This window comes from Variovorax sp. GW821-FHT10D07, assembly GCF_059415325.1.
The window spans coordinates 1-229,796 of sequence record NZ_JBWKMZ010000014.1 but is presented as its reverse complement, the minus strand read 5'-3'; the positions used below and the strand labels follow the sequence as shown (position 1 = coordinate 229,796).

The following is a 229,796-nucleotide window of genomic DNA, read 5'->3' as shown; positions in this document are numbered from 1 at the left end:
GCCCCAGCCATCAACCGCAGGTTCTGCACCGCCGCCCCCGCGGCCCCCTTGCCCAGGTTGTCGAGCACCGCGCTCAACACGACCTGCCCCGTGCGCTCGTTGAAAGCCACCGCCAGGCTCATGTCGTTCGTGCCGTTGTGGATCTGCGGATCCAGTTCGGTCGCAGGCGCATCGGAAGACAGCGGCAGCACCCGCACATGCGCCGCATCCAGATAACGCTCGGCCAGGCATTCATGGATGCGCGCACCCGATACGCCGGCGGGAAGCAGCCGCGCATGCAGCCCGATCGTCAGCACGATCCCCTGACGATAGCTGCCGTAGGCCGGCACGAAGAGGGGCCGCTGCGACAGGCCGGCGTAGGCCTCGATCTCCGGCACGTGCTTGTGTTCGAGCGCGAGCCCATAGATCGTCAGCGAATGCACGCCAGCCCCGGCCTCGTGCGCTTCGGCGCCCGCCCTACCCTGGCCCGAATAGCCCGAGACGGCGTGGATGACCAACGGATAGTCGGCAGGCAGCAGACCCGCGTCCGTCAGCGGCCGCAGCAGCGCGATCGCGGCCGTGGGATAGCAGCCGGGATTCGTGACCCGCGATGCCGCGGCGATGCGTTCGCCCTGCCCGGCAGCCAGCTCCGGCAAGCCGTAGACCCAGCCGGGGCCGGTGCGATGCGCCGAGCTCGCATCGATGACGCGCACCGACGGGTTCTCGATCATCGCCACCGCGTCGCGCGCCGCGGCATCGGGCAGGCACAGGATCGCGATGTCGGCCTCGTTGAGCGCGGCGCGGCGCGCGGCCGGGTCCTTGCGCAGGTGGGTGGGCAGGGTGCGGATGCGGAATTCCCCGCCGCGCAGCCGGTTCTGCAGATCGAGGCCGGTGGTGCCCTGATCGCCGTCGATGAAGAGGTTGAGGTCCATGGAGCGCGATCGTAGGGACGAGGCCTCGATGGCTCCAGCTAAATATATGGAACCCCAGATTCAAAAAAGATAAATTAGCGCGATGCGGGAACTGAGCCTCGATCATCTGCGCACCCTGGTCGCCATCGCCGACCTCGGGTCGCTGGCCAATGCGGCGCGCGCGCTGCACCTGGCTGCACCCACCGTCACCGTGCAGATCGCGGAACTGGAGTCGCGCCTCGGCGGCCAGTTGCTGGTTCGCGGGCGCGGGCCCGCGCAGCCGACGGCCCTGGGCGAGCGCTTCATCGCGCGCGCCCGCCGGCTGCTGGCCGATGCCGACGATGCGGTGGAGGACGTCCGGCGCCAGCTCGCGGGGCAGACCGGCCGCGTGCGCGTGGGCGCCTCGACGGGCGCGATCGCGCACCTGCTGCCGCCCGCGCTCGAACGGCTGGCGCGCGACCATCCGGGCATCGAGGTCAACGTGCAGGTGCTGACCTCCAACGACAGCATGGCGCGGCTCGCCGCGGGCAGCCTCGACCTCGCGGTGGTGGCGCTGCCGCAGCCGCCGGTGCGCGGCGTGCATGTCACGCCGCTGCGGCGCGAGGCCGTGATCGCCTTCCTGCCGGCGGCCTGGAAGGCGCCGAAGCGCCTCACGCCGCAGTGGCTGGCCGAGCGGCCGCTGATCATGAACGACGCCTCCACGCGGCTCTACCGGCAGACGGCCGAATGGTTCTCGGCGGCCGGCGTGCATTGCCGGCCGCGCATCGAGCTCAACTACAATGACGCGATCCGCACGCTGGTGGCCGCGGGCTACGGCGCGGCCCTGCTGCCCGAGGAAGCGGACGGGCGCACGCCCGATCCGCGCATCGCGATCCGGCCGCTGAGCCCGGCGCTGTGGCGGCAGCTGGGCCTCGCGGTCGGTGACCGCGACGTCGGCGGCCCGACGCGCTTCGTGCTCGAGGTCCTGCAGGCGTCGAAGGCTCGCGGCGGCCCGGGCGAGTAGGCCTGCGGCTTGTAAGTCCAAACGACGCGCGCCTCCCATCCCTGTTGATAATCGTTCGCATCGGCGCCGCAGGCCGGCCGCCGCATTGCCCCGAGAACACATCACCGACCTGGAGGATCCCGTCATGACCCAACGCATCGGCGCGCGCGCAGCACACGCCCTGATCGGCGCCACCGGCGCCTGGCTCGCCCTCGCCGCCCTGCCCGCGCACGCGGCGGAAGAGCTCACGCTCTACACCACGCGCGAGCCGGCGCTGATCCAGCCGCTGATCGCCGCCTTCAGCGCGCAGAGCAACATCAAGGTCAACACGGTGTTCGTGAAGGACGGCCTGCTCGAGCGCGTGAAGGCCGAGGGCGCGCGCTCGCCGGCCGACGTGCTGATGACGGTGGACATCGGCAACCTGGTCGACCTGGTCGACGGCGGCGTCACGCAGCCCGTGAAGTCGGCCGCGCTCGAGTCGGCGATTCCCGCCAACCTGCGCGGCGCCGACGGCCAGTGGTTCGCGCTCTCGATGCGCGCGCGCGTGCTCTACGCCGACAAGGCGCAGCCGCTCACCAATTTCCGCTACGAGGACCTCGCCAATCCCAAGTGGAAGGGCAAGGTCTGCATCCGCGCCGGCCAGCATCCCTACAACACCGCGCTGGTGGCCTCGCTGATCGCGCACGACGGCGAAGCCAAGGCCGAGCAGTGGCTGCGCGGCGTGAAGGCCAACCTGGCGCGCAAGGCCACCGGCGGCGACCGCGACGTGGCGCGCGACATCCTCGGCGGCATCTGCGACGTGGGCCTGGCCAACTCCTACTACGTGGGCCAGATGAAGAGCGCCAAGGAAGGCACCGACGCGCGCAAGTGGGGCGATGCCATCAAGGTGGTGCGCCCGACCTTCGCCAAGAGCGGCGGCACGCACGTCAACATCAGCGGCGCGGCGGTGGCGAAGAACGCGCCGCAGCGCGCCAACGCGGTCAAGCTGCTCGAGTTCCTGGTGTCCGAGCCGGCCCAGTCCCTCTATGCCGACGCCAACTACGAATACCCGGTGCGCAAGGGCGTCGCGCTCGACCCGATCATCGGCCAGACCATCGGCGAGCTGAAGGTCGATCCGCTGCCGCTGACCGAGATCGCGAAGTACCGCAAGCAGGCCAGCGCGCTGGTCGACAAGGTCGGCTTCGACCAGTGATATCGGGAAGCGCTCGAGAAGTAGAAACCGTTCACGCTGAGCCTGTCGAAGCGCCGCACGAGGCTTCGACAAGCTCAGCCCGAACGGTTCTCGTGGATCGACCGGTTCTCTCCGATCGCAGATCATGCTGAGGGCCTCGCGCGGCCCCCGCACGCTGCAGGCGGTGGGCCCGCTGTGGCGCGGGGCCGCTTTCCTCGTGGCGGCCGGCGTGCTCGCGCCGGTGCTCGCCCTGCTGTGGCTCGCGCTCGGGCCCGGCGCCCAGGGCTTCGCGCACTGGCAATCGCTGTTCGCGCACGTGCTGCCGCAGGCCACGCTCAACACGGCCATGCTGCTGGGCGGCGTCGGCCTGCTGGTGCTGATCGTGGGCACCGGCTGCGCCTGGCTGGTCACGGCCTGCGACTTCCCGGGCCGGCGCGTGCTGCACTGGGCGCTGCTGCTGCCGCTGGCCATGCCGACCTACATCGTCGCCTTCGCCTACCTCGACCTGCTGCATCCCATCGGCCCGGTGCAGGGCGCGATCCGCTGGCTGCTGGGCTACGACAGCCCGCGCCAGTTCCGCCTGCCCGACCTGCGCTCGATGGGCGGCGCGGTCTTCGTGCTCGGCTTCGTGCTCTATCCCTACGTCTACATGACGGCGCGCGCGATGTTCATGAGCCAGCCCGCGCACCTGATGGAGGCCGCGCGCATGCTCGGCGAGAACCGGCGCGGCGCCTTCTTCCGCGTCGCGCTGCCGCTGGCGCGCCCGGCGCTGGCCGTGGGCCTGAGCCTGGCGCTGCTCGAGACGCTCAACGACATCGGTGCGTCCGAATTCCTCGGCGTGCAGACGCTCACCGTGGCCGTCTACACGACCTGGATCACGCGCTCCGACCTCGCGGGCGCGGCGCAGATCGCCTGCGCCATGCTCGCCATGGTGATCGCGCTGGTCTGGCTCGAACGCAACGGCCGGCGCCACCAGCGCTACGGCTCGGCGCAGCGCATGCGCGCGCTGCAGCCGCGGCCGCTGCGCGGCGCCATGGCCTGGGCCGCCACGGCGGCGGCCTCGCTGCCGGTGCTGATCGGCTTCGTCGCGCCGGCGCTCTACCTGGTCTGGGAAAGCGCCAAGCGGCTGCGCCAGGGCGGCGGCATCTCGCACGGGCTGCTCGCGAGCCTGGCCAACACCATCGCGCTGGCGGCCGGCGTCACGGTGGCCGCGGTCGCGGCCGGGCTGCTGGTGGCCTGGGCCGCGCGCAACCCGGGCGGCCAGGGCGGCAGCGCGCGGCGTGGCCGCTGGCCCGCGCGCGTGGCCACGCTGGGCTATACGGTGCCGGGCACGGTGCTGGCCATCGGCCTGCTCACGCCGGCGCTGGCCTTCGATGCCGCGCTCGCCACCGCGTTCGGCTGGCAGGGACTGCCGCTGATGGGCGCGGGCGTGGTGCTGGTGGCGGCCTGCACCATCCGCTTCCTCGCGATGCCGGTCGGCAGCATCGAGGCCGGCCTCGCGCGCATTCCGCCGGCCATCGAGCAGGCCGCGCGCCTGCTCGGCGAGACCGCCCTCGGCGCGCTGCGACGCGTACACCTGCCGCTGCTGCAGCCCTCGATCGCCGCCGGCGCGCTGCTGGTCTTCGTCGACGCGATGAAGGAACTGCCCGCCACCCTGCTGCTGCGGCCCGCCAACTTCGACACCCTCGCGACCTGGCTCTATGCCGAGGCCGCGCGCGGCACCTACGAGGAAGGCGCGATCGCGGCGCTGCTGATCGTGGCGGCCGGGCTGCTGCCCGTGATGCTGCTGGCGCGCAGCCAGCTCGCGGCCGCGCACGCGGCCGATCCCCTGCCCGTATCCTCCGCCACGCCATGAGCGCCAACCTGCACATCGACGCCCTTTGCCTCGCCTACGACACGCCGCGCGGCCCGCACGTCGTGGTCGACGGCTTCTCGCTCGCGCTCGCGGCCGGCGAGATCGCCTGCCTGTTCGGCCCCTCGGGCTGCGGCAAGACCACGGTGCTGCGCGCCATCGCGGGCTTCGAGCCGCTGCGCGCGGGCGAGATCCGGCTCGGCGAGCGCACGCTGTCCTCGCTGCAGCAGCACCTGCCGCCCGAGGCGCGGCGCGTGGGCATGATGTTCCAGGAGTACGCGCTGTTCCCGCACCTCGACGCGGCACGCAACATCGCCTTCGGGCTGCGCCGTTTGCCGCGCGCCCAACAGCAGGCGCGCGTGGCCGAGATGCTCGCGCTGGTCGGGCTGGCCGAGGCCGGCGAGCGCTATCCGCACGAGCTCTCGGGCGGCCAGCAGCAGCGCATCGCGCTGGCCCGCGCGCTGGCGCCCGCGCCGGCGCTGCTGCTGCTCGACGAGCCCTTCTCCAACCTCGACGGCACCACGCGCGAACGGCTCACGGTGGAGGTGCGCGCGATCCTGCGCCAGGCCGGCCAGACCGCGATCCTCGTGACCCACAACGAGACCGAGGCGCAGGCCATGGCCGACCGCATCGGCGTGATGCACGGCGGGCGCATCACGCGCTGGATCGAGACCTCGGCCCGCTGAGGCCTAGCACAAGACGCTCTTTTGCCGAATGGGCTTTTCGGGAAAAGGTTGTTCGCCCCCGGAAGAATCCGGCCCCACCGATTCATCCGGAGCGCCCGCCCATGTCCCAGCCCCTCACCCTCGTCAGCCACCTGCTGTGCCCCTATGTGCAACGCGCCGCGATCGCGCTGCACGAAAAGGGCGTGCCCTTCGAGCGCGTCGTCATCGACCTCTCGGCCAAGCCCGACTGGTTCCTCGCGATCTCGCCGCTGGGCAAGGTGCCGCTGCTGCGCGTGCAACGGCCCGACGGCGGCGAGACCGTGCTGTTCGAGAGCAACGTGATCTGCGAATACCTCGAGGAGACCCAGCCCGGCGCGCGGCTGCATCCCGAGGACCCGCTCGCGCGCGCCGAGCACCGCGCCTGGATGGAGTTCGGCTCGGCGATCCTGGCCGACCTCTGGGGCTACGAGACCACCAAGGACGCCGAGGTGTTCGCGCAGAAGCGGCAGGCCCTGGCCGACAAGTTCGCGCGCGTCGAAGCCGCGCTGGGCGCCGGCCCCTTCTTCGCGGGCGAGCGCTTCAGCCTGGTCGACGCGGTGTTCGCGCCGGTGTTCCGCTACTTCGAGGTGTTCGACCGCCTCGTCGACTCGAAGCTCTTCGACGCCCTGCCGCGCGTCGATGCCTGGCGCCAGGCGCTGGCCGCGCGGCCCAGCGTGCGCGCGGCGGTGGTGCCCGAGTACCCCGAGCACCTGATGGACTTCCTGCGCAAGCACGAGTCGCTGCTGCTCACGCGCGCCGAGGAAGTCCGAGCGGCTTGATCGGCGCGGCGGGAGACCGACAATAGCGGGCTCCCACGACAACACCCACGGACTCCACGCGATGAGACTCCTCCACACCATGCTGCGCGTCGGCAACCTGCAGCGCTCGATCGACTTCTACACCAAGGTGCTCGGCATGAACCTGCTGCGCACCTCCGAGAACCCCGAGTACAAGTACAGCCTGGCCTTCGTCGGCTACGACGAGGGCAACCCCGGCCAGGCCGAGATCGAGCTCACCTACAACTGGGGCACCGAGAGCTACGAGCTCGGCACCGCCTACGGCCACATCGCGCTCGGCGTGCCCGATGCCTACGCGGCCTGCGAGAAGATCAAGGCCGCGGGCGGCAACGTCACGCGCGAAGCCGGCCCGGTGAAGGGCGGCACCACGGTGATCGCGTTCGTGACCGATCCCGACGGCTACAAGATCGAATTGATCCAGCGCGCCGAACAGGCGGCCGGCGGCGGACTGCGCTGATCGGCGATGGCCACCGGCGCCGCGAAGAAGAAACCGGCCGCGACAAAGGCCGGTGCCAAGGCCGGCAATAAGGCCGGCAACAACGCCGTGCGCCATGTCGCGCTGCTGCGCGGCGTCAACGTCAACGGCATCACCATCCGCAGCGCCGACCTGCAGGCGTTGTTCGTCGAGCTCGGCTTCGACGCGGTGCGCACCGTGCTCGCGAGCGGCAACGTGCTGTTCGACACCGACGAGACCGACACTGCCGCGCTGCGCCAGCGCATCGAGCAGGCGCTGCGCGAGCGCTTCGGCTACGAGGCCTGGATCGTGCTGCTCGCGCAGGCCACGGTGGCGCGCATGGCCGCGGGCTATCCCTTCGAGCGCGTCGACGAGGAGCGCCATCCGTACATCGTGTTCGGCTCCGATCCCTCGATGCTCGACGAGGTGATGGCCAAGGCCGAAGAACTCGAGACGTACACCGACCGGCTGCAGCGCGGCGACGGCGTGCTCTATTGGGAACTGCCGCGCGGCGAGAGCACCGACACGCCGGTGGCGAAGCTGCTCGCGAAGACGCGCTACAAGTCGAGCACGACCACGCGCAACCTGCGCACGGTCGAGAAGCTGCTGGCCAGTTGAACCGGCGCGGCCTCAGCAGCCGAGCAACTCGGCCAGCTGCAGGATGTCGCGCGCATGCAGGTTGTTGGCCGCCACCGGCGTCACGTCCTTGGGCTGCGCACGGCCGAACTCAAAGGGCCGCTCGATGTAGCCGGTCTTGAGGCCGCAGGCGCGCGCGGCCGCGAGGTCGTCGTGGTGCGCGGCCGCCAGCATCACCTGGCCCGGCGTGGCATCGAACACGCCGGCCACGCCGAGGTAGGTGCGCGGGTCGGGCTTGTAGGCCTTGAAGACCTCGGCCGACAGGACGCAGTCCCAGGGCAGGCCCGCGCGCTTGGCCATCTCGGTCAGCAGGCCGATGTTGCCGTTCGACAGCGAGCAGATGGTGAACTTGCGCTTGAGGCGCGTGAGCCCTTCCACCGCATCGGGCCAGGCCGGCAGCCGGTGCCAGGCGCGGCTGAGTTCGCGCCGCGCGGCAGCATCGAGGCGGTCGCTGAGGCCGAAGTCGCGCAGCACCTGCTCGAGCATGCTCAGGTGCAGTTCGTCGAGCAGGGTGAAGCCGCCCTCGCCCGCGGCGATGCGCTCCATCACCTGCTTCATCGCGGGCTGGTAACCGGCGCGCCAGGCCAGCGCGAAGGTCGCGCCGTCGACGCCCGGCAGGGCCTGCTCGGCCTCGGCGGCGATGCCGCTGTGCCAGTCGACCACGGTGCCGAAGACGTCGAAGGCCACGACCTTGAGGTCGCTGGCGTCGAAATCCGCGTTGCCCATGGCGGCCTCAGCGCGCGAGCTGGCTCGCGGCGCGCGCCAGCTGTTCGATGCGGGCCCAGTCGCCGTCGCGGATGGCGTCGGTCGGCACGATCCACGAGCCGCCCACGCAGGCCACGTTCGACAGCGCGAGGAACTCGGCCGCGTTGCCCGCATGGATGCCGCCCGTGGGGCAGAAGACGACGTCGCCGAACGGGCCCTGCCAGGCCTTGAGCATCGGCAGGCCGCCGGCCTGCAGCGCGGGGAAGAACTTGAGCTGGGTGTAGCCGTCCTCCTGCGCCGACATGATCTCGCTGCCGGTGGCCACGCCGGGCAGCAGCGGCAGGCCGAGGTCGTGGCAGGCCTTGCCAACCGCGCGCGTGTAGCCCGGGCTCACGCCGAACTTCGCGCCGGCCAACGCCGAGGCCTGGGCATCGGCCGCGCTGCGGATGGTGCCCGCGCCGGCCACGGCCTCGGGCACTTCCTTGGCGATGATCTCGATGCATTCGAGCGCCTGCGGCGTGCGCAGCGTCACCTCGAGCATGCGGATGCCGCCGGCGACCAGCGCGCGCGCGAGCGGCACGGCGTGCTTCACGTCGTTGAGCACGATCACCGGGATCACCGGCGCGTCGCGCATCACGTCGAGGGAAGTCAGTGCGTTCTTGTCGTTTACAGCCATGAGCAGGCTCCTTCTTCAGCAGTCAATGCATTACGCCGCATGCCGGCGAACAGTTCGCGCCCCAGGCCGTGGCCGTCGGCGAAGCGCTGGGCCTCCGACAGCGTGGCGGCCTCGCGCTCGGCCCACTCGTCGGCGGGCAGCAGGACCTCGAGCGTACCCGCGACCGCGTCCAGGCGTATGACGTCGCCGTCGCGCACCTTGGCCAGCGGCCCGCCCGCGGCCGCCTCGGGCGACACGTGGATGGCGGCCGGTATCTTGCCCGAGGCGCCGCTCATGCGGCCGTCGGTGACCAGCGCCACGCGGAATCCCTTGCCCTGCAGCACCGACAGCGGCGGCGTGAGCTTGTGCAGCTCGGGCATGCCGTTGGCCTGCGGACCCTGCCAGCGCACCACGCAGACCACGTCGCGCTCGAGCTCGCCGGCCGTGAAGGCCTTCTGCAGCGCGGCCTGCGAATCGAACACCCGCACGGGCGCCTCGACCACATGGCGGTCGTCGGGCACCGACGAGACCTTGATGACGCTGCGGCCCAGGTTGCCGTTCAGCAGCTTCAGGCCGCCGGTCGCGCTGAAGGGCGCGGCGACGGGCCGCGTGACGGCGTCGTTCTGCAGCGCGGCGGCCGGCGTCCAGCGCAAGCGCTTGGCATCGGCCTCGCCCTCGAGCGACGGCACGTCGGCGAATTCGCGGATGCCGCCCGAACGCACCGTCAGCACGTCGGCATGCATCAGGCCGGCCTCGACCAGCTCGCCGATCACGAAGCCGGGGCCGCCCGAGGCCTGGAACTCGTTCACGTCGGCGCTGCCGTTGGGGTACACGCGCGTGAGCAGCGGCACCACGTCCGACAGCTTCGAGAAATCGTCCCAGTCGATCACGATGCCCGCGGCGCGCGCCACGGCCACCCAGTGGATCAGGTGGTTGGTGGAGCCGCCGGTCGCGAGCAGCGCGGCCATGGCATTGACGATGCAGCGCTCGTCGACCATCTCGCCGATGGGTGGGCACTGGAAGGCGGCTTCGCCCGCCTGGCCCAGCACCGTGCGCACCGCCTCGCGCGTGAGCGTCTCGCGCATCGCGTCGCCCGGTTGCACGAAGGCCGTGCCGGGCACGTGCAGGCCCATGGCCTCGAGCAGCATCTGGTTGCTGTTGGCGGTGCCGTAGAAGGTGCAGGTGCCGAGCGTGTGATAGGCGGCCATCTCGGCCTCGAGCAGGCCCTGGCGGCCCACGAGCCCCTGCGCGGCCTGCTCGCGCACCTTCGACTTCGCGTTGTTCGACAGGCCCGAGGGCATCGGGCCCGCGGGCACGAACACGGTGGGCAGGTGGCCGAAGTGCAGCGCGCCGATCAGGAGGCCCGGCACGATCTTGTCGCACACGCCGAGCATCAGCGCGGCATCGAACATGTCGTGCGTGAGCGCGACCGCGGTGCTCATCGCGATCAGGTCGCGGCTGAACAGGCTCAGCTCCATGCCGGGCGTGCCCTGCGTCACGCCGTCGCACATGGCGGGCACGCCGCCGGCCACCTGCGCGGTGGCGCCGAGGCGGCGCGCCTCGTGCTTGATGATGTCGGGATAGCCCTGGTACGGCGCATGGGCCGAGAGCATGTCGTTGTAGGCGGTGACGATGCCGATGTTGGGCGCGCGCTCGGCGACCACGCGGAACTTGTCGTTGGCCGGGATGCCGGCCACGGCATGCGCCACGTTGGCGCAGCCCATGCGGTCGGAGCCGCGGTCGCGCTGGCGCAGTTCGGCGAGGCGCGCGAGGTAGGCGCCGCGCTGCGCCTTGCTGCGATCGCGGATGCGATCGGTGACGTCGAGGACGGTGGGGTGTGTGCTGCTCATGGGGATGTTGTCGGTGGCTCTGCCGATGCGGTCGCCACTGTCGCGTGGGCGACCTCGAGATGGGTTCATCGTAGCAAGGACGACGCCAGGCCTCGATGGAAATCGGGCACCGTGCCAATACGAATCCACGCCCGGATACGGATGCTTGCAAAACACCCGGACGCGGGCTCGCGCGAGCCCGCGTGGCGGCGCATTCCGCGCGCCGCGGCGGCCTGCCCGGCCTCAGTCGAGCAGCTTGACCTCGACCCGGCGCGCCTGCGCGTCGTTGCCGCTGCCGGCCGTGACGGGCGGGCGCAACAGGTCGATCTTGTCGGCCGGCACGCCGAGGCCGACGAGCACGTCGCGCACCGTCTCGGCACGCTTCTTCGCGAGCTGTTCGTTGACCGCCGCATCGCCGGTGGTGTCGTGGAAGCCCGAGACCACCGCCTTGCGACCGGCCTCGACGCCCTTGATGACCGCGGCCAGCGCTTCCGCCGCACCGGGCGCGAGGTCGGCGCTGCCGGTGGCGAAGTAGAAGTTCACCACGCCATTGGCGACGCGGATGCTGGCGCCGTCGGGGATCGTGACGGTGACCGTCTCGGTGACCTCGGCCACCGTGGTCTGGGTGGCTGGCGCCGCGGCCGGCACCGTGATGGCGGTTTGTGCCGTCGCGGAAGCCTTGGCGGGCGTCTTGTGCCACGCCGCGAAGGCGACCACCCCACCGACGATCAGCAGCAGCAGGATCGCGATCAGCCCGAGGGCGAAATTCTGCTGGCTGTCGTCGGTGTTGTTCGTCACGCGTGCTCCATAGGATGAAAGCGGCCGGTAAATAATGGGGTGGTCAACCATGATCAGGAAATTGTAGGCATGGGTCCTTCTCCCGACACTGTAGGCGCTGGCCCCACCTCGGGCTCGGACCCGGCGCCCAATCCCGGGCCGCCGGGTCTGGATCCGCTGCCCAAGCCGCTGCGCGACCCGCAGCCGATGCTCGAGCGCACCATCGCCGAATGGGGCGGCCACGAGGACCTCTGGCTGTTCGGCTACGGCTCGCTGATCTGGCGGCCCGAGTTCGACTTCATCGAGCGCCGCCCGGCCTGGGTGCGCGGCTGGCACCGCGCGCTGAAGATGTGGAGCCGCGTCAACCGCGGCAGCGTGCAGACGCCGGGCCTGGTGTTCGGCCTGCTCTCGGGCGGCAGCGTGCGCGGCATGGTGTTCCGCGTGCCGGCCGCGCAGGGCCTGGACACGCTGCGCCGCCTCTGGCTGCGCGAGATGCCCACCGGCGTCTACGACCCCAAGTGGTTGCGCTGCACCACCGCCTCGGGGCCGGTGAGCGCGCTGGCCTTCACGCTGTCGCGGCGCAGCCCCAACTTCACGGGCGAGCTCAGCGACGAGCGCTACCGCCACATCTTCGCCAATGCCGTGGGCCGCTACGGCAGCTCGCTCGACTATGCGCAGCAGACGCTCGAGGAGCTGCGCCGCCATGCGATCCACGACGTGGCGCTCGCGCGGCTGGTGGCGCTGGCCGTCCCCTCCGACACATCGGCGGCGCACACTGCATCGCCGGCCCCGACCGATTGCGATGTGGTGCCGCCTCCGGTATACGTCGCAGGGTCTTCCGACAAGAAATCCTCTCAACCTTCCGGACCCTCCGGATCTCCCGACAAGGACCAACAATGAAGAACTCCTCCCGCCGCCTCGCCGGCGCCGCCACCGCCGTGCTCGCGGCCTCGCTGCTGGCCGCCTGCGGCACGCTGGGCGGCAAGCCGGCCACCACGGTCGAGCTGGTGCCCACCGGCGCGATCACGCCGAACCCGACCACGGGCACCGTCACCTTCACCGCGCTCGAGCATGGCGTGCGCGTGGCCGGCATCGTGCGCGGCCTGCCGCCGAACACCGAGCACGGCTTCCACATCCACGAAAAGGGCGACTGCGGCGACAACGGAAATGCCTCGGGCGGCCACTTCAACCCCAGCGGCGGCACGCACGGCAAGTTCGCCGCGCCGGGCAGCCATGCGGGCGAACTGCCGAGCCTGGTGGCCAACGGCGCCGGCGAGGCACGCTTCAGCGTCGAGAACCATGCGATCTCGCTGACGCCGGGCGCCGCCAACAGCGTGATCGGCCGTGCGCTGGTGGTGCACCGCGACAAGGACGACTTCACGACCCAGCCGGCCGGCAACTCGGGCCCGCGCATCGCCTGCGCGGTGATCGGCAAGTAAGAAGGCTCAGCCGGCGTCTGGTGCGCCGGCTGCCTCGCGCGCGCGCCACAGCGCCTCGGCGCGCGCCAGGGCCTCGGGGGTGTCGATGTCGGTCACGATGCCGGCATCGTCTAGCGCCAGGTCAGCTACCGAATCCATAGCACGCAAAGCGCGCAGGACGGGCGCCGCGCCGAAGTTGCCTTCGAGCGCGGCGAGCGCCGCCTGGCAGCCGGCGGCAAAGCCCACCGGATGGCCGCGCTCTCCCTGGTAGCTCGGCTGCGCCGCCTGCACGCCGCCCGCGAGCGCCGCTGCCACGGCGCGGATCGTCTGGGGCAACACCAGCGGCAGGTCGCCCGGCAGGATCAGCCAGCCGGCCGCGCCCGCCGTGGCGCGCACCGCGGCCGCGATCGAATCGCCCATGCCCGGATGGCCCGCATCCTCCACATGCCAGGGCAGGCCGCTCGCGCGCACGGCGTCGAGCGTGCGCTCGAGCACCGGCCTGCCGGCCAGCGGCGCGCGCAGCTTCGAGCCGCTGCCGCCGGCGGCCACGAAGCGTTCGCCGCGGCCCGAGGCCAGCACGATCACGGTCGGGGGATTCGCAAGGGGGGTCACGGCGCGAGTATCGCTTGGGCAACAATGCCGCCATGACTTCCCCGACTTCCAAAGAATCGCTGGCCGCGCTGCGCAAGAGCTACGAGCGCGCCGAGCTCGGCGAGGCGCACAGCGCCGACGATCCGCTGCGCCAGTTCGAACGCTGGCTCGACGAGGCCATCGACGCCCAGGTGCCCGAGCCCAACGCTATGACCTTGTGCACCGTCGGCAGCGACCTGCGGCCCTCGAGCCGCATCGTGCTGATCAAGGGCTACGACGCGCGCGGCCTGGTCTGGTACACCAACTACGAGAGCCGCAAGGGCCGCGAGCTCGCGGGCAACCCCTACGCCTCGCTGCAATTCCATTGGGTCGAGCTCGAGCGCGTGGTGCGCATCGAGGGCCGGGTCGAGAAGGCCGGCGCCGACGAGAGCGACGCCTACTACGCGAGCCGCCCGCTCGATTCGCGCCTGGGCGCCTGGGCCAGCCCGCAGAGCGAGGTGATCGGCGGGCGCGAGGTGCTGGTGAAGAATGCGGCCGTCGCCGCGGCGAAGTACCTGCTCTCGCCGCCGCGCCCGCCGCACTGGGGCGGCTATCGGCTGGTGCCCGACCGCTGGGAGTTCTGGCAGGGCCGCAAGAGCCGGCTGCACGACCGGCTGCGCTACCGGCTCGAGGCCGGTCAGTGGGTGCGCGAGAGGCTCGCGCCCTAAGCCATCAGGCCTCGCAGGCCGCCACCTTGAATTCGACGCGGCGATCGAGCGCGTCGCTCGCATCGTCGGCGCCCGTGCCCACGATGTTCTCGCGGAAGCCCGCGCCGGCTTCGCGCAGCTTCTTCGCCAGCGGCGGGGCCTCGCCCACCAGCCGGGTCTTGACGGTCACCGCGCGCTGCAGCGACAGCCTTTCGTTAACGGCCTCCGAGCCCGTGCGGCTGGTGTGGCCGGTCACGACCACGCAGGAATCGATCTGCGCGGCCTGGCGCGCGATCTGGCGCAGCCACATCGGGTAGGCGGCGCTGATCTTCGGGTCGGCCAGGAAGTCGGTCGAGCCCGGCTTGAACAGGAACTTCACGCTGAGGTTGTTGGTTTCGAGCCCCAGCCGCGCGAGCGTGCCGAAGGTCTTCTCGGCATCGGCGGTGCGACCGAGCTGCGACTGCGTGAGGTACAGGCCGCTGTAGACGCGCAGCTGCTGCCCATCGGGGCGACGCGAGGCGGCATCGTAGCGCGCCAGCGCCTCCTGCAGCCGGCCGGCCTCGTAGGCGGCGGTGGCTTCCTGCATCACGGTCGCGGTCGGCAGGCGCTCGAGGTAGAGCGCGTCGGCGGCCTGGCCCGGCTGGGTCTCGGCGGTGCGGATGTAGCCCTCGACGCCGCGGTCCTTGCCGTTGACCGGACTGTCGCGGAAGAAGGCCGTGGGCCGGGTGTCGAGCGAGGCATCGCTGATGCGCGCCACCGACTGCGCGATCACCACGCCGCTCTTGATCTCGGTCAGCGCGAGGTTCAGCCGGTAGGGCGAGCCGCCCGCCTCCTTGTCGCGCACCAGCGTGCCGTTGAGCACGTACTGCGCGGTGGCGATCTCGGTGCTGTTGAACGGCGTCACGGTGAACTGCTTGAACTGCGCCTGCATGCGCTGGACGATGCGCTGCTCGGCCACGCGCGTGACCTCGGTCTGCTGGCCGCTGGCGCTCTCGAGCAGCGGGTCGATGACGATGCGGCTCTGCTTCATCGAGGACTCGACCTTGGCGAGGAAGCCCGGCAGCTTCTTGGTCTGCACCATCAGGTCGTCCACCGCCTGGTCGACGGCCTGTTCGAAAGGCATCGCGTTGCCCGGCTGCGGGCGCTGTGCCGCGCAGGCCGCGAGCAGCACGGCGGCGGCGCCGAGCGCCATCGCGCGCAGCGCGCCGCGCAGGCTGGAGGGGATCTTCATCATCAGCATTGGCTCCTCAAGTACGTCATGTCCTGGTCCGACAGCGGCTCGCCCACGGCGGCGCGCATGTTGATCTCGGTGCAGCGCTTCGTCGGCGCCGGCCGGCGCGCGGGCGCGGACCGGTCGGCCTCGTGCTCCGCCACGCGGGCCGGCGGCGCCTCGGCCGGCGCGCGCGGCTTCGGCGGCGGCCGCACGGCCGCCTTCTCGCTCGGCCGGTCGACGGCGGCCGGCGGCTTCGCCGGTTCGGGCGCCGGTTTTTCCTCCGGCTTGGGCACGGCCAGACAGGGCGTGCGGCACGGCTTGGCCTGCGCCGCCGCCGGCGTGGCGGCGCCCAGCAGCAGCCATGGCGCGATCGCCGTCGCGATCAGCACCATCGCAGCAACGGGCATGGATCGCGTCTGGCAAATCATCAGCGGGGAAATGTAGAGCGGCCGGCGGCGCTCCACATCTCGCCAAACGGCCACCCTGCCGAACGGCATAGGGGCACGGGGCGAGGAGGAAATCGAAAGGCTACGGTTTCGCGTGGCCCGGGACGGATGTCAGGGCAACCACTGCACCCAGAGCATCACCAGCGTGAGCGTGGCCAGTGCCAGCAGCGTGGAGACCGCGACGCTGGCGGTCACCAGGTCCTCGGCGCTGCGGTAGCGCTGCGAGAACAGGAACACGTTGGCGCCGATCGGCAGCGCGGCCGCAACCACCATCACCGTGAGCGGAATGCCGCGCACGCCGAGCGCCCAGCCGATGATCGCCACCAGCAGCGGATGCAGCAGGTTCTTGACGCCGGCCTGCACCAGGGCACTGCGCCAGTGGCGCCCCACTGGCGTGAGCGCCAGCGTGATGCCCACCATGACCAGCGCCACCGGGCCGAAGGCCTGGCCCAGCAGTTCGATGGTGCGGTCGACCGGCTGCGGCATGACCCAGCCGCTCTGCGCGAACAGCAGGCCCGCGATGATCGGCAGCGGCACCGGATGGATGATGGCGTTGCGCAGCGCGCGCAACACGGTGCGCAGCATCGAGCGCTTCTCGGCGCCGCCGACCACCGCGTGCTCGCGCGCCACCGCGAGCTCGAGCACCACGGTGGCGCTGGTCATCAGCACCAGCGAATGCAGCGAGATCAAGGTCAGCAGCACCACCATGCCGGCCTCGCCATAGGCCAGGCCGACCAGCACGATGCCGATCATCACGGTGTTGCTGTAGGTGTTGGCGAGCGCGAGCACCGCGCCCGTGCGGTTGAAGCCGCGCAGCGCCAAGGTGGCCGCGAACAGCAGCCCCGAGGCGATGAAGTAGGCGGCCACCGGCTTGAAGCGCAGTTCCTCGACGTGCACGCCGCTCATCGCGCGGAACAGCAGCGCCGGCGCGAGCAGCAGGAAGATCAGGTTGGAGAGGTCCTTGACCGCATTGCCGCCGATCCAGCGGCGCCTCCCGGCCAGGTAGCCCGCCGCGATCAGCAGCACGACGGGCAGGAGGGAGGAGATGACGAACGAATTCACCGGTCGAGGATAGCCGAGCGTTCGTGCCCGCCTCCCTCCCCCGCCGGGGGAAGGAGGCACCCTCCGGTCAGAAGGTCACGCGCACGCCCACCTTCAGCGAGCGCCCCGGCAGCGGCGCGGCCGGATACACCGTCGTCGTCAGGATCGAGGTCGCGCTGTAGGCCAGCTTGTTGCCGATGTTGTCGACGCGCGCATACCAGGTGAGGTTGGCGCGCTGCACCTTCATGCGATAGGCGATCGAGGCGTTCCACAGGGTGTAGGCATCGGTCTCGCGCGCACCGACGCCCGGCACGCGGTGCTGCGCGGCGTTGTAGTCGAAGCCGACGCGGCCGCTCCACGGGCCGTTGCCGTAGACCAGCGTGGCGCCCACGCGCACCGGCGCGATGCGCGGCAGCGGCTCGCCGGTGTCGGTGTTCTTCGCGCGCACCAGGTCGCCGCGCCATTCGAGGTCGAGCGTGCCGGCGTCGTTCATGCGCGCGAAGCCGTCGCTGCCCAGCAGCCGCAGGTTGCCGCTGGCCTCGATGCCGGTGAAGCGCGCGCGCACGCCGTTGTAGAGGTACTCGGCCAGCGTGTCGGTGACCTCGGGATCGGTCACGACCTGGCCTTCCTCGTCGAGCGTGCGGCCCGAGGCGGTCAGGCCGATGTAGTTGCGAAAGCGCGTGACGTAGGCGTTGACGCGCGCCGTGTTCGGTCCCGATTTCCATTGCGCGCCGAGGTCGAAGCCGGTCGACTGCTCCTTGCTCAGGTTCGGGTTGCCGACCTCCCATGCGGCCGTGGCCACGTGCGGGCCGTTGGCCAGCAGCTCGTAGTCCTTGGGCGCGCGCTCGGTGTAGGCGATGTTCGAGGTCAGCTGCCACTGCGGCGCGAGATTGACCAGGGCGCCGAAGGCGGCGCTGTTCGGGTTGAAGGTGCGCTCGCCGATCGCGAAGCGGTTGATGCTCGGATCGTCGGGATAGCCGAGCGATCGCACGGTGACGCGCTCGGTGCGCGCGCCGAAGCTCAGCTTGCCCCACGAGGTGCCCATCTCCTCGTAGAGGAACGGCGCGCGCGAGCGCGTGCGGCTGTGCGGCGCGAAGGCTTCCTCGCCGTCGGCGGCGAAGCGGTTGGTCTCGGCGCTGAAGCCCATCAGGCCTTCCAGCGGCCCGATCTTCTCGTGCCGCACCTCGACGCGCAGGTCGTTGCTCATGTTCGAGAAGGTGGTGCCGGCCTCGGCGCCCTCGAACTCGGTGTGGCGGTAGTTGGTGTGGCTGAGCTTGGCGTGGACGCTGCGGATGATGCCGCCCGGGCGCCATTCGCCCTCGATCGCGTAGCGGTCGGACTTCATCGCGATGGTCACGTCGTCCTCGGCCACGGTGCCGTAGTTGCTGCGGTAGGTGCTGGCCGAGGCGCCGATCCAGCCCCGGTCGAAGAACAGCGTGCCGCCGATCGCGCCGCCGTGCGCCTCGTTGGCCGAGTTGCAGATCTTGCGCGCGCGCCAGGGCGAGCCGGGCTTCTCGCAGTTCAGGTCGATCGGCGCCGAGACGTCGCTCGAATCGCGCTTGAAGGCGTCGGCATGCAGCGCGAAGCGGCCGTTGCCGCCCTCGAGCATCACGGCGCCGTTCTTCTCGCGGTTGCCGGTGGCATAGCCGAGGTCGGCGCGGCCGCCGAAGCCCTCGATCGGCTCGCTCGGGATGCGGTTGTCGATCAGGTTCACCACGCCGCCGACCGCGCTGCCGCCGTACTGCAGCGCCGACGGGCCGCGCAGCACCTCGACGCGCTCGGTGACCAGCGCGTCGACCGGCACCGCGTGGTCGTAGCTCAGCGCCGAGGCGTCGGGCGCGCCGCCGCCGTTCTGCAGGATGCGGATGCGGTCGCCGTCCTGGCCGCGGATGATCGGCCGGCTGGCGTTGGGGCCGAAGTAGGTGCTGCTGACGCCGGGGATGTTGTCCAGCGTCTGGCCCAGCGTGGACTGCGAGCGCAGCAGCAGTTCGTCGCCCGAGAGCGTGGTGGTGGGCGCGATCAGGTCGCTGGCGCCCAGCGGGTTGCCGGTGACGGTGATCTCGCGCAGGCTGGTGGTGGGTTGCGGGTTCGGCGAGGGATCGACGGGTGCGGTCTGGGCCAGGGCCGCGGCCGAGGCGAGCGAGAGGACGGCAGCGCCGATGGCGTTGCGACGGAATTGGGGGGTCATGATGAAAACTCGTTGAATCGATGAGCGACCGCCGGCCACCCGTGCGCGACGGGTGGCGGCGAATCGGAAACGGAACATTCAGCGAGCGACAGGCGGCCCGCGGGCCTCGAACGGCGCGACCCAGCGGACGATGGCCTCGCCCTGCAGGTAGGCGAAGCGCGCCGCCGGCAGTTGCACCGGCAGCAGCACCAACGGCACGCCCAGGGCGCCGGAGCCGTGCGCGAGCCGGTCGTACAGCCGGCACTCGGCATCGGTGCGGTCGCCGAACAGGGCATGCAGCCAGCCGTGCCGCGCGGCGGAGGCATGCGCCTGCGCCTCGTGCACGCCCTGCGTCGCGCCGGCGGCCGCGGCCATGCGCCGGGCCTCCACGGTCCGGGTCCAGTCGCCCGGCACGTGCAGCGTGGCATGCACGAGCCCGAGGGTCGACGCCGCCCACACCGCGAGCAGCAGCGTGAGAACGACGGCGCGCGACAGCCTCGAATGCTTCATCAGAAGTGCGTGGTCATGCTCATGTACACGCTGCGCCGCGTGCCGTATTGCGGCGCGCCCACGCCGACACCGGTGCCGTCGCGCAGCAGGTAGCTCTTGTCGAACAGGTTCAGGATCGCGACGCGGCCGACCACGTCGCTGCCCGAGGCGTACTTCCAGGTGTGGGCGTAGGCGGCGTTGACCACCGTGTAGTTCGGCAGCGCGGCGCTGTTGGGCGCACCGCCGTCGGGCGTGCGGCGCAGGCCGCTGCCGAAGATCACGTCGCCGCTGACCTGGTCGTCGCCGAAGCGGTAGCTGGCGCCGGCCGAGGCCGTCCAGGTCTGGTCATGGTCCAGGTACACATCGTGGTTGGCGATGTAGCCCAGCTCGTCGGCGCCGAACAGCGACTGGCTCGACACGATGTTCCTGCCCATCGCCTTCTGGTGGGCCAGGTTCGCATAGGCCGACCAGTGCTCGTCGTTGTAGCGCGCCGACAGCTCCAAGCCGCGCGCGAAGCCGTCGGCGTAGTTGAACGGCGACAGGATCAACGCCTGGCCGAACTGGCCTTCGTCGACCAGGTTCGTGATGTTCTTGTAGTAGACGTCGGCCGACAGCGACAGGTTCGGGCTCAGCTTGTGGTCCACGCCCAGGTCGAAGTAGTGGGTGCGCTCGGCCTTCACCGGGTCGGACACGGCGATCTCGGGCTGGTTGGTGGTGCCCGCGTAGAGGTTGATGCTCTGCTGCGATGCCAGCTCCTGCGGCGGCGGCGTGAAGTAGCGCGCGTAGCCCGCGTGCAGCGCCGTGTCGTCCGACAGCTTGTACGCGAGGTTCAGCCGCGGGCTCCACTGGTGCTCCTTGGTGAAGGCATCGACGCTGTCGTAGCGCAGGCCGTAGTTGAGCGTGAGCTTCGGGTCGATGCGCCACTCGTCCTGCAGATAGAGGCTGGCGAGCTGGCCGACCTTGCCGGAGTTGTCGTTGATCAGCAGCGGCGTGTCGCCGGCCGGCGCGCCGCTGTCGTCGACCGGGAACACGTTCACCGCATTGATGCTGCGCGTGGTCTGCCGCGTGTAGGCGCCGCCGAAGCGCAGCGTGTGCGCGCTGCCGAGCTTGTACGAGGCATCGGCCTGGAGGCCGTTGGACGAATTCGAGCGCAGGGTGTCCGAGGCCACGCCGTTGTAGACCAGGTCGCCCACCGGGTCGGGCAGGTAGTGCAGGTTCGAGTACTGGTGGAAGGCCGAGACCTGGAAGTCGAGCGCGCCGAGGGTCTTCTGGAACGACAGCGCGACGAAGCGCGTGGCCTCGGTCTGCCGCTCGCGCACGTCGGACGACGGCAGCGCGTTGAAGCCCGAGCCCAGGTCGCTGAAGCCGGCGAGCGAGAAGGCCGGGGCCTGGTCAGGGTTGGTCGGGATCTGGAACTTGCCGTTGTAGGTGCCGAACATCAGGCCCAGGCGCGTGTCGGCGTCGAGGTAGTACGACAGGTTGCCGAAGGTCTTGCCCTGGCGCGTGCGGTCGTTCTGCGCGTTCAGCGTCGGCTGGGGGTTCTCGATGCCGCTGGTGTTGGACACCAGGCTGCCCGACAGGTAGTAGCTCAGGTTGCCCGTGGTGCCGTAGAACGACGCGTTCTCCTCCAGCGTGTTGTGGCTGCCGAAGGTGAAGCCGAGCGAGCCGCCGGGCTTGCCGAGGCCCTGCTTGGTCTGGATGTCGACGATGCCGGCGGTGCGCAGGCCGTACTGCGCGGGCAAGGCGCCGGTGAGGAAATCGACCGAGTCGATGTAGCGCGTGTCGAGCGACTGGCCGAAGCCCGAGATGCCCTCGGGCAGCTGCACGCCGTTGACCCGGTACTGCACGTTGCCGTGGTCGTCGCGCACGTGCAGCGAACCGGAGGCCTTGGAATCCTTGGCGACGCCCGGCAGGGTCAGCAGCACGTCGTCCAGCGGCGTGGCGTCGCCCTTGCCGAGCGCGTCGATGGCCGAGCGGTCGATGCGGTAGACGGTGGCGCCGACCGCGGGCGACAGCTCCATGCGCGCCTTCTTGAGGCGCTCGGACTGCGCCTCCACCGTCACCGCCGGCAGGGCGCCGGCGGCGGGCAGCGCGCCCGCGGAAGCATCGGCGGCAGGCGCCGCCGCGGCGAGCTCCTGCGCGACGGCTGCCAGCGACAGCAGGGAAAGAACGGCAACGCCCACGGCGTTGCGACGGAAATGGGGAATCATGAATGGACACTCGTTGAATCGATGGGCGGCCCGCCGCCACCCGTGGCGAACGGGTGCGGCGAGCCGGAACACAAGGGGGATTCAGCGAGAGGAAGGCGGGCCGCGCGCGTCGAACAGCGCGACCCAGCGGGCGAGCACCTCGCCCTGCAGGTAGGCGAAGGTGGCCGTCGGCAACAGCATCGGCAGCACCACCAGCGGCACGCCCGGTGCGCTGGAGCCGTGCGAGAGCTGGTCGTACAGGCGGCACTCGGCATCGGTGTGCTCGCCGAACAGGCTCGCCAGGCCGTGCGCGGCATGGTCGTGCCCGGCGTGGTCGTGGCCCACGTGCGCGGCCGCGGCCGCCGCGGGCAGGCCCGGCGCGTGCAGCGAACGGTGCATCAGCCCGAGCGTGCCCGCGAGCCACAGCGCGATCGCCAGCGCGAAGACGAGCGCGCGCTGCGAACGGGTCGGGCCGGACGAAAGGGCGAGGTGCACGGGCGCGGCGGAAAGAGGATCAGGCCTTGACGCGCGCGGCGAAGGTCTTCTGGAACTTCTCGACCTTCGGTCCCACGACGAAGGCGCAGTAGCCCTGGTTCGGGTGGTTCAGGAAGTAGTCCTGGTGGTAGGCCTCGGCGGTCGAGTAGTTGTCGAGCGGCTTGACCTCGGTCACCACCGGCGAGGCATAGGTCTTGCCGGCCTCGATCTCGCGGATGACGTCGTCGGCCACCTGCTTCTGCGCCTCGGTCGTGTAGTAGATGCCGCTGCGGTACTGGGTGCCGACGTCGTTGCCCTGGCGGTTGAGCGTCGTGGGGTCGTGCACCACGAAGAAGATCTCGAGGATCTCGCGTAGGGCGATCTGCGCCGGGTCGAAGCTCAGCTTCACCACCTCGTTGTGGCCGGTGCGGCCGGTGCAGACCTGCTCGTAGCTGGGATTGACCGTCTGGCCGTTCGAATAGCCCGATTCCACGTCGACCACCCCCTGCACGCGGTCGAACACCGCCTCGGTGCACCAGAAGCAGCCGCCGCCGAGCACGATGGTTTCGGTGGTGGAAGGCGAAGAGGTCATGGGGGACTCCAGGAACGGACTGACAAGGGAACCCGATATTGTCGCGGCTTGACGCATTCGATGCGGCTCACTACATTACTAACCCGCGAGTCATTAAACAATGCCCACTCCCCGATTCCTTGCCGACAAGATCTGCCCGGTCCGCGCCAAGCGCGAGCGGCGCAAGGAGGCGCGCCCCGGTGAACTGCTGGCGGCGGCGCTCGATCTGTTCGTCGAGAAGGGCTACGCCGCCACCCGCTCGGAAGAAGTGGCGGTGCGTGCCGGCGTCTCCAAGGGCACGCTGTTCCTCTATTTCCCGAGCAAGGAAGAGCTGTTCAAGGCCGTGGTGGTCGAGAACCTCGGCGGCCGTTTCACCGAGTGGAACCAGGAATTCGAGACCTTCGAGGGCACCACGGCCCAGATGCTGCGCTATTGCATGCGCGTGTGGTGGGAGCGCGTGGGCCTGACCCAGGCCTCGGGCCTCACCAAGCTGATGATGAGCGAAGGCGCCAACTTCCCCGAGCTGGCGGACTTCTACCGCCAGGAGGTGGTGCGGCCGGGCCATGCGTTGCTTCGGCGCATCATCCAGCGCGGCATCGACCGCGGCGAGTTCCGGCCGGTCGACGTCGACCACACCATCTACTCGGTGGTCGCGCCGATGATCTTCCTGATGCTCTGGAAGCACTCGGCCAACCTGTGCGTCGACGAGGGCGACAACTTCGACCCGCTCAAGTACATCGAGATGCAGGCCGACGTGGTGCTCTACGGCCTGAGCACCCAGCCGCGGGCGCAGGCGGAACCCGACGAAGCCGCTGGCCCGTCGGGTGCCGCCTAAAATTGAAGGTTTGTCCTGACCCGCCCCCAGAAGGAAAACCCATGAGCACCGCCCCCACCCTCGAGCGCTTGCGCTTCAACATGATCGAACAGCAGATCCGCCCCTGGGATGTGCTGGACCTGGAAATCCTCGACCTGCTGGCGGTGATCCGCCGCGAGGACTACGTGCCCGAGGCGCACCGCGCGCTGTCCTTCTTCGACATGGAGCTGCCGCTGCTCGACGGCTCGGTGCCCGGCGAATTCATGCTGTCGCCCAAGGTCGAGGCCCGCACGCTGCAGGACCTGCACGTGCAGAAGCACGAATCGGTGCTCGAGATCGGCACCGGCTCCGGCTTCATGGCCGCCCTGCTCGGCGCCCGCGCCGCCAAGGTGCTGTCGCTCGAGATCAACCCCGCGCTGGCCGCCCGCGCCGCCGAGACCCTGCGCCAGAACGGCGTGACCAATGTCGAGGTGCGCCATGCCGACGGCGCCGTGCCGCTGCCCAGCGGCCCGAGCTTCGACGTGATCGTGCTCAGCGGCTCGGTCGCGCGCATTCCGCAGAACCTGCTCGGCTCGCTCAAGGTCGGCGGCCGCCTGGCCGCGATCGTCGGCGACGAACCCATGATGCGCGCCCACTTCGTGACCCGCAGCAGCGAAAGCAAGTGGGACACGATCCAGCCCTGGGACACGGTGGCGCCGCGCCTTTTGAACTTCCCCGAGCCGTCGCGCTTCGCGTTCTGATCGGGCCGGCCGCATGATCGATCAAGTCCGCCCCGCCGACCTCGCCGCCTGGTTTGCACAGGACGCCGACGCACCCGCCGTGCTGCTCGACGTCCGCGAGCCCTGGGAGCTGCAGACCGCGAGCGTCGCCCCGGCGGGCTTCACGCTGCTGGCGATCCCGATGAACGAGATCCCCGCGCGCCTGTCCGAGCTCGACGAGAACCAGCGCATCGCCTGCCTGTGCCACCACGGCGCCCGCAGCCAGCGCGTGGCCGCCTTCCTGCACCAGAACGGCTTTGCGCAACTGGCCAACGTGGCCGGCGGCATCGACGCCTGGTCCGCGCAGCACGACCCCGCCGTGCCGCGCTACTGATTCTTCCGCTCCCAAGGACTTTCAATGCCTCCCAGGCCCCGGCTCCTGCCTCTTTCCGCAGCCATCGCAAGCCTTCTTGCCACGCTGCTCGCATCGCCGGCCCAGGGCCAGACACTGAACGAACTCTACGAATCGGCGCGTGGCTTCGATGCCACCTACCAGGGCGCGCGCGCCCAGTACGACGCCAGCGTGGCGCGCGCGGCGCAGGCCAGGGCCGGCATCCTGCCGGCCGTCGGGCTCAGCGCGGGCGTGAACCGCAACAACCTCGACATCGACGTCATCACGGGCAACCAGCAGGGCAGTTCCTCGCGCGACTTCACGCAGCAGAACGTCGGCATCAACGCCACCCAGCCGCTATACCGGCCCGCCAACTGGGCCACCTGGGAGCAGGGCAAGCGCCAGGCCGAGATCGCGCAGTCGGTGTTCACCATCGCCGAGCAGGACCTGATCGTGCGCGTGAGCCAGGCCTATTTCGACGTGCTCGCGAGCCAGGACAGCCTGTCGCTGGTGCGCGCGCAGAAGGCGGCCGTGTCCGAGCAGCTCGCCTCGGCCAAGCGCAACTTCGAGGTCGGCACCTCCACCATCACCGACTCGCGCGAGGCCCAGGCCCGCTACGACCTCGTGGTGGCGCAGGAGATCGCGGCCGAGAACGACCTGCGCGTGAAGAAGATCGTGCTCGACCAGCTGGTCGGCCGCCCCGGCAGCGTGCCGGTGCCGCTGGCCGTGCCGGTGGTGCTGCCGACCGCGCAGCCGGCCGACATCGAGGCCTGGGTCTCGCAGGCCGACGCGGGCCACCCGGCGATCCGCCAGGCGCAGCTCGGCGTCGACGTGGCGGGCCTGGAGATCGAGAAGGCGCGCGCCGGCCACAAGCCCACGCTGGACGCCAACCTCGGCTACAACGTCACGCGCAACCCGAACGGCACCAGCACCAGCACCGTGGGCACGCGCATCAACGCCGCCACCGTGGGCGTGACCTTCAACCTGCCGCTGTTCGCGGGCTTCGCGACCGAGAACCGCATCAAGGAAACGCTGGCCCTCGAGGACCAGTCGCGCAGCGTGCTCGACGGCACCCGCCGCAACGTGGCGCAGGCCACGCGCGCGGCCTACCTCGGGCTGGTCTCGGGCGCGGGCCAGGTCAAGGCGCTCGAGGCGGCCGAGGCCTCGAGCCAGAGCGCGCTCGACGCCAACCGCCTGGGCTACCAGGTCGGCGTGCGCATCAACATCGACGTGCTCAATTCGCAGAGCCAGCTCTACCAGACCAAGCGCGACCTCGCGCAGGCGCGCTACAACGTGCTGCTGGGCAACCTGAAGCTGCGCCAGGCCAACGGCACGCTGACCGTGGCCGACATGGATGCCATCAACGCCACGCTGGCGAAGAACGGCAGCGTGCCCGCGGTGCCGGCCCCATCGACCACCACCCCGGCCGATCCGAACGCCGTGGCCGTGCCGCCCGCGCGGCCCAGCGTGCCGGTGGTGCCGCCGGTGCCGGTGGCGCCGTTCAATCCGCCGCCGCCCGCGATCCCCGTCGCACCGCCGCCGCCGCCGGTGCTGAACCCGGGGCGCTGAAACCCTAGTCGAGCGTGGGCTCCGCGCGCTCGCGCGGGCCTTCCGCTGCCGGCTGCGCAGCCTGGACCGGCGGCTTCGTCGGCTCGTCGGCCAGCGCCGGCTCCACCGGTTCCTCGGGCTCGGCCGCCATCGCGATCGTGAGCACCGCGGCCGCCGTGCGCTCGGCCGCGCCGCGGTTCGAGGACGAGAAGGCCTGCGCGGCCTGCGACATCGCCTCGCGGCGCTCGCGGTTCTCGACCAGCTTGAGCGCGCTGGTCACGGCCTGTTCCATGGTCTCGACGCGCAGCGAGGCACCGGCCGCGAGCGACAGCTGCGCGGCCTCCGCGAAATTGAAGGTGGACGGCCCCATCACGACCGGGCAGCCGCAGGCCGCGGGCTCGATCAGGTTCTGGCCGCCCAGGGGCTCGAAGCTGCCGCCGAGCAGCGCGACGTCGGCCAGGCCGTAGTACAGCGCCATCTCGCCGAGCGAATCGCCGAGCCAGATCTCGGCCTCGGCCGGCTGGCCCGCTGTACTGCGGCGCGCCACGGCGAAGCCCTCGGCCTCGATCAGCGCCGCCACCTCGTCGAAGCGCTGCGGATGGCGCGGCACGATCATCCACTGCACGTCGTGCACCCGCTTCGAGATCGAGCGGACCGCGCCCTGCTCGGGCGGCACCGGCGCGGTGGCGCCGAAGCGCCGCAGCACCTCGAGCAGCAGGCGCTCCTCGCCGTCGCGCGAACTGGCCAGCACCACGATCGGCTTGGGCAGCGTGCCGCGCAGCTTGGCGGCCGCATGGAGCTGCCGCACGTCGGGCGTGGCGTCGAACTTGAGGTTGCCGTAGATGCCCGAGACCTTGGCGCCCAGCGACACCAGCCGGTGCGCGTCGGCCTCGGTCTGGGCCCAGACCGCGCTCAGCGCCGAATAGGCCGGCCGCGCCAGCCAGCCCAGCCGCTCGGCCGAGGCCAGCGATTTCTCGTTGAGCCGCGCATTGGCCAGCACCAGCGGGATGCGGCGCTCGGCGCAGGCCGCGGCCATCTCGGGCCAGACCTCGGTTTCCATCAGCACGCCGATGCGCGGCTGGAAGCGGTCGAGGAAGCGCGCCACGGCGCCCGGCGTGTCCCAGGGCTGCCAGACCTGCGTGTCGCCCTCGCGCAGCAGCTTGGCGCCCTCCTCGCGGCCGGTGGCGGTGCCGTGCGTGAGCAGGATCGGGATCTCGGGGAACTGGCGTCGCAGCTCCTCGATGAGGATGGCGGCGGCGCGCGTCTCGCCGAGCGAGACCGCGTGCACCCAGCACTGGGCGTGGCCGGTGGTGGCGGCGTCGTAGTGGCCGAAGCGCTCTTCGACCGCCACCGCGTAGCCGGGCTCGGCCGCCGCGCGGCGCCGCAGCTTGCGGCGCACCAGCGGCTGGGCCAGGGTGGTGAAGGCGCCGTACAGGCGCAGCAGCAGCGAACGCACGGTGTCCTAGTGCGCCGCTTCGGCCAGCGTGGCGTCGGGCTTCACCGTCTTGAGCAGCGCCAGCATGCGGGCCTCGATGCGCTCGAGCGCCGCCTGGGTCTGGCCCTCGAAGCGCAGCACCAGCACCGGCGTGGTGTTGGAGGCGCGGATCAGGCCGAAGCCGTCGGGCCAGTCGACGCGCAGGCCGTCGATGGTCGACACCTGCGCCGGGGCCTCGAAGCTCGCCGCCTTCAGCAGCTGCTCGACCACCGCGTGCGGCTCGCCCTCGGCGCACTTCACGTTGAGCTCGGGCGTGGAGAAGCTCGTGGGGAGCGCGTTGAGCACGTCGCTGGCATTCGGGCTCTTGCTCAGGATCTCGAGCATGCGGCAGCCGGCATAGGTGCCGTCGTCGAAGCCGAACCAGCGCTCCTTGAAGAAGATGTGGCCGCTCATCTCGCCGCCCAGCGGCGAATCGAGTTCCTTCATCTTCGCCTTGATCAGCGAATGGCCGGTCTTGAAGATCAGCGGCTTGCCGCCCGCGGCCTCGATGGCCGGGCCCAGGCGCTGCGAGCACTTCACGTCGTAGACGATGGTGCCGCCCGGCACGCGCGACAGCACGTCCTGCGCGAACAGCTGCATCTGGCGGTCGGGGAAGATGTTCTGGCCATCCTTGGTGACGATGCCCAGCCGGTCGCCGTCGCCGTCGAAGGCCAGGCCCAGTTCGGCGTCGCCCTGTTGCAGCGCGGCGATCAGGTCCTTGAGGTTCTCGGGCTTGCTGGGATCGGGGTGGTGGTTCGGGAAGTCGCCGTCGACCTCGCTGAACAGCTCGGTCACCTCGCAGCCCAGCGCGCGGAAGATCGCGGGGGCCGAGGCGCCGGCGATGCCGTTGCCCGAATCGACCACGATCTTCATCGGCCGCGCCAGCCGCACGTCGCCCACGATGCGCTGCACGTAGGCCTCGGTCACGTCGACCTGGCGCACGCTGCCGCCGGGCGCGAGCGTCGCGCTGCCTGCTTCCATGGTCTTGCGCAGTGCCTGGATCTCGTCGCCGTAGATCGCGCGGCCGGCCAGCACCATCTTGAAGCCGTTGTAGTCCTTGGGGTTGTGGCTGCCCGTGACCTGGATGCCGCTGGTGGCGAGCGTGTGGGCCGCGAAATACAGCATGGGCGTGGTGACCGCGCCCACGTCGATCACCTCGACGCCGGTGGCCACCAGGCCGCGGATCAGCGCTTGCGAGAGGGCCGGGCCCGACAGGCGCCCGTCGCGCCCCACGGCCACGGCGGTCTCGCCGGCCGCGCGGGCCGCGCTGCCGAAGGCCCGGCCCAAGGCTTCCGCCACCTCGGGATTCAGCGTGGAGGGCACCACGCCGCGAATGTCGTAGGCCTTGAAGATCGACGCGCTGAGCTGCATGAAAAAGGATTCCTCTGTGGATTCGTGGACCCGGGGATTGTAGGCATCGCCAGGGGTACCCACATGTCCGAAAACGGCCAGTCGAAACGACGCCAAACCTTAATATTCAAGCCATGACAAACGCCAACGCCTCCCCCGACGTGCTCGAGAGCGATGCCTGCTACCTGGCGCTGAAGACGCACGACGCGCGCTTCGACGGCTCGTTCTTCACCGCGGTGACCTCCACCGGCATCTACTGCCGCCCGGTCTGCCGCGTGAAGCTGCCGCGGCGCGAGAACTGCCGCTTCTTCCGCCACGCGGCGCAGGCCGAGGCCGAGGGCTTCCGTCCCTGCCTGCGCTGCCGGCCCGAACTGGCGCCGCGCCCCATGGGCACGGCCAACTGGTCGACCGAGGACGCCTCGCGCATCCTCGCGCAGCAGGCGGCGCGGCTGATCGACGAGCCCGACGCCTGGACCGACGAGGGCCCGGGCGCCGCGCAGATCGCGGCCCGGCTCGGCGTCAGCGACCGCCACCTGCGCCGCATCTTCGAGGCCCAGTTCGGCGTCTCGCCGCTGCAGTACCTGCAGACGCGCCGCCTGCTCGCGGCCAAGCAGCTGATCGCCGACACCCGCCTGCCGATGACGCAGGTGGCGCTGGCCAGCGGCTTCGCGAGCGTGCGCCGCTTCAACGCGGCCTTCGTCGAGCACTACGGGCTCAATCCGAGCGCCTTGCGGCGCGCCGGCGGCGCCGAGGGCGGCGACGGCCGCGCGATCGAGGTGCGGCTGGGCTTTCGCCCGCCCTACGACCCGAACGCGATGCTCGGCTTCTTCGCGCGGCGCGCGCTGCGCGGGGTCGAGCTCGTGACGGCCGAGGACGGCAAGGTGCCGGTTGCGGGCAAGAACACCCAGGCACCGGCCTTCACGCGGCTGGCGCGCACGCTGCGCGTGCAGCACGGCGCGCAGGTGCATGCCGGCTGGCTGCAGCTGCGCTTCGACATGGCACGCGAACAGATGCTGCTGTCGGTCAGCGATTCGCTGGCGCCCGTGCTGCCGGTGGTGATCAGCCGCGCCCGCGCCATGCTCGACATCGACGCCGACCCGATGGCCATCAACGCCGCGCTGCACGACGCCTTTCCGCATGGCGACGGCCTGCGCGTGCCGGGCACGGTCGACGGCTTCGAGCTCGCGGTGCGCGCGGTGCTGGGCCAGCAGATCACGGTGGCCGCGGCCCGCACCCTGGGTTCGCGGCTGGTCGAGGCCTTCGGCGAACCGATCGTCACGCCCATCGACGGTCTCGACCGCCTGTTTCCCACGCCCGCCGCCATCGCGGCCGCCAGCGGCGATGCGCTGGGCCAGCTCGGCATCGTGCGCCAGCGCCAGGCCGCGCTGCATGCGCTGGCGCGCGCGGTGGCCGAAGGCCGGCTGCCGCTGCATGCGGGCGCCGACGTGCCCTCGACCATCGCCGCGCTGCAGGAACTGCCGGGCATCGGCGCCTGGACCGCGCAGTACATCGCGATGCGCGCGCTGCGCTGGCCCGATGCCTTCCCGGCCGGCGACGTCGCGCTGCAGAAGGCGCTGGGCGTGAGCACCGCGCGCGCCGCGAGCGAGGCCTCGCAGGCCTGGCGCCCGTGGCGCAGCTACGCGGTGCTGCGCGCCTGGCACGCACCCGTCCCTTCCACGCCGTCCGCCGAGCCCACCGCCGCGGACATCCCTTCCAACCCAACGGCAGGCCTCACCGCCTGAAAAGCCATGAAGTTCAAGAAGACCGTCATCTACACCTCGCACTACGACAGCCCGCTCGGCGGCATCACCATGGCCGCCACCGACGCCGGCCTGGCCGGTGTCTGGTTCGACCAGCAACGCCACTGGCCCGACACCACGGGCTGGCAGACGCGCGACGACCATCCGGTGTTCGTCGAAACGACCGCACAGCTGCGCGACTATTTCGCCGGCAAGCGCGACCGCTTCGAGCTGCCGCTCGACCTGTCGCACGGCACCGCGTTCCAGCAGAGCGTGTGGCAGGCGCTGCTCGCGATCCCCGCGGGCGCCACCACCAGCTACGGCGCGCTGAGCGCGAACGTCGGCAACCCGGCCGCGGTGCGCGCGGTGGGCGCGGCCGTGGGCCGCAACCCGATCAGCGTGATCGTGCCCTGCCACCGCGTGCTCGGCGCCAACGGCTCGCTGACCGGCTATGCCGGCGGGCTCGAGCGCAAGAGCGCGCTGCTCGAGCTCGAAGGCGTGCGGTAGGCTCGCGGGTCGGGAACGCCTGGCCCACGGCCAGGCGCAAGAGAACACACAACGACAACACCGCATGACCACCTCCACCACCACCGCCGCCGGCGCACCCAAGCCCAAGGGCTGGCTCGTCGACCTCGTGCTGCTCGGCGCGCTCTGGGGCGCCTCCTTCCTGTTCATGCGCATCGGCGCCGCCGAGTTCGGCGCGCTGCCGACCGCGGCCGTGCGCGTGAGCATCGCCGCGCTGTTCCTGCTGCCGATCGCGCTGCTGCGCGGCCAGGGCCCCGCGCTCGCGCGCCACTGGAAGCCCAGCTTCTCGGTCGGCGTCTTCAACTCGGGCCTTCCCTTCGCGCTGTTCAGCTTCGCGGTGCTCAGCATCAACAGCAGCCTCGCGGCCGTGCTCAACGCGGCCACGCCGATGTTCGGCGCGCTGGTGGCCTGGGCCTGGTTCCGCGAACGGCCCGACGGCTCGCGGCTGGTCGGCCTGGTGATCGGCTTCATCGGCGTCGCCATGCTCGCCAGCGGCGGTGCCGGCCTGCACACCGGTGCCAGCAATCTCGCGGCGTTGTGGGCCATGCTGGCCTGCCTCGCGGCCTGTCTTTGCTACGGCATCTCGGCCAGCGCCACGCGGCGCTTCCTCACCGGCGTGCCGCCGCTGGCCACCGCCACCGGCAGCCAGATCGGCGCCTCGCTGTTCCTCGCCGTGCCCGCGATCTGGCTCTGGCCCGCGCAGATGCCCGGCGCGCGCGCCTGGCTCGCGCTGCTCGCGCTCGGCATCGCCTGCACCGGCGTGGCCTACATCCTGTTCTTCCGGCTGATCGAGCGCGCCGGCCCGGCGCGCGCATTGACAGTGACCTTCCTGGTGCCGGTGTTCGCGGCTTTCTACGGCGCCGTGTTCCTCGGCGAGACCATCACGCAGTGGATGCTGACCTGCGCCGCGGTGATCGTCTGCGGCGTGGCGCTGTCGACCGGCCTCGTGAAGCTCTGGCCGCGCGCCGCCAAGGCCTGAGCCGGGATCAGATCGCGCCGGCCACCACGTTGACCGACAGCGCGAGCACCAGCATGTTGAAGGCGAAGGCCAGCACGCTGTGGATCAGCGTGATGCGCCGCATTTCGCGCGAGGTGGCCTGCACGTCCGACACCTGCGAGGTCATGCCGATCACGTAGGCGTAGTAGAGGAAGTCGAAGTAGTCGGGGTCTTCCTTGCCCGGGAAGTCCAGCCCGCCCGCGTCGGGCCCGCGGTGCTTCTCGTCGTTGTAGTAGCGGTGCGCGTAGTGGAAGGCGTAGATGGAATGCATCATCAGCCACGAGCCCGCGAGCGCCACCAGCCCGAGCCCGATGTGGACCGCGCGCTCGATGCCGCTCAACTGCTTCACCTGCTGCAGCAGCATCGCGATCGCCACCACGCTCGCACCCACCACCACCAGCATCGACACCAGGATCATCAGGTTCGGCTGGTCCAGCGACTGCGCGCGCTCGCGCGTGCGCTTGGCATCGAAGGTGTCGGCCAGCCACCAGGTCAGCACCTGGTAGACCAGCACGGCCGCGCACCAGCCGGCCAGGCCGCGCGCCATCAGGCCCAGCGGCCAGGGGATCGCCGCAATGGCGACGCCGACGATGCCGCCATACAGCAGGCGCTGCGGACCGGTGGTGGTGGACAGGGGGTGGAGCGTGGACATGGGGCGCAGCTTAGCGCCGTGGCCATGGCGCGGTGCGAGCGATGGGACTTTTTGTCCCAGCGTACGCCGCAACGTGCGCGCGCTGGTATGGTCACGACGTCCCCGGGGCACCGCGCCGGGCCCGACGACGTTTTCCCACGAAGCAACGACGTGCGGCCGATGCAGCCGCGCCCTTCCGCCATGAGACACGTGCGACTTCTCCCTCGACCACTGCACCACGGGCTGCGCGCCACGCTGGCGGCACTGGCCATCGCGACCTTCGGCCTGCTGGGCCTGCAGCCCGCGCGCGCGGCCGAACCGGCCGGCGTCCCCGACACCATCGAGCAGCGCGTGGCCGCCTGCATCGCCTGCCACGGCCGCCAGGGCTCGACCGGCAACGCGGCCTTCTTCCCGCGGCTGGCCGGCAAGCCCGCGGGCTACCTGTTCAACCAGCTGCGCAGCTTCCGCGACGGCCGGCGTTCCAACACCGACATGAACTACATGGTGCGCCACATGTCCGACGCCTACCTGCAGGAGATCGCGGACTACTTCGCCGGCCTCGACCTGCCCTATGCCGCGGTCTCGCCGACCAGCGATGCGCCGCCCGCCCAGCTCGCGCGCGGCCGCCAGCTCGCGCTCGAGGGCGACGCCACGCGCAACATCCCGGCCTGCGTGCATTGCCATGGCGCCGCGCTCACCGGCGTGCAGCCCGCCATCCCCGGCCTCTTGGGACTGCCGCGTCTCTACGTCTCCTCGCAGCTCGGCGCCTGGCTCACCAACGAGCGCCATGCGCTCGCGCCCGACTGCATGGCCGAGATCGGCCGTCGCATGACCACCGCCGACATCAACGCCGTCGCGAGCTGGCTCGCGGTGCAGCCGATGCCCGCCAACCCCAAGCCGGTGTCCGCGCCGGCCGCGCCGCTGCCGATGGCCTGCGGCGGCATGCAGTGAGGCCGCGACGATGACCGCGCTCAAACGCCTCTTCTGGACCCTGCTGGTGCTCGTGTTGCTGCTGGCCGCCGTGGCTGGTGGCGTGGTCGCGCTCAACCTGCGCGGCGAGGCCGCCATTCCCGAGCAGGCCGAGGCCTTCGAGGCCACGCCGCAGCGCATCGAGCGCGGCCGCTACCTCGCGCTGGCCGGCAACTGCGCGGGCTGCCACACCACGCGCGGCGGCCAGGCCTACGCGGGCGGCCTGCCGATCGAGACGCCCTTCGGCACCATCCACTCGACCAACCTCACGCCCGATGCGCAGCACGGCATCGGCGGCTGGAGCAGCGCGCACTTCTGGCGCGCGATGCACAACGGCCGTTCGAAGGACGGCCGGCTGCTCTATCCCGCCTTCCCCTATCCGAGCTTCACGCGCGTCACGCGCGAGGACTCCGACGCCATCTACGCCTACCTGCGCAGCCTGCCCGCGGCCGACACGCCGAACCAGCCGCACCGCCTGCGCTTCCCCTACGACACCCAGGCCGCGCTCGGCGTCTGGCGCGCGCTGTTCTTCACGCCGCAGAGCTTCGTCGCCGACGCGGGCAAGCCGGCCGAATGGAACCGCGGCGCCTACCTGGTCGACGGCCTGGGCCACTGCATCGCCTGCCACGGCAGCCGCAATGCCTTCGGCGCCACCGAGACGCAGCGCGGCCTCTCGGGCGGGCTGATCGCGGTGCAGAACTGGTATGCGCCCTCGCTGGCCGATCCGCGCGAGGCCGGCGTGTCCGGCTGGCCGGCCACCGAGGTGGTGGCGCTGCTGAAGAACGGCAGCGCGCCGCGCGGCTCGGTGATGGGCCCGATGGCCGACGTGGTGTTCGAGAGCACGCAGCACCTGTCCGAGGCCGATCTCGCGGCGATGGCCGCCTACCTCAAGGACCTGCCGGCCGTCGCGCAGGAGGCCGCGGACGCCAAGCCCGCGCGCCCCGCCACCTACCGGCGCGATGCCGGCGAGATGGCGCGCGGCAACCGCATCTACGACCAGCGCTGCGCCTACTGCCATGGCGACCAGGGCCAGGGCGCGCCGGGCGCCTACCCGCCGCTCGCGGGCAGCCGCGCCGTCAACATGGCACGGCCCGTCAACCTGATCCAGGTCGTGAGCCATGGCGGCTTCCTGCCGACCACCGCGGGCAATCCGCGCCCCTACGGCATGCCGCCCTTCGGCGAGACGCTCGACGGCACCGACCTCGCGGCCGTGCTGACCTACATCCGCGGCTCGTGGGGCAACGACAGCGCACCGGTCACGCAGCTCGACATCGCGCGGCGCTGAGGCGCGAACCGCGCCGCGCCCTAGGCCGGCGCGCGGCACATCGCCGTCGGCTGAAGGCGAACGCGGGCATGGCGAATCTCCTACAGGCGCTGACGGCTTCGACGCATACGCGCGGCGGGCCGCACCTAATAACTTGGGGGTCAACAACAGGGAGCAGCGCCCCGGAACCCCGAGCGACACCGCAGGCCGACCGGCCCCGCGGCGTAGCGAACGCAGGTCCGAGGGTTTCAGTTTTTTTGCCTCTTCTTCGAAGGACCTTCTTCATGCCCTTGCTCCGTTCGCGCGCCCGCGGCCACGCCACCCTCGTCGCCGCCCTGGCCGGCGGCGGCCTGCTCGCAGCCGCCACGCCCGCCCTCGCCGACCCGTCGCCGGCGCTCGACCGCTTCAGCCTTTCCGTCGGCGCCTATGCCGCCGATCCCAAGTTCGACGCCTCGGTGGGCACGCCCTACGGCTCGCTGCGCACCGGCGACATCAAGCCCGGCCGCGTGACCATGCCGCGCATCACGGCCGACGTGCTGCTCGGCGACACGCAAGGCCTGTCGTTCGATTACTTCCGCTACAAGCGCGACTACTTCGGCGGCCTCTCGGGCGGCACCTCGCTCGGCGGCCTTGGCACCATCGCGGCCTTCGGCAATGCCAACGTCGACACGCAGGTCGATTTCGCCAAGCTCTCGTACAAGTGGTGGATCGGTTCGGGCAACACGGTGCTGGGCCTCGGTGCCGGCGCGGCCTACTATCGCATCAAGCTCGGCGTGAGCGCGCTCGCGGGCGTCAACGGCCAGTTCGGCACGCTCAACGAAAGCTCGAGCCGCGATGCGATCGCGCCGCTGCTCGAGATCGGCGTGCGCCACGCGATCACGCCCGACCTGCGGCTGTTCGCCGACGCCTCGGGCGTGTGGAAGAACGGCGGCAGCTCGCACGGCAACATCTACAACGCCGCGGCCGGCGTGGAGTGGTTCCCGGTCAAGAACGTGGGCCTGGTGCTGGCCTACAACGTGACCAACATCGACATCACGCGCGACAGCGGCACGGCCGACGCGCGGCTGAAGATCCGCCTGCAGGGGCCGACGGCCTCGCTCAAGGCGCGCTTCTGATCGCGGGGAGATCGGCGGCGCAGTGCCGCCGATCTCTTCGCTCTATTCGCCCGGCTCGCGCGTCGAGGTCGCGAGCAGGATGGTTCGCACGTCCTTCTTGAGCACCTTGCCGACCTTCGAGCGCGGCAGGTCGGCCCACACCTCGACCTGCTTGGGCGCCTTCACGCTGCCGATACGCGCCTTGACGAAAGCCTTGATCGCCTCGGCGTCGATACTGCGGCCCGCCTGCGGCTGCAGCACCGCCACCACGCGCTCGCCCCATTTCTCGTCGGGCAGTCCGATCACCGCGCTGTCCTGCACGTCGGGGTGCTGCATCAGCGCCTGCTCGACCTCGGCCGAATAGACGTTGAAGCCGCCCGAGATGATCATGTCCTTGGCGCGGTCGACGATGTAGAGGAAGCCGTCGTCGTCGAGCCGGCCGATGTCGCCCGTGTGGTGCCAGCCGAAGCGCGAGGCCTCCTGCGTGGCCTTCGGGTCCTTGTAGTAGCCCTGCATCACGAGCGAGCCGCGCACCACGATCTCGCCGCTCTCGCCCGTGGGCAGCAACTCGCCCTCGGCGTTCATCACGCCCACCTGCACCAGCGGCCCGGGCCGTCCCGCCGAGGCGAGGCGATGCTTCGCCACCGAGCCGTCGGCATTGAAGTGCTCGCGCGGCGACATCATCGAGATCATCATCGGCGCCTCGGTCTGGCCGAAGAGCTGGGCCATCACCGGGCCGATCTTCGTGAGCGCCTCCTCGAGCCGCGCGGCCGACATCGGCGCCGCGCCGTACCAGAAGCATTGCAGCGAATCGCGTTTCGTTGCCGCGAGTTCCGGATGCTGCAGCAACATGTAGATCAGCGTCGGCGGCAGGAAGGCATGGGTGATGCGGTGGCGCTCGATCAGCGCGAGGAACTCGCCGAGGTCGGGCTTGGGCATGATGACCACGCGCCCGCCGAGCGCCATCACCGGCAGGCACAGCACGCCGGCCGCGTGCGTGAGCGGCGCGAGCGCGAGGTAGGCCGGCCGGCCCTCGAAGGGATAGCCCATCAGCGTGAGCGCCGACATCGCCTCGAGGTTGCGCCCCGTGAGCATCACGCCCTTGGGCTGGCCCGTGGTGCCGCCGGTGCCCGCGATCATCGCCACGTCGTCGGGCGGTGCGATGTCGAGCGGCGCGTCGTCCAGGCCTTCGAGCCAGTCGTCCATCGAAGGCGCGAAGGGTTGCCGCGCATCGAGGCAGACCAGCGCGCGCAGCTTGGGCAGCTGCGAACGCATCTGCTCGACCATGGGCGCGTAGTTGCCGTGGAACACCAGGCAGGCGCAGTCGAAGGCATCGAGCACGAAGGCGTTCTCGCTGGCCTCGTTGCGCGGATTGATCGGGCACCACACGCCGCCCGCGCGCGAGATGCCGAACACCGTGGCGAAGGCCATCGCATCGTTGCTCGAGAGCACGGCCACCTTGTCGCCGGGCTTGAGACCCGCGCGCTGCAGGCCGCGCGCCACACGCCAGCTGATGCGCTGCACCTGGGCATAGCTGAGGTCGGCCTCGCCGAGGGTCAGGCAGGGCGCATCGGCGCCCAGCTGGGCGCCCTTGTCGAGGTAGTCGACGAGACGCATCGGGTCAGCCCATGCGCGTGAGCACGGGTTCCTGCACCAGGCCGAAGCCGCGCAGCGCGCCCAGCAGCTCGCGATGCCCGAAGGCCTGGCAGCCCGAGGCGAAACCCGCGCGGCGCGGCGGTTGCTGCAGCAGCGAGGCCGCCGCATAGGCCTGCAGCAGGCCGGTCTGCTTGTAGTTGCAGTTGCCGAAGATCACGCAGTGCACGCGGCCCAGCGGACCGGAGGCATGCACCGAGTCGACCGACTTGTTGATGCGCGGGTTCTCGCGCGGCGGCATGGTGTTCATCACGCTCGATGCCGTCTGCGCCAGCGCCGCGTAGCGGTCCTCCTCGTTCATGCCCTCGGTGGCCTTGAGCGCGGCCGCCACGATCTGCGGCACGCCCATCATCAGCGGCTTGTTGAAGACGCCGCCGAGCACCTTGACGTTGGCCACGCGCGGATCGCGCTTGAACCACACCGGGTGCGAGGTGCCGCCCCAGGGCAGCGCGAGCGCGGCCTCGTGCTGGCCCGGGATCGACAGGTGGTAGAGGCCGGCATCGGGCTGCCACTCGACGTACTCGTTCTGCTCGAGGTAGTAGGCCTTCGACGTCGCTGCATTGACCAGGATGGTCTGCGTCGACGCGATGGTCGGGCTGCCGCCCCAGAACACGGCGATGTCGAGCGTGTCGAGCCCGGGGGTCTCGAGGCACAGCTGCGCCGCGATCTCGCCCGTGGTGTACATGTGGGCCAGGCCCGGCGAGAGCAGCAGCCCCGCGGCGGCGAACTTGGCGCCCCACTGCTGGTCGAGCGTGATCAGCCAGTCCTGCTCGCCCGTGGTGTCGGTGTAGTGGCAGCCGGCGTTGAGGCAGGCCTCGACCACCTCGGGGCCGAACTTGGCGAATGGCCCCACGGTGTTGAGCACCACCGAGGCGCCGGTGAAGAGCTCGGTGAGCGCCTCCACCGAATGCGCCACCTCCACCACCTCGTAGCGCGCGGTCTCGATGCCGGGCACGTTCGATTTCATCGCGGCGTCGAGCTTCTCCTTGCTGCGGCCCGCGGCGATGAACGGGATGTTGTACTCGCGCAGGTACTCGCAGACCAGCCGCCCGGTGTAGCCCGAGGCGCCGTACACGATGACCGGCTTCTTGTTCTTGCTGCTCATGTCGTCTCTCCTTTTTCTTGCCTGATGTGTGACTCGTTCTGTTCGCGCATGGCCTTCACATGCCCATGCCGCCGTCCACCGCGAGGCCGGCGCCGGTGATGAACCGGGCCGCGTCGGAGCAGAGGAAGACCACCACGTCGGCCATGTCGCCGACCTCGCCAAGCCGGCCCAGCGGCGTCTGGCCGATCACGTCGCCGACGGCCGCCTCCACGCTGGGCGCGAGGCCCGCGGCGACGATGTCGTTCGCGAGCTTCATGCCCATGTCGGTGGGTACCAGCCCCGGGTAGATGCAGTTGACGCGCACGCCGTAGCCCAGCTTGCCGGACTCCATCGCGGCCACGCGGGTCGCGCGGTCGACCGCCGACTTGGTGGCCGAGTAGCCCGCGATGGCGGGAAAGGCGATGGTCGCGGCGACCGAGGCGATGTTGACCACCGCGCCGCCCGCGCCCGCGGCGCCGCCGGGGCGCATCGCGCGGAACGCGTGTTTCATGCCCAGCAGGGTGCCGGTCACGTTCACGTCGAGCATGCGGCGCAGGTCCTCGGCCTGCACGTCGACCACCAGCGAGGTGATCTCGATGCCCGCGTTGTTGACCACGATGTCGAGCCCGCCGAGCTCCTTCACCGTGGTCTCGACGGCCGCGGCCCAGGCCGCGTCGTCGGTGACGTCGAGCGGCACGAAGCCCGCCTTCGCCCCGCCGGACGAGAGGCGCTGGGCGGTCGCCCGCCCCACGTCGGCGAGCACGTCGCCGATCATCACCGCCGCGCCGGCCTCGGTCAGCGCCTGCGCAATGCTGGCGCCGATACCGCGCGCGCCACCCGTCACGAGCGCCTTGCGCCCCTTCAGATCGAACTGTCCCATCGCTTGTCTCCTGTGGTCTGGTTGTGAGATGGAGGGCCATCCTAGAAATCGTCTTGACGAGTGTCAAGATTTTCTTTGACGACCGTCCAGATTTTTTAGAATGGCACCCGGAACAGGCTGGAACGCCGTTTCGCACGGGCGTGCCATGCGTGCTATGGTTTGCAGATCAACGGACAACGAGAGCGGCTCGCGCATCGCGCGGCGCGGTGGAAATGACGACACGACAGCAGGAACAACCGTCGACGGCCCGGGTGCCGAAGGCCAGGGTCGACAAGTTCGAGGAGCGGCGCGCCGAGCTCGGCGAGGCCGCGCTGACCACGCTCGCCACGCTCGGCTACGCGCGCACCAGCCTGCGCGAGATCGCGCAGAACACCGAGTTCTCGCACGGCGTGCTGCACTACTACTTCACCGACAAGGTCGACCTGATCGTCTGCAGCGTGAAGCAGTACAAGGCGCGCTGCGTCAAGCGCTACGACCATGCGGTCGACAGCGCCACCAGCTTCGACGAACTGACGGAAGGCTTCCTGCAGAGCCTGGCCGACACGCTGCGCGACGAGGGCCACATGCACCGCCTGTGGTACGACCTGCGCTCGCAGGCGCTGTTCGAGGCTGCCTTCCGCGACGACGTGACCGAGATCGACAAGAGCCTCGAGGCGATGATCTGGCGCATCATGGTCCGCTTCGAGGAGCTCGCGGGCGTGCCCACGGGCCTGCCGCCCGCCGCGGCCTATTCCCTGTTCGACGGTCTGTTCCAGCAGGCGCTGCTGCGCCACCTGTCGGGCGAGGCCGATGCGGCCGGGCGCATGAAGGACGACGTGCGCGCGGCGATCCTGCGCCTGTTCCCGCGGCCCGCCGAGCTCCGCAAGCCGGCCGCCGCGCGCAAGCGCCGCGCCTGACTCAGCCCTTCGTCTTCTTCGCGGCCTGCACGGCTCGCGCGCCGGCCCATTCGCCCGACGCGCACAGGCCCTGCATCACCTCGGCGATCAGCGCGCAGATGGCGCGCTTGGCATTGCCGGTCGGCAGGTGCACCGACACGCACAGCCCCAGCGTGCGGAACATCGCGCCGGAGGCGATGCGGTGCGCCGCGAGCCGCCCTTCGCTCACCTCGCGCTGCGCGAGCCCCAGCGGCATGATGGTCGGCCCGAGCCCCGCCTCGACCGCGGCCTTGAGCGTGTAGACCGAATTGATCTCGGCCGCCACGCGCGCGGCCGGCTGGCCCGCGGCCTCGAGCACCGCGTCGACCAGCCAGCGCGTGCAGTGCCCGTGCGCATTGGCGGGCCAGACCAGCGGCCGCGCGGTCGCCTGTTCGATGCTCACTTCGCCCTCGGGCAACGCATGCGGGCTCTGCGGCGATTCGAGGAACACGAATTCCTCCTCCACCAGCGGCGTGAAGGCCACGTCCTCGGCGGGCATGGTCGGCGAGAACACCGCCACGTCGACGCGGCCGCGCGTGAGCTGGTCGGCCATGTTGCCCGTGAGCTCCTCGTTGAGGTGCAGCACCACGTCGGGATAGCGGCGCGCGGCCGCGCGCATCAGCGGCAGCGCGATCATCGGCGACACGCTCTGCGGCAGCGCCGCCACCACCGAACCCACCACCGAGTCGGCCGCCACGTGCACCGCGGCGCGTGCGTCGCTGACCTGCTTGGTGATGCCCTGCGCGTATTCGTAGAACACCTTGCCGGCCTCGGTCATCGCCACGCCGTTGCGGCTGCGCAGCAGCAGCTGGGTGTCGAGCTCGGCCTCGAGTTCGGCCATCTGCTTGCTCAGCGCGGACTGCGCCACGTAGAGCTGCTGCGCGGCGCGCGAGAGGCTGCCGCAATCGACGATGGCAACGAAATACTTGAACTGGCGCAGTTCCATCGGCGGGGGTCTCCGGCCATTCGCCACAGGGTTGCGGGAACGGCCGGCCATTCTAGGCCGCGCGTTCGCAGCCCGAGGGTCGGACGAGACCTCAGTTCACGCAGTCGAAGCTCGTCGCATCCTTCGTGTCGCCCGTGCCCTTGTAGCGCGGGTACGCGGGGTATTTGCACATCGGCCGCGCGAGCGCCGTGGCGCCCGTGGCCGCGTCGAGCTTGCGTTGCACCAGGCCTTGCGCCGACGCGGGCACGCCCTGCTCGACCCAGGTCGCCATCGCCTTCAGCAGGTCGACCTTGTCGGCGCCCGGCCCGCCCGCGCAATGGCCCACGCCCGGCGCGAGGAACAGCTCCACGGTCTGGTCGGCCTTGGGCTGTCCCAGCTTGCCGACCACCCGGTCGTAGTAGCGCGAGGTGTCGCGCGCGCTCACCGAGGTGTCGTTGGTGCCGTTCCACAGGATCAGCTTCGCGCCACGCGCATGCAGCCGCTCCAGGTCGGGATCGGCCGCACTGAACAGGCCGCCGACCACGCCCATGCGCGCGAACCACTGGTCGGGGTTCCAGGCCAGCGTGTCGAAGGCCGGGTCCTGCGTGATGAACGAGCGCACGAAGCCGTCCGAGAACATGCCCTGGATCGAGTTGCCGCCGAGCGCCGCCTGCGGCCAGATGTAAGAGCCCCAGCCATCGGCCGTGTTCTCGAGGCCGAAGTTGTAGCCTGGGTGCGACCAGGCACCGTCCGCCGTGGCGACCGAAGAGGTGATGGTCTTCACCGTGGCGATCTGCGCATCCGACAGGCAGGCATTGCCGGTGTCGGCGCCGCCCGCGCAGCGCAAGGGCGCGGGGTCGTAGTTGCAGGCCGCGGGCTTCGAGACGATGCCGTCGGCCACGCCGTCGAGCGCATCGCACTGCGCGAGCACCGCGTTGGCCAGCACAGTCTGCTTGGCCGGATTCAGCGTGTTGGCCGGCACGCGCACCTGCTTCGAGATGCGGTTGAACTGCACGAACAGGCCCATGATGTTGCCGGCCGGGGCGCGCGCCACGATGCCGTCGAAGTCCTCGGGGAAGCGCTGCGCGAGCATCAGCGCGTCGTGGCCGCCCATCGAGCAGCCCTCGAAGTAGCTGCGCGCGGGGCCGCTGCCGAAGAAGGCCGCGATCAGTTCCTTGCCCGGCGGCAGCGCGCGGTGCTCCGACTGCTGCGTGAAGTCGAGCAGCTTCGCGGGATCGGCCGCGAAGCGCGCCGCGAAGTAGCCGGCGTCGCGCACGCCGGGGTAGTCGTAGCCGCCGTTGGTGCCGATCGTGGCGTAGCGCTCGCTGAAGATCGAGGCGCTGAACTGCGGATCGGCCGCGCTCGGCAGCGCGCCGTCGAAGCCACCGCCGCCGATGAAGGCCAGCTTGCCGTTCCAGCCCGAGGTCGGCAGGCGCGCCTCGAAGCGCAGGCTCGAGCCCTGGAAGCTCGCGGTGAGCACGCAGTACTCGGGCTGCACGCCGGTGGCAGCGACCACCTTCGCATCGTCGACGCGCACCGCGCCTTCGGCAACGGCACGGCCCTTGAACGCAGGGCATTTCTCGGCCAGCGACTGCGCGGGCGGCGGTGCCGCCGGCGGCGCGCTCGCCGGTGGCACCAGCGGCACGAAGCCGCTGCCACTGCCCCCGCCACCGCATCCCGCCATCAATGCAGCCGCGGCCATCGCGACCCATGTGTTCCTGTGCAGATGCTTCATCGTCCTGTCTCCTGTGTTGTCGTCTTCGGATGCATTCAGAGCCCGGCGTGGCCCACGACCTTGCCGGGATTGAAGATGTCGTGCGGATCGAGCGCGCGCTTGATCGCGCGCATCAGCCCCACCGCCTGCGCGCCGTGCTCCTCGACCAGGTACTGCATCTTGTGCAGCCCCACGCCGTGCTCGCCGGTGGAGGTGCCGCCATGGCGCAGCGCGCGCTGCACCAGCCGGTGGCTGAAGGCCTCGGCGGCCGCGTTCTGGGCGGTGTCGTCGGGATCGACCAGCACCAGGCAGTGGAAATTGCCGTCGCCCACATGCCCGAACACCGGCGCCAGCAGCCCGTGTTCGGCGATGTCGGCCTGGGTCTCGTCGATGCATTGCGCGAGCGCCGACAGCGGCACGCAGGCATCGGTCGTGAGGCTGCGGCTGCCGGCCTGGAGCTGCAGGCAGGCGAAGTAGGCGTGATGGCGCGGCGTCCACAGCCGCGAACGTTCTTCCTGCCGCAGCGCCCACTGGAAGGCGCCGCCGCCATGGCCGGCCACGATCTCGCGCACCAGCGCGGCCTGTTCGTCGATCTGCGCCTTGCTCGCGCCGAACTCGAGGAACAGCGTCGGGTGCTCGGCCAGCGTGGTGCGGCTGTGGGCGTTCACGGCGCGGATCGTCAACGCGTCCAGCATCTCGGCGCGCGCGAGCGGTACGCCGAGCTGGATCGCCTCGATCACCACGTCGACCGCCGCGCGCACCGAGGGGAAATGAACCACTGCCGCCGCATGCGCCTCGGGATGCGGATGCAGGCGCACCGTGGCCTCGGTGATCAGCCCCAGCGTCCCTTCGGAACCGCAATAGAGTTGCGTGAGGTTGTAGCCGGCCGAGCTCTTGCGCGCCTGCGTCGCGGTGCGCACCACCTCGCCCTCGGCCGTCACCACCGTGAGGTTCACGAGGTTGTCGCGCATGGTGCCGTAGCGCACGGTGTTCGTGCCCGAGGCGGCGGTGGCGACCATGCCGCCGATCGAGGCGTCGGCGCCGGGGTCGACCGAGAAGAAGAAGCCGCTGTCCGCGAGTGCCGCGTTGAGCTGGCCGCGCGTCACGCCGGCCTCGACGGTGGCCGTGAGGTCGCCGCCGCGGATCGCGAGCACGCGGTTCATGCGCGAGAAGTCGATGCACACGCCGCCCTGCACCGCGAGCAGGTGGCCTTCGACCGACGAGCCCACGCCGAAGCCGATCACCGGCACGCGCTCTCGTGCGCAGGCGCGCACCACGAAGGCGACCTCGTCGGTGCTCTGCACGAACACCACCGCGTCGGGCGGTTGCGGCGCATAGGCCGATTCGTCGGTGCCGTGCTGCAGCAGCACGGCCTGGCTGGTCGACAGGCGTTCCTCGAAACGCCGTTGCAGGAGCGCGAGCAGTTCGGCCGAGGGCGAACGACGCGCAGGGGAGATCACGACCGCATCCATGGGGTGGGACTTTCTGTGGGGAACCGGGAATGAAGCGCCGCGGGCGAACGCCGCGGCACGGAAAGACAAAGGCTCAGCGCCGCGCGGCGGCCGGCTTGACCAGCAGCACCAGCACCGCGCCCGCCACCAGCAGGCCCGCGAGCATGTGCAGTCCCGCGTCGGTGCTCTGCGTCGCGTCCTTGATCAGGCCGATGAGGAAGGGTGCGCTGAAGCCCGAGAGGTTGCCGAAGGAGTTGATCAGCGCGATGCCCGCGGCGGCGGCGGCACCGCCCAGAAAAGCCGTCGGCATGCCCCAGAAGATCGGCAGGGTCGACATGATGCCCATGGTGGCCAGCGTGAGCCCGGCCATCGCGAGCACCGCGTTGCCGTGGAAGGCCACGCTGAGCACCAGCCCGATCGCGCCCACGATCGCGACCAGCGCGCTGTGCCAGCGGTACTCGAGCCGGCGGTCGGCGCTGCGCGCCATCAGGTACATCGCGACCACGCCGAAGGTCCACGGGATGGCGCTCAACAGGCCGATGTCGAGCGCGCCCTTCACGCCTATCGCCTTGATGATGCTCGGCAGCCAGAACGAGATGCCGTACAGGCCCGAGGTGTAGGCGAAGTACACCAGCGCCAGCAGCCAGACGCGGCCGTTGCCCAGCACCTCGAGGATGCGCAGCTCGGCCTTGCCCTGGTTCTCGGCCGCGATGTCGCGCGCGATCAGCTCGCGCTCGGCGGGACTGAGCCATTGCGCGTCCTTCACGCGGTCGTCGAGGTAGCGCCACACGACCAGGCCCAGCGCCACGGTCGGCAGGCCCTGCAGCAGAAAGAGCCATTGCCAGCCGGCCCAGCCGTTGACGCCGCCCATGCCCTGCAGGATCCAGCCCGAGATCGGGCCGCCGAGGATGCCCGCGAACGGGATCGCCGCGAGGAACAGCGAGGTCGCCTTGCTGCGCCGCGCGGCCGGGTACCAGTAGGTCAGGTACAGGATGATCCCGGGGAAGAAGCCCGCCTCGGCCGCGCCCAGCAGGAAGCGGATCACGTAGAAGGACATCGGCGAGCTCACGAACATGGTGCCGGCCGACAGCAGGCCCCAGGTGATCATGATCCGCGCGATCCAGCGGCGCGCGCCCACGCGGTGCAGCACCACGTTGCTCGGCACCTCGAACAGGAAGTAGCCGATGAAGAAGATGCCCGCGCCCAGGCCGTACACCGCCTCGCTGAACTGCAGGTCGCCCTGCATCTGCAGCTTGGCGAAGCCGACGTTGACGCGGTCGAGGTAGGCCACGATGTAGCAGACGAAGAGCAGCGGGATGAGCCGCCAGCCGACCTTGCGGTAGACGGCATCGGCGCCGCCGTCCTCTTGCGCCGCCGCTGCCCGGGGCCGTGTGATCGCGCTCGTGTTCATGGAGTGGGTGTCTCGCTGTGCTTGTGATTCGGTGCGCCGATGGTCGCGGCGGCACGCGAAGGCGCCGCAGCGGGTTTACGCGCAAGATTCATATGGATTGAAGATCGGCGCATCTCCGATCGAGATGCATGGCGCGCCGGCCTTGTCCCCACGCGACGCCGGCCGCGATGCGCGTGCGATCATTTCCTTCGCCCCACCTCCTGCCGCCCATGCCCTCCTTCAACCGCGCCTACCAGCAGACCCTCCAGGCCGGCCGACTCACGCTCGGCCTCATGACACCGATCGCGCGCCCCGACGACGCGATGGCCGAGCTGGCCGTCGAGCGCGATCTCGCGCAGCGCGCCGACGCGCTGGGCTTCGCGGCGCTGTGGACGCGCGACGTGCCGGTGCTCGCGCCGCAGGGCGAGCGGATGATGCCCACGGCGCCGCTCGACGAGCCCTTCCTCTGGCTCGCCACGCTGGCCGCGGCCACGCAGCGCATCGCGCTCGGCACGGCCGCCGCGGTGCTGCCGCTGCGCCAGCCGCTGCACCTGGCCAAGGCCGCGCTGTCGCTGAACCGGCTGTCGGGCGAACGCTTCATCCTCGGGCTCGGTTCGGGCGACCGCGAGGCCGAGTTCGCGATCTTCGGCGAGGACATCGCGCAGCGCGCCGAGACCTTCCGCGCGCGCTGGACGCTGGTGCGCTCCGCCCTCTCGCCGCTGGCTGCCGAGCGCGCCGTGCTGCGCGAAGCCACGGCCGGCCACGAGCTGATGGCGGCGCCGGCCGAACGCATCGGCATGGTGGTGGTGGGGTCGGCGCGGCAGTCGCTGCAATGGACCGCGTCCCATGCCGACGGCTGGGCCACCTACCACCGCGACGAGGCGCGGCAGCAGGGCCGCATCGGCCTGTGGCAGACCGCGCTGCGCGAGCGCGCGGGTGGCGAGGCCAAGCCCTTCATCCAGTCGCTGCAGCTCGAGTTGCTCGAGCGCGCCGATGCGCCGGCCGAGCCGATCGAGCTGGGCCTGCGCACCGGGCGCGACGCGCTGGTGGCCTACCTCGACCGGCTCGAAGATGCGGGCGTGGCCCACGTGCTGATGAACATCGCGCGGGGGCCGCGCGATGCGCGCGAGATCGTGGAAGAACTCGGGCGCGAGGTGCTGCCGCGCCTCCAGAGCGCGGCCGCCTGAAGCTCAGTTCGCGCTCAACGCCATCAGCATCCGCGACAGCAGGTACAGCCGCGGCACGATGCTCTCGACCTCGGCGTATTCCTCGGGCGTGTGGATGCCACCGCCCACGATGCCGAAGCCGTCGAGCACCGGCACGCCGACACCGGCCACCAGGCTCGCATCGGCGGCGCCGCCGCTGCTCTCGATCGTGAGCTTCTTGCCGATCTCGGCATAGATCCCCTCGGCGGTCGCCACCAGCTTGTCGGAGGCGGGCGAGCGCGGCATCGGCGGCAGGCCGCGGATCAGGCGCACCTTGACCTCGGTGTCGGGGATCAGCTTGTTCTGCGAGATGCGCTGCAGGTCCTTCTCGACGCGGTCGAGCTCCTCGGGCGTGGCGGCGCGCACATCGCCGCGCGCGCTCGCGGTGGCGGGGATCACGTTGGTCGGGCCGTTGGCGGTCAGCACCGTGAAGTTGACCGTGGTCTTCTTCGCGGCATCGGCGGTCTTCGACAGCTGCAGCACCTGGTGCGCCACCTCCATCGCGGCATTGCGGCCGGCCTCGGGCGCCACGCCCGCATGCGCGGCCAGGCCCTTGACCTCGATCAGCGCGGTGGCCGAGCCCTTGCGCTCCACCACCAGGCCGTCGGCCGGGCGGCCCGGCTCGAGGTTCAGCGCCACGTCGTGCTGCTTCGCCACGCGCTCGATCAGCGCGCTGGTGCCGACCGAGCCGGTCTCCTCGTTGGTGTCGATCAGGAAGGTGAGCTGGCCGTAGTCCTTGAAGCCCAGCTGCTGCATGATCTTGAGCGCCTGCAGGCCCGCGACCACGCCGCCCTTGTTGTCCATCACGCCCGGGCCGTAGGCGCGGCCGTCCTTCACGTAGAAAGGCTTGGCGGCGGCGGTGCCGTCCTTGAACACGGTATCGATGTGGGCCAGGATCAGGATCTTCTTCTTGCCGGTGCCGGTGAAGGTCGCGACCACGTTGCTGCCCGGATGCGGCTCGGCCGGGAAGGTCTCGATGCGCGCGCCCATCTGGCGCAGTTCGTCCACCACCAGCGTGCGGACCTTCTCGAGGCCCTCGGCATTGGTCGAGCCCGAGTCGATGTTGACCAGGCGCTCGAGCAGCTTGAGCGATTCCTCCTTCTTCTGCGTGGCGGCGTCGAGCACGGGCTGGTTCGGCTGCTGTGCCGAAGCGGCACCCGCGAACGCGAGCGCGCAGGCCAGCGCGATGGCCGGGGTGCGAAGGGAGGGGAAGGCGAAAGTCTTCATAAGTCTTGTTGTCCGTTCTTTGTCGATGGCTTGTGGCTCCGCGAGGAGGCGCGCCGCTCCCCGCGACGCGCCGCCGCAGCCTATCGCCCCGCCCGCACGCGGGTCAAGCGCGGCTCAGCATTCCTTCGGTACCAGGTAGCCCAGCACCTCGCTGGTGGCGGCTGCTTCGCGCAACACGGCCGTCGCGATCGCGCCATCGGCCGAGGGATCGAAGCCGCCGCTCGCGCCCAGCGCGGTGATGACGGCGCACACGCGGCCCGTGAAGTCGTGGACCGGCGCCGCGACCGCGCTGATGCCGCGCAGGTAGGTGTCGCGCACCACCGCGCAGCGCAGCGCCCGCACCTCGGCGCGCAGGGCCTCGATCGGCTGTTTCGCGTCGAGCTGCGCGCGCATCTCGCGCGGCGCCGCGGCCAGCTCCTGCTCGGCCAGCTCGCGCACGCTGCGCTCGTTGAGCAGGCCGAGAAAGGCGCGGCCGGTGGCCGACCACAGCATCGACATCACCGAGCCCGCGCGCACGTTGACCGTGACCGGCAGGCCCGGCTCCTCGAAGCGCATCACGGTCGGGCCCTTGTTGCCCATCACGGCGACGAAGCAGGTCACCTCGAGCCCTTCGCGCAGCCGCACCAGCGCGGGCTCGGCCGCGCGCACCGGGTCGGACTGGCGCATGGCCGCCAGGCCGATGTTGATGGCCTCGGGGCCGAGCCGGTAGCGCTGCGAATCGACGTCCTGCGCCACCAGCCCTTCCTGCACCAGGCTCGCGAGATAGCGGTGCACCTTGGCCGGGCTCTCGCCCACGTGCGCCGCGAGGCCCGACAGGCCCGCGTTGCCGCCCATGCGCGCCAGGCCCTTGAGCACCGCCATGCCGGTCTCGGCCGACTGCACGCGCTGGCGCCGCTCGCGCGGCGCGGGCACGGCGGGCTGCCTGGCGGCAGCGGCTTTCGGCTTGGTGGCGGGAGCGCTTTTCTTCGGGGTGGAAGCCATGTGCGGATCGTCTCGTTCTCGAAAAAAGTGGCGGGCACCCGATGGTAAGTACGGTGGCCCGAGGGCTTGCCTCGCGATTTACGCTATGCGTACAATCATTACGCAAAACTCGCCATCGCGGATTTTGACCCCGGATTGCGCTTCCCAGAACCCTAGAAACCAGGAGACACGATGAAGAAGTTCCTGGCCGGCTGCCTGCTGGCCCTCCCCGCGCTCGCCGTCACGAGCACCGCCTTCGCCCAGGCCGCCGCCTACCCCGCCAAGCCCATCCGCTGGCTCGTGCCCTATGCCGCCGGCGGCGGTTCCGACTTCCTCGCGCGCACCATCGGCCAGACGCTGTCGACGCAGGCCGGCCAGCCGGTGCTGGTGGACAACAAGCCCGGCGGCAACACCGCCATCGCGGCCGCGGAGACCGCGCGCTCGGCGGCCGACGGCTACACCGTGCTGTCGGCCGACAACGGCACCATGGTGTTCAACCCCTCGCTCTACAAGTCGCTGTCGTACAGCCCCACCAAGGACCTCGCGCCGGTCACGCTGATGGGCCGCTTCCCGATGATCCTGGTGGTCAACCCGGCCAGCGGCATCGCCGACGCCAAGACCTTCATCGCCCAGGCCAAGGCCAAGCCCGGCAGCTTCTCGTACGCCTCGGCCGGCGCGGGCAGCCCGCACCACCTGGCGATGGAACTGCTCAAGACCGAAGCCGGCTTGTTCATGGTGCACGTGCCCTACCGCGGCGCGGCACCGGCCCTCACCGACGTGGCCGGCGGCCAGGTGCAGGCCATGATGGTCGACCTCGCCGCGGGCGCGGGCTTCATCAAGGGCGGCAAGGTCAAGGCCATCGCCGTGGCCAACGCCACGCGGCTGCCGCAGCTGCCCGACGTGCCCACCTTCGCCGAACTCGGCCACAAGGGCGTGGAAGCCGCCGCGCTGGTCGGCATGGTGGTGCCCGCCGCCACGCCGCCCGAGGTGGTGAACGCGCTCAACAAGCGCGTGGTCGCGGCCATCAACGAACCCACGGTGCGCAAGCGCCTCGAGGACTTCGGCGTCGAGCCCGTGGGCAACACGCCCGCGCAGTTCGGCGAACTGCTGCGCAGCGAGACCGTGCGCTGGCAGAAGCTGATCCGCGACCTGAAGATCACCCTGGACTGACGCGCCGCGCGGAAGGAGCCTTCTCGATGTCCACCGTTTCCGAAGCCGCCGCCGCGCGCACCGGGGGTTGCCCCGTGGCGCACGGCGACCTGTCCGCCGAACGCTCGCCCACCGGCTGCCCGGTGAGCCGGCGCGCCGCCGACTTCGATCCCTTCGAGGACGGCTACCAGCAGGACCCGCCCGAGTACGTGCGCTGGGCGCGCGAGCAGGAGCCGGTTTTCTACAGCCCGAAGCTCGGCTACTGGGTGGTCACGCGCTTCGAGGACATCAAGGCCATCTTCCGCGACAACCTCACCTTCAGCCCCTCGATCGCGCTCGAGAAGATCACGCCCACCGGCCCCGAGGCCAACGCGGTGCTCGCGAGCTACGGCTTCGCGCTCAACCGCACGCTGGTCAACGAGGACGAGCCGGCCCACATGCCGCGGCGCCGCGTGCTGATGGACCCGTTCACGCCCGAGGCGCTCAAGCACCACGAGCCGATGGTGCGCCAGCTCGCGCGCGAGTACGTCGACCGCTTCATCGACGACGGCCGCGCCGACCTGGTCGACCAGATGCTGTGGGAGGTGCCGCTGACCGTCGCCCTGCACTTCCTCGGCGTGCCCGAGGAGGACATGGACACGCTGCGCCAGTACTCGATCGCCCACACCGTCAACACCTGGGGCCGCCCGAAGCCCGAGGAGCAGGTGGCGGTGGCGCACGCGGTCGGCAACTTCTGGCAGTTCGCGGGCAAGGTGCTCGACAAGATGCGCCTGAACCCCGACGCGCCGGGCTGGATGCCCTACGGCCTGCGCAAGCAGAAGGAGCATCCCGAGGTCGTGACCGACTCCTACCTGCACTCGATGATGATGGCCGGCATCGTGGCCGCGCACGAGACCACCGCCAACGCCACGGCCAATGCGATGAAGCTGCTGCTGCAGCATCCGCAGGCCTGGCGCGACATCTGCGAGGACCCCGGCCTGATCTCGAGCGCGGTGGAGGAATGCCTGCGCCACAACGGCTCGGTCGCGGCCTGGCGCCGTCTCGCGACGAAGGACGTGCAGGTCGGCGGCATCGACATCCCCGCCGGTTCGAAGCTCTTGATCGTCACCTCGTCGGCCAACCACGACGAGGCGCATTTCGCCGATGCCGACCTGTTCGACATCCGGCGCGACAACGCCAGCGACCACCTGACCTTCGGCTACGGTTCGCACCAGTGCATGGGCAAGAACCTCGCGCGCATGGAGATGCAGATCTTCCTCGAAGAGTTCACGCGCCGCCTGCCGCACATGAAGATCGCCGAGCAGCAGTTCAGCTACGTGCCCAACACCTCGTTCCGCGGCCCCGAGCACCTGTGGGTCGAATGGGACCCGTCCCAGAACCCCGAGCGCCGCGATGCCGCGCTGCTGGAGCAGCAGGTGCCCGTGCGCATCGGCGAGCCTTCGAAGCACGCGATCTCGCGCCAGATGGTGGTGCAGAGCGTGACCCCGGTCGCCGAGGGCGTAGTGAAGCTGCGCCTGGCCACGCCCGACGGCCGCCCCGTGCCGCGCTGGACGCCGGGTTCGCACATCGACATCGAATGCGGCTCGCCCGAGCGCTCGCGCCAGTACTCGCTGTGCGGTGATCCCGCCGAGGCCGACGTGCTCGAGATCGCCGTGCTGCGCGAGGAAGACGGCCGCGGCGGCTCGGCCTGGGTGCATGCCAACGTGCGCCCCGGCGACAAGCTCAAGGTGCGCGGCCCGCGCAACCACTTCCACCTCGACGAGAGCCGCCAACGGCTGATCCTGATCGCCGGCGGCATCGGCATCACGCCCATCGCCGCGATGGCACGCCGCGCCAAGGCCTTGGGCCTGGACTACGAGATCCACTACAGCGGCCGCAGCCGCGCGCGCATGGCCTTCGTCGACGAACTGGCGGCGCTGCATGGCGAGCGCCTGCATGTCTACGCGAAGGAGGAAGGCCTGCGCTGCGATCTCGCCACGCTGCTCGCCAGCCCGCGCGAAGGCACCCAGGTCTATGCCTGCGGTCCCGCGCGCATGCTCGACGCCCTCGAGGCCTGCTGCGCCGCCTGGCCCGAGGACTCGCTGCGCGTGGAGCATTTCGAATCGAAGCTCGGCACGCTCGACCCGTCGAAGGAGCACGCCTTCGAGGTCGAGCTCAAGGACTCGGGCATCGTCGTGCCCGTGCCGGCCGACCGCACCGTGCTCGACGCGCTGCGCGCCGCCAACATCGACGTGCAGAGCGACTGCGAGGAAGGCCTGTGCGGTTCGTGCGAGGTGCGCGTGCTGGCCGGCAAGGTCGACCACCGCGACGTGGTGCTGACGCGCTCGGAGCGCGAGGCGAATGGACGGATGATGACTTGCTGCTCGCGGGCTTGTGCGGGGGAGCGGTTGGTGTTGGAGCTTTGACCGAGCACCGATAGTTCCCAGGCTCGAGGACCTTGCCGCCGCGCTTTTGCAGGACACTTGTCAAGAGCTCCGGAGCTTTTGTCATTGAACTGTCGTTGTAGTTCGATCCGTCTTCCGCTACCGTCCCCGACACAAGAAATGTGTGGGAGCGAGGAGTGGGAGAACTGAATCCATCAGGTGCCGATACGGCACCGGCGGGGGGCGACGCGGCGCTCTCCAAGCCCGAGAACGAAACGCGGCAAGAGGCATCGGCCTCTCTCGCCGCGCTGTGCACGCTCGCGCGCTTCCACCAGATCGCAGCAGACCCTGCCCTGCTGGCCCACCAACTGGGCCTGACCTCTTCGGAAGCCGCCGACACCGCAACCCTGTTGCGCGCAGCCCGCCACCTGGGCCTGAAGGCCAAGTCCAGCCGCAGCGGCATCGAGCGCCTTGCCCACACGCCCCTGCCCGCCCTCGCGGCACTGCGTGATCCCGACGGCAGCGAGCGCTTCGTCATCCTCGCCCAGTGCGACGGTCAGCGTGTCCTGCTGCAAGACCCCGCTGCACCTACCCCGCGCCCCGTCATCGAACCCCTGGAAGTCTTCGCCACCCACTGGAGCGGCGAACTCATCCTCGTCACCAGCCGCGCCAGCCTCGTGGGCGAACTCGCCAAGTTCGACTTCTCCTGGTTCATCCCCAGCCTGGTGAAGCACCGGCGGCTGCTGGGCGAGGTGCTGCTGATCTCGTTCATGCTGCAGCTGTTCGCGCTGGTCAGCCCGCTGTTCTTCCAGGTCGTGATGGACAAGGTGCTCGTGCACCGCGGGCTCACCACGCTGGACGTGCTGGTCGTGGGCCTGGTGGTGGTGGTCATCTTCGAATCCCTGCTCAACGGCCTGCGCAGCTACGTCTTCAGCCACACCACCAGCCGCATCGACGTGGAATTGGGCGCGCGGCTGTTCCGCCACCTCGTGCAACTGCCCCTGGCCTACTTCCAGGCCCGGCGCGTGGGCGACTCCGTGGCGCGCGTGCGCGAGCTCGAGAACATCCGCAGCTTCCTTACCGGCAACGCCCTGACCGTGCTGCTGGACGTCGTGTTCTCGGTCGTCTTCGTGGCCATCATGCTGTTCTACAGCATGCCGCTCACGCTGATCGTGCTGGTGAGCCTGCCGCTGTACTTCGGCCTGAGCCTGGCGGTGGTGCCGATCCTGCGCCGGCGCCTGGACGAGAAGTTCGCGCGCGGCGCGGAGAACCAGGCCATGCTGGTGGAGACCGTGGGCGCGATCCAGACGGTCAAGGCCACCGCGCTGGAGCCGGCCTTCGCGCGGCGCTGGGACAACCAGCTCGCCGCCTACGTCAGCGCGAGCTTCCGCACCCAGAACCTCGCGAGCTGGGCCCACGAGGGCGTGAACCTGATCGGCAAGCTGGTCAATGCCGCCACCCTCTGGTACGGCGCCCACCTCGTGATGAACAACGACGCGACCGGTGCAGGTCTCACCGTGGGCCAGTTCGTCGCCTTCAACATGTTCGCCCAGCGCGTGTCGCAGCCCATCATGCGCATGGCGCAGCTGTGGACCGACTTCCAGCAGACCGGCATCTCCATGGCCCGGCTGGGGGACATCCTGAACACCCGCACCGAGGTGCCGCCGAGCACCGCGGCCCAACTGCCCGCGCTCAAGGGCCGCGTCACGCTGGAAGGCCTGACCTTCCGCTACCGCCCCGAGGCCCCGCCAGTGCTGCACGGCGTGAGCCTGGACGTGCGCCCGGGCGAGGTCATCGGCATCGTCGGGCGCTCGGGCTCGGGCAAGAGCACGCTGACCAAGCTCATCCAGCGGCTGTACACGCCCGAGCAGGGACGACTGCTGGTCGACGGCATCGACATCGGCCTGATCGACGCGGCGCAGCTCAGAAGACAGGTGGGCGTGGTGCTGCAGGAGAACACCCTGTTCAACCGCAGCGTGCGCGAGAACATCGCGATCGCCGACCCGGCCGCACCGCTGGAGGCGGTGCTGCATGCGGCGCGGCTGGCGGGCGCACATGAGTTCATCAGCGAGCTGCCCGAGGGCTACGACACCGTGGTGGGCGAACAGGGCGCCAGCCTGTCGGGCGGCCAGCGCCAGCGCATCGCCATCGCGCGGGCGCTGTTCACGCAGCCGCGCATCCTGATCTTCGACGAGGCCACCAGCGCGCTGGACTACGAGAGCGAGGCCATCGTGCAGCGCAACATGGCGCACATCTGCAAGGGGCGCACGGTCTTCATCATCGCCCACCGCCTGAGCGCCGTGCGCCATGCCGACCGGATCATCGTGATGGAGAAGGGGCGCATCGTGGAGGGCGGCACGCACGAGGCGCTGCTCAATCGGCCCAAGGGCATCTATGCCTACCTGTGGAACATGCAGGGCGGTGGGCACATGGAGGGCAATGGCAAAGACCGCGGCGGCAAGCCCGCGGGCATGGAGGTGCCGGCATGACCGCCCCCATCCAGCGCACCGACGCGGCCAACCAGCCGAGCGTGCATCCACAACCGATGCACCCGGTCTTCGAGCTGCTGGGACGCTACCGCGCGATCTTCCAGGCCGCCTGGCGGCACCGCCATGAGCTGGCGGGCCCGAAGCGCCTGAGCGACGAAGCCGCCTTCCTGCCGGCGGCGCTGAGCCTGCAGGACACGCCCGTGCACCCCGCACCGAGGCGACTGGCCTTCGCGCTGATCGCGCTGTTCCTGATCGCGCTGGTGTGGTCCATCGTCGGGCAGGTGGACATCGTGGCGGTGGCGCCGGGCAAGATCGTGGTGAGCGAGCGCACCAAGCTGATCCAGCCGCTGGAGGTCAGCGTGGTCAAGCGGGTGCTGGTGAAGGATGGGGACCATGTCGAAGCCGGACAGGCATTGGTCGAGCTCGATCCGACCAGCGCCAATGCAGACAAGACCAGCATCGACGAGCAGCTGAAGTCGGCGCAGTCGGAGGTTCTAAGGACGCGGGCCTTGCTGCAGGCACTCAATGCCTCATCTCCCCGAGCGCCGGAGCTGGGCACGAACCTGCCGGCCTGGAGCGAGGTGGACGTCGCCGCGGCGAAGCTCCAGCTGAGCGACGAATGGAGCGACATCACCGCCAAGCTCGCGAAGGCGGCGGCTGAACTGCAGCGCCGCCAGGCCGAGATCGCCACGGTCCGCGAGATGGTGGCCAAGCTCGAGACCACGCTGCCAATTGCCAAGCAGAGAGAGGCCGACTTCCATCAGCTGGCCAACCAGGGCTTCATGTCCAGCCATGCGAACCAGGACCGCACGCGCGAGCGCATCGAGCTGGAGCGCGACCTCGCCACCCAGCGCGCGCGGCTGGCCGAGGCCAATGCGACGCTGCGCGAGAGCGAGAACACCAGGGCCTCCTACATCGCCGAGACCCGCAATGCACTGCGCACCAGGGAAGCCGCGGCCGAGCTCAAGCGCCAGCAGGGCACTCAGGAACTCGCCAAGGCGGGGCAACGAGAGCGCCTGACGACCTTGAAGGCGCCGGTGGCCGGCACGGTGCAGCAGCTGGTGACGCACACCGAGGGTGGCGTGGTGACCGAGGCGCAGCCGCTGATGGTGATCGTGCCGCACGACGCGCAGGTCACGGCCGAGGTGACGCTGGAGAACAAGGACATCGGCTTCGTGAGCCCGACGCAGGAAGCGCGCATCAAGCTGGAGACCTTCCCGTACACGCGCTATGGGACGGTGGATGCGACGGTGAAGACGGTGACGGCCGATGCGGTCAATGACGAGAAGCGCGGGGCAATCTTCCCGGTGACGCTCAATCTCAACGCCACCAGCATCGATGTGGATGGCAAGGCGATCAAGCTCTCGCCGGGGATGAACTTGACGGCGGAGATCAAGACGGGGAAGAGGCGGGTTATTGAGTTCTTGCTCAGTCCGGTGCAACGGGCTACGAGTGAGAGTTTGAGGGAAAGATAAGTTGAGAAATCACCTAATGACCAATGTCACACGACAAGCACGACTTCGATCCTCAGCCGCGAAGTACCAAGCATTCTGATTTTTAATCAATTTTGAAATCAAATCCATGAGTCAAGCCGAACCCGTGAAAATTAAATGGTGGAATAAAAAAATGCTACTTTCCAGTGCCGCAGTCGGCGTGGTTTTCGGAATCATTTTTTTCTCAATCGCCAAAAACTCAGAACCTCAAGAAGGAGTGAAGCTTGAAAAACTCCCTCCCCTCCATGGAATATACAAATGCTGCGACGCAGGCGGCAGATATAGCCAAAGCTGGGTTGGCAGTACTGCCGTCAACTGCATAGGCCTCTCCTATTATCAAGTAGGAACGGGCCGCAATGATTGCGGATTAAAAGAACAGTTAAATGGAAGGCCAGTGGAAGCCATTCAAACCCTCATACCAACCTACCACGGAAAATCCCCCATCGTCACCGAAATAACTTCGGGAAGCACAACCTACTATTCCCGCAACGATGATGAAATTCGAGAGCAATGGGCAAGGGAGTCCAAAAGCAATTCTATTGTTCTGGGATTTATTTCGTTTTTAATTTTTCATTTTATACAACTGATTATTGCGAGCAAAAAAGCTAACCGGGAGAAATCATGAGCACGTACACCATCATTAATCTGCAAAACGATGCCGGCTCTCTTGCCAAAGCGCTCAGTGAGGCGCTGAATGGAGACAATGCAGATCAGCGGCGCGCAGCATGGACTGACGTTATCAATACCTCCGCAAAGATTACTGCGGGCATGGCAGAGCTTGGAGCGAATAATCCCCAATGGTCTGGTTGGCTCGGATCAGGCTCGACCTTGGCGTCCGTTGGCATATCTGCCGAACGAATTCGCTTGACTCTTCAAGTAACAAACAACGTTGATTCCATCAAAGCAGGCGATGCACTGAGTGTAGTCGGCGGAATTTCAGAACTGGCAGGAAATTTTTTGATTAAGCCAGGCCCTCAACTCGTTGGAGGACTGATTCTTAAAGGAGTTGGTGCGGCTGCGGGGGTTGCTCAGAACATGGTGGGCGACAAAACCATCGGCCAAATTTTTTCTTCTGCAACTACACCCAATACTCCAACCGTTTCGCCTTTGCTTTTTCCGCCTACTCCAGATCTCACGCGTCGTGCACCTGATGGTCTCAGTCCTCTCAATACGAGCCTCAGCACGAAAGAAGGAAATGTTCGTACTGACACCATCTGGACACAGAATGCGCAAGGCGCCTATATAAAAAGCGAAACCATCACCATCGTTAATGCAAATGGGGATGCCATTGGCAGCACTTTTTCTCAGTATTTTTACAACAGCGATGGCGCTGCTGTCTCGGCCAATACCTACACCTATGACCGCATGGGTGTGCAAACCTACTCGGGCGCGCTGATCCCTACGTCAGATGGCCAGTCCTGGCAAAATGCTCCGGCCGGAGTGCAGCCGCCAGCCAGAGGTTCATTACAAAGCGGATTTACGGCAAACGGCCCCAATAGCGTCATACTCAATGCGGGTGGAAACCTGAGCCAGATCGTGCTCTCCCAGCAAAACCTACTGAACGACATCTCTCTGGCAGATCTGCTGGCCAGCAACCCAGGAATTACCAACCCAAATATCGTTCAAGCCGGTCAAGTAATTTACATTCCCAAAAGGCAGTCAAATGGCAGCATAACGTACAACTACGCGACGGGAGCCAGCATCAATAGCAATTCCACAACTGGCGAGTACTACATGACAGTCCCGAGCACGGGAGGGCAGACTGTCTATAGCCGGACCATCGATGCCAATGGGGGCTATTCGATACGTCAGACAACCACGAATAGTCAAGGACAAACCACGTACGACTTCACGGGTCATCAAAGCTCACTCAATGAATCGATCGTCAAGCGCAAGGAAATCGTGCTTAACGACGACTCGTCAATCACCACGAGCCAATTCAATCAGACGGGCTCACTGGAATCCACCACAATAAGTAGAAATTCCGCCGGAGTCCTGGAGACATTCGTTTTTGATGGCGAGGGCGGGACCGCTTCCATTGCACTTGCGAACGGAGGGGCCGTCGCCGCTTATGAGCAGGATGCTGACGGCAACTGGGTGCCTGTCTCTTGGACCCAGGATGGTCAGACCTACACCGGAGACGACCTGGGCGCGTTCATTGCCAATCTCCAGAACAATTCCGATGCAGCCGATTTGAGCAGCAGCGAGTCGGCGACGTACGGTCGTTACGACCAGCAGTTCGCCAACGCCGGCGGCAACAACGCCGCTGGCGTCAGTAACGCCAAGGACACGGGCGCGTCGTTGGATACGCTGGCAAATCGGCTCGGCATGCCTTACATCTCTGACCGATGGGTGCCGTACTTCCTCGGCGCCGGAATCCCCTCCACGCTGATGCTGTCCAGCGGAATGGACGCGGCCGTCAGACAGGCGTTGAGCATCCTGTCGCAAAGCCGCGTCAACACATTGCGCCAGCAGACGCCCTCATACTTCACAGTCAACGTACTCGGCTTTGGCAACATGCCGCCTCCACCGCCTCGCCCAGCATCTGCCAACCTTTCGCTGCCGCTGGTGCTCGATCTTGACGACGACGGGCTTGAACTGACGGCACTGGACCGCAGCAACGCCACATTCGACGTCGATGCGAATGGCCAGATCAAAACAGTGGGCTGGGTAGGACGCAAGGAAGGCATCCTCGTGTTCGACAAGAACGCCAATGGCATTGTCGATGATGCAAGCGAATGGTTCGGCCAGCAGTTCGCTGCCTCGGGCACACCGCCGGCAAACCAAGACGGCTTCAAGGCCCTGGCCACGCTGGCCACCGCCGGAGCGACGTCCTTTTCGGCAACCACCTCCAAGATCAACCCGGCCACCGGCAAACGCTACTTCGACGAACTGCAAGTCTGGATCGACGCCGACCAGGATGGCAAGACGGATGCGGGCGAACTGCGCACCCTCGCAAGCCTGGGCATCACCTCCATCGATCTCACCCCTCAAGCCGTCAATCGCAACGACGACGGCAACGTCATCCTGAGCAAGGCAGGGTACACCACGGCCGACGGCAAGCGCCACACCATCAACGACGTGGGATTGGCCACGGAACTGACAGCGATCACGGACGGCGTGCGCCCAGTGTCAGCGGCCGCGCTCGCCTTCGCGGAGTACGCGGGCAAGGGCTACGCGGCAATGGCAGCTGGTCAGGCCAAGGCAACCGCCATCCTCGCAATGAGCCGCCAGGCCAACGAGCAAGCTGCCATCTCCGCGCTGCAGCGGACGTTTGGGGTGCCCCCGGGTACACCACCTTTAGGCGACGCCATCATGGAGTACCGGATGAAGGCGAGCTGGTCACAGCAGGCAGGCCTGGGCCCGACGGGGCTGAATGACAAGATCGTCTACTTCTACGGTTCAAAGGTGGACGCCAACACCTACCCTTCGTTGCGGCGCATCAATAGCGCTCCAGCGGATATCGTCGACGTGCTCAACGGCATCGCTTCACTGCGCCAGGGAGAGATCAAGGCAGCCCAATCCATCGAATGGGCAGCCAACAAACAAGTCATGGCCCGACGCGATGCGCAGGTGGCCAATGCTACCCAGACCGCCGACGCCCGACATTCAGCGGATTTGCAGGCGATATTCGCGACCAGGGACTGGGACGATGCCATCGTCAGCTACCTGAATGTCAAGGACCAGGTCGAAGCCATGGCTGCACGCCTGCCGGAGGTCCAGAACAAACTCAACGAATTGGTCCCCCAGAACCTCAATCTAACTGGCCATCTTCCGAACGGTGCAACCTTCCTCACACGCGCCGATGCTACGATGGCGGCGGAAGCGTTCCGAGCCTATGCGTCAGCCTTACAGCCAATGGCCGAGCTGAAGATCATGGGCGATCAAATGCTCGGTGCCATTGCACAATCCAATGGCTATACACGGGCCTACGTCGGCAAGGATGGCCAGACCACCACGGCAGACAATGGCTACAACCTGCTGATCGGCAATCGCGGCAACCAGACTTTTGTCCTCAATGCAGGCGTGGACAACATCGCCGTCACGAGCACGACCGGAACCATCACGGTCAGTGGTTTCCAAGTGGGCGCCGCAGGCGATCAGCTCCAGTTCATCAATAGTCGCGCATGGAGCTATATAGACATCGCCGACGATGGTCTAGGCAACACAGTCATTTACCACAATGGCCAGCCCAAAGTGACCCTGTTGGGAGTGAATGCCGCGCGGCTCGATTTGTATTCCAATCTAACTGGTATTGACGATGTCCGCTTTCAAACGTCCACGAGTGGGGTGCGTAGTCTGCGGGGAGAAAACACATACGATGGGCAAGTTCATGCCATCTCGATCACCGCATCGGCACACGGCGACACCTTGATTGGAGGCGACCGTGACACCACGCTTCGCTCGGGGCGAGGCTCTGACACGTTCGTGATCACCGGCTTGAATACCAAAGTTTTTGGCAGCGTGAGCCTGGAAGGAGCCGACCGATTGAGCTATGAAGAGCTCGCAGTCGGGGTCAAGACTTCCTGGTACGAGCACGCCTATCTCGACGATGGTCAATACATCTATGAAGCCTACTATACGGACTCTCTAGGGAGTCGTATCGAGGATCTGCACGACTTTTTAGGGTCGAACTTCAATGATCATCTGGTCGGTAACCCTTGGGGAGGAACTAGGCTTAACGGCGGGTTAGGCAACGATATTCTGGAAGGTGGCATTCGGGCCGATGTTTTGATCGGCGGCATGGGCAACGATACTTTTGTGGTCAACGTCGCAGGTGACGTGATCACAGAACTAGTCGACGAAGGCACGGACCTCGTGCAGAGCAGCATCAGTTACACGCTGGGTGCGAACGTCGAGAACCTGACGCTCACGGGAATGGCTGCTATCACCGGCACTGGCAACGCCCTGGACAACAACCTCACAGGAAACGCCGCCAATAACACTCTGACCGGCGGCGCGGGCAACGATACCCTCATCGGCGGCGGCGGAACAGACACGCTGATCGGAGGCACCGGCAACGACACCTACGTGATCGACGCAGTGGGCGATGTGATCACTGAACTGGTCAACGAAGGCATAGATCTCGTGCAAAGCAGCATCAGTCACACGCTGGGTGCCAATCTCGAGAACCTGCAGTTGACCGGCACTACCGCCATCAACGGCACCGGCAACGCGGCGAACAATGTGCTCTTCTCAGGCGCAGGCAACAACGTGCTCAATGGCCTGGGCGGAATTGATACAGCCTCCTACCAGTACGCGCTCTCCGGCGTGACGGTCAGTCTGATGGTGACCACCGCGCAGGCGACGGGCGGCTCCGGCAGCGACACGCTGCTCGAGATCGAGAACCTCACGGGCAGTGCGTTCAACGACAAGCTCACCGGCAACGCGGCGGCCAACGTGCTCGATGGAGGAACTGGCGCAGACACGTTGATAGGTGGAGCAGGTAACGACGTCTACGTCGTGGACAGCGCAGGCGATGTCGTGACGGAACTGGCCAACGAAGGCTCGGATCTTGTGCAGAGTGGCGTCACCTACACGCTTGGAGCCAACGTCGAGGACCTGACGCTGACCGGCATTGCAACCATCAATGGTACGGGCAACGCCCTCGACAACGTGATCACCGGCAATGCCGCCAGCAACACGCTGACCGGCGGCGCCGGCAACGACACCCTCAACGGTGGGGCCGGTACGGACACACTGATTGGCGGCGCAGGCAACGACGTCTATGTGGTCGATGCCGCCGGCGATGTCATCACCGAACTGGCCAATGAGGGTACGGACATCGTCCAGAGCGCCATCACCTACACGCTCGGCGCCAACGTCGAGAACCTGACCCTCACGGGCAGCACGGCAATCAACAGCACCGGCAATGCTCTGGACAATGTCCTCACCGGCAACGCCGCCAACAACACCTTGACCGGCGGTGCAGGCAACGACACGCTCAACGGCGGAGCCGGTATCGACACGCTGATCGGCGGCGCGGGCAACGACACCTATGTGGTCGATGTCGCCGGCGACGTGGTCACCGAGTTGGCCAACGAAGGCACCGACCTCGTCCAGAGTGCCATCACCTACACGCTCGGCACCAACGTCGAGAACCTGACGCTCACGGGCACTGCCGCCATCAACGGCACCGGCAACGCCCTGGACAACGTGATCACCGGCAACGCCGCCAGCAACACCCTGACCAGCGGCGCCGGCAACGACACCCTCAACGGTGGGGCCGGTACGGACACGCTGATTGGCGGCGCGGGCAACGATGTCTATGTCGTCGATGTCGCCGGCGACGTGGTCACCGAACTCGCCAACGAGGGCATCGATCTCGTCCAGAGCGCCATCACCTACACGCTCGGCGCCAACGTCGAGAACCTCACGCTCACGGACACCGCCGCCATCGACGGCACCGGCAACGCCCTCGACAACGTGATCACAGGCAACGCCGCCAGCAACACGCTGACCGGCGGCGCAGGCAACGACTCCCTCAACGGTGCAGCCGGCATCGACACCATGCTCGGCGGCGCGGGCAACGACACCTACTACGTCGACAACGTCGGCGACACGGTCACGGAACTCGCCAACGAGGGAACCGACATCGTCTACGCCTACGTCAGCCACACGCTCGCCGCCAACGTGGAGAACATCCGCCTGCACACCACCGGCAACATCGACGCCACCGGCAATGCGCTGAACAACATCCTGTACACGGGAGACGGCAACAACGTGCTGGATGGCGGCGACGGTATCGACACGGTGTCCTATCTCTATGCGGCATCCGGTGTGACCGTCAGCTTGGCCAGTACCGCGGCACAAGCCACCGGTGGCTCCGGCACCGACACGATCCTGAATGTCGAGAATCTCGTGGGCGGCAACTTCAACGACAAGCTCACCGGCAATGCCGGCGCCAACACCCTGAACGGCGGTGCCGGCGCGGACACGATGGTCGGCGGGGCGGGTAACGACAGCTACAACGTCGACAACGCCGGCGACATCGTGACCGAACTCGCCAACGAAGGAACCGACACCGTCTACAGCACGATCAGCTACACGCTGGGCGCCAACCTCGAGAACCTCTACATCAACACCACCGGTGCGGTGAATGCCTCGGGCAATGCGCTCGCCAACGTGCTGTATGCCGGCGCGGGCAACAACGTGATCGACGGACTGGACGGTTCCGACACGGTGTCGTACGCCTATGCCGCCTCGGGCGTCACGGTCAGCCTGGCCAGTACCGCGGCGCAAGTCACCGGCGGCTCGGGCACCGATACGCTGCTCAACATCGAAAACCTGGTCGGCGGCAGCTACAACGACATCCTGATCGGCAATGCCGGTGCCAATGGCTTGACCGGCGGCGCGGGCAACGACACGCTCAACGGCGGCGCCGGCGCGGACACGCTGGCAGGCGGTGTCGGTAACGACACCTACGTGCTTGGCCGCGGCTACGGCATCGACACCATCACGGAGAACGATGCCACGGCGGGCAACACCGACGTGGCGCAGTTCGCCGCCGATATCGCCATCGACCAGCTCTGGTTCCAGAAGGTCGGCAACAACCTGGAAGTCAGCGTCATCGGCTCCACCGACAAGTTCACGCTGAGCAACTGGTATCTGGGCGATCAATACCAGGTCGAGCAGTTCAAGGCCGGCGGCAAGACCCTGTTGGACAGCCAGGTGCAGAACCTCGTGCAGGCGATGGCGGGATTCGCACCGCCGGCAGCCGGGCAGACGACTCTCCCGGCCAACTACCAGAGCAGCCTGGCACCGGTGCTAGCAGCCAACTGGACCTGAGACCGGGACGATGTCGAACATCCCGAAGGGCGGCAAGGCTTGCGCGGCACTACTTCTGTCGCTGCTGCTGGCCGCCTGCGCGACGCAACTCGAAGGAAAGATCGAGCCGACCGCGCAGGCCACGGCTTCCGCCAAGCCGGCGCCCGCCCCATCCGATGAAGACAACGACGCCAACGCGCAGCGGGTGCTGCGCGCGCTGTCGTTGATCCAGGCGAAGAAGCCGGCCGAGGCCCTGCCGCTGGCGCAACAGGCCGTCGCCGAGTACGAGAAGCGCTATCGCGAGATCGGCGTCATCTCGTTCTCGTCGCGGTCCCTGGTCGAAACCCTCGCCTACCTGGGCCAGGCCGCCAACGCGAACACGCCGGCCAAGGTTCATGGCCCCTGGTTCGGCCTCGCCTACTTCACGCAGGGCTTCGCGCTGGTCGATCTGCACCGGATTCCGGAGGCCAGGCAGGCCTTCGATGCCGCCATCCTGCTGTCGCCGCAGAACTCCAAGTACCTGTCGGAGCGCGGCAACATCGATGCGCTCGAGAAGAACTGGCGCGCATCCTTCGACCGGTTCAAACAGGCACTGGACGCGGCGCAGCTCAGCCCGGAACAGGTGAAGACCTCGGAAACCACGCGCGCACTGCGCGGCATGGCCTTTGCCGGGGTCGAGCTCGGCGATCTCGATGCCGCCAAGGCCCTGCACGAACGCGTGCTCGCGCTCGACCCCGCCAACGCGATGTCGCGCAGCGAACTCCGGTACATCGAGGGCCAGAGGAATCGCCCACCCAAGCCTCGCGCGCCCGCCGGCATCGAAGCCAACGCGGGCGCACCGGTCGCGAATCCGGACCTGCGCTTCTCCCCCGAGGCACAGGCGCGTGCGCTCATGGCCCTGTGGCAGGACACCTGCCTGAAGCACTACGACCAGCCGCTGGCCCTGCGCACGGCCTTGGTGAAGGCCAGGCCCGGCTATATCGAGAACCCACCGAACGCGATCAGCTTTCTCAACGGCGAGCCGGGCTCGGTGTGGGATGTCAGCAGCAGCGTCTATTCGCAGCGGGTGCTGGTGCTGCTCGACAACGGCGTGTGCGAGATCCGCGCGCAGAAGGCCAGTGCCAAGGAGGTCGATGCGGCGTTCGCGCAAAGCGTCGAAGCCCTGGCGGCCACCGGCGTGACGGTACGCAAGCTGTCCGATGCACAGGTTCCGGACTATGGCGGACCGCTGCGCAAGACCGTGTACCGGGTGCAGCGCGACAGCGACGGGCGGCTGTGGCACTTCGGCGCGGGGACGACGGACAGCCCGCAGGCCGTGACCCAGGCGGTGCTGGCCATCAGCCCGGACGGCGCGCGCCTGAAGAACAAGCTCACGTTTCCGGCGGCGAAGCAGTAATGCGGAAGAAGCGCACGGCATGAATGTGGTGCTGGTGCACGGCATCTTCGACGACGGCGCGATCTTCCGGCGCCTCGAGCGCAGCCTGCGCGACGCCGGCCATCGCTGCTGGGTGCCCGCGCTCAAGCCCCCGGATGGACGCCGCGGCATCCATGACCTTGCCTGCAAGCTGAAGGCGCATGTCGACGAGCAGCTCGGCCCGACCGAGCCGATCGCCATCGTGGGCTTCAGCATGGGCTGCATCGTCTCGCGCCACTACCTGCAGCTGCTCGACGGGCATGCGCGCTGCGAGGCCCTGTTCGCGGTTTCGGCGCCGCACCAGGGAACGCTGCTGGCCTACCTCTATCCGGGAAAGGGTGCCCGCGACATGCGGCCCGGCAGCCCGGTGCTCGAGGAGCTCCGGCGCACCGAGCATCGGCTCGCGCGGATGGCGGTGTTCGGCTACTGGACGTCTTTCGACGTGACGGTGTTCCCGGCCCGCAGCTCCCACTGGCCTCGTGCATCGAGCAGCCTCGATGCGCGTGCCCTGCTGCATCGGTTCATGCCAGGCAACGCACGCGTCTGCGCGGACATCGTCCAGCGGATGGGTGCCCTGGACGCAGCGCGCGCCTGAAGCGCGTCGCTCAGGGCCGCAGCGTCTCGCGCACCAGCTTCGGATCGCGCGCGATCTCTTCCTCGCGGAACGGGAAGCGCAGCCAGTCCTTGCGCGCATAACGCAACACGGGTGCGGCGCCCGCGCCGTTCGTCACTGCGGTCTCGCGCTCGCCATGCGCGAGCAGCGTGCGGGCCTGCACGCCGCGTGCGTCGAAGTGGACGATCTGCAGGTAGGTGTTGCCGTGCGAGAGCTCGCTCATCGTGTAGTCGTCGTCGCGCGAGCAAGCATTGGTGAAGTAGCCATCGGAATCGCAGCCACCGTAGAGCGGAACCAGGCCACCGGCGCTGCGCGCGAAGCGGCGCGCGCCCAACGGCGTGTCGAGCGCCCAGCCCTTGGCGGCCATGTCCTCGACGGCGCCGGCCAGCGCACGCGCCACGCGCGGATCGGCGGCACGGATGTCGTCGGGCGTGGACAGCGGCGTGCCGGGCGAGAACGGCGTGGCATAGAGCTCGGCCGACGGAATCTTCCGCACGCGGGTCCAGAAGAAGTCCCATAGCAGCGCGCCGCGGTCCTGCGCATCGGCGCGATTCGGCCAGCGGCGCAGCACCTCGCAGGCCGGCCCGATGCTCACCGAACGCGCATTCGCGGCGATGCCCGCGGCCTGGCCCGGCACCGGATCGTCGGCCCCCAGCGCCACGCTGTCGGCCTTGCAGATGCCGTCGAGCAACGGCGCCTTGAAACGGTCCGCGCTGTAGGCGCGCGAGGCCAGCGTCTCGACCGCGAGCCGGTCGGCGAGCGCGTGCGCCGAGCGCAGGTGCGCGCCCGCGAGCTCGCCCGCGATGCGATGGCCCTCGCGCCCGCGCAGCGAGAGCGGCTTCGCCTCGCCGCCGAGGCCGGACGCGAAGCCCTCGAGCGGCTGCGCCGGATTGGCCAGCCAGTAGCTGTCGTTCATGTTGGCCACGTAGTCCTCGCGCAGCAGCCCCGGCATGCGCGCGGCGGGCATCGCGCCGGGCTGCGCCGCCGCGCTCTCGCTGCGCCAGTCGCAGGCCGAGCGGCTGCCGTCGAGCACCGACGTGGTCGGATCGAGGGCCGCGAAGGCCTTCGACAGCGGCGTGGCGCAGGCGGCGCGCAGCGTGTCGGGCACGTCGGGCACCGCACCGATGTCGGCATACCAGGCGCGCGGGTCGCCCCGGCCGATGGCGGCGGTGTTGACCCAGGGCATCGCGGTCTCCTCGCGCTGGATCGCGATGAAATCATCGAGCGAGCGGGCCTGGTTCCAGCGGAAGAAGTTGCGGAAGATGCGGTGGTTGTCGGCATTGACATCGCGCATCGCGACCGCCTTCTTCGCGCTCCAGCCGAGCGCGGGATGGCGTGCGCCGAGATCGACCACGGGCCCGAAGCGGGTGCTGTAGAGCGTGCGACGTTCGGTGGCGATCGAACCGTCGGCGCGGCGCACCTCGACGGCGAGCGGATGGGCCTGCATCGGCTGCGAGACGCCGTCGACCAGGTAACGCGTGGGATCGGCCGGATCGAGCACCAGGTCGAACAGGCCGAAACGGCGCGCGGCCGACACGGTGTGGCTCCAGGCCACGTCGTTGTTGAAGCCGATCATCACCACGGGAATGCCGAGGAAGGACACGCCCGCCACGTCGAGCCGGCCCGGCAGCGTGAGGTGCGACTGGTAGAAGCGGTCGGGCCCGCCCCAGTACCAGTGCGGATTGCCGAACAGCACCCCGCCCTGCCCGCCGGTCGCCGCGCCGCCGAAGGCCAGCACGTTGCTGCCGATGCCACGCGCGTCGCCTACCGGCATGGCCAGGCGCGAGGACAGCGAGAGCTGGTCGGGCGATGCCGGCGGCACCGCGGCCGCGGGCCGGGCCTTGACGATCTCGGTGAGGAACTGCGTGTAGCCGCCCGCGAGGCCGGCGGCGATCATGCGGCGGTAGATGTCGTCGGCGCCGATGTCCTGCACCCAGGGGGCATCGGCGCAGGCCGGCTTCGCGGCGGTGCCGCGCCGCGGCTCGCGCAGCGTCGACAGGTAGCGGTTGTAGCCCTCGGCGTAGCCCGCGATCAATTCGTTGAGCGCCGCGGGCTGCTCGCGCGCGAGTGCCGCGACGGCCGGAGCGTCGGCGAAGGCCTTGAAGAAGAAATCGAGATCGAGGTTGGCGGGCGTGCCGAAGGTCGACCGGGTCGCGGGCTTCCGGTCGGGGCCGAAGTAGAACGAACGCTGGCCGCGGTAGGTGACGAAGGCGTCGGCCAGCGTACACAGCGCGTCCTGCGCCTGCGCATAGCCCTGGCCGATGCCCAGGCCGCGCCAGGAGCCGGCGCGCACATGCGGAATGCCGTCGGCGGTGCGACGGATGTCGATCGCGGTGGACGTGCGCTCGCGAACGGCCTCGCGTGCGCTGGCGGGCGAGCCCGCCATCAGCGCCAGCACGGCGGCGATGCCCAGCACGCGCGTGGCGCGGCCCATCGCTTGCCGGCCCGATGCCGCCGAGGCACCTGTCATGGAAGAAAAGATCACGCGACTCCGCCTGGTTGCGGCAACACAGCCCGATCGGTAGCCGAGGACCGTTGCTCCTTCGGAAGACGAAGGCGGCGCCGTGTTGTTCACTGCAGCCCGGTGCGCGGGCCATTCCTGTCGTCGTCGCCCGAAGGCCGCGACAGCGCCGCGCCGGCCAGTGCCCACAAGGTGAGCGCATCGTCGAGCGCGCGCACGTGCAGCGGGTCTTCGCCGAGCCACGCCACCAGCCGGTGGGCATGGACGCGCGAAGGCTCGTCATGCAGGCGGCTGAAGAGCGTCCAGGCGGTCGCAACGGCAGCTTCGGAGCGCGTGAGAGAGGAGTTTTTCATCGTCGACTGCCTTGCGAATGTGCCGAAGCGTTGTCTGCGTCTTGGTACTGACGCACAACCCTGGCATATGTTCATTTCGGGCAGTTCCAAGAAAGCAGGCGCTCACCCGACGGAATTCCGGAGGGCATCGGCCAGGCGCGCGCGACGCCGTGCCTACCCGCCGCCCGCGGCCGCTTCGCGCCATCCGCCACCCAGCGCGCGATAGAGCGCGACCCGCGCCTGCAGCCGCGACTGCAGCAACTGCACCTGCTGGTCGCGCGCGCCGTAGAGCGTGCGTTGCGCATCGAGCAGCGACAGCAACGTCTCGGCGCCGGCCCGGTAGCGCGACTCCGACAGCTCGGCGGCGCGGCGGGCCTGCAGCAGTTCCTCGGCCTGGATGTCGGCCTGGGCGTCGAGACCGGCGAGGCCGTTGAGGGCGGTCTCGGTGTCGGCGAAGGCGGCGGCGATGCTGCGGCGGTAGGCCTGCAGCAGCTCTTCGCGGCGCGCCTCGGCCAGCGCCTGCTCGCCACGCAGCCGTCCGCCATCGAAGATCGGTGCCGCGAGACCCGCCACGAGGCCATAGGCCGGGTTGTCGAACAGGTTTCCGGCACCGCTGCCGCCGCGCCATCCGAGCGTGGCGCTCAGCGACACGCTCGGCAGCAGCGCGGCACGCGCGGCCTGCACGTTCGCATCCGCCGCCGCCAGCCGCGCCTCCGCGAGCGCGATGTCGGGCCGGCGCACCAGCAGTTCGGACGGCATGCCGGCATCGACCGCGGGAACGCGCACGGCCTCCAGGCGCGCATCGCCCGCCAGCAGCCCGCCCTGTGCCGATGACGGCAGGCCGAACAGCAGCGCGAGCGCGGTGGCGGCATCGCCGGCCTGCTGCGTCAATACCGCGAGTTCGCGCTGCCGCGCTGCCACCAGGCCCCGCTGTTGCGCGAGCTCGAGCGGGGTCGCGGCGCCGGCGCGATGGCGCGATTCCACGAGCCGCAGCACGCGCCGGGCGTTGTCGAGGTTGTCGCGCGCGATGGCCTCGCGCTCGCGCAGCGCGGTCCATTGCAGCCAGGCCGAAGCCACCTGGGCATTGAGGCCGAGGCGTGCGGCGTCGCGGTCGAATTCGCTGGCACGCACGCCCTGCAGCGCCTCGCGCTGCGAGGCCGCCAGCCGGCCCCAGAGGTCGAGTTCATAGCGTGCCGCGAAGCCGACGAAGTGCGAGTCGCCGTCGGCCGCGCCGCGGCCGCCCACGCGCGCATCGCGGCTGGCATCGACGGCGCCGCTCAACACCGGCAGGCGCGCCGCGCCCGCGATCGAGGCCTGCGCGCGGGCCGCCTGCACGCGCGCGGCCGACATCGCGAGGTCGTGGTTGCCGGCCTGCGCGCGCTCGATCATGGCGTCGAGCTCGGCGCTGCCGAAGCCGCGCCACCATTGCGCATCGGGCAGGCCGGCCTGCACGGCGGCAGGCGGCATTGGCGCCGAGCGCCAGGCGGAGGGTGCCGTCACGGCACGGTCGGCGTCGGCCGAGGGCACGGCGCAGCCGGCCAGCAACCCGGCACCGAGCACGAGCGCGAGCCACGGCGCACGGGGAAGCGAAGAAAACGGCGGCATGGCGTTGGACCACATGAAACAGGAACGGCGCACGGTCGTGGCCTACTGGGATGCGAGGGCCACGACGGGGTCGAGCCGGGCCGCGTTGCGTGCCGGCATGAAACCGAAGACCAGGCCGGTCAGCACGGCGCAGCCGAAGGCGCCGATGGTGGCGACGAGCGAGAACACCACGGGCACGCTGGCGAGCATCAGGCCCGCGACGATCAGCAGCCCGACCACCACGCCGACCGTTCCGCCCACCGAGGTGACCAGCACGGCCTCGGTCATGAACTGGCGCAGGATGTCGGTCTGGCGCGCGCCGGTCGCCATGCGGATGCCGACCTCGCGCGTGCGCTCGCGCACCGTCATCAGCATCACGTTCATCACGCCGATGCCGCCGACCACCAGCGAGATCGCGGCGATCAGGCCCAGCATCACGGTCATGGCGCGCGCCGTCGCCGACTGCACGCGGATCGCCTCGACCCGGTTCCACACGCGCACGTCGCGCACGCGGCGGCGTTCGGCGAGCGCCGTCTCGATCCCTTCCGCGGTCTGCATGGCCTGCTCCAGGTCGCGCACCTGCACGCCGATCCAGGTCGGATGGCGATGCCCGAACAGCCGCGCCGCGGCCGAGGAGAAAGGCACGATGACCCGGTCGTCCTGGTCCTCGCCGTCGGTGGAGCCCTTGGCCGCGAGCACGCCCACGACCTGGAACGGCACCTTGTCGATCAGGATGTCCTGCCCGATCGGATCGCTGCCGTCGGCGAACAGCGCGCGGCGCACGGTCTGGCCGATCACCGCGACCTTCGCCACGCGCTGCTCGTCGAGCGCGTCGAACATCTGGCCCTCGCTCGCGCTCCAGCCGAGCACGCGCCCGAAGCCCGGCGTGGTGCCGCCGGCCTCGGTGGCATGGTCGACATTGCCGCGGCGCACCACCACGCGGTCCTCGATGTAGGGCGCGACGGCCTCGACGTTGGGCACGCCGGCCACGGCCTCGGCATCCTCGAACACGAGCGGCGCCACGGGCGAGCGCACGCTGCCCTCGCGCGCGGAGAGGAACATGGTGCGCACGCCGAAGGTCTCGAACTGCGCCATCACCTGCCGATGCGAGCCGCCGCCGACCGCGAGCATCGCGATCACCGAGGCCACGCCGATCACGATGCCCAGCAGCGTGAGCGCGGTGCGGAAGCGGTTGCTCCACATCACGCGCCACGCGGCCCGGGCGGCCTCCTGCAGGTCGGCCGCCAGCGATGCCTGGGCGTAGCGCGCGTTGCCCCGGGTCGCGATCAGCGAGGGGCGCGGCAGGCTCTGTGCCAGTGGCGTTGCCTGCACGCCGGAGTCCGCCACGATCTGCCCGTCGCTGATCTCGATCACGCGGCGTGCCTGCGCGGCCACGCCGCGGTCGTGGGTGATCAGGATCACCGTGTGGCCCGCGTCCGCGAGTTCGTTCAGCAGCCGCATGACCTCGGCGCCGCTGTGGCTGTCGAGCGCGCCGGTGGGCTCGTCGGCCAGGATGATGCGTCCGCCGTTCATCAGCGCGCGCGCGATCGCCACGCGCTGCTGCTGGCCCCCCGAGAGCTGGTTCGGCCGATGGTCGAGGCGCGTGCCCATGCCCAGGCGCTCGAGCAGCGCGGCGGCGCGCAGGCGGCGCTCGGCCTCCGGCATGCCCGCATAGAGCGCGGGGATCTCGACGTTCTCGCGCGCCGACTCGGTCGGCACCAGGTGATAGCCCTGGAACACGAAGCCGAAGGCCTCGCGGCGCAGCCAGGCCAGTGCGTCGGCGTCGAAGTCCGCGACGTCCTGGCCTTCGAACAGATAGTGTCCGCCGCTCGGCCGGTCGAGGCATCCGAGGATGTGCATCAGCGTGGACTTGCCCGAACCAGAAGCGCCGACGATGGCGACGAACTCGCCCGCGTGCAGCTTCAGCGAGATGCCGCGCAGCACCAGCGCAGGCGGCATGGCCTGCGCGTCGGCGTCGTCGTTCGCCTCGGCATCGTCCGCGGCCGCGCGGCCGTAGGACTTGGTGATGTCCCGCAGTTCGATCAGCGGCACGGCCGCCTCGCCCGGGCCGGCCGGCGGCCGTGCCTCGCCACTCATGGCGTCGCGGCCTTGCGCGGCGCCGGACCGGTGACGATGCGCTCGCCGGCCTCGAGGCCTTCGAGCACCTGGGCCGACACGCGGTTGCGCACGCCGACGCGGACCTCGCGGGCATCGAGCGTGCCGTCGGGCCGCAGCACGCGCACGGCGAAGCGGTCGGCGCCGCCGCCCTGCGCCGGAACCAGGGCCGACACGGGCACCGACAGCGCATCCTTCGCGGCGGCCTCGACGAAGGCAACCTGCGCCGTCATCTGCGGCATCAGCTCGCCGTCGGCGTTGTCGACGTCGAACAGCGCGGTGTAGACCACCACCTTGCTGGCCGCGGCCTGCGGCGTGCTGCTGCTTTCGGAACCGCCCGCCTTGGGCGCGGGCGTCGGCGGCGCGGGCAGCAGCTGGCGCACCTTGCCCTGCCAGCGGCGCTGGTCGGCGCCCAGCGTGGTGAAGTAGACCGGCATGCCGGGTTTCACGCGCCGCACGTCGGCCTCCGACACCTCGGACCAGACGGTCATCGAGGACAGGTCGGCGATGCGCAGCACGTTCGGCGTCTGGTAGGTGGCATTGAGCGTCTGGCCCTCGCGCGCCTCGACCGACACCACGGTGCCCTCCATGGGCGCGAAGATGCGCGTGTAGCCCAGGCGCGCCTCGTCGGCCTGCAGCGTGGCCTGGGTCTGGACGATCTGCGCCGACAGGTTGTCGATGCGCGCGGCGGCGGAAGCGAGCTCGGCCTCGGCGGCCTGCACGTCCTCCTCGCGCGTGGCGCCGTCGGCCGCCATGCGTCGCTGGCGCGCCTGCTGCTGTTCGGCCAGCCGGTGCTTGGCGCGCTGCTCGGCGAGTTGCGCGCGCAGCCCGGCCAGCGAGGCGCGGCCCGCGTCGACGGTCGCGCGCTGCACGCTGGGGTCGATCTCGACGAGCAGCCGGCCCTTCTCGACCACGTCGCCCGGCTGCACGTGCAGCCGCAGGATCTGTCCCGACACCTGGGCGCCGACATCGACATAGCGCCGCGGCTGCAGCGTGCCGAGCGCCGTGACGCTGGATTCGATGTGGGTGCGGCCCACCGCGACCGATTCGACGGCGCTCGCCGGCTGACGATGCCAGAGATACCCGGCCCCCACGGAAACCGACAACAGGGCGAGCAGCAGGAGGGGAACGATTCGGCGCATGTCAGGAAAGCAAGAACAGTCGGGCGGTTTTTCGAAGGCGCAAGAGTATCGGCGCAGCCGGAAATGACATGGCCGCGCGTGAGGTCACTGCGAGCCGCATGCCGCCGCGCATCGCCCACGCGCTGCAGGGCCGGCGACTCGCGCGGCCGCGGGTTCCGAACGGACGGCCCTAGATCTGCGCGACCTGCGATTCGCCGCGCACGGTGCTGCCGCGCATGCGCGGCAGCGCGGCCAGCAGCGCATTGCCGATCTCGCCGGTGCGCACCGAGGTCACGGACAGCAGGGTGTCGCTGATGCCATGGCTGTCCTCGCAGGCGCCCTGCAGGAAGACGCCCGGGTGGAAATCGGGCGTGGCCTGCAGCCGGTAATAGCGGTCGACCGAGAAGTCGCCGAGGTAGGGCGCGATCGGCTGCAGCAGGTCGCGGTGCTGGTCGCGCGCGTAGCCGGTGGCGAGCACCACGGCATCGTAGGACTGCGCGATCTCGCGGCCCGCGTCCTGGTCGAGCAACTGCAGGTGGATGCCGTCGGACGCCGCACGCACCGAGCGCACCTCGTGCTGGCGCAGCATGCGCAGGCGGTTGCCGCGCGTCACCTTCTGGTCGTAGAACACCTTGTAGATCTGCTGGATCAGGTCGAGGTCGGCCACCGCATAGTTGGTCGGCGCGACCTCCTCGAGCAGCGCCGCGCGCTCGTGGCTCGGCCGGCTGTAGACGTAGTCCGTGAAGTCGACGTTGAAGACCTCGTTGACGAACGGACTGTCGTCGGACGGACGGATCGTGCGGGCCCGCATGATGAAGTCGACCTGCGGCGCGTTCGGCCGCCCCTGCAGGTCCATGAAGATCTCGGCCGCGCTCTGCCCCGCCCCGATGACGGCCACGCGCTGCGGCTGGCCGTCGCGCAGGACGCGCGCGATGTCGCGCAGGTAGCTGCTCGAATGCAGCACCCGGCCATCGCCGCGCAGCGCGCGGAAGCTCTCGGGAATGCTGGGCACGCCGCCGATGCCGACCACGAGGTTGCGCGCCAGCCGTTCCTGCACGCGGCCGCCCTCGACGCTGCGCGAACGCACGCGCAGCAGCGAGACCTCGCCGTCCTGCGTCTCGGGCAGCACCTCGAACACCTCCTCGCCATAGGCACAGGCGTCGTCGAACTGCTGCGCGGCCCAGCCGAGGTAGTCGTTGAACTCGTGCCGGCTCGGGAAGAAGCTCTTGAGGTTGATGAACTCCGGCAGGCGTCCGCTCTCGTGCAGATAGTTGATGAAGGTGAAGCGGCTGGTCGGGTTGCGCAAGGTCGCCAGGTCCTTGAGGAACGAGATCTGCATGTTGGCCTGGTCCAGCAGCATGTGCGGATGCCAGGCGAAGCTGGGCTGGCGCTCGATGAACAGGGCGTCCAGCGGCTTCGTCCCATGACGCTTCTCTTCGAGCGCGATGGCCAGCGCGATGTTCGACGGTCCGAATCCGACGCCGATCAGGTCATGGATGTGCTGCATGGGGATTCAACTCCTTGTGAAATGGTCAGGCGCCTGCGAGCGGTGTCCGGAGGCGATCGGTGAACGAAGGGCTCAGGCCGCGAGGCTTTCCGGCGCGCGTGCGCGGTCTTCCGCGATCCGCCCGGCCTTCATCGTGATCACGCGGTCGGCCAGGTGGAAGTAGCGGTCGTCGTGCGAGATGACCACCAGCAGATGGCCCTTGGCGCGCAGCTCGGGCAACAGTTCGGTGTAGAACAGGTGGCGGAAGGTCGGGTCCTGGTCCGCGGCCCATTCGTCGAACACCAGCACCGGGCGCCCCTCGAGGTAGGCATGCACGAGAGCCAGGCGCTTGCGCTGGCCGGTCGAGAGGTCGACCGTGCTGAACGAGCCGTCCTTCACGCTGACCTTGTGAGCGATCTCCAGGCGCTGGAGGTAGGGCAGCGCGGCCTGCGGCAGCGACTGCGCGCCAGCCTCGCCGCGCTCGTTGACGACCAGGTCCTCGAACAGGTAGAAATCGGAGAACACGGTGGTGAACAGCTGGCGGTAGTCGTCGCGCGCTTCCGGCGTCACGGCCACGCCGTCGCGCAGCACCTCGCCCTCCTGCGGCGCATAGAGGCCCAGCAGCAGCTTGATGAGCGTGGTCTTGCCCGAGCCGTTGTCGCCCACCACGAACACCATCTCGCCGCGGCGCAGCTGCAGGTCGATCGGTCCGAGCACGAAGGGGGCACCGCCGTCCGGTGCGTCGAAGGCGTAGTGCACGCCGCGCATGCCGATGCCCTCCGACAGGTTCTGCGCCCCGCCCGCGCGCTCCAGGTGCAGATGCGGCTCCGGGCTTGCGAAGCGCGCCGACAGGTCGGCGATGCGCATGAAGGCGATCTTGGCGCGACCCACATTGGGCAGCGAGCGCGCGATCTGGTCGATCGGCCCCTTCAGGAACAGCAGTACCAGCACGAAGCCACTGAGCACCACGGGCTCGGTGGTGCGGAACGCGGCCCAGCCCAGGATCAGCGCGATCAGCAGGAAGAACATGGCCGAGCCGAACGAAGTGGCCAGCACGAAGACGTTGATGGCGCGGCTGTTGACGCTGCGGATGCTGTCGACGATGCGCTCGATCTGGCCTCCGAACATGCGCGTGCGGCGATCGCGGTGCATGCGCAGTTCCTTGGCGCCCTCGCTGATCGCCTCGTAGGCCTTGTGCAACTGATCCTCATGCTCGCGCGCCTTCCAGAAACCGACCTCGGCGCGGGTCTGCGCCACGGTCTGGAAGGTGGCGCCCAGCACCAACGCCACGAACAGCAGACAGAAGAGCGGCAGCGAAAGCCACGCCAGATAGACCAGGCAGCCCAGAGCGACCGCCACCGCGATGAGCACAGTGGACAGCACGAAGGCGGCGTCGCTGATCATGTCCACGTCCTGCGACAGCACCGGCATGAGGCGGTGGGTGCGGTAGCGCTCCAGCGCGTCGATGGGTGCCGAGAGGATCTTTTGCGCCAGGCTCTTGCGCACCTGGGCCACCAGCTTCTGACCCACGAAGTTGGTGGAGATGTCCGACGCCATGCGACCGAACAGCGCCACCAGGCAAAGCCCGATGAAGGTCAGCAGCAGCCCGCCGGCCATGCTGCCCTGCTGGTTGAGCACCTGGTTGATGGTGCGCAGCAGAGCGACCGTGGCCACGCCCGCGAAGACGCCCGTGACGATGGACAGCAGGATCCACGGATAAAAGGGCTTCAGCAGGCGCGCGACCTCCGCGCGATTGCCGCTGCCGGCGCCAGTAGCACTGGGAGATGTCATGCAAGGAATCTTTCCGCCCATCGGGGCGATTGCGTTCATGCGGCGCGATGCCGTCCTTTTCATAGACGAGCGGGCGCGGCCGATGTTCATGCGAGGCGCCGGGCGGGAGGCGTTTTCGTGCCGCGCCGGTGAACATGCGAGGCGCTCGCGCGTCTGGAAGGAATGCACCCCGAGCGACGCTTCGCGGCCCTCCGCGGGACCAGCCCATGATTCCGCTGCTGGCACCGATCTTCCGGGGCGAGTTCGCGCATCTCGGCGAAAGGCTCCAGTGCGCACGCACGCCGCCACCCGGCGCGGTATGCGTGGCCGACCTGTTGCGGCCCGGCTCGCGCCTCGCGGAGGTGCTGCACACGCACGCACGTTTCAGGCGTCACGCCGCTGCGGATCAGCGGGCGGTGGCTTCCGCATGGACCCTGCGATACGCCGAGGTGCTGCTGCCCCCGGTCGTGGCTGCGGCGAGCATGCTGCACCACGTGTTTCCGATCTCGGCGGAGCAGACGTGGGTGCGGCTCGACGGCAACGCAGACGTGGTCGACTTCCACATCATCGGACTGGGCGAATCGCGGCGCGGCGCCCCGACCGCCGAGCGCTACGCGCCGCTGCTGTGGCAGCACCTTGCGCCGCTCTTCGGCGCGATCGCCGGGCTCACGCGGATCGCACCGAAGATCCTCTGGGGCAACGTGTCACGCCATCTCGAACCGATCCTCGACCAGGGCCTGCAGCTGACCGGCGGCTCGGCCGGGATCACGCAGGACCGGGCCTGGCTGCTGTACGAGGCCGACTGGCCGGGCGCGGGCACCGGCGTCAATCCGCTCCACGGTGCTCGGCGCGAGGTGATGCGGCGGCACGAGGGCCGCGTCATTCCGCTGAGGCTGCACCGGCAGTGTTGCCTCTATCACCTGCTGCCCGGCGAGGGCTACTGCGGCGCATGCCCCCTGGCGCCCCAGCACCGCCGGGATGGGGTCGAGGAAGAAGTGCAGCAGGCGCAGGAAAGCGACGGGTGAGACGCGCGGATGAACAGATCGCCGGGTACTTCGTCCTCCCAGGAGATATCTCAAACCATTCATCCCACACCTATGCCCAAGGCAAAGCTCGTCTACATCCTCTCGCTGAGAAATGCCGCCGCCGACAGGGCGGGCCAGTTCATCGATTACAAGGGCGAAACCCGTTACATGAAGTCCCCGCTCGAGTACCTCGCCGAGGCACTCGACGGCACGCCGCTGGGCGATGCCTATTCGCTGGAGGGCATCCTCTTCGACGACGACGCGCAAGCGCCGCGCGACCAGGCGGCGCTCGCGGACTACGGCTTCGCCTGGAGTGCCGACAGGAAATGGATCTTTCCGCCGGACCTGCGCGCCCAAGGCCGGCTGCTGCGGGAGATGCTGCATCCGGTGCCCTCCGCCTACCGCCGCCTGCCGCTGAACGCCCCCGAGCGCGCCGCGGGCAAGAGCGCCTTCGAGCGCGCGCTGCTGGACAAGCTGCTCACGCTGCGCGCCGATGTGGTCGTGCTCGATGGGCTGCTGGTCATCCTGGATGAGCTGGTGCGGCCCCACAGCCGCTTCTACCGCAGGATCGTCAATATTCATCCCGGCATCACGCGGCTCGAATCGCCCTTCCAGCGCCGCGGCGCCTACGCCACGCTCGACGCGCTGCACGGCGCGCAGGGCCAGAAGGTGGTGGACTGGCAGACCATGGCCAAGGTGCCCACGACTCCGGTCCTGAAGACTGGTGCCTCGCTGCACTACGTGGACAACGGCATCGATTCGGGCGAGGTCATCTACGACGTGCTCGGCACCGACATCGCAACGGACGACTCGATCCTCGAGTTGCGCTGGAACAACTTCAACCGCAGCCTTTTCCCGGCGCTTCACCAGGGCCTGGCCCTGCTGGCCCCTCACCTCTGAGTCCGCCCGGCGCGGTCCACCCCAGGAGACACATGACTACTGCCACCACCACCCGGCCCACGGCCGCCGCCGACCCGCGCGCGAGCGCACCGCTGATCTCCTACGCCGATGGCGTGGCGCACGAAGTCGCCTTCGACGGACGCGCATTCATGGTGCGCAACCGGACGACCGGCTCGCTGTCGCAATGGAAGCTCGACGATGCCGGCGCGGACAAGGTGCTCGCGCAAATCGAAGGCGACGCCGCCTATGCGACGCCGCATGTGCTTGCAGTGCTCGAGGCCTTCTTTGCGCACCATCCCGAGCACAAGGTCGTCACGCTCGCGGGCGCGGATCGCTTCGGCGAACTCGCACACGCCGGCGTGCTGCTGCCGGGGAAAGACGGGCAGATGCAGGCCTTCAGCGAGCAGCTGTGGCAGCAGCCGGGGCTCTGGCTGCCCACCGTGCATGCGCCGATGGCGCAGCAGTTCGCGCTGACCAACGGCAAGTACCACCCACGCCGCCCTCCCAAGCCGCGTGGCATGCTCTACCAGCGCTTCATTCCCTGGCTCGGCAAGACCTTCTCGTTCCGCAGCATCGACTTCGAGGGCGACCTGCCGATGTTCAACCGCTGGATGAACGACCCCGACGTGGCGAAGATCTGGGAGGAAGAAGGCGACCTGGACAAGCACCGCGCCTACCTCACGGCCATCGACCGCGACCCGCACATGTATTCGATGATCGCGAGCTTCGACGGCGAACCCTTCGCGTACTTCGAGATGTACTGGGCCAAGGAAAGCCGCATCGCCCCCTTCTACGACGTGCAGGACTACGACCGCGGATGGCATGTGCTGGTCGGCGACCCCGCAGTGCGCGGCAAGGCCTATGCGACCGCGTGGCTCACCTCGATCTCGCACTACATCTTCCTGTGCGATCCGCGCACGCAGCGCGCCGTCGGCGAGCCGCGCATCGACCACGTGCAGCAGATCCGCAACCTCGACAAGTCCGGCTACGCGAAGCTCAAGGAATTCAATCTGCCGCACAAGCGCGCGCAGCTGGTGGTGATGCTGCGAGAGCACTACTTCTGCGATGCGTTGTGGCTGCCGCGCACACAGGAAGCCCCAGCGCATGCGGCATGACCTGTAGTTGAAAGGGCTGTGGATTTTGTTGTCGAGATACCACTGGCTTTGAAAAAGCTGCATCAAAATAAGAACCATTCTCATTAAAATCCGCCGTCCTAACTATTTGGAAGTCCTTTACATGCGCCCTCTTCCTCTGCCCCGGCAGCGCCTGCTGAACGCTTCGCTTGTGGCTGCTTTCGGAACCACCACCGCGTTCTGGAGCCTCGCCGCTTCGGCCCAGGGACAGCAGTCGACCCAGCCTTCGACTTCCACCGCGGTGCCCGGTGCGACGGGCAATGCGCTTCCGGCAGTCATCGTGCGCGACGAGCCCGAAACCGCGAACGGTCCGGTGAAGGGCTACGTGGCGCGCCGCAGCGCGACGGGCACGAAGACCGATACGCCGCTGATCGAGACGCCCCAGTCCATTTCGGTGATCGGCCGCGAGGAACTCGATGCGCGCGGCGTGCAGAACATCATGGAAGCCGTGCGCTACACGCCGGGCGTGGCGGTCGGAAACTGGGGCTATGACGCCCGCGGCATCGACTGGCTGCTGCTGCGCGGCTTCGACGCAACCAATGCGATGTATCGCGACGGCCTGCGCCTGCCGGCCTATTCACTCACCGAGCCCTACGGCGTGGAGCGCGTCGAAGTGCTGCGCGGCCCGGCCTCGGTGGCCTACGGCCAGTCCGATGCGGGCGGCGTCATCAACCGCGTGAGCAAGATGCCAAGCGCCACAGCCGTGCGCGAAGTCGAAGTGCAACTGGGCAGCTTCGGCCGCAAGCAACTGGGTGTGGACCTCGGCGGCGCGATCAACGACACGCTGACCTACCGCCTCGTCGGCGTCGCGCACGACAGCGACACCCAGGAGATCTATCCGAACGGTGAAGCAGTGAAGGTCAAGCGCGACTACTTTGCGCCCTCGCTGCGCTGGCAGCCGTCGGCCGCCACCTCCTTCACCTTGCTGGCAGAGTTCCTGCGGAGCAAGGCCGGCGACGACACCGGCTATGTGGTCGGCGCGAAGGGCGTGCCCACATGGGTGAAAGAAGGCGAGCCGCGCTACAGCTGGATCGAGCAGAAGCAGAACGCACTCGGCTATATGTTCGAGCACCACTTCAACGACAACTGGACGGTGCGCCAGAACGTACGCTTCAACGACTTCGACACCGACAAGCACCACATGCGCACGGCGCTGCAGGCCGACGGCCGCACACTCTCGCGCACCGCGCGCTTCGACCCCGAGCGCGTCCACCAATTGACGGCCGACACCAACGTGCAAGGCCGCGTTCGCACCGGCATCGTCGAGCACACGCTGCTGTTCGGCGTCGACTGGACCCGCATCAACTACTCGACGAGCACCCGCACCGGCCCGGCGCCGAGTCTCGACCTGCTGTTCCCGGTGTACGGTCTGCCCGTCGCCGAGCCCACGCGTCTCACCCTGAACACCTCGCAGACGACCGAACAGCTCGGTGTCTACCTGCAGGACCAGATCAAGATCGCCGACCGCTGGGTCGTCACGCTCAGCGGTCGCCAGGACCACGTGAAGACCAACGCTTTCGATCGCATCGCCGGCGAAGCGACCTCGCAGACCGACGACAAGTTCAGCGGCCGCGCGGGCCTGACCTACCTGTTCCCCAATGGCTGGGCACCCTACGTCAGCTATGGCGAATCGTTCCTGCCGACCAGCGGCGTCGACATCAACAGCCAACCTTTCCGCCCGAGCCGCGGCAAACAGTGGGAAGCCGGCGTGAAGTTCCAGCCTGAGGGCTCGCGCTCGCTGTTCACGGCCGCCGTGTTCGACCTGCGCAAGTCGAACGTGGTCACTTACGACCAGCAGACCGGCGATGCCCGCCAGATCGGACGCATCCGTTCGCGCGGCATCGAGCTCGAAGGCAAGTCCGAAATCGCGCGCAACCTGAACCTCACGGCCTCCTACACCTGGCTCGACATGAAGGTGATCCAGAGTGCGGACACCACCGAGCTAGGCCACACGCCGATCCAGGTGCCCAAGCAGACCGCGTCGCTGTGGCTCGACTACACGCTGGACAACGGCTGGGGCGTGGGTGGGGGCTTGCGCTACATCGGCCGCCGCTACAACAACGTGACCAACACCGACGCCGAAGGCGGTGTCACGCTGCTGGACGCGACCGTGCACTACCGCCAGGGCCCGTGGCGCTTCTCGTTGAGCGCCACCAACCTGGCCAACCGCAAGTACACCGCATCGCGTGCCTATGGTGGCTACTACCCGGGGAACGACCGCGCAGTGGTCGCGAGCGCCAAGTACCAGTTCTGAGATCGAAGAGGCCGGCGCGAGCCGGCATCCGGTCCTGAAGCGACGCAGGCCACGTGGCGCCATCGGGCGCCACGTGGCCTGTTCTTTTTTGACTTGCGGGCCGGCTAGATCCGAACCCCTGCCTGCTTTTCTTCCGTCTCCACCGCTTCGAGTTCGCGCAGCACGGCCGCATGCAGCGCACGATCGGCCAGCACCCCCACGTGGTCGCTGCCCGCGATCACCTCGACACCCTCGGTGCGCACACCGGGGCTCGCCGATATCTCCTGCGACATCCACCAGCGCACCGGCGCGGGCGCTTCATCGGCAGCCACATGCGCAATGCCCAGTCGCAGGCAGTTGACGCGGCTCCAGAGCGTGTGCTCCTGTGAACCCGCGGCCGGTCCGTCGGCCGGCAGTGCCGCGCCGTAGGCACGCACCACCTCGCGAAGGAACATGTCGCGCTGCGCGCGCGCCATGCGGCCCAGCGTATGCTGCCAGAGAGCGCGCATGGCCGAACGTGCCAGCCACTGCTGCAGCGAGGCGTCCAGCGGCTCGCGCTCCGCGGCATCGAGCGCCGGTGCGCCAGCGAGCGCAGCGCGCATCTGCGGAAAGGCCGCGATGTCGACGGCGCCCACCCACGCGATGCCGAAGCGTCCGCGCAGCAGGCGCGCGACTTCGAGTGCCACGAGCGCGCCCACCGACCATCCGAACAGCGCGATGGGACGCCCCTTCGTTTCTTCGCGCGATGCGATGGCCCGCGCATAGCGGTCGGCCATCGCCTCCACAGAATCGCCGGCCCATGCCACTTCGCTGCCGGGTTCACTGACAACGGTGAGCGCGGGCACCGCGTCCTGCAGCGCCGCGTACTCGTCGCGCTTCCAGGCGCGGGCGGGAAAGGCATAGAGCGCGACGGGCGCGGATGCCGCGGTCGCGGCTTCATCGAAGACAGGGTGTGGTTGCTGCGTCATCAGAGACTTTCCTCCAGGGTGACCAGGGGTGCACCGCGGCCCTCGTCGAGATCGGCCCGGCCCGCCGGCAGGCACAGGGCTGCGGCCAGGTCATCGAGCACGGGGTGTTCGAACACGTCGCGCAGCTGCATCCGCGCAGCGGGCAAGCCTTCGCGGTCGACGCGCTCGTTCCATTGCACGACCAGACGCGCGGCCCGCAGCGAATCGCCGCCGAGCTCGAAAAAATGCGCGCGCGGCGGCGTGGCAGGCGTCGAAAGCACGCCGCGCCATGTCTCGGCCAGCGTCGAGAACGCGACAGCCGGCAGGACCCTGGGCGGTGCGCTCGCGGCAGCATCGCGCACCGGCGCACGCGTCAACGCAGACCCGTCGGCCACCCGCGACTCCAGCAGCGACGCCACTGAGCGGCCCGCGCCCTGAAGCAGCGCTTTCACCAGCCCTTCCATCTGTGCGGCCAGCCCGGCGATGCCCGCGGGCTCGAACACCCCGCGTGCATGCTCGAAGCTCAGCCACATCTCCTCGTCCTTGGTCTCGACGATCAGCACCAGCGGCACGCCCAAGGTGCCGCGGCCCGACGAGGCCTGGATGCCGAGGCTCGGCCCCGCGCCGCGCGAGATCGCCTCGTCCACCGGGTAGTTCTCGAAGATCACCAGCGTGTCGTACAGCGGCTGCCCCGGCGTGCCGAGCCAGCCCTGCACGCGCGGCAGCGGCGCATGTTCGCGCTGACGCAGTGCGAGGTTGGCCGAGACGATCTGCCGCAGCCATGCGCCCACGCCCATCGCGCCATCGGGGCGCAGCATGAGCGGCAGGCTGTTGACGCACAGGCCCACCACGTCGTCGATGCCGCGCATCTCGAACGAGCGACCCGACATCGTGACGCCGAAGCACACGCCCGCGCGGCCGGTGCGCTGCATCAGCAGCAGCGCCCAGGCGGCCTGCACCAGCGTGTTGAGCGTCACTTGCTCGGCCTGCGCCATGGCACGCAGCGCGCGCGTGATGGAGGCGTCGAGCACCACGCGGCGGCTGTCGCAACCGCCCGCCGCCCAGCGCTGGAGCGGCACGCCGCACAGCAGCGTCGGCTTGCTGCCGATGTCCGCGTAGCAGTCCTGCCAGTACGTCTTCTCCTCGTCCTTCGCATCGCGCCCGTCGCGCACGGCGGCAACGAAATCGGCATACGGCTGCAGCGGCGAGGTCACCTTCTGGCCGGCGTACAGCGCAAACAGCTCGCCCATCACGCGCGACACGCTCCAGCCGTCGAACAGGATGTGGTGCCAGGTCCAGGCCAGCCGCCAGGCGTTGTCGCCCACGCGCACCGCCACCCAGCGCGCGAGCGGCGGGCGCGCCATGTCGAAGCCGCGCAGGCGCTCCTCCTCGCACAGCGCATCCCAGGCTTCTTCCAGCGCTGCTTCGTCGCGGTACCGGCCGCGCCAGTCGAGCAGCTGCACCGGCGCCTCGAGCTGCCGCAGCACCAGCTGCATCGGATCTCCCTGCGGCAGCCAGTGGAAGCCGCTGCGCAATGCGGCATGGCGCGCCACCGTGGACTGCCAGGCCGACTTCAGCCGGTCCGGGTCCAGGTCCACCATGTGCACCAGCGTCTGCACGACGTTGATCTCGGTGCCCGGTGCGATCGAGCTTTCGAACAGCATGCCCTGCTGGCCCGGCGCGAGCGGATGGATGTTCTCGATCTGCGTCGCGGCCTCGGGCAACCCCGCGACCAGCGCATCGAGTGCGCCGGCCTCCAGGGCCGCGAGCGGAAAGTCGCTCGGCGTCACGCCCTGCGCATCCGCGAGGCCGCTCGTGCAGTGCGCAATCAGCGCGAGCAGTTCCTGCCTGAAGCGGTCGACCCATCCCTGCACGCTCGCAGCATCGTGCCGCGCGCTGCTGTACATCACGCGCAATGCGAGCTCGCCCGCATACACCTGGCCGCTGACCTGGAACTCATGGCCCATCGGCGCGCCTTCGTTCACGGCCACACCCATGCCCTCGGCCGCGAGGGTCCACAGCGCGTCCGCGTCGAAATCGCCATCGAACTGGCCGAGGTAGTTGAAGACCACCTGCGCACGCGCTGCAGTGCCCACCTCCCTCACATCCCCCGCGTCCTCGCGCTGGCGCAGCAGGCCGAAACCCAGCCCCTTGCCCGGGATGTCGCGCAGGCTCTCCTTCACCCGCATGAGCGCCGCACCCGGCTCGCCCATCGGCGCGAGAGCCACCGGGAACGCGCTGGTGAACCAGCCCACGGTGCGCGTCAGGTCGATGCCGTCGAACAGGTCTTCGCGGCCATGCCCTTCGAGGTCGACCAGGATTCGCTCGTGCCCGCTCCACGCGCACAGTGCGCGGCCCAACGCCGTCAGCAGAATGTCGTTGACCTGGGTGCGGTAGGCCGAGGGCGCGTCCTTGAGCAGCGCCTCGGTCGCGGCCTTGTCCAGCCGCAGTTCCACGCTGGCCTGCTCGGCCGTGGTGGCGGCGCCTTGCGGGCGGTCGCATGGCAGCTGCACGGGCACTTCGGCCAACGCCTGCCAGTGCGCGCGTTCGTGCTCGTCCTGCGCCAGTTGCTCGGCGTGGGCCTGCAGCGCCTGCGACCAGTCCTTGTAGCTGCTGGTGTTCTCCGGCAACGCGACGGCCTCGCCGCGCAGCAGCTGCGCGCAAGCCGTGCCGAGGTCCTCGAGCAGGATGCGCCACGAGACGCCGTCCACCGCGAGGTGATGGACCGCGAGCAGCAGCCGCTGGCTGCCGTCCTCGACCTCGATCGCCAGCGCGCGCAGCAGCGGGCCGTGCGCGATGTCCAGGCTGCGCTGGGCTTCGTCGCAGAGCGCATCGATCTGCGCTGCGTCGCGGGCCTGCCGCACCCAGAGCAGCTCGTGCGCCGGATGGTGCGCGCTCGTTCCGTAGCGCTGTGTCCATCGGCCGTCGGCGTTGCGGCCGAAACGCAGCCTGAAAGCGTCGTGGTGCGCGATCACCGCCTCCAGGGCCTTGCGAAGCGTTGCCAGCGCCACCGGCGTGCGGGGCTGCAACAGCACCGACTGGTTCCAGTGGCTCGGAACCGGCAGCTTCGCCCCCAGAAAGTCGGCCTGGATCGGCAGCAACGGCACCTGGCCCTCGCGCAGGCTCGCGGGGCGCTGGGCCCCGGCCTGCACCGCCTGCGCTACCGTTGCCAGCAGCGCCACCGTCTGGCGCTCGAAGAGTTGCCGCGGCGTGATGCGCCAGCCCGCCTTGCGCATGCGCGCCACGATCTGCAGGCTCAGGATCGAATCGCCGCCGAGTTCGAAGAAGTTGTCCTGGCGACCCACGCGCGACACGCCCAGCACCTCGACCCAGCTCTGTGCGAGTGCAGCCTCGACCTCGCCTTGCGGCGCCTCGTACGGCGCATCGGCTCCGGCCGCCTCGGGCGCGGGCAGCGCCTTGCGGTCGATCTTGCCGTTGGCGTTGAGCGGCAGCTTGTCCAGCACGACGATGGTTCCGGGCACCATGTAGTCAGGCAGCGCCTCACCCACTGCCTGCCTGAGGCGCGGCACGTCGAGCCCCTCGTCCGCCCCCACATAGCCCACGAGCCGCGCACCGCCCTGCCCTGCGGCGGCCACCACCACCGCCTGGCGCACGCCGGGCTGCTGCAGCAGTTGCGCCTCGATCTCGCCGAGCTCGATGCGGAAGCCTCGCACCTTCACCTGGTGATCGATGCGGCCCAGGTACTCGAGCTGGCCGTCTTCGCTCCACTGCACGAGGTCGCCCGTGCGGTAGAGACGCCCACCCGGCGCGCCGAAAGGATCGGCCACGAAGCGTTCGGCCGTCAGGCCCGCGCGGTGCAGGTAGCCGCGCGCGAGACCGGCGCCGCCCAGGTACAGCTCGCCGGGCACGCCGCGCGGCACGAGGTTCATGTCGGCATCCAGCACAAGTGCGCTGCGGTCGCCGACCGGCCGCCCGATGGGCGCATAGCCCGGCACGCAGCGCTCGTCCGCGCCCACCTTCCAGAGCATCGGCGTCACCACTGCTTCGGTGGGACCGTAGCCGTTGATCAGGATCTTCGGCTTGAGGTAGCGACACACCGCTTCGAAGCCGTCGCGCGGCATCGCCTCGCCGCCGAACGAATACAGGTGGATCGGCGGGCACTGCCCGCTGTCGCGTGCCTCCTTGGCCAGCTCGCGCAGGTACACCGGCGGGAAGCCGGCGTTGGTCACGCCATGGCGTTGCATTGCCGCCAGCGTCTGCTCGGGCGTCCAGAGCGAATCGTCGCGCACCACCAGGCTGGCGCCGCAACCCAGCGCCGTGTGCAGCCGCTCGTGGGCGCCATCGAAGGCGAACGAAAGGAAGTGCAGCTCGCGCGAATGTGGCCCCATTTCGTAGAGCACCGCCGTGTCGCGGCAATGCATGTCGAAAGGCCCGTGCATCACGCTCACGCCCTTGGGCCTGCCGGTGGAACCGGAGGTGTAGATCACATAGGCCAGGCTGTGCTCGTGCAGCGGCACGCCGGGGTTGTCGCTGCGCTCGCCCGACAGGTCTTCGCGGTCGACGAGGAGCACACGGTGCTCACCCTCGGGCCGCGGCATGTGTGCAGCCAGCGCTTCGCTGGTGAGCAGCAGGCCGATGCCGCTGTCCTGCACCATGTAGGCCAGCCGGTCGACCGGGTACTCCGGGTCCATCGGCACATAGGCGCCACCGGCCTTCAGCACCGCGAGGATGCTCACCACCATCTCGAACGAGCGCTCGAGCGCGATGCCCACGCGCGTCTCGGGTTTCACGCCCCGTGCGATCAACCGATGCGCGAGGCGGTTGGCGCGCGCGTTGAGCGCGCCATAGGCCAGTGCCTCGTCGCCGAAGATCACCGCCACCGCATCGGGCTGTGCCTGCGCCTGCGCCTCGAAGTGCCGGTGCACGGCGCGCACCCCATTCGCATCGACGGGGGCGATGGCCTGCTCGTGTGGGTTCTCGCCCCACTGCTTGAGCAGCGCCAGTTCGTCGGCCGGCACCACCTGCAGCGTGCCCACGCGCGTGGCGGGGCTCAGGGCCAGCGCCGTCACCAGGCCACGGATGGCCTCGGTCATCAGGCCGCACAGGCGTTGCGCGCCGACCGACGCAGTGACCTGCGCGCCGATCTTGAAGCCCTTGCCCTCGTCGTCCACCGAGATCGCCACCGGGTAGTTGCTGCGCTCCCGGCTGCCGAGCACCTCCATGCCCTTCCACGCCGCCGGCACCTCGCCTTCGAGGGCTTCGGTATAGCGATAGTTGAACAGCACGGAGAACAACGGCGTGCTGCCGACCAATCCGCTGCAACGCTGTGCGCGCGACAGGCTGGCGTGCTCGTGGTGCAGGAGGCCCGTGAGTGCCTTGTGCGTCTGCCGCAGGCATTCCTCCGCGCTGTGCGCATCGAGCCGGATTCGCAGCGGCAGCGTGTTGATGAACATGCCCAGCGCACGGCCCGCATCTTTTCCGCTCTGCATCCGGCCAAGCAGCACCGTGCCGAACACGACATCGTTCTTTCCTGTCGTCCTGCCCAGCAACACGGCCAGGGCGAGATGGAACAAGGCCGCGGCGCTCACGCCATGGCGTTGCGCCTGTCGCCGCACCTGTTGCGCCAATTCCGCATCCAGCGGTTCGCGCGCTTCTTCCGCATCCGTGCCGTCGCCTTGCACGTTCAACAGATTGAAGGGCGCCGTGGGCTCCTGGACATCCGCGAGCATTTCCGAGAAGAAGGCGTCGTGCTCGGCCTGGCTCACGCCAAGGCGCGCTTGCGCGACATAGCGCCTGTAAGGCACGGTTTCGGGCAACTCGGCGTGGCGGCCCTGCTGCACCAACGCGATTTCTTCCACGAGCAACTCGAGCGTGGTGTGATCCAGCACCAGGTGATGGGTCAGGAGCTGCAACTGCCAACGCTGCCGGTTCGCGGAAAAAGAACCCGTGGCATGAATCATGGGTGCGCGTCGCACATCGACACGATGGTCCGCAGGGCGTTCCCCCGTATCCGCGCCGCTCGCGAGGTCGCGATCTTCCGTCGCCCATTGCAGGTGCAATCGCGCTTCTCTTTGAACGACCTGGACCGGCTCCTTCAAGCCCTCCCACAGCACGGCGGTACGCAGGATGTCATGGCGTTCGATGATCGTGTTGAAGCTCTCGATGAATCGTTCGAGTCGCTCCCGCGTGTCGAAACTCAGCACATGCCGCGTCACGTAGGCATCGCCTTCGGTTTGCAGCATGTGGTGAAACAGCATGCCTTGCTGCAGGGGCGCAAGAGGATAGATGTCCTGGATGTTCGCGGCACCGCCGAGGACCGACGCTTGCAGGCTTTCGATCTGCCTGTCGTCGAGGTCGATCAAGGTCAACATCTCCGGCCGGATCGCCTCGCATCCCATGGGAATGCGGTTCTCCGGAACCACGACCTCGGTGCCCCCTTGCTCCTGTGCCAATGCCTGCACGAAGGCCGCGAAGCGAGACTGGCGGAACAACGTGCGCACCTGCACGCGCCATCCATGCGCGCGCATGCGCTCGAGCAGGCTCAGCGCAAGCAGCGAATGCCCGCCGAGCTCGAAGAAGTTGTCGTTGCGCCCCACGCGAGGAACGCCCAGTACCTCGGCCCAGATGGCGGCGAGCCCGACCTCCACGTCGCCCTCGGGCGCTTCGTAGGTGCGCTCGTTGGCAAATTCTGGTGCGGGCAGCGCCTTCCGGTCGACCTTGCCGTTCGCATTCAGCGGCAGGGATTCCAGCACCACGACCACACCCGGCACCATGTAGTCGGGCAGCACCTGGCCGAGCTTCAGCCTGAGCTGTTCCACATCGACTTGCTGCGCTGCGTGGATGGACAGGTAGCCCACCAGACGCCCACCCGCCGGGCCTTCGTTGACCACCACGGCAGCCTCCCGCACGCCGACCTGCGCGAGCATCTGCGCTTCGATCTCCCCGAGTTCGATGCGGAACCCGCGCACCTTCACCTGGTGATCGGTACGGCCCCGGTATTCCAGTTGCCCGTCGGCGTTCCAGCATGCAAGGTCGCCCGTCCGGTACAGCCGCTGCCCTCCGTCCGTGGCAACGAATCGCTCCGACGTCAGGGTCGCGCGATTCAAATAACCCCGCGCAAGGTTCACGCCGCCCAGATACAGCTCGCCCACCACGCCCACGGGTGCTTGGTTCAGCTGCGCATCGAGCACGCGGGCCTGCGTTGAATGGATCGGCCGGCCGATCGGTACATGGCCTCGCCCGTCGTCGCGGCAGGTCCAGTGCGTGACGTCGATTGCAGCTTCCGTCGGCCCATAGAGGTTGTATAGCGTGGCCTGCGGCAGCCGCATGAAAGCTCGGTTCTGCGTCTCGACAGGCAGGGCTTCGCCACTGCAAACGATGCGCCGCAAGCTCGTGCATGCCTCGACATCTTCATAGGCCAGAAACGCCTGCAACATGGAGGGCACGAAATGCAGGGTGTCGATACCGTGCTTCCTGATCAATGCCACAAGCCGCTCCGGCTCGCGGTGATCACCCGGGTTCGCCACGACAAGACGCGCGCCATACATCAGGGGCCAGAAGAACTCCCACACCGAAACGTCGAAGCTGAAGGGCGTCTTCTGCAGCACCGCATCGCCTTCGCCCAATTGATATGCCTCCTGCATCCAGACGAGACGGCTGCAGAGTGCGCGATGCCTGTTGGCCGCGCCCTTCGGCTTGCCGGTGGAGCCCGAGGTATAGATGACGTAGGCAAGGCTGTCGCCATGCAGCGCGATCTTCGGATCGCTCTCTAGCTCGGCACTGGTGTCCAGCGTATCCAGCAGCAACATGCCCGCCCGTCCCAGTGTCGACATCTGTTCGGCAAGGTGACTCTGCGTGAGGAGCAGTTCGACGCCACTGTCGGCGAGCATGTAGGCCAATCGGTCCGCGGGATACTCCGGGTCGAACGGCACATAGGCGCCGCCGGCCTTCAGGATGGCGAACAGCGCAACGACCATTTCGATCGACCGTTCCACGGCCACGCCGACCAGGCTCTCCGGCCCGACGCCGCGCCCCGCCAGATGGTGAGCCAGGCGATTGGCCCGCCGGTTCAGTTCGGCGTAGCTCAACGCCTGATCGCCGAAGACCAAAGCGGTCGCATCCGGTCGGACGGACGCCTGGCGTTCAAAGTACCGATGCACGGGCTCGAAATCCGGGCTGCCCTTTTCCCCGTTCTCCCACGCCTGCAGCTGCTGGCGATCCGGAGCGTCGAGCAGATCGAAATTTCCGACGCGGCATTCGGCATCGGACGCGAGCTGCTTCAGCACCTCCAGATAGGCTTTCGTCATCCGATCCACAGTGATGCGGTCGTACAGCGCCGTGTTGTATTCGAGCTGGCCCGTCACGCGCGATCCGGAAATCGTCAGATCGAGCGAGAGTTCGAACTTCGCGCTGTGGTGAGGCCGCTCCATCTGCCTGACATCGAGGCCTTCCAGGACGGGCCCCTGGGCGCCGTCTTCCATCTGCAGGCCGAACATCACCTGGAACAGCGGCGTGCGCCCCGCCTCGCGCCGGTCGGTGCGGCTCGCGAGCAGCACGTCGAAAGGCAGGTCCGCATGATCGAGCGCGGCCAGCACGTCGCCGCGCACCCGCCGGCAGACTTCGCGCAGCGACATCTGCGGCGCGAGCCGCGCACGGAAGACCTGCGTCGTGACGAAGAAACCCAGCATCCCGTGCAGCTCCTCGCGGTGCCGCCCTGCCGAAGGCACGCCCACCGCGAAGTCGTACTGTCCGCTGTAGCGCGCGAGCACCACCTGCCACGCTGCAAACATCACCACAAAAGGCGTGTTGCGCTCGGCGCGGCAGAACTTCAGCAGCGCCTCGCACAGCGGTGCCTCGAGCGCGAACTGCGTGGCTGCGCCATCGAAGCCCAGTTGTTCGGGGCGGGCATGGTCGGTCGGCAACTCCAGCGCGGGCACCGCGCTGCCCAGGTGCGCGTTCCAGTGATCCAGGTCGCGCTGCATCGCGCCGGAGGCCGCGCGCTCGCGCTGCCAGCGCGCGTAGTCCACATACTGCAGCGGCAACGCGGGCAGGTGCACTGCGCCGGGTGCACGCAGCGCGGCGGCGTAGGCATCGGCCAGGTCCTTGGCGAGGATCGGGTTCGACCATGCGTCGGAGACGATGTGATGCAGGCAGATGGCAAGCACATGCTCGTCATCAGCCAGCCGAACCAGCCGCGCCACCAGCGCCGGCGCCGCTTCCAGGTCGAAGACGTGGGAGACGGTGCGGCACACGACGTCGTCGAGCTTTTCCTCGCGCGCCCCGGGCGCCTCGCCCCGCAGATCGATGCGCTCGATGCCGAAGGTGGCTTCTGCCTGCACCGTCTGCAGCGCGGCACCGTCGCGGATGAAGAAGCGCGTGCGCAGCACCGCATGGCGTTCGACCAGGGCCTGGAACGCACGCTCCAGCGCATCGGCATCGAGCGCCCCCTTCATGCGGAATACCCGCGGAAGGTTGTAGGCCGTGAGCTGCGGGTCCAGGCTCTGCAGGAACCAGAGCTGCTGCTGCGCGAAGGACATCGCCACCGCCTCCCCGGGCGCCGTGCATGCGGCAATGGCTTCGGGGTTCGCGTCCTTCGGCATCTTCGTCGTCTCGTTCATCAAGCGTTTCCGTTCAAGAGGTTGTGGCCTCGGTCTCGAGCTGCCAGGCGTCGGCGAGCTGTTCTGTCTGTGCGAGGTCGCTGCTTGCGGCGCGCACCGCGTGTGCCAGCGTCGTGACGCTGGGGTGGTCGAACACCACCCCTGGCGCGATCTCCACGCGCAGCAGCCGACGGATGCGCGCGGCCAGCTTGATCACCAGCAGCGAATGGGCGCCCAGTTCGAAGAAGTCCTCGTCCATGCCGATGGACGCGCGGCCGAGCAACTCGGCCATGCCGGCCGCCAGCAGGTGCTCCAGTGCGTCGCGCGGTGCTTGTGCCCCTTCGTGCCGCGCGGCGGCTCCGGCCGACGCAGGCATGGCGGCCGCCAGCGCGAGCCGGTCGACCTTGCCGTTCGCGAGGCGCGGGAAAGTCTCGGCCTCGACGCAGCGCGACGGCACCATGTGCGCCGGCAACAGCGCGGCCAGCCGCTCGCGCAGCCCGCCCACCTTGTCCGCATCGCCGACCACGCAGGCCACCAGCTCCACCCCGCCGGCCGGCACCGCCACGGGCAGCACCACCGCCTGGCGCACGCCTTCCTGCGCGAGCAGCACCGCCTCGATCTCGCCCGGCTCCACGCGGAAGCCGCGCACCTTGAGCTGGTGGTCCGCACGCCCCGCGATGCGCAGCGCACCGCCGGGCAGCACGCATGCCAGGTCGCCCGTGCGGTAGAGCCGCTCGCCCGGGGCGAAGGGGTCGTCGATGAAGGCTTCCGCCGCTAGGCCGCCGAGGTAGCCGCGGCACAGCTGCGCACCGCCGATGTACAGCTCGCCCAGCGCGCCGGTGGGCGCAAGCCGCAGTGCGTGATCGAGCACGCGCACGCGGTTGTTGGCCAGCACCTGCGACAGCGGCAGCTGGTCGGGGAAGGCCGCGCCGGGCTCGAACCGGTGCACCATCACGCCGACGGTGGTCTCGGTCGGGCCATAGTGGTTGTAGACCGTGCAAGCGGGCGGGGGCGCCGCGCGCGCGATGCGCTCCAGCAGCGAGCGCGATGCCGCCTCGCCGCCGAGCACCAGGAGCCGCGGCAGCACCGGGGTCTCGGCCTCGAGCAGTGCCTCCAGGTGCGAGGGGACGATCTTGATCGCATCGATGCGGCGCTCGGCCATGAAGCGGGTGAAGGCGGCTGCGTCCTTCGTCGCCTCGGCGCCGGCCACCACCAGGCACGCGCCGTTGAAGAAGGCGCCGAACAGCGCCGTGTTGCCGAGATCGGCCGCCACGGTGCTGGTGAGCGCCCAGCGGCGGTAGCCGTCGAGTGCCATCGCCGACGAAGCGGCGGCCACGTAGTTGAGCAGTTGCGCCTGTTCGATCACCACGCCCTTGGGCTTGCCGGTGGAGCCCGAGGTGTAGAGCACATAGGCCAGGTCGTGCGGCGCGGCCGGCACGTCGGGCGCCGAGACATCGAAGGCCGACAGGTCGATGTCGCCGGCCATGGCCACGCGCCATGCCGAGGCATCGACATCCTGCACGGGCTCGACCTGCAGCAGCAGCGCGGGCTTGGCGTCGGCCAGCACCGCGGCGCGGCGTGCCGCGGGCCATTCGGGTTCGAGCGGCAGGTAGCCCGCGCCCGCCCGCCATGCCGCGAGCATCGCGACCAGCAGGTCGAGCGACCGCGGCAGCGCCAGCGCGACCAGCCCGCCGCGCTGCACGCCCTGCGTCCGCATCCAGTGCGACATGCGGTTGATGCGAACGTCGAGTGCTGCGTAGCTCAGGCGTTGCTTGCCGTCCTCGATGGCCGGCGCATCAGGCGTCGTCCGCGCCCAGTGCGCAATGCGCTCGGCGACGCCCTGCGTGCCCACGTCGAGTGGCGCGCCGTCCAGGGCGAGCAGGGCCTTGCGTTCATCGCCATCGATGAGCGTCAGGTCCTGCACTGGCGTTACGGGGCTGTCGGCCACGGCCTGCAGCAGCACGAAGAGCTGCTGCAACAGGCGCTCCAGCGCCGGCTCGGCATAGCGGTGCTCGTTGGCATGCAGCACGAACACGGCACGCTGCGCCGACCATTCGACCTCGAGCGCGAGCTCGAAGCAAGCCAGCGGTCCCGGGCGTTGCGCCACTTGCCACGACGCAGGCAGATCGTCGGGCGCGCGCAGCGCGAAGCCGACGGCGAGATGGGCCGCATCGGCCGTTGCATCGAGCACGACGTATTCCTGCGCCTCGACGTGCGTGCGGGCCTGGGCCGCGAAGCACGCCAGCCAGTCGGCAAACGGCTCTTCGGCGCCGATCTCCACTCGCAGCGGCAGCACCTTCTCGTAGACGCCGATGGCGCCCTGCATCACCTCGTAGTCGAGGCGGCAATCGTGCTGCCAGCCGCCGATGAAGCGTGCGAAGCCCGTGAGCCGCGCAAGGAACGCCCACCACGCGGCGTGGAGCAACTCGGACACTTGCACGCCGTGCGATCGGGCCAGCGCATCCAGGCGCGACAGCAGTGCGGCATCGAGCGTGCGCTCGACGACGCGGCGCGCCGGAGCGGCCACATCACTCACATCGCCCTGTCGCGCAGCCAGGCGCGGCGCGGCAAGCGCTTCGCCGCCAGCCAGATAGCCCGCCCAGTAGGCGCGCCCCTTCACTGCGTCTTCCTCGTCGTCGTGCGCGAGCGCATCCCGCCACGCCGCGAACTGGGTGTACTGGAACGGCTCGGCATCGACCGTTCCCTCGTTGCCGCAGGCCTCGGCAATGCGCGCGACCAACGTCGCGAGGCTGGCCGCATCGGCCGCCAGCGGATGGGCGGAAAGCGTCAGCCGGTGATGCGTTGCATCGACACGGTCCAGCCCAATGCGCACCACGCCGCCTTCCTGCGGCTGCATCGACGCATCGACCTGCGCATGGCTGGCGGACAGCGTGGCACGCGGTTGCTGGCGCCATGCGAACGGGTCGGCCGCATCGCGCATCGCCAGGCGCATCGCCTCGTGCGCCTGCAGCACCTCGGCCGTCACGGTACGCAGGCGTGCCTCGTCGAGCGCGCCCTCGATCGCCACCGATACCGCAAGCGGCTGCAGCGCCGCGCCGCGGTGCATCGCGAGCACGGCGCGCTGCTCGGGGCTCAGCGGCAGGGCCGTCTCGAAATTCTCGAACCGGTCTTCCATCGTCATTCGCTCCCCAACGTTTCGGCGGCCAGCAGCGTCGAGCGCTCGAACATCGCGCCCATGGCCACGACAATCTTGCGCGGACCTTCGTACGGATCGCGCGCATGCGCCGCGAGCATGTTGTCGAGCATCACCACATCGCCCTTGCGCCAGTCGAAACGCACCGCGCATTCCTCGTAGGCACGACCCACGATGGCCATGGTCTCGTCGTCGATCGGCGTGCCGTCGCCGTAGCAGACGTGGCGCGGCATGCGCTCGGCGCCGACCAGCGCGAGCAGGTCCTCGCGCACGTCGGCCTCCAGGCAGGCGGAATGGTGCAGCTGCACCTGGTTGAAGAACACGCGCTCGCCGGTCAGCGGATGCTTCATCACCGCGGGGCAATGGGTGCGCGTCTGCAGCGTGTCCTCGTCGAGCCAGCGCCATTCGATGCCGCTGGAGGCCAGCCGGGCTTCGACCTCGGCGCGCTGGTCGGTCTTGAAGAAGTCGCGCCAGCTCACGTCCAGGTGCGGCGTGAAGGTGCGCACATAGGTCAGCGCCTTGCGCTCGAAGGCCTCGACGATCTCCGCCGGCAGGCGCCGCAGCATCTCACGGCAATCGACGATCGGCGTCGCACCGCCCACGCGCGAGGGCAGCTCGCAGTAGAACCACTGCTTGCGCGGCCAGCGGTCCATGTGCGAACTCTCGTTGTGATACAGGATCATCTGCCGCTCGGGGTACGGCGTGGAGCGGTAGGTGCGGCGTCCGCCCTCCTTCTTGGGCAGGTCGCCGTAGCTGCCGTAGAGCTCGGGCTCGACGTTCTCGGCGAAGGCCTCGAAGTCCTGCGGCGTCTCCAGACCGAAGTTGCGGAACAGCAGGCCGCCGTGGCGCGCCAGTGCGTCGTCGACGAAGCCGCGGTTCTCGCGCACCCAGGCGAGCGCGTCGAAGCCGGCGCTCGCGGGTTCGACGACGAGTGGGAACTGGCGCGCATCGGACAGGAACGAGGTCTTGACCTGCGGGCGCGATGCTTCGGCAAGGCCTGCGGTGACAGCAGGGGCAGCCGGCGGCCGAGCCGCGAATTTCTTGAGCTTGTCCAGCTTGCCGAGTTGGGGCGATGGCATCGGATTCATGGGAGATTCCTTGCGAACAGGTGTTGAAAAGAGTTGCTCGACCCGTGCCTCGGGCGAGATGACCAGTTGCCGCAGCAGCGCGCACCAGTCGGCGGCCCAGCGCCGGATCGATTCGCTGCGGTAGACGCCGGTGTCGTAGACCCACTCGGCGGTCCACTCGCGCCGCCCCTCGTGGATGAAAACGGCGATGTCGAATTTCGAATGCCGCACGCGCTGCTGCACGACATCGATGCGCAGCCCCGGGATCTCGAAGTGGCCGGTGGGCGTGTTCTGCATCACGAACAGCATGCGCACCGGCGTGCCCTGCGCGCGGCCGAGGCCGGCCAGCTCGAGGATGCGGTCCAGGGGAACGCCGCCGTGCGCGAGCGCCGATTGCGTGCCCGCATGCACCGCCGCCAGCCAGTCGGTGAAGCGCGCCGCCTCGTCGCGGCGCGAGCGCAGCGGCACCACGTTGACGAAGAAGCCCATGAGCTTCTCGAGCTCGGGGTGGTCGCGTCCCGCGACGTCCGTGCCGACGACGATGTCGTCGGTGCCGGCTTCGCGGTGCACCAACGCGAGAAAGGCGGCCAGCATCACGGTGAAGCGCGAGGTCTTGTTCGCCCGGGCCAGCGGCGCCAGTGCTTCCACCAGCGCGCCTTCGACCGGCACGCGAAGGCTGTCGCCCGCGTGTCCGGCGACGCCCGGCAGCGGCGTGTCCACCGGCAGGCGCGAGCCCTTTGGCGCGTTGTCGAGGTAACGCTGCCAGAAGGTGGCGTCCTGCGCACGGGTGGCCTCGAGCATGCGCGCGTGCCAGACCGCGTAGTCGGCGTACTGCACGCGCAACGGCGGCAGCGTCGAGGGAAGGTCGGCGCGCAGCGCCTCGTAGGCGGCCACGAATTCGCGCGCGAAGATCGCACCCGACCAGCCGTCGAAGGCGATGTGGTGCACGCACAAGAGCAGCGCATGGCGTCCCGGGCCCAGGTGCAACAGCGAGGCGCGCAGCGGCGCGGCATTTGCCAGGTCGAAAGACTGGGCGGCCATCGCCTCCAGTGCCGTATCGATGCGGGCGGCTTCGGCGTCGGGTGCCACAGGCGAGAGATCGACCCACGGCAGATCGAAGGCCGCCACCGGTGCGATCGTCGCGACCGGTTCGCCGTCGTCGTTCTCGGGGTAGGCCATGCGCAGCACCTCGTGGCGCGACACCAGCATCTCGAGCGCGCGGCGCAAGACGGCCGGATCGAGCGGCCCTTGGAAGCGCAGCGCGGTCGCCATGTTGTAGCCAGTGCGCGCGGCAGTGCCCGACAACCTGTCGACAAGCCACAGGCGGTGCTGCATCGGCGACAGGTGCATCTGCCCGACGCGTGCCACCGGCATCAAAGTCGGCAGCGACGCGCCCGCTCCCACGGGCGCAAGGCGCGTGGCCATGTCGCGCAGCACCGGATGGTCGAACACCTCGCGCAGCGGCAGTTGCAGCCCCGCCCCTGCGCGCAGGCGCGAGACCAGTTGGGCAGCCATCAGCGAGTGACCGCCCAGCTCAAAGAAGTTCGCCTCGCGGCTCACCTCCACCGTGCCCAGCAGTTCGCTCCAGATGCGCGCCAGCGCCTCTTCGAGCGCACCGCTCGGCGGTACGTGCGTGCCGGCATCGGCGGCCTGGATCGGCGGCAGCGCCTTGCGGTCGATCTTGCCGTTCGCATTGAGCGGCAGCGCCGGCAGCTTCATCAGCAGCGACGGCACCATGTACTCGGGCAGCGTGCGGCCGAGCCATTCGCGCAGCGCCTGTGCATCGGCCTCCTGGCCGTCGCCTTGCACAGTGCGCAACGAGACATACGCCGCGAGCCGTGCGCCGCCGGCCGCCTGCTGCATCACCACCACCGCTTCGCGCACCTGCGGATGTGCGAGCAGCTGCGCCTCGATCTCGCCGAGTTCGATGCGAAAGCCGCGGATCTTCACCTGATGATCGAGGCGGCCGAGATAGTCGAGCTGGCCCTGGCTGTTCCAGCGCACGAGGTCGCCGGTGCGGTACAGGCGCCCGCCGCCGGTCGCGTCGAAGGGGTCGGCCACGAAGCGCTCCGAGGTCAGCCCCGGTCGCTTCGCATAGCCGCGCGCGAGCCCGATGCCGCCCAGGTACAACTCGCCCGCCACGCCCGGCGGCACGAGGTTGAGCGACGCATCGAGCACATGGGTCTGGATGCCGGAAATGGGCTGCCCGATCGCGACCTGGCTGCGGCCGTCGTCGCGGCAGGTCCAGTGGGTCACGTCGACGGCCGCCTCGGTCGGGCCGTAGAGGTTGTGCAGCTTCGCCTGCGGAAGGCGCCTCAGCACCTCGTTCTGCGCCTCGGCGGGCAGCGCCTCGCCGCTGCACACGATGCGGCGCAGGCTGGTGCAGCTTTCCACATCGGGCTGCGTGAGGAAGGCCTGCAGCATCGAGGGCACGAAATGCAACGTGCTCACGCCGTGCCGGCGAATCAGCTCGACCAGTCGGGCCGGATCGCGGTGGTCACCCGGCGCCGCCACGGCCAGCCGAGCGCCGACCATCAACGGCCAGAAAAATTCCCACACGGAGACGTCGAAGCTGAACGGCGTCTTCTGCAGCACCGTGTCGCCGGGGCCGAGGCCATAGGCCTGCTGCATCCAGGCGAGCCGGCTGTGCAGCGCGCGATGCCGGTTGGCCGCGCCCTTGGGCTTGCCGGTGGAGCCCGAGGTGTAGATCACGTAGGCGAGGTTCTCCGCGTCCAGCGCCACGGCCGGGTCGCTGTCGGGGGCGTCGGCCGTGTCGGCGGCATCGATGGCCAGCACCGCCACGCCAGCGTCGGCGGGCAGCCGGTCGCGCAGGCGCTCCTGCGTGAGCACGAGCGCGAGCCCGCTGTCTTGCACCATGTGGGCGACACGGTCGGCCGGATGCTCCGGGTCGATGGGCACGTAGGCTCCGCCCGCCTTCATGACCGCGAGCAGCGCGATCACCAGTTCGTTGCTGCGTTCCAGCGCCACGCCGACCAGGCTTTCGGGCCGCACGCCGCGGGCGATGAGCCGGTGCGCGAGGCGGTTGGCGCGGCGTTCGAGTTCCGCGTAGCTCAGTGTTTCGTCGCCGAAGACCAGCGCCTCGGCATCCGGGTGCGCGGCCGCCTGGCGTGCGATGAGGTGGTGCACCGGCTCGGCCTCGCCATGGCTGTGCGTGTTGACGCCCCATGCCGCGAGCTGCGCATGCTCCGCATCGTCGAGCAGCGCGAGCGCACCCAGCGCCTGGCGCGGGTCGGTGGCCAGTGCGACGAGCACGCGGTGGTAGTGGCGCGCCAGCCGCGCCATGGTGGCAGGCTCGAAGAGTTCGGCCGCGTAGCGGAAGGCGGCGCGGATGCTGCCGTCCTCGCGTTCGATGGTTTCCAGCGTGAGCTCGAAGGGCGCGGCGCGCTCCTCCAGGTCGATGCGCCGGACCGCCAGCCGAGGCCAGCCGCGCAGCGGGCGGTCGCCCTCGCCGAGGTGGTTGAACATGACCTGGAACAGCGGCGCGCCCGCATGGCCGCCGTCGGCGCGCAGCGCCTGCACCAGCCGCTCGTAGGGCAGTTCCTGGTTCGCCTGCGCCTCGAAGGCGGTATCGCGCACCTGCGCGAGCAGATCGGCCAGGGGCATGCGCGCGTTCAGGCGCGCATCCATCACCACGGTGTTGATGAAGGCGCCGACGACGCCCGCGGTTTCAGGACGGCTGCGGCCCGCGACCGGCACGCCGATGCGGATCTCCTCCTGCCCGGTGTAGCGGAAAAGCACCGCATGGAAGGCCGCGAGCAGCACCATGAAGAGCGTGCCGCCCTGCGTGCGCGCCTGCTGCCGGAGTTCGCGCGCGAGCGGCGAGGGCACGTCGAGCGCATGCTGAACCGCGCTGTAGCCGGACTGGCCCGAGCGCGGGCGGTCGGTCGCGAGGTCGAGCACCGGCTGGCTGCCGCCGAGCCGCTGGCGCCAATAGGCCAGTTGCCGCGTGCCCTCTTCCCCTTCGAGCCACCGGTGCTGCCAGCGCGCGAAGTCGATGTAACGAATCTCGGGCCCGGCCTGCGCCGCGTCCTCCGGGTCAGCGGCACCGTCGACCTGCTGCGCATAGAGCCGCGCCAGCTCGTCGAGGATGAGCTCGACGGTCCACGCATCGGAGACGATGTGGTGCAGCATCAGCAGCAACTGGTGCTCGCCCTCTTCCATCTTCAGCAGCGCGCCGCGCAGCAGCGGGCCGGTCGTCAGGTCGAAGGGTGTGCGGCAGACCTGGAGCACCGCTTCGCGATGGCGCACCGCGCGGGTCGTCGCATCGAGCGTGCTCAGGTCGGCAAAGGGAATGTCGACGCGCGCTGCGGGGTCGATGCGCTGCTCGGGCAGGCCTTCCGCGCCGGCGCCGAACACGGTGCGCAGGCTGTCGTGGCGCTGCACCAGGCGATGCACCGCTTCCTGGAGTGCAGCCACGTCCAGCGAACCCGAGAAGCCGAGTCCGCCGCCGACGTGATACGCCGTGTTGCCGGCATCGAGCTGCCAGAGGAACCATTGGCCCTGCTGCATGAAGGAGACCGGTGCGGCGCTACCGTCGTCGGTGCTCTTCGCGATGCCTTCGCGCGAAGGACGCGGTGCGGTGCCGGCCGTCTCGACGGCATCGTTGCCGTCTCCGCGCTTCAGGCGGCGCTGCAGCAGGCTCAGTTGCGCCGGCGTCAGTTTGGCGCGGCGCGCGGTGATGTCGTTGCCCTGGCTCATGATGGAAAACTCGCAGTGCTGCGGTCGAGGCGATCGCCGTCCCGGCCCTTTTCGCCTGTCTCGCCGGCTTCGTCGCCGAGGCCGGCCGCTTCGATGTCCTCGATCAGCCGCAGCTCGACCAGTGCAGCCAACTCGGCGACGGTGGGCGCCTTGAAGAAGGCGGCGGGCGCCAGGTCCACGCCGTAGGCCTTGCGCACCTTCGACAGCAGGCGGATGGCGAGCAGGGAATCGCCGCCCAGTTCGAACAGGTTGTCGTTCACGCCCACGGGCGCGATGCCGAGCGCCTCGGTCCACAGTTCGGCGAGCCCCTCTTCGAGATCGCCTTCGGGTGCGACGAAAGCCGTCTGCAGCACGGGGCGCGGATGGCCGGCGCGCGCGGGCGCGGCGGCCTCGGGCTCGTCGTCCATCGCATCCAGCAGGCCGCGAAGCGGGCGCAGGCGCGGCGCGAGCGGCGATGCGGACACCACGACCTGCGGCAGGTCGGGCCCGTTGACGATGCGCTCGAAGGCCAGCACGCCGGCGCGCTCGTCCAGGCCCATGCCGTCGGGCATGTCCTTGCCGGCCGCGGCGCCCACGTCGCGCCAGGCGTCCCAGTTGACCGAAAACACCGGCAGCGCCGACGAACGGCGGTGCGCGCTCGCGAAGGCGTCGAGGTAGTCGTTGGCCGCGGCGTAGTCGCTGAGGCCGAGGCCGCCAAGCAGCGTCGCGATCGAGGAGCAGAAGAGCACGAAATCCAACGGCTCCGAAGTCACCGCGTCGAGCAGCGCGCGCGTGCCCGCCACCTTGGGTGCGAATGCCGCTTCGACCTGCGCCTGCGTTCGTTGCGAGACCATGCCGTGCTCGGGTTCGATGACGGCGTGGACGACGCCGTTCACCGCGCCGAAGCGCGCATGCGCCGCCGCCAATGCGCTGCGCAGTTGGGCGGGGTCGGTCACATCGGCGGCCACGGTCAGCACCTCGATGCCGGCCGTCTCCAGCTCGATGAGTTGCTGCAGCCGGCGGCGCAGCGCCAGTGGCTGGTCGGCTGCTTCTGCAAGGCGCGCCCATTCGCTGCGCTCGGGCACGGACGTGCGGCCCAGCAGCACCAGCCTGGCCTGCCAGGCCTTGCCGAGGTGGCGCGCGAGCGCGAGGCCCACGCCGCCGAGGCCGCCGGTGATGAGATACACGCCGCCCTTGCGCAGGCGCTGCACGCCCGGCGTATCCGCCGGGAGCGCTTCGTAGCCCTTGGTCCAGCGGTGCGGACCGCGGTAGGCGATGACGGCTTCGTCGTGCGATGCCGCCGCCTCTTCGACCACGCGACGTGCGAGTTCGCTCTCGGCCGCGCTCTCGGGCGCCGGCAGCACCACATCCACGATGCGGCAGGCGATCGACGGCGACTCCTGGCCCAGCACCTTGGCCAAGCCGCGCAGCGTGGCTTTCTCGGGCGAAAGGGCCTCGGTGCCGGCAACGTCCTCGATGCCATCGGCGATCACGGTCAGCGCCAGCGGTGCGCGTTGCGATCCGCCGGCGTCGTCGAGCGCCTGGGCCAGTGCGAGCAGGCTGAAGTAGCCGCGCTCGAAGACCTCGGCCTGCGAGGCGGCGGGGCGCCCCGCGTCGAGGCTCCACAGATGGAACACCTGCGTCACCGCACCGGCCTCGGCTTCGGCCTCACGCAGAAGCCGCGCATGGTCGGCGCGCTCGGCGGGCCGTAGCGTGTACTGCAGCGCGGCGGTGCGCGCAAAGGCCTTGCCGCGCAACGCGACGACCACCGGCACGCCCTGCCCACGCAGCGTGCGTGCGAGCCGGTCGGTGAAACTGCTGGCATCGCCGAGGATCAGCGTGCAGCCCGTGCGGGCCACCGTGGGCTGCTCGGCGCGCGGCGGCAGTGCCGTGCGTTTCCACGCGGGCACGTAGAAAGGACTAGTGGGCCCGGCTTGCGCAGGCTGCTGCGAGGCTGCCGCGAGATCGACCCAGAACCGCTGGCGCCGGAAGGCATAGGTCGGCAAAGGCACGCGGCACCGGCTCTCGCCGTTGCGGCAGGCCGCCCAGTCGATGTCCACGCCCACGGTCCACAAGCCCGCCACCGCGTTCGCCAGCTGCGGTGCATTGCGCGCGAGCTGCTGCGGATGGGCCTGGCTAGCCCAGATGCCCGCGGCCGAAGTGCAATCGGCGTGCAGCCGAGCGAGACCGGTGAGCGTCTCGCCCGGACCGACTTCGAGCACCGCGCGGCCGGGCGTCGCGAAGATCTCTCGCAGGCCCTCGGCGAAGCGCACTGCGCTACGCAGATGCCGCCCCCAGTAAGCGGGGTCGGTGGCTTCCTTCGCCGTGATCGGCTTGCCCGAAGCATTGGAGAGAAATGGAATGGCGGGTGCGCTCCTCGGCACCGCGGCCACGACGCGCTCCAGCTCCGCGACCACCGGATCGACGAGACGCGAATGGAAGGCAATGGACACGTGCAGGCGGCGCGGCACATGCTGCTTCGCGCGCAGCGCCTCCTCGACGCGCTCGATCGCATCCACCGGACCGGAGAGCACACAGAGCGCCTCGCCGTTCACGGCGGCAAGATCGCAGCCCATGGCGAGCCAAGGCGCCAGCTCCTTTTCGGAAAGCGACACGGCGGTCATCGCGCCCGACACCACCGTCTGCAGCAGGCGACCGCGCGCGGCCACGATGCGCAGTGCGTCCTGGAGCGAGAACACGCCGGCCAGGCAGGCCGCAACGTATTCGCCGAGGCTGTGGCCGAGCATCAGCGCGGGCTTGACGCCGCAGTGCATCCACCAGCGCGCCATCGCGTAGCCGACGACGAAGAGCGCGGGTTGCGCGAACTCGACGCGCAGCAGGCGCTCGTTGGCGGCCGACTCCCCGCCTGCCGGCGGAAACAGCAATGGCTGCAAGTCGACGCCGCTGTCCTTGCGCAGCAGCACGAAACAGCGGTCCATCTCCTCGCGGAACACGGTGCTCTCGCGATAGAGGTCTGCGCCCATGAGCGCATGCTGCGTGCCGCTGCCGGGAAACAGGAACACGACTTCGGGCGTCGTGGTCACGGGCTTCAGCGCGAGCGCGGGAGGTGCGGCGAGCATCTCGGCGGCCATCGCGGGCTGGTTCGCGACCACTGCGCTGCGCCATGCGAAGGGTTTACGTCCTTCCTGAAGCGTGAAGGCGACGTCCGCCAGCGACTGCTCTTCGCCGGATTCGCGCAGATGCAAGGCCAGGCGCTCGCGGCCTTCCTTGAGCGCGCCTGCGTCCTTGGCCGACAACGGCAGTACCTGCCACGGCGATGCCTTGCCTTGCGCGGAGCGCACGCGCGGTGCCTCTTCGAGCACCACGTGCACATTGGTCCCGCCGATGCCGAACGAGCTCACACCCGCACGGCGCGGTGTGCGGCCTTCGGCCCAGGGCTGGCGCTGCGCGTTCACATAGAACGGGCTGCTCGCGAAATCGATCTGCGGGTTGGGCTTCTTGAAATGCAGGCTGGGCGGCAGCACGCCGTGCTTGAGCGCCATCGTGGCCTTGATGAGCCCCGCCACGCCGGCCGCCGCATCGAGGTGGCCGATGTTGGTCTTGACCGAACCGACGGCGCAGAAGCCGCGCCGCTCGGTGTCGGCGCGGAAGGCCTGGGTCAGCGCGGCGATCTCGATCGGGTCGCCGAGCGTGGTGCCGGTGCCGTGGGTCTCTACATAGCCGATGGTGTCGGCCGACACGCCCGCGATCAATTGCGCCGCGCGGATCACCTCGGCCTGGCCGTCCACGCTGGGCGCGGTGAAGCCGACCTTGGCCGAGCCGTCGTTGTTGGCCGCGGTGCCCTTGATGACCGCATGGATGGTGTCGCCGTCGCGCAGCGCCTCGTCGAGCCGCTTGAGCACGACCACGCCCGCGCCGCTGCCGATCACCGTGCCGGCGGCATCGGCGTCGAAGGCGCGGCAGTGGCCGTCGGGCGAGAGGATGGCGCCGGCCTGCCAGCGGTAGCCGCCTTCCTGCAGCAGGTCGAGCCACACGCCGCCCGCGAGCGCCATGTCGCAGTCGTGCGCCAGCAGAGCCTGGCAGGCGGTGTGCACCGCCGTCAGCGAGGTCGAGCAGGCGGTCTGCACGCTCACGGCCGGGCCGCGCAGGTCGAGCTTGTAGGCCACGCGCGTGCACAGCGAACCGCCCGAGTTGCCGCTCATCAGGCCCAGCAGGTCGGCGATGCCGCTGTGCGCGCCAAGGCCGAACGAGGGCAGCAGGTTGCGGATCAGGTAGACGTTGGCGCCCTCGCCCGCGTACACGCCGACCTTGCCCTGCCAGCGCGCGGGATCGCAGCCCGCGTGCTCGAGCGAGGACCAGGCGCATTCGAGAAAGACGCGCTGCTGCGGATCGAGGGTCTCGGCCTCGCGCGGCGCGTAGCCGAAGAAGGCGGCGTCGAACTGGTCGAAGCCCTCGAAGCGCACGCCGGCCTTGACGTAGCCGGGCTCCTCGAGCACCGACTGCGGCACGCCCTGCGCGCGCAGCTCCTCGTCGGAGAAGCGCTGGATCGACTCCACGCCGTCGCGGATGTTGCGCCAGAAGGCATCGACATCGTCGGCGCCGGGAAAGCGCCCGGCCATGCCGACGATGGCGATCTCCAGGCCGGTGGGTTCGCCGGGAACGGCGTCGAAGGACTCGGGCGTGGACATCAGTGGACTCTCTCTGCGGCCTTGCGGCGTTGAAGCATGGCGGCGCGCTGGCGCAGCGCGCGTTCGTCGATGGCGGCCGACGCGGCGGCGGCCTCGGCACGGCCGCCGCCCTGCTCGATGGCACGCGCCAGCGACTCGACGGTCGGGTGTTTGAACAGCTGGACCAGCGGCAGCTCGATGCGCAGCCGGTCCTGCAGCAGGCGGTGCGCGCGAATCAGCAGCAGCGAATGGCCGCCGAGGTCGAAGAAGTTGTCGTGCTGGCCGACCTGCGGCACCTGCAGCAGCTCGGACCAGATGGCCGCGAGCGTGCGCGCCACCTCGCCCTGCGGCGCCTCGTAGGCGCGCGCGCCCGCCAGGCCGTCGGGCTCGGGCAGCGCCTTGCGGTCGACCTTTCCGTTGGCGTTGAGCGGCAGCGCATCGAGCACGACGATGGCGCGCGGCACCATGTAGTCGGGCAGCGACTGGCCCAGGCGCTCGCGCAGCACGGCGGTGTCGACGGGTGCGTCGCCACGCGGCGAGACATAGCCGACCAGCGTGGCACCGGCCGGGCCCTCCTTCGCGACCACCACCGATTCGCGAACCTCGGGCTGGGCCGCGAGCTGGGCCTCGATCTCGCCGAGCTCGATGCGCAGGCCGCGGATCTTGACCTGGTGGTCGATGCGGCCCAGATACTCGATCTGGCCTTCGGCGTTCCAGCGCACCAGGTCGCCGGTGCGGTAGAGCCGGCCGCCAGCGCCGAAGGGATCGGCCACGAAGCGCTCGGCACTGAGGCCGGCGCGGTTCAGGTAGCCGCGCGCGAGGTTGACGCCGCCGAGGTAGAGCTCGCCGGCCACGCCGCGCGGCACGCGGTGGAGTTCGGCGTCGAGCACCCAGGCCTGGGTGTCGCTGATCGGGCGGCCGATCGGCACCAGGCTTTCGCCGTCGTCGCGGCAGGTCCACTGCGTGACGTGGATGGTGGTCTCGGTCGGGCCGTAGAGGTTCTGCAGCGAGGCGCCGGCCAGGCGCTGCAGCGCCTCCTTCTGCGTCTCGGCCGGCATCGCCTCGCCGCCGCAGATGATGTAGCGCAGCCGCGTGCGCGACTCGATGCCCGGATGCGCGAGGAAGGCCTGCAGCATCGAGGGCACGAAGTTCAGCGTGGTGACCTGGTGGCGCTCGATCAGCTGCACCAGCCGTTCGGGATCGCGGTGGTCGCCGGGGTTGGCGACCACCAGCCGTGCGCCGGCGGTCATCGGCCAGAACATCTCCCACACCGACACGTCGAAGCCGAACGGCGCCTTGTGCAGCACGGTGTCGTCGCGCGAGAGCACGTAGACCCGCTGCATCCAGGCCATGCAGCTGTGCAGCGCGTCGTGCCGCACGGCCGCGCCCTTGGGCTTGCCGGTGGAGCCCGAGGTGTAGATCACGTAGGCGAGGTTCTCGCCGTGCAGCGCGACCTCGGGATCGGACTCGGGCTCGCTGCCGAGGTCGAGGCTGTCGATCTCGAGCACCCGGAGCCCGCCGCGCGCGGCGATGCAGTCGCGCGTGGCGCGGTGGGTGAGCAGGAGGTCGATGCCGCTGTCGTCCACCATGTAGGCCAGACGCTGCGCCGGGTATTCGGGGTCGAGCGGCAGGTAGGCGCCGCCGGCCTTGAGGATGGCGAGCAGGCCGACGACCAGCTCGACGCTGCGCTCCATCACGATGCCCACGCGCGCATCGGGCCGCACGCCGAGCGCGACCAGGCGGTGCGCGAGACGGTTGGCGCGGCGGTTGAGCTCGGCGAAGCTCAGGGCCTCGTCGGCGAACAGCAAGGCGATGGCCGCGGGCTGCTGCCGCGCATGGCGCGCGATGGCGCGGTGCACCGGCTCGGCGCCGGGCTCGTGCGTCCCATCGACGCTCCAGCGCGCGATCTCGGCCTGCTCGCTCGCCGCCAGCAGCGCGACATCGCCGACCGCGCGCGTGGCATCGCCCGCCACGGCCTCGAGCACCGCGAGGTAGTGGCCGGCCATGCGCTCGATGGTGTCGGCGTCGAACAGCTCCACCGCGTAGATCAGGTCGAGCCGCAGCGGACCTCCCACGCGCTCGCGCACTTCGAGCACGAGTTCGAACTGGGCCTCGAGGTCGGGCAGCGCGTGGTCCTCGGCGTCGAGGCCGCCGAGCTGGCGCAGCGCGCCGCGGTCCTCGAGCAGGTGGTTGAACATCACCTGCACCAGCGGGCTGTGGCTCATGCTGCGCTCGGGCTGCAGCAGCTGCACGAGCTGCTCGAACGGCAGGTCCTGGTGCGCCTGCGCGCCGAGTACCGCTTCGCGCGCCTGCGCGAGCACGCCCGCCAGCGGCGTGCGGCCGTCGATGCGGTTGCGCAGCACCAGCGTGTTGACAAACAGGCCGATGATCCGCTCGAACTCGGGCCGGCCGCGGTTGGCGATGGCGGCGCCGACACGGATGTCCTGCTGGCCGGTGTAGCGGTGCAGCAGTGCCTGCAGCCCCGCCAGCAGCACGATGAACAGCGTGGCGCCTTCGGCCTGGGCCAGCGCGCGCAGCTTCGCGAGCAGCGCCGCGGGCAGCTCGAAGCCGTGGCGCGCGGCGCGGTAGCTCGCGCGCGGCTGGCGCGGGCGGTCGGTACGCAGCTCGAGCACCGGGTGCTCATGGCCCAGCTGCGCGCGCCACCAGGCGGCCTGGCGCTCCGCCTCGCCGGCCGCGAGCCAGTCGCGCTGCCAGGCGGCGTAGTCGGCGTATTGCAGCGCGGGCGCGGCGATACCGGCCGCGTGGCCTTGCAGGCGCGCGGCATAGCCCGTGGCCAGTTCCTCGAGCAGCACCTGCATCGAGGCACCGTCGGAGACGATGTGGTGCATGGCGACCACCAGCAGCTGGACCTCGTCGGCGGTGCGCAGCAGCGCGACGCGCAGCAGGCCGCCCTGCGTGAGATCGAAGGGAGTGGCCTTGATGCGGCGTGCTTCCTCGGCCAGCCTGGCCGCGCGCGTGTCGGCGGGCTGCGTGCGCAGGTCGACGATCTCGACGCTTGCTTCGGAGGTTTCTTGAACCCATTGCATCGGCACGCCGTCCGTGCCCGCGCGGAACACGGTGCGCAGCGACTCGTGGCGCGCGACCAGGTCGCCGAGCGCGGCGCGCAATGCATCGGCATCGAGTGCGCCGCGCAGCTGCATCGCACCGCTCATGTGATAGGCCGCGCTTCGCGGGTCGAGCTGCCACAGGAACCATTGGCGCTCCTGCGCATGCGACAGCGGCAGGCCCTGCCCGCGCTGCGCCGCGGTGAGCACGGCGACGGGCATGGGACGCTCTCGCCGGCCCTCGGCCCGCAGCCGGTGCACGGCGGCCGCGCATTCGTGCAGGCGCGGCTGCTCGAACAGCAGCCGCACGGGGAAGTCGATCTCCCACTGCGAGGCGATGCGCGCCGCGGCCTGCGTGGCGGTCAGCGAATTGCCGCCGCGCGCGAAGAAGTGCGCGTCGCGCGGCAGCGCGGGCGCATCGGCCAGGCGCAGCACCTCGCGCCAGATCGCATCGAGGGCGCGCTCGGTCTCGTCGAGCGCGGCTTCGACCGTCACGTCGGAAGCAGGGCCGCCCTTCACGAAGCGACCGCGCTCGTGGATTGCGTAGGCGTCGGCGCTGCGATCGAGCCAGCCCGCGCGGCAGGCGCTGCGCTGCAGCTTGCCGCTGGTGGTCTTGGGCATGCCGCCCGGATTGAGCAGCACCACGGCAGACAGCAGCTCGCCGAACACCTCGCTGACCGCGGCGCTCAGCGCCTCGACCAGCACCTGCGGCGGCACCAGCTTCTGCATGCTGCGCGAGATCTCGGCGGCCGCGCCGATGCCCTCGCCGTCGGGACCGTGGGCCGCGAAGACCGCGACGCGGCCCTTGCGCACCGCCTCGACCTCGGCCTCGATCACACGCTCGATGTCCTGCGGATAGATGTTGTGGCCGCGCACGATGATCAGGTCCTTGATGCGGCCCGTGACGTAGAGCTGGCCGTCATGGAAGAAGCCGAGGTCGCCGGTGCGCAGCCAGCGCAGGCCGTCGCGCTCGACGAAGGTCTCGCTCGAGGCGCGTTCGTTGCCCCAGTAGCCCGCGCCGATGCTCGCGCCGGCGATGCAGATCTCGCCGATGGCGCCGCCCTCGAGCACCGCCTGCGTGGCGGGATCGACGATCTCCACGCGATGCTCGACCGCCACGCCGCCGCAGCCGACCAGCACCATGCCGTCCTCGCCCGGGAGGCTCGGCGTGCCCTGCCCCCCGGCCAGGCCCGCGCTCGAGAACGCGCGCGCGACCATGCCGTCGCCGCGCCGTCCGCCGGTGACATAGAGCGTGGCCTCGGCCAGCCCGTAGCAGGGATAGGCCGCGCCGGCATCGAAGCCGGCGGCGGCGAAGCGCTCGATGAAGGCGGCCTCGGTGTCGGCGCGCACCGGCTCGGCGCCGGTGTAGGCCACGCGCCAGCTCGACAGGTCGAGCGTGGCGAGCTGCGCGTCCTTCACGCGCTCCAGGCACAGGCGGAACGAGAAGTCGGGACCGCCGCTGAGCGTGGCGCGGTGGCGCGAGATCAACTCGAGCCAGCGCATCGGCCGCTCGAGGAAGTGGCGCGGCGAGGTCAGCACCAGCGGGATGCCGCTGTAGAGCGGCTGCAGCAGGCCGCCGATCAGGCCCATATCGTGATAGAGCGGCGCCCACGAGACGAACTTGTCGTCGGGCCCGATGCCCATGCCGACCTGGATCGCATGCTCGTTGGCCATCAGGTTGCCGTGCGTGACGATCACGCCCTTGGGCGCCGAGGTCGAGCCCGAGGTGTACTGCAGGAAGGCGATGTCGTCGTCGGCCGGATCGAAGGGCCGCCAGGCCTCGGCCAGCGCGTCGTCGACCGCGTCGACGGCGAGGATCGCGGCACCGGCGAACTGTGTTGGCGACGTGGCAGCGATGGCGGCCTCGAGCGCCGCGGTGGTCAGCACGCAGCGCGCGCCGCAGTCGGCGGCCACGCCCGCGAGCCGCGCCAGGTGCTGGGGCCGGGCCGACTCGGGCGGGAAGATCGGCACCGCGATCACGCCTGCGTAGAAGCAGGCCAGCATGGCGATCGCGTAATGCTCGCCGTTGTCGAGCATGACCAGCGCGCGGTCGCCTTTGGACAGATCGCGCTGCAGCCGCGCGGCGAGCGCGCGCACGCGGCGCTCGAACTCGGCGTAGCTGAAGGCCTGCTCGCGATGGACGCCAGCGATCTCGTCGACGACGGTGAGCCAGACATCGTCGGCACGATGCTGCGCCAGTGCGCGCAGATGGACCACGAAATTGCGCGGCCTGCCTTGCGCGGGCCGTGCGGATGCGGATGCCGGCGCCACTGCCTTGCTTGTCATTTCTCTAGCCTCCAGACGATCGAAAAGCGGCATCGGGGCCGCGTCATTGGGATGCATGCACGCACCGCCGCCCAGCCGTTCGCTCCCGTGCCACGACCATCGTCAGGCCACCGAAGAGGCCACGCGGCCGCCGCTCGACACGACCGGCCCGTGCCGGTACAGCCGCCGCAGCAACACATTCAGGAATTCGCCTTCGCCGTGCCGCAGAAAGAAATGGCCGCCGTCGAACCAGTCGAGCGTGCAGCCCGCGGCGGCCTGTTGCGACCAGGCCTCGACACGGGGCGCGGCAATGTCATCGTCGCGGCCCGCGAAGGCGTGGATCGGCAGCGGCAGCGGCGCTTGCTCGAGATGGCGGAAGCTTTCGCAGACGCGGTAGTCGGCGGCCAGCACATCGAGGGTGATGCGCATGAGCTCCTCGCTGGCGAAGACCTCTTCGGGCGTGCCTCCCTGCTTGCGCAGATCGGCGATCAGCGCCTGGTCATCGTTCTTGTCCTTGAAGCGCTCGGTATCGCGGCACGAAGGCGCGGCGCTGCCGGACACCAGCAGCGCGAGCGGCAGCGCGTGTCGCTCGGCATGCAGGCGGCGCGCGATGCCATAGGCCAGCAGCGCACCCATGCTGTGGCCGAAGAGCGCGAAGCGCCCCTGCATCGCCGCGGCCTGCTCGGTGCAGAGCCGAGCCACGAGCGCATCGAAGTCCTCGATGAACGCCTCGCCCATGCGCGCGCCGCGGCCCGGCAGTTCCACGGGCACGATCCGCACCCATTGCGGCACCAGACGACGCCAACGCAGGTACATGGTGGCACTCGCACCGGCACAAGGCAGGCACAGCAGCGCAAGCTCCGGCGCGGCCACGCTCAGCCGATCGCGCCTTCGGCGGCCGCGGACCGGCCTTCCTGCGCGGCCATCCATTCGCGCAGCGAACGGGGACGCATGTCGGTCCACGTCTGCTCGACGTAGGCCAGCACGGTCTTCTTGTCGCCCTTGACGCCTTCGACGGCGGTCCATCCGCCCGGCACGGCTTTCCAGTGCGGCCAGATGGAGTATTGGTCTTCTTGGTTGACCAGGACGATGAAGGTTTCGTCGTCGCGGTCGAAACAGCTGGTAGACATCGAGGCATCCTTGTGCGGTTGAACAGGAGGAACGCCGGCGACCGGCCCATGCGGCCATCGCTCTGAAGGACGCTCCTGCTCAACAGGACGCTTCAGCGGGTCATCTGTTCATTTCGCACGGGGTCGAAAGCCCCGGATGCGTGCACGGCGGCGATGCGGCCGCCGCGCGAAGGTACGTCAGTGCTTGCCGGGCTCGTTGCCGGTGTCGTCGTGAGGAATGTCGTCGCTGCCGATGTCGTTGACCGGCGGCACGATGCCGGCCAGCAACCAGAGGCGGGCCGCCTTGTCGTAGGCGCGCCGGTGGGCCGGATCGGCGGCCAGCCATGTCGTCATCTCGTCCCGCGCCGCGGCGTCGAAGGTGTCGCGGTCGTATTCCCGCTGCACCCACGTCCACGCGGCATTCCAGACGGGATCGTTCTTGTCTTGAGTCATGCCAGAGGGTGGTTCGCGTTGTTCTTGCCGGCGCCTCACGGCGCCGCACTGCCATCGCAGCAGGCACGAACCATACCAAACCGCACCGATACCCCCCGGCATGGGCGGTCAGCGCGCCGTCAGTCGGCGTCAAGCAGGTGGGCGCAGCCCTTGATGGCGGCCGCGGCGTCGGCGATCAACCCGTTGACGAGGCCCAGCGCGCAGCCGAGCCGCGCCGCGATCTCGCGTTGCGTGAGCCCCTCGAGGCGATAGAGCTCGAAGACCAGGCGCGTGCGCGGCGGCAGTTCGGCGAGCGCGCGATCGATCGCATGGATGACTTGGCGCTCGCGCATGCGGCGATCGGGCGTCTCGACGTTCGGGATCTCGAGCACTTCCACATCCACGTCGAAGGTGCGGTAGTTCGCTTCGACGCGATGGCGCCGGCAGTAGTCGAGCGCCATGTTGCGCACCACCTGGCAGCAATAGCCGATGGGCTTGTCGGCCAGTCGCTCCGAAGCGCCGTCGACGATCTTCAGATAGGCATCCTGCACCACGTCGTCCGCCAGATCGGAGGTATTGACGATCTTGCGGGCCACGCGCCACAACTGCGCTCGATGGGCGATGAAGACTTCTCCGAGCGAGGGCTCGGACAAATGCGATGGCATGTGCAACACCTCTGATGAGCGGGACGAAATGGGCGGCGCAAATCCTGCAGATCGCTGATTACTACTTTGGTAATCCAAAGAAGAATACGAATCATTCCTATCTATAACCATGTTTCCGGGCACCTCTGAACTCGCGTTCGGGCGAGGAATCAGGACGAAAAAACTTGGGGGGAACTGACGTTGCAGCGGGATCGAAACGATGTTCCGCGAAAGGAACATCAGGCCCGCATTGGCTTGCGCGGTGGCGGGCGATGATAGCTCAGATTGTTTGACAGACATGCGTCAGCGATTGCATGTCGGCCATTGCGCACGTCGATGATTCGACGCGTTGCTTCATTGCATGGAGGCGACTCTCGTTGCCAAACGCGCGACATCGGCGGCCCTCTAGAATTCCGCCCCTCAGTCCGATCGCGCCTCCATGAACATCGTCGTCAACGAAGAACTCAAAGCCTATATCGATCCCCTCACGCCCGAAGAGCACGAAGCCCTTGAGCGCAGCATCCTGACCGAAGGCTGCCGCGATGCGCTGGTGCTGTGGGGCGACGTTCTCGTCGACGGCCACAACCGCTATGCGATCTGCCAGAAGCACGGCCTGCCGTTCCAGACCGTGCAGAACACGCGCTTCCAGTCGATCGAGGACGTGCACCTGTGGATGATCGACCAGCACCTGGGCCGGCGCAGCATCTCGGACTTCGTGCGCGGCGTGCTCGCGCTGCGCAAGAAAGACATCGTGACGGAGCGGCGCGCGCGCACGGCGAGCGCATCGTCCGCCACCGCGGATGCCGATGCGCCCACGAGTTCGGCCGCGAGCAGCGACGATGCAAGCGTGCCGCCGCCCGCGCCGCTCAACAGCCGCGAGGCCATCGCCAAGGCCGCGCGCATCAGCAGCACCCAGGTGCAGATGATCGAGAAGATCCAGAAGCAGGCCGCGCCCGAAGTGGTGGCCGCGGTGAAGTCGGGCACCATCTCGATCAACGCCGCCGCTGCCGTGGCGAGCCTGCCCGCCGAGGAGCAGGTGGCTGCCGCGAATGCGGGCAAGGACGAACTGAAGCTCGCGGCCAAGCGTGCGCGCGAAGCCAAGCGCAAGCCGCGCGAGGACGATGCCGAAGCCTCGTCCGACAGTGAATCGCCTTTCGAGGCGCCCGATTCCGAGCAGGTTCAGGCGTTGAAGCAGCGCGTGGCGGCGCTCGAAACCGAGAACAAGGCGCTGCGCGAGCAGATCGCCACGCTGCAGCTGCAATTGGCCGCCGCCTGAGCGCGCGGCGGCCGGCTTCGCGTCAGAGCGCGATCTCGGTCACCTTCGCGCCCTGCACCGAGACGCCCGCCTCGAGCCCCACGTTCGTCAGCACGAAGCCCACCACGGGCTGACGGATCGTGTTGGTGTCGATGCTGCCATTGGCACCGATGGTCGCGACGGCCACCGTGGCATCGGCACCGGCCGTCCATCCCTTGCTGCTGCGGAACTTGTCGAGCGCGGCCTGCGTGGTGAACAGGTAGATCACGGCCTTCGACTGCGCGCCCGCCTGGAAGCCGATCGACCCCGAGGTGGTGCTGTAGTAGGACTGAGTGCGGCCGTTCACGCGCAATGCGCCGCGGCCGTATTCCGCACCCACGCCCATGCTCGCGCCGACCACCGCCGGGAACACCAGCACGCCGCTCGACTTGGCGACGAGCTCGCGCGAACCGCGCACCGAGTCGTAGAGCTTGGACAGCGATGCATCGACCTGCGCATCGATCGACGCACGCGAGGACGAACTGCTGGCCTGGTTGTCGGGACGCGTGGTCGTGCAACCGACGAAGGCGATGCTGCTCGCAGCCACTGCACAGACGACGGCCACCGTACGAAGCGAAGAGATGGGCATGGCGAACTCCTTTGCTGAAAACATGACGCAAACCGCGCCCGCGACGATGCGGGCCTGGCCATGCTACGGCGCGCACATCGCCCCATCGCACGCTGTGGAAGACCGCCTACGCCAACTCAAGCCGATGCAGAAGGCGCGTTCGAGCGGGCCAGCGCCACCGCGTCGGCGCCCGCGGGGAAGCGCAGTTGCCCCGACTCGTCGTGCGCGGCACGCCACACGGTCTCGGCCACGTCGGATGCCGTGGTCACTGCCGAGATGCCCGCGAAAGACGCGAAGACCTGCTGCGCATAGGCCCCGTAGGCGGGCGGAATCAAGCCCGCCATGCGCGACTGGCCGTTGCTCGTGAAGTTCGTGCTCGGCGCATAGCCTGGCTGGACCAGCTTCACACGCACGTCGAAGGCTGCGAGCTCGTGCGCCAGTGAATCGGTGAATCCTTCGATGGCCGTCTTGCTGGCCGTGTAGACCGCGACCAGCGGCATCGGTGCCAGCGTGGCGCTCGAGGTCACGTTCACCACCACGCCGGCACGGCGCGCGCGGAACTGCGGCAGCACCGCCTGCGTCATCGCCATCACGCCGAAGGTGTTGGTCTCGAAGACTTCACGCGTGGTGCTTATCGGCGTCGCCTCGAAGGCACCGAGCAGTCCGATGCCTGCGTTGTTGACGAGCACGTCGATGGGTCCGCTCGCCTCGAGTGCGGCGGCGATGCTCTGCGGATCGGTGACGTCGAGGGCCACGATGCGCAGCCGCTCGTCGCGCGGCAACAGGTCTTCGCGCGGCGTACGCATGGTGGCGATCACGCGCCAGCCCTGCGAGAGGAAATGGCGCGCGGTCTCGAGGCCGTAGCCGGACGAACAGCCGGTGATGAGGACGGTTTTCATGGGTGCTTGCTGAGTGGTTGACATGGGAGCGAACGATATCCAGAGAAAACCGGACCATCTACAATGAAAAGTCCACGATTCATTTGCGAGCGTCCAGCCATGAACGATCCGCTCTCCGAGGTCATCGCGTTGCTCAATCCGCGCGCCGTGTTCTCGAAGGGCATCAGCGGCGCCGGTCGCTGGACCGTCCGCTATTCCGATTTCGGCCAGCCCAGCTTTTGCGCGGTGATCAGCGGGAGTTGCCGCCTCGCGGTCGAGGGCGAGGAAGCCATCGCCCTCGAAGCGGGCGACTTCGTGCTCATGCCGGCGACGCCGGGCTTCACGCTGTCGAGCTTCGAGGCCGCCGCCCCCGTTCACATCGATCCCAAGCTCGCGCCCGCACCTGAAGGCGAGGTTCGCCACGGCACGCGCGATGGTCCGCCCGACGTGCGGCTGCTTGGCGGCTATTTCGTTTTCGATTCGCCCGATGCGGCCTTGCTGGTCTCGCTGCTGCCGACGCTGGTGCACGTACGCGGCGTCGATCGGCTCTCGGTGCTGGTGCGGCTGGTCGGCGAGGAATCGAGCGAGGAGCGCTCCGGGCGCGAGCTCGTGCTCACGCGCCTGGTGGAAGTGCTGCTCGTCGAGGCGCTGCGTTCGTCGTCCGGCGAGGATGCGCCCCCCGGCCTGTTGCGCGGACTGGCCGATGCGCGGCTAGCGCTCGCGATGCGCCAACTGCACGCGGATCCCGCGCGGCCGTGGACCGTGATCCAGCTCGCACAGAAGGCCGCACTGTCGCGCTCGGCCTTCTTCGATCGCTTCACGCGTGCCGTCGGACTGCCGCCGATGGAATATCTGCTGGCCTGGCGCATGGCGCTCGCGAAGAACCTGCTCAAGCATCAAGACGTCGCGATCGCCGAGGTCGCCGAACGCGTGGGCTACAGCTCGGCGAGCACCTTCAGCACCGCATTCAGCAGGCATGTGGGGCTACCGCCGGGACGCTACGCACGACGTGCGTGATCCTTGCTCGCGGACCGCATGCACGGGCCTGCTACAATGCACCTTCGCTCGGAACGTCCGAGCGTTGCCTGGCCAGGCAAGCTGAATCTCACACCAGCGCGTCGAAGTCACTACGACGAGAAAAACAACAATGACTTCCGCAAGGGAATCTTTGCCGTAGCGTGGACCGCGTAAGAGTTCACGACCATATTTTCAAAGCCCGCCTTGTGCGGGCTTTGTTCGTTTGGGGGCGTCGCGCAGTTGTGGCGAGAGCAACTGAGCCCTGGACGTTGCGAGGACGTGGCGCCGCTGCTGCAGCCCCGAGCAACGGAGCCGGCCAATTGGCCCGCGTTCCTGGAGCCCCCACGAACCTTGAGCTAGCTGTGGGTCACCTCACAACTCCCCACGGAAAACGGTGAAATTTGTCACGATTACAAGCAAATAATGAGTGCAACTTTCGCACTAATTGTTTGGCTATGTCTGTTTTTCAGGCCTGTGATTGCACCGTCGACCATCTCTACCGCGTCGAACGCCGACCATGGATGCGACTTCTCCCTTGGCTGCGGTTGTACCAATGCGCAAACTGCAAGAAGCTGCAGTTGCACGCCGAGGACGATGTCACTCGAGCCAAAGTCGAGTTCGCGTCCCGATCGCTCAAGAACTCCCACCGCCGCCCCAAGCCCGGTTGAGGACGAGTCGCGATCGAAGACTGCGGCTGGCGCGCCGACAACGCGTCACCGACTCGCTCGCAGGTGGTGCCGGCAATGTGGGCAACGTCAGCGAAGCGCCCCAGCTCGCCAAGAGCCGCTCCACTCCCACCGGAGCTAGGTCGACGATGCCAACCAAATCCATGAGGGTTCGGCTCGGATCTCCAAAAAGACAAACGGGCTACGCGATCGCTCGCGTAGCCCGTTGCTTTGTATGGCGGAGTGGACGGGACTCGAACCCGCGACCCCCGGCGTGACAGGCCGGTATTCTAACCAACTGAACTACCACTCCTGGTAGACAACGTTCACTCCTTGCGGAGCCGAGTGTTGACGACTCGTGCCTGCTTCACTTGCATGAAACTGGCGACCCTACGGGGATTCGAACCCCGGTAGCCACCGTGAAAGGGTGGTGTCCTAGGCCTCTAGACGATAGGGTCAAAACCTTAGGAACCGTGCTGCGATCAGCACTTCTTCTCTTCTCGACACTTTTGATGGTGGAGGTAAACGGGATCGAACCGATGACCTCTTGCATGCCATGCAAGCGCTCTCCCAGCTGAGCTATACCCCCTCTTTGACATTCCAGTGCTTCTTTTCAGAATCACCTTGTGTCGGTGTCGAGCCTCAAATTATAGACCGGTTTTTAGGCCACTTTCAAACGCTCGATGATTTTTTCTTTAGAAAAAATCGCGAGGACCGCATCGAGCGATGGCGTCTGTGGGGTTCCCATCACGAGAACACGCACCGGCATCGCCAGAGCAGGCATCTTGAGCGAATGCGCAGCCAGGGTTTCCTTGATGGCCGCGGCGATCGTCGCCTTGTCCCACGTCGGAAGGGTGGAGAGTTTATCCGCAAGCGTAGCCACCGCTGGCTTCACCGCATCGGTGATGTGCTGCGCACGATCCGCGTCGCTCGCGTGGACGTCTGCATAGAAGGCCGCGGCCCAATCAGCCAGCGCGACCGTGGTCTCGCAGCGGTCCTTGAACAGCGCGCAGATCGCGACGAGCCGATCGTCGGCCTCGATACCGCGCTTCTTCAGTTGCGCGGCCACCAGCGGCGCGAGCGCGTCATCGGGCTTGGCCTTGATGTACTGCGCGTTGACCCATGCGAGCTTGGCCGCGTCCCATTGCGCGGGGCTCTTCGACAGGTGCGAACCGTCGAACCAGCTCACCATCTGTTCGCGCGTGAACAGCTCGTCGTCGCCGTGGCTCCAGCCGAGGCGCGCGAGGTAGTTGAGCATCGCCTCGGGCAGGTAGCCGTTGTCTTCGTAGGCGGTCACGCTCACGGCGCCGCGGCGCTTCGAGAGCTTCTGGCCGTCGTCGCCGAGGATCACGGGCACATGGCCGAACTGCGGCAGCGGTGCGCCGAGCGCGTGGAAGATGTTGATCTGCCACGGCGTGTTGTTGATGTGCTCGTCGCCGCGGAACACGTGCGTGATGTTCATGTCCCAGTCGTCGACCACCACGGCGAAGTTGTAGGTGGGCACACCGTCGGGCCGCAGGATGATCAGGTCGTCGATCTCGCGGTTGTTGATGGTGATCTCGCCCTTGACGAGGTCGTTCCAGGTCACGTCGCCCTCGGGCGGGTTGCAGAAGCGCACCACCGGCGGCACGCCCTCGGGCACGGGCGGCAGCACCTTGCCGGGCTCGGGGCGCCAGCGGCGGTCGTACAGGGTCTTCTCGCCGCGCGCCTTCTGGGCCTCGCGCATCTCGTCGAGCTCGGCGGGGGTGGCGTAGCAGTGGTAGGCCGTGCCGGCTTCGAGCATCTGCGCGATCACGGCGCGGTAGCGCTCGAGGCGCTGCATCTGGTAGATCGGGCCTTCGTCGTAGTCGAGGCCGAGCCAGTGCATCGACGCGAGGATCTGGTCGGTCGAATCCTGCGTGGAGCGCGCGACGTCGGTGTCCTCGATGCGCAGCACGAACTCGCCGCCATGGTGGCGCGCATAGGCCCACGAATAGAGCGCGGTGCGCGCGGTGCCCAGGTGCAGGAAGCCGGTGGGGGATGGAGCGATGCGGGTGCGGACTTTGCCGGTCATGGAGGCGGGATTCAGAAATTCAGGGTGGAAAGGCCGCGCGACAGGTCGGCCTTGATGTCTTCGACGTGCTCGAGGCCGACCGCAAGGCGGATCAGGCCCTGGCCGATGCCGGCCGCCTGGCGCTGCGCTTCGGACAGGCGTCCGTGCGAGGTGGTGGCCGGGTGCGAGATGATGGTCTTCACGTCGCCGAGGTTGGTGGCGATGCTCACGACCTCGGTGCTGTTGATGACGTGGAAGGCGTTGGCGCGCGCGGCCTCTGGATCACCGCCCTTCACGATGAAGGACACGACCGCCCCGCCCTGCCCCGCCTGTTGCCGCATCGCCAGTTCATGCTGCGGATGCGAGGCGAGCCCCGGGTAGTACACGCGCTCGATGCCCGGCTGGGCCTCGAGCCATTGCGCAACGGCCAGCGCGTTTGCGCAGTGGGCCTGCATGCGCACGTTGAGCGTCTCGAGCCCCTTGAGCACGACCCAGGCATTGAACGGCGACAGCACCATGCCCGCGGTGCGCACCACCGGGCCGAACACGTCGACGATCAGCTTCGAGGGACCGCAGATCGCGCCCGCCATCACGCGGCCCTGGCCGTCGAGGTGCTTGGTGCCCGAATGGATGATCAGGTCGGCGCCGAGTTCGGCAGGCCGCTGCAGCGCGGGCGAGCAGAAGCAGTTGTCGACCGCGAGCAGCGCGCCCGCCTCGTGCGCCACGTCGGCCAGTGCGCGGATGTCGCAGACCTCGGTCAGCGGGTTGGTCGGCGTCTCCGCGAACAGCAGCTTGGTGGTGGGACGCACCGCGGCGCGCCACTCGGCCACGTCGGTCTGCGAAACGAAGGTGGTCTCGACACCGAACTTGCCGAACTCGCGCCCGATCAGGTTGATGGTCGAGCCGAACATCGAACGCGAGCACACGACGTGGTCGCCGGCCTTGAGCAGGCCCATGCACATCATGAGGATCGCACCCATGCCGCTGGAGGCGGCGATCGCGGCCTCGGTGCCTTCCATCGCGGCGAGCCGGCGCTCGAAGCTGCTGACGGTGGGGTTCGAGGTGCGCGCGTAGGTGAAGCCTTCCTCGGTGCCGGCGAAGCGGCGGGCCGAGGTCTCGGCGTCGGGCTGCACGAAGCCGCTGGTGAGGTAGAGCGCTTCGGAGTGCTCGCCATGCACGCTGCGTTCGAGCGCGGTGCGCAGGGCCAGCGTGTCGCGGTGCAGGCCGGGAGGCAGGGGTCGATCGGTCACGGAAACTTTCGGGCGCGAGGCCAACGAGGAATGTCGGAAGAAGATCAGCTCAGGTTGGGCAGCGCGAGGCGCGAGGAATCCTCTTCGGTCTCCTCGATGCGCGGGCGGTTGCCGTTCATGCGCGAGATGGCTTCGGTGTCGATGTCGCCGGTGACATAGACGCCGTCGAAGCACGAGGCATCGAAGCCGTCGAGCTTGCCGTTGAGCGAGCCGATGGCGCGCTTCATCGCGTCGACGTCCTGGTAGATCAGCGCGTCGCAGCCGATCAGCTCGCGGATCTCTTCCACGGTGCGGTCGTGCGCCACCAGCTCGTCCTTGGTCGGCATGTCGATGCCGTAGACGTTGGGATAGCGCACCGGCGGCGCGGCGCTCGCGAGGTAGACCTTGCGCGCGCCGGCGTCGCGCGCCATCTGCACGATCTCGCGGCTGGTGGTGCCGCGCACGATCGAGTCGTCGACCAGCAGCACGTTGCGGCCCTTGAACTCGCTCGCGATCACGTTGAGCTTCTGGCGCACCGACTTCTTGCGCACGCCCTGGCCCGGCATGATGAAGGTGCGGCCCACGTAGCGGTTCTTGACGAAGCCCTCGCGGTACGGAATGCCCAGCAGGTGCGCGAGTTGCGTCGCGCTCGGGCGGCTCGATTCGGGGATCGGGATGATCACGTCGATCTGGTTCGGCGGCACGGTCGAGACCACGCGCTTGGCCAGCGTCTCGCCGAGGTTCAGGCGCGCCTGGTAGACCGAGATGCCGTCGAGCACCGAGTCGGGACGCGCGAGATACACGAACTCGAAAATGCAGGGATTGAGCGTGGGCGCCTCGGCGCACTGCATCGAATGGAGCTGGCCCTGCATGTCGACGAACACCGCCTCGCCCGGCAGCACGTTGCGTTCGAAGGTGTGGCCCGAGCCCTCGAGCGCCACCGATTCGCTGGCCACCATCACGGTGCCGTCGGCGCTGCGGCCGATGCACAGCGGACGAATGCCGTAGGGATCGCGGAAGGCCAGCAGGCCGTGGCCTGCGATCAGCGACACCACGGCGTACGAGCCACGCAGGCGCTTGTGCATGCTGCGCACCGCGGCGAAGACCTCGGCCGGGTTCAGCGGCACGCCGTGCGAGGACTGCTCGAGCTCGTTGGCGAGCACGTTGAGCAGCACCTCGGAGTCGCTGTCGGTGTTGGTGTGGCGGTGGTCGGTCGAGAACAGCTCGGCGCGCAGCGCATGGGCGTTCGTCAGGTTGCCGTTGTGCACCAGCACGATGCCGAAGGGCGCGTTGACGTAGAAGGGCTGCGCCTCTTCCTCGCTGTAGGCGTTGCCGGCGGTCGGGTAGCGCACCTGGCCCAGGCCCACGCTGCCGGGCAGCGCGCGCATGTTGCGGGTGCGGAACACGTCGCGCACCATGCCCTTGGCCTTGTGCATGAAGAACTTGCGTTCCTGCAGCGTGACGATGCCGGCGGCATCCTGGCCGCGATGCTGCAGCAGCAGCAGCGCGTCATAGAGCAGCTGGTTGACGGGTGCGTTGCTGACAACGCCGACGATTCCACACATGAAGCGATCCTCTCAGGGCAGGTAGCTTGCCAATTTTTCGGGCAATGCAGGCTTCAGGCTCTGCAATGCCGCGTCGAGAACAACGGCGCTGCGCGATTCGTGCCACCAGGCACTGTCGCTCAACGCCAGCAAATGAACAACCACTGCCAACACCAGCAGCGCCACCGCGCCCCGGGCCGCGCCGAAGGCACCGCCCAGGATCCGGTCGACCGGACGCAATCCCACGGCGGCGATCAGCTTGCGCGTCAACGAGGCCATCAGGCCCACGCCGAACGCGACCGCCACGAACAGCAGCACGAAGGCCAGCGGATAGCGCCAGGACGCCTGCGGATCGCCGGCCGGCAACCAGGCCGCCACATCGGACGCGAACCACTGCGCCACCACGAACGCCACCACCCATCCGATCAGCGAAATCACTTCGAACACCAGCCCGCGCACGAGGCCGAACAGCATCGACACCACGATGAGTGCGACGGCGATCCAGTCGAGCAAGGCCACGGCAACTACAGGCGGTGGCGAATTACAAGGTGAGGATCGCGGCCGACAAAGACAAGGCCTTCACCCGCTCGGCGGCCTTGTCGGCCTCGGCGCGCGAGCCGAAGGGACCGACACGCACACGCGTGCGTTCGCCGTCGGCCGTCTTCGCCACGTTCACATAGGTCTTGAGGCCGGCCTTCTCGAGCTTCTGCCGCACCTCGCGGGCCTTGTCGGCATCGGCGAAGGCGCCGACCTGCACCACGAAGCGGCCGTTGTCGTCGGATGCGGCGGCGGGCTTGGGCGTGGCCGGCGCGGCGGCGATCGGCTTGCCTTCGAGCAGCGCGCGGGCACGCGCGCCGTCGTCGACCGCGGCGGGCTTGGGCGCGGGCTTCGGTTCCGGCTTGGCCTCGGGCTTGGGTTCGGGCTTCGGCTTGGGCTCGGGTTTGGCTTCGGGCTTGTGTTCCGGCTTAGGCTCCGGTTTCGGCTCGGGCTTGGGTTCGGCCGGCTTGGCCGGCGCGGGGGCCGGCGCCTGTGCGCTGTTGACCGGCCGGCCCGAGGCATCGATCTCGGTGCCGTCGGCGGTCTCGGTGATGATGCCGCCGCTCGATGCGGCCGGGGGACGCGACGGCGTCGCGGCGGCCACGCGGGTGTCGCCGTTGTCGCTGCCGCTGGTGGCGGCCGGCGCGGGCGCCTGGGGCACCGGCAGCGGCTTGACCTTGTTGCGGTCGGGAATCTCGATCGGGATGTCGACCGACACCGGGCGCGGCTGGGTGTCGAACAGCAGCGGGAAACCGATCACGCCCAGCAGCACCAGCACCGCGGCGCCCAGCAGGCGGTGGCGGGCGCGACGGCGCATGGATTCGACACTTTCCGCCGGCACCGCAGCCGGTGCGCTGCGTCCTTCGTTGCCTTGTGGGCCGCGCGCGCGGAACTTGAAAAACGCCATGAAGTTCGGTCCCTGAAGGAGTGCTGCGAGTGATGCGGGAAGCTGCGGAATCCGGCGCGATCGACCTGCGAATCAGCCGCCGGGCGACAAGGTTGAAGACAGGTGTTTGGCTTGCAGCCGGGGGGTGCCATGCTCGAGCACGCCGCCCACGGTGAAGAACGATCCGAAGACCACGATTCTATCAGCGGGGTCCGAGCGCTCGATGGCCGCCTGGAGCGCCTGCATGGGGTCGGCGAAGACCTCGCCGGTGGCGTCCTTGCGCGTGTTCTGGGCCTGCCATGTCGCCAGCAGGTCGGCCGCCTTGGCGGCGCGCGCGGTCGGCAGGTCGGTGAAGTACCAGCGGTCGATCAGCGGCCCGATGCGCGCGAGGATCGGCGCCAGGTCCTTGTCCGCCATCACGCCGAACACGGCATGGGTGGTCGGGTAGAAGCCCATCGCGTCGAGGTTCTCTGCCAGCGCGGCCACGGCATGCGCGTTGTGCGCCACGTCGAGCACCAGCACCGGCTGGCCCGGCACGATCTGGAAGCGCCCCGGCAGCTCGACCATCGCGAGGCCGCTGCGGATCGCCTGTGCCGTCACCGGCAGCTGCTGGCGCAGCGACTCGAGCGCCGCCAGCACGCCGGCCGCATTCACCAACTGGTTGGCGCCGCGCAGCGCCGGATAGGCCAGCCCGCTGTAGCGTCGGCCGCGGCCGCTCCAGCCCCACTGCTGCTTGTCGCCGGAGACGTTGAAGTCGCGCCCGAAGCGCCAGAGGTCGGCGCCGATGGCCTCGGCATGGTCGATCACGCTCTGCGGCGGCATCGGGTCGCTCACGATGGCCGGCTTGCCGGCGCGCAGGATGCCGGCCTTCTCGAAACCGATGCTCTCGCGGTCGGGACCGAGGAATTCCATGTGGTCAAGGTCGATGCTGGTGATCACCGAGCAGTCGGCGTCGATGATGTTGACCGCGTCGAGCCGGCCGCCCAGGCCGACCTCGAGGATCGCCACGTCGGGCTTCTCCTCGATCATGCAGCGCAGGATGCCGAGCGTCGTGAACTCGAAATAGGTCAGCGGCATGTCGCCCCGGGCCTTTTCCACGGCTTCGAAGTTTGCTATCAGTTTGGAAGCATCAACGGATTGGCCCGACAGGCGCAGCCGCTCCTCGAAATGCACCAGGTGGGGCGAGGTGAAGACCGCCGTGCGATAGCCTGCGTGGATCAGGATCGACTCCAGCATGGCGCAGGTCGAGCCCTTGCCGTTGGTGCCGGCCACCGTGATCACGGGGCAGCCGAAGCGCAGCGCCATGCGCTGGGCCATCTCGCGCGCGCGCTCGAGTCCGAGCTCGATGTTCTTGGGATGCAGTCGCTCGGCGCGCTCGAGCCAGTCGTTCAGGGTTTCCATGGAGGCCGGGATTGTCGCCCACCCGCCGCTCGCGCATCATCGGCGCCATGACAACCCCTTCGACCACTCTGTACGGCATTCCGAACTGCGACACCGTCAAGCGCGCCCGCACCTGGCTCGACGACCACAACGTGGCCTACGGCTTCCACGATTTCAAGAAACAGGGCGTGCCCGAGGCCGAGCTCGACCGCTGGCTGGCCGCGCTGGGCTGGGAAACGCTGGTCAACCGCCGCGGCACCACCTGGCGCAAGCTCGACGACGCCACGCGCGAATCGGTGGTCGACGCCGCCTCGGCGCGCGCCGTGCTGCTCGCCAATCCCAGCCTGATCAAGCGGCCGGTGGTGGACTGGCACCAAAAGGCGCGCCAGGCCGACATCACGGCCGGCTTCGACGCCGAACAATGGGCCAAGACGCTGTAAGCGACTGTGAAAACCGTGCTGTGAACGCCGTGTAAATGCCGGAACCCGCCTGGCGGGTCGGCGTCGAACCCGGACCGGGCGCAGCCGGGCTCCCCTCGCAGTGCACCGCGTCCGATCCGCAGGAGTCTCCAACATGAATACCCAGACCATCCGTACCGTCCTCGGCCTCTCGCTGGCCGGCGTCCTCGCCGCCAGCGCGGGCCTGGTCCATGCCCAGTCGGGCCAGACCGTGCAGGCGCGCGTGCTCTCGGCCACGCCGGTGCGCGACGGCGCCGGCACCAGCTACAACGTCACCTACGAGTACAACGGCCGCCGCTACACCACGCGCACCGACTACCAGCCGGGCGCCACCATCCCCGTCGAGGCCAACGCCTACGGCGTGACCACCGCGCCGGTGACGCCGCAGAACCAGCTCACGCCCTACCCGGTCGAAACCGACAACCGCGGCTATGCGCAGCAACCGCCGCCACAGCAGCAAGGCCAACAGTACGCCACGGGCTCGCCCTGGGACGACGTCGTGCCCGAGCCGGGCGTGGTGGTGTCGGGCACGCAGCCGGCCCCGGTCTATGCCCAGCCCGCCTACCCGGCCGCGGTCTATCCGGCGCCGGTCTACGTGCAGCCGGCCTATGCCTATCCGCAGCCCTACGTCTACCCGCCGGTCGGCATCTCGCTGAACCTCGGCTACTCGCGCGGCTGGGGCGGCGGCTACCGGGGCTACGGCGGTTACCGCGGCGGCTACGGCGGCTGGCGCGGCGGCGGCTACCACGGCTGGCACCGCTGAGGCGGCCGGCCGGCCAGGCGCCGCCGGCCAAGCCCCTAAAATCGAGGACTTCTCCAACCCCTGAGGGGTGCGCCGCCTGCGCGGTGCCGTCCTCGACCAGCCGAACGCCACCGGCGCCGGCGCCATTCCATGACGATTACCGACACCCTGAACAGCGCCGCTGTGGCCACCAAGGCCAATGTCTACTTCGACGGCAAGTGCGTGAGCCACAGCCTCACGCTGGCCGACGGCACGAAGAAATCGGTCGGCGTGATCCTGCCGTCCACCCTGACCTTCAACACCGGCGCCCCCGAGATCATGGAAGGCACCGCCGGCAGCTGCGAATACCAGCTCGCGGGCACCACCGAGTGGATCGCCTCCGGCCCCGGCCAGAAGTTCGACGTTCCGGGCAACTCCAGCTTCCAGATCCGCGTGAGCGGCGAGCCCTACAGCTACATCTGCCACTTCGGCTGAACCGCACGGAGCCCCAGCATGTCGACCATCCTCCAAAACGTTCCCGCCGGCCAGAAGGTCGGCATCGCCTTCTCGGGCGGCCTCGATACCAGCGCGGCGCTGCACTGGATGCGCAACAAGGGCGCGATCCCCTACGCCTACACCGCCAACCTCGGCCAGCCCGACGAGCCCGACTATGACGAGATCCCGCGCAAGGCGATGCTCTACGGCGCCGAAAACGCGCGCCTGATCGACTGCCGCGCGCAGCTCGCCAACGAAGGCCTGGCCGCGCTGCAGGCCGGCGCCTTCCACGTCACGACGGCCGGCGTCACCTACTTCAACACCACGCCGCTGGGCCGCGCGGTCACCGGCACGATGCTGGTGTCGGCCATGAAGGAAGACGACGTCCACATCTGGGGCGACGGCAGCACCTACAAGGGCAACGACATCGAGCGCTTCTACCGCTACGGCCTGCTGACCAACCCGAGCCTGAAGATCTACAAGCCCTGGCTCGACCAGGTCTTCATCGACGAGCTCGGCGGCCGCGCCGAAATGTCGGCCTTCATGCAGCAGGCCGGCTTCGCCTACAAGATGTCGGCCGAGAAGGCCTACTCGACCGACTCCAACATGCTCGGCGCCACGCACGAAGCCAAGGACCTCGAGCATCTGAACAGCGGCATCCAGATCGTGCAGCCGATCATGGGCGTGGCCTTCTGGAAGGACGAGGTCGAGGTCAAGCGCGAAACCGTCTCGGTGCGCTTCGAGGAAGGCGTGCCGGTCGCGCTCAACGGCGTGAGCTACCCCAACCTGGTCGAGCTGATTCTCGAGGCCAACCGCATCGGCGGGCGCCACGGCCTGGGCATGAGCGACCAGATCGAGAACCGCATCATCGAGGCCAAGAGCCGCGGCATCTACGAGGCCCCCGGCCTCGCGCTGCTGTTCATCGCCTACGAGCGCCTGGTGACCGGCATCCACAACGAGGACACCATCGAGCAGTACCGCGACCACGGCCGCCGCCTGGGCCGCCTGCTCTACCAGGGCCGCTGGTTCGACCCGCAGGCCATCATGCTGCGCGAAACCGCCCAGCGCTGGGTGGCGCGCGCGATCACCGGCGAGGTCACGGTCGAGCTGCGCCGCGGCAACGACTACTCGATCCTCAACACCGAGTCGCCGAACCTCACCTACAAGCCCGAACGCCTGAGCATGGAAAAGGTCGAGGGCGCGTTCACGCCGCTGGACCGCATCGGCCAGCTGACGATGCGCAACCTCGACATCGTCGACACGCGCGAGAAGCTCGGCATCTACACCAAGACCGGCCTGCTGGCCTCGAGCCAGGGCGCGGCGCTGCCGAAGCTCACGAACGACGACAGCGGCAAGGGCGAGTAAGCCTTTCCAAGCCCCAACGAAAAAGCAGGCCTCGCGCCTGCTTTTTTCTTTGGTGCCACCGTTACGGGGCGCTCAGTCCCCGCCGCCTCCGCCCCCGCAACCCCCACCGCAACCGCCGCCATCGCCACCGCCCGAATCCCCGCCGCCGCCATCGCCGCCGCTCGATTCGCTGCCGCCGAAGCCGCCCGCATCGCCGCCACAGCCACCGCTCGACGAGCTGCCTTCGCCGAAGCTCGTGCCGCAGTGAGCATCGGAGCCGGCCTGCCGATCGATGTCGCGGCAGTCGGGCACGTAGTTGAAGCCACCCTCGATGCCGAACTTGACGTCGAGCGCGAACAGCAGCGGCAGCCGCGCCGGCTTGCGCGGATCGATGCTCTCCTCCTTGCAGGCCCAATACCAGCTGCGGCGCAGCCCGTCGTTGCGCTTGGGGTCGCGCCCCAGCACCTCGGCCGGCGTGTGGTGCAAGAGGCCGCCGAAGGCCGCCTGGCACCAGTGCTGGTAGCCCTGGGTATGGAGGATGAACTCGTGCCAGGCGGTGTCGGCCACCTTCGAGGGCATGCCGACGAACTTGCGCCCGCTGCGCAGGTGCGCCATGAAGAACTGCCGCAGGCCGCGCAGCACCAACTCGGCGTCGCGCCGGCTCAGCTGCGGATGGGCCGCGATCAGCTTGTGGACCAGGAAGGGCGGCAGCCGCGCCTCGCGGATGAACTGCCGGCGCAGGCTGGTCTCGAACCAGCCCATCACGGCCACCAGCAGCCCGGTGCCGATGAATCCCAGCGCCACGCTCCACCAGCGCCCGCGCGAGAACACCAGCGCGGCGATCGCCGCCACGATCACGAGCCGCCGCAGCCACACCAGCGCGGAAATGCGCCGGCGGTAGTTCAGGTGCAGGAAGTCGAGATCCATGCGGCCAGGCCGGGACGATGCCGGGTCAGACCACCACCGGCTCGGGCTCCAGCCGGATGCCGAAGCGCTCGTACACGCTGGTCTGGATCGCCTTGGCCAGCGTCATCACCTCGCCGCCGGTCACCGGGTTCTCGTTGCCGCCGCGGTTGACCAGCACCAGCGCCTGCTTCTCGTAGACGCCGGCATTGCCCACCGACTTGCCCTTCCAGCCGCAGGCGTCGATCAGCCAGCCGGCCGCGAGCTTGATGCTGCCGTCGTCCATCGGGTAGTGCACGATCTTCGGCTCGCGCGCGATGATGTCGGCGCACTGCTCGGGCGTGACGGTCGGGTTCTTGAAGAAGCTGCCCGCGTTGCCCAGCACCCGCCAGTCGGGCAGCTTGGCGCGGCGGATGGCGCAGATCCAGTCGAAGATGTCGTTCGCATCGGGCGTGAAGTTGCCGGTTTCCTCCATCCTGCGTTCCAGGTCGAGGTAGCCCGCCACCGCCTTCCAGGGCTTGGGCAGCCGGAAGCGCACGCGCGTGATCAGCGCGCGGCCCGCCAGGCCGAAATCGTTGGCGCCGCCGGCGCCGCGCACGTGCTTGAACACCGAATCGCGATAGCCGAAGGCGCATTGCGCCGCGTCGAGCGTGAAGCTGCGGCCGGTTTCCAGATCGAAGGCATCGAGCGAATCGAAGCGGTCCTGCAGCTCGACGCCATAGGCGCCGATGTTCTGCACCGGCGAGCCGCCCACCGTGCCCGGGATCATCGCGAGGTTCTCGAGCCCCGGGTAGCCCTGCGCCAGCGTCCACTGCACGGTGTCGTGCCAGACCTCGCCGGCGCCGGCCTCCACGATCCAGGCGCGCGAGGTCTCCTCGACCAGCCGGCGGCCCTGGATCTCCACCTTCAGGACCAGCGGCTTCACGTCGCCGGTCAACACGATATTGCTGCCGCCGCCCAGCACGAAACGCGGCGCGTCGCGCCATTCGGTGTCGGCATGCAGCGCGGCCAGGTCGGCCTCGCTCGCGATGCGCACCAGGTGCTGCGCGCGCGCGACGATGCCGAAGCTGTTGTACGGCTGCAGCGGGACGTTGTGCTCCACGATCATGGGAGAATTGTCGCATCCAGCTACCGTGACATCTGAGGAGAGCCCATGCCGTCTTTCGACACCGTCTGCGAACCCAATCTGCCCGAGGTCAAGAACGCCGTCGAGAACACCGCCAAGGAAATCGCCACCCGTTTCGACTTCAAGGGCACCGCGGCTGCCGTCGAGCTCAAGGACAAGGAAATCACCATGACCGGCGATGCCGAGTTCCAGCTCGTGCAGGTCGAGGACATCCTGCGCAGCAAGCTCACCAAGCGCAGCGTCGACGTGCGTTTCCTCGACAAGGGCGACGTGCAGAAGATCGGCGGCGACAAGGTCAAGCAGGTCATCAAGATCAAGAACGGCATCGAGGGCGACATCGCCAAGAAGATCCAGCGCCTGATCAAGGACAGCAAGATCAAGGTGCAGGCCGCGATCCAGGGCGACGCGGTGCGCGTCACCGGCGCCAAGCGCGACGACCTGCAGGCCGCCATGGCGCTGATCAAGAAGGACGTGCCGGATACCCCGCTGTCCTTCAACAACTTCCGCGACTGAGCCCCGGTCCATGAAGGCATTCGCCGTTGCCGCGTTCGTTCTGGCCGCGGTGGCGGCGCCGTCGGCCCAGGCCGCCGACTCGGTCATGCTGACCGGCACCATCGGCAGCCGCGCGATCCTGATCGTCAACGGCAGCGCGCCCAAGACGGTGGCCGTGGGCGAAAGCTTCCAGGGCGTGAAGCTGGTCTCGCTGCAGTCCGAGCAGGCGGTGGTCGAGTCCGAGGGCAAGCGCGTCACGCTGCGCATGGACACGCCCGTGAGCATCGGCGGCGGCGGTCCCTCGGGCGGCAGCGGCAACCGCATCGTGCTGCCGGCCGACAGCCGCGGCCATTTCATGACCCAGGGCCTGATCAACGATCGCCCGGTCACCTTCATGCTCGACACCGGCGCGACCACGGTCGCCATGTCGGTGGCCGACGCGCAGCGCATCGGCCTCGACTACAGCAAGGGCCGGCCGGTGCAGGTCAACACCGCCAACGGCGTGGCGCCCGGCTATCTGCTGCGGCTGCGCTCGGTGCGCGTGGGCGACGTCGAGGTCTACGACCTCGAGGCCATCGTCTCGCCGCAGTCCATGCCCTTCGTGCTGCTGGGCAACAGCTTCATCAACCGCTTCTCGATGCGGCGCGACGCCGACCAGATGGTGCTCGAGAAGCGCTATTGAAAGCGCGGCCCGATCAGGCCTGCGCTGCGGTCACCACGATCTCGATCTTGTAGCCGGCGTTGGCCATCTTGGCCTGCACCGTCGCGCGCGGCGGCGTGTTGCCGGCCGGGATCCAGGCGTCCCAGACCTCGTTCATCGCCGTGATGTCGGCGATGTCGGCCAGGAAGATCTGCGTCATGAGGATGCGCGACTTGTCGCTGCCGGCCTCGGCCAGCAGCCGGTCGACCATCGCCAGCACCTGCTGGGTCTGGCCGCGGATGTCCTGCGTGGTGTCGTCGGGCACCTGGCCCGCGAGGTAGATGGTGCCGTTGTGCACCGCGGTCTCGGAAAGACGCGGTCCGACGTGGAAGCGGGTGATGGTGCCCATGGTGATCCTTCAGTCCTTTTTCTTTTTGGAGCCCAGTTTGGACTCGGTGCCGGCGGCGAGCCGGCGGATGTTCTCGCGATGCCGCCAGATCAGCAGCAGGCTCATGACGATGATGGCGACCAGCGCCGTGCGGCTCAGCGGCCACGCGATGCCGCCGCCGATCAGGTAGTAGGCCGGCGCGAAGAAGGCGGCGACCAGCGAGGAGAGCGACGAGTAGCGGAAGAACACCGCGATGATCAGCCAGGTGGCGCCGGTCGCGAGCCCGAGCCAGGGCGCGATGCCGACCAGCACGCCGGCCGCCGTCGCCACGCCCTTGCCGCCCTGGAAGCCGAAGAACACCGGGTACAGGTGGCCGAGGAAGGCGGCCACGCCGGCCACCGCGGCCACGCCGTCGTCCAGGCCCCATTGCGCGCCCCAGTGGCGGATCACGAACACCGGCACCCAGCCCTTGATCGCGTCGAGCAGCAGCGTGGCCAGCGCCGCGCCCTTGTTGCCCGAGCGCAGCACGTTGGTCGCGCCGGGGTTCTTGCTGCCGTAGCTGCGCGGGTCGGCCATGCCGAGCGCCCTGCTCACGATGACGGCGAAGGACAGCGAGCCGAGCAGGTACGACGCCACGATGGCGATCAGGGTAGGCAGGTGAAAGGTCAAGGCGGGTCTCCGCGGATCGGTGTTGTTCTTCGGGGGACGCATCGCCGCGCCGATGCGCCCCGGGCGGGACGCGCAGCGCCGACGATCGAATCGCAGGAGCCGGCTATTCTGCCAGCGCGCACTCCACCGGCGTCGCGCCCAGCAGCTGCACGCACACCTGCGGGTCGATGCCGATCAGGTAGCCGCGCCGCCCGCCGTTGAGCACGATGCGCGGCAGCGCGAGCACCGTCGCCTCCACGTACACCGGCATCTCGCGCTTGGTGCCGAAGGGCGAGGTGCCGCCCACCATGTAGCCGCTGTGGCGCTGCGCCACCTCGGGCTTGCAGGGCTCGACCGACTTGGCGCCGATCTGCCGCGCGAGGTTCTTGGTCGACACCGTGCGGTTGCCATGCATCAGCACCACCAGCGGCTTGGCGTCCTGGTCCTGCATCACCAGCGTCTTGATCACCATGAAGGGATCGAGCCCCAGCATCTCGGCGCCGCGCTGGGCGCCGCCGTGCTCCATGTATTCGTAGGGGTGCTCGGTGAACGCGACCTTGTGGGCGCGCAGCAATTGGGTGGCGGGCGTCTCGGAGACGTGGGCGTTCTTCTTGGCCATGGCAAACGGTAAGGACGGCACCCCTTCAGGAGCGCTTCAGCAAAAAACTTATTGTTTTACGATAAACTTTTATCGATTAACAACCAACATGGGTGCGCCATGCAGCATACGCCAGCCTCGCCCTCGCTTCATCTCGCGCGGCATGCCCGCGTCGTCCAGGCGCTGGCCCTCGCGGGCGCAGCGCTGCTCGTCGTGCAGCCGCTGTTGCTGCTGCTGGCCCACCGCTGGGAATGGACCGGCTTCCTCGGCGCCGCGAGCTTCCTCGGCCTGCCCGGCCCGCCGCCCGACGAGGCCGCGCGCTGGCGCACCGCGCTGGTCAGCCTGCTGCCCGTGAGCGGCGGCCTGTATGCGCTGCGGCAGATCTGGCGGCTGTTCGGCGAATACCGCCACGGCCGCGTGTTCGGCGCCGCCGCGCAAGACGCGCTGATGCGCTTCGCCTGGGCCGTGCTGCTGCTGTCGCTGCTGTTGCCGCTCGCGCGCGGCCTCATGACCGTGGCGCAGAGCCTGGGCAATCCGCCGGGCCAGCGCTTCCTGGCGCTGAGCTTCTCGTGGTTCGACGGCCTGCACATCCTGTTCGGCGCGGTGCTGGTGGCGATCGCGCGCGTCATGGTCGAGGCGCGGCGCCTGGCCGACGACAACGCGGGCTTCGTCTGAGCGATGCCCATCGTCGTCAACCTCGACGTGATGCTGGCGCGGCGCAAGATGCGCTCGCGCGAACTGGCCGAGCACGTGGGCATCACCGAGCAGAACCTCTCGCTGCTCAAGAGCGGCAAGGTGCGCGGGGTGCGCTTCGACACGCTGGAGCGCATCTGCGAGGCGCTGCAGTGCCAGCCGGGTGACCTGCTCGAATGGCGGAGCGACGCGGGCGACTGATGCGGCGGCTCTTCCTGCCGGCGCTCGTGCTGGCCGTGGTCGCCGCGCATGTGGCGGTGCTGTGGTTGCTGCTCGTGGCGACGCGGCCGCACGCGCGGCCGGTGTTTCCGGTGCAGCGGGTCGTCGAGATCGCATGGGTCGATCTGCCGAAGCCGCGCGAAGCGCCGGTGCGGGTCGAGCCCAGGGCATCGGCCCCAGCAGCGGCACGCGTGCGGGCTGCGCCCCCACGCAGCGCGACAACGCCCGAACCGCGATCGCGCGATGCCGTCGCCGCCCCGGCCGAAGCGCCCGCTGCAGTGGCAGCACCGCCCGCCCCGCTGATCCTGAATTCCGAAGCCACGCGCCGCGCCCTGCGCGACAGCGATCGCGCGCCCTCGTTCGCCGAGCGCGCCAACCAGGACTTGAACCCGGCCGGCACGCGCGCAGCGTTCGACAGCCGCCTGAGCGCGGGCCTGTCGGGCGCCGCGCACGGCGACTGCATGAAGGGCCAGTTCAAGGGCGGCGACATGGGCCTGCTGAGCCTTCCCGCGCTCGCCCTGGCGGCCGCGCGCGGCGAATGCGCGCGCTGAACGAGAAGATCAGGCCGCGGGGTCGCGGATCTCCCAGCGGATCGCGTCGATCTGCGCCAGCAGCTCGGGCGACAGCGTCGTGCCCCAGGCATCGATGTCCTCGTCGAGCTGCTCGACCGTGCGCACGCCGATGATGGTGCTCGCCACCTGCCACTTGGTGTAGCAGAAGGCCAGCGCGAGCTTCACCGGCGTGAGGCCGTTGTCGCGCGCGAGCTGGTTGTAGCGGCGCGCGGCCTTGAGCGCGTCGGGCCGGCCCCAGCGCAGCTTGCGCACCGATTCGTAGCGCGTGATGCGCGCTTCCTGCGGCGCGTCCGGGCCGGTGATGCCGCTCTGGTCGTACTTGCCGGTCAAGAGGCCATAGGCCAGCGGCGAATAGGCCAGCAGCGACACGCCGAGCCGGTGCATGGTTTCGTCGAGGCCGTTCTCGGCGCCGCGGCTCGCGAGGTTGTAGACGTTCTGCACCGTCGCCACGCGCGGCAGCCCGTGCTCCTCGGCCAGGCGCACGAACTCGTGCACGCCATAGGGCGTCTCGTTCGACAGGCCGATGGCGCGGATCTTCCCGGCCTTCACCAGCCCGGCCAGCGCCTCGAGCTGTTCGCGGATCGGGGTCTGCGAGACCTCCTTGGCCGGGTCGTAGTAGATGTTGCCGAAGGCCGGCACATGGCGCTCGGGCCAGTGGATCTGGTAGAGGTCGATCACGTCCGTCTGCAGCCGCTTGAGGCTCGCCTCGCACGAGGCCACGATGTCCGCGCCCGTCATGCCCACGCCTTCGCGCACCCAGGGCGTGTTGCGCAGCGGGCCCGCGACCTTGCTCGCCAGCGTCAGCTTCCGGCGCGCGCCGGGGTTGGCCGCGAACCAGTTGCCGATGATGGTCTCGGTCGCGCCGTAGGTCTCCTGGCGCGTGGGCACCGAGTACATCTCGGCCGTGTCGATGAAGTCGACGCCGCGCTCGAGCGAGCGCGCCAGGATGGCATGGGCCGTGGGCTCGTCGACCTGCTCGCCGAAGGTCATGGTGCCGAGGCAGATGGGCGTGACGTGAAGGTCGCTCTGACCGAGTCTGATTTTTTGCATGCGCGGAAATGTACCGCCGGGCTCCGCGGCGCGCTGGCGGTGGTGCCAAACCCGAGCGGCGCGGCCGTCACGCCACTGTCGTCTGGCGGACTGTCCGCTTCGACCCGGCTCCTTATCATCGGAGCCATGTACCACGCCCTCCGTCCCTCGCGCAGCGAATTCGTGCCCGTGCGCAACCTCCGCTACCACGTGCGCCTCTGGGGCCAGCCCTCGGCAGAGCGGCCGCCGCTGGTGCTGGTGCACGGCTGGATGGACGTGGCCGCCTCCTGGCAGTTCGTGGTCGACGCGCTGGCCGAGGAGCGCTTCATCGTCGCGCCCGACTGGCGCGGCTTCGGCCTCACCGACGGCGGCGGGGTCGACAACTACTGGCTGCCCGACTACCTGGCCGACCTCGAATGGCTGCTCGACCACTACGCGGGCGAAGGCGAGGCCGCGCGCCCGGTCGACCTCGTGGGCCACAGCATGGGCGGCAACGTCGTCATGCACTACGCGGGCGTGCGGCCCGAGCGCATCCGCCGGCTGGTCAACCTCGAGGGCTTCGGCATGCCCGCGCGCCAGCCCGAGGAAGCGCCCGCGCGCTACGGCCAGTGGATCGACGAGCTCAAGCGGCTGCACCGCGGCGAGCTCGAGCTCGCGGGCTACTCGGCTGTCGACGGCGTGGCGCGCCGGCTCATGAAGACCAACCCGCGGCTGTCGCAGGACAAGGCCGACTGGCTCGCGAGCCACTGGTCGGCCAGCCGCGCGCAGCCCGACGGCAGCGCGCGCTGGCAGATCCTCGGCGAGGCCGCGCACAAGGTCATCAACGCCAACATCTTCCGCGTCGACGAGGTGCGCGCGCTCTATGCGCGCATTGCCGCGCCCACGCTGATGATCGAAGCGGCCGACGACAGCCTCCAGGGCTGGTGGAAGAACCGCTACACGCTCGAGGAATTCCACCAGCGCCTGGCCTCGGTGCCCTCGGTGCGCATCGAGCAGCTGGCCGATGCCGGCCACATGCTGCACCACGACCAGCCGCAGCGGGTGGCGAAGCTGATCGAGGATTTCCTCGCCTAGTCAGGCCGGCTGCACCGCCCGCCGCAACGCCGCGCGCGCCAGCAGCCGCGTCGAATCGAGCGTCGGCAGCGCCGAGTTCGCATCGCTGATGATCAGCGGGATCTCGGTGCAGCCCAGCACCACCGCGTCGCAGCCCTCCTCTACCTTCATGCGCTCGATCACGCGCTGGAAGCTCGCCACGCCCTCGGGGCTGAAGATGCCGTTGACCAGTTCGTCCATGATCACGCGCCCGGTCTCGTCGCGCTCCCGCGCGTTCGGCCGACGGTACTCGAGGCCGCGCGCCGCGAACCTGGACGGATAGACCTCGCTGTCGACCAGCCAGCGCGTGCCCGTGATGCCGATGCGCCGGAAGCCGCGCCGCACGGCCTCGTCGGCCGCCACCTCGGCGATGTGCAGCCAGGGCAGCGGCGAACGCGGCGCCACGTACTCGAAGGCCTGGTGGATCGTGTTGTCGGGGCAGATCAGGAAGTCGGCACCCGCGGCCTGCAGCTTGCGCGCCGAAGCGAGCATCAGCTCGCCCACGCCGGCCACATCGCCCGCATCGAGGCAGCGCACGTAGTCCGCGAGCGAGGGCGTGTGCATCGACACCTCGGGGTGCGCATGGGGCCCGAGCAGCGCGGCGCCCTCCACGCAGATGGTCTTGTAGCAAAGGGCCGCGCCTTCGGCGGAGCAGCCCACGATTCCGATGTGTTGGCTCATGCCACTCATCCTATGGCCATTGCCCGCATATCCCGCATATGCAAGCTTACGAATATTCGTTCGCGCGCGCGACACCGGCTCCTAGAGTGCCCGGTTCAGTTCTGGAGCCCCTCTCTCATGCGCCCTCTCGCCCTTTCCCGCCGCCTGGCCCTGGCCGGCGGCCTTGCCCTCGCACTGGGCCTCGCCAGCGCGGCCCAGGCCGCCGACCTGCGCGTCGGCTTCATGCCAGGCCCGTACCGCGACGCCTTCACCAAGGGCATCGAGCCCCAGCTCGCCAAGCTCGGCTACACCGTCAAGTACGTCGAATTCAGCCAGGGCGTGCAGCCCAACGACGCGGTCGAGCGCGGCCAGATCGACGCCAACATCTTCCAGCACACGCTCTACCTCAACGCCACCAACCAGCAGCAGAACTTCGACCTGGTGCCGATCGTCCACGTGCCGACGCCGCCGATGGGCCTCTATTCGCAGCGCCACAAGTCGCTGGCCAGCGTGCCCGACGGCGCCACCGTCACGCTGCCGGCCGACCCGGTGAACGCGGCGCGCGCGCTCAACATCCTCGCGGCCATCGGCTGGGTGCAGCTCAAGGCCGGCGTGAACCCGCTGAGCGTGTCCGAGCGCGACATCGCGAGCAACCCCAAGCGCCTGAAGCTGGTGCCGCTCGATGCCGCCCAGGCACCGCGCTCGCTGGCCGACGCCGACCTGGCCGCCGTGCAGGGCAACTTCGCCGTCGCCTCGGGCCTCAAGCTCACCGAGGCGCTCAAGCTCGAGGACATGACCCTGCCCTACGTCAACGTGGTGGCGGTCAAGCGCGGCAACGAGAACGCGAAGTTCGCGAAGGACATCGTTGCCGCCTACCAGTCGGCCGAGTTCCAGCGCGTCTTCCTCGCCAATCCCGTGTGGGCCGGCTACCGCCTGCCCGACTACTTCTCGAAGTGATCGACCGATGAGCGGCTCCGCCACCCGCAGCGCGCCTCCCCGGCGGCTGCACCTGAACGTCAACATCCTGCACTCGGGCTTCGTGCCCTCGGCCTGGCGCCTGCCCGAGGCCGACCCCTGGGCCTTCGCCGACATCCAGCACTACATCCGCACCGCGCAGATCGCGGAAGCGGGCAAGCTCGACGCGATCTTCCTGGCCGACAACGCGGCCATCGTCGACCAGATCCACTTCCGCCCGATCACCGCGCTCGAGCCCACCATCCTGCTGGCCTGCGTGGCCGCGGCCACCACCCACATCGGGCTGATCGCCACCGCCTCGACCAGCTACAACGAGCCCTACAACATCGCGCGCCGCTTCTCCACGCTCGACCACGTGAGCAATGGCCGCGCGGGCTGGAACATGGTGACCACGGCCGACCTGCCCTCGGCGCGCAACTTCGGCCTCGAGGCCACGCCCGACCATGCGAAGCGCTACGCGCGCGCCTCGGAGTTCGCCGACATCGTGAAGGCGCTGTGGGACAGCTGGGAAGACGGCGCCTTCGTCGGCGACAAGGCCGCGGGCAGCTTCGTCGACGCCACCAAGGTGCACGCCATCGCGCACCGCGGCGAGCACTTCGCGGTGCAGGGCCCGCTGAACCTGCCGCGCGCGCCGCAGGGCCATCCGGTGCTGGTGCAGGCCGGCGCCTCGGCCGACGGGCGCGAGCTCGCCTCGCGCCATGCCGAGGCCGTCTTCTCGGCCTCGCAGTCCTTCGAGGAATCGCTGGCCTATGCGCGCGCCCTCAAGACCCGCGCGGCCGAGTTGGGCCGCGGCCCCGACGCGGTGAAGGTGCTCGCGGGCCTCACCACCATCGTCGGCGGCACCGAGGCCGAGGCGCTGCGCCGCCGCGACGAGCTGGTCGACCTGATCCCGTGGGACTACAGCCTCACGCGCATCGCGGGCACGCTGGGCATCACGCCCGATCGCCTGAAGCTCGACGAGCGCCTGCCCGAGAACCTGCCGCTGCCCGGCAATGGCAACGGCAACCACACCTTCTTCAACGCGGTGGTGGCGGCGGGCCGCACCCATGGCTACACGGTGCGCCAGCTGATCCGCGAACTCGCGGGTGGCGGCGGCCACCGCGTGATCGTGGGCACGCCCGAGCAGATCGCCGACGACATCGAACACTGGTTCAAGGGTGGCGCGGCCGACGGCTTCAACCTCATGCCCGATGCGCTGCCGCACGGGCTCGAACATTTCGTCGACGGGGTGGTGCCGATCCTGCAGAAGCGCGGGCTGTTCCGCACCGAGTACGAGGGGCGCACCCTGCGCGATCACCTCGGGCTGGCGCGGCCCGAAGGACGGACGGCGCAGCGCCTGGCGGCTTAGAAAGAAGAAAGGGAAACGCCGCCGGGGGGAGCGGCGGCGGCGGGCCTCAGCCCTCGTCGGCGTCGTTCCCCGTCAGCGACAACACCTCTTCGACGAAGGCCTCGAAGCCCGGCAGCGCCGCATGCGGCAGCGCATCGTCCGCGCCCTCGCCGTCGTCGAAGAACACCCGGGCCCGCCCCACCGGCAGCGCGACCCATTCGCCGGCCTCGAGCAGCAGGCCCATATAGCCCTCGCCCTCGGGCACGTAGAACAACCCGGCCTGCCCGAGCACGCGAACCTCCTCGCCCGCGAGCGGCGCGGGGGCATCCTCGCGCCCCCATCGCACGCCCTGCGCGGCCAGCCGGTCGGTGATCCAGCCGTCGCACACATGGGTGTCGCTCCAGCTCGCTTGCGCATCGAACACGGCCAGCACGGGCATGGGAAGGTCCCTCTCAGGAAAGTAGTTGGTTTATTGCAGGAAGCTGGGCTTCGCGTAGCCCTGGAACTTCGTGTCGACCACCATCTTGAACTCCTTCGAGTGGTAGGCCTCGACGAGGTCCTTGGCCCAGGCGGTGTTCTTGTCCGCGGTCTTCACGGCCACGACATTCAGGTAGTAGTCGGGCGTCTTCTCGAGCACCACCGCTTCGGTGAGCTTCAGGCCCGAGGAGATCGCGAAGTTGCCGTTGATGATCGCGTACTCGGTGTCGCCGAGCGAGCGCGGCAATTGTGCGGCCTCGAGCGGAATGAACTTCAGCTTCTTGGGGTTGTCGGCCACGTCCTTCTCGGAAGCGCGCAGCGGATCCACGCCCTGCTTGATCGTGATCAGCTTGTTCTGCTCCAGCAGCACCAGCGCGCGCGCCAGGTTGCTCGGATCGTTCGGCAGCGTCACGCGGTCGCCTTCCTTCAGGTCGGCCAGCGTCTTGCGCTTGGTCGAGTACACGCCCAGCGGCGCGATCGGGCCCTGCACCAGTTCGGCCAGGTCCAGCTTCTGGTCGGCCGCGAATTTCTTCAGGTAGACCTGGTGCTGGAAGAAGTTGGCATCGAGCGAACCCTGGGCCAGCGCCAGGTTGGGCTGCACGTAATCGTTGAATTCGACCAGCTTCACCTTGTAGCCCTTCTTCTCGAGGATCGGCACGATGCCTTGCTTGAGCTGGTCGATGTTCGAGCCGGCGGTGCCGCCGATCGTGAGGTTCTTCTTGGCGTCCTGCGCCTGCGCCGGCAGCGAGAGGCCGCCGAGCGACAGCGCGGCGAGGGACAGGGCGAGGACGGAACGGCGCAGCAGTGCGGTGGTCATGACGGAAGGCTTTGCAGGAAAGAAAGAGAAAAGGGAACGGGAGAAGAAACGAATCAACGCTTGTCGAGCCTGCGCGCCGCGGTGTTGCCGACGAATTGCAGGATCTGTACCAGCACCACGAGCAGCGCCACGGTGAGCACCATCACGTCGGTCTGGAAGCGGTAGTAGCCGTAGCGGATGGCCAGGTCGCCGATGCCGCCGCCGCCCACCACGCCGGCGATCGCCGAGTAGGAGAGGAAGCTCACCGCGAGCACCGTGAGCGCCAGCACCAGGCCCGAGCGGGCCTCGACCACCAGCACGCGCCAGACGATCTGCAGCTCCGAGGCGCCCATCGCATGGGCCGCCTCGATCACGCCGCGCGGCACCTCGCGCAGGCACTGGTCGACCAGCCGCGCGAAATAGGGAATGGCCGCGAAGGACAGCGGCACCGCCGCGGCCAGCGGCCCGATCGAGGTGCCCGCGATGATGCGCGTGAACGGCACCAGCGCCACCAGCAGGATGATGAAGGGGAAGGAGCGCACCGTGTTCACGAGCCAGTTCAGGATCAGGAACGCGGGCCGGTTGGCGAGCGACTGGCCCGGGCCGAGCAGGAACAGCAGGATGCCCAGCGGACCGCCGATCAGCACCGCGGCCGACAGGCCGATGGCCAGCATCATGAAGGTCTGGCCGGTCGCGACCCAGAGCTCGGGAAGGATGGGGGCGATGTTCTCAAACATAGGCCACCTCCAGCGCGCTGCGTTGCGTGGCAACCGGGGCGCTGGCCGAGGCGGCTTCGCCAGCCTCGCGCGCTTCGCGTGCATCGCGCTCGCGGCGCCGCACCAGCTCGTCGATCTCGCGGCCCAGCGCGGTCTTGCGCGCCTCGCTCGGCGCGGCATCGACCTCGAACTGCTCGACCAGCCGGCCCTTCTCGAGGATCGCCACGTTGCGGCACAGCACCTCGACCACCGACAGCTCGTGCGTCACGATCACGATGGTCACGCCGATCTTCTGGTTGATGTCGCGCAGGGTCTCGAGCAGCGAGCGCGTGGTCTCGCTGTCGAGCGCCGAGGTCGGTTCGTCGCACAGCAGTACCTGCGGGCGCGGCGCCAGCGCGCGGGCGATCGCCACGCGCTGCTTCTGGCCGCCCGAGAGCTGGGCCGGGTAGGTGTCGATCTTTTCCGACAGGCCCACCAGTTCCAGGCATTCGCGCACGCGGGCATCGATCTCGGCGCGCGAATGGCGGCCGTGGATCTTCAGCGGGAAGGCCACGTTGTCGAACACCGTGGCGTTCTGCAGCAGGTTGAACTGCTGGAAGATCATGCCGATGTTCTGGCGCGTGTCGCGCAGCTCGCGGCGCGACAGCGTCGTGAGGTCGCGCCCGCCGACCAGCACGCGGCCCGCGTCGGGCCGCTCGAGCAGGTTGATCAGGCGCAGAAGGGTCGACTTGCCGGCGCCGCTCTTGCCGATCAGGCCGAACACGTCGCCCTGCTGGATGTCGAGCGACAGCGATTGCACGGCGTCGAAGACCTCGCCGCTGGGCAGCGCGAAGGACTTCTGCACCGACTGGAGGCGGATGACCGGTTCCGCGCTGCCGCGGGCCGGGTCGGACGATGGGTTGCTCATGTCTGGGGGAACCAAGGAACGGATGCGTGCGGCCGCCAGGAAAAACCATCGGCCACGTATTCGCAAAAAGGTGCCGAGTATGAAAAGAAAGGCATCGAAAGGGAACGAACAAATCGGGCGATGCTTATTCCTGAAATCACATAAAGAAGCGCCGACGTTCAACCACATACACCATAAAGCGAGCAGGGGCTCCCATATGGATATGCGCATTGGTTCGTTCCCATCGCGCCCGCCTGCTGCCACATTCGCGCCTTTCTTTTTCGAGCGCACCGCGCCACCCCAACCATGCACAGCATCCTTCGCCGCCGCGGCCTCCTTGCCGCCACCCTGGCGGCTTCCCTCCTCGGCGGCATCGCCGGCGGCGCCCAGGCCCAGGACAACAAGAACACCGTCAAGGTCGGCATCTCGGTCGGCAACGCCGAGCAGATCTTCGAGGTGGTGAAGAAGGTCGCCGCCAAGGACGGCCTCACGGTCCAGGTCGTGGTCTTCAACGACTACCAGCTGCCCAATGCAGCGCTCGCGGCCGGCGACCTCGACGCCAATGCCTTCCAGCACCAACCCTTCCTCGACAACCAGATCAAGGCGCGCGGCTTCGACCTCGTGCCCGTGGGCCTGACCATCACCGCGCCGCTGGGCTTCTATTCGAAGAAGCTCAAGAGCATCGACCAGTTGCCCGAGGGCGCCGCGGTCGGCATCCAGAACGACCCGTCGAACGGCAACCGCGCGCTGCTGCTGCTGCAGCAGGCCGGCCTGATCACGCTCAAGCCCGAGGCCGTGAAGAACAACACCGCAACCCCGCTCGACGTGGTGACCAACCCCAAGAAGCTCAAGCTGGTGCCGCTGGACGCCGCGCAGCTGCCGCGCTCGCTCGACGACCTCGTGATCGCCGCGATCAACAACGACTACGCCGAGAAGGCCGGCCTCTCGTTCAACAAGGACGCCGTGATCAAGGAATCGCCCAAGGGCCCCTACGCCAACCTGATCGCCGTGCGCCGCGCCGACAAGGACAAGCCCTGGGCCAAGCGCCTGGTGGCGGCCTACCAGTCGCCCGAGGTCAAGAGCTTCATCGAGACCCAGTTCAAGGGCGCGCTGGTGCCCGCGTTCTGACGCCGCCGCTCCACGCACTCCCGGCCCCCCTGCGCGCGCCGCGCCCAGGGGGCTTTTCGCCTTGGGCGGCACCGGAATGGCACTCCCCATGGGGTCATCCGCCACCCGTGAGAAAATGGCGGGTTCCCTGGAGGGCACGCCCCTCCTCCCCTCGCCAACCCACACAGTCAGGACCACCCCATGGACGCAGAACAAATCAACCAGATCGGCGCAACGCTTGCGGACCTGAGCGTGCGGACGGTGGATCTCCGGAGGTATCTTTGACTACGATGCCAAAGCCGAACGTCTGAGGACGGTCAACGCATCGCTCGAAGATCCCAACGTCTGGAACGACCCCAAGAAGGCCCAGGAACTGGGCAAGGAAAAGAAGTCGCTCGACGACGTCGTCGTCACGCTCGACCGCCTCACCAGCGGCCTGTCGGACAACACCGAGCTCTACGAGATGTCGAAGGAAGAAGGCGACGTCGACGGCCTGCAGGCCATCGCCGATGACGCCGCCACGCTCGAAGCCGACATCAAGCAGCTCGAGTTCCGCCGGATGTTCAACAACCCGGCCGACCCGCTGAACGCCTTCGTCGACATCCAGGCCGGCGCCGGCGGCACCGAGGCCTGCGACTGGGCCAGCATGCTGCTGCGCCAGTACACCAAGTACGCCGAGCGCAAGGGCTTCAAGATCCAGCTCGAGGACGAGACCCCGGGCGACACCGCCGGCATCAAGAGCGCGACCATCAAGGTCGAGGGCGACTACGCCTTCGGCCTGCTGCGCACCGAGACCGGCGTGCACCGCCTCGTGCGCAAGTCACCGTTCGACTCCTCGGGCGGTCGCCACACCAGCTTCGCGAGCATCTTCGTCTACCCCGAGATCGACGACTCCATCGAGATCGAGATCAACCCGGCGGACGTGCGCACCGACACCTTCCGTGCCAGCGGCGCGGGCGGCCAGCACATCAACAAGACCGACTCGGCCGTGCGCCTCACGCACATCCCGACCGGCATCGTGGTGCAGTGCCAGGACGGTCGCAGCCAGCACAGCAACCGCGACGTGGCGTGGAAGCGCCTGCGTTCGCGCCTGTACGACCACGAGATGCGCAAGCGCCAGGAAGAGCAGCAGAAGCTCGAGGACAGCAAGACCGACGTGGGCTGGGGCCACCAGATCCGCAGCTACGTGCTGGACAACAGCCGCATCAAGGACCTGCGCACCAACGTCGAGATCTCGGCCACCCAGAAGGTGCTCGACGGCGACCTCGACGTGTTCATCGAAGCCTCGCTCAAGCAGGGCGTCTGATCCTGCCTCTTCCTTTTCGTCACCACCGCAACCACCCGCGCAGCCCCGCATGAACCTCAACGGCAAGGTCGAAGCCCTGATCTTCGACATGGACGGCACCATGATCGACTCCATGCCCTGGCATGCGCGCTCGTGGGTCGAGTTCGTGGCGCGCCACGGCCTGGTGCTCGACGTGAGCGACATCCTCGCGCGCACCACGGGCCGCACCGGCGCCGAGTGCATGCGCGAGCTGTTCGAGCGCGAGCTGTCCGACGCCGAGTGCCTGGCGCTGGTGCACGAGAAGGAAGAGATCTACCGCGCGATGTTCAGCGACAACTTCACCGAAGTCGCCGGCTTCACCGCCTTCGCCAGGTCCGCCGTCGCGCGCGGCCTGAAGGTGGCCGTGGGCACCGCGGGCGATCGCCACAACATCGAGTTCGCCATGTCGCGCCTGAAGATGGACCCGCTGCCGCTGGCCATCGTCGGCGGCGACGAAGGCTTCAGCGGCAAGCCCACGCCCGCCATCTTTCTCGAGGCCGCGCGCCGCATCGGCGTGGCGCCCGAACGCTGCATCGTGTTCGAGGACGCCCCCTTCGGCATCGAGGCCGCGCGCCGCGGCGGCATGCGCGCCGTGGCCGTGTGCAGCACCCACAGCGCCGCCGAACTCGCCGGCCCCCACGTGATCGCCGCCGTGCGCGACTACAACGAACTCGCCCATTCGAATTTTCTGGAGACCCTCGATGCCGTTGCTGCCTGATTTCAGCGGTGCCCAAGCCGCACCGAACGCCATCCGCCGCGAAGACTACGCACCGCCGGCCTTCTGGATCGACACCGTCGACCTCACCTTCGACCTCGACCCGGCCAAGACCCGCGTGCTCAACCGCATGCGCATGCGCCGCAACCCCGACGTGCCGGCGCAGCCGCTGCGCCTGGACGGCGACGAGCTCAACCTCGCGCGCGTGCTGGTCAACGGCCAGGGCGCCTCGTTCCGCATGGAAGGCGACCAGCTCGTGCTCGACGGCCTGCCCGCGGCGGAAGAAGGCTCGTTCGAGCTCGAGCTCTTCACCACCTGCTGCCCCATCAAGAACACCAAGCTGATGGGCCTGTTCGTGAGCGAGGACACCTTCTTCACGCAGTGCGAGGCCGAGGGCTTCCGCCGCATCACCTACTTCCTCGACCGGCCCGACGTGATGGCGATGTACACCGTCACCCTGCGCGCCGCCAAGGCCGCCTACCCGGTGCTGCTGTCGAACGGCAACCTGGTCGAGCACGGCGACCTGCCCGAGGGCCGCCACTTCGCCAAGTGGGTCGATCCCTTCAAGAAGCCCAGCTACCTGTTCGCGCTGGTCGCGGGCAAGCTGGTGGCGCGCGAGCAGCGCATCAAGGCGCGCAGCGGCAAGGAACACCTGCTGCAGGTGTACGTGCGCGCCGGCGACCTCGACAAGACCGAGCACGCGATGAACTCGCTGATCAACTCGGTGCTGTGGGACGAGGCCCGCTTCGGCCTGCCGCTGGACCTCGACCGCTTCATGATCGTGGCCACCAGCGACTTCAACATGGGCGCCATGGAGAACAAGGGCCTGAACATCTTCAACACGAAGTACGTTCTGGCCAACCAGGCCACCGCCACCGACGCCGACTACAGCAACATCGAGAGCGTGGTCGGCCACGAGTACTTCCACAACTGGTCGGGCGACCGCGTGACCTGCCGCGACTGGTTCCAGCTCTCGCTGAAGGAAGGCCTCACCGTCTTCCGCGACCAGGAGTTCAGCCAGGACCTGTGCGCCGATGCCTCGGCGCGCGCCGTCAAGCGCATCGAAGACGTGCGCGTGCTGCGCACCGCCCAGTTCCCCGAGGATGCCGGCCCCATGGCTCACCCGGTGCGGCCCGACAGCTACATCGAGATCAGCAACTTCTACACCGTCACCATCTACGAGAAGGGTGCCGAGGTCGTTCGCATGATGCAGACCCTGGTGGGCCGCAAGGGCTTCGAGAAGGGCATCACCCTCTACTTCGAGCGCCACGACGGCCAGGCCGTGACCTGCGACGACTTCGCCCAGGCCATCGCCGATGCCAACCCCGACTCCGAACTCGCGCGCCTGCTGCCCCAGTTCAAGCGCTGGTACAGCCAGGCCGGCACCCCGCGCCTGAAGGCCAGCGGCGTGTACGACAGTGCCAACCGCAGCTACACCCTGAGCGTGCTGCAGAGCTGCCCGCCCACCCCGGGCCAGCCCAGCAAAGACCCGTTCGTCATTCCGCTCAACCTCGGCCTGCTCGACGCCAGCGGCCGCGAGCTGCCCGTGCAACTCGAGGGCGAGGCCGAAGGCAGCGCCGGCACCCGCACCCTGGTGCTGTCGCGCGCCGGCGAGCAGTTCACCTTCACCAACCTCGACGCCGAGCCCGTGCCCTCGATCCTGCGCGGCTTCAGCGCGCCGGTGATCCTCGACTTCGAGTACAGCGACGCCCAGCTGCTGACCCTGCTGGCCAACGACCCCGATCCCTTCAACCGCTGGGAAGCCGGCCAGCGCCTGGGCCTGCACGCCGCGCTGCAGGGCATCGCCGCCCTGGCCACCGACACCACCCCGGTGCTCGGCGAGGCCTACCTCGAGGCCATGCGCAGCGTGCTGCGCCATCCGCAGCTCGACCCGGCCTTCAAGGAACTGGTGCTCACCCTGCCGTCGGAAACCTACATCGCCGAGCAGCTCGACGTGGTCGATCCGCAGCGCGTGCACCTGGTGCGCGAAGCCATGCGCGCCCAGCTCGCCACCGCCCTGTTCAGCGACTGGCAGCAGGCCTACGAAGCGCACCACGACACCGGCGCCTACAGCCCCGATCCGCTGAGCTCGGGCCGCCGCGCCCTGGCCGGCATGGCGCTCAACTTCCTGTGCCTGGCCGCGCGCTCCTCGGGCGACACCGTCTGGCCCGGCAAGACCCTGCAGCGCTTCAAGGACGCGGGCAACATGACCGACCGCTTCAACGCGCTCAACGCCCTCGTGTCGTCGGGCCACACCCTGGCCGCGCAGGCGCTCGCGCGCTTCCATGCCCTGTTCAAGAACGAGGCCCTGGTCATCGACAAGTGGTTCTCGCTGCAGGCCGGCGCCAGCGACCGCGGCGGCGACATCCTGCCGCTGGTGAAGCAGCTCATGAAGCACCCCGACTTCTCGCTGAAGAACCCCAACCGCGCGCGCAGCGTCATCTTCAGCTACTGCAGCGCCAACCCCGGCGCCTTCCACCGCCCCGACGCCGCCGGCTACGTGTTCTGGAGCGAGCGCGTCATCGAGCTCGACGCCCTCAACCCCCAGGTGGCCGCCCGCCTCGCGCGCGCCCTCGACCGCTGGAGCAAGCTCGCCGAGCCCTACCGCAGCGCCGCGCGCGAAGCCATCGCGCGCGTGGCCGCCAAGCCCGACCTGAGCAAGGACACCCACGAAGTCGTGACCCGCGCCCTGGCCGGCAGCTGATCCGCACACAAGCAACGCATCGAAGAGAAACCGAAGAACCCTCATGGCTCAACAGAAGATTTCCCTCACCCGCTACCTCGTCGAACAGCAGCGCGCCGACGGCCTCATCCCCGGCCAGCTGCGGCTGCTGCTCGAAGTGGTTGCCCGTGCCTGCAAGAGCATCAGCCAGGCCGTCAACAAGGGCGCCCTGGGCGGCGTGCTCGGCACCGCCGAGAGCGAGAACGTGCAGGGCGAGATCCAGAAGAAGCTGGACATCATCGCCAACGAGGTGCTGATCGAGGCCAACGAATGGGGCGGCCACCTCGCCGCCATGGCCAGCGAGGAGATGGACAGCATCTACGTCGTGCCCAACCGCTACCCGCAGGGCGAGTACCTGCTCATGTTCGACCCGCTCGACGGCAGCAGCAACATCGACGTCAACGTCAGCATCGGCACCATCTTCAGCGTGCTCAAGAAGCCCGACGAGCACCCCGGCGTGCAGGAGGGCGACTTCCTCCAGGCCGGCACCCAGCAGGTGGCGGCCGGCTACTGCATCTACGGCCCGCAGACCACCCTCGTGCTGACCGTGGGCAACGGCGTCGCCATGTTCACCCTCGACCGCGAGCAGGGCAGCTTCGTGCTGACGCAGGAAGACATCCAGATTCCGCCCGACACCAAGGAATTCGCGATCAACATGAGCAACATGCGCCACTGGGACGAGCCCGTGAAGCGCTACATCGACGAATGCCTGGCCGGCAAGGAAGGCCCCCGCGGCAAGGACTTCAACATGCGCTGGATCGCCAGCATGGTGGCCGACGTGCACCGCATCCTGATGCGCGGCGGCGTGTTCCTGTACCCCTGGGACAAGCGCGAGCCCGAGAAGGCCGGCAAGCTGCGCCTGATGTACGAGGCCAACCCCATGAGCTGGCTGGTGGAACAGGCCGGCGGCGCCGCCACCAACGGCAAGCAGCGCATCCTCGACCTGCAGCCCACCAAGCTGCACGAGCGCGTCAGCGTGATGTTGGGTTCGCGAAACGAAGTCGAGCGCCTGACGCAGTACCACGCTCAAAAGCCCTGAAAACCTCGCTATAATCGAAGGCTTCGCCGGTGTAGCTCAGTCGGTAGAGCAGCTCATTCGTAATGAGAAGGTCGGGTGTTCGATTCATCTCTCCGGCACCAAACGCAGTAAGGAAAGCCCGCTATCAACTCGATAGCGGGCTTTTTTCTTTTCGGCGTCATGTAGCCACCATGTAGCCAATCGAGCACTCGTTTCCGGTTGGAAGACAGACCTCACGGGCGGAATGGCTTCCTGCCTCACCCCAAGCCCTGCCCTGCTGACCCGCACCGCCAATCTGGCCTCTCGGCCGCGTCTCAGGCTTCTCGCAAAGAAGGCCGGCCCGGCCGCTTCGGAGCCGCCGAACACCCGCTGGACCGCCTGGACTCGCCCGCTTGAGCTACGGCTGCGCCAGCGGCCGTGGTGGAGGTTTTGGCGCGCTCAGTGAGAGCTCACGCCCTCACCATCGGCTGGCTGCCCCTGAGACGCCATAGCCGGCGCAATCAGCGCTGCTGCACAGTCCCGCTGGCTTCGGTGCGGCTTCGCGATCGGCGGATTGGCTCTCCCTGGGCGGCCGCGGGAGCGACATAGAGGCGGTCCAGAATGTTGACTTCGAGAGCGAGGACGAATTCGAGATGGCCAAGCCCACCCGCACCGCTGAGCAGCTGCGCGAACTGCTGCTGGAGCGACTCAAAGAGATACCAGACCTGCGCGGCGAAGGGACTGACGCCTACCGCGGCGGCGTCATCTGGATGGACCCCGACGGCGGATTTTCCAACTGGACCATGCGCCTGATGCCCGACGGCGGCGAGCATCGCTCCGACATCTTGCAGGCCATCCGCACGCTGCAGGGGCAGTTCGACTTAGAAGACTGAGTGCGAAAAAATTTCGTGCACGCTTCCCCCGCGCGGCCTCGACCAGGCCAGCACGATGGGGCGTCGCGCTTGCGCGGAGTTCTGGAGACCTCGCCCTACTGGCAAAGAATCGGGGATCGTAGGTGCCCGCAATCACGGATATGCAAAAGCCAGCTGGGTGCGCGCTGATCACGGCGTGTGTATGTTGTGCTTCGGTTGAGTGCGGCTTCGGCTGCAGCAGTGGTGGTCGCGGGCGCGCCATCGTCATTCAGCCCGAAGCTGGTATCGCCCGATGCCGCGATCTCGAGGAGCTCAGCGGCCTGCTGCGGCGTCAGTGCGCCGGTGATTTCGTTGGTTTGGAATAAGTCGCTGGATGTCGTCATGTCTGCCCCGGCACATATCGCCGTGGCCGCAATGGACATCCGCATTCGGAACACTGGTCAGGGCTGAAGCCCTACCCGGTACACCTCCAGTTGGGGGAATTGCCTCGTGCTCTTTCGAGGGAGGCGCCGGCTCTCACGAGCGGGCTACGTCACGATCTGCTTTCGCTTCACATTTGAACGCACTTTGCCGAGGTCCACGCGCATCGGGAACCCCTGCAGGGGGTGCCATTGGCCAAGAGTTACACCTTTAAAATTGCAGCGCCGCGCTAACTCCGGTCGCGCGAAATTTTTAGGCCTTTACCACAATGAGGGACGCAATTGATCAGTACTAGAGATGAGGACGCTGGCGAATCTGGCAAGCATTGCAGAGTAATGGTCTTTGGCCTAGATCGCATTGGCCTAAATTCATATATCAAACCAATCGAATCTAAAAATTTCACTATTCTTTTCGAACCGTTTAAGACTCAAGCGCGATTTCAAGATTACGACCTTGTCATTTTTTTACAAGGCGCGTTTGAAGACTTCAAGTGGAGCAGCTCGCTATATAGCGAGGGACATTGGGTGCTAACCTGCTATCGAAACGAACTCGACCAACGCTCAAAAGAATTAACACTGCTTATTCAAAAGGGCGGGAGCTTCTGTTCAATTCTCGTCAAACCCTTTATTGACCGCGATGATGGCCAGGACTTCCGCTCCACCGACCTTACAAAAAGGCAACTTAACTACACACACCTGAAACGCGAGAACTTTTCGCACCGCGTTCCGCATTTGGAAGTCAAGCAGGATGAATTTGTGCGATTCTTTGAACTGTATGGCGCAGCAAATTCATACTTTCAAATCTACGACAAAGACTTACCGATTAAGACAATTGCATCGGTCCGCGACAATCCTGTAAGCTTGCGAATTGACGACAGCGAATTCTTCATTCCTACGCTCGAAATCCCTGCGAATGATGAAAAATTCGAAGAGTATTTCACCTTGCTTGTGGACGGACTCACTTCTGTGAAAAACAAACTTCACCGTGAAGTACCAGAGTGGGCCAAGAAATTTTCTTTCAAAGAAGAGGAATTTCTTATGGCAGAAGTTTCCGCACTTCAAGCAAGAATAAGCGAAATTCAAATTAGACTAGACCGACTTGACAGCTTCAAATCCTCGTTAGTCCATACCGGGGAACCGCTCGTCGGAATTGTCACGGAAATTCTTGAGGAAATTACAGGCTTTAGCTGCGACTCAACGGATGAGTTTAAAGAGGATGCAAAGCTAAAAGATGAGAGCGGAAAAATCGTTGCGATATGCGAAATCAAAGGCGTAAATCGCGGCATAAAGCGGGAAAACATCAATCAAACCGATTCGCATCGAGATCGCTCCGGATTTGCGGAAAACTTTCCGGCTTTACTCATCGCGAACACCGCAATAAAAAACGCGCACACTCTTCAAGAAAAAGACGAAGAACCAAACACCGATCAAATAATTCACGCGGCAAAAATTAACATCCTCATCCTTCGCACCTTAGATCTTCTTAATCTCCTTAGACTTACTCGCAGCGGCGAAGTTGAGCAAGCTGAAGCCCGCCGTCTCTTACTCGAAAACTCAGGATGGTTGAGAGTGAGCGCCGCAGGTGTCGAGGTCCGTAAGCAATAGAAGCGAATTTACGGGCGTCGGTGCAAAAGCCGTGCGCTCTGTCATCCCCCGTCGCGGTCGTTCTGTTGCGGATTGGGATGCCAGAGCACCGGGGCCCTGTTGTGAAGGTCCGGCCGCTACGCAGTGACGGGAGAAGTCGCCAAGTGCAGCAGCCCGCGCAGCGCACCCTAAGGGTGACCCGTCCTGCCATAGGTTGACACCTATGGACTCATAGCCGACTCGATCCAGCCGGACAGAGACGCCCGATGAACCTCATCCGGCGTTTTCAATTTTAGGGAGTGGTGCGGTCTCTCCTGGTTGTAGATCTGCACGGCCTGCTGGACCATCCGGCTGGCCTGGGCCAGATCGGCAGGCCGGTGCAGCAGGAACTCCATCTTCAGGATCCCGTTGACGCGCTCGGCCAGCGCGTTCTGATAGCAGTCGTAGTACGTGATGTCGGGCACCCACACCTGCTCGCTGGCAGTCGCTCGAACCTGATGCGGCCCCTCCTTGAGCAAGTTGGGATGGCGTCGGAATCGATGATGGCTGTCGGTGGTCTTGTGATACGCCCGCCTCGGCGCCACCAGCATGCGCGCCTCGCGCGCGGCACGTCCAGCAACGCATCGCGCCCCAGCTCGCGCCGGCGTGCTGCAGCGGCTGCTTGAGCAGATGGTGCAGCCTGCGCGCGCCCAACCGGGGCTGACGCAGACGCACGCCGCGAACGAGCTCGATCACGATGTCGGCACGCGCACAGCGTTGCTGCTGATACTGCAACTGCTGGTAGTAGGCTTGGCGGCTGACGCCCCAATGGCGGCAAGTCCTCGCCACGCTCAGCCCCGGGAGGAGCTTTTGCGAGAGGACTTGCCCAAAGGCTTTTTTACGATGCGCACCCCGTAGTCCTTCTTCAAGACATCGATCACCGCCTCGAACAGTTCGGCCTTCTCATTGGCTTCGCGAAGCTGGACTTCGAGGGCCTTGATCTTCTGTTCTGGAGTCAGCGGTGCAGCAGGTGCAGATGAGAGCTTCTAAGAAGACTGGCAAGCATCTTCGTTGTTGGCCCTCCTCTTCCAAAGATTCGGCAGATCGCATCTCTCGACCTTCCTGATCGCCAGCGAGTTTGTTGTTGCAATGGCATGGACGCTGCCGGCCGCGGCCCGAGCACCCGTCTATCGTTGCGAGACCAACGGCAAAGTTAGCTACTCAGATGCGCCATGCGTCGGCGCGAAGGTCATCGACGCGACACCAACGCAAGGTATGGACAAGATGAGCGGCAGCTCACGCAAAGGCAATGACGTTCAGCGTGATGAGTGGCGTCGAATGTTGGATGGCGCGACCCGGCCCTTACATGGCAAATCTCACGAGGAGATGAACACAGCCCGGCGTCGTGTTTATTTGCCTCAAAGCGACCAGCGGCAATGCGCTCGGCTCGACGACATGATTTCGAGGCTCGGGAGCGAAGCGCAAGGTGCGGCAGGAGCCGACAAGGCACGCGCGGATGTCGACCTTTACAAGGCCCGCAAACAGTACTTCGACCTGAAGTGCTGAGCCGACCATCGACGCATCCTCGGTTTCCGACTAAGGCTCCAAGACCTGCAGTCTCTCAATCAGCGCCGCATTCTTCGCCTTCGCGTGCTCGCCGTAGTGCACTTCGCGGTGGCATGTGGGGCATAGCGCTGCAACGAACTTTGGATGATCCGGCCCACCGTCCGATACGCGGGTCGTGTGATGAGGCTCCAGATACTCGGCCCCTCCGGCACGCCGAAACGGCGCTGGCTTGGCACACAACTCACACACACCTTGTGAGCGCCGAAGCACATAGTCGCGTACCGCACGACTGCGCTCGTAGACCGTCCGCGATCCGCTCTTGCTATTGCTTGAGCCATCGACCTTGGCAGCAGCAATCGCTCTGCGTCGTGCCTCTTCCAACGAGACATCCTCCGACGCATCCATCTCATCTAGGAGTTCTCGATGCTCCAGATGGCCGATAGGCACCAGCCTGAACACAATCGCATTTCGATCCAAACCATCCGTGTCTGGCTTCACGATCCACTCGTGCCCGCCATAGACAAACTCGCCGACGTAACGCTGCGCCCCCTTCTTCAACGTGCGGAAGAGATGGAGCGCCTTCGCGTTCATTGAGTGCTGCAGGATCGCTAGGTTGCCACGCGTCATCTTCATGTCACCGCGCTGTCCCTCGCCCGTATAGAGAAACGTGCCGTCGTCCTCTGGGCGATCAGCGTATCCATGACGGGTACCACTGTGCCCCGCGAACAAGAAAATCAACGGATAGAGCGAAGACGAAGAGATGCCGCTTTGCCAGCCTCCGCCATAAGGTTTGTGAAGCTCGGATCGTCGGTCGTAGATTTCACCGATCACAAAAGACGGCGACACATGGCTTGGATCGGGCACAGACACGTCTTTCTACGGCGGCGACTCGTGGCAGAGAAGTTTGATAACGTTTGTGAATATACGTTAATCAAATCCTTCCAGTCTCCGCCAACCCCTACGCGTCCCACCTTGGAGGCATCGCGGTCGCGGCCCCTCACCCGTCTGACATTAAGGTTCTTGAACACCCCCGCGACAAATGTCAATCACCCGGAGTGACGTTCACCTCCCCGCCTCGCCCTCCTACGATCCTCCCCAAGCAAAGGGGCCAAGAGGATCGAAATGCCACAGTACTGCGTCAACAAGACCGCACAACTCAATGGCGACCATGAGGTACACGCACAGGGGTGCATTTTTTGGCCGCATCCGGTGAACACGCTCTCGCTCGACTGGCACGAAGACTGCCGTTCGGCGATGCAGACGGCGCGGGCGTTCTACCGACAGGTCAACGGCTGCCGCTACTGCTCGCCGGCCTGCCACACGGGGCCGCGCGCGTCGAACGACGACATCGGGCCGATCAGCTATCGCGGCGCATCCAAAGAAGAAGATGCGGGGCCGGAATTTCTCTCGGCCCACTCGCTGCGCTTGCGCGAGATCAAGCAGCGCCTGGGCTGCTGAACGCGCCCGGGCCGCGCAGCACCTGAGGCGCCACCTCCTGCAGCAGGTGTTCGGCGTCGCGCGTGAGGTCCGAGGCGATCCACATCATCATGTCGCGCCGCCTCGGGCCTATCTCCTTGAACGTCAGCCACTTGGCGTGCTTCCTTTCCAAAGTTCTGCACGTCATTTGGTTAGACGGCCGGGGTGTTAGCGCACCTCGGCCGTCGCCTTTTGTGCCTCGCCTTCGCGCTTGCCAAAGGAGCTTGCGCGGGGCGTAACCCCTTGGAATGCAGGGAGAGAACGAGGGCCAGGCTCGGCCCTTGGGGTGAACAATTGTGGATCGCTCAAGCGCTTGAAGTGCCGGAGTCTTCGTCGCAAGACTCGACCCATTCAACGATCCACGGATGCAAGCGCAGCGCAGGCGCCATCCGCTCAAGGGCTTTCAAGAACTCGTCGCGCACGGCGACCAGCATGCCCTCCAACTTCAGACTGTCGACCTCTTCGACCGCAGGCCAGGGCCTCCAATCGGTGCCGCTTCTGCAATGCACGGCATACCCCGCGCCCTTCGGCTCCAGCTTCAACAATCGATCGACGCCTTGTTCGTACAGATAGATCTCGGCACTCTTGCGGGCTGCAATCGCTCTGAGCGCATCTGGCAACTGCTCGAGAAACACGGACAGATCGGTGCCCACATCCACAAGCCATCGCTCTTGGCCCAACCCCGAGATCAGGAAGTCTGCCCATCCATTGAGTTCATGGCACGCCTCCATGAGGATCGCGCGCACATCATCGTCGTTCGGGTCGTAGAAGCGGTACGGCATCACCTGGGACGGCAGGTCAGGCGACACCTTCAGTTCAATACGCATCCAACCGTTCTCCAATCGATGCGCGCCGGGCGTCAGCCCGACATCAACGCCCGAAACCGCTCGAAGTAGTCCCCACTCCACCGCCCATAAACCTCCGCATCGAGGTTCTCGATCTTGTAGAGATCGTTCGCATCGAAGTGCGAGAACAGGCAGCGCAGCGTGCCCAGCATCACCCAGTGCGCGAGCCTGCGGTCCTCGGGGCTCACCTCGTCCTGGCCCAGCACGCACTCGATGTCGGCGATGAGCGGCACGAGCAGCGCCTCGTCGAACACGCGGTCCTCGAACAGCGCGTAGCAGAAGGTGCCCTCGACCTCGTCGTTCTTGTTGTTGCGCAGGTTCTCGCGCGCGGCTTCAACATCCGGGCCCGGTGCGCTTGGCGGCTTTCTTGCTTTTGGATTCATTCCTGGTTCCGTCCAGATTGAACACGCCCTTCGACGCGTTGTTCTTCGAGAAGGTCTCGTAGTGGTCCTTGTGCAGATTGTCGAGGTAGTAGTAATCGCCCTTCTTGAAGGTGGTGCCGTCGACCTTGGCCTTGTCGTTGAACTTGTAGATCTCGGCACCCTGGAACTTCTTGCCGGTGCGCTCCGAGGCGCCGCTGACAGCATCGATGAAGCTCCACCCCCACGGATCGATCCACGACACCGGATTCGGCGCATACAGATGCAGGTTCGCCCCACCCGCCAGCCCGATCGGATCGGGGCTGATGAAGCGGCCGATGTCGGGATCGTAGAAGCGGAAGGTGTTGTAGTGCAGGCCGGTGTCGCGATCGAGGTACTGGCCCTGAAAGCGCAGGTTCTGCTCGGCGAGCGATGCGTGTCCCTCGTCGCCATGCGCCGCCGCCCGCAGCACGGGGCGACCGTCGAGGGTGCTGGCCTCCCAGTGCTCCGATACGGTGGCGCCCCAGGTGCGGTAGCTGGCGCGCCAGCGCAGGGTGCCGTAGTGGCCGCTCAGTTCCTCGGGCAGGCCGGCCTGGTTGGTGTGGAAGTGGCAGATCTCGCAGCGGCTCGTGCGGTCCGCATCGCCGCCCTCCCCGTTCGATGCAGGCGCGCGCTCCTCGATCCGGGCCATGGGCGCGTGGCTGCCGGGCTCGTAGACGTAGCTCAGCACCTGGGCGCCGCGCCGCTCCTCGATGAGCTGCATGCCGTCCCAGATGAAGCGCGTGCTGCCGAAGGCGTCGTGGCGCGCGACGCGGCGGCCCAGGGCGTCGTAGTCGAAGCGGGTGGTCTGGGTGGTGGCGTGCTCGGTGCCGGGGCGGCGCGTGGTGCGCACGGCGACGAGGCGGCTCTCGTCGTCCCACTCGAAATGCTGCTCGGTGTGGCGGCCCGCGCGCTTGCGCACGAGCCGGCCGTGGCCGTCGTAGCTGTAGCGCTTGTCCTCGAACACGCGCACGAGGTTGTCGTGCACCCGGCCGCCGACGGCGCCTTGCGCGGCGTCGTTCGCGAGCGAGGCATCGAGCAGGTTGCCGGCGGGATCGTAGGCAAAGCGTTCGTGGCCGGCGGCGCCGCGCGGCGCCTGCGCGCTCGCGCCCAGGGGCACGCGCACGCTCTCCTCGATGCGGCTGGTGGCGTCGTAGCGGTGGGCGAAGGCGCCCTGCAGCGAATGGCGGCCGCGGCGCAGCTCGCCGACGGAGTCGTAGCCGTAGTCCTTCGCGAGGCCGTCGAGCGCGCCGGCCTCGGGCGTGCCGGCGCGCTCGAGGGCCTGGCGCCAGGCCGGGTCGTTGGGCGTGAAGGCTGCGGCCAGCGACGAGGGGCGGCACCATGCGGCCGCGCGGCGCCCGAGCGGATCGAGCGCGAAGCGGGTCGACAGCGCACCCTGGCTGCGCGCGATCTCGCGGTGCAGGTCGTCGCGCTCGATGTCGCTCACGAGCTGGTGCAGCGTCGGCGCATCGCCGTGCTGGCGCGAGACGTTGACCTGGTGCAGGTGGCCCGAGCCGTAGTGCAGGTAGTTGAAGGCGCGCACGGTGTCGCGGTCACCCGCGAGCGCGGGCAGCTCGGTGCGCGTGCGGTTGCCGAGCGCGTCGTGGTCGTGCCGCAGCGTGTGTTGCTCGCCGGTGCGCTCGTCGATGGCGGTCTCGCTCGTCAGCTGGCCGAGCAGGTCGTAGGCGAAGCGCGTGCGGTGCAGCGGCTGCAACGCGATGGCGTAGCCGGTGCCCGTCACCTCGAGCTTCAGCGCCTCGACGAGGCGGTCGCGCAGGTCGTAGCGATAGCGGTAGTGGTGGCTCGCGGTGCGCTTCTCGATCAGGCGGCCGACGGCATCGCGAACGAGCTCGGTGCGCAGCGGCTGCGCGCCCTGCGGCGGGGCCTCGCCCTCTCCACCGGCATCGCGCGGCTTCAGGTCGTCGTCGCCGATGCCCGGAAAGTGCGTGATGGCCACGGGCCGGCCATTGGCGTCGTAGGCGATGCGCACGCGCGTGCCGCCCACGCGGCGTTCCTCCACGATGCGGTCGGCGCGGTCGCGCACGAACTCGAAGCGCAGGCCGTTCTCGTTGACCAGCGCCTGCAGCCGCCCCGCGCTGTCGCGCTGCCAGGCGAAGCGCCGGCCCTCGGCGTCCTGGCGCCACAGCGGCTCGCCGCGCGCATCGAGCGCGAAGCGGGTGGCGCGGCTCAGTGCATCGGTGGCGCCGACCAGGCGGCCGGCGGCGTCGCGCTCGAAGCCCTGGTGGCTGCCGTCGGGCAGCGACACCGCGAGCAACCGGCCCATGGCGTCGTGCGTGAGCCGGGTCTGCTGGCCGGCGGCATCGGTCACGGTCTTCAGGTGGCCCCAGCCGTCGTAGGCGTAGCGCGTGGTCTTGCCCGAGCAGTCGGTGAAGGCCACGAGCAGCGCGCGCTCGTTCCAGCGCAGGCGGTTGTGGCCGCCGTGCGCATCGGTCACGAGGATGGGCAGGCCGCGCCGGTCGTGGCTGTAGCTGCGGGTCCGGCCCAGCGGATCGGTCTCGCGCACGAGGTTGCCCTCGTCGCTGTAGGCGTAGACGTGGGCGCTGCCGTCGGCCTCGGTTTCGCGCCAGGGCAGGCCGAAGTCGGTCCAGCCGGTGCCGCGGGTGCGGCCCAGCGCGTCGGTGCGGCTGCTGGGGAAGCCCTGCGCGTCGTAGTCGCAGCGTGTGGTGGCGCCGTCGGGCTCGGTGATGGCGACGAGCTGGCGCAGCGCGTTGTAGCGGGCGCGCCAGTACTGGCCCTCGGCATTGGTGTAGCCGAGGATCTGGTGCTCGTCGTTCCACTGCCAGGTGAAGCCGCGACCGAGCTGGTCGACGACATGGGTCTCGCCGACGGCCACGCCGGGGTCGTCGAGCGGCGGCGCGTCGTCGGGCCGCAGCCGCAGGTAGCGGACCTCGTGACGCTCGCCGTCGCTGGTCCAGTGGCGCGCCACGCGGGCCTCGGCGCCCGTGCCGGTCCATTCGTAGCGGCACTCGCGGCCGGCAGCGTCGGCATGCAGGCACATGAGGCCCTGCGCGTCGTATGCGAAGCGCCGCGCCACCACGCCGTTGCGGTCGGTCACCTCGGCCAGGCGGCCGTGGTCATCGTGGCGGTAGCGCACCAGCAGGCCTGGCGATTCGCCCGGCGCGCCGACGGCGATGCGCACGGCATCGAGCCGCGGGCTCTCGCCCGTGTAGTCGAGCGCGAGCAGGCGGCCGGTGCCGTCGGCCATCGCGACGAGGCGGCCCATCGCATCGTGGCGCAGGTCGATGAAGTTGCCGTTGCGGTCTTCCACGCGTGCGAGCTTGAGCAACTGGCCGTTGCGCGCTGCGTCGGCCGGCGGCTCGAACAGATAGAAGAGCCCGCCCGGCACGTGGATGAAGTAATGGCCGCCCTCGCTGCGGCAGAGGTCCAGCCCTTCGCGCAGGCACAGCTGGCGCGATCCCGCCTCGAGATCGGGCAGCTCGACCTCGCGCCCCTGCGTGTCGATCAGCACCACCACGGGCTCGCCCGTGGCGCCCCTATCGAGCCGCAGTTGCGAGCCATAGGGCAGGTTCCAGCCCTGCCCCAGCGCGCCGTCGCGGCGCAGGTCGTGGCTGCTGTAGAAGCGCTGCCATTCGATGGGCAGCGCGCCCGGCAGGCGGAAGTCGAGCTCGGCCTCGCCGCCGAGGAACTTGCCGCCCGTGGCCGCATGCACCGGGTTGCCGAACGAGCTCACCAGGCCGTGGATGCCCATGCCCACGCCGATGGCGCCCTCGATCAGGCAGGGCAGCGCCTTGCGGCCCTGGCGCGCGAGCTTCGGCAGGCAGCGCAGGCCCTTGTAGATCATCACGAGGTTGAACACGGTCACGGCAATGCGCGAGATCAGCGGCACCTCGTCGGCCACCTCGCGCACGCGCGCGGTCGGCCCGCCGATGAAGACATTGGGCGAGCCCTCGCTGACCTTGGCACCGCACTCGGTGTGGTCGTCCTTGCGCGAGGCCACGCCGCGGTTGATGAACACGGTCTCGGCGCCCTCGGCCAACAAGATCTGCGGCGAGTCGCGCGAGCAGCTCACGGTGTCCATCGGAATGTCGGGCGAGGCCCGCGCCGCGCCCACGGCCTTGCTGTTGACGAACACGTCCGACGAGGCGCTGGTGATGGCACCGGTCACGGTGAGCGTCTCGGGCACCAGCGCATCGGCGATCGATTCGCCGAGGCTCGCCCCCACATAGCCGCCGGCCATGCGCGCGCCGACCACCACCGCGCCCGCCACCAGCGGCCCCGCGAGCCCGCCGGTGCCGACCACGGCCGCCACGGCCACGCCGGCCGCGAAGCCCACGGCGATGCCGCCGATCAGCCCGCCGGCGAACTTGGCCCAGAAGCGCGCATGCGCGTTGGTGTGGGCAATGGGGTCGTGCAGGCGCGCTGCGGGTTGGCCGGGCATGGTCGATGGCGAGGCACGCAGGCGCGGTGCCGCGTCAGTCCCTGGGCTGGAAGCTCGCGAGCGTGCGCTGCCACAGCGCGAGCTCGCTCTCGCCGAAGGGCTCGGGGCTGCTCGCGGTGAGGATCAGCACCGCGCGGCCGTCGGGCAGCTGGAACACGGCCTGCCGCTGGTGCAGCGCCTGGCCGTTCTGATTGAAGCGGGTGGCGATTTCGATCGCGGCCAGGCTGCGCATCGCGGGGCCCACGCCGATGGGGTTGCGCGAGGTCTCCTGCAACTGGCTCACTTGGCGCTTGAGGTCGTTCATCTGGCGTTCGACGAAGGCGGCCAGGGTCTCCTGCGCGCGCAATGCGTCGCGGCTCACGATGAAGGTGACGCCGCTGCCGTCGGGCATGGCGAGCACGTTCATCGAGCGGTCGATGCGGCCGTCGTCGGGGAGGTCGAAGTGGCCTTCTTGGATGTGATAGCGCATGAGTGTGCGGGCCGCTTCAGCGCGAAGGGCCAGGAATGGGGAAGGCCGACGGAGTCGATGGCGGCCGCAGCTTCTCGCGCAGTTGCACGGTGCGCGAATGCAGCACGCCGCGCCGCACCGCGATGGCCGACGACTCGCGGCCCTGCGCGGCCTCGATGTCGGCGAGCACCAGTGTCTGGCCGCTCGAGTCGATGGCGCGCGGCGAGAGGTAGCGGTCGCCCACGCGTTGCAGCGCCCGGTCGATGTTGCGGCCAGCGGCGGGCCAGTCCTGCCGCGCGATGGCTTCATCGGCGGCGCGCAGCAGGGCTTCGGCCTCGTTGGCAAGGGCTTCGTCGTTGGGCATGGGGTGGTCGCTCGCTGCATTCATGCGTGTCAGGGCCACACGCGGTTGAGCACGCCGCCGTTGCCTTGGTAGTAGGCCAGTTTCAGCTTCTCGGCCGTCTCGCGCGCGGCGATGCGCGTCGCGGTGGGATAGCTCATGGGGCTGGCCGAGGGCTGGTTCACCAGTTCGTTGATCCGCGCGTTCTGTGCCTTGTTGAGCAGGTCGCTGTTGATGTTGGCGGGCGTCTGGGCGGTGCGCATGTACATGAACTGGTCGGCACCGCTCTGGGCCACGATCACGTTCTGCTGCGTGTTGATCAGGTAGCCCGCGTCGCCGCCGCTCAGCGAGACGCCGGTGTAGACGGTGTTGTTGGCGATCTGGGGATGCGAATGGAAGACGCCCAGCACCTCCTGGTTGCGCGACACGTCGAGGTCGGGCGCTGCGTGCGCGGACGTGCCCGACACCGGATTGACGAGCGAGAGCTCGCCCTTCCCGTTCGCCACCAGCGTGTTGGCCTGCTCGGTCGGCACGCCGTTGGGAAAGCTCTTGTTCCAGCGGTGCGTGAAGTCGCCGTTGAGCTCGCCGAGGTTCACCTGCGCGGGCGACATGTTCGGAGAACTCGGCACCGCGAGGGTAGCGGCGGTGGCCGGCGGTTCCTCGGCCACGGCCGGCGCGAAGGCCGGCTTCGCGACCTTGGTGCCGGGTGGCGGTGCCGCCGGCGCGGCGCTCCCGGGCACGGCCGGCGCGGAGACGGTTTCTTCCTCCGATTCGGGCGGTGCCGCCCCCACCGGCGCCTCGCAGTTCAAAAAGATCTTCCCGCCCCGCTGATCCAGATCCTCCGTGAAGTTCACCAGCCCCTTCACGCCACTGATCCGGATCGTCCCGTCCTCGAGCAGCACGATCGACGACTTGCCGCAGATCAGCGAGATGCTGGTCTTGCCCATCACGAACACGTCCTGGTCCACCGCCTGCACCAGCACCGACTTGCGGCCCACGAGGTTGGCGTTGCTCTCGGTGGAGGTCACCGAGGCATCGATCTTGGCGACGAGATTGATCGCGCCCTCGCTCGCATGCGAGACGATGTCGCCGCCCGAGACCACGTTGACCTGGCCGCCCTTGGCGATCTGCGTCAGCATGCCGCCCGCCACCAGCTGCGTGAGCTGCGCGCCGGTGGTGAGCGTCAGGGCCGACTGCGAGCGCATCGACACGCTCTGGCCCGAGCTCACGACGATGGGCTTGGGGCTGATCATGGTCTGGCCCTCGGGGCTCACGATCGAGACCACGGGCTTGTCGATCCTGCGCGAGAGGTCGAGCATGCGTTGCGCATCGGCCATGGCGGGGTCGGCATCGCCCGAGACACCGGCCTCGTCGGAAGCATCGCCCCCCGTCAGCGCGCTCACCGCCTGCGCCGCGCCGGCCAGCGACTGCACGCCCTGCGCCAGCCCAATGAGCTGTTGGCCCTTGCCCTTGGCCATGGCGCCGACCAGCGCCTTGGTGGCGGCGATGGCCTGCCCGGCCGACTGCATCAGCGCGCCGCTCTGCGCGAGCGCGGCGCCCATGTGCTCGTGGCCATCGGGGTTGTCGCGCGACACGCGCTGCGTGAAGTCCTGCGTGTAGGTGGTCAGCAGCAGGCCCTTGTCGGCGCGGATCGAGCCCCACTCGTTGGTGCGCAGCTCGAAGCCGTAGCTGCGCTGCACCTCCGAGCCCTGGTTCATCAGGTAGCCCATGTGCAGGTGGGTGGCGCCATGGTCGGTCGAGAGCTCGATGTGCTCGCTGCCGCGCTTGTCCTCGAAGCGCAGCATGTGCTTGCCGCCGCCACCCTTGCTCCAGTGGGTCTGGATGCCCGACTGCGTCTTGTGGCGCGGCAGCTCCCAGGCCGGCATCTGCGCGGCGTTGTAGACGCAGCCGGTGACGATCGGATGGTCGGGGTCGCCGTTGAGGAAGTCGACGATCACCTCCTGGCCGATGCGCGGGATCTGCATGCTGCCGTAGCCGCCGCCGGCCCAGGTCTGCGAGACGCGGATCCAGCACGAGGCGTTCTCGTCGCGCTGACCGTAGCGGTCCCAGTGGAACTGCACCTTGATGCGGCCGTACTCGTCGGTGTGGATCTCCTCGCCCGCGGGGCCCACCACCACGGCGGTCTGCGGGCCGGTGGTGCGCGGGCGCGGCGTGAGGCGCGGCACGCGATACGGGGCGCTGTCGGGCACCACCGCGAAGGCCTGGCGGTAGCTGGTGCTGCTGGTCGATTCGCCGTAGGCGGCACCGGCGGCTGCCACGCGCAACGCGTTCTCCTGGAAGTCGTGGCTCGCGGCCTCGATCAGGTAGCGGCGGTTGTCCTCGGCGTTCGGATGGCGCGCGAGGTCGAACAGGTAGCCCGGCGCGATGTGGCGCAGGTTGCCTTCGGCCTCGATCGATTCGCGCCGGCCGGTCTGCTGCTCGAGCCGCAGCCGCGCGTAGTTCTCGCCATCGCCGAGTTCGGTGTAGCCGCCGGGCCAATCGTAGATCTCGTAGCTGTCGCGGCTGTGGCCCGCGGGCTGGCGACGCAGCGTGTCGATCTCGGCGTGGGGCTTCTTGAAGTCGTAGTCGTCGGTCGCGAAATGGCCCGAGGCGATGTCCTCGGCGTGGTGCCAGCTGTCGATGAAGTCCTGCTCGAGGATCTGCGCCGCGAGCACGCCCGCGTGGTATGGCACCTTCACCGGGCCCGCGGGCAGCGGCGCATGCGATCCCGGGCCGTCGCACAGCACGAGCTGGTGGCTGCCCCTGGCATGCGCGAAGAAATAGTAGATGCCCTCGGACTCCATGAGCCGGCTCACGAAATCGAAGTCGGTCTCGCCGTACTGCACGCAGTAGTCCCAGCTGCGGTAGCTGCCGCTCAGCCGCGCGTCGATGCCGAAGCCGTAGGGCGCGAGCACCTCCTGCACGATGTCGGGCACGGACTTGAACTGGAAGATCTTGAAGTCCGAGCGCCGCGTGGCATACCAGAGCCAGGGGCGCAGCTGGGCTTCGTAGACATGCATGTCGCCGTCGTCCTTGCCCACGCGCGCGAAGCGCGTGACCTGCCCGCTGATGAAGCGCTGGCCCGCGCCACCGAGCTCGGTCGCGAGGTTGACCTCGATCGTCATGTCCTCGCCGAGCATCTGCCTGGCGGGGATGCCGGGCAGCTCGCTGACCAGCCGCACGCGCGATTCGAACAGCGTGGAGATGCGCTCCTGCCCCGTCATCGAACGGAACTTGAGGCGCTCGCCCAGCGCGCTGTGGGCGATGAAGCTGCGGATCATGGGGCCGGGGACTCAGCGACGACGAAGCGGATGCAACGCACGGGCGCGCACGGACCGGCGCGCATCGCACGCCGGCCTGTACGCGCGGTGCTCAGGCTTCCCTGTTTTCCTTGATGTTCCAGCCGAGCTGGGTTTCGGCGCCCTTGCCGCCCTTGTCGGTCTGTTCCCAGTACTGCTGCTTGACCTTGGCGGCCTGGAACGCGTACTGCACGAACACCGCGTCGCTGCCCTGCTCGGCCGTGTACTGCACCGAGGTGACCAGCACCTCCTCGAGCGTCACGCGCGTGTATTCGATCTGCGAGCCGCCGGCCTTGCAGACCGACACTTCGATCTTGCTCAGGTGCTTGCCGCTGGCGCAGTTCTTCAGCACCGCCGGTGCCGCCTTGTCGATACGCGCGAGCACCTGCAGGTCGTTGAAGCTGGCCTTGCCCACGCCACCGCCGCCACCGCTGACCATGTTGCCGGGCTGGGTCGCGCCCCATGCGAAGGACTTGATGTCCGTCCAGTCCTTGTGGTTCGCGTCCTTCGATTCGCCATTCGCGCCTTCGACGCGCATGAACATGTCTACCGCCATGAGCTGCTCCCGTGTTGCGTTGAAACCGCCTGGAAGGTAGGTGATGCGCGATGGGTTCGCTAGTGCAGAAGGTCACGGCGAAAAAAGCACTACCCGCCGCAACCTTAGGAACAATCGGTTCTTTCAGCGGCTCCGTGCGCGAAGACCGAAACAAGGCGACACAAAAAAGCCCGTCATCTCACGATGACGGGCCTGCTTTGGCGAACGCTACGCGCCGGCTCGCTCCGCTTCCGCGAGCCATCGCGCGACGAGCGTCGGCACCTGCTCGGTCGCTCTGCCGCGCATGAAGACGAAGCCGCGCGGTACCTCCTCCATCTCGAGCGACACCAGCACCTTCTCGGCACTCGCGTGCGCGTACCGTGCGAGCGAGGCGGCCGGCTGCACCGCGAGCGAGGTGCCCACCACCAGCACGCGCGCCGCGGTGGTGACGTGCATCAGCGCCTCGTCGAAGTGCTGCACCGATTCACCGAACCACACGATGTCGGGCCGCAACTGCGTGCCGTCTTCGCAGAGCTGGCCCATCTCGATCGCCGCGCCGTCGATGCGGTAGCGATGACGCCGCTCCGAGGTGCCGCGCGCATAGGCGAGTTCGCCGTGGATGTGCAGCACCTGCGTGGAGCCGGCACGCTCGTGCAGTGCATCGACGTTCTGCGTGACGATGACCACCTCGTAGGCCGGCTCGAGCGAGGCGATGGCCGCGTGCGCCGCATTGGGCTGGGCCGCCCAGGCCTTCTGGCGGCGCTCGTTGTAGAAGGCCTGCACGGTCTGGGGATGGCGCTGCCAGCCCTCGGGGCTCGCGAGCTCCTGCCACGGATGGTTGTTCCACAGGCCGTTGGCGTCGCGGAAGGTGGGCAGGCCGCTTTCGGCGCTCACGCCCGAGCCCGAGAGCACGACGATCTTGCGGGGTTGAACGGTGGTTGTCATGAAGAGGACTCCGAAGGGAACAAGAAACCCGGGGCGACGTCGAACGCACACCCCGACCGACCCCGCCATGCGGGATTCTTTCGAGCGGCGACCGAGCGCCGCGAGAATGCCAGAAGCCCGCCGCGGCCCTTCACACGACCGCGCGCACGCATCCGACCACGAGCCATGAACAGCACCACCACCTCCAACCGACCGCTGCAGCGCTTCTATCTTTTCGCCGTCGCCCTCGTGGTGTTCCTCGGTTGCTGGGTCGCGCCGATCGACACGCCCGCGCGCGCGCAGGTCGAGGACGGACTCAAGCGCGCCCTGACCACCTTCGCCGCGGCACGCGCGCTCGGCGCGGTGGTGTCGGTGGCGCAGGGCACGCAGGTCGACGCCACGCCCGGCGGCATCGGCGTGAGCCTTGCGCCGGGCCAGGCGCTCAAGCCGCTCAACGAACTGATCGAACAGTTCGCGGCCATCATGCTGGCGGCCAGCGTGTCCTTCGGCATCCAGCTCGTGCTGCTGAAGATCGGCGCGCATGCTTACATGTCGGTGCTGGTCTGCGCGGTGGCGCTCGCATGGATCGCCTGGCGCTGGCACAGCGGCCGTTCGCCACGCTGGTTGCAGTCGCTGTTGATCGGGCTGCTGCTGGTGCGCTTCGCGGTGCCGCTGTCGGCCATGGCCAACGAGGGGCTGTACCGCGTCTTCATGGCCGACGAGTACCAATCGGCGCTCGCGCTGATCGAGAAGTCGCCGGCCGCCGTGGTCGACACCGCGCAGGAGGCGCAGCCGAATGCGCAGGAGGGCTGGAAGGAACGCATCGAGCGCTGGCTGCCGAAGCTGCCGAACCTCAAGGCCACCTACGACCAGATCATCCGCTCGGCCTCGGACTGGGCCGAGCGCATCGTGAAGCTGATCGCGCTGTTCGCGCTGCAGACCGTGGTGCTGCCGATCGCGCTGCTGTGGATGGCGTGGCGGGTGGCGCGGGCGCTGGTGCGCGAGCCGGTCAGGCCTGCATGAATTGAATGGCTCCCCGAACACGGTTCGAACGTGTGACCTGCGCATTAACAGTGCGCCGCATCTACCAGCTGAGCTACCGGGGAAAAAAGAATGGCCCCACGTGCACGACTCGAACGTGCAACCCCCTGCTTCGTAGGCAGATGCTCTGATCCATTGAGCTAACGCGGGATGAGGATGGCATCTCGTGCGGGATTCGAACCCGCGATTTCCGGAGTGAAAGTCCGGCGTCCTCACCGCTAGACGAACGAGACGCAGAAAGAAAAAACGAGGCGGCGCGCGCGGAAGGAATCGAACCCTCAACCGCTGGTTTTGGAGACCAGTGCTCTGCCAGTTGAGCTACACACGCACGATAAAAACGAAGATGGTCTGGGTGGCAGGACTCGAACCTGCAGCCTCCTGCTTCCAGGGCAGGCCGTCACCTGATTGACATAGGGTCTGTCATCAATCAAACGCCCTCGCGAAGCCCTGTTGCGCGGGGCAGTGCAAGGCGCCCTGAGCGCTGCGTAGCGCGCTACGTAAGCGAAGGGCAACGCCGCAATGCACCGCGCAACAGGGCTTCCCTCCGGGCTGGCCCCGCCATGCGGTGGCTACTTTGTCGGCCGGCTTGCCCATGGGTGACCATGGGCTGCACCGTCCTTCGCGTATCCACCGCATGGCGGGGCCAGCGCGAGGGCGTTTGATTGATGACAGACCCTAAACCCAGAGAAATTTGGTGCCTCGGGGGAGACTCGAACTCCCAGAATTCCGCTTCTAAGGCGGACACGTCTACCGATTGCGTCACCGAGGCTGAATGTGTTTTCTCTTGCTTGCCGAGGTGAGGGGCCGCGCCATCGCGACCCCGCCTCGTCGTTTCGAATTTTTAAGGAGCGTGCATGAGCCGCCTGGCTTCATGCGCTGCAGCACGATCGCTGCATGGGCAAAGGGTTCGGTGATGAAGCTCCAAAGCAAGAAGGCCCGGAACCTTTCGGTATCCGGGCCTCTTGGTGAAGAGCGCTTGGGAGGTCGTCGCCTAAGCGCGTCCTCCACCCGGATGCAATCTGTGGTTCTCGTTCAGCCATGCAGCGACCGTGACGGCCAGCAGAGCGCGCACGAGCGGCCGGACCGGCATGGGTCGGAGGCTGTCGATGCAAATGCGGGCTGCGGTGGTCACGATGGGTCCTGTGATGCTGTGGGTGGAATCGAAGAGGCGCGGTCTGCCGCGCGAAGGAGTCGGACTGTAAATAGTCTTTACTCCGTCGTCAACACATCGATCAAAAAAATTTCGCCGCGGCAATGCACGAGATCGGCATCGACCTCGCGAGCCTTCCGATCGCGGGCCTCACTCAGCCCTTGAGCACGCCCGCCATCATTCCCTTGACGATCCGCTCCTGCCCGATCGCATAGGCGGCCAGCAACGGCAGCGAGGTGAGCGTCGCCACCGCGAGCATCGCGGGGATGTTGGACGAGAACTCGCCCTGGTAGTCCCACAGCGCCAAAGGCAGCGTGCGCATGCCGGGCGAGCTGGTGAGCACGTAGGCGAAGATGAATTCGGTCCACAGGTGGATGCCGTTGTAGATCGCCACCGTGGCGATGCCAGGACCGGACAGGGGCAGGAAGATCTGCCGGAAGATGGTGAACGGACCGCTGCCGTCGATCTCGGCGGCCTACTCGAGTTCGCGCGGGATCTGGCGCATGAACTCGGTCAAGATGACGATCGAGACCGGCAGACTGGTGGCGACGTAGGGACCGATCAGCGCGAACAGCGTGTCGTAGAGGCCGAGGTTGCGCGTCATCAGGTAGACGGGCACCAGCGTGACGTGCAGCGGCACCACCATCGCGGCGACGATCAGTCCGAGCAGCGCGTGGTTGAAGCGAAACCGCAAGCGCGCGAGCGCGTAGGCCGCCATCGTCGACGCCGCGACGATCAGCAGCACCGAGGCGCCGACCACCAGCAGGCTGTTTCGCAGATACCCCGCATAGCCGCCTCGCAGCACCGACAGGTAGTGGCTCCAGTCGAAGCGCTCGGGCCAGGCCCACAGGCTGCCCGAGAACATGTCCTGCTGCGACTTGAGGCTGGTCACCAGCATGAAGGCGATCGGCAGCAGCGTGACCGCGAGCCAGCCGAGGGCCAGCAGCCAGACCAGGCCGCGTGTCAGCGGACGAGAGCGGAAGCGCACGGCGCCAGTCATCTCACACCGGGGTCGAGAAGCGCCGCGTCAGGCGCAGGCCGAGGGCGGCGATCAGCGTCACGACCAGGAACATCGCCGAGGCGATGGTGCTGCCGTAGCCGAGCTGGTAGGACGAGAACACGGTGCGGTACATGTAGGTCGCCATCAGCTCCGAGGCGCCTTCGGGACCGCCGCCGGTCATCACGTAGACCAGGTCGAAGTAGCGCAGCGAGCCGATCACGGCGAGCATCGCGGCGATGCGGATGGTGCCGCGCAGCCAGGGCAGCTTGATGGTCCAGAACACCATGGACGGGCGCGCGCCGTCGAGGCGCGCGGCCTCGGCGAGCTCACGCGGAAAGGAGGCCAGGCCGGCCAGGAACAGGATCATGTGGAACGGGATGTTCTGCCAGCAGACCACGAGCGCCACGGACAGCAAGGCCAGGCGCGTGTCGCCGAGCCAGTCCTGCGCCAGCCCCGGCAGGCCGACGGCCTGCAGCAGCGCGTTGAGCGGGCCGAAGTTGGGGTCGAGGATGTTCTTGAAGACCACGCCCAGCGCGACGCTGGAGAACAGCAGCGGCAGGAAGTAGAGCAGCTTCAGCCATTGCGAACCGCGGCCCGCGCGATCGAGCAGCAAGGCCAGCGCCAGCGCAATCGGCAGCTGGATCAGCACCGAGAGCAGCGCCAGCAGCAGGTTGTTGCACAGCGCGCGCCGGAACTGCGTGTCGTGCAGCAGCTCGATCCAGTTGCGCAGGCCGACGAAGACGCGGCCGGTGCCCAGGCCGTTCCATTCGAACAGCGAGAGACGGAAGCTGTCGACGAGCGGATAGACCAGGAAGACCAGCAGCAGCAGCACGGCCGGCGCCAGGAACACCACCGGCGCGAGCCGCCGCGCCAGCGCGGCGCGGCGCCGTGGCGTCGATGCGAAGACGGAGACGCGCGAACTCACGATGAAGGCTCCTGGTCCGGGCACGGGCCGGTGCTCAGCGCGGCATCCGCGCCGCCAGCGCCTCCATTTTCCGCGCGGCCTGCTCGGGCGTCATCGAGAGGCCGAACAGCGCCTGCACCGTGTCCTTGTGCAGCTCGGCGAGTTGCGGCGGCAGTTCCTGGTCGTACCACAGCTGCACCGACGGCGCGCTCACGACCGTGCTCATCAGCCGCTGCAGCAGCGGATCGGCGAGCTGCAGTCCCTTGACCGGCACCATGCGGCTGTTGGCCAGCCGGGCCCGCACGGCTTCGTCGTCGACCATGGTCTTGATCAGCGCGTACGCGGCTTCGGGCGACTTGCAGGCGCGGGAGATGCTGTAGAAGTTGGTGCCCATCGAGCCGATGACGGCATCGCCCGCGCCCTTGCCGTTCGGCACGGTGGGAAAGGGAAAGAAGTCGACCTTCTTGCGGAACGCCGGGTTCTCGTTCTGGATGTTGCCGAGCTCCCAGCTGCCCATCAGCGTCATCGCGGCCTTGCCGGCATAGAGCAGGCGGCGCGAGGCGCCGGCGTCGTAGTCGAGCCCGTTGAAGCCCGGCGCGAAGGCACCCGCCTGCACCAGCTCCTGCAGGTAGCGGCCGGCCTCGACGAAGGCCGGCGCGGCGAAGCCCTCCCCGCCCGTGCGCGCCGCCGCCTTGCGAAAGGCATCGGGGCCGCCGATGCGGTCGACCAGGTACATGAAGTACATCGAGCCGGGCCACTTGGACTTGTTGGCCAGCGCGAAGGGCGCGATGCCCAGCCCCTTGAGCGTGCCCACCAGCGCCATCAGCTCGGGCCAGGTGCGCGGCGGCTTCAGGCCATGCCGGCGAAAGAGTTCGGTGTTGTAGAAGATGACCGCCGCCGAGGTCTCCTCGCCGGGCAGGCCATAGACCTTGCCGTCGACGGTGGTGGCGTCGAAGGCCCCGGGAAGAAAGCGCGCGCGGAAGGCCTCGTCGCGGGCCAGGTAGGGCGAGAGGTCGAGCACCTGCCCGGCCTTCACGTACTCGCGCAGCAGGCCGCCGCCCCAGTTGGCGAACACACACGGCGGCTGGTTGGCGCCGAAGGCGATCTTCAACTTGACCTTGTAGGCCTCGTTGGCGATCGGCGAGCGCTGCACCGTGTAGCCGGCATGGCTGTTCTCGAAGCGCTTGCCGGCGTCCTGCAGCACCCGCGAAACGCCCGGCTGGGTCTGGATGTCCCATGCCGTGATGGTCGGGGCGCCCTGCGCCGCGACATAGCCGAAGATGCAGCCGGCGGAAATGGCCCATCCGCCGGCGAAAGACCGAGGCTTCATTGCCGTGCCCACTCCTGAAGATTCAGACGTCATAACGATATTGTTAACGTTAATTATCTCAATACTGGTAAATACCATGTAATCCATAGCGAAACCGTGAATAACGTTACATAAGAGCGTTACCCGAACGTTATGATGCCCCGAGTACAACGCTTCAACCTCCAGGACATGGCGCGGACCACCATCACCTTGGCCGACATCGCGGCGGCAGCCGGCGTGTCGGTCATGACCGTTTCGCGGGCCATCAACAACCAGCCCGGCGTTTCGTCGCAGACCCGCGACGCCTTGCTCAAGGTCGCGTCCGAGCTCGGCTACGAGGGCCACCGGGCGGCCTTCAAGTCCGGTACGCGCCCCCGCGTCATCGGGCTGATCGCCACGCGCCTGAACCATCCCTTCGTTGCCGACATCGTCGGCAGCGTGGTCGAAACGGCAGCCGCCGCCGGCATCGAGGTCCTGGTCTATTCGCGCGGCCCGCACGAGCGGCCTCCCTCGGCCGAAGTGCTGCAGTTGCTGCGGCAGTCCACGGAAGGGCTGGTGGTCCTGCTGCCCTACCGGCTCGACCCGATGGCCGAGATGGCGGCGGAGCGCTTTCCAGTGGTGATGATCGACAGCCCCGGCGAGCCGGGCGAGCTGCCCTGCGTCGCGTCCGACAGCTACGGCGGCGCGCGCGCCGCGATGAAGCACCTGGCCGAACTCGGGCACCGCCGCATCGCCTTCGTCGCGGGCGCCGAGAAGTTCGAGTCGGCGCTCGAGCGGCGCCGTGCCTACGACGATGCGATCGCGGTGCACGGGCTCGAACGCGACCCGGCGCTGGTGGTGCCCGGCGAGTACGACTTCGAGGGCGGCCGCACCGCGGCGCGCCAGCTGCTCGCGCTGCCGCAACGTCCCAGCGCCGTGTTCGCCGCCAACGACCTGAGCGCCTTCGGCCTGATGGGCGTGTTCCAGGAGCATGGGCTGCGGATCCCCGAGGACGTCTCGGTGGTGGGCTTCGACGACGTCGCGGCCGCAGCCCAGGTGCATCCCGCGCTCACGACCGTGCGGCAGCCGCTGGCCGACATGGGCCGTGCCGCGGTCAGCACGCTGCTGGCGCAGATCGCGGGCGTCGACGCCGGCACCACGCGGGTCACGCTGCCCGCCGAACTGATCGTGCGCCGCTCCACCGCGGCACCGGCACGCTGAGAGAAGGAGTCCCGCATGACCTCGTCGACCACCGCCTCCCATCCGCACTACGACCGCCTGATCGCCACCGCGCGTGGCCTGCCGCCGCTGCGCGTGGCGGTGGTGCATCCGGCCAATGCCGTGTCGCTCGAGGCCGCGCTCGCCTCGGCCGCGCTGGGCCTGATCGCGCCCACGCTGGTGGGCCCGCGCGCGAAGATCGAAGCGGCAGCGCACGAGATCGGCATCGACCTCTCGGGCATTCCCATCGTCGATGCGCCGCACAGCCATGCCGCGGGCGACGCGGCCGTGGCAATGGCCTTGCGCGGCGAGGTCGATGCCTTGATGAAGGGCAGCCTGCACACCGACGAGCTGATGGGCGCCGTGGTGCGCCGCGAAGGCGGCCTGCGCACCTCGCGCCGCATCAGCCATTGCTTCGTGATGGACGTGCCCGGCCATGCGCAGCCGCTGGTCATCTCCGACGCGGCGATCAACATCGCACCCACGCTGGAGGAGAAGGTCGACATCGTGCAGAACGCGATCGACCTCGCGCATGCGCTGCTGATGCCGGCCGTGCGCGTGGCCATCCTCTCGGCCACCGAAACGGTCAACGCGAAGGTGCCCTCCACGCTCGACGCGGCCGTGCTCTGCAAGATGGCCGACCGCGGCCAGATCACGGGCGCGCAGCTCGACGGCCCGCTCGCGATGGACAACGCGATCGATGCCGAGGCCGCGCGCATCAAGGGCATCGTCTCGCCCGTGGCGGGCCGCGCCAACGTGCTGATCGTGCCCGACCTCGATGCCGGCAACATGCTCGCGAAGAGCCTCACCTTCCTCGGCGGCGCCTATGCGGCCGGCATCGTGCTCGGCACCAAGGTGCCCGTGATCCTCACGAGCCGCGCCGATTCGGAAGCGGCACGGCTGGCCTCCTGCGCCGTCGCGTCGATGCTCGCGAAGGCGGGGCGTGACCGGCTCATCAAGGCCGTGGGGTAGCCTTCGCCCCATGACCATTGCGCCCGAGTCGCCCGATCAGCCCGAGGTGATCGCCCTGATCGCCGAACTCGACGCTTATCAAGACACGCTCTACCCACCCGAAAGCCGGCACGCGCTCGACCTCGCGTCGCTGAAGCAAGCCAACGTGCTGTTCTTCGTCGCGCGACGACACGGGGCGGGCCATCGGTTGCGGCGCGGTGGTGCTCGACACCGCGCAGGGCGAGATCAAGCGCATGTACGTCGCACCCGGCTTCCGGGGCCGGGGCATCGCGCGCCAGTTGCTTCAGGCGCTGGAGTCCGCATCCATCGACGCAGGCTGCAAGCTGCTTCTGCTGGAGACGGGACCGTTTCAACCCGAGGCCCTCGCCCTCTATGCTTCGCTCGGCTACGAGCGCCGCGGCCCCTTCGGCAGCTACACCGACGACCCGCTCAGCGTGTTCATGCAGAAGACGCTCTCGAACCGCTGAGGCCCCCCCTCCACGCGCCAGGAGACACCCGATGAAGATCCGAGAAATCGCCAGCGGCCTGCAGTTTCCCGAAGGACCGATTGCCCTGCGCGATGGTTCGGTGCTGCTGGTGGAGATCGCGCGCGGCACGCTCACGCGCGTGCGGCCCGATGGCCTGGTGCAGGTGGTGGCCGATCTCGGCGGCGGTCCGAACGGTGCGGCGATCGGCCCCGACGGCGCGGTCTACGTCTGCAACAACGGCGGCTTCAAGTGGCACACCGAGGCCGACGGCAGCGTGCGGCCCGTGGGCCAGGCCGATGACTACTCGGGCGGTCGCATCGAGCGCGTGAACCTCTCGACCGGCCGCGCGGAGCGGCTCTACGACACGGTCGAGGGCGACGCGCTGTGCGGGCCCAACGACATCGTGTTCGATGCGCACGGCGGCTTCTACTTCACCGACCTCGGCAAGGTGCGCGAGCGCGACATGGACCGCGGCGGCCTGTTCTACGGCCATGCCGACGGCGCCGCCGCGCATGCCATCGCGCGGCCCGTGATGACGCCCAACGGCATCGCGCTGTCGCCCGATGGCCAGACGCTCTACTACGCCGAGACCGAGGGCGCGCGCGTCTGGGCCTTCGACATCGTGGCGCCGGGCCGCGTGCGCAAGGACGGCTGGCCCTCGCCGCATGGCGGGCGCATGCTCTGCGCCTCGCCGGGCGGGCACTACCAGCGCTTCGATTCGATGGCGGTCGATGCACTCGGCAATCTCTGCGTGGCGACGCTGCTGCATGGCGGCATCAGCATCGTGGCGCCCGACGGCGGCCAGGTCGAGCACCTGCCGCTGCCCGACCGCTACACCACCAACATCTGCTTCGGCGGCCCCGGCCTGCGCACCGCCTTCGTCACGCTGTCGGGCAGCGGGCGGCTGATCGCGATCGACGACTGGCCCACGCCCGGGCTGGCGTTGAACCACGAGGCCTGAAGTCCGCGCGCGGTGCGCGCCACGCAAGCACATTCCCACCGCTCGCGCTTGTACCGAGTTGCTGTTGTCGCGCCCGCGTCAGCACAGCATCTCGGTACAAGCGTGCGCGCACCTGCGTTCCTACGATGCCAGCTCACTCAACAACCAGGTGTGGAGACATGAAACGTCAGGACAGAGGTACGGGGATGAAGTGGTTCATGGCCCTCGCATTGAGCGCGGGGCTGGTGGCATGCGGCGGCGGTGGTGGCGGCGGCAGCGGATTCATTCCGCTGCCCCCCGCATCGGGCGGCAATGGCGGCGACCCGCCCGCGGCGGATGCGAACGCCTATGCCGATCCGATCCAGACCGCATCGGGCAAGGTGTCGGGCAGCACGGTCGGCGAAGGCGACACGCAGGTGCATCAGTACAAGGGCATCCCCTACGGCGCGCCGCCGGTCGGCAACCTGCGCTGGAAACCGCCGCACCCGCCGGCCGCGTGGGACGGTGTCTATGCCGCCACCAGCTACAGCAAGATGGCGCCGCAGCCCTTCCCCGCCTCGCCCGTCTACGACGCCGTGCCCGAGTCGGGCATGGGCGAGGACGTGCTGCGCCTCAACATCACGACGCCCGCGAAGAAGAAGGGCGAGAAGCTGCCGGTGATGGTGCTGTTCCATGGCGGCGGTCTCACCACCGGATCGGTGAACCGCGCGAGCGACAACCTGCCGAACCTGCCCAACCACGGCGTGGTGTCGGTCACGGTGCAGCACCGCATCGGCGCGCTCGGCTACATGGCGCATCCGGCGCTCACGGCCGAGTCCGCCAACAAGTCCTCGGGCAACTACGGCCAGCTCGACCTGGTCGCGGCGCTCAAGTGGGTGCAGGCGAACATCGAGGGCTTCGGCGGCGATCCGGGCAACGTCACCATCTGGGGCCACTCGGGCGGCGGCATGAAGACCAACTGGCTCGTGGCCTCGCCGCTGGCCAAGGGGCTGTTCCACCGCGCCATTGCCGAAGCCGGCTGGACCACCGCCGGCACGCCGCTCGCGCAGACCGAGCAGTACGGCGTAAAGCTGATGGCCAAGGTGGGCGCGGCCGACATCGACGCGCTGCGCAAGAAGCCGTGGCAGGACATCGTCGCGGCCTCGTTCGCGAGCGGCAGCGGCTACACCACGGCCTTCACGGTCGACGACTGGTCGCTGCCCGACACCATCGGCAACCTGATCCTCGACAACAAGCACAGCGACGTGCCCTTCATGGTGGGCAACGGCGGCGCCGAGATCACTGCCGCCAACCCGCTGCGCGGCAACTTCCTCAAGCAGATGGTGAAGGTGCAGAAGTCGCCGATCTACACCTACATCTTCACGCACGTACCGGTGAACTGGGCCAATGCGGGCGTGGCGGCCTATCACGGGCTCGAGGTGTCCTACCAGTACGGCTCGCTCGCCACCGTGGGGCGCATCTACGGCACCTCGCTGCTGCCCGCGAGCCCCGACATTCCGGCCGACCCGGGCGTGAGCGATCGCGACTACAAGCTCAGCGACGAAGTGATGAGCATGTGGACCCGCTTCGCGACCACGGGCGATCCCAACGTCGCCAAGGTCGGCGTGACCTGGCCGAAGTACGACGATGCCGACCAGTACCTCGACATCGGCATCCCCTCGATCGTGAAGACCGGCTTCTCGACCGTGACGACGAAACAGATGCCGCGCTGAGCGCGCCGCCATGAAGAAAGCCGCCGCGAGGTTCGTCCCGCGGCGGCTTTTTCATTGGGCAGGTTCAGGAGAAGAACTTCACCGACTCGCGGTCGCGCGAGTACGACGGGCTCTGCCCGTACCAGTGCCGGTAGAAGTGCGAGAGATGCGCCGAGTCGCTCAGGCCCGCCTCGTGCGCGATGTCGGTGAGCGAGCGGCCCGAGTACAGCAGCTTGCACACGCGCACCTGCTTGCGCCAGGCCTGGTAGGCGCGAAACGACAGCCCGAGCGAATCGGAGATCAGGTGCGACATGCGGTGCGGCGAGAGCTCGAAGGCGCGCGCGAGCTCGACCAGCGTGGCCTCGGGCTCCTCGTCGAGGTAGCGCAGCACCTGCAGCACGCGCGTGTCGATGCGCTGCGCGCGCGGCAGCTGCTCGACCGCCATCGTGACCAGGTCGCGAAAGATCTCCTCGGCCTGCGCGGGCTTGCGCGCGCCCTCGTGCATGCCGGCGAGAAAGCCGTCGAAGGGCTTGAAGGCCTTGCGCTCGAGCACGTGCGCGCCCGGCGGCACGATGCTGCTGAAGGCGCTGAAAAAGGGCGAGGACGGCGGCAGGTTGATGCTCACGAGGCCCGCGTTCGACATGCTCAGCGTGCGCACCGTCTGCGGCGCCACCGCGATCGCACCGCCCACGAACTGCCGCCGCGGCGTGCGCAGCGTGAGCGGCGTGCCGTCGACGGAGAACAGCAGCACCGCATGGGGCCTGGAGGTGGCGGGGAAGTCGTCCTTGCGCGAGGCGTAGACGTAGGAATTCGCACTGAAGAAATACAGGTGGTCGGTCATCGGAGGGGGCAACCTGTCGTTCGGAAGGCAACGCGTGTTTTTGCATCACCACCCGGCATCCGGCCAGCGTGCTAACCCCTAGCGGCTTCGACGACGGGCATCGGTCCTACGACACCACCTGGTAGTACAGGTTCTGCGGATGCTGCGCCTGCGCGAAGAAGAACCAGCGCTCGGCCAGCAGCCCCGGCGCCTGCACCAGCACCGCGAGCAGCCAGGGCAGCGCGGCCGCGCTCGCGAGGCCCCAGGCCAGCAGCAGCGCGGGCAGCGCGAAGGCCAGCAGCAGGAAGCCCAGCTTGACCTGGCGCAGCGCGAGCTGCGAGGCGCCATGGAAGAACTCGCGCGTGTTGAACGAGCCCGCCGACATGCCCATCGACTTCTGCACCAGCTTGTGCGTGCGGATACCGGTGGCCGACTGCAAGGTGGAGCGCGGGCGCAGCCGCGCATTGCGGCGCAGCGTGACCGCGCGCACGGCCCAGGCCACGAGCGTGAAGGCCAGCGCCCATGGGCCGAAGGCCTGCACGAAGCGCGCCTCGCCGGCCCCCGCAGCGAGCGCGCAGGCCAGCACCAGGCCCGACGACAGCCCGATCAGCATGAAGTTGGCGATGGTCAGCGGATGCGCCCACTCCTGGATGAAGCGCAGGCAGGCGTAGATCATCGCGGTGCAGTACCAGAGCGCGACAGCGCCCAACAGCACCAGCACGGGCAGCAGCACCGACCACGGCGTCGCGACCTCGAGCCGCAGCGCGAGCCACCACAGCGCGACCAGCGCGATGAAGGCCGGCAGCACGATCACCTCGCGCGACATCCACGAGGTGCGCCACATCAGCACCGCGCGCCAGGCGCGCGTCTTGCGGCCCAGGTGCATGAACGAGGCCGCGAGGCCCGCGACCAGCAGCAGCTCGGCCAGCGCCAGCGCGCTGCCGATAAAGCCCGGCGACAGCCCGAGGCCGAACAGCACGGCCAGCGCGAGCGCGGCCACCAGGCCCTGCGCGGCGCCGGCCAGCGTGGTGAAGAAGAGGATCGAGAAGGCGGGATGCATGCGCGCTACTCCGGCGTGCCCTGCGCGGGCGCCGCCATGTTGCGGCGCGGCAGGTAGCGGTTGGCGGGGTTGGTCTCCCACTCGGGCATCAGCGGATAGCCGCCGCGCTCGCGGATCGCGCGCGAGACCTCGGAGTCGGGGTCCTTCACGTCGCCGAACAGGCGCGCGCCGGTGGGGCAGGCCTTCACGCAGGCGGGCTTGCGGTCTTCCTTGGGCAGCTGCTCGTCGTAGATGCGGTCGACGCACAGCGTGCACTTGGTCATGACCTGGCGCTCCTCGTCGAGCTCGCGCGCGCCGTAGGGACAGGCCCAGGCGCAGTACTTGCAGCCGATGCACTTGTCGTAGTCGACCAGCACGATGCCGTCTTCCTTGCGCTTGTAGCTCGCGCCGGTCGGACAGACCGGCACGCAGGGCGGGTCCTCGCAGTGCAGGCAGCTCTTGGGGAAGTGCACGGTGTCGGTGTTCGGGAACGAACCGGCCTCGTAGGTCTGCACGCGGTTGAAGAAGGTGCCCGTGGGGTTCGCGCCATAGGGCTCGAAGTCCGCGAGCGGGCCCGCGCTGCCCGAGGTGTTCCACTGCTTGCACGAGGTCACGCAGGCATGGCAGCCGACGCAGACGTTGAGGTCGATCACGAGGGCGAGTTGCTTGGCGAGGGTTTCGCCGGGCTCGGCGCGCTGGCTCATCGGACTCCCTCCCCCTCTGGGGGAGGGTCGGGGTGGGGGCACGACAGCCTTCGCAGAAGCAATGCGCCCGATGGCATCGCCGCTGCCCCCACCCCCGCCCTCCCCCAGAGGGGGAGGGAGAAAGGCGCCAGCGGCTTCCGCCACGGGCTGGGGCTGGGCGGCGCTCGCCAGCAAGTCCTTCAACCACTGCATCATTTCCGCCCCCTCCCCGCAAAGTACGTCAACACCTGCGCCGCCTTGCCCAGCACCCCGGGCGCGCTCGGCATGCTCGCGAACTGCGGATAGCTTTCCTCGGGCTCGCCCGGCTCGGCCGGCCGGATGCGCACGCGCACGTCGTACCAGCCGGCCTGCCCCGTGATCGGATCCGAATTGCTGATGCGCCCGCTGGCCGTGCCCGCGCACGGCAGCTCCTCGCTGATCAGGTGGTTGAGCAGGAAGCCCTTGCGCGCCTCGTCGGCACCCGGTGCGAGCTGCCACGCGCCGTCGGCCTTGCCGATGGCATTCCAGGTCCACACGGTGCCGGGCTCCACCGCCTCGCTGTAGCGCAGCATGCAGCGCACCTTGCCCCACTGGCTCTCGACCCAGCACCAGCCGCCATCGGCAATGCCCGCGGCTTCGGCCGTCACGGGATTCACGTGCAGGTAGTTGTGGCTGTGGATCTGCCGCAGCCACGCGTTCTGCGAATCCCACGAGTGGTACATCGCCATCGGCCGCTGCGTGAGCGCGTTGAGCGGATAGGCCGCGGTGTCGGTCGCGGCCTCCTCGAGCGGCGCATACCAGAAGGGCAGCGGATCGAAGTAGGTGGCGATGCGCTCGCGCAAACCCTCGGGCGGCTGGCGGCCCGCGCTCTTGCCCTGCGCGGCGAGGCGGAAGCTCTGCAGCGTGTCGGAATAGAGCGCGAGCTGCACCGGGTCGTTGCGCTGGCGCCAGCCCTTGTCCTTCGCGAAGTCGAGGTACTCGCGGTTCCAGTTGCGCATGTAGTGCATGGTCTCGGGCATGTGGTACTGGAACACGCAGTTGTTCTGCGCATAGGCCTCCCACTGCTTGGGATTGGGCTCGCCGCGCAGGTGCTCGGTGCCGTCCTTGCCGCGCCAGCCCATCAAAAAGCCGATGCCCGGCTGCGGCTGGAAATTGACGACGAAGTCGGGATAGTCGGCGTACTTGCGGCCACCCTCGGCCGTGGTGAAGGCCGGAAACTTGAGCCGCGAGGCCAGCTCGATCAGCACCTCCTGGAAGGGCTTGCACTGCCCCGTGGGCGGCACCACCGGGATGCGCACCGAATCGACCGGCCCGTCGAACTCCGAGATCGGCCGGTCGAGCATGCTCATCGCATCGTGGCGCTCGAGGTAGGTGGTGTCGGGCAGCACCAGGTCGGCGAAGGCCACGGTCTCGCTCTGGAAGGCATCGCACACCACCAGGAACGGGATCATGTACTCGCCCTGGTCGTCCTTGCGGTTGAGCATCTCGCGCACGGCCATCGTGTTCATGCTCGAGTTCCAGGCCATGTTGGCCATGAAGATCAGCAAGGTGTCGATGCGGTAGGGATCGCCCTTCACCGCGTTGGTGATGACGTTGTGCATCAGCCCGTGGGCCGACAGCGGATGCTCCCACGAGAAGGCATGGTCGATGCGGATCGGCGAGCCGTCGGGGTTGATCGCGAGCTCGTCGGGGCTGGCCGGGAAGCCCAGCGGCGCCGCATTGAGCGGCGTGTTGGGCTGGATCATGCCGGGGTCGTTGAAGGCCCGGTAGTTGGGCACGATGTGGCGCGGGTACGGCGCCTTGTGGCGAAAGCCGCCGGGTGCGTCGATGGTGCCGAGCACGCTCATCAGGATCGCGAGCGCGCGTACGGTCTGGAAGCCGTTCGAATGCGCGGCCAGCCCGCGCATCGCATGGAAGGCCACGGGCCGCGCCTGCGTGGTGGCGTGCCGCTTGCCCCAGGCATCGGTCCAGGCGATCGGCAGCTCGAAGGCCTGGCGCAGCGCGGTCTCGCCCATCTCGCGCGCCAGCTTTCGGATGCGCGCGGCATCGATGCCCGTGATGGCCTGCGCCCATTCGGGCGTGCAGCTCGCCACGCGCTCGCGCAGCAGCTGGAACGAGGGCGCCACCCGCGTGCCGTCGGCCAGCGTGTAGTGGCCCTCGAGCGCGGGGTCGCAGCCGTCGGCGATGCCTTCGGGATAGGCGGGCTTCACCGTGCCGCTGGCCTTGTCCCACACCAGCTTGTTGTGCGGGTTGCGGCCGTCGCCGGGCGGGCCGCGCTCGGGATCGAAGGCGAACAGGCCCTCGCGCTCGCAGTCGTCGAGCACCACCAGCTGCGGCGCGTTGGTGAAGCGCTTGAGGAAGGCATGGTCGATCAGCTCGCTTGCGATCAGCTCGTGCAGCAGCGCCATCAGCAGCGCGCCGTCGGTGCCGGGCTTGATCGGGATCCATTCGTCGGCGATGGCCGAGTAGCCGGTGCGCACCGGGTTGATCGAGATGAAGCGCCCGCCATCGCGCTTGAACTTGCTGATGGCGATCTTCATCGGGTTGCTGTGGTGGTCCTCGGCGGTGCCGATCATCACGAACAGCTTGGCGCGCTCGAGGTCGGGGCCGCCGAACTCCCAGAAGCTGCCGCCGATGGTGTAGATCATGCCCGCGGCCATGTTGACCGAGCAGAAGCCGCCATGCGCCGCGTAGTTGGGCGTGCCGAACTGGCGCGCGAACAGGCCGGTGAGCGCCTGCATCTGGTCGCGGCCCGTGAACAGCGCGAACTTCTTCGGATCGGTGGCGCGGATCTTCGCGAGCCGCTCGGTCAGGATCTCGAAGGCACGGTCCCAGCCGATCGGCTCGAACTCGCCGGCGCCGCGCTCGCTGCCGGGCTTGCGCAGCAGCGGCTGCGTGAGCCGCGCGGGCGACACCTGCTTCATGATCCCCGAGGAGCCCTTGGCGCAGATCACGCCCTTGTTGAGCGGATGGTCGGGGTTGCCGTCGATGTAGCGCACCTCGGGCCCGTTCTCGCCCTCTCGCAGGTGCACGCGGATGCCGCAGCGGCAGGCGCACATGTAGCAGGTGGTGGTCTTGACCTCGGTCTGGTCGGTGGGCGTGGGCGCCGCCAGCGGATCGTGCACGGGCTCGCGGGACAGGAAACTGAACACTGGCGGTCCTTTGTTTTCAAGCGTGGCCCGGCCGATGGTAGGCAGCATCGATCGAACGGAAAAGCGCAGAATATTGCTCACGATGACCGGAAAATCAGATCAGCAGAATTCGACCCGCCTGCGCCTCAACCTGCGCCAGCTCGAGGTCTTCGTGGCCACCGCGCGCGGCGGCAGCACGCGCGCCGCGGCCGACCGCATCGCGCGCTCCCAGTCGGCCGCCAGCAGCGCGCTGGCCGACCTCGAGGGCTCGGTCGGCGCCCTGCTGTTCGACCGCATCGGCCGCCGGCTGGTGCTCAACGAGAACGGCCGCGCGCTGCTGCCCAAGGCCCAGGCGCTGCTCGACCAGGCCGCGGAGGTGCAGGCCCTGTTCAGCGGCGAGCATGCGGCGCCGCTGCGCGTGGCGGCCAGCTTCACCATCGGCGAATACCTGCTGCCCGAGCGCGTGTCGGCCTGGACCGCGCTGCATCCGCAGAGCCAGGTGCACCTGCACATCGCCAACACGCGCGACGTGATCGACGCGGTGGCGGGCTTCGACGTCGACGTCGGCTTCATCGAGGGGCCGCAGACGCACCCCGACCTGGTGGTGCGCGCCTGGCGCACCGACGAGCTCGTGATCGTGGCCGCGCCCGGCCATGCGCTGGCCGACCGGGTCGCCACGCACCGGCAGCTGTCGCAGGCCACCTGGGTGCTGCGCGAGCATGGCTCGGGCACGCGCCAGGTCACCGATGCCTGGCTGATCCAGAACCTCGAGCAGGTGCAGGTGGGTTTCGAGCTCGGCAGCACCGAGGCCATCAAGCGCGTGGTGGCCTCGGGCACGGGGCTGGCGTGCCTCTCGCGCTACACGGTGGCGCAGGCGCTGGAGGACGGGCACCTGGTCGAGCTGCGCACGAAACTGCCCGCGGGCACGCGGCGGCTCGCGACCGTGATGCACCGCGACAAGCTGCTGGGCCGCGCGACCGCGGACTTCCTGCGCCATTGCGGCGCGAGCGTGCCGCGCGGGGCGGTGGCGCCGCTGCCGGGTTAGGCGAGCACGCGCGCCGTGTGGCGCGCGATCACCGCTTCCTCGTCGGTGCGCAGCACCCACGCACTGATGCGACTGCTACCGGTCGAGATCCGCGCCTGCCCACCGGCATTGGCAGCGGCATCGAGTTCCACGCCCATCCACGTGCAGTCCTCGAGCACCCGCGCGCGCAGCGCGGCACCGTTCTCGCCGATGCCGCCCGTGAACACGATCGCATCGACGCCGCGCAGGGCCGCCGCGAGGCTGCCCATGTGCTGCACCACCTGCTCGACGAAATGGTCGATGGCCTCGGCGGCCGCGGGTTCGTCCGATGCCTCCAGCGCGCGCATGTCGCTCGACACGCCCGAGAGCCCGAGCAGGCCCGATTCGCGGAACAGCAGCTTCTCGACCGCATCGGCCGACATGCCGCGCGAGCGCATCAGGTAGAGCACCACGGCGGCATCGAGCCGGCCGCAGCGCGTGCCCATGGTGAGACCGTCGAGCGGCGAGAAGCTCATGGTGGTGGCGACCGAGCACCCCTGCGCGATGGCGCACATCGAGGCGCCGTTGCCCAGGTGCGCGACGATCACGCGGCCGTTCGCGGCCTCGGGCGCCTGCCGCGCGAGCTGGTGCGCGATCGATTCGTACGAGAGCCCGTGGAAGCCGTAGCGCCGCACGCCCGCGTCGTGCAGGTCGCGCGGCAGCGCGAAGCGGCGGTTGAGTTCGGGCTGCACCGCGTGGAAGGCGGTGTCGAAGCAGGCCACCTGCGGCACGCCGGCAAAGGCCTGCATCGCGGCGCGCACGCCCGCGAGGTTGTGCGGCTGGTGCAGCGGCGCGAGCGGTTCGAGCGCGGCCAGGTCCTCGAGCACGGCGTCGTCGATGCGCACCGGCGCCACGAAGTCCATGCCGCCATGCACGATGCGATGGCCCACGCCCGCGATGCGGCCGGCGCCGCCCTGCTGCGCATGCCAGTCGAGCAGCGCGGCCAGCGCGCCGCGGTGCGAGCGCGCATCGCCCTCGAGCTTCGCGTCGTGCAGGGTGCGCCCCTGTGCATCGCGGATGCGCAGCCGTGCATCGAGGCCCGCGCCCAGGCCATCGGCCTGGCCCGACCAGTGCGCGGCGGGCAATGCGCCGTCGGCACCGGCGGCGTCGAACAGCGCGACCTTGATCGACGACGAGCCCGCGTTGAGCGTCAGCAGCTGGTCGGTCATGCGCGGCGCCGCCCGATCAGACGTAGTCCTTGTACTTGTCGAGGAAGCGCACCGGCTTCGACAGCGCATCGCGGCGGAACGGATCGCCAAGCTCGCGCGTGCACATGATCTCGATCACGCAGGTCTTGCGCTGGTTCATCTGCAGGTCGATGGCCTTCTTGAGCGCCGGGCCCACGTCCTCGAGCCGGTCGACCACGATGCCCTCGGCGCCCATGGCCTTGGCGATGCCCGCGAAGCTCTCGCTCTCGAGCTCGCCGGCGACGAAGCGGCGGTTGTAGAAGTCGACCTGGTTCTTCTTCTCGGCGCCCCACTGGCGGTTGTGGAACACGACCGCGGTCACGGGAATGTCGTGCCGCACGGCGGTCATGATCTCGACCATGCTCATGCCCCAGGCGCCGTCGCCCGCATAGGCCACGGCCGGGCGGTCGGGCGCGGCGCACTTGGCGCCGATCATGGTGGGCAGCGAGTAGCCGCAGTTGCCGAAGCTCATCGGCGCGAAGAAGGAGCGCGGCTCCTCGAAGCGCAGGTAGCTGTTCGACACCGCATTGATGTTGCCGATGTCGGTCGAGACCATCACGCGCGGCGGCATCGCCTTCTCGAGCTCGCGCAGCACCTGGCGCGGATGCAGGTAGGTGCCGCCGGTGGGCGTCTTCTCGCCCTTGGCTTCCTCGATGACGTCGAGGCTGAACTGGTCGCGCTCGTGGGTCCAGGCGTCGAGCTCCTTCTCCCAGGCCTCCTTCTCGGCCTTGATCTTCGCGGCGCGCTCGGCCTTGGTGGCGTCGCAGGCCAGGGTCTTGGCCGCGAGGCGCTCGAGCAGGGCCTTGGCCGTGGCCTTGGCGTCGCCGTGGATGCCGACGGTGATCTTCTTCACCAGGCCCAGGTTGGTGTGGTCGGCCTCGACCTGGATGATCTTCGCCTCCTTGGGCCAGTAGTCCATGCCGTGCTGCGGCAGCGTGCCGAAGGGGCCCATGCGCGAGCCGAGCGCGAGCACCACGTCGGCCTGCGCGATCAGCTTCATCGCGGCCTTGCTGCCCTGGTAGCCCAGCGGGCCGGCCCACAGCGGATGGCTCGCGGGGAAGGAGTCGTTGCGCAGGTAGCCGTTGGCCACCGGCGCGCCCAGGCGCTCGGCGAGTGCCTTGCACTCTTCCACGGCGTCGCCCATGACCACGCCGCCGCCCGAGAGGATGACGGGGAATTTCGCGGTGGCCAGCAGCTCGACCGCGGCGTTGAGGCTGTTCTCGCCGCCGGCGCCGCGCTCCACGCGCATCGGCTTCGGGATCTCGGTCGTGATCTCGCCGTAGAAGTAGTCGCGCGGGATGTTGAGCTGGGTCGGGCCCATCTCGGAGATGGCGCGGTCGAAGCAGCGCGCGGTGTACTCGGCCATGCGCTTGGGGTTGTTCACGTGGCCCTGGTACTTGGTGAACTCCTGGAACATCGGCAGCTGGTTGGCCTCCTGGAAGCCGCCCAGGCCCATGCCCATGGTGCCGGTCTCGGGCGTGATCATCACCACCGGGCTGTGCGCCCAGTAGGCGGCCGCGATCGCGGTCACGCAGTTGCTGATGCCGGGGCCGTTCTGGCCGATCACCACGCCGTGGCGGCCCGACACGCGCGCATAGCCGTCGGCCATGTGGGCCGCGCCCTGCTCGTGCACCACGGGCACGAGGCGGATGCCGGCGGGCGCGAAGATGTCCATCGCGTCCATGAAGGCCGAGCCCATGATGCCGAAGATGTCGGTCACGCCGTTGGCGACCATGGTCTCGACGAAGGCCTCGGAGGGCGTCATCTTCTGCACGCCGGTGACGGCTTCGCGGGTGGGTTGCTTGCTCATGGGTCGGTGTCTCCTGCGGATGAAGGGCTGGACGGCGGACTGCAAAAAGCCGGAACGGGAAGTTCCGTATTTCGGGGTTGGCGATTCGGGCGGACTATAGGACGGGTGCAGTGCCGCGTCAAACAAATTCCAAAAAACGGTACGGAATGTTCTATTTTTTGCAAAAGGACTATGATCCGCCGCCATGAAGATCGTCAAGTCGCTGCCGCCTTCCGCCGAGGCCCCGGGCGCCGACACCCCGGCGATGCGGCTGTTCGCGCTGCTCGAGGTGATCGCCGCCAAGGACCAGCGCTACTCGCTGCAGGGCCTGGTGGAGGAGACCGGCCTGCCCAAGCCCACGCTGCACCGCATGCTGCAGCAGATGGAGGGCGCGGGCCTGCTGCAGCGCGAGGGCGACGGGCGCCACTACGGCATGGGCACGCGGCTGCGCCGGCTGGCCGAGAACCTGCTGTTCAACGACAGCCTGCACGGCGCGCGCCACACGGTGCTGCGCCAGCTGGTCGAGGAGATCGGCGAGAGCTGCAACCTCACGGCGCTCTCGGGCAGCGAGGTGGTCTACCTCGACCGCGTGGAGACCGCGGCGCCGCTGCGCTTCTACCTGCACCCGGGCTCGCGCGTGCCGGTGCACTGCTCGGCCAGCGGCAAGATGTTCCTCGCGCAGATGGGCCAGGCGCAGCGCCGCCGGCTGCTGGCGAATGCCTCGCTCGAGGCCTACACGGCGAGCACGCTGACCGATGCCGCGGCGCTCGAGGCCGAGATCCAGCGCGTGCGAAAGAACGGCTTCGCGATCGACAACGAGGAGTTCCTGCCCGGCCTGCTGTGCATCGCCGCGCTGGTGCCGGCTGCGGGCGACAGTCCGTCGAACCTCTGCATCGCGGTGCAGGCGCCCGTGATGCGGCTCGACATCGCGAAGGCCAAGACGCTGCTGCCCGCGCTGCAGCGCGCGGCGCTCGCGCTGAGCCGCATCGATGCCGATGCGACACCCGCGCGCCGCGCCCAGGCCTGACACCTCCCCACCCGCCCCATGAACGACATCGCCGCCCTCCACCCCACGCGCCTCGTCGGCGTGCGCGAGACCTTCGGCATCGACGCCGACCTGCAGGTGCCCGCCTTCGCCGAGCGCGACGCGCACGTGCCCGAGATCGACGCGGTCTACCGCTTCAACCCCGACGTGACGCTCGCGATCCTCGCGGGCTTCATGCGCGACCGACGCGTGATGGTGCAGGGGCTGCACGGCACCGGCAAGTCGACCCACATCGAGCAGGTGGCGGCGCGGCTGAACTGGCCCTGCGTGCGGCTCAACCTCGACGGCCACATCAGCCGGCTCGACCTGGTCGGCAAGGACGCGGTGGTGCTGCGCGACGGCAAGCAGGTCACCGAGTTCCAGGAAGGCATGGTGCCCTGGGCGCTGCAGCGGCCGGTGGCGCTGATCTTCGACGAGTACGACGCGGGCCGGCCCGACGTGATGTTCGTGATTCAGCGCATCCTCGAGCGCGACGGCCAGTTCACGCTGCTCGACCAGAACAAGGTGCTGCGCCCGCATCCCTTCTTCCGGCTGTTCGCCACCGCCAACACGGTCGGCCTGGGCAACCTCAACGGCCTGTATCACGGCGCGCAGCGGCTCAACCATGCGCAGATCGACCGCTGGAACATCGTCGCCTCGCTCGACTACCTGCCCACGCCCGAAGAGATCGCGATCGTGCAGGCGCGCGTGCCCTCGCTGGCCGACGCGGCGGGCCGCGCCACGGTCGCGGCGATGGTGGCGGTGGCCGACCTCACGCGCAAGGGCTTCGCGGCCGGCGACCTGTCGACACTGATGTCGCCGCGCACCGTGATCACCTGGGCCGAGAACCTCGAGATCTTCAAGGACGTGGCGCTGGCCTTCCGCCTCTCCTTCGTCAACAAGTGCGACGAGGCCGAGCGGCCGCTGGTGGCCGAGTACTTCCAGCGCTGCTTCGACCGCGAGCTCGCGGAATCGCACCGGCTCGCGGGCGGCTGAGCGCGGCGCGCCATGACGCAGCAGGACATCCGCAAGGTTCGGCAGGAGGAACGCGTCGCCGAGCTCTGCGCGGGCGTGGTGCGCGCCTTCAGCGGCGAGCGCGACCTGCACTTCCGCGGCCGGCGCCTGCACCGCGGCCGCGTGCCGCTGCCGTGGTTCGCGCCGCACCTGCATCCCTCGCCCGAGACCGACGACTTCGAATCGTTCCGCGGCGTGGCTGATGGTTTGGCGCTGCGCATCGCCGGCTCCGATGCCGCGCTGCACCGCACGCTGCAGCCCGAGGAGCCGGTGGAGCGCATGCTGTTCGAGATGCTCGAGCAGTTCCGCGCCGAGGCGCTGGTGCCCGAGGCCATGGCCGGCATGCGGCGCAACCTGCGCCATCGCCACGCGCAGTGGTCGCTGGCCTTCCACCACTCGGGCCTGACCGAGACCGCGCGCGGCCTGCTGCTGTACGCGGTGGCGCAGATCTGCCGTGCACGCGTGAGCGGCGAGCAGGTGGTCGAGGAAACCGAGGACATGCTCGAGGCCACGCGCTTCGCGCTCGCGCCGCGCATCGGCCATGCGCTGGGCGGGCTGCGGCGCGATCGCTTCGACCAGGCCGCGTATGCCGTGCATGCGCTGGCGATCGCGCGCACGGTCGCCACGATGCTGCACGAGGCCGGCGGCGATGACGAAGCACCCGACACGCGCCAGAACGACACCGACGACAAGCGCAGCGTGTTCAGCCTGGTCGCCGAGATGGACCGCGAGATCGTCGAGCAGCACGTCAGCGCGCAATCCGGGCGCAGCCGGCTGCTCGAGGAGGCCGGCGCCACCTACCGCGTGTTCACCACCGAATACGACCGCGAGCACGAGGCCGCCACGCTGGTGCGCCGCGAGCTGCTGGCCGAATTGCGCGAGCGGCTCGACCGCCGCATCGCGGCGCAGGGCGTGAACCTGGCGCGGCTCGCGCGCGAACTGCGCGCGCTGCTGGCCGTGCCCGAGCGCGACGGCTGGGACGGCGGCCAGGAGGAAGGCCGCATCGACGGCCGCCGGCTCGCCCAGCTCGTGGCCTCGCCGGCCGAGCGGCGGCTGTTCCGCATCGAGCGCGAGGAGCCGCTGGCCGATTGCGTGGTCAGCTTCCTCATCGATTGCTCGGGCTCGATGAAGGAGCATGCCGAATCGGTCGCGATGCTGGTCGACGTGCTCGCGCGCGCCCTCGAGCAGGCCGGCGTGGCCAGCGAAGTGCTGGGCTTCACCACCGGCGCCTGGAACGGCGGCCGCGCGCAGCGCGACTGGCTGCGCGCGGGCCGGAGCGCGCACCCGGGCCGGCTCAACGAGCGCTGCCACCTGGTGTTCAAGGCCGCGGGCACGCCCTGGCGCCGCGCGCGCGCGCCGATGGCCGCGCTGCTGCGGCCCGAGCTGTTCCGCGAGGGCATCGACGGCGAGGCCGTGGACTGGGCCTGCACGCGGCTGCGCGCGCGCAGCGAGGAGCGCAAGCTGCTGCTCGTGATCTCCGACGGCTCGCCAATGGACAGCGCGACCCATCTCGCCAACGATCCGCACTACCTCGACCACCACCTGCGCGAGGTGCTGGCACGCCAGGAGCAGCAGCGCGACATCGCGATCGCGGGCATCGGCGTGGGGCTGGACCTGAGCCCCTACTACAGCCACAGCCACGTGCTGGACCTCGCGGCCTCGACGGGCAACGCGATCTTCCGCGAGGTGATTGGACTGATGGCGGGGCGGCACCGGCACTGAGTTCCGCATGGCCCGCGCGCCATGTCAGCCGAAAGTGTCGCGTTGACAAGCGCCATCGGCGTTTGTACATTGAGTTTCAATTATCCGAACGCTGTTCCAATATTTGGAATTCATCGAAAGCGTCGGGACAACGGAGACGCATGGATTCCACGCTCGCCAAAGGCCTCGCCGTCATGGAATGGATGGCACGCCAGGCACGCGCCTGCCGCGTGACCGACGTCGCCCTTGCCTTCGGCATGGCGCGCAGCAATGCCCATCGCACGCTGCAGACGCTGGTGGAATGCGGCTGGGCGGTGCAGGACGCCGACACCAGCGCCTACCGGCCGAGCCTGCGCCTGTTCGAACTCGGCGCCATGGTCTCCGAGGCGGCCGACATCGGCGCGCTGCTGCGCCCGCACCTCGCGGCACTGGCGCAGGCCAGCGGCGAGACCATCCATCTCGCGGTGCTCGACGGCGCCGAGATCGTCTACCTCGACAAGTTCGACAGCCCGCTGCCCGTGGCCGCCTATTCGCGCATCGGCGGCCGCGCGCCGGCCTGCTGCGTGGCCTCGGGCAAGGCGATGCTGGCGGCCGCGCGACTCGATGCCGCCGCGCTGCGGGCGCTGTTCGGCACGCTGCAGCCCCACACGCCGCACAGCATCGTCGACTTCGATGCGCTGCAGGCCGAGCTCGAGCGCAGCCGCGCGCGCGGCTATGCCGAGAACCGCGAGGAATGGCGCCTGGGCGTCTGCGGCCTCGGTGTGCCGGTGTTCGACGCGCGCGGCACGGCGGTGGCCGCCGTCGGCATGAGCGTGCCCTCCATCCGCTTCGCGCGCACCCAGGCGCGCGAACTCTCCGATCGCATCATGGCCTGCGCGCGCGACGCCAGCGCCACGCTGGGCTACCGCCCCGCCACCGCCCCCGCCACCACAACGAGAAGGAGACCCGTATGAGACTGTCCTTGTCCGCCCCCTGGTTGCGCGCGGGGCTGCTGGCCGCCGCGGCGCTGGCATCGCCGCTGGCCGCGGTCGCGCAGAACGGGAGCGACTACCCCAGCAAGCCGATCAAGCTGATCGTGCCCTACCCGCCCGGCGGCGGCACCGACGTGATCGCGCGCATCGTGCAGGAGCGCTTCCAGACGCTGCTGGGCCAGCCGGTCGTGATCGACAACCGCGGCGGCGCGGCCGGCTCGATCGGCACCGAGCTGGTCGCCAAGTCGCCGGCCGACGGCTACACGGTGCTGTTCACGCTGTCCTCGCACACCATCAACCCGGCCATCTACAACAAGCTCTCGTTCGACACCGCGAAGGACTTCGCGCCCGTGGGCCTGGTGGCCTCGCTGCCGCAGATCCTGGTGGCGAACCCGCAGTTCCCGGCCAGCACCGTGGCCGAGCTGGTCGCGATGGCCAAGGCCAAGCCCGACAGCATCTCCTTCGCCTCGGTGGGCAACGGCTCGCCCGGCCACCTCGCGGGCGAGCTGCTGAAGCTGCGCACCGGCACGCAGATGACGCACGTGCCCTACCGCGGCGGCGGCCCGGCGGTCACCGACGTGATGGGCGGACAGGTGCCGCTCTTGTGGGTGTCGATTCCCGCCGCGGCGCAGTTCGTGAAGGCCGGCAAGCTCAAGGCGCTGGCCGTGTCGACCACCAAGCGCAGCGCCGCCTTTCCCGACGTGCCGACGATGCAGGAGGCCGGCATTCCCGACTTCGACGTCGACTCCTGGTACGCGGTGTTCGTGCCCGCGAAGACGCCGCAACCCGCGATCGACCGGCTCAACCGCGTGATCAACACGGTCGTGAAGGAACCCGACATCCGCGACAAGCTGCTGGCCCAGGGCAGCGAAGGCGTGGGCGGCACGCCCGAGCAGCTCGGCAAGGTGGTGTCGACCGAACTCGTGCGCTGGAGCAAGCTCGCCAAGGAAGCGAACATCCGCGTCGACTAGTTTTTTCTTCTCTTCTTGATGAACGGCGCCACGGGCGCCGAGCGATTTCCATGAACACCTCCGCATCCTCTTCAGAAGCCTCGGGCCCCATCGTCGAACTGGTGGCACGCGCCCGCGCGGCGCAACGCATCTACGAGACCTGGTCGCAGGCCCAGGTCGACATGGCGGTGACGGCCGCCGGCTGGGCCCTCATCGAACCCGCGCGCAACCGCGAACTGGCCGAGCTGGCGGTGGCCGACACGGGCGTGGGCAACGTCGAGGACAAGGTGCGCAAGAACCACCGCAAGACCTTCGGCCTGCTGCGCGACCTGCAGGGTGCGCGCTCGGTCGGGGTGATCGCCGAGGACCCGGCGCGCGGCATCGTCGAGATCGCGCGCCCGGTCGGCGTGGTGTGCGCGATCACGCCCTCGACCAACCCGGGCGCGACGCCGGCCAACAAGATCATCAACGCGCTCAAGGGCCGCAACGCGGTGATCGTCGCGCCCTCGCCCAAGGGCTGGTCGACCGCGGCGCGGCTGATCGAATTCATCCACCAGCAGTTCGACCGCATCGGCGCGCCGCGCGACCTGGTTCAGCTGCTGCCCGCACCCGTCAACAAGCAGTCGACGGCCGAACTGATGCGGCTGTGCGACCTGGTGGTGGCCACCGGCTCGCAGGCCAATGTGCGCGCCGCCTATGCGAGCGGCACGCCGGCCTTCGGCGTGGGCGCCGGCAATGTCGCGGGCATCGTCGACGAGACGGCCGATACCGAAGCCGCGGCCGATCGCATCGTGCGCTCGAAGACCTTCGACAACGCGACCAGCTGCTCGTCGGAGAACAGCCTGGTGGTCGTCGACGCGGTGCGCGCGCGCCTGCTCGCTGCGCTCAAGGACCGCGGCGCCGTGATGCTCGGCGAGGCGCAGAAGGCCACCCTTCAGCAGCTGATGTGGCCCGAGGGCAAACTCTCGGCCGCGGTCATCGGCCAGTCGGCACGCGCCATCGCCGAGCGCGCCGCCGAGGTCGACGGCGCCAACCGCGCGGCCTGGCAGGCGATCGCCGAGGCCGACCCGCGCATCCTGATGGTGGCCGAGGACGGCGTGGGCCACGACCATCCGTTCTCGGGCGAGAAGCTCAGCCCGGTGCTCGCGGTCTATGCGGCGCGCGACTTCGCGCATGCGGCCTCGATCGTCGAGCGCATCTACGGCTACGAGGGCGCGGGCCATTCGGTGGGGCTGCATTCGGCCGTGCCCGGGCGCGCGCTCGAGCTCGGCCTGTCGCTGCCGGTGTCGCGCGTGATCGTCGACCAGGCGCACTGCATCGCCACCGGCGGCAGCTTCGACAACGGCCTGCCGTTCTCGCTCTCGATGGGCTGCGGCACCTGGGGCCGCAACAACTTCTCCGACAACATGAACTACCGGCACTACCTCAACATCACGCGCGTGTCGCGGCCGATCGCCGAGCAGGTGCCGAGCGAGGAACAGATCTTCGGCGCCTTCTTCGCGCAGCACGGAGCGCACTGAGCATGGCGGCGGGCGACAGCGACACCGTCCATGGCCTGATCGAGCAGGTCGCCGCGCGCCAGCCGGGCGCGGTGTATGCGCTGTCCACCGAGAGCGAGGCGCGCATCGACTGCGCCGCGCTCGCGCTCGGTTGCCGCCGCGTGGCCGGCGCGCTGCGGGCGGCCGGCGCGCGGCCCGGCGACACGGTCTCGGTCGTGATGCCCAACGGCCTGCAGACGCTGCGGCTGCTGCTGGGCGCGATGCATGCGGGCATGGTCGTGAACCCGGTCAACCTGCTGTCGCAGCCCGAGCAGATGCGCTACGTGCTCGCTCACTCCGACTGCCGCGTCGTCTGCGTGGCGCCCGAGTGGGAAGAACGCGTGCGCGCGATGCTCGCGGACATCGGCCGACCGGTGCCGGTGCTGGTGGCCGATCCCGACGGGCTCGGGCTGCCGGGGGAAGCCGAAGCGAACGCGCTTCCCGCGCTTCCCGCGCTTCCCGCGCCCTCGCCCGACGCGGTCGCGCTGCTGATGTACACCTCGGGCACCACGGGCCAGCCCAAGGGCGTGATGCTCACGCAGCGCAACCTCGCGGCCAACGCGCAGGCGATCAGTGCCGAGCACGAGCTGGGAAGCACCGACCGCGTGCTCGCGGTGCTGCCGCTCTATCACATCAACGCCTTCTGCGTGACCATGCTGGCGCCGCTCGCGCACGGCGGCAGCCTCGCGATGCCGCCGAAGTTCTCGGCCGGCCGCTTCTGGGAGCAGGCCGCGCGGGCCGGCTGCAGCTGGATCAACGTGGTGCCGACCATGATCTCGTACCTGCTCGAGGGCGAGGCACCGGCGCGCGAACGCACGGCCGCCATCCGTTTCTGCCGCTCGGCCTCGGCCGCGCTGCCGCCCGAGCACCACCGCGCCTTCGAGCGCCTGTTCGGCATCGGCATCGTCGAGACCATGGGCCTCACCGAGACCGCCGCGCCCTCGTTCTCCAATCCCCTCGATCCGGCACAGCGCAAGCTGGGCTCGGTTGGCCGCGCCTCGGGCTGCGAGGCGCGCGTGATCGACGCGGCCCTCGCCGAGGTGCCCGACGGCAGCACCGGCGAGCTCGCGATCCGCGGGCCCAACGTGATGCGCGGCTACTACAAGAACGAGGAGGCCACGCGCGCCAGCTTTACGCCCGACGGCTGGCTGCGCACCGGCGACCTCGGCCACCGCGATGCCGACGGCTTCTTCTTCGTCACCGGCCGCATCAAGGAACTGATCATCAAGGGCGGCGAGAACATCGCGCCGCGCGAGATCGACGAAGCCCTGCTGCGGCATCCCGCCGTGCTCGAGGCCGCGGCCGTCGGCGTGCCCGACCGCCACTATGGCCAGGAGGTCGGCGTGTGCATCGTGCTGCGCGAGGGCTGCGCCTGCGGCGAGGACGAGCTGCGCGCCTTCAGCGCCGAGGCGCTCGGGCGCTACAAGGCGCCGGGCCACTACCGCTTCGTGACCGACCTGCCGCGCGGGCCCTCGGGCAAGGTGCAGCGGCTCAAGCTGCTGCCGCTGTTCGCGGCATGAACCCGGCCGACCTTCTGACGCCGCCGCTGGCGCCGCTGCTGCTCGCCTACAGCCTGTGCGTGGTGTTCGCGGCCGGCGTGGTGCGCGGCTTCGCGGGCTTCGGTTTCTCGGCCATCACGGTGGCCGGCATGTCGCTCGTGGTCTCGCCCGCGCTGGTGGTGCCCGCGATCTTCATGCTCGAGATCCTCGCGAGCCTGAGCCAGCTGCGCGGCATCGCACGCGACGTCGACATGCCCTGGCTCGGCTGGCTGATGCTCGGCAACCTGCTGTTCATTCCGCTCGGCGTGGCGCTGCTGGCCTGGCTGCCGGAGACGCCGCTGCGCCTGCTAATCGGCGCGCTGCTGATGGCCGCCGCGCTGCTGCTGCGCAGCGGCGCGCGCGCCACGCTGGTGCCCACGCGCGCGGTGCGCTTCGGCGCCGGCCTGGCCTCGGGCTTCATCAACGGCGTGGCGGCCATCGGTGGCATCGCCATCGCCGTGCTGCTGAGCACCACCGCGATGGCACCGGCCGCGCTGCGCGCCACGCTGATCGCCTTGCTGCTGTTCAGCGACGTGGTGTCGCTCGCGAGCGCCGCGCTGATGCCGGCCGCGCACGCCACCGGCAAGCTGCTCGGGCCCGACACCTTCAAATGGGCGCTGTGGCTCGCGCCCGCGATGCTGGCCGGCATCTGGTGGGGGCAGCGCTCGTTCAAGGGGGTGTCGCCCGAGCAGTTCAGGCGGCATGTGCTGAACCTGCTGATCGCGCTGGCGGCGGTCAGCGTGGTGCGGTCGGTGGTCGGGCTGGTCGGATGACCATCGCGCCCGCGTCGTAGGCCTCGCAGTACACCGCCCAGTCCTTCGCCACCTGCGCGGCGCACTGCTGCGCGGCGTCGAGCAGGTCCGCGCGCCACGACTTCGCCGAAGCGCCGAAGTCGACCAGCGCGTCCGCGATGACGGAGCCCTGCCGGCCCGCGCTACGCAACTGCGCCCAGGCCATGAGCTGCCCCATGTCGTCGAGCACCGCGCGGATGTCGGCGGGCCGCGTGCGGTTCACGTTGAGGCTCACGCGGTCCTCGCTGGGCTGCAGGCCACGCAGCACATAGGAGCTCTTGCGCGTCACGATGGGATGCAGGAAGGCCATCGACACGGCCTGCATGCGGCGCTGCAGCGCGACCACGCGGTGCGCCTCCGATTCCCAGGCGGGCTGCGCCGTTTTCTTCAGGTGCGGCGCGAGCGAGGACGGCAGCGCCTGCTTGAGGTCGAGCAGGTAGTTGGCATCGGGCGAGCCCTTGCCCTCGACCAGCACGATGTAGCGCTCCACGCCGAGGCTGCCAGTGCCGGCGATGCGGCGCGCCACGTCGAGCACCTCGAAGAAGCCCGGGTTGGGCTGCGAGGCCGCGAAGCGATCGACCAGCTTGACGACGCGCTCGCGCTGCGCTTCGGTGACCGGTAGCGCATGCTTGCCATCGCTGCGGATCAGGCGCCGGCGGCCCTTGCGCTCGGTGCGCCGGTCGAGGAAGGCGGGGCGGGTGCGCGCCTTGAGGGTGTCGAGCAGTTCGCGCACCAGGCCGGTCGCGGTGTCACGCTCGACCCAGCGGGCCTTGCCGAGCGCGAGCGCGCCCGCATAGGCGTCGAGGAAGACCCTGCACAGCGCGGCGGACTCGGCGGCGCTGCGGCTCAAGCCATCGCCGGCCACGAGGATGCTCGTGAGGAAGCGCACCAGTTCCCAGGTCACGGGCGCGAGCGCGGCCTCGTCGAAATCGTTGAGGTCGAAATAGACCAGCCGGTTGTCGCCCTTGTAGCTGCCGAAGTTCTCGAGGTGCGCGTCGCCGCACAGCCAGGCCAGCGGCGCCTTGGCGAACAGCGCGCCCGAGGGCAGGCGGTCGTAGAACAGGTGGCAGGTGCCGCGCAGGAAGACGAAGGGGCTCGAGCGCAGGTTGGCGTATTTCATCGCCAGGCGTTCGGGATCGCGGTCCGCGTTGAAGGCGCGGACGGTCTTGACGGCATTGGGCATGGTGCTTTTGCTTCCCGCTTTCTTGGTGACGGGATTCTGCGGCCCCGCGCCCAGCCGAAGCTGACCGGCGCGTCACACCTTGTCAGGCGATGCCGGCGGCCGTGAGCGGGTCGTAGTCGGCCGCGCGCAGCAGCGCATGCAATTGCCGCCGGCGCACGCCCATGTTGCCGCCGTCGAACAGCGGCAGCGCGATCGCGTCCTGCAGCAGGCCCGCGAGCGGCAGTTCGTGGTCGTAGCTGTCGATGCCCACCACGCGCATCAGGTCGGTGATCACGCGCACGGCGGCTTCGGAGCCGAAGATCTTCGACTGCAGCGCGAGCTCGAGCGCGCCGGGCAGCTGGCGATCGATCGCATCGCAGGCCTTCCAGCCCAGGTAGCGCGCGGCCTCGATGGTGGTCTTGGCATCGGCCAGCGCATAGCCCACGGCCTGGTGCTCGACGATGGGCAGCGCGCCGCCGCGGCATTCGGTCTTCGCGAAGCGCAGCGCCACGTCGAAGGCCGCGCGCATCAGGCCCACGCCCATGATGCCGACCAGCGCCGCGGTGCCCGAGAAGCTGGCCTCGACGATGTCGCGCGCGCCGCCCACCGGGCCGACCACGTCGGCGTCGGGCACGGCCACGCCCTCGAGCCGGAAGCGCGGCACGAGGTGCGCACGGTGGCCCATGGCGTCGATGTCGTGCAGCGGCACCAGGCCCGGCGCGCCGCGCCGCACCACGAGGATCGAGAGCGCGGCCTCGGGCGGCGCCTCGGGGTCGGTGCGGCAAACCACGCTGAGCAGGTCGGCGCCCTCGCCGTCCCAGCCGGTGGCGGCCGACACCCACTGCTTGGTGCCGTGGACGCGCCAGCCGCCTTCGCCACGCTCGGCCGTGGTGCGCACGCCCTCGCCGGGCCGCGGCGCGGCGAAGTTCGCGCTGCCGCCGGGCTCGCTGTTGGCCAGCGCGGCCAGCGGCGCGCCCTCGCACGCGAGAAAGGGCGCGAGCAGGCGCCGGTGCTGCTCGGGCGTGCCGGCGATGAACAGCGGCGCCAGGCCCAGCAGGTTGGCGAACAGCGTCAGCGAGACATTGCAGTCGACCGCATGGAACTCCTCGGCCACGATCGCGAGGTCGACCATGCCCGTGCCCTCGCCGCCGAAGGGCTGCGGCATGAGCCGGCGCAGGAAGCCGCGGCGGATGATCTCCTCGTACATCGGCCGCGTGGCGCGGAAGCGCTCGCCGGGCGTGTGCAGCGCGTGCGTGGCGGCGCGCACCTGCGAGAGCACCTCGCTGGCGGCACGCCGCGCATCGAGCTGGAGCGCGCGGCGCGCGGGGTCGAGGGTGAAGTCGATGGTCATGGGAAATCCGGTCGAGTGATGGGTGGGACCGCAGTCTGGCCGCGCCACCCCCGGGCGGCCTTGTCGTTTCGTGCACGGCGCCTTGCCGGAACGCGCAGCACGGGCGCGCGGCTTGCAAGGCCCGCGTGCCGTCGCGATGATGCGTATCCCAACCGCCCGCCCACAGGTGCGCACATGAAGTCCTGGTCCACCGAAGCCGTCGCCGCGCCCGAGCAGTTCGCCTACTGGCGCGAGGTGGTGTGCGAGGCCTTCGCGGCGCTCGACCCGCGCTCGGCCGAGCGCGGCGCGGGCTTCGCGAGCCGGGTCGACATGGAAGGCATCGGCGCCATCAACGTGGCGCGCATCCGCGCCGAGGCCCACACCGTGGTGCGCGACTTCTCGCAGATCCGGCGCGATCCGCAGGACCGGCTGTTCGTCAACCTGCAGGTCGCGGGCCAGGGCATCGTGCGCCAGGGCCACCGCGAGACGCGCGTGACGCCCGGCGCCTTCAGCATCGTCGACACGGCCCGACCCTACACGCTGCATTTCGAGCAGCGCTTCGAAGTGCTGTCGCTGCGCGTGCCGCGCGAGCTGCTGCTGCCGCGCGTCAGCGAGCCGCGCGCCCTGTTCGCGCGCGCGCTCGGCGGGCCGGCCGGCATCGGGCGCGCGACCTCGGGCTTCATGCAGTCGCTGATGGAGGGCGGCGGGCTGCCCGCGGGGCCCGCGGCCGAGCGGCTGGCGGTGCTGCTGTGCGAACTCGTGGCCGAGTCGGCGCGCGCGGTCGATGCCGGTGTGGCGCCCTCGCCGCCGATGCGCGATGCGCACCGTCAGCTGCTGGTGCGCCGGGTCAAGGCCCATGTGCTCGAGGCGCTCGATTCACCCGAGCTCGACGTGCCCTCGATCGCGCGGCACTTCGGTGTCTCGGTGCGCTACCTGCACCTGGCCTTCGCGCACGAGGGCAGCACGCCGGCCGCGTGGATCCGCGCGCAGCGCATGACGCGTTGCGCGCAGGACCTCGCGAACCCCGCGGACCGGCGGCCGGTCTCGGCCATCGCGCTGCGCTGGGGCTTCCAGGACATTCCGCATTTCACGCGCGCGTTCGGCGCGGCCTTCGGCTGCACGCCCTCGGCCTATCGCCAGCGGCACGGGGGCACCGGCCCCGGCGACGAAGGCGGCCCCTGCCTCAGGGCAGGTTGAGCTGCCACGAGACGCCGAAGCGGTCCTGCACCCAGCCGTAGAGCCGGCTGAACGGATAGGCATCGACCGGCATCAGCACCTGGCCGCCTTCGCCGAGTCCGTCGAACAGCCGCCGCAACTGCGCCTCGTCGTCGCAGTCGATGAACAGCGAGATCGAGGGCGTGAAGCCGAAGGCATGCACGGGCGGGCTGTCGATGCACAGCAGGCTGTGGCCGCCGAGCTCGAAGCGCGCCTTGAGCACCGTGCCCTCGGCGCCCGGGCCCGCGGGACCGTAGCGCTCGATCTCGGTGATGCGCGCCTCGGGAAACAACGAGAGGTAGAAATCCATCGCGGCCTGGGCCTGGCCGGTGAACATCAGGAAGGGCGTGAGCCGCATGGCGGGTCTCCTCGAAGAAGATCAATAGGGCGGCGCCTTGCGCGCGCGCTGTTCGCGCGCCGCTTCGGTCCACCACGCGAGGTCGTCGGCGAAGCGGCCGAAGGCCCGGTCGAGCGAGGCGCCGGGCGCGCCGGTGGGCTGGCCCTGCGCGTCGAGCGTCTGCGAGATCGGACCGACCGAGAGCGTGCTCGACACCACGATCATGCCCATCTCGGAGAGGATCGAATGCCACACCGTGCCCGAGCGCACGCCCGAGAAGCGGCCGGCCGAGTAGCTCGCGATCGCCGCGGGCCGCCAGAACCACTCCTCGAGGAAGTGGTCGGTGAGGTTCTTGAGGCCGGGCTGCGGGCCCCAGTTGTATTCGCCGGTCACGAAGACGAAGGCATCGGCCGCGCGGATCTTGCGCGCCAGCGTCTCCATCGCCTCGGGCGCCGTGCCCGCCGCGTACTCCTTGTACATGCGGTCGAGCATCGGCAGGTCGACGGCCTTGGCATCGATCAGCTCCACCTCGGCGCCGCGCGCGGCCAGCCGCTCGACCAGATAGTCCGCGAGCCGCACGCCCATGCGGTCGGCGCGGTAGGAACCGTAGAACACCAGGATCTTGTCTGCCATCGTCGCTCCGTTTCGCAGGGCCGCCGGGTTGCGGCCCTTGCGCGAAGGGTAACGCTTCAAGGTGGCATTGGCGAAACGGCTCGGCTCACACGCGGGTCCAGGCCTTGCCGATCAGGTCGGTCTGGCGGGTGCACTCCATCTTCTCCATCAGCGAGGCGATCTGCGCGCGCACGGTGTGGTACGACACGGCGTTGTCGATGGCGTACTGCTTCGGCGCCGCGCCGCGCATCAAGGCCTCGAGAACGCGGGCCTCCGAGGGCGTGATACCGAAGGCGATCTCGAGTGCCTCCGCGTTCAGGGCGGCTTCGCGGCGGTCGCGGCAGACACGCACCACGACCAGGATCTCGCCGCTGATGCTGAGCTGGAGATCGGCGCGCGCCAGGTCGAGCCGGTGCGTGCGCCCGAGCGGCCCCGCCAGCACCAGGCGCCGCGCGGGCCCGCCGCCGGCCGCCTCGCGCAGCCTGCGAACCAGCAGGCCCTGCGATCTCTGGTCGGCATGCCACAGCCGGCCTTGGCGGAGCTGCAGCGCGCCCCGCTCGCCGAGCCACGCCCTCGCCAGTTCGGACACGTGCAGCACGGCGCCGGCCGGCGTGACCAGGAAAACGGCTTCGTTGAATGTCTTGAAGGTGGCGTCGACGAACGAGAGCGACAGCGCCGCATCGCGCTGGCGCTGCTGCATGGCGTTCTGCAAGGCGGTGGTGAAGGTGCGCATCGGTTCCGAATCGACGCGCCGGCCAATGTCGTCGGACGGATGGTTGCGCTGCACCGAGAGGCCGGCGCGTCGGCTCGAGGTTTCGACCGCCATGAAGGTCACGATCTGCCGCATGCGATGCACGCACATGAAATCGGCATAGAAGGCCTGCCGGTCGAGTTCGGTCTGGGTGAAGCGTTGCGCGGTGTCGAGCCAGGTGCCCGCGGGCAGGCCATGTCCAAGCGGTGCCACGATGTCCGAGGCATGGAAATGCTCGACGTACTCGCGCTCGGCGCGGGCATCCACGCACTGCTGCTCGAAGCGCAGCAGGCCGCCGCTGCCGTCGAACATGATGAAGGTCGCGGTATCGCCGCCCACCAGCTGGCGCGCCCCCTCCAGCACATCGAGCCAGGGCTGCGATTGCGGTTCGTCGAGGTGATGGATGGCATCCAGCGCGCGGCGCAGCGGAATCTTCTCGCGCATCTGCATGAGCGTCTTCTCCTGGTGGCCTGGAGGCGCGGGGCAGACCGGCGCGTGCCGCGGGCCTGCGCTCCTCCTGCACCAGTGTGGCGATAGCGAGCGCTCCGCGTCAAGGGGCCGCGGCGGCAGGCCCCTCGCCCTGGGCGCCCTAGCGTCGTGTCAGCGTGATGTCGAACCCGTTGCGCGAGCGCCCCTGGTAGGTTCTGGCATCGACCGGCTTGAAGCTGATCGTGCTGTCGCCGCAACCGACCAGCGCCTGGGAGGGATGCAGGCTCAGCTCGAAGCCCTGGCCCTCGGCCGGTGTCCAGCGCGCGGGGGTCGGCAGGCCGACGCAGGGATCGGCGGTGCTGCGGATCGCGAGCTGCCAGATGCCGGCGCCACGCTCCAGGTTCAGGTCGGCGCGGTATTCGCGGCCGTTCGGTGCCTTGAGCAGTGCGTTCCAGGCACCGTCGATGGCGGGTGCCGCCGGGTCGGTGGCCTGCGCGCTGGCGGCCAGCGGTGCGAGCGCCAGGATGGCGCCGGCCATGCATCGGGTGATCGACATGGTGCGGCTCCTCACAGTCCGATCTGCCGCTTCAGCGCCTGCCAGGCCGGGCCGTTCAGGCGCTGCAAGGTGCGGGCGTTGTACTGGAGCTGCGGCTTGACCTGGCGCACCATATACACCGCCCCGCCGTATTCACCGAAGCTGCGCCGGTTGTCGACGTAGGTCGACGGATAGCTGGCGGCATCCAGCTCGATCAGCCGCGCGCCGTTGACCGTGGCGATGCGAAAACCGCCCGTGCCGCCCGCGATGCAGTTGCTCATGGTCGAGCTGGCCTGGGCCCAGTCGCAGATGTAGTAGCGCACGGTGCTCGCATCGACGAAGGCCACGCGCAGGATGTGGCGATCGTCCTGCGCCAGGCCGAGGCTCGCGGTGCCGCCGCCGTTGGCGAGGTTGACGCCGCCGACCGGACGGCCCGCGATCAGCGCTTCGAGCGTGGCGAAGCCCACCGCGTCCGTCGTGACGTCGTTGATCAGAGGGAACTGCTTCACGTCGATGCCGAAGCGGGTGCGGATCAACGAACCGGCGGGAAAGGTGGCACCGGGATCGGCGAGCCCGACGGCCGGGTCGAGGCCGACGATGGTGTTGCTGCCGTCGGTGGCGGCCTGCATCTGCGCCACGACCTCCGACATCTTGCGGCCCGCGATGTCCTGCGACAGCGTGTAGGCCAGGCTCGGAACGCTGCCCCCGCAGAACTCGGTGCGGTTCGGCAGGCCCTGCGTGTTGAAGAAGTCGGTGGTCTCGTCGCAGCGCAGCCAACCGGTCGGGCTCAGGCGGACCTGGCGATAGAGCTGGCCATGCGCGATGGCGACGCCGGCCGTCTTGCCCTCGCGCCGGTCGATGACCTGCGTGCGTCCCTGGCCGCTCACGACGCCGTCGGTCGAATAGGTCTGCAGGTAGTAAGTGCTCGGGTTCGTGAACTCGAGCCGCGCCAGGGTTTCGCCGGGCGCGGGAGCCGTCGCGACCGCCGGATCGACCACGGCGAGCGTGGCACCGGCATGGAGTGCGAGGTTGGTCAGGCCGGCCGCGGTCCGGGCATCGTCTGCGAAGCCTTCGCCCACCGCCAGGCCCTGGTAGTCGGCGATGTCGGCGGCCGGAATTCCGAGCTGTGCCGCCACCAGCGCCCGCGCGCGATCGGCCGCGATGCCGGCGGCGATGGCGGCCTGCACGAGGGTGGTGAGCGGATTGATCTGCGCACGCAAACTGGCCGGCGCGCCGAGATGGTAGGCGCGCATGCCCAGCGGCACGGGCGTGCCGCTGCCATCGCTTTCGTAGGAGCCGCCCGCGGCCACCGCGCCCGACACGATCTTCGCCAGCAGCGGCGCGGCCGCCAGCTTCGCCGCGTCGGCGGCATCGGTGGGCGTGTAGCTGAAGCGGTACTGCCCGTCGGCCGCGGTCTTGCCCGATGCGGGCTCGCCGGCATCGCAGGCGCCGTTCGCATTGCGGTCCACGCACACCACGGCGTTGCCGATGGGGCCGAGCACGACCACCTTGCCGTTCACGCTGACCGGCCCTGGTGGTGCGGGCGGTGGCGGCGCGGCGGGGGGCGGTGGTGGTGGCAGCAGCCCCAGCGGCAGGCCTCCACCGCCGCCGCCTCCTCCGCCGCAGGCGCTCAGCGCGAGCAGGGCCAGGCAGGCCCAATACGTTGCCGTGCGCGAAGACCGGATCTTGGGTGTCATCGAATGCTCCTTCGTTCGTGATGAAACGAAGCGTCCCTCCTGGATGCCTCTGCGAAGAAGTGTTGACGGTGGGGATCGCCCGGGCATCGCGCAATTGAACGATGCCTGGAGCGCTTCGATCGGGCAGCCGATGGGTTTGCACCGCAGGGTCCGCCGCTGGCTATGCTCGCCTCACATGCTCTTTTCTTCCCTCCCCCCTTGCGCTTGGCTGCGACGGGCGACGCCCGTGGCGCTGCTGCTCGTATCGGCCAGCGCCTGCGCGGCCTCCGCGTGCCTCGATACCGCCGCGACCACGCCACCGCCGCCACGCGCCCTCGCGATGGCCGCCGCCGCGCAACGCGAGCACGAGGCCTTCGGCGCGCAGACCCTCGATGCCGAAGGCCGCATGGTCGACGCGGGCAGTTCCGAGGCCGAGGACGGACGCGTCTCGCGCTTCGCGCCCGCGCCGTGGCAGCGCGTGCTCGGCTACTGGGACGCGGTCGACCAGCCGCGCGTGAAGCTGCCTTCGCTGGTGCGCTTCGGTGCCCTGCGGCCGGCCGATCGCACGCTGCTGCTGGAGGCGCTGAACCAGGCCAGCGCCGCGCGGCTGATGGGGCTGGGCGTGGGGCCGGACCAAGGCCTCGACGCAGCGGAGCTGCACGCGATGGCGACCGCGGTGAACCGCGTCGCGGTGATCGACACGCCCTGGTCGGCCGCCTTCATCAGCTGGCTCGCGCGGCAGGCGGGCCTGGGCGCGGACGAGTTCGTGTTCTCCGAGGCGCACGTGGACTACGCGGGCGCGGCCTGGAAGGCCGGCGCCGACGAAGCGGCGGGCCGTGCCACGCGCTTCGCGCTGCGGGCCTGCGATCTCGCACGCACGCCGCCGCGCGTGGGCGACCTCGTCTGCCAGACACGCGGCGCGCGTTCGGCGCTCGACAGCTTCGCCAAGATCGGCACGGTGCTCGCGACGCGGCCCACGGGCGGCGCGGCGCTGCCTATGCATTGCGACGTGGTGACGGCCGTCGACGCACGCGGCTTCGACGCGGTCGGCGGCAACGTGCTGCAGTCGGTCACCTTGCGCCGGCTGGACTTCGCGCGGGGCACGCGGACGCTCGATCCGAGCTACCTGCCCGAAGGCTGCGCGGCGGACGCGGCGGGATGCATCGATCGGCACATGAGCCGGCAGCCGTGGTCGCTGCTGCTGCAGTGGCGCTGAAGCGGGCGCCTCAGCAGTTGTTGCGCCGCAGCCCCGCCATGTGGGCGCAGGGCCGGCGGCCCGGACCGGGGTCGTTCACATGCGGCGGCGGAGGCTGCACGCGACGCCGTGGCGGCGGGTAGGGATAGGGGTCGGGGCCCCAGAGATAGACCGGCTCGGGATCGGCCTGCGCCGCGCGCCCTTCGTCGGGATAGCGCGGAATGATCGACAGCCCCGGGTTCGAGGGTGGCGCCGGCGCGACGGCGCTCGGCGGCGGCGCGTAATCGGGCGCGCGCGCGGACGGGGCCGGCTGCATGGCCGACGGCGGCGGCGGCTCGGCGATCTGCACGGGCCGCGACGAGCGCGTACCGCTCGGGCAGGCACCGTCGGTGTAGACGGTGGCGCCGTTGGCATCGAGGCAACGCACCACCTCGGCCGAGCTCGCCGATGCGCCCAGCACGAAGACCGCCGAGACGATCAGCGTGCGCAACGAGGTGGCGGCGAGCAGAGGGGTTTGCATGAAGATGAGAAGGAGGCCGTGCCGGGACGACGCACGGGCAGGTTCATTCTGTGCGCTTTGTCGCGGCCCGCCAAGCGCCGCAGGCCCCGTCGCTCACAGCAAGCCGCCCATGCGCAGCGCCGCGGCCTTCAGCGCATCGATGCGGCGCTCGGCATCGGCCATCGACATGCGCGCGGTCGGCGCATGCACCGCGAGCGCGGCACGCACCTCGCCGGCCGCGTCGCGCACCGGCACGGCCACGGCCACCAGGCCGGCCATGAACTCCTCGCGGTCGCGCGAGAAGCCGTCCTGCGCGATCGCGTCGCACTCGGCGCGCAATGCGGCAGGGTCGGTGAGGGTGCTGGCCGTCATGCGCGGCAGCGGCAGGCCGTCGATCATCGCGTCGCGCGCCTTCTTCGGCATCTGCGCGAGAAAGAGCTTGCCGCTCGCGGTGCAGTGCAGCGGCACGTGCGAGCCCACGTCGAGCGTGAGGCGCAACGGCCACTGGGCCTCGACGCGGTCGAGATAGAGCACGCGCGCGCCGTCGAGCGTGGTGAGGTTGCAGGTCTCGCCGACCTCCTGCACCAGCGCCGCCAGCACCTCGTGGCGCAGGCCGCGCACGCTGCCGTGGTTCAGCGTGTCGAAGGCCAGCTGCCGCAGCGCGGGGCCGACGACGAAGGAGCGCTCGTCGAGGTCGCGCGCGAGAAAACCGGTGGCCAGCAGCTGGGTGCAGATGCGATGCGCGGTGCCCTTGGGCAGGCCCAGCTGCGCCGCGAGATCGGCCAACGACAGCGCGCGGCCCTCGTGGGCCAGCAGCGCGAGCAGGCGCAGGCTGCGCTCGGCCGAGGAACCGGAAACGGGCTCCTCGACGGGGGCAACCACGGGCGCGGCAACAGGGGCGGCAGCGGAACGCGCGGGACGGGGCATGCGGGTAAACCTCTAAAGTGGAACATTGCGTTCCGAAAATCAATAACCTAGGATGCAGCGGATCGAGGCCATTGTTCCATCGCCGGACCGCACGCATGCCTGACTCTCGCAGTGAAGAAGCCTTCGACTACATCGTGGTGGGCGCCGGCTCGGCCGGCTGCGTGCTGGCGGCGCGCCTGAGCGAGGACCCGGCCACGCGCGTGCTGCTGCTCGAGGCCGGGCCGCGCGACAGCTCGCCGTGGATCCACCTGCCGATCGGCTACGGCAAGACCATGTGGAGCCCGGTCTACAACTGGCGCTTCGAGACCGATCCCGATCCCAACATGAACGGCCGCCGCATCTACTGGCCGCGCGGCAAGACGCTGGGCGGCTCGAGCTCGATCAACGGCCTGATCTACATCCGCGGCCAGCGCGAGGACTACGACCACTGGGCCGCGCTCGGCAACCCGGGCTGGGGCTACGACGAGGTGCTGCCCTACTTCGTGCGCTCCGAAGGCAACCAGCGCGGCGCGAGCGAATTCCACGGCGGCGACGGGCCGCTCAAGGTGTCGGACATCGGCGCGCGGCACGAGCTGATCGAGGCCTTCATCGAAGGCGCCCGGCAGACCGGCGTGCCGCGCACCGAGGACTTCAATGGCGCCGCGCAGGAAGGCGCGGGCTACTACCAGCTCACCACGCACCGCGGCCTGCGCTGCAGCACCGCCAAGGCCTACCTCGCACCGGCGCGCCACCGCCCCAACCTGCGCATCGAGACCGAGGCGCTGGCCACCGGCCTCGTGTTCGAGGGCCGGCGCGCGACCGGCGTACGCTATCGGCAGGGCGGCGTGGAGAAGACAGCGCGCTGCCGCGCCGAAGTGCTGCTCTGCGCGGGTTCCATCCAGTCGCCACAGTTGCTGCAGCTCTCGGGCGTGGGCCCGCGTGCGCTGCTCGATCGCTTCGGCATCGCGCCGGTGCACGAACTGCCGGGCGTGGGCGAGAACCTGCAGGACCACCTGCAGATCCGCCTCGGCTACGAGTGCACGAAACCGATCACCACCAACGACCAGCTCAACTCCTGGGCCGGCCAGCTCGGCCTGGGCCTCGAATGGCTGCTGCACCGCAGCGGCGCGCTCGCGATCGGCATCAACCAGGGCGGCTGCTTCATGCGCGCGCTCAAGGACGAAGCGGGCCGCCCCGTGGCCGCCACGCCCGACATCCAGTTCCACGTGGCCACGCTCTCGGCCGACATGGCCGGCGGCAAGGTGCATCCCTACTCGGGCTTCACCTTCTCGGTGTGCCAGCTGCGCCCCGAGTCGCGCGGCCACATCCGCATCCGCTCGACCGACGCGGCCGAGCCGCCCGAGATGCAGCCCAACTACCTGTCGACCGAACTCGACCGCGCCACCGCCGTGGCCGGCGTGAAGGCCGCGCGCGCCATCGCCGAGGCGCCCGCGATGCGGCCCTACGTCAAGCGCGAGGTGAAGCCCGGCGCGCAGGCCGCGAGCGATGCCGAGCTGCTCGAGTTCTGCCGCAACAACGGCGCCACCATCTTCCATCCCACCGGCACCTGCCGCATGGGGCACGACCCGCTCGCGGTGGTCGATGCGCGGCTGCGCGTGCACGGCATCGGCGGCCTGCGCGTGGTCGACTGCTCGGCCATGCCCACGCTGGTGTCGGGCAACACCAACGCCCCCGCGGTGATGATGGCCGAGAAGGCCGTCGACATGATCAGAGAGGACCACAGGGCGGCTTCAGCCGCGCGCTAGCAGCAACGCATCCCGCACGGCCCGCCGAGAGCGAAGACCAAGAGGCCGCCACGACAACACTCATCGGAGACAACACATGAGCAGTGCACGCGACGACGAGAAAACGATTCGCAGGGTGGTGATTTCGGCGCTGGTGGGCGCCACCATCGAGTGGTACGACTTCTTCCTCTACGGGGTGGTGGCCGGCATCGTGTTCAACAAGCTCTACTTCCCGGGCAGCGACCCGGTGGTGGCGACCTTGCTGGCCTACACCACCTTCGCCGTGGGCTTCGTCACGCGGCCGCTGGGCGGCGTGATCTTCGGCCACTTCGGCGACAAGATCGGGCGCAAGAGCATGCTGATCATCACGCTGATGATCATGGGCGTGGCCACTTTCCTGATCGGCCTGGTGCCCACCTACGCGCAGATCGGCATCGCGGCGCCGCTGCTGCTGCTGGTGCTGCGCGTGGCGCAGGGCATCGGCCTGGGCGGCGAATGGGGCGGCGCGGTGCTCATGGCCTACGAGTACGCGCCCAAGGAGAAGCGCGGCTTCTATGCCTCGCTGCCGCAGATCGGGCTGGCGATCGGCCTGTGCCTGGCCTCGGGCGTGGTGGCGCTGCTGTCGTGGCTGTTGACCGACGAGCAGTTCATGGCCTGGGGCTGGCGCATCGCCTTCCTGATCTCGGGGCTGATGGTGGCGGTGGGCATGTACATCCGGCTGCACGTGAAGGAGACGCCCGAGTTCGCCGCGGTGAAGGCGCGCAACGCCGAGCTGCGCATCCCGTTCATGGACATGCTGCGCCGCTACCCGGGCAACGTGTTGAAGGGCATGGGCGCGCGCTACATCGATGGCGTGTTCTTCAACATCTTCGGCGTGTTCTCCATCGCCTACCTCACGGGCACGCTCAAGCTCAGTCGCACCGATGCGCTGCTGGGCGTGATGGCCGCGGCCATCGTGATGTGCTTCGCCATCCCCTTCTTCGGCCGGCTGTCGGACCGGCTCGGCCGGCCCCGGGTCTACATGTGGGGATCGCTGATCACCGCGGTGTCGGCCTTCCCGGGCTTCTGGCTGATGACGCACAGCGGCGGCAACGTGCTGCTGGTGTGGCTGTCGATCGTGATCCCCTTCGGCATCCTCTATGCCTCGGTCTACGGCCCCGAGGCCGCGCTGTTCTGCGACCTGTTCGACGCCAAGGTGCGCTACACCGGCATCTCCTTCGTCTACCAGTTCTCGGGCATCTTCGCCTCGGGCATCACGCCGATCATCGCCACCGCGCTGCTCAAGTCGGGCGGCGGCGAGCCGTGGCAGATCTGCCTGTACGTGCTGTTCGCGGGCGTGGTGTCGGCCTTCTGTGCCTGGCTGATCGGGCGCAGTCCCTCGCCGGCCGATGCGCCGGTGGTGGCGCCCGCGCGCTGACGCGCTCGGGCAAGCCGCCGTGCACGGTGAATCAGACACCGGCGCGCGGCGGCCGCTACCTTCGTGGCTTTCACCCTGGAGCCACGACGCATGAAGCGCACCGCCTTTTTCCACGACGAGAGAACGCTCTGGCACATCGCCGGGGCACCCCATGCCCTGATGCTGCCCGTGGGCCGCTGGGTGCAGCCGATGGCGGGCGTCGGCATTGCCGAGGCGCCCGACACCAAGCGGCGGCTGAAGTCGCTGATGGACGTCTCGGGTCTCAGCGACAGGCTCGAGGTGAAGTCGGCGCCGCCGGCCTCGCAGGACGAACTGCTGCGCGTGCATTCGCTCGACTACCTCGCGCGCTTCAAGGCCGGCAGCGACGCCGCGGGCGGCGACATGGGCGATCTCGCGCCCTACGGCCCGGGCAGCTACGAGATCGCCGCGCTGTCGGCGGGCCTCGCGATCGCGGCCATGGACGGCGTGGTCGCGGGCAAGCATCCGAACGCCTATGCCTTCTGCCGCCCGCCGGGCCACCATGCCAGCGCCGATCGCGGCATGGGCTTCTGCATCCTCAACAACATCGCGATCGCGATCGAGGCCGTCAAGGCACGCCACGGCATCGAGCGCATCGCCGTGATCGACTGGGACGTGCACTGCGGCAACGGCACGCAGCAGCTCTTCTACGGCCGCAGCGACGTGCTGACCATCTCGCTGCACCAGGAGCACTGCTTCCCGCCGGGCTACAGCGGCGCGCACGACCGCGGCGAGGGCGCGGGGCTGGGTTTCAACATCAACATCCCGCTGCAGCCGGGCGGCGGCCACGACGCCTACATGCAGGCCTTCGAGCGCATCGTGATTCCCGCGGTGGACCGCTTCGCGCCGCAACTGGTCGTGGTGGCGAGCGGCCTCGATGCCAGCGGCGTCGATCCGCTCGCGCGCATGCTGCTGCATCCCGAGTCGTTCCGCCTCATGACCCGGCATGCGATGGCGCTCGCCGAGCGGCATGCGGGCGGCCGACTGGTGATGGTGCACGAGGGAGGCTATTCGGAGGTGGCGGTGCCCTTCTGCGGCCTCGCGATCCTCGAGGAACTGTCGGGCCACCGCACCGAGGTCGAGGATCCGCTCACGCCCTTCTTCGGCCTGATGCAGCCCTCGGAGCGCTTCGATGCCTTCCAGCTCGGGTTGATCGAGGAGCTGGCGGCGCTGCACGGGCTGCAGCGCTGAGCCACGAACGAAGCCGGGCGGCTTCGTTCGCGCCGACTACCTGCGCGCCGCCGCGACCCGCTCGATGGTGCCGAGCGGCATGAGCTCGCGCAACGCCTCGCGCGCACCGGCCACCAGGGCCTCGTCGCACAGCTCGGGCCGCCCGGTGCCATAGGGCGGCTGCGGCGCGTACTCCATCAGCAGCTCCACCATGCGGCCCGTGGCCTCGCCCGCGATCTCGCCGACCACGCGCACGCCGAAGTCGATGCCCGCGGTCATGCCGCCGCCGGTCATGCGGTTGCGGTCGATCACGATGCGGCCCGGGCTCGGGATCGCGCCCAGCATCGCGAGCCGGTCGCGCGCATACCAGTAGCAGCCCGCGCGGTAGCCGTCGAGCAGCCCGGCCGCGGCCAGCAGCAGCGAGCCGTTGCACACGCTGGTGATCCAGGTCGAACGCGCGCCGACACGGGCGAGGAAGGCCTTGGTCTGCTCGTCCTCGAGCAGCGCGAACAGCGCCTTGGTGTTGCCCGGCACGAACAGCAGGTCGGGCGCCTCCCAGCAGTCGTCGAAGCCGTGCGTGGCGACGACGCTGACGCCGGCATCCGAGGCCAGCGCGCCGGTGTGCTTCCACGCGAGCTGCGATTCGAAGCCGGGGATGAAGGACAGCGCCTGCAGCGGACCCGCGAGGTCGATCAGGGTCATGCCCGGAAAGACCAGCGACAGCACCTTGAAGCTCATGACGGGAGCCCCGCCAGCAGTTCGAGCACCTGGGCCGGGGTCTGCGCCACGCCGGTGGTGTTGTGCTGCTCGAACAGCGTGTACCAGCCCGAGGCTTCGACGCCCTGGCGGAAGCCCTCGACCGCCTCGGCGCTGTCCATCTCCCACACGGCCCAGAACGCGGCGGCGGGATCGGCATGGTCGACGCCGCGGTCGGCCGCGCCCCAGCCCAGGGTGCGGATGCCGCCGGCCTTCATGGCCTCGATGGCACCGAGCACGGCGTCGGCGAAGGCCCGGCGTTCGGCCGGCGTGCGGGCGATCCAGGCCGGCCTGGGTGTCCATTGTTCGATGAAGAGATGCTTGCTGCTCATGGGATTCCTCGGGTTGGATGAAGGGGCCGGCCGACGATAGCCAGCGCAGCGCCGGCGGCACGACTGCCGGTGCACCGTGTCTTGCACCAGCGTGCACGGCGTGCGGCCGCGCGGCCCCGCCTTGCTTGTGGCGCGCCGCCAGACCGGCTGTAATGCCCGGACCATGCACGCCCAGTCCTGTTCCACGCTCGACGTTCCCGCCGCCCAGCGGATGCGCTACTGGGAAAGCGCGATCGCGCCCTACTTCGGCCGGCTGCGCGGCGACGACGACGCGGGCGGCCCGGACTTCGAGGCCCGCTGCGACATCTACGACGTCGGCGGCCTGGGCGCGGTGCGCATGCAGGTGCCGCTCTCGCGCGTGACGCGCGAGGCCCGCGACGCGCTCGACAGCGGCGGCGGCTATTTCAAGCTCTCGATGCAGATCGCCGGCGCCGCCGACGTGCACGCGGCCAACCGCACGGTGCACCTGGGGCCGGGCGACTGGATCATGCTCGACCAGCGCCTGCCCTACACCTGGGAATCGGCCGCGCCAGCCTCGCTGTTCGGGCTGCAGATCCCGCGCGAGCGCCTCGCGGCGCTGGGCCTGCCGTCACTGGTGTGTTCGCGCGACGAGGCCCTGGCCGACAGCGGCATGGCGCCGATCCTCGGTGACCACCTGCGCACGCTGAACACGCAACTCGCGCACGTCACCGAGGATGCCGCCCACCTGCTGGCCGAGGCCTCGATCGGCCTGCTCGCGACCACCCTGTCGAGCGGCCGGCCGCATGCGCGCGCGCCGGTCGATGCGCTGGCCGCCGTGCGCCTGCGCGCGGTGCAGTACGTGCGGCTGCATGCGAGCGAGGCCACGCTCTCGGTCGATGCGATCGCCCATGCGCTGCGCTGCTCGCGACGCTACCTCTACAAGGCCTTCGACGGCAGCGACGCGAGTCCCGAGCGGTTGATCTGGCAGACCCGGCTCGAGCGCTGCCACGAGGCGCTGCGCGATGCGCGCAACCACGCGCGCTCGGTCTCGTCGATCGCCTTCGAGAACGGCTTCAACAGCGATGCCCACTTCGCGCGCATGTTCCGCGCGCGCTACGGCCAGTCGCCCGCGCGGCTGCGGCGCAGCCTGCGGGCGCAGGCTCAGGGCAGCCGCTCCTCGTAGGCCTCGGCCGGCCGGTCGTTCGGCGACTGGAAGGCCGCCTTCAGCGAATCGCTCAGCGGGATGTTGATGACGGCGTTGCGCGGCGGGATCGGCGCCATGAACCAGCGCGCATAGAGCTTCTCGAGCGCGCCCGAGGCCATCGCGTTCGCGAGGTAGCCGTCGACCGCGCGCTTGAAGGCCGGGTCGTCCTTGCGGATCATGATCGCGATCGGCTCGATGCCCAGCGGCTTGCCGACGATGCGGAAGTCCGCCGGGTTGCGCGCGTTCGAGATGTTGCCCGCGAGCGTGTTGTCGTCCATCGCGAAGGCATCGGCGCGGCCGCTCTCGAGCAGCAGGAAGCTCTCGGCATGGTCCTTGGCCAGCACGATGTTCAGCGCCATGCCCTTGTTGTCCTGCTCGAGCTTGCGCAGCCGCTGCACGAGCGTGGTGCCCACGGTCGTGACCACCGTCTTGCCCTTGAGCTGCTCCGCCGACTCGATGCCGCTGGCCGCGCGCACCGCGAAGCGCGCCTCGGTGATGTAGGTGGTGCTGCCGAAGGCCACCTGCTGCTGGCGCGCGGCATTGTTGGTGGTCGAGCCGCACTCGATGTCGACGGTGCCGTTCTGCAGCAGCGGCACGCGGTTCTGCGAGGTCACGACCATCGGCCGCACCACGACGCCGGGCAGCAGCTTCGCGAGCATCTGCTCGCAGAGCTCGACGTGGTAGCCGACGTAGCCGCCGCCCACCGCGTACGACAGCGGCGGCGAGGCCTCGCGCACGCCCATCACGAGGGTGCCGGCGGCCTTCGCCTTGGCGAGCGTGCCGCCGGGTTCCTGCGCGAAGGCGGCCAGCGCGGCGGCCGCGAGCAGCGCGCCCGCGAGCATCCGGTTCGGAGTCTTCATGGCGTCCTCCGGCGCGTCAGGCCGCGAGCGCCACCGGCGCGGGATGGGCGATCTCGTCCAGGCTCTCGCGCAGCGCGCGGTCGAGGATCTCGATGGCGCGGTCGATCTGCTCGTGCGCCACGTTGAGCGGCGGCGCGATGCGCCACACCGAGCCGCGCTCGGGCCGGCGCCGGATGTTCATGCTCAGGCCGAGCTCGAAGCACTTCTTCGTGGTGCGCGCGCCGAGCTCGTGATGGGGCAGCCGCGAGTCGCGGTCCTGCACCAGTTCCACGCCCAGCAGCAGGCCCTCGCCGCGCACGTCGCCGATCGCCTCGTAGCGCCGCTGCAGCTCGAGCAGTTGACCGCGCAGGTAGGCGCCGGTGGTGCGCGCGCGCTCGATCAGGCCTTCGCTGCGGATGGTGTCGAGCACCGCCAGGCCGACGGTGGCGGGCAGCGGGTCGGAGACATGGCTGGTGTAGAAGGTGAAGCCCTTCTCGTGCACGTCCTGCTCGATGCGCGGGCTGGTCGCCACGGCGGCCAGCGGCAGGCCGCCGCCCATGGTCTTCGACACCGACATGATGTCGGGCACCACGCCGTAGAAGTCGGAAGCGGTGCGGTGGCCGATGCGGCCGAACGCGGTCTGGGCCTCGTCGAAGATCAGCAGCATGCCGCGCTCGTCGGCGGCGCGGCGCAGCGCCTGCATGTACGACCTGGGCGGCACCAGCACGCCGCCCGCGCTGATGATCGGCTCGATGATGATCGCGGCGCGCCGGCCGGTCGAGGCCATGTCGTACATCTTGAGGCCGAGCTCGAGGCAGGCCAGCGCCGATTCCTCGCCCGACATGCCGCGGATGTAGGGCCGGTAGGCATTGGGCTCGGGCATCAGGTAGACGCCGGGCACGTGCACGCCGTAGCCCTTGCGGTCGCTCGCGAACGACACCGCGCTGGTGCCGCCGGTCACGCCATGCCAGGAGCCGCCCACGGCCAGGATCTCGAAGCCGCCGGTGTACATCTTCGCCATGCGCAGCGCGACCTCGTTGCTCTCGGAGCCGGTGTTCACGAACAGCGACTTGCTCAGCGGCGCGGGCATCCAGTCGGTGGCCATCTTCTGCGCCAGCTCGGCCACCACCTCGGGGATCATGCCGCTGAACAGGTGGAAGGCCTTCTCGCCGGCCTCGTGCACCGCGCGCACGATCGCCGGATGGTTGTGGCCGATGGTGGCGCACATCTGGCCCGAGGTGAAGTCGAGGATCTCGCGGCCCGTGTCGTCGACCACCACCGCGCCGCGGGCGCTGCGGAACAGGTTGGGGAAGGTGTCGCCGCCGTAGCGCACCATGTATTCCTTGGCGGCCGCACGCAGTTGTTCGCTCATGTCCGAATCCTTTGCTGAAGTGGTGAGTGGATTCGCCAATGGTCGCGAGGCCCGCGCACGCGGTCCAATGTCGAGTTTGCATCCGGGCGCGATGCGCCGCACGCATCGCCCATGCACGCAAGCGATGGGCACGCGGCTTGCAAAATGCGCCGCACGCAAAGCAACAGAGGTCGCGATGGACACACGCTGGTTTCAGGATTTCGTCACTTTGGCCGAGGTGCAGAACTTCACGCGCGCGGCCGAGATGCGCAACGTCTCGCAGGCCGCGTTCAGCCGCCGCATCCAGGCGCTCGAGCAATGGCTGGGCGCCAAGCTGATCGACCGCGCGGCCTATCCCACGCGGCTCACGCCCGCGGGCGAGCGCTTCCGCAAGGTGGCCGCGGGCCTGCTCGACCAGATCGCCGACGCGCGCGCCGAGATCGGCGACGCGCCCGCGCGCAACCACGTGCGCATCGCCTCGACCTATGCGCTGGCCAGCACGCGGCTGCCGGGCTGGTGGGCGCGCTGGTCGGGCGCGGGCGACCTCAGCTGCAGCCTCGAGGTCGGCAACGTGCACGACACGCTGACGGCCTTCAGCGCGGGCTCGGCCGACGTGCTGATCGGCTTCCACCAGGCCGCGCATCCGCTGCAGCTCGATGCCGCGCGCTTCGAGCGCCGCGAGCTCGGCCTCGAGCGCGTGCGGCCCTACGTGTCGCGCACGCTTGCCGCCTCGGAGCGCTTCGCGCTGCCGGGCAGCGCGGCCCATCCGGTGCCGCTGTTGATGTATTCGCCCAGCGGCTACTTCGCGCGCGTGGTAGCGACCGCGATCGAGCAGTCGGCGCAACCGCTGGCCGGCTACCGGGCCTTCGAGTCCGAGATGACCGACGTGCTCGGCGACCTCGCGCAGCAGGGCATGGGCATGGCCTGGCTGCCCGACAGCTCCTTCGTCGCGGGCCGGCTCGGCGAGCTGGTGCCGGTGGGCGACGGCGCCTGGGACGTGGAGGTCGCGATCGTGGCCTGGCGCGCGCGGCTCAATGCGCGGCCGGCGGTCGCGCGGCTGTGGGAGCGCATCGGCGACGACGCGCTGCCTGCCTGAAGCGACTTCAGCCGAGCTCGGCCGGCATGCGCTCGGCGATCACCTCGCGCAGCAACGACAGCGCCGGCGCCTCGCTGCGGCCGGCCAGCGTCACCAGGCCGAAGCGCGCGCGGCCCAGCGGCGGGTGCACCGGCAGCGCGACCAGGTCGGGCGCCACCGCGCGCACCGCGAGCAGGATCGCGTCGCTGTCGCGCGCGAGCTCGACCAGGTTCGACAGCTCCGAGCAGCGCAGGGTCACGCACTGGTCGGGATGCGCCTCGGGGCCGTAGGCATCGACCATCGCGCGCACCACGTCGCGCCCGAGGCCGGTGGACGCGAGCGGGTAATCCTTGAGGCTCTGAAACGTCATCGGCCCGCGCTTGCGCGCGAGCGGATGGCCGCGCCGGCACATGAAGGCGCCGCCCATCTCCACCAGCGGCTCGACGCGCAGGTCGATGCTCGGCGTGACGGTGCGGAACTCGACCACCGCGGCATCGAGCGTGCGCTGGCGCAGCGCCTGCACCAGCCGGTCGGTGTCGCCGCGCAGGATGTCGATGCGCACCGGCGCGCCGCGGTAGGCCATGCGCTGCAGCAGCGGCGTGGCCAGCAATGCGCCGGGCCCGGCGCCGAGCCCCACGCGCAGGTGGGCGCCGCCGCCGCCGCGCGCGCTGGCCACGAGCTCCTGCGCATCGCCGACCAGGTGGCGCGCGCGCTCGAGCATCTCGCGCCCGAAATGCGAGAGCTCGCTGCGCCGGCCCACGCGGTCGAACAGCGCGCGGCCGAGCACCTCCTCGAGCGCATGGATGCTGCGGCTCAGCGCCGGCTGCGTGATCGACAGCGCCTTGGCCGAGCGCGTGAAGGAACCCGTCTCGGCCACCGAGAGGAAGTGGCGCAGCTGCACGAAGGTCATGGCATGGAGAGGCCTGTTCATGCATTGGAATTATGGCTGTGGATAGAACAATGCATTGGACGCCTGGCAAGCCATTGCCTAGATTCGCGGCCGGTCCCTTTCCAGAACAAGCAAAGACACATCACCCCAGGAGACAGGTCCCTTCATGCATTCCCTTCGCCAGCTTTCCCTCGCCGCCTGCCTCGCCTGCGCCGCCGTGCCCGCCGCCATGGCACAAGGCGCCGCCCCCAACGCCCAGCGCATCGAGTCGCTCGTGCACGAGGCCTATCCGCAGCTCGACACGCTCTACAAGGACATCCACGCCCATCCCGAACTCGGCTTCCAGGAGGTGCGCACGGCCGGCAAGCTGGCCGAGCAGATGCGCGCCCTCGGCTTCGAGGTGACCGAGCACGTGGGCCGCACCGGCGTGGTCGCGGTCTTGCGCAACGGCGCCGGCCCCACCGTGCTGGTGCGCACCGAGCTCGACGCGCTGCCGATGCAGGAGAAGACCGGCCTGCCCTACGCGAGCCAGGCCAAGGCCACCTGGCAGGGCCGCGAGACCTTCGTCGCCCACAGCTGCGGCCACGACGTGCACATGGCGAGCTGGGTCGGCACCGCGCGCACGCTGCTCGCGCTCAAGGACCAGTGGCAGGGCACGCTGGTGTTCGTCGCGCAACCGGCCGAGGAGGCCAGCGGCGGCGCCAAGGGCATGCTGGCCGACGGGCTCTACAAGCGTTTTCCCAAGCCCGATGCCGCCTTCGCGCTGCACACCTCGGCCTCGTCGTACGGCTACGTCGGCTACCGCGCGGGGCCGATCACCTCGGCCTCCGACGGCTTCGAGATCGACTTCAAGGGCCGCGGCGGCCATGGCTCGGCGCCGCACCGCGCGATCGACCCGATCGTGCAGGCGGCCCATTTCGTGACCGACGTGCAGACCGTGGTGAGCCGCGAGAAGGACCCGGCCGAGTTCGGCGTGGTGACGGTGGGCGCGATCCAGGCCGGCACCGCCGGCAACATCATTCCCGACTCGGCGCTGCTGCGCGGCACCATCCGCAGCTACAAGCCGCAGGTGCGCAAGCAGCTGATCGACGGCGTGCGCCGCACCGCGCTGGCCTCGGCCGCGATGGCGGGCGCGCCCGAACCCGCCATCGGCCTCGACCCGGCGCGCGGCAACGGCGCGGTGATCAACGACCAGGCGCTGGCGCAGCGCACCGTGGCCGCGCTCAAGGCGCAGCTCGGCGACGCGAAGGTGGTGCAGGTGCCACCGATCACCGCCAGCGAGGACTTCTCGGAGTTCGCGGTGGAGGGCGTGCCCACCTTCTTCTTCTTCATCGGCGTGAACGATCCGAAGGAGGTCGCCGACTCGCAGAAGGAAGGCGGCAAGCCGCTGCCCTTCAACCACTCGCCCTTCTTCGCGCCGGTGCCCGAGCCCTCGATCACGACCGGCGTGCAGGCGATGACGGCGGCCGTGCTGAGCGCGCTGGCACCGAAGCGCTGAAGCCTTCTTTCGCTCAATCGATGCGGATCTGCGGCAGGAAAGCCTCGGCCAGCTTCTTCTGGCCCGAGGCATTGGGCAGGTCGCAGTCCGTGCTCCAGTCCTCGGGCGCGAGCTTGCCGTAGACCTCGGCCACCTGCACGCCGTTGTCGCGCGCGACTTCGCGGATCACGTCGTTGAGGCCCTTGGCGAACCGGCCGCCGCCCTCCAGGTAGGCGTCCACCAGCTGGCGGGTTTCCTGCGCGCCCTCGGCGAGCTTGCAGGCCCGGTACGGGTTGTCGTAGGTGCCCAGCACGATCGGGCTCTTCGGTGCCGCCGCCTTGAGCTGCGAGACGATCGACTGCAGATAGGCGCGCACCACGACCCAGTCGCCCTCGGTCGAACGGATCGCATCGATCTCCTGCAGCACCAGGTAGCGCTGCAGGTTCTCCGGCCGTGTGGAGGGCTTGAGGAAGGCGAAGCCCACCTCGTAGCCTTCGTGCACGGTGATGGCGCGCGGGTTGCGCACCTTTTCGGAGGGGTCGCGCTGGTAGGCCGCGATCAGCTCGAGCAGATAGGGCAGGCGCTTCTCGACCAGGTTCTGGATCGTGGCGCGGTTGTCGTCGAAGCCCATCGCCGCCGACTTGGCGTTGTTGACGTAGCGGACCGGCCCGCCCTGCTGCGACGCGAGCGTCTTGTTGAGCAGCGCGCCGTAGGCATTCGGATCGGGTGCCAGGCCCTGCCCGCCGAGCGCCCAGGCATCGCCGGCGGCGATCTGCAGCGGCATCTCCTGCGCGCCCTCCAGCGGGGCATTGGGCTCGTAGGTGGCATCGATCATGCGCACCGCGAACTGCGCGATCCAGTGCGACAGCATGTAGTCGAACTGCTTGTCCCAGCGGTCGCGGTAGAGCAGCTGATCGCCGAGCAGCCGGATCGCCATGGCCCGCAGCGTCTTCTGGTTCGTGGTCTGGTGGATCCACCACAGGGCGAACGAACGCGACCAGTTCTGCGCCGTCATGTGCCACGAGGAATCCGAGGTCACGTTGATCGGCTCGACGTAGAAGCTGTCGGGCACGCGCGCCTTGAGCCATTCGATCTGCTCGCTGCCGAGCACCCGCGCCACCGCGGCCAGGCGCATCAGGCACGGCGCGAAGAACTCCTCCGGGCGAGCGGCGTCGTTGCTCACGGGACAGCTTTGGTCGAACTCCGGCTTCATCAGGTTCGAGGCCACGAAGCTCTTCGCGAATGTCGACAGCGACTCGTCGCGGACCCAGTCGCCCCAGAGCTTCAGATGCACCAGCGCCCATGGCAGGTTGGCGTAGTTGTGGGCCGTGTAGGGCTCGAAGGGGAACTTGGCGCGGTCGTAGGTGACGGTGCGCAGCTCGATCTCCTCGGGCGTGAGCCGGGCGACGAGTTCCTTGATGCGCCTGGCGGCGGCATCGCCCAGCGGTCGGAAGTCCTTGTTGCCGGTCGCGAGCTCGCGCTCCTTCGCGAGGGCCAGGAACCACGAGAGCCCGTAGAAGTCCTCCGCGGTGTTGCCGAACACGCCGCTGTCGCCGGTGGTGCCCTGCATGTTGGTCATGTAGGCCAGCTCCTGCTGCACGAGTTCGGGGCGCAGCACGGCCTCGACCGCCTCGAGGTACTTCCTGTCCCCCGTGTGCCTGTGGATGGCATAGAGGGAATAGGCGGCATGCACGGCCGAATGCCAGTCGACGCAGCCGTGGAACATCGGGCTCTTCGGATTGACGTCGTCGACCCTCGGCAGGCAGTCGAGGATCGGCGGCGCCAGCTGCTTCAGCATGTCGGCGCGCTGTTCCTCGAACAGCGGCCCGAGCGCGGGCAATGGATCGGGCGGCACCGGGGCGACGGGTGCCGGCGGCGGCGGCGCGGCGGCGACCGGCACCGCGACCGGCACGAACACCGGCGGCCCGCCACCGCCGTCGCCGCCGCAGCCCGCGAGGGCGGCCAGCAGCGCGACCGAGGCCACGATGGTTCCTGATTTCGAGACGACGGACAGCGTTTTCCTCATGGTTCTAGAACTCCCTGGTACGTGGTGAAGAAAGAAGAGAAGAAGGACAGCGCGGCCCCGGCACGCGCGCGCCATCGCATCGCACACCGACGGGCGGCGGCGCGATGGAAAGGCCAGGCCGGAAAGGGGCTGCGCAACGGCGGCGAGCGCCGCTGGCTACTGCGTCGGAATCGTGTTCATTGCATCTCCCTGATCGATGACATCCGCACGGCGGGCATGCCCCGTCGCGTGCGCCATCGGAAAGCAAAGCCCGGGCCAATCATTGAGCAATCCAGGCCGATCGAGGCCTTTGCTTCTTATTTTTGTTGAACAATATTTTCATATTGCCCAACAAAAGGAGGGCGAGCACGCGTGGAAACCCTGCATGGCGGATCGCGGATCGAAGGGAGAGCGCCAGCCTCGACGGCCTGGCGGCGTCGGCGGCGCCGGCTACTTCAGCCGGTAGCTGAGCTTCTTGCCGCCGCGCACCTGGGCATCGAGGCCCAGCCATTCGCCGTCGGCCACGGCATACCAGAGGTCGATCGGCTGCTCGGGCCCGCTGACGCGCCAGCGCCGGGCCGCCACGCCGCGGCCGCGCACCTCGACGCGGCCCTCGTCGAGCGCGGCGATGCGCACCGGCTCGAGCTTGCCGGTCTGCGCATTGAGCAGCTGCTGCTGTGCGCGCATCGCGGGGTTCCAGTAGGCGAAGCTCATCACGCAGCCCGGCATCGCGCTGCGCCCGCGCGGCGTGACGACCACCAGCGCGGGGCCGTCGCCCTCCGACTCGCGCTCGGCGCGCACCTCGGAGCGGTCGCCGCCGTCGTTGGTGTCGGCATCGAGCCGGCGCAGGCAGTCGCCGCGCCAGTGCTCGACCGCCGAATGCCGGTAGCGGTAGACCGTGACGCCCAGCAGCTTGACCGCGAACGCGGCCTCGCTGCTCAGCCGGCGCTCGTCGCCCGCGGCCGTGAGCACGAAGCGGTGCTCGCCGATCGGCGCATCGTCGAGCAGCACGCGGAAATTCCATTCGCCCGTGGTGGGCGAGGCCACCGGCTGCGCGCCCGCCGCGAGGGCCAGCGCGCACGCCAGCGCCGTGCCGGCATGGCGCACCCTCATTTCGGCGGCCGGCGCACCGGCCCCGGCACGAAGGCGTTGGTGCGCGCGATGTAGTCGCGGTAGGCCGGCCGCCGGTGGCCGATGTCGGCCTCGAGCAGGCGCACGCCCGACACGCGCAGCAGCAGCCAGGTCATGAGCAGCGGCGAGACCACGCTCCAGGCGCCGCCGAGGCCGGCCGCGCCCAGCGCCATCAGCCACAGCCCCCACCAGACGCAGGCCTCGCCGAAGTAGTTGGGATGGCGGCTGTAGCGCCAGAGGCCGCGGTCCATCACCTGGCCGCGCTGCGAGGGGTCGGCCTTGAAGCGCGACATCTGGGCATCGGCGATGGCCTCGAAGCCGATGCCGAAGGCCGCCAGCGCGCCGCCCGCGATGTCGAGCCAGCCCAGCGGCCGCGCACCCGCCATGCCGACGAACAGCGGCGCCGAGACGATCCAGGCCAGCACCGCCTGCAGCCCGAACACCAGGTACAGGCTCTTGAGGCCGAAACCCGGCTGGTTGCGCGCGCGGATCGCCTCGTAGCGCCGGTCCTCGCCGTGCCCCCAGTTGCGCGACGCCACATAGAGCGCCAGCCGCAGCCCCCACAGCAGCGCGAGCACGGCCATGGCCAGGCCGCGCGGTTCGTGCAGCGGCGCGTTCGGCAGCAGCACCAGGTAGACCAGCCCCGCGCCCGCGATCAGCACCGGCCAGAAGCGGTCGATCAGGCTCGCGTCGCGCCGCGCCAGGCTCTCGAGCCAGACCACCAGCGCGACCGCGGCGGTGAAGGCGAGGCCGGCGAAGGCGGCTTCCGGGGCGCTGAATCTCATGGCGCCGGCTTCAGGCGCGCCGCTCGAACAGGTAGTGGCTGACCCACCAGCGCTGCCCGTGCTCGTAGCCGAACAGCTCGGCCACCGACATGAAGAACAGGCGCCAGCGCGTCCACCAGACATGGGCCTGGTCGCCGTAGGTGGCCTGGAACAGCGGGCGCAGCGCCTCGCGGCGCTGGTCCATGTTGCGCAGCCAGGCCTCGGCGGTGCGCTGGTAGTGGCGGCCTTCCCAGCGCCAGCGGCGCAGCAGCCGCAGGTCGTCCTGGCAGTGCAGCGCGAGGTCGTCGCTGGGCATCATGCCGCCCGAGAAGAAGTGCTCGCTCATCCAGTCGCTGGCGTCGCGCACCTCGAAGGGATAGGGCGCCTCGCGGTGCACGAACACGTGCATGAAGAAGCGCCCGCCGGGCCGCAGCCAGCGCGCCACGTTGGCGAAGGCCTGCGGCCAGTTGCGCAGGTGCTCGAACATCTCGACCGAGACCACGCGGTCGAAGCGCTCCTCGGTGTCGAACACGTTGATGTCGCGCGTGAGTACCCGCACATTGGCCAGCCCGCGCCGCGCGGCCTCGGCCTCGATGTATTCGCGCTGCGAGGCCGAGTTCGACAGCGCCGTGATCCGGCTGCCCGGGTAGTGCGCGGCCATCCACAGCGTGAGCGAGCCCCAGCCGCAGCCCAGTTCGAGGATGTCCTGGCCGTTGTCCAGCCCGGCGCGCTCGCAGGTGCTGGCCAGCGCGGCCGATTCGGCCTCCTCGAGCGTGCGCGTGCCCTCGGGCCAGTAGCAGCTGCTGTACTTGCGGTGGTTGCCGAGCACCTGGCCGAAGAAGGCGGCCGGCACCTCGTAGTGCTGGGCATTGGCCTTCTCGGGCAGCGGCGCCAGGCTGGCCGAGCGCATGCGCCCGACGAACTCCTGCGTCAGCTCGGCCACGGCCGGGGTGTTGCCGGCATACAACTCCGACAGCCGGTCCTTGAGCAGGCGCCGGATGCCGCGGCGCACCACGGTATCGGGCACCAGGCCCTTCTCGACCCAGCGGATGGCGAACGCGATGTCCTGCGGCATGGCTTCTTCTTCCTTCTCGTGCATGTTGGCGGGCCCCGCCGTCCGGGACCGATCACCCCCTGTACGCAGCCGGCGGCGATCCGGATGCAACCGGATGCGTCCGGCGGGCGCAAACCAAGGTTGCACCATGCCCCTGCGCCGGCGCGGGCCTCTGGCCGAACTGGAACAATGCGCCCACTCTCATGGACGGACTCGATCTCATCAAGACATTTCGCGAAGTCGCGTTCCGGCGCAGCTTCTCGCGCGCGGCCCTGTCGCTGGGCATGTCGAAGGCCACCGTCAGCCGCTACGTGGCCGAGCTCGAGGAGCGCAGCGGCGTGCGGCTGCTCAACCGCTCCACCCGCTCGCTGAGCCTGACCGACGCCGGCGAGGTGCTGCTCGAGCGCAGCACCCAGCTGGTCGACATGGCCGAGAACACCCTCAACGACCTGCAGGCCCACGGCGCCCATCCGCGCGGCCGGCTGCGCATGAGCGCGCCGCACGGGCTGATCGCCGGCTGGCTCTCGGACGTGATCGCCGAGTTCATCAAGCGCTATCCCGACGTCTACGTGAGCCTGGTCTTCACCAACAGCGCCGTCGACCTGATCGGCGAGGGCATCGACATCCACCTGACCGGCGGGCGCATCGACGACATGAACCTGATCGTGCGGCGGCTGGTGCAGTTCGACATGGTGGTCTGCGCCACCCCGGCCTACTGGGCGCTGCGCGGCATGCCGCGCGTGCCGGCCGACCTGAGCCGGCACGACGTGCTCAGCTATTCGGCCGCCTCGACCACCCACCTGCCCTTCGAGACCGAAGGCGAGGCCTACGAGGTGCCGGTGCACAGCCGCATGGAGGCCAACGACGCGGTCGCGCTGATCGAGCTGGCGCTGCGCAGCGTGGGCGTGGCCTACGTGCCCGAGCCGCTGGCCCAGTCGCACCTGGAGCGCGGCGCGCTGGTGCCGGTGCTGCGCGAGCACATGCCGCACGACCACTGGCTCTATGCCGCCTACTCGCAGCGGCGCCACAACAGCGCGGCGATGCGCGCGATGCTCGATTTCCTCGAGCAGTCGATGGGGCCGGGCGGCGCCCTGCCCTCGACCATGCCGCCGGCCGTGCCGGTCTCGCCGCCCGCCGCGCCTTCCGCTACATGCGCCCTTTCCAGGGAACCAGGCGCCGCTCGAGCCAGCGCATCAGCAGGTCGAACAGATACGCCACCACCCCGATGACCACGATCCCCATGATCACGATGTCGGTGCGCAGGAAGTTCGACGCGTTGAGCACCATCTGACCCAGCCCCATGTTGGCCGCCACCATCTCGGCGGCCACCAGCGTGGTCCAGCCGAAGCCGATCGCGATGCGCATGCCGACCAGGATGTCGGGCAGCGCCGAGGGCAGGATCACGTGGCGGATCACCTGCATATAGCTCGCGCCCATCGAGTAGGCCGCGTTGATCTGCTCCTGCGAGGCGCTGCGCATGCCCGAGCGCGCGGCCAGCGCCAGCGGCGCGAAGCAGCTCAGGAAGATCAGCAGCACCTTGGGCAGCTCGTCGATGCCGAACCAGATGATGATCAGCGGCAGGTAGGCCAGCGGCGGCAGCGGCCGGTAGAACTCCAGCGGCGGATCGAAGATGCCGCGCCAGAAGCGGCTCATGCCCATCGCGATGCCCACGGGGATGGCCGTGACGCAGGCCAAGAGGAAGGCCGAGAACACGCGGAACATGCTCGCGAGGAAGTGCTGCCACAGCGGCTTGTCGTTGGCCTGGCCGGTCAGGTATTCGTAGAACTGCTGGAACACCGCCTGCGGCGTCGGCAGGAACAGCGGCTTGACCCAGCCCATGTTGGTGACCAGGAACCACAGCGCGATCAGCGTCAGCACCGTGACCACGCTGATCGTGAAGCTCGAGCCCTCGCCCGGCACCTTGAAGGCGCTGGTCTTGAGCTTGTCGCCGGGCGCGGGCGGCGGGACGACTGCTGGCTTGGTGGGAGGCGTCATGGCGACCGGCGATGCGATGCTGGCCTCAGGCATGGGCGGCCTCGCGGTGGTGGATGATGGAGAGCACTTCCTCGCGCATGCGGATGAATTCGGGCTCGGATTTCACCTTGCGCGAATCGCCGTGCGAGAGGTACTGGCGCGAGAACGGCACCTCGTCGTAGACGTGCGAGATGCGCCCCGGGCTCGGGCTCATCACGATCAGCCGGGTGGCGAGGAACAGCGCCTCCTCCACCGAGTGGGTGATGAAGAACACCATCTTGTTCGAGGTCGACCAGGCCTGCAGCAGGATCTCCTGCACCTGCTCGCGCGTGAAGGCGTCGAGCGCGCCCATCGGCTCGTCCATCAGCAGCACGGCCGGGTCGCTGGCCAGCGCGCGCGCGATGCCCACGCGCTGCTGCATGCCGCCCGAGAGCTCGTACACCGCGCGGTCGGCGTATTTCTGCAGCCCGACCAGCGCGAGTTTCTCTTCCGCCACGCGGTCGCGCGTGGCGCGGTCGACGCCCGCGAGCCGCAAGCCCAGCGCCACGTTGTCGCGCACGTTGAGCCAGGGCATCAGCGCGTGCTTCTGGAACACCACGCCGCGGTCGGCGCCCGGGCCGGCCACGGGTTTGCCGTCGAGCAGGATCTCGCCGGTGGACGGCGGCAGGAAGCCCGCGATGCAGTTCAAGAGCGTGGTCTTGCCGCAGCCCGAGGCGCCGAGCGCGACCACGAAGTCGCCGTCGTGCATGCGCAGGTTGACCGGCGCCAGCGCCTGCAGGGTGCCGCCCTTGACGGCGTAGTTGACCGTGAGGTCGCGGATGTCGAGCGTGGGCATGGGCTTTTTTTTGCTTACTGCACCGCGCTCACTTGGCCGCCAGGGCCTTCTCGACGTACGTGGTGGTCACGTAGGCCGAGTAGTCGGGCTTGACTTCCTGCACCCGGCCCTGTTCCTTGAGGAAGGCCGCCGTGTTCGCCATCGCCTTGGCCGCGCCGCCGCCGAGCCAGGTCGGCGAGAGCTGCTCGGACAGGGTCGGGAAGCTGTAGAGCGCCATCGCCGCGCCCACGTCCTTCGGATCGGCCTTGGTCCACTTGGCCATCGCCTTGGTCTGCGGCGAATCGGGCGTCCAGCTCTTGCCCGAGGCCTTGTACTCGTCGTTGGCGCGGTTGAGCGCCTTCACGAACGCGACCATGAAGGCCTCGTTCTCGGCCGCCCACTTGGCATTGACCACGATGCCCTCGAAGGTCGGCGCGCCGCGCTTGCCGATGCTGCCCGAGGTCGCGATCACCTTGCCGCTGGAGCGGATCTTGGAGAGCACCGGGTCCCAGATGAAGGTGGCGTCGATGTCGCCGCGCTCCCAGGCCGCCGCGATCTCGGGCGGACGCATGTTCATCACGTTGACCTTCTTCGCGTCGACGCCTTCCATCTTCATCGCGGCCATGAGCTGGTAGTGGGCGGTCGAGACGAAGGGCGTGGCCACCTTCTTGCCCGCGAGGTCCTTGAGGCTCGCGATGCCCGAGGCATTGCGCGCCACCAGCGCCTCGGCGTCGGCGATGTCGGCCGAGATCCAGAACAGCTTGATGTCCTGCCCCTGGCTGGCCGCGGCCGTCAGCGGGCTGGAGCCGGTCTCGCCCATCTGCACGTCGCCCGAGGCCATGGCGCGGATCACGTCGCCGCCGCCCGAGAACATGCGCCAGTTGATCTTGTAGCCGGTGGCTTTTTCAACCTCGCCCGACTCCATGACCAGGCGCAGGGGGACGAGCATGTCCTGGTGGGCGAAGGTGAGTTCCTTGGCCTTCTGGGCGAAGGCGGTGCCGGTGGTGGCCAGCACGAGCAGCGCTGTGGCTGCGATTGCACGGTGCAGGGATCGACGCGTGTTCATCCGGGTTCTCCTTGTCTGTTGCGGGCGGCGCTGGCCGAGGCTTCGGTGCGAGGGGTACTGTGCATGGTTGGGGGTGGAGTGCAAAGTGCCAGGGGTGGGAGGGGGGAGGTGCCAGTGGACTGGGACTTACCCTTGTTTGGTGCTTGGGGGCACGGGGGAGGTGCGTTTTTTGTTTTGTGGTTTGTGGTTTGTTTGGGAGGTTGGTTTGTTTGGTGAGGCTGTTGGCCGGGTCTCGCCCCGGCGGGCGAGTCACTTTCTCTTGTCTCGCCAAGAGAAAGTAACCAAAGAGAAGGC

The 229,796-nt window shown here is 69.0% G+C and carries 185 protein-coding genes, 9 tRNA genes and 1 pseudogene (1 of these 195 running past the window's edge); 83 read left to right on the top strand and 112 right to left on the bottom strand.

The window, feature by feature from the left end; genetic code table 11:
* On the bottom strand, positions 1-911 hold the 5' portion of the coding sequence (gene argC, locus AC07PU_RS32965) for an N-acetyl-gamma-glutamyl-phosphate reductase (protein ID WP_495322492.1). It extends 19 nt beyond the left edge of the window; the window shows 911 of its 930 coding nt (coding positions 1-911); it begins with the start codon at positions 909-911; its stop codon lies beyond the left edge, outside the window.
* A gap of 82 nt (positions 912-993) precedes the next feature.
* Here argC and AC07PU_RS32960 point away from each other — a divergent pair, with 82 nt between their 5' ends.
* The 7 genes from AC07PU_RS32960 (at position 994) to AC07PU_RS32930 (ending at position 7,468) form a co-directional block, all read left to right on the top strand.
* A complete protein-coding gene (locus AC07PU_RS32960; RefSeq protein WP_495322491.1) occupies positions 994-1,893 on the top strand; it encodes a LysR family transcriptional regulator in 900 nt (299 codons plus the stop codon).
* 124 nt (positions 1,894-2,017) lie between these two features.
* On the top strand, positions 2,018-3,064 hold the full coding sequence (locus tag AC07PU_RS32955) for a Fe(3+) ABC transporter substrate-binding protein (RefSeq protein ID WP_057595618.1): 1,047 nt from the start codon (positions 2,018-2,020) through the stop codon (positions 3,062-3,064).
* A 124-nt stretch (positions 3,065-3,188) separates the two neighbouring features.
* Entirely contained in the window at positions 3,189-4,898 is a 1,710-nt protein-coding gene (locus AC07PU_RS32950; RefSeq protein ID WP_495322490.1) for an ABC transporter permease, read from the top strand.
* On the top strand, positions 4,895-5,581 hold the full coding sequence (locus tag AC07PU_RS32945) for an ABC transporter ATP-binding protein (RefSeq protein ID WP_495322489.1): 687 nt from the start codon (positions 4,895-4,897) through the stop codon (positions 5,579-5,581). Before AC07PU_RS32950 ends, AC07PU_RS32945 begins: the two co-directional genes overlap by 4 nt.
* A 101-nt stretch (positions 5,582-5,682) precedes the next feature.
* Positions 5,683-6,378 carry a glutathione S-transferase family protein gene (locus AC07PU_RS32940; RefSeq protein ID WP_495322488.1) on the top strand — a complete coding sequence of 232 codons (696 nt, stop codon included), beginning with the start codon at positions 5,683-5,685 and terminating at the stop codon, positions 6,376-6,378.
* 61 nt (positions 6,379-6,439) lie between these two features.
* Positions 6,440-6,853 (top strand): lactoylglutathione lyase, encoded by a 414-nt coding sequence (gene gloA / locus AC07PU_RS32935; RefSeq protein ID WP_093340085.1) that lies wholly within the window; start codon positions 6,440-6,442, stop codon positions 6,851-6,853.
* Between the two features lie 6 nt (positions 6,854-6,859).
* Entirely contained in the window at positions 6,860-7,468 is a 609-nt protein-coding gene (locus AC07PU_RS32930; protein ID WP_495322487.1) for a DUF1697 domain-containing protein, read from the top strand.
* 12 nt (positions 7,469-7,480) lie between these two features.
* Here AC07PU_RS32930 and AC07PU_RS32925 read toward each other — a convergent pair whose 3' ends face one another.
* From AC07PU_RS32925 to AC07PU_RS32910, 4 genes are all read right to left on the bottom strand, one after another.
* The gene (locus tag AC07PU_RS32925; protein WP_495322486.1) at positions 7,481-8,212 is read right to left on the bottom strand and encodes a haloacid dehalogenase type II; all 732 of its coding nucleotides are present in this window, start codon (positions 8,210-8,212) and stop codon (positions 7,481-7,483) included.
* Positions 8,213-8,219: 7 nt separating this feature from the next.
* Positions 8,220-8,867, bottom strand: a complete 648-nt coding sequence (gene eda, locus AC07PU_RS32920; RefSeq protein WP_093340093.1) for a bifunctional 4-hydroxy-2-oxoglutarate aldolase/2-dehydro-3-deoxy-phosphogluconate aldolase — start codon at positions 8,865-8,867, stop codon at positions 8,220-8,222.
* Positions 8,858-10,696: a phosphogluconate dehydratase gene (gene edd, locus AC07PU_RS32915; protein WP_495322485.1), complete on the bottom strand. Its 1,839-nt coding sequence runs from the start codon at positions 10,694-10,696 to the stop codon at positions 8,858-8,860. The genes eda and edd overlap by 10 nt, the downstream gene beginning before the upstream one ends.
* A 222-nt stretch (positions 10,697-10,918) precedes the next feature.
* Positions 10,919-11,473 carry an OmpA family protein gene (locus AC07PU_RS32910; RefSeq protein ID WP_495322484.1) on the bottom strand — a complete coding sequence of 185 codons (555 nt, stop codon included), beginning with the start codon at positions 11,471-11,473 and terminating at the stop codon, positions 10,919-10,921.
* A gap of 69 nt (positions 11,474-11,542) precedes the next feature.
* Between AC07PU_RS32910 and AC07PU_RS32905 the strand changes: the two genes are divergently transcribed.
* Positions 11,543-12,352, top strand: a complete 810-nt coding sequence (locus AC07PU_RS32905; protein ID WP_296797483.1) for a gamma-glutamylcyclotransferase — start codon at positions 11,543-11,545, stop codon at positions 12,350-12,352.
* Positions 12,349-12,891 carry a superoxide dismutase family protein gene (locus AC07PU_RS32900; RefSeq protein WP_057597176.1) on the top strand — a complete coding sequence of 181 codons (543 nt, stop codon included), beginning with the start codon at positions 12,349-12,351 and terminating at the stop codon, positions 12,889-12,891. The genes AC07PU_RS32905 and AC07PU_RS32900 overlap by 4 nt, the downstream gene beginning before the upstream one ends.
* A 6-nt stretch (positions 12,892-12,897) precedes the next feature.
* On the opposite strand, the gene AC07PU_RS32895 is transcribed toward AC07PU_RS32900, so the two are convergent.
* Positions 12,898-13,482: a nucleotidyltransferase family protein gene (locus tag AC07PU_RS32895; RefSeq protein WP_495322482.1), complete on the bottom strand. Its 585-nt coding sequence runs from the start codon at positions 13,480-13,482 to the stop codon at positions 12,898-12,900.
* Between the two features lie 32 nt (positions 13,483-13,514).
* Here AC07PU_RS32895 and pdxH point away from each other — a divergent pair, with 32 nt between their 5' ends.
* Positions 13,515-14,168: a pyridoxamine 5'-phosphate oxidase gene (gene pdxH / locus AC07PU_RS32890; RefSeq protein WP_495322481.1), complete on the top strand. Its 654-nt coding sequence runs from the start codon at positions 13,515-13,517 to the stop codon at positions 14,166-14,168.
* Between the two features lie 4 nt (positions 14,169-14,172).
* Here the strand turns inward: pdxH and AC07PU_RS32885 are convergent, their stop codons facing one another.
* The 8 genes from AC07PU_RS32885 to msrA form a co-directional block, all read right to left on the bottom strand.
* Positions 14,173-15,378 (bottom strand): OmpA family protein, encoded by a 1,206-nt coding sequence (locus AC07PU_RS32885; RefSeq protein WP_495322480.1) that lies wholly within the window; start codon positions 15,376-15,378, stop codon positions 14,173-14,175.
* A gap of 2 nt (positions 15,379-15,380) precedes the next feature.
* Positions 15,381-15,767 (bottom strand): hypothetical protein, encoded by a 387-nt coding sequence (locus tag AC07PU_RS32880; RefSeq protein WP_495322479.1) that lies wholly within the window; start codon positions 15,765-15,767, stop codon positions 15,381-15,383.
* Positions 15,768-15,917: 150 nt separating this feature from the next.
* Positions 15,918-16,868 (bottom strand): AEC family transporter, encoded by a 951-nt coding sequence (locus AC07PU_RS32875; protein WP_495322478.1) that lies wholly within the window; start codon positions 16,866-16,868, stop codon positions 15,918-15,920.
* 67 nt (positions 16,869-16,935) lie between these two features.
* Entirely contained in the window at positions 16,936-19,035 is a 2,100-nt protein-coding gene (locus tag AC07PU_RS32870) for a TonB-dependent receptor (protein WP_495322477.1), read from the bottom strand.
* Positions 19,036-19,113: 78 nt separating this feature from the next.
* Positions 19,114-19,524 (bottom strand): hypothetical protein, encoded by a 411-nt coding sequence (locus tag AC07PU_RS32865; protein ID WP_495322476.1) that lies wholly within the window; start codon positions 19,522-19,524, stop codon positions 19,114-19,116.
* The gene (locus tag AC07PU_RS32860) at positions 19,524-21,713 is read right to left on the bottom strand and encodes a TonB-dependent receptor (protein ID WP_495322475.1); all 2,190 of its coding nucleotides are present in this window, start codon (positions 21,711-21,713) and stop codon (positions 19,524-19,526) included. Before AC07PU_RS32860 ends, AC07PU_RS32865 begins: the two co-directional genes overlap by 1 nt.
* 81 nt (positions 21,714-21,794) lie before the next feature.
* On the bottom strand, positions 21,795-22,187 hold the full coding sequence (locus AC07PU_RS32855) for a hypothetical protein (protein ID WP_495322474.1): 393 nt from the start codon (positions 22,185-22,187) through the stop codon (positions 21,795-21,797).
* A 19-nt stretch (positions 22,188-22,206) separates the two neighbouring features.
* Positions 22,207-22,758 (bottom strand): peptide-methionine (S)-S-oxide reductase MsrA, encoded by a 552-nt coding sequence (gene msrA / locus AC07PU_RS32850; RefSeq protein WP_495322473.1) that lies wholly within the window; start codon positions 22,756-22,758, stop codon positions 22,207-22,209.
* 100 nt (positions 22,759-22,858) lie between these two features.
* On the opposite strand from msrA, the gene AC07PU_RS32845 reads away from it, so the two are divergent.
* From AC07PU_RS32845 to AC07PU_RS32830, 4 genes are read left to right on the top strand one after another with little or no spacing between them, the layout of a single operon-like run.
* On the top strand, positions 22,859-23,572 hold the full coding sequence (locus tag AC07PU_RS32845; protein WP_093340115.1) for a TetR/AcrR family transcriptional regulator: 714 nt from the start codon (positions 22,859-22,861) through the stop codon (positions 23,570-23,572).
* Positions 23,573-23,613: 41 nt separating this feature from the next.
* Positions 23,614-24,291 (top strand): protein-L-isoaspartate O-methyltransferase family protein, encoded by a 678-nt coding sequence (locus AC07PU_RS32840; RefSeq protein ID WP_296781303.1) that lies wholly within the window; start codon positions 23,614-23,616, stop codon positions 24,289-24,291.
* 13 nt (positions 24,292-24,304) lie between these two features.
* Positions 24,305-24,643 (top strand): rhodanese-like domain-containing protein, encoded by a 339-nt coding sequence (locus AC07PU_RS32835; RefSeq protein WP_057596286.1) that lies wholly within the window; start codon positions 24,305-24,307, stop codon positions 24,641-24,643.
* Between the two features lie 24 nt (positions 24,644-24,667).
* Positions 24,668-26,209 carry a TolC family outer membrane protein gene (locus AC07PU_RS32830; protein ID WP_495322472.1) on the top strand — a complete coding sequence of 514 codons (1,542 nt, stop codon included), beginning with the start codon at positions 24,668-24,670 and terminating at the stop codon, positions 26,207-26,209.
* A gap of 4 nt (positions 26,210-26,213) precedes the next feature.
* On the opposite strand, the gene AC07PU_RS32825 is transcribed toward AC07PU_RS32830, so the two are convergent.
* Positions 26,214-27,644 (bottom strand): 3-deoxy-D-manno-octulosonic acid transferase, encoded by a 1,431-nt coding sequence (locus tag AC07PU_RS32825; RefSeq protein WP_495322471.1) that lies wholly within the window; start codon positions 27,642-27,644, stop codon positions 26,214-26,216.
* 6 nt (positions 27,645-27,650) lie between these two features.
* The gene (locus AC07PU_RS32820) at positions 27,651-29,033 is read right to left on the bottom strand and encodes a phosphomannomutase/phosphoglucomutase (protein WP_495322470.1); all 1,383 of its coding nucleotides are present in this window, start codon (positions 29,031-29,033) and stop codon (positions 27,651-27,653) included.
* Positions 29,034-29,146: 113 nt separating this feature from the next.
* On the opposite strand from AC07PU_RS32820, the gene AC07PU_RS32815 reads away from it, so the two are divergent.
* The 3 genes from AC07PU_RS32815 to AC07PU_RS32805 all read left to right on the top strand — a co-directional run bounded on the left by AC07PU_RS32815 (position 29,147) and on the right by AC07PU_RS32805 (position 32,255).
* Complete coding sequence (locus AC07PU_RS32815; protein WP_495322469.1) at positions 29,147-30,754, top strand: DNA-3-methyladenine glycosylase 2 family protein; 1,608 nt, start codon at positions 29,147-29,149, stop codon at positions 30,752-30,754.
* A 6-nt stretch (positions 30,755-30,760) separates the two neighbouring features.
* Entirely contained in the window at positions 30,761-31,258 is a 498-nt protein-coding gene (locus tag AC07PU_RS32810; RefSeq protein WP_296791032.1) for a methylated-DNA--[protein]-cysteine S-methyltransferase, read from the top strand.
* 64 nt (positions 31,259-31,322) lie between these two features.
* Positions 31,323-32,255 carry a DMT family transporter gene (locus tag AC07PU_RS32805; RefSeq protein ID WP_495322467.1) on the top strand — a complete coding sequence of 311 codons (933 nt, stop codon included), beginning with the start codon at positions 31,323-31,325 and terminating at the stop codon, positions 32,253-32,255.
* Positions 32,256-32,262: 7 nt separating this feature from the next.
* Here AC07PU_RS32805 and AC07PU_RS32800 read toward each other — a convergent pair whose 3' ends face one another.
* Positions 32,263-32,925 carry a DUF1345 domain-containing protein gene (locus tag AC07PU_RS32800; RefSeq protein ID WP_093340126.1) on the bottom strand — a complete coding sequence of 221 codons (663 nt, stop codon included), beginning with the start codon at positions 32,923-32,925 and terminating at the stop codon, positions 32,263-32,265.
* A 180-nt stretch (positions 32,926-33,105) separates the two neighbouring features.
* Between AC07PU_RS32800 and AC07PU_RS32795 the strand changes: the two genes are divergently transcribed.
* The 3 genes from AC07PU_RS32795 to AC07PU_RS32785 all read left to right on the top strand — a co-directional run bounded on the left by AC07PU_RS32795 (position 33,106) and on the right by AC07PU_RS32785 (position 36,252).
* Entirely contained in the window at positions 33,106-33,855 is a 750-nt protein-coding gene (locus AC07PU_RS32795; protein WP_495322466.1) for a c-type cytochrome, read from the top strand.
* 10 nt (positions 33,856-33,865) lie between these two features.
* Entirely contained in the window at positions 33,866-35,158 is a 1,293-nt protein-coding gene (locus AC07PU_RS32790; protein WP_495322465.1) for a c-type cytochrome, read from the top strand.
* A 263-nt stretch (positions 35,159-35,421) separates the two neighbouring features.
* Positions 35,422-36,252 (top strand): hypothetical protein, encoded by an 831-nt coding sequence (locus AC07PU_RS32785; RefSeq protein ID WP_296791078.1) that lies wholly within the window; start codon positions 35,422-35,424, stop codon positions 36,250-36,252.
* Between the two features lie 42 nt (positions 36,253-36,294).
* On the opposite strand, the gene AC07PU_RS32780 is transcribed toward AC07PU_RS32785, so the two are convergent.
* From AC07PU_RS32780 to AC07PU_RS32770, 3 genes are read right to left on the bottom strand one after another with little or no spacing between them, the layout of a single operon-like run.
* The gene (locus AC07PU_RS32780; RefSeq protein ID WP_495322464.1) at positions 36,295-37,848 is read right to left on the bottom strand and encodes an AMP-binding protein; all 1,554 of its coding nucleotides are present in this window, start codon (positions 37,846-37,848) and stop codon (positions 36,295-36,297) included.
* Positions 37,849-37,852: 4 nt separating this feature from the next.
* Positions 37,853-38,989 (bottom strand): DUF5938 domain-containing protein, encoded by a 1,137-nt coding sequence (locus tag AC07PU_RS32775; protein WP_431509813.1) that lies wholly within the window; start codon positions 38,987-38,989, stop codon positions 37,853-37,855.
* 55 nt (positions 38,990-39,044) lie between these two features.
* On the bottom strand, positions 39,045-39,848 hold the full coding sequence (locus AC07PU_RS32770; RefSeq protein ID WP_093340144.1) for an SDR family NAD(P)-dependent oxidoreductase: 804 nt from the start codon (positions 39,846-39,848) through the stop codon (positions 39,045-39,047).
* Between the two features lie 212 nt (positions 39,849-40,060).
* Between AC07PU_RS32770 and AC07PU_RS32765 the strand changes: the two genes are divergently transcribed.
* Positions 40,061-40,744 carry a TetR/AcrR family transcriptional regulator gene (locus AC07PU_RS32765; RefSeq protein ID WP_495322463.1) on the top strand — a complete coding sequence of 228 codons (684 nt, stop codon included), beginning with the start codon at positions 40,061-40,063 and terminating at the stop codon, positions 40,742-40,744.
* Position 40,745: 1 nt separating this feature from the next.
* Here the strand turns inward: AC07PU_RS32765 and AC07PU_RS32760 are convergent, their stop codons facing one another.
* The 4 genes from AC07PU_RS32760 to AC07PU_RS32745 form a co-directional block, all read right to left on the bottom strand.
* Positions 40,746-41,708 carry a LysR substrate-binding domain-containing protein gene (locus tag AC07PU_RS32760; RefSeq protein WP_495322462.1) on the bottom strand — a complete coding sequence of 321 codons (963 nt, stop codon included), beginning with the start codon at positions 41,706-41,708 and terminating at the stop codon, positions 40,746-40,748.
* A 91-nt stretch (positions 41,709-41,799) separates the two neighbouring features.
* Positions 41,800-43,422, bottom strand: a complete 1,623-nt coding sequence (locus AC07PU_RS32755) for a tannase/feruloyl esterase family alpha/beta hydrolase (RefSeq protein ID WP_495322461.1) — start codon at positions 43,420-43,422, stop codon at positions 41,800-41,802.
* Between the two features lie 35 nt (positions 43,423-43,457).
* Positions 43,458-44,873 carry an FAD-binding oxidoreductase gene (locus AC07PU_RS32750; protein WP_495322460.1) on the bottom strand — a complete coding sequence of 472 codons (1,416 nt, stop codon included), beginning with the start codon at positions 44,871-44,873 and terminating at the stop codon, positions 43,458-43,460.
* A 73-nt stretch (positions 44,874-44,946) separates the two neighbouring features.
* The gene (locus tag AC07PU_RS32745; protein ID WP_495322459.1) at positions 44,947-46,263 is read right to left on the bottom strand and encodes an MFS transporter; all 1,317 of its coding nucleotides are present in this window, start codon (positions 46,261-46,263) and stop codon (positions 44,947-44,949) included.
* A 209-nt stretch (positions 46,264-46,472) separates the two neighbouring features.
* On the opposite strand from AC07PU_RS32745, the gene AC07PU_RS32740 reads away from it, so the two are divergent.
* Positions 46,473-47,429, top strand: coding sequence for a TIGR03571 family LLM class oxidoreductase (locus tag AC07PU_RS32740; protein WP_495322458.1), 957 nt, complete (start codon positions 46,473-46,475; stop codon positions 47,427-47,429).
* A 3-nt stretch (positions 47,430-47,432) separates the two neighbouring features.
* Here the strand turns inward: AC07PU_RS32740 and AC07PU_RS32735 are convergent, their stop codons facing one another.
* Both AC07PU_RS32735 and AC07PU_RS32730 read right to left on the bottom strand, forming a co-directional pair.
* Entirely contained in the window at positions 47,433-48,674 is a 1,242-nt protein-coding gene (locus AC07PU_RS32735) for a glutamate carboxypeptidase (protein ID WP_495322456.1), read from the bottom strand.
* A gap of 114 nt (positions 48,675-48,788) precedes the next feature.
* On the bottom strand, positions 48,789-49,655 hold the full coding sequence (locus tag AC07PU_RS32730; RefSeq protein WP_495322455.1) for an IclR family transcriptional regulator: 867 nt from the start codon (positions 49,653-49,655) through the stop codon (positions 48,789-48,791).
* A gap of 171 nt (positions 49,656-49,826) precedes the next feature.
* Here AC07PU_RS32730 and AC07PU_RS32725 point away from each other — a divergent pair, with 171 nt between their 5' ends.
* The 8 genes from AC07PU_RS32725 to AC07PU_RS32690 all read left to right on the top strand — a co-directional run bounded on the left by AC07PU_RS32725 (position 49,827) and on the right by AC07PU_RS32690 (position 66,904).
* On the top strand, positions 49,827-50,804 hold the full coding sequence (locus AC07PU_RS32725; protein ID WP_093340161.1) for a Bug family tripartite tricarboxylate transporter substrate binding protein: 978 nt from the start codon (positions 49,827-49,829) through the stop codon (positions 50,802-50,804).
* A 26-nt stretch (positions 50,805-50,830) separates the two neighbouring features.
* Positions 50,831-53,188: a cytochrome P450/oxidoreductase gene (locus tag AC07PU_RS32720; RefSeq protein WP_495322454.1), complete on the top strand. Its 2,358-nt coding sequence runs from the start codon at positions 50,831-50,833 to the stop codon at positions 53,186-53,188.
* Between the two features lie 164 nt (positions 53,189-53,352).
* The gene (locus AC07PU_RS32715; RefSeq protein WP_495322531.1) at positions 53,353-55,635 is read left to right on the top strand and encodes a type I secretion system permease/ATPase; all 2,283 of its coding nucleotides are present in this window, start codon (positions 53,353-53,355) and stop codon (positions 55,633-55,635) included.
* Positions 55,632-57,110 (top strand): HlyD family type I secretion periplasmic adaptor subunit, encoded by a 1,479-nt coding sequence (locus AC07PU_RS32710; protein WP_495322453.1) that lies wholly within the window; start codon positions 55,632-55,634, stop codon positions 57,108-57,110. Before AC07PU_RS32715 ends, AC07PU_RS32710 begins: the two co-directional genes overlap by 4 nt.
* A 106-nt stretch (positions 57,111-57,216) precedes the next feature.
* Positions 57,217-57,753: a hypothetical protein gene (locus tag AC07PU_RS32705; protein ID WP_495322452.1), complete on the top strand. Its 537-nt coding sequence runs from the start codon at positions 57,217-57,219 to the stop codon at positions 57,751-57,753.
* On the top strand, positions 57,750-64,916 hold the full coding sequence (locus AC07PU_RS32700; RefSeq protein ID WP_495322451.1) for an SPM autocatalytic domain-containing protein: 7,167 nt from the start codon (positions 57,750-57,752) through the stop codon (positions 64,914-64,916). The genes AC07PU_RS32705 and AC07PU_RS32700 overlap by 4 nt, the downstream gene beginning before the upstream one ends.
* A gap of 10 nt (positions 64,917-64,926) precedes the next feature.
* Positions 64,927-66,291, top strand: a complete 1,365-nt coding sequence (locus AC07PU_RS32695; RefSeq protein ID WP_495322449.1) for a tetratricopeptide repeat protein — start codon at positions 64,927-64,929, stop codon at positions 66,289-66,291.
* 19 nt (positions 66,292-66,310) lie between these two features.
* Positions 66,311-66,904: an esterase/lipase family protein gene (locus AC07PU_RS32690; RefSeq protein WP_495322448.1), complete on the top strand. Its 594-nt coding sequence runs from the start codon at positions 66,311-66,313 to the stop codon at positions 66,902-66,904.
* 10 nt (positions 66,905-66,914) lie between these two features.
* On the opposite strand, the gene AC07PU_RS32685 is transcribed toward AC07PU_RS32690, so the two are convergent.
* The 7 genes from AC07PU_RS32685 to AC07PU_RS32655 form a co-directional block, all read right to left on the bottom strand.
* The gene (locus tag AC07PU_RS32685) at positions 66,915-69,356 is read right to left on the bottom strand and encodes a penicillin acylase family protein (protein ID WP_495322530.1); all 2,442 of its coding nucleotides are present in this window, start codon (positions 69,354-69,356) and stop codon (positions 66,915-66,917) included.
* 137 nt (positions 69,357-69,493) lie between these two features.
* The gene (locus tag AC07PU_RS32680) at positions 69,494-69,736 is read right to left on the bottom strand and encodes a hypothetical protein (protein ID WP_495322447.1); all 243 of its coding nucleotides are present in this window, start codon (positions 69,734-69,736) and stop codon (positions 69,494-69,496) included.
* A gap of 153 nt (positions 69,737-69,889) precedes the next feature.
* On the bottom strand, positions 69,890-71,320 hold the full coding sequence (locus AC07PU_RS32675) for an efflux transporter outer membrane subunit (RefSeq protein WP_495322446.1): 1,431 nt from the start codon (positions 71,318-71,320) through the stop codon (positions 69,890-69,892).
* A 42-nt stretch (positions 71,321-71,362) separates the two neighbouring features.
* Positions 71,363-73,396, bottom strand: coding sequence for a MacB family efflux pump subunit (locus AC07PU_RS32670; protein WP_495322445.1), 2,034 nt, complete (start codon positions 73,394-73,396; stop codon positions 71,363-71,365).
* Positions 73,393-74,556 (bottom strand): efflux RND transporter periplasmic adaptor subunit, encoded by a 1,164-nt coding sequence (locus tag AC07PU_RS32665; protein ID WP_495322444.1) that lies wholly within the window; start codon positions 74,554-74,556, stop codon positions 73,393-73,395. Before AC07PU_RS32665 ends, AC07PU_RS32670 begins: the two co-directional genes overlap by 4 nt.
* Before the next feature lie 169 nt (positions 74,557-74,725).
* Positions 74,726-76,042: a lysine N(6)-hydroxylase/L-ornithine N(5)-oxygenase family protein gene (locus tag AC07PU_RS32660; RefSeq protein WP_495322443.1), complete on the bottom strand. Its 1,317-nt coding sequence runs from the start codon at positions 76,040-76,042 to the stop codon at positions 74,726-74,728.
* A gap of 72 nt (positions 76,043-76,114) precedes the next feature.
* On the bottom strand, positions 76,115-77,812 hold the full coding sequence (locus AC07PU_RS32655) for a cyclic peptide export ABC transporter (RefSeq protein ID WP_495322442.1): 1,698 nt from the start codon (positions 77,810-77,812) through the stop codon (positions 76,115-76,117).
* 206 nt (positions 77,813-78,018) lie between these two features.
* Here AC07PU_RS32655 and fhuF point away from each other — a divergent pair, with 206 nt between their 5' ends.
* The 4 genes from fhuF to AC07PU_RS32635 all read left to right on the top strand — a co-directional run bounded on the left by fhuF (position 78,019) and on the right by AC07PU_RS32635 (position 83,103).
* On the top strand, positions 78,019-78,816 hold the full coding sequence (gene fhuF / locus AC07PU_RS32650) for a siderophore-iron reductase FhuF (RefSeq protein WP_495322441.1): 798 nt from the start codon (positions 78,019-78,021) through the stop codon (positions 78,814-78,816).
* 72 nt (positions 78,817-78,888) lie between these two features.
* The gene (locus AC07PU_RS32645; RefSeq protein WP_495322440.1) at positions 78,889-79,716 is read left to right on the top strand and encodes a formyltransferase family protein; all 828 of its coding nucleotides are present in this window, start codon (positions 78,889-78,891) and stop codon (positions 79,714-79,716) included.
* 32 nt (positions 79,717-79,748) lie between these two features.
* Positions 79,749-80,831, top strand: a complete 1,083-nt coding sequence (locus tag AC07PU_RS32640) for a GNAT family N-acetyltransferase (protein ID WP_495322439.1) — start codon at positions 79,749-79,751, stop codon at positions 80,829-80,831.
* Between the two features lie 169 nt (positions 80,832-81,000).
* Positions 81,001-83,103 carry a TonB-dependent siderophore receptor gene (locus AC07PU_RS32635; protein WP_495322438.1) on the top strand — a complete coding sequence of 701 codons (2,103 nt, stop codon included), beginning with the start codon at positions 81,001-81,003 and terminating at the stop codon, positions 83,101-83,103.
* A gap of 104 nt (positions 83,104-83,207) precedes the next feature.
* Here AC07PU_RS32635 and AC07PU_RS32630 read toward each other — a convergent pair whose 3' ends face one another.
* The 10 genes from AC07PU_RS32630 to AC07PU_RS32585 all read right to left on the bottom strand — a co-directional run bounded on the left by AC07PU_RS32630 (position 83,208) and on the right by AC07PU_RS32585 (position 114,669).
* Complete coding sequence (locus AC07PU_RS32630) at positions 83,208-84,050, bottom strand: alpha/beta fold hydrolase (RefSeq protein ID WP_495322436.1); 843 nt, start codon at positions 84,048-84,050, stop codon at positions 83,208-83,210.
* A complete protein-coding gene (locus tag AC07PU_RS32625) occupies positions 84,050-93,607 on the bottom strand; it encodes an amino acid adenylation domain-containing protein (protein ID WP_495322435.1) in 9,558 nt (3,185 codons plus the stop codon). Before AC07PU_RS32625 ends, AC07PU_RS32630 begins: the two co-directional genes overlap by 1 nt.
* 13 nt (positions 93,608-93,620) lie before the next feature.
* Positions 93,621-96,722 (bottom strand): non-ribosomal peptide synthetase, encoded by a 3,102-nt coding sequence (locus AC07PU_RS32620; protein WP_495322434.1) that lies wholly within the window; start codon positions 96,720-96,722, stop codon positions 93,621-93,623.
* 2 nt (positions 96,723-96,724) lie between these two features.
* On the bottom strand, positions 96,725-102,526 hold the full coding sequence (locus tag AC07PU_RS32615) for an amino acid adenylation domain-containing protein (protein WP_495322433.1): 5,802 nt from the start codon (positions 102,524-102,526) through the stop codon (positions 96,725-96,727).
* Positions 102,523-107,154 (bottom strand): type I polyketide synthase, encoded by a 4,632-nt coding sequence (locus AC07PU_RS32610; protein WP_495322432.1) that lies wholly within the window; start codon positions 107,152-107,154, stop codon positions 102,523-102,525. Before AC07PU_RS32610 ends, AC07PU_RS32615 begins: the two co-directional genes overlap by 4 nt.
* Complete coding sequence (locus tag AC07PU_RS32605) at positions 107,154-112,484, bottom strand: amino acid adenylation domain-containing protein (protein WP_495322431.1); 5,331 nt, start codon at positions 112,482-112,484, stop codon at positions 107,154-107,156. Before AC07PU_RS32605 ends, AC07PU_RS32610 begins: the two co-directional genes overlap by 1 nt.
* 102 nt (positions 112,485-112,586) lie before the next feature.
* Positions 112,587-113,336, bottom strand: a complete 750-nt coding sequence (locus AC07PU_RS32600) for a thioesterase II family protein (RefSeq protein WP_495322430.1) — start codon at positions 113,334-113,336, stop codon at positions 112,587-112,589.
* Positions 113,337-113,338: 2 nt separating this feature from the next.
* Complete coding sequence (locus tag AC07PU_RS32595) at positions 113,339-113,593, bottom strand: MbtH family protein (RefSeq protein WP_495322429.1); 255 nt, start codon at positions 113,591-113,593, stop codon at positions 113,339-113,341.
* A 177-nt stretch (positions 113,594-113,770) separates the two neighbouring features.
* Positions 113,771-114,025 (bottom strand): FecR/PupR family sigma factor regulator, encoded by a 255-nt coding sequence (locus AC07PU_RS32590; RefSeq protein ID WP_495322428.1) that lies wholly within the window; start codon positions 114,023-114,025, stop codon positions 113,771-113,773.
* Positions 114,026-114,144: 119 nt separating this feature from the next.
* On the bottom strand, positions 114,145-114,669 hold the full coding sequence (locus AC07PU_RS32585; protein WP_495322529.1) for a sigma-70 family RNA polymerase sigma factor: 525 nt from the start codon (positions 114,667-114,669) through the stop codon (positions 114,145-114,147).
* A 418-nt stretch (positions 114,670-115,087) separates the two neighbouring features.
* On the opposite strand from AC07PU_RS32585, the gene AC07PU_RS32580 reads away from it, so the two are divergent.
* Positions 115,088-115,924, top strand: coding sequence for a plasmid replication/partition related protein (locus AC07PU_RS32580; RefSeq protein ID WP_495322427.1), 837 nt, complete (start codon positions 115,088-115,090; stop codon positions 115,922-115,924).
* 22 nt (positions 115,925-115,946) lie between these two features.
* Here the strand turns inward: AC07PU_RS32580 and AC07PU_RS32575 are convergent, their stop codons facing one another.
* Positions 115,947-116,531 carry a BPSL1445 family SYLF domain-containing lipoprotein gene (locus tag AC07PU_RS32575; RefSeq protein WP_093340203.1) on the bottom strand — a complete coding sequence of 195 codons (585 nt, stop codon included), beginning with the start codon at positions 116,529-116,531 and terminating at the stop codon, positions 115,947-115,949.
* A 116-nt stretch (positions 116,532-116,647) separates the two neighbouring features.
* Positions 116,648-117,409: an SDR family oxidoreductase gene (locus tag AC07PU_RS32570; protein ID WP_495322426.1), complete on the bottom strand. Its 762-nt coding sequence runs from the start codon at positions 117,407-117,409 to the stop codon at positions 116,648-116,650.
* Positions 117,410-117,508: 99 nt separating this feature from the next.
* Between AC07PU_RS32570 and AC07PU_RS32565 the strand changes: the two genes are divergently transcribed.
* Positions 117,509-118,405: an AraC family transcriptional regulator gene (locus tag AC07PU_RS32565; RefSeq protein WP_495322425.1), complete on the top strand. Its 897-nt coding sequence runs from the start codon at positions 117,509-117,511 to the stop codon at positions 118,403-118,405.
* Positions 118,406-119,306: 901 nt separating this feature from the next.
* Here the strand turns inward: AC07PU_RS32565 and AC07PU_RS32560 are convergent.
* The 9 genes from AC07PU_RS32560 to folC all read right to left on the bottom strand — a co-directional run bounded on the left by AC07PU_RS32560 (position 119,307) and on the right by folC (position 126,711).
* Positions 119,307-119,383: transfer RNA gene (locus tag AC07PU_RS32560), tRNA-Asp, on the bottom strand.
* A gap of 69 nt (positions 119,384-119,452) precedes the next feature.
* Positions 119,453-119,528 (bottom strand) — tRNA-Glu (locus tag AC07PU_RS32555).
* Between the two features lie 55 nt (positions 119,529-119,583).
* A tRNA-Ala gene (locus AC07PU_RS32550) sits at positions 119,584-119,659 on the bottom strand.
* A 72-nt stretch (positions 119,660-119,731) separates the two neighbouring features.
* Complete coding sequence (gltX, locus tag AC07PU_RS32545) at positions 119,732-121,123, bottom strand: glutamate--tRNA ligase (protein ID WP_203202200.1); 1,392 nt, start codon at positions 121,121-121,123, stop codon at positions 119,732-119,734.
* A gap of 11 nt (positions 121,124-121,134) precedes the next feature.
* Positions 121,135-122,352 (bottom strand): O-succinylhomoserine sulfhydrylase, encoded by a 1,218-nt coding sequence (locus AC07PU_RS32540; RefSeq protein ID WP_495322424.1) that lies wholly within the window; start codon positions 122,350-122,352, stop codon positions 121,135-121,137.
* 44 nt (positions 122,353-122,396) lie between these two features.
* Positions 122,397-123,896 (bottom strand): amidophosphoribosyltransferase, encoded by a 1,500-nt coding sequence (gene purF, locus AC07PU_RS32535; protein ID WP_208507909.1) that lies wholly within the window; start codon positions 123,894-123,896, stop codon positions 122,397-122,399.
* Positions 123,897-123,908: 12 nt separating this feature from the next.
* Positions 123,909-124,394: a CvpA family protein gene (locus tag AC07PU_RS32530; protein WP_093340212.1), complete on the bottom strand. Its 486-nt coding sequence runs from the start codon at positions 124,392-124,394 to the stop codon at positions 123,909-123,911.
* A 22-nt stretch (positions 124,395-124,416) separates the two neighbouring features.
* A complete protein-coding gene (locus AC07PU_RS32525) occupies positions 124,417-125,319 on the bottom strand; it encodes an SPOR domain-containing protein (RefSeq protein WP_093340214.1) in 903 nt (300 codons plus the stop codon).
* Between the two features lie 72 nt (positions 125,320-125,391).
* Positions 125,392-126,711 carry a bifunctional tetrahydrofolate synthase/dihydrofolate synthase gene (gene folC / locus AC07PU_RS32520; RefSeq protein WP_495322528.1) on the bottom strand — a complete coding sequence of 440 codons (1,320 nt, stop codon included), beginning with the start codon at positions 126,709-126,711 and terminating at the stop codon, positions 125,392-125,394.
* 35 nt (positions 126,712-126,746) lie between these two features.
* On the opposite strand from folC, the gene AC07PU_RS32515 reads away from it, so the two are divergent.
* The 4 genes from AC07PU_RS32515 to argG all read left to right on the top strand — a co-directional run bounded on the left by AC07PU_RS32515 (position 126,747) and on the right by argG (position 129,717).
* Positions 126,747-127,118, top strand: coding sequence for an ArsC family reductase (locus AC07PU_RS32515; RefSeq protein WP_495322423.1), 372 nt, complete (start codon positions 126,747-126,749; stop codon positions 127,116-127,118).
* Positions 127,119-127,251: 133 nt separating this feature from the next.
* Positions 127,252-127,899, top strand: a complete 648-nt coding sequence (locus AC07PU_RS32510; RefSeq protein WP_431509940.1) for a hypothetical protein — start codon at positions 127,252-127,254, stop codon at positions 127,897-127,899.
* Positions 127,900-128,028: 129 nt separating this feature from the next.
* Positions 128,029-128,352, top strand: coding sequence for a pyrimidine/purine nucleoside phosphorylase (gene ppnP / locus AC07PU_RS32505; RefSeq protein WP_093340218.1), 324 nt, complete (start codon positions 128,029-128,031; stop codon positions 128,350-128,352).
* A gap of 18 nt (positions 128,353-128,370) precedes the next feature.
* Positions 128,371-129,717, top strand: a complete 1,347-nt coding sequence (gene argG, locus AC07PU_RS32500; RefSeq protein ID WP_093340219.1) for an argininosuccinate synthase — start codon at positions 128,371-128,373, stop codon at positions 129,715-129,717.
* A gap of 72 nt (positions 129,718-129,789) precedes the next feature.
* Here the strand turns inward: argG and AC07PU_RS32495 are convergent, their stop codons facing one another.
* Together AC07PU_RS32495 and murB are read right to left on the bottom strand one after the other, a co-directional pair.
* Positions 129,790-130,623, bottom strand: a complete 834-nt coding sequence (locus tag AC07PU_RS32495; protein ID WP_495322422.1) for a glycine-rich domain-containing protein — start codon at positions 130,621-130,623, stop codon at positions 129,790-129,792.
* A 25-nt stretch (positions 130,624-130,648) separates the two neighbouring features.
* Complete coding sequence (murB, locus tag AC07PU_RS32490; RefSeq protein ID WP_208507904.1) at positions 130,649-131,707, bottom strand: UDP-N-acetylmuramate dehydrogenase; 1,059 nt, start codon at positions 131,705-131,707, stop codon at positions 130,649-130,651.
* Positions 131,708-131,752: 45 nt separating this feature from the next.
* On the opposite strand from murB, the gene AC07PU_RS32485 reads away from it, so the two are divergent.
* Positions 131,753-132,238 carry a YajQ family cyclic di-GMP-binding protein gene (locus tag AC07PU_RS32485; RefSeq protein WP_093340224.1) on the top strand — a complete coding sequence of 162 codons (486 nt, stop codon included), beginning with the start codon at positions 131,753-131,755 and terminating at the stop codon, positions 132,236-132,238.
* A 10-nt stretch (positions 132,239-132,248) separates the two neighbouring features.
* Positions 132,249-132,899 (top strand): retropepsin-like aspartic protease family protein, encoded by a 651-nt coding sequence (locus tag AC07PU_RS32480; RefSeq protein ID WP_057594895.1) that lies wholly within the window; start codon positions 132,249-132,251, stop codon positions 132,897-132,899.
* Positions 132,900-132,912: 13 nt separating this feature from the next.
* Here the strand turns inward: AC07PU_RS32480 and AC07PU_RS32475 are convergent, their stop codons facing one another.
* The 3 genes from AC07PU_RS32475 to AC07PU_RS32465 form a co-directional block, all read right to left on the bottom strand.
* Positions 132,913-133,266, bottom strand: a complete 354-nt coding sequence (locus AC07PU_RS32475) for a RidA family protein (RefSeq protein ID WP_093340227.1) — start codon at positions 133,264-133,266, stop codon at positions 132,913-132,915.
* Between the two features lie 9 nt (positions 133,267-133,275).
* On the bottom strand, positions 133,276-133,914 hold the full coding sequence (plsY, locus tag AC07PU_RS32470; protein WP_093340229.1) for a glycerol-3-phosphate 1-O-acyltransferase PlsY: 639 nt from the start codon (positions 133,912-133,914) through the stop codon (positions 133,276-133,278).
* Positions 133,915-134,017: 103 nt separating this feature from the next.
* On the bottom strand, positions 134,018-134,512 hold the full coding sequence (locus AC07PU_RS32465) for an aminoacyl-tRNA deacylase (protein WP_398500789.1): 495 nt from the start codon (positions 134,510-134,512) through the stop codon (positions 134,018-134,020).
* A 99-nt stretch (positions 134,513-134,611) separates the two neighbouring features.
* On the opposite strand from AC07PU_RS32465, the gene AC07PU_RS32460 reads away from it, so the two are divergent.
* From AC07PU_RS32460 to AC07PU_RS32450, 3 genes are read left to right on the top strand one after another with little or no spacing between them, the layout of a single operon-like run.
* Entirely contained in the window at positions 134,612-135,166 is a 555-nt protein-coding gene (locus tag AC07PU_RS32460) for a DUF2975 domain-containing protein (protein ID WP_495322420.1), read from the top strand.
* Positions 135,167-135,169: 3 nt separating this feature from the next.
* A complete protein-coding gene (locus tag AC07PU_RS32455; protein WP_093340234.1) occupies positions 135,170-135,385 on the top strand; it encodes a helix-turn-helix domain-containing protein in 216 nt (71 codons plus the stop codon).
* Positions 135,385-135,954 carry a hypothetical protein gene (locus AC07PU_RS32450; protein WP_495322419.1) on the top strand — a complete coding sequence of 190 codons (570 nt, stop codon included), beginning with the start codon at positions 135,385-135,387 and terminating at the stop codon, positions 135,952-135,954. Before AC07PU_RS32455 ends, AC07PU_RS32450 begins: the two co-directional genes overlap by 1 nt.
* 9 nt (positions 135,955-135,963) lie before the next feature.
* On the opposite strand, the gene AC07PU_RS32445 is transcribed toward AC07PU_RS32450, so the two are convergent.
* On the bottom strand, positions 135,964-137,025 hold the full coding sequence (locus tag AC07PU_RS32445; protein ID WP_479670485.1) for an aldo/keto reductase: 1,062 nt from the start codon (positions 137,023-137,025) through the stop codon (positions 135,964-135,966).
* A gap of 126 nt (positions 137,026-137,151) precedes the next feature.
* Between AC07PU_RS32445 and AC07PU_RS32440 the strand changes: the two genes are divergently transcribed.
* Complete coding sequence (locus AC07PU_RS32440) at positions 137,152-138,078, top strand: alpha/beta fold hydrolase (RefSeq protein WP_398501815.1); 927 nt, start codon at positions 137,152-137,154, stop codon at positions 138,076-138,078.
* On the opposite strand, the gene AC07PU_RS32435 is transcribed toward AC07PU_RS32440, so the two are convergent.
* Positions 138,079-138,777 (bottom strand): aspartate/glutamate racemase family protein, encoded by a 699-nt coding sequence (locus AC07PU_RS32435; RefSeq protein WP_495322418.1) that lies wholly within the window; start codon positions 138,775-138,777, stop codon positions 138,079-138,081.
* Positions 138,778-138,894: 117 nt separating this feature from the next.
* Between AC07PU_RS32435 and AC07PU_RS32430 the strand changes: the two genes are divergently transcribed.
* Together AC07PU_RS32430 and AC07PU_RS32425 are read left to right on the top strand one after the other, a co-directional pair.
* On the top strand, positions 138,895-139,713 hold the full coding sequence (locus AC07PU_RS32430; protein WP_296796937.1) for a MetQ/NlpA family ABC transporter substrate-binding protein: 819 nt from the start codon (positions 138,895-138,897) through the stop codon (positions 139,711-139,713).
* Positions 139,714-139,720: 7 nt separating this feature from the next.
* Complete coding sequence (locus AC07PU_RS32425; protein ID WP_495322417.1) at positions 139,721-141,079, top strand: LLM class flavin-dependent oxidoreductase; 1,359 nt, start codon at positions 139,721-139,723, stop codon at positions 141,077-141,079.
* Positions 141,080-141,125: 46 nt separating this feature from the next.
* On the opposite strand, the gene AC07PU_RS32420 is transcribed toward AC07PU_RS32425, so the two are convergent.
* Genes AC07PU_RS32420 through AC07PU_RS32405 form a run of 4 tightly spaced genes read right to left on the bottom strand, consistent with a single transcriptional unit; the run spans position 141,126 to position 143,954 of the window.
* Positions 141,126-141,497 carry a hypothetical protein gene (locus AC07PU_RS32420; RefSeq protein ID WP_495322416.1) on the bottom strand — a complete coding sequence of 124 codons (372 nt, stop codon included), beginning with the start codon at positions 141,495-141,497 and terminating at the stop codon, positions 141,126-141,128.
* Between the two features lie 30 nt (positions 141,498-141,527).
* Positions 141,528-142,352, bottom strand: coding sequence for a MetQ/NlpA family ABC transporter substrate-binding protein (locus tag AC07PU_RS32415; protein WP_495322415.1), 825 nt, complete (start codon positions 142,350-142,352; stop codon positions 141,528-141,530).
* A gap of 53 nt (positions 142,353-142,405) precedes the next feature.
* A complete protein-coding gene (locus AC07PU_RS32410) occupies positions 142,406-143,068 on the bottom strand; it encodes a methionine ABC transporter permease (protein WP_093340247.1) in 663 nt (220 codons plus the stop codon).
* Entirely contained in the window at positions 143,061-143,954 is an 894-nt protein-coding gene (locus tag AC07PU_RS32405) for a methionine ABC transporter ATP-binding protein (RefSeq protein ID WP_093340249.1), read from the bottom strand. The genes AC07PU_RS32410 and AC07PU_RS32405 overlap by 8 nt, the downstream gene beginning before the upstream one ends.
* A gap of 285 nt (positions 143,955-144,239) precedes the next feature.
* On the opposite strand from AC07PU_RS32405, the gene AC07PU_RS32400 reads away from it, so the two are divergent.
* The 7 genes from AC07PU_RS32400 to AC07PU_RS32370 all read left to right on the top strand — a co-directional run bounded on the left by AC07PU_RS32400 (position 144,240) and on the right by AC07PU_RS32370 (position 151,691).
* Positions 144,240-145,061: a MetQ/NlpA family ABC transporter substrate-binding protein gene (locus AC07PU_RS32400; RefSeq protein ID WP_093340251.1), complete on the top strand. Its 822-nt coding sequence runs from the start codon at positions 144,240-144,242 to the stop codon at positions 145,059-145,061.
* A gap of 180 nt (positions 145,062-145,241) precedes the next feature.
* Positions 145,242-146,346 (top strand): peptide chain release factor 2 gene (gene prfB, locus AC07PU_RS32395; RefSeq protein ID WP_143129059.1). Its coding sequence is split into 2 segments (ribosomal slippage): positions 145,242-145,322 and positions 145,324-146,346, totalling 1,104 coding nucleotides; the frame shifts between segments, so codons are not numbered across the junction.
* 49 nt (positions 146,347-146,395) lie between these two features.
* Entirely contained in the window at positions 146,396-147,082 is a 687-nt protein-coding gene (locus tag AC07PU_RS32390) for an HAD family hydrolase (protein WP_495322413.1), read from the top strand.
* Positions 147,066-149,783 carry an aminopeptidase N gene (gene pepN / locus AC07PU_RS32385; protein WP_495322412.1) on the top strand — a complete coding sequence of 906 codons (2,718 nt, stop codon included), beginning with the start codon at positions 147,066-147,068 and terminating at the stop codon, positions 149,781-149,783. The genes AC07PU_RS32390 and pepN overlap by 17 nt, the downstream gene beginning before the upstream one ends.
* 43 nt (positions 149,784-149,826) lie before the next feature.
* Positions 149,827-150,840 (top strand): class 1 fructose-bisphosphatase, encoded by a 1,014-nt coding sequence (locus AC07PU_RS32380; protein ID WP_093340257.1) that lies wholly within the window; start codon positions 149,827-149,829, stop codon positions 150,838-150,840.
* A 25-nt stretch (positions 150,841-150,865) separates the two neighbouring features.
* A tRNA-Thr gene (locus AC07PU_RS32375) sits at positions 150,866-150,941 on the top strand.
* A 510-nt stretch (positions 150,942-151,451) separates the two neighbouring features.
* Positions 151,452-151,691, top strand: a complete 240-nt coding sequence (locus AC07PU_RS32370; protein WP_495322411.1) for a hypothetical protein — start codon at positions 151,452-151,454, stop codon at positions 151,689-151,691.
* A gap of 95 nt (positions 151,692-151,786) precedes the next feature.
* Here the strand turns inward: AC07PU_RS32370 and AC07PU_RS32365 are convergent, their stop codons facing one another.
* Positions 151,787-152,053, bottom strand: coding sequence for a hypothetical protein (locus tag AC07PU_RS32365; protein ID WP_495322410.1), 267 nt, complete (start codon positions 152,051-152,053; stop codon positions 151,787-151,789).
* A gap of 318 nt (positions 152,054-152,371) precedes the next feature.
* Between AC07PU_RS32365 and AC07PU_RS32360 the strand changes: the two genes are divergently transcribed.
* Positions 152,372-153,694, top strand: a complete 1,323-nt coding sequence (locus tag AC07PU_RS32360) for a hypothetical protein (RefSeq protein ID WP_495322409.1) — start codon at positions 152,372-152,374, stop codon at positions 153,692-153,694.
* A 200-nt stretch (positions 153,695-153,894) separates the two neighbouring features.
* On the opposite strand, the pseudogene AC07PU_RS32355 reads toward AC07PU_RS32360, so the two are convergent.
* Positions 153,895-154,674: pseudogene (locus AC07PU_RS32355) on the bottom strand (integrase core domain-containing protein); the annotation flags it as partial.
* Positions 154,675-154,726: 52 nt separating this feature from the next.
* On the opposite strand from AC07PU_RS32355, the gene AC07PU_RS32350 reads away from it, so the two are divergent.
* Complete coding sequence (locus AC07PU_RS32350) at positions 154,727-155,218, top strand: DUF4124 domain-containing protein (RefSeq protein ID WP_495322408.1); 492 nt, start codon at positions 154,727-154,729, stop codon at positions 155,216-155,218.
* 30 nt (positions 155,219-155,248) lie between these two features.
* Here AC07PU_RS32350 and AC07PU_RS32345 read toward each other — a convergent pair whose 3' ends face one another.
* Positions 155,249-156,088, bottom strand: coding sequence for an SRA domain-containing endonuclease (locus AC07PU_RS32345; RefSeq protein ID WP_495322407.1), 840 nt, complete (start codon positions 156,086-156,088; stop codon positions 155,249-155,251).
* Positions 156,089-156,340: 252 nt separating this feature from the next.
* On the opposite strand from AC07PU_RS32345, the gene AC07PU_RS32340 reads away from it, so the two are divergent.
* Positions 156,341-156,676: a hypothetical protein gene (locus tag AC07PU_RS32340; protein ID WP_495322406.1), complete on the top strand. Its 336-nt coding sequence runs from the start codon at positions 156,341-156,343 to the stop codon at positions 156,674-156,676.
* Between the two features lie 323 nt (positions 156,677-156,999).
* On the opposite strand, the gene AC07PU_RS32335 is transcribed toward AC07PU_RS32340, so the two are convergent.
* The 8 genes from AC07PU_RS32335 to AC07PU_RS32300 form a co-directional block, all read right to left on the bottom strand.
* Positions 157,000-157,521, bottom strand: coding sequence for a hypothetical protein (locus AC07PU_RS32335; RefSeq protein ID WP_495322405.1), 522 nt, complete (start codon positions 157,519-157,521; stop codon positions 157,000-157,002).
* A 32-nt stretch (positions 157,522-157,553) separates the two neighbouring features.
* Entirely contained in the window at positions 157,554-157,922 is a 369-nt protein-coding gene (locus tag AC07PU_RS32330; RefSeq protein WP_495322404.1) for a hypothetical protein, read from the bottom strand.
* Positions 157,873-162,357: an RHS repeat-associated core domain-containing protein gene (locus AC07PU_RS32325; protein WP_495322403.1), complete on the bottom strand. Its 4,485-nt coding sequence runs from the start codon at positions 162,355-162,357 to the stop codon at positions 157,873-157,875. The genes AC07PU_RS32330 and AC07PU_RS32325 overlap by 50 nt, the downstream gene beginning before the upstream one ends.
* A 34-nt stretch (positions 162,358-162,391) precedes the next feature.
* Positions 162,392-162,826 carry a DcrB-related protein gene (locus tag AC07PU_RS32320; protein WP_495322402.1) on the bottom strand — a complete coding sequence of 145 codons (435 nt, stop codon included), beginning with the start codon at positions 162,824-162,826 and terminating at the stop codon, positions 162,392-162,394.
* Between the two features lie 16 nt (positions 162,827-162,842).
* Entirely contained in the window at positions 162,843-163,169 is a 327-nt protein-coding gene (locus AC07PU_RS32315; RefSeq protein ID WP_495322401.1) for a hypothetical protein, read from the bottom strand.
* Between the two features lie 29 nt (positions 163,170-163,198).
* Positions 163,199-166,426, bottom strand: a complete 3,228-nt coding sequence (locus AC07PU_RS32310) for a type VI secretion system Vgr family protein (RefSeq protein WP_495322400.1) — start codon at positions 166,424-166,426, stop codon at positions 163,199-163,201.
* A gap of 91 nt (positions 166,427-166,517) precedes the next feature.
* The gene (locus tag AC07PU_RS32305; protein ID WP_093340269.1) at positions 166,518-167,000 is read right to left on the bottom strand and encodes an Hcp family type VI secretion system effector; all 483 of its coding nucleotides are present in this window, start codon (positions 166,998-167,000) and stop codon (positions 166,518-166,520) included.
* A gap of 207 nt (positions 167,001-167,207) precedes the next feature.
* On the bottom strand, positions 167,208-167,924 hold the full coding sequence (locus AC07PU_RS32300) for an SIR2 family NAD-dependent protein deacylase (RefSeq protein ID WP_208509751.1): 717 nt from the start codon (positions 167,922-167,924) through the stop codon (positions 167,208-167,210).
* Between the two features lie 165 nt (positions 167,925-168,089).
* On the opposite strand from AC07PU_RS32300, the gene AC07PU_RS32295 reads away from it, so the two are divergent.
* Positions 168,090-168,926 carry a hypothetical protein gene (locus tag AC07PU_RS32295; protein WP_495322399.1) on the top strand — a complete coding sequence of 279 codons (837 nt, stop codon included), beginning with the start codon at positions 168,090-168,092 and terminating at the stop codon, positions 168,924-168,926.
* 6 nt (positions 168,927-168,932) lie between these two features.
* Here AC07PU_RS32295 and AC07PU_RS32290 read toward each other — a convergent pair.
* The 9 genes from AC07PU_RS32290 to AC07PU_RS32250 form a co-directional block, all read right to left on the bottom strand.
* A tRNA-Asn gene (locus AC07PU_RS32290) sits at positions 168,933-169,009 on the bottom strand.
* Between the two features lie 8 nt (positions 169,010-169,017).
* Positions 169,018-169,094: transfer RNA gene (locus AC07PU_RS32285), tRNA-Arg, on the bottom strand.
* 7 nt (positions 169,095-169,101) lie between these two features.
* Positions 169,102-169,177 (bottom strand) — tRNA-Glu (locus AC07PU_RS32280).
* Between the two features lie 22 nt (positions 169,178-169,199).
* Positions 169,200-169,272 (bottom strand) — tRNA-Trp (locus AC07PU_RS32275).
* A gap of 364 nt (positions 169,273-169,636) precedes the next feature.
* Positions 169,637-169,713: transfer RNA gene (locus AC07PU_RS32270), tRNA-Leu, on the bottom strand.
* 535 nt (positions 169,714-170,248) lie between these two features.
* Complete coding sequence (locus tag AC07PU_RS32265; RefSeq protein WP_495322527.1) at positions 170,249-170,560, bottom strand: ABC transporter permease subunit; 312 nt, start codon at positions 170,558-170,560, stop codon at positions 170,249-170,251.
* A gap of 9 nt (positions 170,561-170,569) precedes the next feature.
* Positions 170,570-171,082: a carbohydrate ABC transporter permease gene (locus tag AC07PU_RS32260; protein WP_495322398.1), complete on the bottom strand. Its 513-nt coding sequence runs from the start codon at positions 171,080-171,082 to the stop codon at positions 170,570-170,572.
* A gap of 13 nt (positions 171,083-171,095) precedes the next feature.
* Positions 171,096-172,019 (bottom strand): carbohydrate ABC transporter permease, encoded by a 924-nt coding sequence (locus AC07PU_RS32255; RefSeq protein WP_495322397.1) that lies wholly within the window; start codon positions 172,017-172,019, stop codon positions 171,096-171,098.
* Between the two features lie 34 nt (positions 172,020-172,053).
* A complete protein-coding gene (locus tag AC07PU_RS32250; RefSeq protein WP_093340276.1) occupies positions 172,054-173,328 on the bottom strand; it encodes an extracellular solute-binding protein in 1,275 nt (424 codons plus the stop codon).
* 135 nt (positions 173,329-173,463) lie between these two features.
* On the opposite strand from AC07PU_RS32250, the gene AC07PU_RS32245 reads away from it, so the two are divergent.
* The 5 genes from AC07PU_RS32245 (at position 173,464) to AC07PU_RS32225 (ending at position 178,595) form a co-directional block, all read left to right on the top strand.
* Entirely contained in the window at positions 173,464-174,507 is a 1,044-nt protein-coding gene (locus AC07PU_RS32245; RefSeq protein ID WP_495322396.1) for a LacI family DNA-binding transcriptional regulator, read from the top strand.
* Positions 174,508-174,522: 15 nt separating this feature from the next.
* Entirely contained in the window at positions 174,523-175,476 is a 954-nt protein-coding gene (locus AC07PU_RS32240; RefSeq protein WP_495322395.1) for a phosphate acetyltransferase, read from the top strand.
* Between the two features lie 197 nt (positions 175,477-175,673).
* The gene (locus AC07PU_RS32235) at positions 175,674-175,943 is read left to right on the top strand and encodes a GNAT family N-acetyltransferase (RefSeq protein WP_495322394.1); all 270 of its coding nucleotides are present in this window, start codon (positions 175,674-175,676) and stop codon (positions 175,941-175,943) included.
* Positions 175,944-175,974: 31 nt separating this feature from the next.
* On the top strand, positions 175,975-176,904 hold the full coding sequence (locus AC07PU_RS32230) for an SMP-30/gluconolactonase/LRE family protein (RefSeq protein ID WP_495322393.1): 930 nt from the start codon (positions 175,975-175,977) through the stop codon (positions 176,902-176,904).
* Between the two features lie 197 nt (positions 176,905-177,101).
* Positions 177,102-178,595: a carboxylesterase/lipase family protein gene (locus tag AC07PU_RS32225; RefSeq protein ID WP_495322392.1), complete on the top strand. Its 1,494-nt coding sequence runs from the start codon at positions 177,102-177,104 to the stop codon at positions 178,593-178,595.
* Between the two features lie 64 nt (positions 178,596-178,659).
* Here AC07PU_RS32225 and AC07PU_RS32220 read toward each other — a convergent pair whose 3' ends face one another.
* The 4 genes from AC07PU_RS32220 to AC07PU_RS32205 form a co-directional block, all read right to left on the bottom strand.
* The gene (locus AC07PU_RS32220; protein ID WP_431509972.1) at positions 178,660-179,415 is read right to left on the bottom strand and encodes a helix-turn-helix domain-containing protein; all 756 of its coding nucleotides are present in this window, start codon (positions 179,413-179,415) and stop codon (positions 178,660-178,662) included.
* A 106-nt stretch (positions 179,416-179,521) separates the two neighbouring features.
* Entirely contained in the window at positions 179,522-180,454 is a 933-nt protein-coding gene (locus AC07PU_RS32215) for a dimethyl sulfoxide reductase anchor subunit family protein (protein WP_495322391.1), read from the bottom strand.
* A gap of 5 nt (positions 180,455-180,459) precedes the next feature.
* Complete coding sequence (locus tag AC07PU_RS32210) at positions 180,460-181,137, bottom strand: 4Fe-4S dicluster domain-containing protein (RefSeq protein WP_495322390.1); 678 nt, start codon at positions 181,135-181,137, stop codon at positions 180,460-180,462.
* 191 nt (positions 181,138-181,328) lie between these two features.
* Complete coding sequence (locus AC07PU_RS32205) at positions 181,329-184,268, bottom strand: molybdopterin oxidoreductase family protein (protein ID WP_495322389.1); 2,940 nt, start codon at positions 184,266-184,268, stop codon at positions 181,329-181,331.
* 82 nt (positions 184,269-184,350) lie between these two features.
* Between AC07PU_RS32205 and AC07PU_RS32200 the strand changes: the two genes are divergently transcribed.
* Positions 184,351-185,292: a LysR family transcriptional regulator gene (locus AC07PU_RS32200; protein WP_093340290.1), complete on the top strand. Its 942-nt coding sequence runs from the start codon at positions 184,351-184,353 to the stop codon at positions 185,290-185,292.
* Here AC07PU_RS32200 and AC07PU_RS32195 read toward each other — a convergent pair.
* The gene (locus AC07PU_RS32195) at positions 185,289-186,479 is read right to left on the bottom strand and encodes an acetate/propionate family kinase (RefSeq protein WP_495322388.1); all 1,191 of its coding nucleotides are present in this window, start codon (positions 186,477-186,479) and stop codon (positions 185,289-185,291) included. The genes AC07PU_RS32200 and AC07PU_RS32195 overlap by 4 nt on opposite strands.
* A 16-nt stretch (positions 186,480-186,495) precedes the next feature.
* A complete protein-coding gene (gene xsc / locus AC07PU_RS32190; protein ID WP_057597042.1) occupies positions 186,496-188,307 on the bottom strand; it encodes a sulfoacetaldehyde acetyltransferase in 1,812 nt (603 codons plus the stop codon).
* A gap of 184 nt (positions 188,308-188,491) precedes the next feature.
* Between xsc and AC07PU_RS32185 the strand changes: the two genes are divergently transcribed.
* The 8 genes from AC07PU_RS32185 to AC07PU_RS32150 all read left to right on the top strand — a co-directional run bounded on the left by AC07PU_RS32185 (position 188,492) and on the right by AC07PU_RS32150 (position 197,795).
* A complete protein-coding gene (locus tag AC07PU_RS32185; RefSeq protein WP_495322386.1) occupies positions 188,492-189,313 on the top strand; it encodes an IclR family transcriptional regulator in 822 nt (273 codons plus the stop codon).
* A gap of 18 nt (positions 189,314-189,331) precedes the next feature.
* On the top strand, positions 189,332-190,306 hold the full coding sequence (locus AC07PU_RS32180; protein WP_495322385.1) for an AAA family ATPase: 975 nt from the start codon (positions 189,332-189,334) through the stop codon (positions 190,304-190,306).
* 12 nt (positions 190,307-190,318) lie between these two features.
* Complete coding sequence (locus AC07PU_RS32175; protein WP_495322384.1) at positions 190,319-192,046, top strand: cobaltochelatase CobT-related protein; 1,728 nt, start codon at positions 190,319-190,321, stop codon at positions 192,044-192,046.
* A 140-nt stretch (positions 192,047-192,186) separates the two neighbouring features.
* Entirely contained in the window at positions 192,187-192,978 is a 792-nt protein-coding gene (locus tag AC07PU_RS32170; RefSeq protein WP_495322383.1) for an IclR family transcriptional regulator, read from the top strand.
* Positions 192,975-193,967: a tripartite tricarboxylate transporter substrate binding protein gene (locus AC07PU_RS32165; RefSeq protein WP_495322382.1), complete on the top strand. Its 993-nt coding sequence runs from the start codon at positions 192,975-192,977 to the stop codon at positions 193,965-193,967. The genes AC07PU_RS32170 and AC07PU_RS32165 overlap by 4 nt, the downstream gene beginning before the upstream one ends.
* A 50-nt stretch (positions 193,968-194,017) precedes the next feature.
* Entirely contained in the window at positions 194,018-195,466 is a 1,449-nt protein-coding gene (gene sauS, locus AC07PU_RS32160; protein ID WP_495322381.1) for an acylating sulfoacetaldehyde dehydrogenase, read from the top strand.
* 2 nt (positions 195,467-195,468) lie between these two features.
* Positions 195,469-197,004, top strand: a complete 1,536-nt coding sequence (locus AC07PU_RS32155; protein WP_495322380.1) for an AMP-binding protein — start codon at positions 195,469-195,471, stop codon at positions 197,002-197,004.
* Positions 197,001-197,795, top strand: a complete 795-nt coding sequence (locus tag AC07PU_RS32150) for a sulfite exporter TauE/SafE family protein (protein ID WP_296774482.1) — start codon at positions 197,001-197,003, stop codon at positions 197,793-197,795. Before AC07PU_RS32155 ends, AC07PU_RS32150 begins: the two co-directional genes overlap by 4 nt.
* On the opposite strand, the gene AC07PU_RS32145 is transcribed toward AC07PU_RS32150, so the two are convergent.
* Together AC07PU_RS32145 and AC07PU_RS32140 are read right to left on the bottom strand one after the other, a co-directional pair.
* Positions 197,758-198,996, bottom strand: a complete 1,239-nt coding sequence (locus AC07PU_RS32145) for a DUF2252 domain-containing protein (protein WP_495322379.1) — start codon at positions 198,994-198,996, stop codon at positions 197,758-197,760. The two genes, AC07PU_RS32150 and AC07PU_RS32145, sit on opposite strands and share 38 nt — an antisense overlap.
* An 82-nt stretch (positions 198,997-199,078) precedes the next feature.
* Positions 199,079-200,326 (bottom strand): acyl-CoA dehydrogenase family protein, encoded by a 1,248-nt coding sequence (locus AC07PU_RS32140; protein ID WP_495322378.1) that lies wholly within the window; start codon positions 200,324-200,326, stop codon positions 199,079-199,081.
* 174 nt (positions 200,327-200,500) lie between these two features.
* On the opposite strand from AC07PU_RS32140, the gene AC07PU_RS32135 reads away from it, so the two are divergent.
* Entirely contained in the window at positions 200,501-201,502 is a 1,002-nt protein-coding gene (locus AC07PU_RS32135; protein WP_495322377.1) for an AraC-like ligand-binding domain-containing protein, read from the top strand.
* Here the strand turns inward: AC07PU_RS32135 and AC07PU_RS32130 are convergent.
* The 5 genes from AC07PU_RS32130 to AC07PU_RS32110 form a co-directional block, all read right to left on the bottom strand.
* Positions 201,489-201,878, bottom strand: a complete 390-nt coding sequence (locus tag AC07PU_RS32130; RefSeq protein WP_490879998.1) for a VOC family protein — start codon at positions 201,876-201,878, stop codon at positions 201,489-201,491. The two genes, AC07PU_RS32135 and AC07PU_RS32130, sit on opposite strands and share 14 nt — an antisense overlap.
* 21 nt (positions 201,879-201,899) lie before the next feature.
* Positions 201,900-202,490, bottom strand: a complete 591-nt coding sequence (locus tag AC07PU_RS32125) for an NADPH-dependent FMN reductase (RefSeq protein WP_495322376.1) — start codon at positions 202,488-202,490, stop codon at positions 201,900-201,902.
* An 85-nt stretch (positions 202,491-202,575) separates the two neighbouring features.
* On the bottom strand, positions 202,576-203,670 hold the full coding sequence (locus AC07PU_RS32120) for a helix-turn-helix transcriptional regulator (protein ID WP_177239227.1): 1,095 nt from the start codon (positions 203,668-203,670) through the stop codon (positions 202,576-202,578).
* Between the two features lie 139 nt (positions 203,671-203,809).
* Positions 203,810-204,205: a hypothetical protein gene (locus AC07PU_RS32115; protein ID WP_495322375.1), complete on the bottom strand. Its 396-nt coding sequence runs from the start codon at positions 204,203-204,205 to the stop codon at positions 203,810-203,812.
* A gap of 11 nt (positions 204,206-204,216) precedes the next feature.
* The gene (locus AC07PU_RS32110; protein ID WP_495322374.1) at positions 204,217-205,881 is read right to left on the bottom strand and encodes a hypothetical protein; all 1,665 of its coding nucleotides are present in this window, start codon (positions 205,879-205,881) and stop codon (positions 204,217-204,219) included.
* A gap of 226 nt (positions 205,882-206,107) precedes the next feature.
* On the opposite strand from AC07PU_RS32110, the gene AC07PU_RS32105 reads away from it, so the two are divergent.
* The gene (locus AC07PU_RS32105; RefSeq protein WP_495322373.1) at positions 206,108-207,076 is read left to right on the top strand and encodes a DUF2272 domain-containing protein; all 969 of its coding nucleotides are present in this window, start codon (positions 206,108-206,110) and stop codon (positions 207,074-207,076) included.
* 10 nt (positions 207,077-207,086) lie between these two features.
* Here the strand turns inward: AC07PU_RS32105 and AC07PU_RS32100 are convergent, their stop codons facing one another.
* Both AC07PU_RS32100 and AC07PU_RS32095 read right to left on the bottom strand, forming a co-directional pair.
* Positions 207,087-207,575, bottom strand: coding sequence for a DUF4124 domain-containing protein (locus AC07PU_RS32100; protein ID WP_495322372.1), 489 nt, complete (start codon positions 207,573-207,575; stop codon positions 207,087-207,089).
* A 93-nt stretch (positions 207,576-207,668) separates the two neighbouring features.
* Positions 207,669-208,481, bottom strand: a complete 813-nt coding sequence (locus AC07PU_RS32095; protein ID WP_093340321.1) for an IclR family transcriptional regulator — start codon at positions 208,479-208,481, stop codon at positions 207,669-207,671.
* Between the two features lie 95 nt (positions 208,482-208,576).
* Here AC07PU_RS32095 and AC07PU_RS32090 point away from each other — a divergent pair, with 95 nt between their 5' ends.
* The 3 genes from AC07PU_RS32090 (at position 208,577) to AC07PU_RS32080 (ending at position 212,831) form a co-directional block, all read left to right on the top strand.
* Positions 208,577-210,226 (top strand): GMC family oxidoreductase, encoded by a 1,650-nt coding sequence (locus tag AC07PU_RS32090; RefSeq protein WP_495322371.1) that lies wholly within the window; start codon positions 208,577-208,579, stop codon positions 210,224-210,226.
* Between the two features lie 76 nt (positions 210,227-210,302).
* The gene (locus tag AC07PU_RS32085) at positions 210,303-211,622 is read left to right on the top strand and encodes an MFS transporter (RefSeq protein ID WP_495322370.1); all 1,320 of its coding nucleotides are present in this window, start codon (positions 210,303-210,305) and stop codon (positions 211,620-211,622) included.
* Between the two features lie 90 nt (positions 211,623-211,712).
* On the top strand, positions 211,713-212,831 hold the full coding sequence (locus AC07PU_RS32080; protein ID WP_495322369.1) for a class II histone deacetylase: 1,119 nt from the start codon (positions 211,713-211,715) through the stop codon (positions 212,829-212,831).
* A 36-nt stretch (positions 212,832-212,867) separates the two neighbouring features.
* On the opposite strand, the gene AC07PU_RS32075 is transcribed toward AC07PU_RS32080, so the two are convergent.
* Positions 212,868-213,548, bottom strand: a complete 681-nt coding sequence (locus AC07PU_RS32075) for a DJ-1/PfpI family protein (protein ID WP_495322368.1) — start codon at positions 213,546-213,548, stop codon at positions 212,868-212,870.
* Positions 213,545-213,898: a DUF6616 family protein gene (locus AC07PU_RS32070; RefSeq protein WP_495322367.1), complete on the bottom strand. Its 354-nt coding sequence runs from the start codon at positions 213,896-213,898 to the stop codon at positions 213,545-213,547. Before AC07PU_RS32070 ends, AC07PU_RS32075 begins: the two co-directional genes overlap by 4 nt.
* Positions 213,899-214,061: 163 nt before the next feature.
* Here AC07PU_RS32070 and AC07PU_RS32065 point away from each other — a divergent pair, with 163 nt between their 5' ends.
* The gene (locus AC07PU_RS32065; protein ID WP_495322366.1) at positions 214,062-215,042 is read left to right on the top strand and encodes an AraC-like ligand-binding domain-containing protein; all 981 of its coding nucleotides are present in this window, start codon (positions 214,062-214,064) and stop codon (positions 215,040-215,042) included.
* On the opposite strand, the gene AC07PU_RS32060 is transcribed toward AC07PU_RS32065, so the two are convergent.
* Both AC07PU_RS32060 and AC07PU_RS32055 read right to left on the bottom strand, forming a co-directional pair.
* On the bottom strand, positions 215,021-215,923 hold the full coding sequence (locus AC07PU_RS32060) for a transporter substrate-binding domain-containing protein (protein WP_495322365.1): 903 nt from the start codon (positions 215,921-215,923) through the stop codon (positions 215,021-215,023). The two genes, AC07PU_RS32065 and AC07PU_RS32060, sit on opposite strands and share 22 nt — an antisense overlap.
* Before the next feature lie 16 nt (positions 215,924-215,939).
* Positions 215,940-217,274, bottom strand: a complete 1,335-nt coding sequence (locus AC07PU_RS32055) for an aspartate aminotransferase family protein (protein ID WP_093340332.1) — start codon at positions 217,272-217,274, stop codon at positions 215,940-215,942.
* A 175-nt stretch (positions 217,275-217,449) separates the two neighbouring features.
* Here AC07PU_RS32055 and AC07PU_RS32050 point away from each other — a divergent pair, with 175 nt between their 5' ends.
* Entirely contained in the window at positions 217,450-218,349 is a 900-nt protein-coding gene (locus AC07PU_RS32050; RefSeq protein ID WP_495322364.1) for a LysR family transcriptional regulator, read from the top strand.
* A gap of 7 nt (positions 218,350-218,356) precedes the next feature.
* Here the strand turns inward: AC07PU_RS32050 and AC07PU_RS32045 are convergent, their stop codons facing one another.
* A complete protein-coding gene (locus tag AC07PU_RS32045) occupies positions 218,357-219,238 on the bottom strand; it encodes a LysR family transcriptional regulator (protein WP_495322363.1) in 882 nt (293 codons plus the stop codon).
* Between the two features lie 145 nt (positions 219,239-219,383).
* Here AC07PU_RS32045 and AC07PU_RS32040 point away from each other — a divergent pair, with 145 nt between their 5' ends.
* Complete coding sequence (locus AC07PU_RS32040; protein ID WP_495322362.1) at positions 219,384-220,715, top strand: amidohydrolase; 1,332 nt, start codon at positions 219,384-219,386, stop codon at positions 220,713-220,715.
* A 13-nt stretch (positions 220,716-220,728) separates the two neighbouring features.
* On the opposite strand, the gene AC07PU_RS32035 is transcribed toward AC07PU_RS32040, so the two are convergent.
* A complete protein-coding gene (locus AC07PU_RS32035) occupies positions 220,729-222,720 on the bottom strand; it encodes a DUF2891 family protein (protein WP_495322361.1) in 1,992 nt (663 codons plus the stop codon).
* Between the two features lie 21 nt (positions 222,721-222,741).
* On the opposite strand from AC07PU_RS32035, the gene AC07PU_RS32030 reads away from it, so the two are divergent.
* Complete coding sequence (locus AC07PU_RS32030) at positions 222,742-223,029, top strand: hypothetical protein (RefSeq protein ID WP_495322360.1); 288 nt, start codon at positions 222,742-222,744, stop codon at positions 223,027-223,029.
* Between the two features lie 120 nt (positions 223,030-223,149).
* On the opposite strand, the gene AC07PU_RS32025 is transcribed toward AC07PU_RS32030, so the two are convergent.
* The 3 genes from AC07PU_RS32025 to AC07PU_RS32015 are packed head-to-tail and all read right to left on the bottom strand — an operon-like array spanning position 223,150 to position 225,669.
* Positions 223,150-223,812: a DUF6134 family protein gene (locus AC07PU_RS32025; protein WP_495322359.1), complete on the bottom strand. Its 663-nt coding sequence runs from the start codon at positions 223,810-223,812 to the stop codon at positions 223,150-223,152.
* Positions 223,809-224,615: a DUF1295 domain-containing protein gene (locus AC07PU_RS32020; RefSeq protein WP_093340339.1), complete on the bottom strand. Its 807-nt coding sequence runs from the start codon at positions 224,613-224,615 to the stop codon at positions 223,809-223,811. The genes AC07PU_RS32025 and AC07PU_RS32020 overlap by 4 nt, the downstream gene beginning before the upstream one ends.
* 10 nt (positions 224,616-224,625) lie before the next feature.
* Positions 224,626-225,669: an SAM-dependent methyltransferase gene (locus AC07PU_RS32015; RefSeq protein WP_093341227.1), complete on the bottom strand. Its 1,044-nt coding sequence runs from the start codon at positions 225,667-225,669 to the stop codon at positions 224,626-224,628.
* Positions 225,670-225,851: 182 nt separating this feature from the next.
* Here AC07PU_RS32015 and AC07PU_RS32010 point away from each other — a divergent pair, with 182 nt between their 5' ends.
* Positions 225,852-226,877: a LysR family transcriptional regulator gene (locus AC07PU_RS32010; protein WP_495322358.1), complete on the top strand. Its 1,026-nt coding sequence runs from the start codon at positions 225,852-225,854 to the stop codon at positions 226,875-226,877.
* Here the strand turns inward: AC07PU_RS32010 and AC07PU_RS32005 are convergent.
* From AC07PU_RS32005 to tauA, 3 genes are read right to left on the bottom strand one after another with little or no spacing between them, the layout of a single operon-like run.
* The gene (locus tag AC07PU_RS32005; RefSeq protein ID WP_495322357.1) at positions 226,795-227,676 is read right to left on the bottom strand and encodes an ABC transporter permease subunit; all 882 of its coding nucleotides are present in this window, start codon (positions 227,674-227,676) and stop codon (positions 226,795-226,797) included. The genes AC07PU_RS32010 and AC07PU_RS32005 overlap by 83 nt on opposite strands.
* Positions 227,669-228,457 (bottom strand): taurine ABC transporter ATP-binding protein, encoded by a 789-nt coding sequence (locus AC07PU_RS32000; protein ID WP_296775674.1) that lies wholly within the window; start codon positions 228,455-228,457, stop codon positions 227,669-227,671. Before AC07PU_RS32000 ends, AC07PU_RS32005 begins: the two co-directional genes overlap by 8 nt.
* A 28-nt stretch (positions 228,458-228,485) precedes the next feature.
* Positions 228,486-229,502, bottom strand: a complete 1,017-nt coding sequence (gene tauA / locus AC07PU_RS31995; RefSeq protein ID WP_093340345.1) for a taurine ABC transporter substrate-binding protein — start codon at positions 229,500-229,502, stop codon at positions 228,486-228,488.
* Positions 229,503-229,796: the final 294 nt, after the last annotated feature.

Coding starts and splice junctions, on each gene's coding strand:
- AC07PU_RS32960 (WP_495322491.1), top strand. CDS start 994: ATGCGGGAACTGAGCCTCGATCATCTGCGCACCCTGGTCGCCATCGCC.
- AC07PU_RS32955 (WP_057595618.1), top strand. CDS start 2,018: ATGACCCAACGCATCGGCGCGCGCGCAGCACACGCCCTGATCGGCGCC.
- AC07PU_RS32950 (WP_495322490.1), top strand. CDS start 3,189: ATGCTGAGGGCCTCGCGCGGCCCCCGCACGCTGCAGGCGGTGGGCCCG.
- AC07PU_RS32945 (WP_495322489.1), top strand. CDS start 4,895: ATGAGCGCCAACCTGCACATCGACGCCCTTTGCCTCGCCTACGACACG.
- AC07PU_RS32940 (WP_495322488.1), top strand. CDS start 5,683: ATGTCCCAGCCCCTCACCCTCGTCAGCCACCTGCTGTGCCCCTATGTG.
- gloA (WP_093340085.1), top strand. CDS start 6,440: ATGAGACTCCTCCACACCATGCTGCGCGTCGGCAACCTGCAGCGCTCG.
- AC07PU_RS32930 (WP_495322487.1), top strand. CDS start 6,860: ATGGCCACCGGCGCCGCGAAGAAGAAACCGGCCGCGACAAAGGCCGGT.
- AC07PU_RS32925 (WP_495322486.1), bottom strand. CDS start 8,212: ATGGGCAACGCGGATTTCGACGCCAGCGACCTCAAGGTCGTGGCCTTC.
- eda (WP_093340093.1), bottom strand. CDS start 8,867: ATGGCTGTAAACGACAAGAACGCACTGACTTCCCTCGACGTGATGCGC.
- edd (WP_495322485.1), bottom strand. CDS start 10,696: ATGAGCAGCACACACCCCACCGTCCTCGACGTCACCGATCGCATCCGC.
- AC07PU_RS32905 (WP_296797483.1), top strand. CDS start 11,543: ATGGGTCCTTCTCCCGACACTGTAGGCGCTGGCCCCACCTCGGGCTCG.
- AC07PU_RS32900 (WP_057597176.1), top strand. CDS start 12,349: ATGAAGAACTCCTCCCGCCGCCTCGCCGGCGCCGCCACCGCCGTGCTC.
- pdxH (WP_495322481.1), top strand. CDS start 13,515: ATGACTTCCCCGACTTCCAAAGAATCGCTGGCCGCGCTGCGCAAGAGC.
- AC07PU_RS32885 (WP_495322480.1), bottom strand. CDS start 15,378: ATGAAGATCCCCTCCAGCCTGCGCGGCGCGCTGCGCGCGATGGCGCTC.
- AC07PU_RS32880 (WP_495322479.1), bottom strand. CDS start 15,767: ATGCCCGTTGCTGCGATGGTGCTGATCGCGACGGCGATCGCGCCATGG.
- AC07PU_RS32870 (WP_495322477.1), bottom strand. CDS start 19,035: ATGACCCCCCAATTCCGTCGCAACGCCATCGGCGCTGCCGTCCTCTCG.
- AC07PU_RS32865 (WP_495322476.1), bottom strand. CDS start 19,524: ATGAAGCATTCGAGGCTGTCGCGCGCCGTCGTTCTCACGCTGCTGCTC.
- AC07PU_RS32860 (WP_495322475.1), bottom strand. CDS start 21,713: ATGATTCCCCATTTCCGTCGCAACGCCGTGGGCGTTGCCGTTCTTTCC.
- msrA (WP_495322473.1), bottom strand. CDS start 22,758: ATGACCTCTTCGCCTTCCACCACCGAAACCATCGTGCTCGGCGGCGGC.
- AC07PU_RS32845 (WP_093340115.1), top strand. CDS start 22,859: ATGCCCACTCCCCGATTCCTTGCCGACAAGATCTGCCCGGTCCGCGCC.
- AC07PU_RS32840 (WP_296781303.1), top strand. CDS start 23,614: ATGAGCACCGCCCCCACCCTCGAGCGCTTGCGCTTCAACATGATCGAA.
- AC07PU_RS32835 (WP_057596286.1), top strand. CDS start 24,305: ATGATCGATCAAGTCCGCCCCGCCGACCTCGCCGCCTGGTTTGCACAG.
- AC07PU_RS32830 (WP_495322472.1), top strand. CDS start 24,668: ATGCCTCCCAGGCCCCGGCTCCTGCCTCTTTCCGCAGCCATCGCAAGC.
- AC07PU_RS32820 (WP_495322470.1), bottom strand. CDS start 29,033: ATGCAGCTCAGCGCGTCGATCTTCAAGGCCTACGACATTCGCGGCGTG.
- AC07PU_RS32815 (WP_495322469.1), top strand. CDS start 29,147: ATGACAAACGCCAACGCCTCCCCCGACGTGCTCGAGAGCGATGCCTGC.
- AC07PU_RS32810 (WP_296791032.1), top strand. CDS start 30,761: ATGAAGTTCAAGAAGACCGTCATCTACACCTCGCACTACGACAGCCCG.
- AC07PU_RS32805 (WP_495322467.1), top strand. CDS start 31,323: ATGACCACCTCCACCACCACCGCCGCCGGCGCACCCAAGCCCAAGGGC.
- AC07PU_RS32800 (WP_093340126.1), bottom strand. CDS start 32,925: ATGTCCACGCTCCACCCCCTGTCCACCACCACCGGTCCGCAGCGCCTG.
- AC07PU_RS32795 (WP_495322466.1), top strand. CDS start 33,106: ATGAGACACGTGCGACTTCTCCCTCGACCACTGCACCACGGGCTGCGC.
- AC07PU_RS32790 (WP_495322465.1), top strand. CDS start 33,866: ATGACCGCGCTCAAACGCCTCTTCTGGACCCTGCTGGTGCTCGTGTTG.
- AC07PU_RS32785 (WP_296791078.1), top strand. CDS start 35,422: ATGCCCTTGCTCCGTTCGCGCGCCCGCGGCCACGCCACCCTCGTCGCC.
- AC07PU_RS32780 (WP_495322464.1), bottom strand. CDS start 37,848: ATGCGTCTCGTCGACTACCTCGACAAGGGCGCCCAGCTGGGCGCCGAT.
- AC07PU_RS32775 (WP_431509813.1), bottom strand. CDS start 38,989: ATGAGCAGCAAGAACAAGAAGCCGGTCATCGTGTACGGCGCCTCGGGC.
- AC07PU_RS32770 (WP_093340144.1), bottom strand. CDS start 39,848: ATGGGACAGTTCGATCTGAAGGGGCGCAAGGCGCTCGTGACGGGTGGC.
- AC07PU_RS32765 (WP_495322463.1), top strand. CDS start 40,061: ATGACGACACGACAGCAGGAACAACCGTCGACGGCCCGGGTGCCGAAG.
- AC07PU_RS32760 (WP_495322462.1), bottom strand. CDS start 41,708: ATGGAACTGCGCCAGTTCAAGTATTTCGTTGCCATCGTCGATTGCGGC.
- AC07PU_RS32755 (WP_495322461.1), bottom strand. CDS start 43,422: ATGAAGCATCTGCACAGGAACACATGGGTCGCGATGGCCGCGGCTGCA.
- AC07PU_RS32750 (WP_495322460.1), bottom strand. CDS start 44,873: ATGGATGCGGTCGTGATCTCCCCTGCGCGTCGTTCGCCCTCGGCCGAA.
- AC07PU_RS32745 (WP_495322459.1), bottom strand. CDS start 46,263: ATGAACACGAGCGCGATCACACGGCCCCGGGCAGCGGCGGCGCAAGAG.
- AC07PU_RS32740 (WP_495322458.1), top strand. CDS start 46,473: ATGCCCTCCTTCAACCGCGCCTACCAGCAGACCCTCCAGGCCGGCCGA.
- AC07PU_RS32735 (WP_495322456.1), bottom strand. CDS start 48,674: ATGAAGACTTTCGCCTTCCCCTCCCTTCGCACCCCGGCCATCGCGCTG.
- AC07PU_RS32730 (WP_495322455.1), bottom strand. CDS start 49,655: ATGGCTTCCACCCCGAAGAAAAGCGCTCCCGCCACCAAGCCGAAAGCC.
- AC07PU_RS32725 (WP_093340161.1), top strand. CDS start 49,827: ATGAAGAAGTTCCTGGCCGGCTGCCTGCTGGCCCTCCCCGCGCTCGCC.
- AC07PU_RS32720 (WP_495322454.1), top strand. CDS start 50,831: ATGTCCACCGTTTCCGAAGCCGCCGCCGCGCGCACCGGGGGTTGCCCC.
- AC07PU_RS32710 (WP_495322453.1), top strand. CDS start 55,632: ATGACCGCCCCCATCCAGCGCACCGACGCGGCCAACCAGCCGAGCGTG.
- AC07PU_RS32705 (WP_495322452.1), top strand. CDS start 57,217: ATGAGTCAAGCCGAACCCGTGAAAATTAAATGGTGGAATAAAAAAATG.
- AC07PU_RS32700 (WP_495322451.1), top strand. CDS start 57,750: ATGAGCACGTACACCATCATTAATCTGCAAAACGATGCCGGCTCTCTT.
- AC07PU_RS32695 (WP_495322449.1), top strand. CDS start 64,927: ATGTCGAACATCCCGAAGGGCGGCAAGGCTTGCGCGGCACTACTTCTG.
- AC07PU_RS32690 (WP_495322448.1), top strand. CDS start 66,311: ATGAATGTGGTGCTGGTGCACGGCATCTTCGACGACGGCGCGATCTTC.
- AC07PU_RS32685 (WP_495322530.1), bottom strand. CDS start 69,356: ATGGGCCGCGCCACGCGCGTGCTGGGCATCGCCGCCGTGCTGGCGCTG.
- AC07PU_RS32680 (WP_495322447.1), bottom strand. CDS start 69,736: ATGAAAAACTCCTCTCTCACGCGCTCCGAAGCTGCCGTTGCGACCGCC.
- AC07PU_RS32675 (WP_495322446.1), bottom strand. CDS start 71,320: ATGCCGCCGTTTTCTTCGCTTCCCCGTGCGCCGTGGCTCGCGCTCGTG.
- AC07PU_RS32670 (WP_495322445.1), bottom strand. CDS start 73,396: ATGAGTGGCGAGGCACGGCCGCCGGCCGGCCCGGGCGAGGCGGCCGTG.
- AC07PU_RS32665 (WP_495322444.1), bottom strand. CDS start 74,556: ATGCGCCGAATCGTTCCCCTCCTGCTGCTCGCCCTGTTGTCGGTTTCC.
- AC07PU_RS32660 (WP_495322443.1), bottom strand. CDS start 76,042: ATGCAGCACATCCATGACCTGATCGGCGTCGGATTCGGACCGTCGAAC.
- AC07PU_RS32655 (WP_495322442.1), bottom strand. CDS start 77,812: ATGACATCTCCCAGTGCTACTGGCGCCGGCAGCGGCAATCGCGCGGAG.
- fhuF (WP_495322441.1), top strand. CDS start 78,019: ATGATTCCGCTGCTGGCACCGATCTTCCGGGGCGAGTTCGCGCATCTC.
- AC07PU_RS32645 (WP_495322440.1), top strand. CDS start 78,889: ATGCCCAAGGCAAAGCTCGTCTACATCCTCTCGCTGAGAAATGCCGCC.
- AC07PU_RS32640 (WP_495322439.1), top strand. CDS start 79,749: ATGACTACTGCCACCACCACCCGGCCCACGGCCGCCGCCGACCCGCGC.
- AC07PU_RS32630 (WP_495322436.1), bottom strand. CDS start 84,050: ATGACGCAGCAACCACACCCTGTCTTCGATGAAGCCGCGACCGCGGCA.
- AC07PU_RS32625 (WP_495322435.1), bottom strand. CDS start 93,607: ATGAACGAGACGACGAAGATGCCGAAGGACGCGAACCCCGAAGCCATT.
- AC07PU_RS32620 (WP_495322434.1), bottom strand. CDS start 96,722: ATGGAAGACCGGTTCGAGAATTTCGAGACGGCCCTGCCGCTGAGCCCC.
- AC07PU_RS32615 (WP_495322433.1), bottom strand. CDS start 102,526: ATGAGCCAGGGCAACGACATCACCGCGCGCCGCGCCAAACTGACGCCG.
- AC07PU_RS32610 (WP_495322432.1), bottom strand. CDS start 107,154: ATGTCCACGCCCGAGTCCTTCGACGCCGTTCCCGGCGAACCCACCGGC.
- AC07PU_RS32605 (WP_495322431.1), bottom strand. CDS start 112,484: ATGACAAGCAAGGCAGTGGCGCCGGCATCCGCATCCGCACGGCCCGCG.
- AC07PU_RS32595 (WP_495322429.1), bottom strand. CDS start 113,593: ATGTCTACCAGCTGTTTCGACCGCGACGACGAAACCTTCATCGTCCTG.
- AC07PU_RS32590 (WP_495322428.1), bottom strand. CDS start 114,025: ATGACTCAAGACAAGAACGATCCCGTCTGGAATGCCGCGTGGACGTGG.
- AC07PU_RS32585 (WP_495322529.1), bottom strand. CDS start 114,669: ATGCCATCGCATTTGTCCGAGCCCTCGCTCGGAGAAGTCTTCATCGCC.
- AC07PU_RS32580 (WP_495322427.1), top strand. CDS start 115,088: ATGAACATCGTCGTCAACGAAGAACTCAAAGCCTATATCGATCCCCTC.
- AC07PU_RS32575 (WP_093340203.1), bottom strand. CDS start 116,531: ATGCCCATCTCTTCGCTTCGTACGGTGGCCGTCGTCTGTGCAGTGGCT.
- AC07PU_RS32570 (WP_495322426.1), bottom strand. CDS start 117,409: ATGAAAACCGTCCTCATCACCGGCTGTTCGTCCGGCTACGGCCTCGAG.
- AC07PU_RS32565 (WP_495322425.1), top strand. CDS start 117,509: ATGAACGATCCGCTCTCCGAGGTCATCGCGTTGCTCAATCCGCGCGCC.
- gltX (WP_203202200.1), bottom strand. CDS start 121,123: ATGACCGGCAAAGTCCGCACCCGCATCGCTCCATCCCCCACCGGCTTC.
- purF (WP_208507909.1), bottom strand. CDS start 123,896: ATGTGTGGAATCGTCGGCGTTGTCAGCAACGCACCCGTCAACCAGCTG.
- AC07PU_RS32525 (WP_093340214.1), bottom strand. CDS start 125,319: ATGGCGTTTTTCAAGTTCCGCGCGCGCGGCCCACAAGGCAACGAAGGA.
- AC07PU_RS32515 (WP_495322423.1), top strand. CDS start 126,747: ATGACAACCCCTTCGACCACTCTGTACGGCATTCCGAACTGCGACACC.
- AC07PU_RS32510 (WP_431509940.1), top strand. CDS start 127,252: ATGAATACCCAGACCATCCGTACCGTCCTCGGCCTCTCGCTGGCCGGC.
- ppnP (WP_093340218.1), top strand. CDS start 128,029: ATGACGATTACCGACACCCTGAACAGCGCCGCTGTGGCCACCAAGGCC.
- argG (WP_093340219.1), top strand. CDS start 128,371: ATGTCGACCATCCTCCAAAACGTTCCCGCCGGCCAGAAGGTCGGCATC.
- AC07PU_RS32495 (WP_495322422.1), bottom strand. CDS start 130,623: ATGGATCTCGACTTCCTGCACCTGAACTACCGCCGGCGCATTTCCGCG.
- murB (WP_208507904.1), bottom strand. CDS start 131,707: ATGATCGTGGAGCACAACGTCCCGCTGCAGCCGTACAACAGCTTCGGC.
- AC07PU_RS32485 (WP_093340224.1), top strand. CDS start 131,753: ATGCCGTCTTTCGACACCGTCTGCGAACCCAATCTGCCCGAGGTCAAG.
- AC07PU_RS32480 (WP_057594895.1), top strand. CDS start 132,249: ATGAAGGCATTCGCCGTTGCCGCGTTCGTTCTGGCCGCGGTGGCGGCG.
- AC07PU_RS32475 (WP_093340227.1), bottom strand. CDS start 133,266: ATGGGCACCATCACCCGCTTCCACGTCGGACCGCGTCTTTCCGAGACC.
- AC07PU_RS32465 (WP_398500789.1), bottom strand. CDS start 134,512: ATGGCCAAGAAGAACGCCCACGTCTCCGAGACGCCCGCCACCCAATTG.
- AC07PU_RS32460 (WP_495322420.1), top strand. CDS start 134,612: ATGCAGCATACGCCAGCCTCGCCCTCGCTTCATCTCGCGCGGCATGCC.
- AC07PU_RS32455 (WP_093340234.1), top strand. CDS start 135,170: ATGCCCATCGTCGTCAACCTCGACGTGATGCTGGCGCGGCGCAAGATG.
- AC07PU_RS32450 (WP_495322419.1), top strand. CDS start 135,385: ATGCGGCGGCTCTTCCTGCCGGCGCTCGTGCTGGCCGTGGTCGCCGCG.
- AC07PU_RS32445 (WP_479670485.1), bottom strand. CDS start 137,025: ATGCAAAAAATCAGACTCGGTCAGAGCGACCTTCACGTCACGCCCATC.
- AC07PU_RS32440 (WP_398501815.1), top strand. CDS start 137,152: ATGTACCACGCCCTCCGTCCCTCGCGCAGCGAATTCGTGCCCGTGCGC.
- AC07PU_RS32435 (WP_495322418.1), bottom strand. CDS start 138,777: ATGAGCCAACACATCGGAATCGTGGGCTGCTCCGCCGAAGGCGCGGCC.
- AC07PU_RS32430 (WP_296796937.1), top strand. CDS start 138,895: ATGCGCCCTCTCGCCCTTTCCCGCCGCCTGGCCCTGGCCGGCGGCCTT.
- AC07PU_RS32425 (WP_495322417.1), top strand. CDS start 139,721: ATGAGCGGCTCCGCCACCCGCAGCGCGCCTCCCCGGCGGCTGCACCTG.
- AC07PU_RS32420 (WP_495322416.1), bottom strand. CDS start 141,497: ATGCCCGTGCTGGCCGTGTTCGATGCGCAAGCGAGCTGGAGCGACACC.
- AC07PU_RS32415 (WP_495322415.1), bottom strand. CDS start 142,352: ATGACCACCGCACTGCTGCGCCGTTCCGTCCTCGCCCTGTCCCTCGCC.
- AC07PU_RS32410 (WP_093340247.1), bottom strand. CDS start 143,068: ATGTTTGAGAACATCGCCCCCATCCTTCCCGAGCTCTGGGTCGCGACC.
- AC07PU_RS32405 (WP_093340249.1), bottom strand. CDS start 143,954: ATGAGCAACCCATCGTCCGACCCGGCCCGCGGCAGCGCGGAACCGGTC.
- AC07PU_RS32400 (WP_093340251.1), top strand. CDS start 144,240: ATGCACAGCATCCTTCGCCGCCGCGGCCTCCTTGCCGCCACCCTGGCG.
- AC07PU_RS32390 (WP_495322413.1), top strand. CDS start 146,396: ATGAACCTCAACGGCAAGGTCGAAGCCCTGATCTTCGACATGGACGGC.
- pepN (WP_495322412.1), top strand. CDS start 147,066: ATGCCGTTGCTGCCTGATTTCAGCGGTGCCCAAGCCGCACCGAACGCC.
- AC07PU_RS32380 (WP_093340257.1), top strand. CDS start 149,827: ATGGCTCAACAGAAGATTTCCCTCACCCGCTACCTCGTCGAACAGCAG.
- AC07PU_RS32370 (WP_495322411.1), top strand. CDS start 151,452: ATGGCCAAGCCCACCCGCACCGCTGAGCAGCTGCGCGAACTGCTGCTG.
- AC07PU_RS32365 (WP_495322410.1), bottom strand. CDS start 152,053: ATGACGACATCCAGCGACTTATTCCAAACCAACGAAATCACCGGCGCA.
- AC07PU_RS32340 (WP_495322406.1), top strand. CDS start 156,341: ATGCCACAGTACTGCGTCAACAAGACCGCACAACTCAATGGCGACCAT.
- AC07PU_RS32335 (WP_495322405.1), bottom strand. CDS start 157,521: ATGCGTATTGAACTGAAGGTGTCGCCTGACCTGCCGTCCCAGGTGATG.
- AC07PU_RS32330 (WP_495322404.1), bottom strand. CDS start 157,922: ATGAATCCAAAAGCAAGAAAGCCGCCAAGCGCACCGGGCCCGGATGTT.
- AC07PU_RS32325 (WP_495322403.1), bottom strand. CDS start 162,357: ATGCCCGGCCAACCCGCAGCGCGCCTGCACGACCCCATTGCCCACACC.
- AC07PU_RS32320 (WP_495322402.1), bottom strand. CDS start 162,826: ATGCGCTATCACATCCAAGAAGGCCACTTCGACCTCCCCGACGACGGC.
- AC07PU_RS32315 (WP_495322401.1), bottom strand. CDS start 163,169: ATGCCCAACGACGAAGCCCTTGCCAACGAGGCCGAAGCCCTGCTGCGC.
- AC07PU_RS32310 (WP_495322400.1), bottom strand. CDS start 166,426: ATGATCCGCAGCTTCATCGCCCACAGCGCGCTGGGCGAGCGCCTCAAG.
- AC07PU_RS32305 (WP_093340269.1), bottom strand. CDS start 167,000: ATGGCGGTAGACATGTTCATGCGCGTCGAAGGCGCGAATGGCGAATCG.
- AC07PU_RS32300 (WP_208509751.1), bottom strand. CDS start 167,924: ATGACAACCACCGTTCAACCCCGCAAGATCGTCGTGCTCTCGGGCTCG.
- AC07PU_RS32295 (WP_495322399.1), top strand. CDS start 168,090: ATGAACAGCACCACCACCTCCAACCGACCGCTGCAGCGCTTCTATCTT.
- AC07PU_RS32250 (WP_093340276.1), bottom strand. CDS start 173,328: ATGAAGCCTCGGTCTTTCGCCGGCGGATGGGCCATTTCCGCCGGCTGC.
- AC07PU_RS32245 (WP_495322396.1), top strand. CDS start 173,464: ATGCCCCGAGTACAACGCTTCAACCTCCAGGACATGGCGCGGACCACC.
- AC07PU_RS32240 (WP_495322395.1), top strand. CDS start 174,523: ATGACCTCGTCGACCACCGCCTCCCATCCGCACTACGACCGCCTGATC.
- AC07PU_RS32230 (WP_495322393.1), top strand. CDS start 175,975: ATGAAGATCCGAGAAATCGCCAGCGGCCTGCAGTTTCCCGAAGGACCG.
- AC07PU_RS32225 (WP_495322392.1), top strand. CDS start 177,102: ATGGCCCTCGCATTGAGCGCGGGGCTGGTGGCATGCGGCGGCGGTGGT.
- AC07PU_RS32220 (WP_431509972.1), bottom strand. CDS start 179,415: ATGACCGACCACCTGTATTTCTTCAGTGCGAATTCCTACGTCTACGCC.
- AC07PU_RS32215 (WP_495322391.1), bottom strand. CDS start 180,454: ATGCATCCCGCCTTCTCGATCCTCTTCTTCACCACGCTGGCCGGCGCC.
- AC07PU_RS32210 (WP_495322390.1), bottom strand. CDS start 181,137: ATGAGCCAGCGCGCCGAGCCCGGCGAAACCCTCGCCAAGCAACTCGCC.
- AC07PU_RS32200 (WP_093340290.1), top strand. CDS start 184,351: ATGACCGGAAAATCAGATCAGCAGAATTCGACCCGCCTGCGCCTCAAC.
- AC07PU_RS32195 (WP_495322388.1), bottom strand. CDS start 186,479: ATGACCGACCAGCTGCTGACGCTCAACGCGGGCTCGTCGTCGATCAAG.
- xsc (WP_057597042.1), bottom strand. CDS start 188,307: ATGAGCAAGCAACCCACCCGCGAAGCCGTCACCGGCGTGCAGAAGATG.
- AC07PU_RS32185 (WP_495322386.1), top strand. CDS start 188,492: ATGAAGATCGTCAAGTCGCTGCCGCCTTCCGCCGAGGCCCCGGGCGCC.
- AC07PU_RS32180 (WP_495322385.1), top strand. CDS start 189,332: ATGAACGACATCGCCGCCCTCCACCCCACGCGCCTCGTCGGCGTGCGC.
- AC07PU_RS32175 (WP_495322384.1), top strand. CDS start 190,319: ATGACGCAGCAGGACATCCGCAAGGTTCGGCAGGAGGAACGCGTCGCC.
- AC07PU_RS32170 (WP_495322383.1), top strand. CDS start 192,187: ATGGATTCCACGCTCGCCAAAGGCCTCGCCGTCATGGAATGGATGGCA.
- AC07PU_RS32165 (WP_495322382.1), top strand. CDS start 192,975: ATGAGACTGTCCTTGTCCGCCCCCTGGTTGCGCGCGGGGCTGCTGGCC.
- sauS (WP_495322381.1), top strand. CDS start 194,018: ATGAACACCTCCGCATCCTCTTCAGAAGCCTCGGGCCCCATCGTCGAA.
- AC07PU_RS32155 (WP_495322380.1), top strand. CDS start 195,469: ATGGCGGCGGGCGACAGCGACACCGTCCATGGCCTGATCGAGCAGGTC.
- AC07PU_RS32150 (WP_296774482.1), top strand. CDS start 197,001: ATGAACCCGGCCGACCTTCTGACGCCGCCGCTGGCGCCGCTGCTGCTC.
- AC07PU_RS32145 (WP_495322379.1), bottom strand. CDS start 198,996: ATGCCCAATGCCGTCAAGACCGTCCGCGCCTTCAACGCGGACCGCGAT.
- AC07PU_RS32140 (WP_495322378.1), bottom strand. CDS start 200,326: ATGACCATCGACTTCACCCTCGACCCCGCGCGCCGCGCGCTCCAGCTC.
- AC07PU_RS32135 (WP_495322377.1), top strand. CDS start 200,501: ATGAAGTCCTGGTCCACCGAAGCCGTCGCCGCGCCCGAGCAGTTCGCC.
- AC07PU_RS32130 (WP_490879998.1), bottom strand. CDS start 201,878: ATGCGGCTCACGCCCTTCCTGATGTTCACCGGCCAGGCCCAGGCCGCG.
- AC07PU_RS32125 (WP_495322376.1), bottom strand. CDS start 202,490: ATGGCAGACAAGATCCTGGTGTTCTACGGTTCCTACCGCGCCGACCGC.
- AC07PU_RS32120 (WP_177239227.1), bottom strand. CDS start 203,670: ATGCAGATGCGCGAGAAGATTCCGCTGCGCCGCGCGCTGGATGCCATC.
- AC07PU_RS32115 (WP_495322375.1), bottom strand. CDS start 204,205: ATGTCGATCACCCGATGCATGGCCGGCGCCATCCTGGCGCTCGCACCG.
- AC07PU_RS32110 (WP_495322374.1), bottom strand. CDS start 205,881: ATGACACCCAAGATCCGGTCTTCGCGCACGGCAACGTATTGGGCCTGC.
- AC07PU_RS32100 (WP_495322372.1), bottom strand. CDS start 207,575: ATGCAAACCCCTCTGCTCGCCGCCACCTCGTTGCGCACGCTGATCGTC.
- AC07PU_RS32095 (WP_093340321.1), bottom strand. CDS start 208,481: ATGCCCCGTCCCGCGCGTTCCGCTGCCGCCCCTGTTGCCGCGCCCGTG.
- AC07PU_RS32090 (WP_495322371.1), top strand. CDS start 208,577: ATGCCTGACTCTCGCAGTGAAGAAGCCTTCGACTACATCGTGGTGGGC.
- AC07PU_RS32085 (WP_495322370.1), top strand. CDS start 210,303: ATGAGCAGTGCACGCGACGACGAGAAAACGATTCGCAGGGTGGTGATT.
- AC07PU_RS32080 (WP_495322369.1), top strand. CDS start 211,713: ATGAAGCGCACCGCCTTTTTCCACGACGAGAGAACGCTCTGGCACATC.
- AC07PU_RS32075 (WP_495322368.1), bottom strand. CDS start 213,548: ATGAGCTTCAAGGTGCTGTCGCTGGTCTTTCCGGGCATGACCCTGATC.
- AC07PU_RS32070 (WP_495322367.1), bottom strand. CDS start 213,898: ATGAGCAGCAAGCATCTCTTCATCGAACAATGGACACCCAGGCCGGCC.
- AC07PU_RS32065 (WP_495322366.1), top strand. CDS start 214,062: ATGCACGCCCAGTCCTGTTCCACGCTCGACGTTCCCGCCGCCCAGCGG.
- AC07PU_RS32060 (WP_495322365.1), bottom strand. CDS start 215,923: ATGAAGACTCCGAACCGGATGCTCGCGGGCGCGCTGCTCGCGGCCGCC.
- AC07PU_RS32055 (WP_093340332.1), bottom strand. CDS start 217,274: ATGAGCGAACAACTGCGTGCGGCCGCCAAGGAATACATGGTGCGCTAC.
- AC07PU_RS32050 (WP_495322364.1), top strand. CDS start 217,450: ATGGACACACGCTGGTTTCAGGATTTCGTCACTTTGGCCGAGGTGCAG.
- AC07PU_RS32045 (WP_495322363.1), bottom strand. CDS start 219,238: ATGACCTTCGTGCAGCTGCGCCACTTCCTCTCGGTGGCCGAGACGGGT.
- AC07PU_RS32040 (WP_495322362.1), top strand. CDS start 219,384: ATGCATTCCCTTCGCCAGCTTTCCCTCGCCGCCTGCCTCGCCTGCGCC.
- AC07PU_RS32035 (WP_495322361.1), bottom strand. CDS start 222,720: ATGAGGAAAACGCTGTCCGTCGTCTCGAAATCAGGAACCATCGTGGCC.
- AC07PU_RS32025 (WP_495322359.1), bottom strand. CDS start 223,812: ATGAGGGTGCGCCATGCCGGCACGGCGCTGGCGTGCGCGCTGGCCCTC.
- AC07PU_RS32020 (WP_093340339.1), bottom strand. CDS start 224,615: ATGAGATTCAGCGCCCCGGAAGCCGCCTTCGCCGGCCTCGCCTTCACC.
- AC07PU_RS32015 (WP_093341227.1), bottom strand. CDS start 225,669: ATGCCGCAGGACATCGCGTTCGCCATCCGCTGGGTCGAGAAGGGCCTG.
- AC07PU_RS32010 (WP_495322358.1), top strand. CDS start 225,852: ATGGACGGACTCGATCTCATCAAGACATTTCGCGAAGTCGCGTTCCGG.
- AC07PU_RS32005 (WP_495322357.1), bottom strand. CDS start 227,676: ATGCCTGAGGCCAGCATCGCATCGCCGGTCGCCATGACGCCTCCCACC.
- AC07PU_RS32000 (WP_296775674.1), bottom strand. CDS start 228,457: ATGCCCACGCTCGACATCCGCGACCTCACGGTCAACTACGCCGTCAAG.
- tauA (WP_093340345.1), bottom strand. CDS start 229,502: ATGAACACGCGTCGATCCCTGCACCGTGCAATCGCAGCCACAGCGCTG.